Source organism: Herbiconiux ginsengi, assembly GCF_900107435.1.
In the GTDB taxonomy this organism is placed as follows: domain Bacteria; phylum Actinomycetota; class Actinomycetes; order Actinomycetales; family Microbacteriaceae; genus Herbiconiux; species Herbiconiux ginsengi.
In genome coordinates this window covers 115344-346029 of the sequence record NZ_FNPZ01000004.1, presented here as the reverse complement: position 1 = coordinate 346029, position 230686 = coordinate 115344, and the positions used below count along the sequence as shown (strand labels likewise).

At 69.4% G+C, this 230686-nt stretch carries 200 protein-coding genes and 1 tRNA gene (1 of these 201 running past the window's edge); 88 read left to right on the top strand and 113 right to left on the bottom strand.

Translation table 11 applies throughout. The features are described 5' to 3' along the window. Nucleotides 1–33 precede the first annotated feature (33 nt). From BLW00_RS17975 to BLW00_RS17955, 5 genes are all read left to right on the top strand, one after another. Nucleotides 34–1506: an MFS transporter gene (locus BLW00_RS17975; protein WP_092556755.1), complete on the top strand. Its 1473-nt coding sequence runs from the start codon at nucleotides 34–36 to the stop codon at nucleotides 1504–1506. Continuing rightward, nucleotides 1503–1790 (top strand): hypothetical protein, encoded by a 288-nt coding sequence (locus BLW00_RS17970; protein ID WP_092556753.1) that lies wholly within the window; start codon nucleotides 1503–1505, stop codon nucleotides 1788–1790. Before BLW00_RS17975 ends, BLW00_RS17970 begins: the two co-directional genes overlap by 4 nt. 173 nt (nucleotides 1791–1963) lie before the next feature. Further along, on the top strand, nucleotides 1964–2878 hold the full coding sequence (locus BLW00_RS17965) for a universal stress protein (protein WP_175494358.1): 915 nt from the start codon (nucleotides 1964–1966) through the stop codon (nucleotides 2876–2878). After that, nucleotides 2875–3546, top strand: a complete 672-nt coding sequence (locus BLW00_RS17960) for a phosphoribosyltransferase (RefSeq protein ID WP_092556749.1) — start codon at nucleotides 2875–2877, stop codon at nucleotides 3544–3546. Before BLW00_RS17965 ends, BLW00_RS17960 begins: the two co-directional genes overlap by 4 nt. Next, entirely contained in the window at nucleotides 3543–4844 is a 1302-nt protein-coding gene (locus BLW00_RS17955; protein ID WP_092556747.1) for an erythromycin esterase family protein, read from the top strand. Before BLW00_RS17960 ends, BLW00_RS17955 begins: the two co-directional genes overlap by 4 nt. 68 nt (nucleotides 4845–4912) lie before the next feature. On the opposite strand, the gene BLW00_RS17950 is transcribed toward BLW00_RS17955, so the two are convergent. Genes BLW00_RS17950 through BLW00_RS17935 form a run of 4 tightly spaced genes read right to left on the bottom strand, consistent with a single transcriptional unit; the run spans nucleotide 4913 to nucleotide 7024 of the window. Next, nucleotides 4913–5113 (bottom strand): hypothetical protein, encoded by a 201-nt coding sequence (locus BLW00_RS17950; protein WP_092556745.1) that lies wholly within the window; start codon nucleotides 5111–5113, stop codon nucleotides 4913–4915. After that, nucleotides 5113–5604: a pyridoxamine 5'-phosphate oxidase family protein gene (locus tag BLW00_RS17945; protein WP_092556743.1), complete on the bottom strand. Its 492-nt coding sequence runs from the start codon at nucleotides 5602–5604 to the stop codon at nucleotides 5113–5115. The genes BLW00_RS17950 and BLW00_RS17945 overlap by 1 nt, the downstream gene beginning before the upstream one ends. A gap of 24 nt (nucleotides 5605–5628) precedes the next feature. Beyond that, a complete protein-coding gene (locus BLW00_RS17940; RefSeq protein ID WP_092556741.1) occupies nucleotides 5629–6312 on the bottom strand; it encodes a BON domain-containing protein in 684 nt (227 codons plus the stop codon). 37 nt (nucleotides 6313–6349) lie between these two features. Further along, a complete protein-coding gene (locus BLW00_RS17935; RefSeq protein WP_175494357.1) occupies nucleotides 6350–7024 on the bottom strand; it encodes a BON domain-containing protein in 675 nt (224 codons plus the stop codon). A gap of 200 nt (nucleotides 7025–7224) precedes the next feature. On the opposite strand from BLW00_RS17935, the gene BLW00_RS17930 reads away from it, so the two are divergent. The 9 genes from BLW00_RS17930 (at nucleotide 7225) to BLW00_RS17890 (ending at nucleotide 13604) form a co-directional block, all read left to right on the top strand. Continuing rightward, nucleotides 7225–8136 (top strand): universal stress protein, encoded by a 912-nt coding sequence (locus tag BLW00_RS17930; protein WP_092556737.1) that lies wholly within the window; start codon nucleotides 7225–7227, stop codon nucleotides 8134–8136. A gap of 6 nt (nucleotides 8137–8142) precedes the next feature. After that, entirely contained in the window at nucleotides 8143–8526 is a 384-nt protein-coding gene (locus BLW00_RS17925; protein ID WP_092556735.1) for a DUF805 domain-containing protein, read from the top strand. Nucleotides 8527–8540: 14 nt separating this feature from the next. Beyond that, nucleotides 8541–9047 carry a GyrI-like domain-containing protein gene (locus BLW00_RS17920; protein ID WP_092556733.1) on the top strand — a complete coding sequence of 169 codons (507 nt, stop codon included), beginning with the start codon at nucleotides 8541–8543 and terminating at the stop codon, nucleotides 9045–9047. A gap of 17 nt (nucleotides 9048–9064) precedes the next feature. Then, nucleotides 9065–9679 carry a hypothetical protein gene (locus BLW00_RS17915; RefSeq protein WP_139256786.1) on the top strand — a complete coding sequence of 205 codons (615 nt, stop codon included), beginning with the start codon at nucleotides 9065–9067 and terminating at the stop codon, nucleotides 9677–9679. A 101-nt stretch (nucleotides 9680–9780) separates the two neighbouring features. Then, nucleotides 9781–10257, top strand: coding sequence for a universal stress protein (locus BLW00_RS17910; RefSeq protein ID WP_092556729.1), 477 nt, complete (start codon nucleotides 9781–9783; stop codon nucleotides 10255–10257). Then, nucleotides 10254–11288: an NAD(P)-dependent alcohol dehydrogenase gene (locus tag BLW00_RS17905; protein WP_092556727.1), complete on the top strand. Its 1035-nt coding sequence runs from the start codon at nucleotides 10254–10256 to the stop codon at nucleotides 11286–11288. Before BLW00_RS17910 ends, BLW00_RS17905 begins: the two co-directional genes overlap by 4 nt. Nucleotides 11289–11318: 30 nt before the next feature. Next, on the top strand, nucleotides 11319–11759 hold the full coding sequence (locus BLW00_RS17900; RefSeq protein WP_092556725.1) for a hypothetical protein: 441 nt from the start codon (nucleotides 11319–11321) through the stop codon (nucleotides 11757–11759). A gap of 4 nt (nucleotides 11760–11763) precedes the next feature. Then, a complete protein-coding gene (locus tag BLW00_RS17895) occupies nucleotides 11764–12606 on the top strand; it encodes a universal stress protein (protein ID WP_092556723.1) in 843 nt (280 codons plus the stop codon). Further along, nucleotides 12603–13604 (top strand): zinc-binding alcohol dehydrogenase family protein, encoded by a 1002-nt coding sequence (locus BLW00_RS17890; RefSeq protein WP_092556721.1) that lies wholly within the window; start codon nucleotides 12603–12605, stop codon nucleotides 13602–13604. Before BLW00_RS17895 ends, BLW00_RS17890 begins: the two co-directional genes overlap by 4 nt. On the opposite strand, the gene BLW00_RS17885 is transcribed toward BLW00_RS17890, so the two are convergent. Both BLW00_RS17885 and BLW00_RS17880 read right to left on the bottom strand, forming a co-directional pair. Continuing rightward, nucleotides 13572–14591 (bottom strand): universal stress protein, encoded by a 1020-nt coding sequence (locus BLW00_RS17885; protein ID WP_175494356.1) that lies wholly within the window; start codon nucleotides 14589–14591, stop codon nucleotides 13572–13574. The genes BLW00_RS17890 and BLW00_RS17885 overlap by 33 nt on opposite strands. Before the next feature lies 1 nt (nucleotide 14592). Further along, nucleotides 14593–15270 carry a BON domain-containing protein gene (locus BLW00_RS17880; protein WP_175494355.1) on the bottom strand — a complete coding sequence of 226 codons (678 nt, stop codon included), beginning with the start codon at nucleotides 15268–15270 and terminating at the stop codon, nucleotides 14593–14595. 166 nt (nucleotides 15271–15436) lie between these two features. On the opposite strand from BLW00_RS17880, the gene BLW00_RS17875 reads away from it, so the two are divergent. Both BLW00_RS17875 and BLW00_RS17870 read left to right on the top strand, forming a co-directional pair. After that, nucleotides 15437–16810: an MBL fold metallo-hydrolase RNA specificity domain-containing protein gene (locus BLW00_RS17875; protein ID WP_092556715.1), complete on the top strand. Its 1374-nt coding sequence runs from the start codon at nucleotides 15437–15439 to the stop codon at nucleotides 16808–16810. Then, entirely contained in the window at nucleotides 16807–18651 is a 1845-nt protein-coding gene (locus BLW00_RS17870) for a heavy metal translocating P-type ATPase (protein WP_245741665.1), read from the top strand. Before BLW00_RS17875 ends, BLW00_RS17870 begins: the two co-directional genes overlap by 4 nt. Here BLW00_RS17870 and BLW00_RS17865 read toward each other — a convergent pair. Then, complete coding sequence (locus tag BLW00_RS17865) at nucleotides 18626–19429, bottom strand: universal stress protein (RefSeq protein ID WP_092556711.1); 804 nt, start codon at nucleotides 19427–19429, stop codon at nucleotides 18626–18628. The genes BLW00_RS17870 and BLW00_RS17865 overlap by 26 nt on opposite strands. A 171-nt stretch (nucleotides 19430–19600) precedes the next feature. Here BLW00_RS17865 and BLW00_RS17860 point away from each other — a divergent pair, with 171 nt between their 5' ends. Then, on the top strand, nucleotides 19601–21322 hold the full coding sequence (locus BLW00_RS17860) for a sensor histidine kinase (protein ID WP_092556709.1): 1722 nt from the start codon (nucleotides 19601–19603) through the stop codon (nucleotides 21320–21322). Beyond that, a complete protein-coding gene (locus BLW00_RS17855; protein ID WP_092556707.1) occupies nucleotides 21319–21954 on the top strand; it encodes a response regulator in 636 nt (211 codons plus the stop codon). The genes BLW00_RS17860 and BLW00_RS17855 overlap by 4 nt, the downstream gene beginning before the upstream one ends. Nucleotides 21955–21966: 12 nt before the next feature. Here BLW00_RS17855 and BLW00_RS17850 read toward each other — a convergent pair whose 3' ends face one another. After that, complete coding sequence (locus tag BLW00_RS17850) at nucleotides 21967–22644, bottom strand: hypothetical protein (protein ID WP_092556705.1); 678 nt, start codon at nucleotides 22642–22644, stop codon at nucleotides 21967–21969. Nucleotides 22645–22834: 190 nt separating this feature from the next. Here BLW00_RS17850 and BLW00_RS17845 point away from each other — a divergent pair, with 190 nt between their 5' ends. Both BLW00_RS17845 and BLW00_RS17840 read left to right on the top strand, forming a co-directional pair. Continuing rightward, complete coding sequence (locus BLW00_RS17845) at nucleotides 22835–23398, top strand: flavodoxin family protein (RefSeq protein ID WP_092556703.1); 564 nt, start codon at nucleotides 22835–22837, stop codon at nucleotides 23396–23398. Nucleotides 23399–23417: 19 nt separating this feature from the next. Then, nucleotides 23418–23840, top strand: a complete 423-nt coding sequence (locus tag BLW00_RS17840; protein WP_092556701.1) for a pyridoxamine 5'-phosphate oxidase family protein — start codon at nucleotides 23418–23420, stop codon at nucleotides 23838–23840. Nucleotides 23841–23843: 3 nt separating this feature from the next. On the opposite strand, the gene BLW00_RS17835 is transcribed toward BLW00_RS17840, so the two are convergent. From BLW00_RS17835 to adhP, 3 genes are read right to left on the bottom strand one after another with little or no spacing between them, the layout of a single operon-like run. After that, nucleotides 23844–24980, bottom strand: a complete 1137-nt coding sequence (locus tag BLW00_RS17835) for a cation:proton antiporter (protein WP_092556699.1) — start codon at nucleotides 24978–24980, stop codon at nucleotides 23844–23846. A gap of 30 nt (nucleotides 24981–25010) precedes the next feature. Beyond that, entirely contained in the window at nucleotides 25011–27650 is a 2640-nt protein-coding gene (gene mgtA / locus BLW00_RS17830) for a magnesium-translocating P-type ATPase (protein WP_092556697.1), read from the bottom strand. 9 nt (nucleotides 27651–27659) lie between these two features. Beyond that, nucleotides 27660–28670, bottom strand: coding sequence for an alcohol dehydrogenase AdhP (gene adhP, locus BLW00_RS17825; RefSeq protein WP_092556695.1), 1011 nt, complete (start codon nucleotides 28668–28670; stop codon nucleotides 27660–27662). A gap of 194 nt (nucleotides 28671–28864) precedes the next feature. Between adhP and BLW00_RS17820 the strand changes: the two genes are divergently transcribed. Beyond that, nucleotides 28865–29806, top strand: a complete 942-nt coding sequence (locus BLW00_RS17820) for a universal stress protein (RefSeq protein WP_175494354.1) — start codon at nucleotides 28865–28867, stop codon at nucleotides 29804–29806. Nucleotides 29807–29992: 186 nt separating this feature from the next. On the opposite strand, the gene BLW00_RS17815 is transcribed toward BLW00_RS17820, so the two are convergent. Genes BLW00_RS17815 through BLW00_RS17790 form a run of 6 tightly spaced genes read right to left on the bottom strand, consistent with a single transcriptional unit; the run spans nucleotide 29993 to nucleotide 38054 of the window. After that, on the bottom strand, nucleotides 29993–30361 hold the full coding sequence (locus BLW00_RS17815) for a hypothetical protein (RefSeq protein WP_139256784.1): 369 nt from the start codon (nucleotides 30359–30361) through the stop codon (nucleotides 29993–29995). Next, nucleotides 30358–31209, bottom strand: a complete 852-nt coding sequence (locus BLW00_RS17810) for an N-acyl homoserine lactonase family protein (protein ID WP_175494353.1) — start codon at nucleotides 31207–31209, stop codon at nucleotides 30358–30360. Before BLW00_RS17810 ends, BLW00_RS17815 begins: the two co-directional genes overlap by 4 nt. A 26-nt stretch (nucleotides 31210–31235) precedes the next feature. After that, nucleotides 31236–32906 carry an allophanate hydrolase gene (locus tag BLW00_RS17805; RefSeq protein WP_092556687.1) on the bottom strand — a complete coding sequence of 557 codons (1671 nt, stop codon included), beginning with the start codon at nucleotides 32904–32906 and terminating at the stop codon, nucleotides 31236–31238. Then, entirely contained in the window at nucleotides 32903–36523 is a 3621-nt protein-coding gene (gene uca, locus BLW00_RS17800) for an urea carboxylase (RefSeq protein WP_092556685.1), read from the bottom strand. The genes BLW00_RS17805 and uca overlap by 4 nt, the downstream gene beginning before the upstream one ends. Beyond that, nucleotides 36520–37203: an urea amidolyase associated protein UAAP2 gene (locus tag BLW00_RS17795; protein ID WP_217634429.1), complete on the bottom strand. Its 684-nt coding sequence runs from the start codon at nucleotides 37201–37203 to the stop codon at nucleotides 36520–36522. Before BLW00_RS17795 ends, uca begins: the two co-directional genes overlap by 4 nt. A gap of 11 nt (nucleotides 37204–37214) precedes the next feature. Beyond that, complete coding sequence (locus BLW00_RS17790) at nucleotides 37215–38054, bottom strand: urea amidolyase associated protein UAAP1 (RefSeq protein ID WP_175494351.1); 840 nt, start codon at nucleotides 38052–38054, stop codon at nucleotides 37215–37217. 70 nt (nucleotides 38055–38124) lie between these two features. Here BLW00_RS17790 and BLW00_RS17785 point away from each other — a divergent pair, with 70 nt between their 5' ends. Genes BLW00_RS17785 through BLW00_RS17770 form a run of 4 tightly spaced genes read left to right on the top strand, consistent with a single transcriptional unit; the run spans nucleotide 38125 to nucleotide 40350 of the window. Beyond that, nucleotides 38125–38484, top strand: a complete 360-nt coding sequence (locus tag BLW00_RS17785) for a cupin domain-containing protein (RefSeq protein ID WP_092557177.1) — start codon at nucleotides 38125–38127, stop codon at nucleotides 38482–38484. Between the two features lie 44 nt (nucleotides 38485–38528). Further along, a complete protein-coding gene (locus BLW00_RS17780) occupies nucleotides 38529–39167 on the top strand; it encodes a cyclase family protein (protein ID WP_217634418.1) in 639 nt (212 codons plus the stop codon). Beyond that, nucleotides 39164–39658: a RidA family protein gene (locus BLW00_RS17775; RefSeq protein WP_092556677.1), complete on the top strand. Its 495-nt coding sequence runs from the start codon at nucleotides 39164–39166 to the stop codon at nucleotides 39656–39658. The genes BLW00_RS17780 and BLW00_RS17775 overlap by 4 nt, the downstream gene beginning before the upstream one ends. Nucleotides 39659–39660: 2 nt before the next feature. Beyond that, nucleotides 39661–40350: an alpha/beta fold hydrolase gene (locus BLW00_RS17770; RefSeq protein ID WP_092556675.1), complete on the top strand. Its 690-nt coding sequence runs from the start codon at nucleotides 39661–39663 to the stop codon at nucleotides 40348–40350. A 37-nt stretch (nucleotides 40351–40387) separates the two neighbouring features. Here the strand turns inward: BLW00_RS17770 and BLW00_RS17765 are convergent, their stop codons facing one another. From BLW00_RS17765 to BLW00_RS17735, 7 genes are all read right to left on the bottom strand, one after another. Beyond that, on the bottom strand, nucleotides 40388–41638 hold the full coding sequence (locus BLW00_RS17765) for a metal-dependent hydrolase family protein (RefSeq protein ID WP_092556674.1): 1251 nt from the start codon (nucleotides 41636–41638) through the stop codon (nucleotides 40388–40390). Beyond that, nucleotides 41638–42456, bottom strand: a complete 819-nt coding sequence (locus tag BLW00_RS17760) for an ABC transporter ATP-binding protein (RefSeq protein ID WP_092556672.1) — start codon at nucleotides 42454–42456, stop codon at nucleotides 41638–41640. The genes BLW00_RS17765 and BLW00_RS17760 overlap by 1 nt, the downstream gene beginning before the upstream one ends. Then, nucleotides 42453–44186, bottom strand: coding sequence for a dipeptide/oligopeptide/nickel ABC transporter permease/ATP-binding protein (locus tag BLW00_RS17755; RefSeq protein ID WP_245741664.1), 1734 nt, complete (start codon nucleotides 44184–44186; stop codon nucleotides 42453–42455). The genes BLW00_RS17760 and BLW00_RS17755 overlap by 4 nt, the downstream gene beginning before the upstream one ends. Beyond that, on the bottom strand, nucleotides 44179–45246 hold the full coding sequence (locus tag BLW00_RS17750; protein WP_245741663.1) for an ABC transporter permease: 1068 nt from the start codon (nucleotides 45244–45246) through the stop codon (nucleotides 44179–44181). The genes BLW00_RS17755 and BLW00_RS17750 overlap by 8 nt, the downstream gene beginning before the upstream one ends. Nucleotides 45247–45302: 56 nt before the next feature. Continuing rightward, on the bottom strand, nucleotides 45303–46895 hold the full coding sequence (locus BLW00_RS17745; protein ID WP_175494350.1) for an ABC transporter substrate-binding protein: 1593 nt from the start codon (nucleotides 46893–46895) through the stop codon (nucleotides 45303–45305). Nucleotides 46896–47000: 105 nt separating this feature from the next. Then, nucleotides 47001–47444: a cytidine/deoxycytidylate deaminase family protein gene (locus tag BLW00_RS17740; protein ID WP_092556666.1), complete on the bottom strand. Its 444-nt coding sequence runs from the start codon at nucleotides 47442–47444 to the stop codon at nucleotides 47001–47003. Then, nucleotides 47441–48211 (bottom strand): amidohydrolase family protein, encoded by a 771-nt coding sequence (locus BLW00_RS17735; RefSeq protein WP_092556664.1) that lies wholly within the window; start codon nucleotides 48209–48211, stop codon nucleotides 47441–47443. The genes BLW00_RS17740 and BLW00_RS17735 overlap by 4 nt, the downstream gene beginning before the upstream one ends. Before the next feature lie 103 nt (nucleotides 48212–48314). Between BLW00_RS17735 and BLW00_RS17730 the strand changes: the two genes are divergently transcribed. Next, nucleotides 48315–49322, top strand: a complete 1008-nt coding sequence (locus tag BLW00_RS17730; protein ID WP_175494349.1) for a phosphotriesterase family protein — start codon at nucleotides 48315–48317, stop codon at nucleotides 49320–49322. Nucleotides 49323–49362: 40 nt separating this feature from the next. On the opposite strand, the gene BLW00_RS17725 is transcribed toward BLW00_RS17730, so the two are convergent. Genes BLW00_RS17725 through BLW00_RS17715 form a run of 3 tightly spaced genes read right to left on the bottom strand, consistent with a single transcriptional unit; the run spans nucleotide 49363 to nucleotide 52688 of the window. After that, nucleotides 49363–49851: a hypothetical protein gene (locus tag BLW00_RS17725; protein ID WP_092556660.1), complete on the bottom strand. Its 489-nt coding sequence runs from the start codon at nucleotides 49849–49851 to the stop codon at nucleotides 49363–49365. 57 nt (nucleotides 49852–49908) lie between these two features. Beyond that, nucleotides 49909–51339: an amidase gene (locus BLW00_RS17720; protein ID WP_092556658.1), complete on the bottom strand. Its 1431-nt coding sequence runs from the start codon at nucleotides 51337–51339 to the stop codon at nucleotides 49909–49911. Next, nucleotides 51339–52688 (bottom strand): amidohydrolase, encoded by a 1350-nt coding sequence (locus BLW00_RS17715; RefSeq protein WP_092556656.1) that lies wholly within the window; start codon nucleotides 52686–52688, stop codon nucleotides 51339–51341. Before BLW00_RS17715 ends, BLW00_RS17720 begins: the two co-directional genes overlap by 1 nt. An 84-nt stretch (nucleotides 52689–52772) precedes the next feature. Between BLW00_RS17715 and BLW00_RS17710 the strand changes: the two genes are divergently transcribed. Beyond that, nucleotides 52773–54173 carry a GMC oxidoreductase gene (locus BLW00_RS17710; protein WP_175494348.1) on the top strand — a complete coding sequence of 467 codons (1401 nt, stop codon included), beginning with the start codon at nucleotides 52773–52775 and terminating at the stop codon, nucleotides 54171–54173. On the opposite strand, the gene BLW00_RS17705 is transcribed toward BLW00_RS17710, so the two are convergent. Genes BLW00_RS17705 through BLW00_RS17690 form a run of 4 tightly spaced genes read right to left on the bottom strand, consistent with a single transcriptional unit; the run spans nucleotide 54160 to nucleotide 59514 of the window. Beyond that, complete coding sequence (locus BLW00_RS17705; RefSeq protein WP_092556652.1) at nucleotides 54160–55617, bottom strand: aldehyde dehydrogenase family protein; 1458 nt, start codon at nucleotides 55615–55617, stop codon at nucleotides 54160–54162. The two genes, BLW00_RS17710 and BLW00_RS17705, sit on opposite strands and share 14 nt — an antisense overlap. A 43-nt stretch (nucleotides 55618–55660) precedes the next feature. Then, nucleotides 55661–57196 carry a glutamine synthetase family protein gene (locus BLW00_RS17700; RefSeq protein ID WP_092556650.1) on the bottom strand — a complete coding sequence of 512 codons (1536 nt, stop codon included), beginning with the start codon at nucleotides 57194–57196 and terminating at the stop codon, nucleotides 55661–55663. Further along, nucleotides 57189–58526 carry a Rieske 2Fe-2S domain-containing protein gene (locus BLW00_RS17695; protein WP_092556648.1) on the bottom strand — a complete coding sequence of 446 codons (1338 nt, stop codon included), beginning with the start codon at nucleotides 58524–58526 and terminating at the stop codon, nucleotides 57189–57191. Before BLW00_RS17695 ends, BLW00_RS17700 begins: the two co-directional genes overlap by 8 nt. 43 nt (nucleotides 58527–58569) lie before the next feature. Further along, nucleotides 58570–59514 (bottom strand): PDR/VanB family oxidoreductase, encoded by a 945-nt coding sequence (locus BLW00_RS17690; protein ID WP_217634417.1) that lies wholly within the window; start codon nucleotides 59512–59514, stop codon nucleotides 58570–58572. Between the two features lie 138 nt (nucleotides 59515–59652). Here BLW00_RS17690 and BLW00_RS17685 point away from each other — a divergent pair, with 138 nt between their 5' ends. Continuing rightward, nucleotides 59653–60369 (top strand): GntR family transcriptional regulator, encoded by a 717-nt coding sequence (locus BLW00_RS17685; protein ID WP_092556646.1) that lies wholly within the window; start codon nucleotides 59653–59655, stop codon nucleotides 60367–60369. Nucleotides 60370–60385: 16 nt separating this feature from the next. Here the strand turns inward: BLW00_RS17685 and BLW00_RS17680 are convergent, their stop codons facing one another. From BLW00_RS17680 to BLW00_RS17650, 7 genes are all read right to left on the bottom strand, one after another. Continuing rightward, the gene (locus tag BLW00_RS17680; RefSeq protein WP_092556644.1) at nucleotides 60386–60886 is read right to left on the bottom strand and encodes a hypothetical protein; all 501 of its coding nucleotides are present in this window, start codon (nucleotides 60884–60886) and stop codon (nucleotides 60386–60388) included. 3 nt (nucleotides 60887–60889) lie between these two features. Then, nucleotides 60890–62803: a primary-amine oxidase gene (locus tag BLW00_RS17675; protein ID WP_175494347.1), complete on the bottom strand. Its 1914-nt coding sequence runs from the start codon at nucleotides 62801–62803 to the stop codon at nucleotides 60890–60892. Continuing rightward, nucleotides 62790–64328, bottom strand: coding sequence for a gamma-glutamyltransferase (locus BLW00_RS17670; RefSeq protein ID WP_092557171.1), 1539 nt, complete (start codon nucleotides 64326–64328; stop codon nucleotides 62790–62792). The genes BLW00_RS17675 and BLW00_RS17670 overlap by 14 nt, the downstream gene beginning before the upstream one ends. Nucleotides 64329–64330: 2 nt before the next feature. Continuing rightward, nucleotides 64331–65443 (bottom strand): N-methyl-L-tryptophan oxidase, encoded by a 1113-nt coding sequence (solA, locus tag BLW00_RS17665; protein WP_092556640.1) that lies wholly within the window; start codon nucleotides 65441–65443, stop codon nucleotides 64331–64333. Continuing rightward, on the bottom strand, nucleotides 65440–66696 hold the full coding sequence (locus tag BLW00_RS17660; RefSeq protein ID WP_092556638.1) for an aminotransferase class V-fold PLP-dependent enzyme: 1257 nt from the start codon (nucleotides 66694–66696) through the stop codon (nucleotides 65440–65442). Before BLW00_RS17660 ends, solA begins: the two co-directional genes overlap by 4 nt. A gap of 85 nt (nucleotides 66697–66781) precedes the next feature. Beyond that, nucleotides 66782–68161 (bottom strand): FAD-dependent oxidoreductase, encoded by a 1380-nt coding sequence (locus tag BLW00_RS17655; protein WP_092556636.1) that lies wholly within the window; start codon nucleotides 68159–68161, stop codon nucleotides 66782–66784. Between the two features lie 13 nt (nucleotides 68162–68174). Continuing rightward, nucleotides 68175–68921 (bottom strand): aquaporin, encoded by a 747-nt coding sequence (locus tag BLW00_RS17650; RefSeq protein ID WP_092556635.1) that lies wholly within the window; start codon nucleotides 68919–68921, stop codon nucleotides 68175–68177. A gap of 49 nt (nucleotides 68922–68970) precedes the next feature. Between BLW00_RS17650 and BLW00_RS17645 the strand changes: the two genes are divergently transcribed. From BLW00_RS17645 to BLW00_RS17635, 3 genes are read left to right on the top strand one after another with little or no spacing between them, the layout of a single operon-like run. Further along, the gene (locus BLW00_RS17645; RefSeq protein WP_092556633.1) at nucleotides 68971–69645 is read left to right on the top strand and encodes an arsenate reductase/protein-tyrosine-phosphatase family protein; all 675 of its coding nucleotides are present in this window, start codon (nucleotides 68971–68973) and stop codon (nucleotides 69643–69645) included. Between the two features lie 13 nt (nucleotides 69646–69658). Beyond that, nucleotides 69659–70315, top strand: a complete 657-nt coding sequence (locus tag BLW00_RS17640; RefSeq protein ID WP_092556631.1) for an arsenate reductase ArsC — start codon at nucleotides 69659–69661, stop codon at nucleotides 70313–70315. 29 nt (nucleotides 70316–70344) lie between these two features. Beyond that, nucleotides 70345–70740: an arsenate-mycothiol transferase ArsC gene (locus tag BLW00_RS17635; protein ID WP_092556629.1), complete on the top strand. Its 396-nt coding sequence runs from the start codon at nucleotides 70345–70347 to the stop codon at nucleotides 70738–70740. A gap of 71 nt (nucleotides 70741–70811) precedes the next feature. Here BLW00_RS17635 and BLW00_RS17630 read toward each other — a convergent pair whose 3' ends face one another. From BLW00_RS17630 to BLW00_RS17605, 6 genes are all read right to left on the bottom strand, one after another. Further along, nucleotides 70812–72293 (bottom strand): hypothetical protein, encoded by a 1482-nt coding sequence (locus BLW00_RS17630; protein WP_139256780.1) that lies wholly within the window; start codon nucleotides 72291–72293, stop codon nucleotides 70812–70814. After that, the gene (locus BLW00_RS17625; RefSeq protein WP_245741662.1) at nucleotides 72283–73074 is read right to left on the bottom strand and encodes a TIGR03943 family putative permease subunit; all 792 of its coding nucleotides are present in this window, start codon (nucleotides 73072–73074) and stop codon (nucleotides 72283–72285) included. The genes BLW00_RS17630 and BLW00_RS17625 overlap by 11 nt, the downstream gene beginning before the upstream one ends. Beyond that, complete coding sequence (locus BLW00_RS17620; protein ID WP_245741661.1) at nucleotides 73067–74116, bottom strand: permease; 1050 nt, start codon at nucleotides 74114–74116, stop codon at nucleotides 73067–73069. The genes BLW00_RS17625 and BLW00_RS17620 overlap by 8 nt, the downstream gene beginning before the upstream one ends. 355 nt (nucleotides 74117–74471) lie before the next feature. Further along, entirely contained in the window at nucleotides 74472–75404 is a 933-nt protein-coding gene (locus tag BLW00_RS17615) for a nucleotidyl transferase AbiEii/AbiGii toxin family protein (protein ID WP_245741660.1), read from the bottom strand. Next, the gene (locus BLW00_RS17610; RefSeq protein ID WP_092556625.1) at nucleotides 75401–75934 is read right to left on the bottom strand and encodes a type IV toxin-antitoxin system AbiEi family antitoxin domain-containing protein; all 534 of its coding nucleotides are present in this window, start codon (nucleotides 75932–75934) and stop codon (nucleotides 75401–75403) included. The genes BLW00_RS17615 and BLW00_RS17610 overlap by 4 nt, the downstream gene beginning before the upstream one ends. Nucleotides 75935–76373: 439 nt before the next feature. After that, nucleotides 76374–76446, bottom strand: a tRNA-Lys gene (locus tag BLW00_RS17605). Between the two features lie 107 nt (nucleotides 76447–76553). On the opposite strand from BLW00_RS17605, the gene bcp reads away from it, so the two are divergent. Then, nucleotides 76554–77036: a thioredoxin-dependent thiol peroxidase gene (gene bcp, locus BLW00_RS17600; protein WP_092556623.1), complete on the top strand. Its 483-nt coding sequence runs from the start codon at nucleotides 76554–76556 to the stop codon at nucleotides 77034–77036. A 33-nt stretch (nucleotides 77037–77069) separates the two neighbouring features. Here the strand turns inward: bcp and BLW00_RS17595 are convergent, their stop codons facing one another. Then, nucleotides 77070–77519 (bottom strand): hypothetical protein, encoded by a 450-nt coding sequence (locus BLW00_RS17595; RefSeq protein ID WP_245741659.1) that lies wholly within the window; start codon nucleotides 77517–77519, stop codon nucleotides 77070–77072. Nucleotides 77520–77710: 191 nt separating this feature from the next. On the opposite strand from BLW00_RS17595, the gene BLW00_RS17590 reads away from it, so the two are divergent. Then, nucleotides 77711–77959 carry a WhiB family transcriptional regulator gene (locus BLW00_RS17590; RefSeq protein ID WP_092556621.1) on the top strand — a complete coding sequence of 83 codons (249 nt, stop codon included), beginning with the start codon at nucleotides 77711–77713 and terminating at the stop codon, nucleotides 77957–77959. A 74-nt stretch (nucleotides 77960–78033) separates the two neighbouring features. On the opposite strand, the gene BLW00_RS17585 is transcribed toward BLW00_RS17590, so the two are convergent. Beyond that, nucleotides 78034–79527, bottom strand: a complete 1494-nt coding sequence (locus BLW00_RS17585) for a sensor histidine kinase (RefSeq protein WP_092556619.1) — start codon at nucleotides 79525–79527, stop codon at nucleotides 78034–78036. A gap of 330 nt (nucleotides 79528–79857) precedes the next feature. Between BLW00_RS17585 and BLW00_RS17580 the strand changes: the two genes are divergently transcribed. Continuing rightward, entirely contained in the window at nucleotides 79858–80277 is a 420-nt protein-coding gene (locus BLW00_RS17580; protein ID WP_092556617.1) for an Rv3235 family protein, read from the top strand. A gap of 14 nt (nucleotides 80278–80291) precedes the next feature. On the opposite strand, the gene secA is transcribed toward BLW00_RS17580, so the two are convergent. From secA to mtrA, 6 genes are all read right to left on the bottom strand, one after another. Continuing rightward, nucleotides 80292–83204 (bottom strand): preprotein translocase subunit SecA, encoded by a 2913-nt coding sequence (gene secA, locus BLW00_RS17575; protein WP_407650977.1) that lies wholly within the window; start codon nucleotides 83202–83204, stop codon nucleotides 80292–80294. 125 nt (nucleotides 83205–83329) lie between these two features. Further along, nucleotides 83330–84046 (bottom strand): ribosome hibernation-promoting factor, HPF/YfiA family, encoded by a 717-nt coding sequence (gene hpf, locus BLW00_RS17570; RefSeq protein WP_092556615.1) that lies wholly within the window; start codon nucleotides 84044–84046, stop codon nucleotides 83330–83332. Between the two features lie 104 nt (nucleotides 84047–84150). Next, nucleotides 84151–84861, bottom strand: a complete 711-nt coding sequence (locus BLW00_RS17565) for a ComF family protein (protein WP_092556613.1) — start codon at nucleotides 84859–84861, stop codon at nucleotides 84151–84153. A gap of 91 nt (nucleotides 84862–84952) precedes the next feature. After that, complete coding sequence (locus tag BLW00_RS23060; RefSeq protein ID WP_175494345.1) at nucleotides 84953–86635, bottom strand: LpqB family beta-propeller domain-containing protein; 1683 nt, start codon at nucleotides 86633–86635, stop codon at nucleotides 84953–84955. Continuing rightward, nucleotides 86628–88340, bottom strand: a complete 1713-nt coding sequence (gene mtrB / locus BLW00_RS17545; RefSeq protein ID WP_092556607.1) for an MtrAB system histidine kinase MtrB — start codon at nucleotides 88338–88340, stop codon at nucleotides 86628–86630. The genes BLW00_RS23060 and mtrB overlap by 8 nt, the downstream gene beginning before the upstream one ends. 13 nt (nucleotides 88341–88353) lie before the next feature. Further along, nucleotides 88354–89031: an MtrAB system response regulator MtrA gene (gene mtrA, locus BLW00_RS17540; RefSeq protein ID WP_092556605.1), complete on the bottom strand. Its 678-nt coding sequence runs from the start codon at nucleotides 89029–89031 to the stop codon at nucleotides 88354–88356. A 203-nt stretch (nucleotides 89032–89234) separates the two neighbouring features. Between mtrA and BLW00_RS17535 the strand changes: the two genes are divergently transcribed. From BLW00_RS17535 to BLW00_RS17515, 5 genes are all read left to right on the top strand, one after another. Next, entirely contained in the window at nucleotides 89235–90590 is a 1356-nt protein-coding gene (locus tag BLW00_RS17535; RefSeq protein WP_139256778.1) for a glycerophosphoryl diester phosphodiesterase membrane domain-containing protein, read from the top strand. A 2-nt stretch (nucleotides 90591–90592) separates the two neighbouring features. Continuing rightward, nucleotides 90593–91267, top strand: coding sequence for a DUF4129 domain-containing protein (locus BLW00_RS17530; protein WP_245741658.1), 675 nt, complete (start codon nucleotides 90593–90595; stop codon nucleotides 91265–91267). Beyond that, nucleotides 91264–92508 carry a DUF4350 domain-containing protein gene (locus BLW00_RS17525; RefSeq protein WP_092556599.1) on the top strand — a complete coding sequence of 415 codons (1245 nt, stop codon included), beginning with the start codon at nucleotides 91264–91266 and terminating at the stop codon, nucleotides 92506–92508. Before BLW00_RS17530 ends, BLW00_RS17525 begins: the two co-directional genes overlap by 4 nt. 78 nt (nucleotides 92509–92586) lie before the next feature. After that, on the top strand, nucleotides 92587–93600 hold the full coding sequence (locus BLW00_RS17520; protein WP_092556597.1) for an AAA family ATPase: 1014 nt from the start codon (nucleotides 92587–92589) through the stop codon (nucleotides 93598–93600). A 292-nt stretch (nucleotides 93601–93892) separates the two neighbouring features. Beyond that, nucleotides 93893–95200, top strand: a complete 1308-nt coding sequence (locus tag BLW00_RS17515) for a DUF58 domain-containing protein (RefSeq protein WP_092556595.1) — start codon at nucleotides 93893–93895, stop codon at nucleotides 95198–95200. A 192-nt stretch (nucleotides 95201–95392) separates the two neighbouring features. Here BLW00_RS17515 and BLW00_RS17510 read toward each other — a convergent pair whose 3' ends face one another. Then, complete coding sequence (locus tag BLW00_RS17510) at nucleotides 95393–96388, bottom strand: stage II sporulation protein M (RefSeq protein ID WP_092556593.1); 996 nt, start codon at nucleotides 96386–96388, stop codon at nucleotides 95393–95395. 17 nt (nucleotides 96389–96405) lie between these two features. Here BLW00_RS17510 and BLW00_RS17505 point away from each other — a divergent pair, with 17 nt between their 5' ends. After that, nucleotides 96406–97281 carry an RDD family protein gene (locus tag BLW00_RS17505; RefSeq protein ID WP_092556591.1) on the top strand — a complete coding sequence of 292 codons (876 nt, stop codon included), beginning with the start codon at nucleotides 96406–96408 and terminating at the stop codon, nucleotides 97279–97281. An 85-nt stretch (nucleotides 97282–97366) separates the two neighbouring features. On the opposite strand, the gene ahcY is transcribed toward BLW00_RS17505, so the two are convergent. Together ahcY and BLW00_RS17495 are read right to left on the bottom strand one after the other, a co-directional pair. After that, nucleotides 97367–98851, bottom strand: a complete 1485-nt coding sequence (gene ahcY / locus BLW00_RS17500) for an adenosylhomocysteinase (RefSeq protein WP_092556589.1) — start codon at nucleotides 98849–98851, stop codon at nucleotides 97367–97369. 62 nt (nucleotides 98852–98913) lie between these two features. Beyond that, nucleotides 98914–99117, bottom strand: a complete 204-nt coding sequence (locus BLW00_RS17495) for a DUF3499 family protein (RefSeq protein ID WP_092556587.1) — start codon at nucleotides 99115–99117, stop codon at nucleotides 98914–98916. 79 nt (nucleotides 99118–99196) lie between these two features. Between BLW00_RS17495 and BLW00_RS17490 the strand changes: the two genes are divergently transcribed. Then, nucleotides 99197–99637: a metallopeptidase family protein gene (locus BLW00_RS17490; RefSeq protein ID WP_092556585.1), complete on the top strand. Its 441-nt coding sequence runs from the start codon at nucleotides 99197–99199 to the stop codon at nucleotides 99635–99637. A gap of 51 nt (nucleotides 99638–99688) precedes the next feature. Here the strand turns inward: BLW00_RS17490 and BLW00_RS17485 are convergent, their stop codons facing one another. The 3 genes from BLW00_RS17485 to BLW00_RS17475 form a co-directional block, all read right to left on the bottom strand. After that, nucleotides 99689–101122: a DUF5719 family protein gene (locus tag BLW00_RS17485; RefSeq protein WP_092556583.1), complete on the bottom strand. Its 1434-nt coding sequence runs from the start codon at nucleotides 101120–101122 to the stop codon at nucleotides 99689–99691. Beyond that, nucleotides 101112–104630 (bottom strand): glycosyltransferase, encoded by a 3519-nt coding sequence (locus BLW00_RS17480; RefSeq protein WP_175494344.1) that lies wholly within the window; start codon nucleotides 104628–104630, stop codon nucleotides 101112–101114. The genes BLW00_RS17485 and BLW00_RS17480 overlap by 11 nt, the downstream gene beginning before the upstream one ends. A gap of 241 nt (nucleotides 104631–104871) precedes the next feature. Next, complete coding sequence (locus BLW00_RS17475) at nucleotides 104872–105192, bottom strand: WhiB family transcriptional regulator (protein WP_092556579.1); 321 nt, start codon at nucleotides 105190–105192, stop codon at nucleotides 104872–104874. A gap of 187 nt (nucleotides 105193–105379) precedes the next feature. Between BLW00_RS17475 and BLW00_RS17470 the strand changes: the two genes are divergently transcribed. Further along, on the top strand, nucleotides 105380–106336 hold the full coding sequence (locus tag BLW00_RS17470) for a GlxA family transcriptional regulator (RefSeq protein WP_092556577.1): 957 nt from the start codon (nucleotides 105380–105382) through the stop codon (nucleotides 106334–106336). A gap of 70 nt (nucleotides 106337–106406) precedes the next feature. On the opposite strand, the gene manA is transcribed toward BLW00_RS17470, so the two are convergent. Further along, nucleotides 106407–107660, bottom strand: a complete 1254-nt coding sequence (gene manA / locus BLW00_RS17465) for a mannose-6-phosphate isomerase, class I (RefSeq protein ID WP_092556575.1) — start codon at nucleotides 107658–107660, stop codon at nucleotides 106407–106409. Between the two features lie 181 nt (nucleotides 107661–107841). Here manA and BLW00_RS17460 point away from each other — a divergent pair, with 181 nt between their 5' ends. From BLW00_RS17460 to BLW00_RS17445, 4 genes are read left to right on the top strand one after another with little or no spacing between them, the layout of a single operon-like run. Then, a complete protein-coding gene (locus BLW00_RS17460; protein WP_092556573.1) occupies nucleotides 107842–109020 on the top strand; it encodes an acyl-CoA dehydrogenase family protein in 1179 nt (392 codons plus the stop codon). A gap of 54 nt (nucleotides 109021–109074) precedes the next feature. Beyond that, nucleotides 109075–110457, top strand: coding sequence for an O-antigen ligase family protein (locus tag BLW00_RS17455; RefSeq protein ID WP_092556571.1), 1383 nt, complete (start codon nucleotides 109075–109077; stop codon nucleotides 110455–110457). After that, nucleotides 110454–111764 (top strand): O-antigen ligase family protein, encoded by a 1311-nt coding sequence (locus BLW00_RS17450; RefSeq protein ID WP_092556569.1) that lies wholly within the window; start codon nucleotides 110454–110456, stop codon nucleotides 111762–111764. Before BLW00_RS17455 ends, BLW00_RS17450 begins: the two co-directional genes overlap by 4 nt. Continuing rightward, on the top strand, nucleotides 111761–112645 hold the full coding sequence (locus tag BLW00_RS17445) for a glycosyltransferase family 2 protein (RefSeq protein WP_092556567.1): 885 nt from the start codon (nucleotides 111761–111763) through the stop codon (nucleotides 112643–112645). Before BLW00_RS17450 ends, BLW00_RS17445 begins: the two co-directional genes overlap by 4 nt. A gap of 85 nt (nucleotides 112646–112730) precedes the next feature. Here BLW00_RS17445 and BLW00_RS17440 read toward each other — a convergent pair whose 3' ends face one another. Both BLW00_RS17440 and BLW00_RS17435 read right to left on the bottom strand, forming a co-directional pair. After that, entirely contained in the window at nucleotides 112731–113510 is a 780-nt protein-coding gene (locus BLW00_RS17440; protein WP_092556565.1) for a glycosyltransferase, read from the bottom strand. Continuing rightward, nucleotides 113507–114844, bottom strand: coding sequence for a polysaccharide biosynthesis protein (locus BLW00_RS17435; protein ID WP_092556563.1), 1338 nt, complete (start codon nucleotides 114842–114844; stop codon nucleotides 113507–113509). Before BLW00_RS17435 ends, BLW00_RS17440 begins: the two co-directional genes overlap by 4 nt. 56 nt (nucleotides 114845–114900) lie before the next feature. Between BLW00_RS17435 and BLW00_RS23840 the strand changes: the two genes are divergently transcribed. The 5 genes from BLW00_RS23840 to BLW00_RS17410 are packed head-to-tail and all read left to right on the top strand — an operon-like array spanning nucleotide 114901 to nucleotide 119004. Beyond that, on the top strand, nucleotides 114901–115899 hold the full coding sequence (locus tag BLW00_RS23840) for a glycosyltransferase (protein ID WP_245741657.1): 999 nt from the start codon (nucleotides 114901–114903) through the stop codon (nucleotides 115897–115899). Between the two features lie 39 nt (nucleotides 115900–115938). After that, nucleotides 115939–116682, top strand: coding sequence for a glycosyltransferase family 2 protein (locus BLW00_RS17425; protein ID WP_092556558.1), 744 nt, complete (start codon nucleotides 115939–115941; stop codon nucleotides 116680–116682). Further along, entirely contained in the window at nucleotides 116679–117059 is a 381-nt protein-coding gene (locus BLW00_RS17420) for a DUF2304 domain-containing protein (protein WP_092556556.1), read from the top strand. Before BLW00_RS17425 ends, BLW00_RS17420 begins: the two co-directional genes overlap by 4 nt. Beyond that, the gene (locus BLW00_RS17415) at nucleotides 117056–118693 is read left to right on the top strand and encodes a DUF2142 domain-containing protein (protein WP_092556554.1); all 1638 of its coding nucleotides are present in this window, start codon (nucleotides 117056–117058) and stop codon (nucleotides 118691–118693) included. Before BLW00_RS17420 ends, BLW00_RS17415 begins: the two co-directional genes overlap by 4 nt. Further along, a complete protein-coding gene (locus BLW00_RS17410) occupies nucleotides 118687–119004 on the top strand; it encodes a hypothetical protein (protein WP_092556552.1) in 318 nt (105 codons plus the stop codon). The genes BLW00_RS17415 and BLW00_RS17410 overlap by 7 nt, the downstream gene beginning before the upstream one ends. Nucleotides 119005–119068: 64 nt before the next feature. Here BLW00_RS17410 and BLW00_RS17405 read toward each other — a convergent pair whose 3' ends face one another. Genes BLW00_RS17405 through BLW00_RS17395 form a run of 3 tightly spaced genes read right to left on the bottom strand, consistent with a single transcriptional unit; the run spans nucleotide 119069 to nucleotide 121900 of the window. Beyond that, the gene (locus BLW00_RS17405) at nucleotides 119069–120661 is read right to left on the bottom strand and encodes a cell wall-binding repeat-containing protein (protein WP_139256777.1); all 1593 of its coding nucleotides are present in this window, start codon (nucleotides 120659–120661) and stop codon (nucleotides 119069–119071) included. A 52-nt stretch (nucleotides 120662–120713) separates the two neighbouring features. After that, nucleotides 120714–121025, bottom strand: coding sequence for a hypothetical protein (locus BLW00_RS17400; RefSeq protein ID WP_139256776.1), 312 nt, complete (start codon nucleotides 121023–121025; stop codon nucleotides 120714–120716). Then, nucleotides 121022–121900 carry an RHS repeat-associated core domain-containing protein gene (locus BLW00_RS17395; RefSeq protein ID WP_217634416.1) on the bottom strand — a complete coding sequence of 293 codons (879 nt, stop codon included), beginning with the start codon at nucleotides 121898–121900 and terminating at the stop codon, nucleotides 121022–121024. Before BLW00_RS17395 ends, BLW00_RS17400 begins: the two co-directional genes overlap by 4 nt. Nucleotides 121901–123251: 1351 nt before the next feature. On the opposite strand from BLW00_RS17395, the gene BLW00_RS23055 reads away from it, so the two are divergent. Next, nucleotides 123252–123686 carry a hypothetical protein gene (locus BLW00_RS23055; RefSeq protein ID WP_139256775.1) on the top strand — a complete coding sequence of 145 codons (435 nt, stop codon included), beginning with the start codon at nucleotides 123252–123254 and terminating at the stop codon, nucleotides 123684–123686. A 26-nt stretch (nucleotides 123687–123712) separates the two neighbouring features. On the opposite strand, the gene BLW00_RS17390 is transcribed toward BLW00_RS23055, so the two are convergent. Continuing rightward, nucleotides 123713–130525, bottom strand: coding sequence for a PA14 domain-containing protein (locus BLW00_RS17390; protein WP_139256774.1), 6813 nt, complete (start codon nucleotides 130523–130525; stop codon nucleotides 123713–123715). Between the two features lie 215 nt (nucleotides 130526–130740). Between BLW00_RS17390 and BLW00_RS17385 the strand changes: the two genes are divergently transcribed. Next, nucleotides 130741–132180 (top strand): MBOAT family O-acyltransferase, encoded by a 1440-nt coding sequence (locus BLW00_RS17385; protein WP_092556542.1) that lies wholly within the window; start codon nucleotides 130741–130743, stop codon nucleotides 132178–132180. Between the two features lie 7 nt (nucleotides 132181–132187). Continuing rightward, on the top strand, nucleotides 132188–133477 hold the full coding sequence (locus BLW00_RS17380) for an alginate O-acetyltransferase AlgX-related protein (RefSeq protein WP_175494343.1): 1290 nt from the start codon (nucleotides 132188–132190) through the stop codon (nucleotides 133475–133477). On the opposite strand, the gene BLW00_RS17375 is transcribed toward BLW00_RS17380, so the two are convergent. Continuing rightward, nucleotides 133470–135014 (bottom strand): DUF2142 domain-containing protein, encoded by a 1545-nt coding sequence (locus BLW00_RS17375; RefSeq protein WP_092556538.1) that lies wholly within the window; start codon nucleotides 135012–135014, stop codon nucleotides 133470–133472. The genes BLW00_RS17380 and BLW00_RS17375 overlap by 8 nt on opposite strands. A 19-nt stretch (nucleotides 135015–135033) precedes the next feature. Next, nucleotides 135034–135489, bottom strand: coding sequence for a GtrA family protein (locus BLW00_RS17370; RefSeq protein WP_245741656.1), 456 nt, complete (start codon nucleotides 135487–135489; stop codon nucleotides 135034–135036). 144 nt (nucleotides 135490–135633) lie between these two features. On the opposite strand from BLW00_RS17370, the gene BLW00_RS17365 reads away from it, so the two are divergent. Further along, the gene (locus BLW00_RS17365; protein ID WP_092556534.1) at nucleotides 135634–136587 is read left to right on the top strand and encodes a glycosyltransferase; all 954 of its coding nucleotides are present in this window, start codon (nucleotides 135634–135636) and stop codon (nucleotides 136585–136587) included. Nucleotides 136588–136608: 21 nt separating this feature from the next. Here the strand turns inward: BLW00_RS17365 and BLW00_RS17360 are convergent, their stop codons facing one another. The 4 genes from BLW00_RS17360 to BLW00_RS17345 are packed head-to-tail and all read right to left on the bottom strand — an operon-like array spanning nucleotide 136609 to nucleotide 144729. Then, nucleotides 136609–139101, bottom strand: coding sequence for a glycosyltransferase (locus BLW00_RS17360; RefSeq protein WP_092556532.1), 2493 nt, complete (start codon nucleotides 139099–139101; stop codon nucleotides 136609–136611). A 54-nt stretch (nucleotides 139102–139155) separates the two neighbouring features. Continuing rightward, complete coding sequence (locus tag BLW00_RS17355) at nucleotides 139156–141243, bottom strand: hypothetical protein (protein WP_092556530.1); 2088 nt, start codon at nucleotides 141241–141243, stop codon at nucleotides 139156–139158. A gap of 5 nt (nucleotides 141244–141248) precedes the next feature. Beyond that, nucleotides 141249–141755, bottom strand: coding sequence for a hypothetical protein (locus tag BLW00_RS17350; RefSeq protein WP_139256773.1), 507 nt, complete (start codon nucleotides 141753–141755; stop codon nucleotides 141249–141251). Between the two features lie 58 nt (nucleotides 141756–141813). Next, entirely contained in the window at nucleotides 141814–144729 is a 2916-nt protein-coding gene (locus BLW00_RS17345) for a rhamnosyltransferase WsaF family glycosyltransferase (RefSeq protein WP_175494342.1), read from the bottom strand. Nucleotides 144730–144945: 216 nt separating this feature from the next. Here BLW00_RS17345 and BLW00_RS17340 point away from each other — a divergent pair, with 216 nt between their 5' ends. The 3 genes from BLW00_RS17340 to BLW00_RS17330 are packed head-to-tail and all read left to right on the top strand — an operon-like array spanning nucleotide 144946 to nucleotide 148044. Then, nucleotides 144946–145857 (top strand): ABC transporter permease, encoded by a 912-nt coding sequence (locus BLW00_RS17340; RefSeq protein ID WP_092556524.1) that lies wholly within the window; start codon nucleotides 144946–144948, stop codon nucleotides 145855–145857. 8 nt (nucleotides 145858–145865) lie between these two features. Then, nucleotides 145866–147056: an ABC transporter ATP-binding protein gene (locus BLW00_RS17335; RefSeq protein ID WP_092556522.1), complete on the top strand. Its 1191-nt coding sequence runs from the start codon at nucleotides 145866–145868 to the stop codon at nucleotides 147054–147056. Next, complete coding sequence (locus tag BLW00_RS17330) at nucleotides 147049–148044, top strand: glycosyltransferase family 2 protein (protein ID WP_092556520.1); 996 nt, start codon at nucleotides 147049–147051, stop codon at nucleotides 148042–148044. Before BLW00_RS17335 ends, BLW00_RS17330 begins: the two co-directional genes overlap by 8 nt. Before the next feature lie 57 nt (nucleotides 148045–148101). Here BLW00_RS17330 and BLW00_RS17325 read toward each other — a convergent pair whose 3' ends face one another. Then, nucleotides 148102–149226: a glycosyltransferase family protein gene (locus BLW00_RS17325; protein WP_092556518.1), complete on the bottom strand. Its 1125-nt coding sequence runs from the start codon at nucleotides 149224–149226 to the stop codon at nucleotides 148102–148104. 95 nt (nucleotides 149227–149321) lie between these two features. Here BLW00_RS17325 and BLW00_RS17320 point away from each other — a divergent pair, with 95 nt between their 5' ends. From BLW00_RS17320 to BLW00_RS17310, 3 genes are all read left to right on the top strand, one after another. Next, on the top strand, nucleotides 149322–150467 hold the full coding sequence (locus BLW00_RS17320; RefSeq protein WP_245741655.1) for a glycosyltransferase family 4 protein: 1146 nt from the start codon (nucleotides 149322–149324) through the stop codon (nucleotides 150465–150467). Further along, complete coding sequence (locus tag BLW00_RS17315; RefSeq protein ID WP_092556514.1) at nucleotides 150464–151357, top strand: glycosyltransferase; 894 nt, start codon at nucleotides 150464–150466, stop codon at nucleotides 151355–151357. The genes BLW00_RS17320 and BLW00_RS17315 overlap by 4 nt, the downstream gene beginning before the upstream one ends. Before the next feature lie 69 nt (nucleotides 151358–151426). Next, nucleotides 151427–152584, top strand: coding sequence for a glycosyltransferase family 2 protein (locus BLW00_RS17310; protein ID WP_092556512.1), 1158 nt, complete (start codon nucleotides 151427–151429; stop codon nucleotides 152582–152584). 40 nt (nucleotides 152585–152624) lie between these two features. Here BLW00_RS17310 and BLW00_RS17305 read toward each other — a convergent pair whose 3' ends face one another. Beyond that, nucleotides 152625–155135: a S1 family peptidase gene (locus tag BLW00_RS17305; protein WP_139256772.1), complete on the bottom strand. Its 2511-nt coding sequence runs from the start codon at nucleotides 155133–155135 to the stop codon at nucleotides 152625–152627. Nucleotides 155136–155163: 28 nt separating this feature from the next. Beyond that, entirely contained in the window at nucleotides 155164–156210 is a 1047-nt protein-coding gene (locus BLW00_RS17300) for a glycosyltransferase family protein (RefSeq protein ID WP_139256771.1), read from the bottom strand. 143 nt (nucleotides 156211–156353) lie between these two features. On the opposite strand from BLW00_RS17300, the gene BLW00_RS17295 reads away from it, so the two are divergent. From BLW00_RS17295 to BLW00_RS17285, 3 genes are read left to right on the top strand one after another with little or no spacing between them, the layout of a single operon-like run. Beyond that, nucleotides 156354–157268 (top strand): NAD-dependent epimerase/dehydratase family protein, encoded by a 915-nt coding sequence (locus BLW00_RS17295; RefSeq protein ID WP_092556506.1) that lies wholly within the window; start codon nucleotides 156354–156356, stop codon nucleotides 157266–157268. Beyond that, the gene (locus tag BLW00_RS17290; RefSeq protein ID WP_139256770.1) at nucleotides 157265–158062 is read left to right on the top strand and encodes a hypothetical protein; all 798 of its coding nucleotides are present in this window, start codon (nucleotides 157265–157267) and stop codon (nucleotides 158060–158062) included. Before BLW00_RS17295 ends, BLW00_RS17290 begins: the two co-directional genes overlap by 4 nt. A 21-nt stretch (nucleotides 158063–158083) precedes the next feature. Then, the gene (locus BLW00_RS17285) at nucleotides 158084–158890 is read left to right on the top strand and encodes a methyltransferase domain-containing protein (protein WP_092556502.1); all 807 of its coding nucleotides are present in this window, start codon (nucleotides 158084–158086) and stop codon (nucleotides 158888–158890) included. Nucleotides 158891–158930: 40 nt separating this feature from the next. On the opposite strand, the gene rfbA is transcribed toward BLW00_RS17285, so the two are convergent. From rfbA to BLW00_RS17250, 7 genes are read right to left on the bottom strand one after another with little or no spacing between them, the layout of a single operon-like run. Next, nucleotides 158931–159800, bottom strand: a complete 870-nt coding sequence (gene rfbA / locus BLW00_RS17280; RefSeq protein WP_092556500.1) for a glucose-1-phosphate thymidylyltransferase RfbA — start codon at nucleotides 159798–159800, stop codon at nucleotides 158931–158933. 2 nt (nucleotides 159801–159802) lie between these two features. Beyond that, entirely contained in the window at nucleotides 159803–160414 is a 612-nt protein-coding gene (locus BLW00_RS17275; protein ID WP_092556498.1) for a dTDP-4-dehydrorhamnose 3,5-epimerase family protein, read from the bottom strand. A gap of 19 nt (nucleotides 160415–160433) precedes the next feature. Next, entirely contained in the window at nucleotides 160434–161567 is a 1134-nt protein-coding gene (rffA, locus tag BLW00_RS17270; protein WP_092556496.1) for a dTDP-4-amino-4,6-dideoxygalactose transaminase, read from the bottom strand. After that, nucleotides 161557–162666, bottom strand: a complete 1110-nt coding sequence (locus BLW00_RS17265) for a glycosyltransferase (protein ID WP_092556494.1) — start codon at nucleotides 162664–162666, stop codon at nucleotides 161557–161559. Before BLW00_RS17265 ends, rffA begins: the two co-directional genes overlap by 11 nt. A 14-nt stretch (nucleotides 162667–162680) precedes the next feature. Beyond that, nucleotides 162681–164504: a hypothetical protein gene (locus BLW00_RS17260; protein WP_092556492.1), complete on the bottom strand. Its 1824-nt coding sequence runs from the start codon at nucleotides 164502–164504 to the stop codon at nucleotides 162681–162683. Then, nucleotides 164501–165340, bottom strand: coding sequence for a glycosyltransferase family 2 protein (locus tag BLW00_RS17255; RefSeq protein WP_092556490.1), 840 nt, complete (start codon nucleotides 165338–165340; stop codon nucleotides 164501–164503). Before BLW00_RS17255 ends, BLW00_RS17260 begins: the two co-directional genes overlap by 4 nt. Then, a complete protein-coding gene (locus BLW00_RS17250) occupies nucleotides 165340–165843 on the bottom strand; it encodes a GtrA family protein (protein WP_092556488.1) in 504 nt (167 codons plus the stop codon). Before BLW00_RS17250 ends, BLW00_RS17255 begins: the two co-directional genes overlap by 1 nt. 83 nt (nucleotides 165844–165926) lie before the next feature. On the opposite strand from BLW00_RS17250, the gene BLW00_RS17245 reads away from it, so the two are divergent. The 5 genes from BLW00_RS17245 to BLW00_RS17225 all read left to right on the top strand — a co-directional run bounded on the left by BLW00_RS17245 (nucleotide 165927) and on the right by BLW00_RS17225 (nucleotide 170931). After that, a complete protein-coding gene (locus tag BLW00_RS17245; RefSeq protein WP_092556486.1) occupies nucleotides 165927–166655 on the top strand; it encodes a helix-turn-helix domain-containing protein in 729 nt (242 codons plus the stop codon). A gap of 75 nt (nucleotides 166656–166730) precedes the next feature. Continuing rightward, complete coding sequence (rfbB, locus tag BLW00_RS17240) at nucleotides 166731–167717, top strand: dTDP-glucose 4,6-dehydratase (RefSeq protein ID WP_092556484.1); 987 nt, start codon at nucleotides 166731–166733, stop codon at nucleotides 167715–167717. A gap of 14 nt (nucleotides 167718–167731) precedes the next feature. Next, nucleotides 167732–168589, top strand: a complete 858-nt coding sequence (gene rfbD / locus BLW00_RS17235) for a dTDP-4-dehydrorhamnose reductase (RefSeq protein ID WP_092557161.1) — start codon at nucleotides 167732–167734, stop codon at nucleotides 168587–168589. After that, entirely contained in the window at nucleotides 168589–169728 is a 1140-nt protein-coding gene (locus BLW00_RS17230) for a glycosyltransferase family 4 protein (protein ID WP_092556482.1), read from the top strand. Before rfbD ends, BLW00_RS17230 begins: the two co-directional genes overlap by 1 nt. A 258-nt stretch (nucleotides 169729–169986) precedes the next feature. Then, entirely contained in the window at nucleotides 169987–170931 is a 945-nt protein-coding gene (locus BLW00_RS17225) for a cell wall-binding repeat-containing protein (RefSeq protein WP_175494341.1), read from the top strand. Nucleotides 170932–171030: 99 nt separating this feature from the next. Here BLW00_RS17225 and BLW00_RS17220 read toward each other — a convergent pair whose 3' ends face one another. From BLW00_RS17220 to BLW00_RS17200, 5 genes are all read right to left on the bottom strand, one after another. Continuing rightward, nucleotides 171031–172404 (bottom strand): LCP family protein, encoded by a 1374-nt coding sequence (locus BLW00_RS17220; protein ID WP_245741653.1) that lies wholly within the window; start codon nucleotides 172402–172404, stop codon nucleotides 171031–171033. After that, on the bottom strand, nucleotides 172401–172901 hold the full coding sequence (gene purE / locus BLW00_RS17215; protein WP_175494340.1) for a 5-(carboxyamino)imidazole ribonucleotide mutase: 501 nt from the start codon (nucleotides 172899–172901) through the stop codon (nucleotides 172401–172403). The genes BLW00_RS17220 and purE overlap by 4 nt, the downstream gene beginning before the upstream one ends. A gap of 17 nt (nucleotides 172902–172918) precedes the next feature. Further along, complete coding sequence (locus BLW00_RS17210) at nucleotides 172919–174061, bottom strand: 5-(carboxyamino)imidazole ribonucleotide synthase (RefSeq protein ID WP_092556476.1); 1143 nt, start codon at nucleotides 174059–174061, stop codon at nucleotides 172919–172921. A gap of 228 nt (nucleotides 174062–174289) precedes the next feature. Continuing rightward, the gene (locus BLW00_RS17205; protein WP_175494339.1) at nucleotides 174290–175027 is read right to left on the bottom strand and encodes a PH domain-containing protein; all 738 of its coding nucleotides are present in this window, start codon (nucleotides 175025–175027) and stop codon (nucleotides 174290–174292) included. Nucleotides 175028–175039: 12 nt separating this feature from the next. Continuing rightward, a complete protein-coding gene (locus BLW00_RS17200) occupies nucleotides 175040–175921 on the bottom strand; it encodes a biotin--[acetyl-CoA-carboxylase] ligase (RefSeq protein WP_092556472.1) in 882 nt (293 codons plus the stop codon). 169 nt (nucleotides 175922–176090) lie between these two features. On the opposite strand from BLW00_RS17200, the gene BLW00_RS17195 reads away from it, so the two are divergent. Both BLW00_RS17195 and BLW00_RS17190 read left to right on the top strand, forming a co-directional pair. Next, nucleotides 176091–177662, top strand: a complete 1572-nt coding sequence (locus BLW00_RS17195) for an acyl-CoA carboxylase subunit beta (protein ID WP_092557157.1) — start codon at nucleotides 176091–176093, stop codon at nucleotides 177660–177662. Between the two features lie 191 nt (nucleotides 177663–177853). Beyond that, on the top strand, nucleotides 177854–179578 hold the full coding sequence (locus BLW00_RS17190; RefSeq protein ID WP_217634414.1) for a M1 family metallopeptidase: 1725 nt from the start codon (nucleotides 177854–177856) through the stop codon (nucleotides 179576–179578). Nucleotides 179579–179688: 110 nt separating this feature from the next. Here BLW00_RS17190 and galE read toward each other — a convergent pair whose 3' ends face one another. Together galE and BLW00_RS17180 are read right to left on the bottom strand one after the other, a co-directional pair. Continuing rightward, nucleotides 179689–180654, bottom strand: a complete 966-nt coding sequence (galE, locus tag BLW00_RS17185; RefSeq protein WP_092556470.1) for a UDP-glucose 4-epimerase GalE — start codon at nucleotides 180652–180654, stop codon at nucleotides 179689–179691. A 44-nt stretch (nucleotides 180655–180698) separates the two neighbouring features. Beyond that, nucleotides 180699–183209, bottom strand: a complete 2511-nt coding sequence (locus tag BLW00_RS17180; protein WP_092556468.1) for a phosphatidylglycerol lysyltransferase domain-containing protein — start codon at nucleotides 183207–183209, stop codon at nucleotides 180699–180701. 48 nt (nucleotides 183210–183257) lie between these two features. Between BLW00_RS17180 and BLW00_RS17175 the strand changes: the two genes are divergently transcribed. After that, nucleotides 183258–183503, top strand: a complete 246-nt coding sequence (locus tag BLW00_RS17175; RefSeq protein ID WP_092556466.1) for an acyl-CoA carboxylase subunit epsilon — start codon at nucleotides 183258–183260, stop codon at nucleotides 183501–183503. 221 nt (nucleotides 183504–183724) lie between these two features. Here the strand turns inward: BLW00_RS17175 and BLW00_RS17170 are convergent, their stop codons facing one another. The 4 genes from BLW00_RS17170 to BLW00_RS17155 form a co-directional block, all read right to left on the bottom strand. After that, on the bottom strand, nucleotides 183725–184750 hold the full coding sequence (locus BLW00_RS17170; protein ID WP_092556464.1) for a hypothetical protein: 1026 nt from the start codon (nucleotides 184748–184750) through the stop codon (nucleotides 183725–183727). Continuing rightward, a complete protein-coding gene (locus BLW00_RS17165; RefSeq protein ID WP_092556462.1) occupies nucleotides 184747–186021 on the bottom strand; it encodes a sensor histidine kinase in 1275 nt (424 codons plus the stop codon). Before BLW00_RS17165 ends, BLW00_RS17170 begins: the two co-directional genes overlap by 4 nt. Beyond that, nucleotides 186011–186676: a response regulator transcription factor gene (locus BLW00_RS17160; protein WP_092557153.1), complete on the bottom strand. Its 666-nt coding sequence runs from the start codon at nucleotides 186674–186676 to the stop codon at nucleotides 186011–186013. The genes BLW00_RS17165 and BLW00_RS17160 overlap by 11 nt, the downstream gene beginning before the upstream one ends. 110 nt (nucleotides 186677–186786) lie before the next feature. After that, nucleotides 186787–188346, bottom strand: a complete 1560-nt coding sequence (locus BLW00_RS17155) for a class I SAM-dependent RNA methyltransferase (protein WP_245741652.1) — start codon at nucleotides 188344–188346, stop codon at nucleotides 186787–186789. A 31-nt stretch (nucleotides 188347–188377) separates the two neighbouring features. On the opposite strand from BLW00_RS17155, the gene BLW00_RS17150 reads away from it, so the two are divergent. Both BLW00_RS17150 and BLW00_RS17145 read left to right on the top strand, forming a co-directional pair. Continuing rightward, nucleotides 188378–189019, top strand: coding sequence for a Maf family protein (locus BLW00_RS17150; RefSeq protein WP_175494338.1), 642 nt, complete (start codon nucleotides 188378–188380; stop codon nucleotides 189017–189019). Nucleotides 189020–189377: 358 nt separating this feature from the next. Further along, entirely contained in the window at nucleotides 189378–191171 is a 1794-nt protein-coding gene (locus BLW00_RS17145; protein ID WP_092556455.1) for an ATP-binding protein, read from the top strand. A 71-nt stretch (nucleotides 191172–191242) separates the two neighbouring features. On the opposite strand, the gene BLW00_RS17140 is transcribed toward BLW00_RS17145, so the two are convergent. Then, the gene (locus BLW00_RS17140; protein WP_092556453.1) at nucleotides 191243–192682 is read right to left on the bottom strand and encodes an NAD(P)H-quinone dehydrogenase; all 1440 of its coding nucleotides are present in this window, start codon (nucleotides 192680–192682) and stop codon (nucleotides 191243–191245) included. Between the two features lie 100 nt (nucleotides 192683–192782). Here BLW00_RS17140 and BLW00_RS17135 point away from each other — a divergent pair, with 100 nt between their 5' ends. The 3 genes from BLW00_RS17135 (at nucleotide 192783) to poxB (ending at nucleotide 197260) form a co-directional block, all read left to right on the top strand. Further along, nucleotides 192783–193616 carry a purine-nucleoside phosphorylase gene (locus tag BLW00_RS17135; protein ID WP_092556451.1) on the top strand — a complete coding sequence of 278 codons (834 nt, stop codon included), beginning with the start codon at nucleotides 192783–192785 and terminating at the stop codon, nucleotides 193614–193616. A 109-nt stretch (nucleotides 193617–193725) separates the two neighbouring features. Next, the gene (locus BLW00_RS17130) at nucleotides 193726–195408 is read left to right on the top strand and encodes a phospho-sugar mutase (protein WP_092557151.1); all 1683 of its coding nucleotides are present in this window, start codon (nucleotides 193726–193728) and stop codon (nucleotides 195406–195408) included. 118 nt (nucleotides 195409–195526) lie between these two features. Further along, a complete protein-coding gene (gene poxB / locus BLW00_RS17125) occupies nucleotides 195527–197260 on the top strand; it encodes a ubiquinone-dependent pyruvate dehydrogenase (protein ID WP_092556449.1) in 1734 nt (577 codons plus the stop codon). Nucleotides 197261–197352: 92 nt separating this feature from the next. Here the strand turns inward: poxB and hutI are convergent, their stop codons facing one another. From hutI to hutH, 5 genes are read right to left on the bottom strand one after another with little or no spacing between them, the layout of a single operon-like run. After that, on the bottom strand, nucleotides 197353–198516 hold the full coding sequence (hutI, locus tag BLW00_RS17120; protein ID WP_092556447.1) for an imidazolonepropionase: 1164 nt from the start codon (nucleotides 198514–198516) through the stop codon (nucleotides 197353–197355). Next, on the bottom strand, nucleotides 198513–200018 hold the full coding sequence (locus tag BLW00_RS17115; RefSeq protein WP_245741651.1) for a formimidoylglutamate deiminase: 1506 nt from the start codon (nucleotides 200016–200018) through the stop codon (nucleotides 198513–198515). Before BLW00_RS17115 ends, hutI begins: the two co-directional genes overlap by 4 nt. Further along, entirely contained in the window at nucleotides 200015–201457 is a 1443-nt protein-coding gene (locus tag BLW00_RS17110) for an allantoate amidohydrolase (RefSeq protein WP_245741650.1), read from the bottom strand. The genes BLW00_RS17115 and BLW00_RS17110 overlap by 4 nt, the downstream gene beginning before the upstream one ends. Further along, on the bottom strand, nucleotides 201454–203118 hold the full coding sequence (hutU, locus tag BLW00_RS17105) for a urocanate hydratase (protein ID WP_092556445.1): 1665 nt from the start codon (nucleotides 203116–203118) through the stop codon (nucleotides 201454–201456). Before hutU ends, BLW00_RS17110 begins: the two co-directional genes overlap by 4 nt. A gap of 52 nt (nucleotides 203119–203170) precedes the next feature. Beyond that, on the bottom strand, nucleotides 203171–204727 hold the full coding sequence (gene hutH, locus BLW00_RS17100; protein ID WP_092556443.1) for a histidine ammonia-lyase: 1557 nt from the start codon (nucleotides 204725–204727) through the stop codon (nucleotides 203171–203173). Between the two features lie 159 nt (nucleotides 204728–204886). Here hutH and BLW00_RS17095 point away from each other — a divergent pair, with 159 nt between their 5' ends. Next, on the top strand, nucleotides 204887–205675 hold the full coding sequence (locus tag BLW00_RS17095; protein WP_092557145.1) for an IclR family transcriptional regulator: 789 nt from the start codon (nucleotides 204887–204889) through the stop codon (nucleotides 205673–205675). 100 nt (nucleotides 205676–205775) lie between these two features. On the opposite strand, the gene BLW00_RS17090 is transcribed toward BLW00_RS17095, so the two are convergent. Genes BLW00_RS17090 through BLW00_RS17080 form a run of 3 tightly spaced genes read right to left on the bottom strand, consistent with a single transcriptional unit; the run spans nucleotide 205776 to nucleotide 207545 of the window. Next, nucleotides 205776–206048, bottom strand: a complete 273-nt coding sequence (locus BLW00_RS17090; RefSeq protein ID WP_092556441.1) for a PTS sugar transporter subunit IIB — start codon at nucleotides 206046–206048, stop codon at nucleotides 205776–205778. 4 nt (nucleotides 206049–206052) lie between these two features. Next, on the bottom strand, nucleotides 206053–206529 hold the full coding sequence (locus BLW00_RS17085; protein ID WP_092556439.1) for a PTS sugar transporter subunit IIA: 477 nt from the start codon (nucleotides 206527–206529) through the stop codon (nucleotides 206053–206055). A gap of 14 nt (nucleotides 206530–206543) precedes the next feature. Continuing rightward, nucleotides 206544–207545 carry a helix-turn-helix transcriptional regulator gene (locus BLW00_RS17080; RefSeq protein WP_092556437.1) on the bottom strand — a complete coding sequence of 334 codons (1002 nt, stop codon included), beginning with the start codon at nucleotides 207543–207545 and terminating at the stop codon, nucleotides 206544–206546. A 62-nt stretch (nucleotides 207546–207607) separates the two neighbouring features. Here BLW00_RS17080 and BLW00_RS23835 point away from each other — a divergent pair, with 62 nt between their 5' ends. The 3 genes from BLW00_RS23835 (at nucleotide 207608) to BLW00_RS17065 (ending at nucleotide 210178) form a co-directional block, all read left to right on the top strand. Beyond that, nucleotides 207608–208849: an ABC transporter ATP-binding protein gene (locus tag BLW00_RS23835; RefSeq protein ID WP_217634413.1), complete on the top strand. Its 1242-nt coding sequence runs from the start codon at nucleotides 207608–207610 to the stop codon at nucleotides 208847–208849. A 115-nt stretch (nucleotides 208850–208964) separates the two neighbouring features. Next, the gene (locus BLW00_RS17070) at nucleotides 208965–209732 is read left to right on the top strand and encodes an ABC transporter permease (RefSeq protein ID WP_092556435.1); all 768 of its coding nucleotides are present in this window, start codon (nucleotides 208965–208967) and stop codon (nucleotides 209730–209732) included. A gap of 59 nt (nucleotides 209733–209791) precedes the next feature. Beyond that, entirely contained in the window at nucleotides 209792–210178 is a 387-nt protein-coding gene (locus tag BLW00_RS17065) for a glyoxalase superfamily protein (RefSeq protein ID WP_092556433.1), read from the top strand. A gap of 78 nt (nucleotides 210179–210256) precedes the next feature. Here the strand turns inward: BLW00_RS17065 and BLW00_RS17060 are convergent, their stop codons facing one another. Next, entirely contained in the window at nucleotides 210257–211378 is a 1122-nt protein-coding gene (locus BLW00_RS17060; protein WP_092556431.1) for an adenosine deaminase, read from the bottom strand. A 94-nt stretch (nucleotides 211379–211472) separates the two neighbouring features. On the opposite strand from BLW00_RS17060, the gene BLW00_RS17055 reads away from it, so the two are divergent. After that, nucleotides 211473–212714 (top strand): hypothetical protein, encoded by a 1242-nt coding sequence (locus BLW00_RS17055; RefSeq protein WP_092556429.1) that lies wholly within the window; start codon nucleotides 211473–211475, stop codon nucleotides 212712–212714. A 39-nt stretch (nucleotides 212715–212753) separates the two neighbouring features. Here the strand turns inward: BLW00_RS17055 and BLW00_RS17050 are convergent, their stop codons facing one another. Both BLW00_RS17050 and BLW00_RS17045 read right to left on the bottom strand, forming a co-directional pair. Next, on the bottom strand, nucleotides 212754–213536 hold the full coding sequence (locus BLW00_RS17050) for an IclR family transcriptional regulator (RefSeq protein WP_092556427.1): 783 nt from the start codon (nucleotides 213534–213536) through the stop codon (nucleotides 212754–212756). A gap of 5 nt (nucleotides 213537–213541) precedes the next feature. Continuing rightward, on the bottom strand, nucleotides 213542–214720 hold the full coding sequence (locus BLW00_RS17045) for an adenosylhomocysteinase (protein ID WP_092556425.1): 1179 nt from the start codon (nucleotides 214718–214720) through the stop codon (nucleotides 213542–213544). Nucleotides 214721–214793: 73 nt separating this feature from the next. Between BLW00_RS17045 and uriH the strand changes: the two genes are divergently transcribed. After that, nucleotides 214794–215726, top strand: coding sequence for a uridine-preferring nucleoside hydrolase UriH (gene uriH / locus BLW00_RS17040; RefSeq protein WP_092556423.1), 933 nt, complete (start codon nucleotides 214794–214796; stop codon nucleotides 215724–215726). Between the two features lie 83 nt (nucleotides 215727–215809). Here uriH and BLW00_RS17035 read toward each other — a convergent pair whose 3' ends face one another. After that, entirely contained in the window at nucleotides 215810–216328 is a 519-nt protein-coding gene (locus BLW00_RS17035) for a DinB family protein (RefSeq protein WP_092556421.1), read from the bottom strand. 191 nt (nucleotides 216329–216519) lie between these two features. On the opposite strand from BLW00_RS17035, the gene BLW00_RS17030 reads away from it, so the two are divergent. Next, on the top strand, nucleotides 216520–217290 hold the full coding sequence (locus tag BLW00_RS17030; protein WP_092556419.1) for a hypothetical protein: 771 nt from the start codon (nucleotides 216520–216522) through the stop codon (nucleotides 217288–217290). A gap of 46 nt (nucleotides 217291–217336) precedes the next feature. Here BLW00_RS17030 and BLW00_RS17025 read toward each other — a convergent pair whose 3' ends face one another. The 8 genes from BLW00_RS17025 to BLW00_RS16990 form a co-directional block, all read right to left on the bottom strand. After that, nucleotides 217337–218629: a thymidine phosphorylase gene (locus tag BLW00_RS17025; protein WP_092556417.1), complete on the bottom strand. Its 1293-nt coding sequence runs from the start codon at nucleotides 218627–218629 to the stop codon at nucleotides 217337–217339. Between the two features lie 85 nt (nucleotides 218630–218714). After that, nucleotides 218715–219146 carry a cytidine deaminase gene (locus BLW00_RS17020; RefSeq protein ID WP_092556415.1) on the bottom strand — a complete coding sequence of 144 codons (432 nt, stop codon included), beginning with the start codon at nucleotides 219144–219146 and terminating at the stop codon, nucleotides 218715–218717. A gap of 5 nt (nucleotides 219147–219151) precedes the next feature. Continuing rightward, the gene (locus BLW00_RS17015; RefSeq protein ID WP_092556413.1) at nucleotides 219152–220492 is read right to left on the bottom strand and encodes an ABC transporter permease; all 1341 of its coding nucleotides are present in this window, start codon (nucleotides 220490–220492) and stop codon (nucleotides 219152–219154) included. After that, a complete protein-coding gene (locus BLW00_RS17010; protein ID WP_245741649.1) occupies nucleotides 220489–221811 on the bottom strand; it encodes an ABC transporter permease in 1323 nt (440 codons plus the stop codon). The genes BLW00_RS17015 and BLW00_RS17010 overlap by 4 nt, the downstream gene beginning before the upstream one ends. Then, a complete protein-coding gene (locus BLW00_RS17005; RefSeq protein ID WP_092556411.1) occupies nucleotides 221808–223346 on the bottom strand; it encodes an ABC transporter ATP-binding protein in 1539 nt (512 codons plus the stop codon). Before BLW00_RS17005 ends, BLW00_RS17010 begins: the two co-directional genes overlap by 4 nt. Before the next feature lie 91 nt (nucleotides 223347–223437). Then, nucleotides 223438–224520, bottom strand: coding sequence for a BMP family lipoprotein (locus tag BLW00_RS17000; RefSeq protein ID WP_092557141.1), 1083 nt, complete (start codon nucleotides 224518–224520; stop codon nucleotides 223438–223440). A gap of 200 nt (nucleotides 224521–224720) precedes the next feature. Continuing rightward, nucleotides 224721–225797, bottom strand: a complete 1077-nt coding sequence (locus BLW00_RS16995) for a BMP family lipoprotein (protein WP_092556409.1) — start codon at nucleotides 225795–225797, stop codon at nucleotides 224721–224723. A 285-nt stretch (nucleotides 225798–226082) separates the two neighbouring features. Beyond that, nucleotides 226083–227204, bottom strand: a complete 1122-nt coding sequence (locus tag BLW00_RS16990; protein WP_092556407.1) for a mannose-1-phosphate guanylyltransferase — start codon at nucleotides 227202–227204, stop codon at nucleotides 226083–226085. 183 nt (nucleotides 227205–227387) lie between these two features. On the opposite strand from BLW00_RS16990, the gene BLW00_RS16985 reads away from it, so the two are divergent. From BLW00_RS16985 to sdhA, 4 genes are all read left to right on the top strand, one after another. Continuing rightward, nucleotides 227388–228569 (top strand): glycosyltransferase family 4 protein, encoded by a 1182-nt coding sequence (locus tag BLW00_RS16985; protein WP_092556405.1) that lies wholly within the window; start codon nucleotides 227388–227390, stop codon nucleotides 228567–228569. A gap of 222 nt (nucleotides 228570–228791) precedes the next feature. Continuing rightward, a complete protein-coding gene (gene sdhC, locus BLW00_RS16980; protein WP_092556404.1) occupies nucleotides 228792–229181 on the top strand; it encodes a succinate dehydrogenase, cytochrome b556 subunit in 390 nt (129 codons plus the stop codon). Next, the gene (locus tag BLW00_RS16975) at nucleotides 229181–229630 is read left to right on the top strand and encodes a succinate dehydrogenase hydrophobic membrane anchor subunit (RefSeq protein WP_092556403.1); all 450 of its coding nucleotides are present in this window, start codon (nucleotides 229181–229183) and stop codon (nucleotides 229628–229630) included. Before sdhC ends, BLW00_RS16975 begins: the two co-directional genes overlap by 1 nt. Before the next feature lie 19 nt (nucleotides 229631–229649). Continuing rightward, nucleotides 229650–230686 carry the 5' portion of a succinate dehydrogenase flavoprotein subunit gene (gene sdhA / locus BLW00_RS16970; RefSeq protein ID WP_092556401.1) on the top strand. 775 nt of this gene lie beyond the right edge of the window, so the window shows 1037 of its 1812 coding nt (coding positions 1–1037); the start codon lies at nucleotides 229650–229652; its stop codon lies off the right edge, out of view.

Genomic DNA, 230686 nt, shown 5'->3' with positions numbered 1-230686 from the left:
CTGATCAGTCACACACTCAACGAAAGGACCATCATGACCGACACCTCGATCTCCGCACCTCCCGTCGGATCCTCATCCGGCGCTCCCTCCCGGAGCCGCCGGCGCTGGCTCGCCCTCGGCGTGCTCGCACTGGCGCAATTCCTCGTCGTGCTCGACGCCTCCATCGTCAACATCGCCCTCCCCTCGCTCGGCGCGCAGCTCGCACTGGACACGGCCGCCCTCAGCTGGGTGATCACCGCCTACGTGCTGCCGTTCGGCGGGCTGCTGCTGCTCGGCGGCCGGCTCGCCGACCGTTACGGTCATCGCCGGTTGTTCCTGATCGGATCGGCCGGATTCGTGGGCGCATCGGCACTGGCCGGCTTCGCGCTCTCGGGCGAGATGCTGTTCGCGGCGCGCGCCCTGCAAGGCGCCTCCGCGGCCCTGCTCGCACCGGCGTCGCTCGCGCTCGTCACCCAGCTCTTCCCCCTCGCCCAGGACCGCGCCAAGGCGCTCGGCATCTGGGGCGCGGTCGCCGGCATCGGCAGTGCGGCGGGCGTGCTGCTCGGCGGGGTGCTCACCGCGGCGTTCGGCTGGCAGGCCGTGTTCTTCGTGAACGTGCCGATCGGCGTCGCCGTGCTCCTGTTCGTGCCGCGCCTGGTCACCCGCGACCCCGAATCGACGGGAACACGTCTCGACTACCCGGGGGCGGCCACCATCACCGGCGGGCTCGTGGCCCTGGTCGGGGCGCTCACCGCCTTCGAGCAGCTCGGAGTCGCGCATCCGGTCACCATCGCGCTCGCGGGCGCCGCGGTGGCTCTGATCGTCGCGTTCGTGCTGATCGAACGCCGCTCCCCCGCGCCGCTGGTGTCGTTCTCGATCTTCTCGAATCGCTCGGTGACGGCGGGGAACGTCGCGATCCTCCTGATGGGTGCCGCGATGACGGCCCTGTTCTTCGCGTTCTCCGTCTACACCCAGGCCGTGCTGCACTACGACGCGCTGACGGCAGGGCTCAGCCAGCTGCCGCTCGCCGGCGCGCTGGTGGCCGTCGCGGGCGTCGTGCCCACCGTGATCGGCCGGATCGGCACCCGGGTCACCCTCGTCGGTTCCCTCGCCGTGGTGGCGGGAGGCCTGGTCTGGCTGGCGGCGGCCCCGGCATCCGCGGTCTTCGTGGTCGATCTGCTCGGCCCCACCGTGTTGCTCGGCATCGGCCTCGGCGGCGCCTTCGTCTCGGGCACCCAGCTCGCCGTGCACGGCGTGCGGCCGGCGGATGCGGGACTCGCTGGAGGACTGGTCAACACGAGTCAGCAGATCGGCAGCGCCGTCGGCCTTGCCCTGCTCTCGACGCTCGCGGCCACCCGCACCGAGGGCCTCGTACGCTCCGGGATGGCAGCTCCGGAGGCGTTGACGGCCGGGTTCTCCTGGGTGTTCCTCGGCGCGGCCGTGCTCGCGGTCGCCGCCGGCCTCGCCGTGCTCCTCATCCGCGAGGCTGGCCCGGAACGGCTCGCACGCACTACCGTGGAGGGGTGACAGCCCGTCTGGCCCATCTCGTGCTCGCGCTCCGCATCGCCTACCTGGTGGGAGCGGGTCTGTTCCTCTTCGACGTGGTGCTCGCGTTCGGCGGCCCGGCGATCATCGCCTCGGTGTTCCACGGCTCGGATGAGGGCGGGCTCGAGACCCTCACCTCCTGGATCGCGGTCATCGCCTTCACCTTCGCGGCGATCGGTGCGGTGATCACGGTCGCAGCCACCTCCGACCGCTCGGCACCGGCTCCCCTCGCGGAAGACGCGGACACGGTCGATCCGGTTCTGTGATCGTGGGCGCCCGTCGCGCTGAGACGGAGCTGGTCGCGCTTCGGCCCTGATCGGAAGAACGCGGGATGAGGTCCCGTGGCGGAACCGCCACGGGACCTTCGCCCCTTGCCGCTGCCGACCACCAGCGAGAACCTGTGCGGGAGACGCAGCGATCCGGAGAGAAGGTGGGAGCGATGACTCGACGAACGGTGGTCGCCTGGAACGACTCCGTCGAGAGTCGCACCGCGCTGGCGTGGGCGGCCGACCGGGCGGGGCACGCTCCGGCCGGACAGGAAGTCGTGCTCGTGCGCGTGCTCGACGAGGTGAGTCTGATTCCCGGCACCACGATCGGCCCCGAGGACTTCGACGCCGCCCGGCGGAACGTCGACGACGCGGCGCGGCTGATGGCTCGCGAACGACCTGACGCCCGGGTCTCGAGCCAGATCGTGATCGGCGACGTGCTCAACGCGCTCCGCCGGTACACCGATCCGGAGACCCTCGTCGTCGTCGGAACCCAAGCGCGGACGTATCCGCATTTCCGTTTCGCCTGGTCGATCGGAGCCCGCCTCGCCGCCACGGCCCTCGGCCCGGTGGCCATCGTTCCGCGTCACGTCACCGGTGACCGCTCGACCGTCGTCGCCGGAATCGACGGCTCCGCCACCTCGACCAGGGCGGCCCTGTTCGCAGCAGCCGAAGCGCGACTCCGCGGTGTTCCGCTCCACCTCCTGCATGTCTGGCTGGAGCCGCCGGTCTGGCAGGCCGACTACGCCTATGACGACGACAGCCTCACGATCCTCTCCCGCGACCACGAGACCATCGTGCGCGACACCGCGCGCGTGGTGGAACGGAACTTCCCGGATCTCGCGGTCACCGCGGAAACGGTGCGCGGCCCCACCGCGCGAACCCTTCTCGACGCCTCTCCGCTGCCGGAGCTCGTGGTGGTCGGATGCCGCAGCCGCAGCGCGATGAACCGCCTCGTGCTGGGATCGGCCAGCCACGAACTCGTGCTCAACCTCGACGTGCCTGTCATCGTGGTCAGCGACCGGGTGCACGACTTCCCCGTCGAGAACGAACCCGCCACCGCGCAGACGGCCGGGGGCCCCTCATGAACCGGTTCCGTGATCGTCGGGACGCCGGGCGGAGGCTCGGTGCGCGTCTGGACCGTTTCCGTGGCCGCGACGTCATCGTGCTGGGGTTGCCGCGGGGTGGAGTCCCCGTCGCCGCGGAGGTCGCAGCGATGCTCGACGCCCCGCTGGACGTGATCCTCGTGCGCAAGCTCGGGCTTCCGTTCCAGCCCGAGGTGGCCATGGGCGCCATCGCCGAGGGCGGCATCCGCTACCTCGACCAGGACCTCATCCGCAACTGCGGCGTCACCGACCCGGAACTCGCCGAGGTCGAAGCCGCGGAGTGGCGCGTGCTCGAAGCCCGCGAGGCCGCGCTGCGACCTGGCCGTCGGCGACTGGCCCTCGCCGGGCGCACCGTCATCATCGTCGACGACGGCATCGCGACCGGAGCGACCGCGCGGGTCGCGTGCCGCGCCGCCCGCGACCTCGGCGCGGCGCACATCGTGCTCGCAGCTCCGGTCGCGTCCGGCGACACCCTCGCCACGATCGTCGAGGCCGACGAGATCGTGTGCGTCAGCACGCCCACCGTCTTCCGAGCGGTCGGCGAGCACTACGAGCACTTCGGGCAGACCACCGACGCCGAAGTCGTGGCAGCCCTCGACGAGGCGGTCTCGAGAATCTCCGGACGACACCCTGAAGGAAGACGACCATGACCGGCAACCCCGACACCCACACCCACGCCCTGCTCGCCGACATCCGCTCCCGCGCTCGGCCGCTCGAGGACCCCGGGCTCCTCCGGCAGGCCTCGCAGAGCACCCTCGTGTGCATCGGCGAAGCCTCGCACGGCACCCACGAGTTCTACCGGTGGCGAGCCGAGTTCACGAAGAGCCTGGTGCGCGATCACGGATTCCGCTGGATCGGCGTCGAAGGGGACTGGCCCGACTGCGCGCGCATCAACCGGTGGCTGCACGACCTCGATGGCACCGATCGCGACGCCCGCGCCGAACTCGCCTCCTTCGAACGGTGGCCCACCTGGCTGTGGGCCAACGCCGATGTGGCCGACTTCCTCGACTGGCTCCGTGACCTCAACCGCTCCCGGTCCGCTGCGGACAAGGTGTCGTTCTACGGCCTCGACGTGTACTCGCTCTGGGACTCGCTCGCCCGGATCATGGACTGGCTCTCCCGCAACGCCCCCGAAGCCCTCGAGGAGGCGGAACGGGCCTGGGCGTGCTTCCTCCCCTTCCATCAGGACCCGCAAGCGTACGGATGGGCGACGCGGCTGGTGCCGGAATCCTGCGAAGACGAGGTCACCTCCCTGCTCACCGCCGTACTCCTCAGCACCGCCGGCGACTCCGACGAGGATGCCTTCGATGCGGTGCAGAACGCGCACGTCGCCGCCGGCGCGGAGGAGTACTACCGGGCCATGATGCGCGGCGACCGCGATTCCTGGAACGTGCGCGACATCCACATGACCGACACCATCGACCGCATCCGGCAACACCACGGCACGGGTGCCCGCGGTGTCGTGTGGGAGCACAACACCCACGTCGGCGATGCCCGGGCCACCGACATGGCGGCCGGCGGTCTGGTCAATGTGGGACAACTCCTGCGGCAGCGTCATCCCGGGCCGGAGGTGTTCCTGATCGGCCAGGCGTGCAGCTACGGCACCGTTCTGGCGGCCGACGCGTGGGGGGTGCCCGAGACGGTGCGAGTCGTGCCCGTCGCCCGGCCGAACAGCCACGAGGACCTCCTCGGCCGCGCTCTGCAGAGCGATGCCGTGTTGTCGTTCGTCGATGATCCAGCAGGTCCCTGGCTCGGCGAACGACGCGGGCACCGAGCCATCGGGGTCGTCTATCGGCCGGAGGCCGAGCTCGGCAACTACGTGCCGACCGTGATGGGCGAGCGCTACGACGCTCTGGTGTGGTTCAAGAAGACCTCCGCGCTCCGGCCTCTGCACCACGAAGCCCCACCCGTGGAACCGGAGTTCGAGACCGCGCCGAGCGGCTTCTGAGCCGGCCTGGGTTCGGAACGAAGTCGTCTACCACTGGCTCGACGGCATCTTCGGCCGCGCCCCGGGCCTCAGGCGCCGATCGCCCCCAGCACGTGGAAGACGACATAGGCCGGCCAGACGATCGCTTGGAGGAGCCCCAGGATGACTCCCCAGAACGATCCGTCCGACGTGGAGATGAAATAGATCGCTGCTCCCACGTAGGCGATCAGGAAGACGAATCCCCAGGAGCCGTCGCGCACGATCACCCGGCCCCGGCCGTCGGTGGCCATCAGTCGTCTCCCTCGTCGACCGACGCAACCGATCGAACGGATGCCTCCGCGTGCGGAACAGCGCGGAATCGGATCCCGGTCACCGTGCGGGGCGTGATGCGGAAGTAGTTCCACTTCTCCGTGCCGGTCAGGGTCGGGAGGTCCTGGACTCCAGAAGCCTCGATCTCCGTGTCGACGTCGAGTCGACGCGCGTCTCCCCGCACGACGACGCTCCACCGCTTCCGCGCGGCGGTGCCGTCGGTCTCCAGGGCGACGCCCGGGTGCTCCGTGAGACTCACGATCTTCGTTCCTGGAGCGCTCCGGAAGAAGACGGCCCCGTCGTTCACGAGGTAGTTGATCGGGAAGATGTCCGCTCCGCGGTCGTCGACGACGGCGAGCCGGGCGATCTCGTTCGAACGGAGGAGCTCCCAGCATTCGGTCATGTCGAGGGATTCGACCGTGCTGGGCGCGGCCTCCGGCCGGGGCGTCAGGAAGTACGGGTTGTCGGTCATCGTGGAGGGTCCGTTCTGCTCGGTTCAGATGAGGTCGGGGATGACGCGGATGTTGTTCCGGACCGCGCGAACGGCCGGGTGCGCGGCGGCGACGCGCGACGCGGTGAGCCGCTGGGCGACCGTCGAGACGATGCCGCCGAGCCGCACCTCCCCGTCGTGCACGTTGACGCTGATCTTCCCCACGTCGAGCCCGCTCTGCCGCCGCAGCGCGGAGACGACCTGGTCCTGAAGATCGGGCGGGCACGGGCGCGGGGTCACGACGATCTCGTCGGTGACGCCGACCACATGCTCGAGAGATCCCACGAAGCGTTCGACGGAGCGCCGTTGCCAGTCCGCTTCGACCATTCCCGTCAGCAGGACCCGTCCGTGCACCACTTCCGCCCGGATGTTCTGGCCGATCGCAGCGGCGTGCCACCGCAGCGCGGCGTCGACCCGTTTCGCGAGCTCGGCGTCGCTGAGGGTGGTCGTGCCGGGTGGCTGCACCACGATCTCATCGATGACGGTGACGACACCGGACACCGACTGAGCGGCTCGGACGGCGGCTCGGCGTTCACCCAGAGTCGACACGGTTCCGGTGAGCAGGACGATGCCGTCGGAGACGGTCACGGACACGTGACGGGCATCGACATTCGGTCGCCAAGCCAGCTCGGCCCCGACCGCATCCTGCACGGCGATGTCGTGCCTGGTCGGCGTTACGGTGAGAGACACGGTCGTTCTCCTTCGGTTCGGCGGGCCGGCCGCACGGTCAGCGCGGCTGGACGGTGAGGTCGTTCCTCACCTCGGTGACATGCGGGGACGACCAGGCGGCGCGTTCCGCCTGGCGGAACTCGTCGTAGGACGCGACCGTTCCGGTCAGCGTGACGCGGGTGCCGTCGACGACGACGTCGATCCGAGCGGCGTCGGTGAGGGCGTTCCGTTTCAACGCATCCGTGATGTGCTTGTGGGCTTCGAACGAGGAGACCCGCGGGGCGAGCGTGACCCGGTCGTCGACCCAATGCACGCCTTTGATCTGGCGTACCTGCTTCTCGGCGGCGCGCCGCTGGCTGTCCCAGGCGACGCTGCCGGTCAGGATCACATTGCCGTTCGTGACCTCCGCATCGATCGATCCGTCGGGCAGACCGGCCGTCCAACGGAGCGTGTGCTGGATCGCTTCGGCGATGTCCGTGTCGTCGATCGGCGAGAACGCGTTCTTCGCGGTGACGTCGTTCGCGACCGAGCGCACGCCCCGCACCCGCAGAGCAGCCTTCGCGGCGAGGTGCCGCCAGAGGAACGAATCGACCTCGCCGGTGAGCGTCACCGCGCCATCCTTGACGCTGACCCCGATGGTGGCGGCGTCGATCTGGGGCGTCCAACGGAGTTCGTCCTCCACCATCTGTTTCACTTGAGCATCCGTGTAGGTGGACGTCTGCGTGGCCGTCATGATCATCTCCTCACCGGGGTGCACGTTCGGCACCGACACCACAACGGTGCGCCCCCGGCGGTGCGGCGGAGTAGGGCCGAAGGTCCCGGCGTCCGGGCGCCCGGGCCGCGGGACCTTCGGCCCTGGGAGCGGAATCGATCGGGCGCGACGCTGGGGGGAATACCGCGATCACATCCGTGGTCCGACAGAGCGGAGACATCATGAATCAGCGCACAGTGGTGGCCTGGGACGGCACGGCGGAGAGCCGTTCCGCTCTCGACTGGGCGGTGGCGCGCTCCCGGCATCTGGACAGCACGGCTGAGCTGGTGCTGGTGAGCGTGACCGACGAAGTCAGCCTGGTTCCCGGCAAGACGATAGGGCCCGAAGAATTCGATGCCGCAGGTGCAGCGGTCGCCGATGAGGCAGCTCGTGTCCGGCAGGAACTCCCGGAGCATCGTGTCACCGGCGAGATCGTCATCGGGGACACGCTCAACGCCCTTCGTCGCTACACCGACCCGACGACGCTCCTCGTCGTCGGCACGCACACGAGAGACTTTCCGCATCGTCGCTTCGCCTGGTCGCTCGGTTCTCGGCTGGCGGCTTCGGCGCTCGGACCGGTCGCCATCGTCCCGCACCAGATCACCGGCGCCCGCCGGGGGATCGTCGCCGGCGTGGACGGATCGGAGACGTCCCTCCGCGCAGCGCTCTTCGCCGCCGAGGAGGCCCAGCTCCGCGGCGTCCCCCTGCACCTGGTGCACGCCTGGATGGAGCCGGCGATCTGGCAGGAGGCGTACGTGTACGACGAAGAGATCCTCGACGAGATCGCGCTCCAGCACGAGGGGGTGGTGCGCGACATCGAAGTCGTCGTGAAGCGGCGCCATCCGGGCCTCGCGATGACGGCCAGCACCGTGCGCGGCCACGCCGTCCACGCACTGCTCGAGTTCTCGCCCCTGCCCGAGCTGGTGGTCGTGGGCTGTCGGAGCCGCAGCGCGATGAACCGCTTCGTGCTCGGCTCCGCCAGCCATGAACTCATCCTCAATCTCGACGTGCCCGTGGTGGTCGTCAGCGACCGGGTGCGCGACGTCGACATCGACGTCGACCGCACGGCACGTGTGTTCGAGCAGGTGGGGTGACGAGCCATGAACTTCCCCGACGCCATCCGCGCAGGATTCACGAACTACGCCACCTTCACCGGGCGCGCATCCCGGCCGGAGTTCTGGTGGTGGATCCTCTTCACCGCCCTCGTGAGCGCCGCTCTCAACTCCTTCAACGTCGCGACTCCCGAGGGCACGTTCCTCGTGGGCTCGAGCATCTCCGGGGTCTGGTCGGTCGCCGCACTCCTTCCGACACTCGCAGTCACGGTGCGCCGGCTGCGCGACGCGGGACGGTCGTGGGCCGAGCTGTTCTGGCTGCTGCTCCCGATCGCCGGACTCATCGTGTTGATCGTGCACCTCTGCGACGCACCGCGGCCGCCCGTGCTGGGCACCGCACCGCACGGCGCCCTCGCCGACCCCGTCATCTGAAAGCGAGCAGACACATGACCTCGATCACGGAACTGATCGTGCCGTCGGTGACGGTCGCGGGGAGCAGATCCTGGGTTCCCTTCACCGACCTGCAGGCCTTCTTCGCGCGAGCGTTGCCGGTCGCTCAGGATGCGCTCCGCTCGCGGGGCACCGTTCCTGCCGGCGCACCCATCGCGGTGTACTTCGCGGCCACTCCCGACGCTGTCGACGTGCTCGCCGGATTCCCCGTCGAGCCGGCGGCCGCCCACGACGAGACCGTGCAGTCGGTCACCCTGCCCGCGGGACGCGCGGTGACCGCGGTGCACCACGGTGCGTACGACGACCTCGGTGACACCTACGACGAACTCCACTCGTGGATGACCACCCACGGGCTCGGCGAACCCGGCACCATGACGGAGCAGTACCTCGTCGGTCCTGGAAGCAGCAGCCCTCCTTCGGAATGGCAGACCGTCGTCACCTACTACCTCCCCGAAGACCGAGTCGTCGCCGTTCCGCCCGCTGCGGCCGGTGCGGCCGGCTGACTCGATTCGCCGACCTCATGACGAGTGAAGCGGGAGCACGCTTCCCTCTTCGCTGGATCGCCTGGGTGAGTTGCGGGGAAGCCGTGGGATTCGCCGTCGCCGCGGGTGTCGCCGTGACGATGGCGGTTCTGCACCCGGACGCCCTCGTCGCATTCGCCGTGACGATCATCGGCGGCGCCGTCGAGGGAGCGGCTCTGGGGGCGGGTCAGCTCATCGGTCTGGGCCGCAATCGGCCGGCATCCTTGCCGTGGCTGGTGGCCACGTCGTCGGGAGCGGCAGCGGCATGGGCGATCGGGCTCCTGCCGAGCACACTCGAACTGGACTTCTCGGCGTGGCTCATCCCCATCGTCGTGCTGGGCGGCCTCGTCCTCCTGGCCGTGATCCCGGTGGCGCAGTGGCTGGTCATCCGTGATCGAGGCGGAAGCGCCGCCTGGATTCCCTGGAACATGCTCGCCTGGGCGGCAGCGGTGTGCTGGACGCTGGGGCCGTCACCGTTCATCGACGAGCGTTCGCCGATCGCCCTGGTCGTCGTGCTCTATCTGATCGCCGGAGCGCTGATGGCACTCACCGTTGCCGTTGCCACGGCCCCGGTGGCCGCCCGCCTGTTCCTCCCGCACCACTCCGACGGATGACGGGACCTTCGGCTCTAATCGGCCGGGCACGGGCTTCGTAGTGTCGGAGGAGGTAGCCCCCACGTCATCGGGCCACCCCTGATTCGAACGGAGACAAGCGCATGACCGATCACGACACCACCGCCCGCAGTTCCACCGGATACGAGCGCATCGTGGTCGGGGTCGACGGATCGGACGCCTCGATCGAGGCCCTCCGCCGGGCCGTCGGCATCGCGGAGAAGTTCGGGTCGCGGGTCGACGCCCTCTGCGTCTGGAGCTACCCGATCTCCTACACCCCGCTGCCGGCCGTCTACTATCCCGACAAGGATGCGGAACAGATCGCCGCCCAGGTCGCCACCGCGGTGTTCGGGTCGGCGCGACCCGACTGGTTCACGACCACCACTCGAGAGGGCTCAGCGGCCCTCGTGCTGATCGACGAGAGCACGACCGCCGACCTGCTCGTGGTGGGCAGTCGCGGACATGGCGGGTTCGCCGGCCTCCTCCTCGGTTCCGTCAGCGCCCAGTGCGCCGAACACGCCCACTGCCCGGTGTTGGTCGTGCACGATCAGGCCGCCGAAGAACGCGGACCGGAACGATGAGAGCGCTGCAGTACCGCTCCATCGGCGCGCCTCCCGAGGTGGTCGAGATCGACACGCCGGAACCCGGACCGGGCCAGGTGCGACTGCGGGTCACCGCGGCCGGCCTCTGCCACTCCGACTCCTTCTTGATGAGCTTGCCGGAGGAGCAGTACATCTACGGCCTTCCGCTGACCCTCGGCCACGAAGGGGCCGGAGTGGTCGACAAGCTCGGCGAGGGCGTCACCGGTGTCGCCGTGGGCGACTCCGTCGCGGTCTACGGCCCCTGGGGCTGCGGCCGGTGCCACGAGTGCGCCCAAGGCCGGGAGAACTACTGCCGCAACGCCGCCGCGCTCGGCATCGCCCCTCCGGGGCTGGGGGCGCCCGGCGCGATGGCCGACTACCTGATCGTCGACGACGCGCGTCATCTCGTTCCCCTCGGCGACCTCGACCCGGTCGAGAGCGTCTCCCTCACCGACGCCGGCCTCACGCCCTACCACGCCATCGCGTCCAGTCTCGGCAAACTGCGTCCGGGCTCGACCGCCGTGGTGATCGGCGTCGGCGGGCTCGGACATGTCGCCGTGCAGATCCTCCGCGCCGTCTCGGCGGCGACGGTCATCGCGCTCGACACCGACCCCGAGAAGCTCGCCCTCGCCTCCGAGGTCGGAGCGCACCACGCGCTGGTCTCCGATTCCTCGGCGATCGAACGCATCCGTTCGCTCACCGACGATCATGGTGCCGACGCGGTCTTCGACTTCGTCGGCGCCACACCGACCCTGGAGATCGCCCGGGCGGTCGTGGCGACGGATGGCGACATCCAGATCGTCGGAATCGGCGGCGGTGTGCTGCCGACCGGGTTCTTCTCCACCCCCTTCGGGGCCACCGTCCGGGCGCCCTATTGGGGAACCCGATCGGAGCTGATCGAGGTGCTCCAGCTCGCCTTGAGCGGGCACCTCCGGGTGCATGTCGAGACCTTCAGCCTCGACGACGCGCCCGAGGCCTACCGCCGCCTGCACGACGGCACCATCCGCGGCCGAGCCGTCGTGATCCCGTGACACGACCCTGACACGAACAGGAGCACTGCGATGATCAGTGACACCGTGACCCGCCCCGTGCTGGTGGGCATTCTCGCCCTCGGCGCCGTCTCGTCGTTCGGCGGCGCCGTTCTGGCGATCTTCTTCGACGGAGGCGGCGTTCCCCACGAGTACCTCGAGGGCAGCGCGTTCACCTCCTTCCTCGTGCCCGGGCTCGTGCTCGGCGTCGTCGTCGGTGGAACGCAGCTCGCCGGCGCCGTGACCCTCCTGCTCCGCCCTCGTGCCGGCATCGTGCTCTCCGCCGTCGCAGGATTCGGCATGATCATCTGGATCTTCGTCGAGATCGCGGTCATCCGCGAGTATTCGTGGTTGCAGACGGCGTACCTCGCCGTGGGCATCGCCGAACTCGTGCTCGTGCTCGCCCTCCTCGGCATCACCCCCTCGATCGCGCGTCCCGCGAGAGGGCTCCGCGCAACGACAGAAAGCAGGTGACGACATGGTCGACAGGATCGTCGTCGGATGGAACGAATCCGAATCCGCAGCGGCCGCACTCGACTGGGCCCTGAAACGTGCCGGCACGACACCGGTGCAGATCGTCACCGTCGTGCCGGGGCAGGAGACCGGCAGCGACTACCTCAGCCCCACCTCGCCCACCTCTCAAGCGCGGGTGAAGCTCATGGAGGCGGCCGACAGGATGCGCGAACGCCACCCGGATGCGCGCATCGACACCCAGGTCGTCCGTGGTGCCGTCGTCGAGGAGTTGACCCGCGCCTCCGTGCCCGGAACTCTGCTCGTGGTGGGCGCGACACCGCGTTCGGAACGGCGGGGACTCTTCGGCTGGTCGGTCGCCACCCGGATCGCCGGAGCACGCACTCCGGGAACGGTGGCCGTGGTGCCGAGCAACGTCTTCATCGGAGTGCGCTCGGGCGTCGTGGTCGGCGTCGACGGATCGGCCGAGACACCGGACGTGCTCGAGGTGGCCATCGCCGAAGCCCTCGAACTGCATGAGGAGCTGCGTCTCGTGCACGCCTGGGCCCCGCCACCCGAATGGCAGGACGTGTACGTGCCCGACCTCGGTTTCGAGGACTCTCTCGAAGACGTGCACCAGGGAGTGCTCGACGACGCGGTCGCGGCGGCGAGCCAGATCTCCGGTCTGGCCATCCGCGAGTCGCTCATCAGCGAGCCGCCGGCCGTCGCCGTGAGCGAGGCCGCGCGAGGCGCCGCCGAACTGGTCGTCGGGAATCACAGCAGCCGCGGTGTACGCCGCTTCCTGCTCGGATCGGTCAGTCACGCCGTGCTGCGCGACCTGTATGCGCCGACCATCGTCGTGCGCTCATGACCCGAGCCGATGACGCGTGGGTGACCTCCGGAGACGGACACATCGAGTTACGCCGTCGAGAGGTTCCGGAGCCGGCCGGCGACGAGGTGCTCGTCGCCGTGCTCGCCTGCGGCGTCTGCCGCACCGACCTCCATGTGGTGGACGGGGAACTCCCGCGCCATCGCCCCGATGTCGTGCCCGGCCACCAGGTCGTCGGCCGCGTCATCGCGCGAGGGCCGGGCGTGCGCAACCTCGCCTCAGGCGACCTCGTCGGAATAGCCTGGTTGCGCGAGACCTGCGGGGTCTGTCATTGGTGCCTCACCGGCCGGGAGAACCTGTGCGAGTCCGCGCGGTTCACCGGCTACGACGCCGACGGCGGCTTCGCCGGTCACGCCTTGGTGCGGGAACCCTTCGCCTATCGACTGCCGCCGGACACCGATCCCGCTGCCACGGCTCCCCTGTTGTGCGCCGGCATCATCGGCTACCGGGCACTCACGCGCGCCCAGCTGCCACCGGGCGGACACCTCGGCCTCTACGGCTTCGGGTCGAGCGCTCACATCACCGCGGCCCTCGCCCTGTCGGCCGGCGCGACCGTCTCGGCCATGACGCGGGGCGAGGCCAACCGGGCGCTCGCCCGCACGATGCCGCTCCGATTCGTCGGCGAAGAAATGGCGGCTCCACCCGAGCCCCTCGATTCGGCGATCGTGTTCGCTCCCGCCGGCACCCTCGTGCCCGCAGCCCTGCGCGCGACCCGGCCGGGCGGCACGGTCGTCATCGCCGGCATCCACCTCAGCGACATCCCCACCTTGAGCTACGAGGAGCACCTGTTCCACGAGCGCGACCTCCGCAGCGTCACCGCGAACACCCGCGCCGACGGGATCGAGTTCCTCCGGCTGGCCCGCTCGCTCGCGCTGCTCCCCACGGTCACCCGCTACGGGTTCGATCAGGTCGACGAAGCGCTCGACGACCTGCGTTCGGGACGGGCGTCAGGATCGCTCGTCATCGAGATCGCGTCCTGACGGACGCACCACGAGCACGGGGCACGCGGCGTGCCGCACGCACTGCTCGCTGACCGACCCGAGCATCAGCGCGGCGAAGCCGCCGCGGCCCCGGGAACCGACGACGAGCATCCGCGCCCGTCTCGACACCTCGATCAGCACCTCCGCGGGCTGCCCGAGTACACCTTGGAATTCCACGGCGACGCCGGGGTGCCGCTCACGGATCGCCCGCGTCTCCTCGATCAGCAACTCGCGCACCCGGGCGTCGACCTCGGAGAACGGCGACGCGTACCCGTCGTGGAACAGCGCACCCCGAGGTGCGGTGTCGATCGACCACGCGCGCACGATCATCACCGGCGCCGACAGAGCGGCCGCGAGGTCGAGCGCCGTCGTCAGCGCGTCATCCGCCTGGGCCGATCCGTCGTGCCCCACGACGAGACTTGCCGGGGTCGCCGGCGTCGGATCGAGAACCGCGTCGAACGGTTTCGGCTGCGGCAGGCCGAGCTCCGCCCCCCACGCGCTCGCCCGCTCGCGCTCCCCCGGTTCGAGACGATGGTTGTCCATCACGAAGAAGCTCGTGGGCGGCGCGACCAGGTCGATTCCGCGCGTGTGCAGAAGGCTCGCCACGTGGTGCGCTGCCGATCCGACCAGCAGGCGCGGGCCCCGGATGCGGGTGTCGAAGACCGCGAAGCCGGCGTCAGCGGGCAATTGCGCCCGTTCGAGCCATTCCGCCATGCCGATCGGGTTCTGGTCGTGCTCGAGTTGCAGACCCGAATAGCTGTCGAGACCGACCAGCGCGGCATTCTCCCTGCTGACCGGCGTGCTCAATCCGTGCACGTGGGTCGGCGCCCCGAGCACGATCAGATCGGCCTCGGGCACCTGTTCCGGGTCGAGGTCGTGCACCGAGACCACGGTCACGTCGTTCCGGCGGCGGATCCCGGACGCGATCTCCTCCGCCACGGCGTGCGTGGCGCCGAACATCGATTCGTACACGATCAGCGTGGACATGTCAGTCCTCGACATGGATGTCGTTGTGCAGCTCCATCACACCCGGGTGCTTCCAGGCGGTCTGCTCGGCGTCATGCTTCTGCACGAGCGTGCTGACGGTGCCGCGGAGGATCACTTTGCCGCTCTCGGCGTGCACCGTGATGGCCGTGCCGGCCAGGCTCGCCTGCCGGTGGAGCGCATCGAGGATGCGATCGGCGGTGTCGGCGGGGAACTGACGTGGCGTCAGCACGATCTGGTTGACGACGCCGCGCACCTTCGGAAGCATCTGCATCGAGCGCTGGGCGGCCTTGCGCTGGTAGGCCCACTCCGCGGTGCCGGTCAGGGTCACGACCGCGTCGTGCACCTCGGCCCGGATCGCGACGCCGGGCAGCGTCTCATACCATTTCAGCATCGTGCTGACCTGCTGACCGATCTTCTCGTCGGTGTCGGCGGCATCCGGTTCGCCTTGCACCGTGATCTCGTCGACCACGGTCGTCACGCCCGTGACCCGCTGCGTGACCTTCACCGCGATGTAGCGTTCGGACATCGTGGCGACGCTGCCGGAGAGTTCGACGACGCCGTCGCGGACCGAGACCCCGATCGCCGAATGGTCGAGATCCGGGGTCCACTGCAGTTCCGATCGCACCGCCTCTTGGATCTGGGCGTCCGTCTTGTGCTCGGACAGTTCTGACAACATCATCGTGGGCTCCATTCGCGTCAGTGGACTGGTACTTCCGACGGTAGAGGCCGCCGCACACCGCCGGCAGTGCCGAAGGTCCCGAGACGATGGGACCAAAGGCACTGCCGGGCACGAGCCGCGCACGCGATCCTGAACGCAGGACTGTTCGACTGGACGGAGGTGTCGCATGGCAACGCGAATGACCTTTCTCGGCGCGACCGACACGGTGACGGGTTCCCGCTACCTGATCGAGAGCGATGACCGGCGTGTCCTGGTGGACTGCGGTCTGTTCCAGGGCGTCAAGACCATCCGCGACCGCAACCGCGCGCCGCTCGGGGTGGCCCCGGGGTCGATCGACGCGGTGCTGCTGACCCATGCGCACCTCGACCACTCCGGGTACCTCCCGGCCCTGGTGCGCGACGGGTTCACCGGACCCGTCTATTGCACCTCCGGCACCGCCGAGCTGTGTCAGATCCTGCTGCCCGACAGCGGGTACCTCTTGGAGGAGGAAGCGGCCCACGCCGCAGCACACGGCTACTCCGTGCACCCCCACCCCACTCCCGTCTACACCGCCGCCGACGCGTTGGCCGCCCTCACCCATCTCCACACGGTCGAGTTCGACGCATCGATGTCGCTCGGAGACGGCATGGATGCGGAGTTCGTTCCGGCGGGGCACATCCTCGGCGCCTCGCAGATCCGCCTCCGTCATGACGGCACCACGGTGCATTTCACCGGAGACCTGGGCCGGCCCGACGATCCGCTGATGCGGCCACCCGCCGAACTCGAGGCGACGGACGTCCTGGTCACCGAATCGACCTATGGCGATCGGAAGCACGACGACGACGATTCCGAGAAGGCTCTCGGCGAGCTGATCACCCGGGTCACACGGAAGGGCGGCGTGGTGCTGATCCCGGCGTTCGCGGTCGGCCGCACCGAGACGGTCCTGATGCACCTCTCGCGGCTGCGTGACCGAGGCGAGATCCCCGAGGTGCCGATCTACCTCAACAGTCCGATGGCGATCAACGCGGCGCGCGTGTACGAGCGCCATCCGGAGGAGCACCGGCTCTCTCCCGCGGACATCGAACGGATGTACAGCATCGCTCGACCCGTGCGCACGGTCGACGAGTCGAAGCTGCTCAATCTGCGCGGCGGCCCGATGGTGATCATCTCGGCGAGCGGGATGCTCACCGGTGGTCGCATCCTGCACCACCTCGACGCCTACGGATCCGATCCCCGCAACGCCATCGTGCTCACCGGATTCCAGGCGACCGGAACGCGCGGCGCCGCCCTGGCGGCGGGCGCGACCACCCTGCGTGTCTTCGGCCGCGACATCCCCATCCGCGCCGAGGTGCTCGACCTCGTGACGATGTCGGCCCATGCGGATGGCGACGAGCTCATCGCCTGGATGAAGCGCGCCCCGTCGGCGCCCCGGGTGACCTATGTCACCCACGGCGAACCGAACGCCTCCGACACCCTCCGCGCGCGGATCAAGCGGGAACTCGGATGGACCGCCCGGGTTCCCGAGCGGGAACAGGTCGTCGACCTGAGCGATCCCCGGTGAAACGGTTCCACTATCCGCTGGTCGCGGCGACGGGCGCGATCGGCGTGCTCGCGGGTGTCTGTTGGCTGATCGGCTGGCAGCTCGCCGCGGGGGTGATCGTCGCCGTGTTCGCTCTGGGGATCGCGGGGCTGGAGACGGTCCGGATGATCCGACGCCTCCGCCACGGTGTGATCGGCGTCGACCTTCTGGCCGTGGTGGCGATCGTGTCGACCGTGCTGGTCGGCGAGCTCCTCGCCTCGTGGATCATCGTGCTCATGCTCACCGGAGGTGAGGCACTGGAGGACTTCGCTCAAGGGCGCGCCGAACGCGAGCTGAAGGGCCTCATCGATCGGGCGCCGCGATCGGCGCACCGGATCGCCTCCGAATCGGGCACGATCGAGGAGGTGGCCGTCGGCGACGTCATCGTGGGAGATCGCCTCCTGGTCAAGCCGTCGGAGATCGTTCCGGTCGACGGCACGCTCAGCCCGGACACGACGGCCGTCGAGTTCGACGAGTCGTCGCTGACCGGTGAGAGCCTGCCGGTGGAGCATCATGGCGGAGACCTGGTGCTCAGCGGTTCGATCAACGGTTCCGCCGCCGTGACGATGACCGCGACCGCCGACGCCCGCCACAGCCAATACCAGAGCATCGTCCTCCTCGTCACCGAAGCGGCATCGCGCCCGGCGCCGGTCGTCCGGCTGGCCGATCGATTCGCTTTGCCGTTCACCGCCTTCGCGCTCCTGCTCGGCGCCACCGCCTGGATCGTGTCGGGCGATCCCGTCCGCTTCGCCGAAGTTCTCGTGCTGGCGACACCGTGCCCGCTGATCATCGCCGCGCCGATCGCCTTCATGGCGGGCATGAGCCGCGCCGCCAAGAACGGCGTCATCGTGAAGGGCGGCGCCGTGCTGGAGACCCTCTCGCGAGCGCGCAGCATCGTGTTCGACAAGACCGGCACCCTCACCGAAGGGCGCCCGACGATCACCCGTTTCCGCACCGAGAACGGATTCACCGAGCGCGAACTCCTGCGCCTCGCCGCGTCGGCCGAGCAGTATTCGAGTCACGTGCTCGCCGAGTCGGTGATCCGGAGCGCCCGCGACGCCGGTCTCGAACTCGACGACACCGACGACGCGCACGAGGTCGCGACCGCGGGTGTGGAGGCGCGGTTCGCCGGGCACGACGTGCTGGTCGGAAAGCTGGGCTTCGTGGCCGAGCGCGCATCCGGCGCGACGGAGTACGACCTCGAGCCCGGCGAACTCGCCATCTCCGTCGCCGTGGACGGCGTCTTCGCCGGCGCGATCATCGCGCACGACGGGCTGCGTGCGAACGCCACCTCGACCATCGCCGACCTGCTGCGCCGGGGCGCGCGGCACATCATCATGCTCACGGGCGACGCCCCCGCCACCGCGCACGCGATAGCGGCCCAGGCGGGGATCACGGATGTGCGGGCGGGATGCCTCCCCGCCGACAAGGTCGAGGCCGTCGCGCGCCTCGACGACCGGCCCGTGGTCATGGTGGGAGACGGCGTCAACGATGCCCCGGTGCTGGCCGCAGCCGATGTGGGGATCGCCATGGGTGCGCGAGGAGCGACCGCGGCGAGCGACTCCGCCGACGTCGTCATCCTGCTCGACGACCTGTCGAAGACCGCGACCGCGGTGCGGATCGGTCAGGACAGCGTGCGGATCGCCCTGCAGAGCATCTGGATCGGGATCGGACTGAGCGTGGCGCTCATGACGACAGCCGCCTTCGGGGTCATCCCCGCCGCTCTCGGGGCCGGCCTGCAGGAGGCGGTCGACCTCGTCTGCATCCTCAACGCGCTGCGAGCACTGCGCGATCCGGTCACTCCGGTTCGGGCACCACGATGACCGGGCCGGCCATGTTGAGCAGCACGTCGTGCGCCACGTGACCGAGGCCGCGCTGCCCGCCCCAGACGCGTGTCGGCCGCCCGATCACGACGAGCGACATCATGCGCGTCGCCTCGACGAGCGCCTCCGCCGGCGGCCGCTGCACCATCCGGGCGCGCGGCCGGGCGCCGACGATGAGCTCGGCGGTGTCCATCGCCCGCTCGATGACGGCGTCGGAGACCGCCCCGTGGTCGCGCGCTCCGATGCACCGGAAGAGGGTGAGCTGCTCGCGCGTTCTCGCCGCTTCCCGGGCCGCGAATTCGAGGGCACGCAGGGAGGCGACCGAGTCGTCGACGCCCACGGCGATCCCCCCGCGGCGGCTGCGATACGGCACCTGCGGGATGACGGCGAGCGGGGCTCGCGACGTGGCCGCCAGCTGGAGGGATTGCGAGCCGAAGACCTGACCGCGCACGAACCCGGCCTTGTGGGTTCCGACCGCGACCAGCTCCGCGCTCTCCGAGCGCTCCGCGAGCACCATCATGGGCACTCCCTCCGCGATCTCGCCCCGGATCGACACGGCGGGCTGGGTCACCCGGGCGAACTCGAGGGCGTCGGCCAGGGTGATCTCCCCCATCGTGCGCAGTTCCCGGCGCGCACTCAGCCCCACCGTGCCCCACTCGTCGTCGACGACGTGCACCAGCACGATCTCGTGGTGCAGCTCGGCGGCGCGGTCGAGTGCCCAGCTCACCGCGGCGCGTCCGATGGTCGACCCGTCGACTCCGACAACGATCGCGCTCATAGCCTGCTCCCTCGGGTGAATCCAATGCCTCCCCCCACGATGCCGTGCCCACAGGGCCCTCAGCAGGGCCGAAGGTCCCCTGGAACGGTCGCGGCCCCGAGCGATAGAGTTGCCATGAGACCGGACTCGGCAGTTCCAGCACGACGACGGAGCACCACGACGGAGGAAACGATGGTGGGCGACGACCCCCTCACGTTCCCCGATGCGCCACGCGCCGAACTCGATCGCGCGATCGGCGACCTGGTCGCCCGTGCGGCCGACGTGATGAAGACACAGGGGCGACTCCGGGCCCTGCTGCATGCCAACCGCGCCGTCGTCGAACAGATCGAGCTGCCGGTCGTCTTGCAGCGCATCGTCGACGCGGCGGTCGAACTCGTCGACGCGGAATACGGAGCCATCGGGGTCATCGCCCCGCAGGGCGGCCTCGAGCAGTTCATCTACGTGGGGATGACGCCGCGCGACGAGGAGCGGATCGGCCACCTCCCGGAGGGTCATGGCCTGCTCGGCGCGCTCATCGACGAACCACATCCCATCCGTCTCGAACACATCACCGACGACGGCCGGTCGAGCGGGTTTCCCGCGCACCACCCCCCGATGGAGAGCTTTCTCGGCGTCCCGATCCGGGTGCGGGACTCGGTGTTCGGAAACCTCTACCTCACCAACCAACGCGGTGGCCGCTTCTCGGCGGAGGACGAACAGCTCGTCACCTCGCTCGCCGCCACCGCCGGGTTCGCCATCGAGAACGCGCGGCTCTTCGCCCAGGCGCAGGCGCGGGAACGCTGGATGGCCGCCGCGGCCGAGACCTCGGCCGCCATCCTGTCGACCAGTCGCCGGCTGGGCCTGGAGGATCTCGCCGGGAGACTGGCCCAGCTCGCGGAAGCGGATCGGGTGTACATCGTCGAACGCGACGACGACGGCGTGCACCTGAGTCTCGCCGTCGTGAACGGAACCCTGACCGACGACCGGATCGGGTCGCGGCTCGCCGCGGCGAACACGATCGCCGGCGCCGTGTTCGAATCCCTCAGCGCGCGTTCCGTGCCGGAATCCACCCTGTCGGAGGCCGACCCGCTGGCGCTCCAGAACGAGACCGCGTCGGGGCCGCTGATGGCGGTGCCGATGAACAGCGGTGAGACGACCTCGGTCGTGGCCGTCATCGCGCGGGCACCAGGGGCTCCACGATTCAGCGAATTCGAGTTGGAGATCGCCGACGATTTCGTCAGCCGGGCGAGCGTCGCCCTGGAACTGGCGGCGGCCCGCGAGGACCAGCAGCGGATGCTCCTCCTCGAAGACCGTGGACGGATCGCCCGCGACCTCCACGACCACGTCATCCAGCAACTGTTCGGCACCGGTCTCGAACTGCAAGGTCTCATCGGTCGCGCCGGCGCCGGCCCGACCGCCGACAAGCTCGCCGGCGCGGTCGAGCGGATCGACGACAGCATCGCCCAGATACGAACGGTGATCTTCGCCCTCTCCCGCTCAGCCCACTCCGACACATCCGTCCGTCACACGCTCCTCGATCTCGCGAAGGAGGCGTCGGCCGGAATCGCGCAGCCGACGGCCACGAGCTTCTCGGGCCCGGTGGATCTGGTCGTCACCGACGAACTGGCGGCCGACGTGGCCGCGGTCGCGCGGGAGTGCCTGGCCAACGTGGCGCGCCACGCGTCGGCGACCCGGGCCAGCCTGGAGCTGACCGCGGCCGACGGAACAGTCACCCTCACGGTTCGAGACGACGGCGTCGGCATTCCCGCCACGGGCCGTCGGAGCGGACTGAGAAACCTCGAGGAACGCGCCACGCGACGCGGCGGAACATTCGACATCGAATCAGAACCGGGTGACACGGTGGTGCGCTGGGCGGTCCCCTTCCCCCGCCTCGATGAGAAGGAGAACACATGATCCGCGTCTTCCTGGTCGACGACCACGAGATCGTGCGCCGCGGCATCGGCGACCTGCTCGGGGCCGAGAACGACATCGAGATCGTCGGCGAGGCCGGATCGGTCAGCCAGGCGATCGGACGGATCGCCGCGACCGTTCCCGACGTCGCGGTGCTCGACGTGCGGCTGCCCGACGGGAGCGGGATCGACCTGTGCCGCGACATCCGCTCCCACCACCCCGACGTGCACTGCCTGATCCTCACCGGCTACGACGACGACCAGGCCCTGTTCGCCGCCGTGGTCGCCGGCGCCGCCGGATACGTGCTCAAAGACGTGCGCGGGGCCGGTCTGATCGACGCGGTGCGCGCCGTGGCGGCCGGCCGCACCCTCATGGATCCGGCCCTCACCCGCCGGGCGTCGGAGCACATGAAATCAGCCGTCGACGACGACCCGCGATTCGAATCCCTCAGCCTCCGGGAGCGGCAGATCCTCGCCCTGATCGGTGAGGGGCTGACGAATCGGCAGATCGGCGACCATCTCTCCCTCGCGGAGAAGACGGTGAAGAACTACGTCTCGAGCATGCTCAGCAAGCTCGGTCTCGAGCGCCGCACGCAGGCGGCCGTCTTCCAATCCGAGCGCCGCCACACGCCCTGACCGGCGAGCCCGTCACAACGGCGCGGTGGCACCGGCGAGCCTGATCGGAACGACGATCGTGATCGGCCGCGTGTAGAGGTCCAGTAGGAGCCGACGGGATTCGGCGGAGCGCGCCTCCGACGGGTACCGGCGCGGCCGTGTCTCGCCGACGGTCACGTGCCCGGGCACCACGACCGCCAGATCGCGGTCGGAACCGATGTGCGACCAGGAGGCCGGAGCATCCAGAAGCCAGAGATCGTCGTCGCCGAATTCGCCGAGCAACGCCGACAACACCTCGGTGGTGGGGCGGTCCGGTTCGTCGAACAACCCGACCGCGACACGGTTGCCCACCGCCAGCGCCGCACCCAGGTTCGCCGCCGCCTCGCCCGACGTGCAGTCGGGAGAGATCATCATCACGACCGTCCCGAGAGGCGCGTCGACGTGCACCACCGCTTCGCCGGGCGAATAGGTGATCACGCCGTCGCGGTTCTCGAGCACGGCTTCAGAGAGGCCGTGAAGATGGGCTGCTGCGCCCGTACCCGGAACGGCCTCATCGATTCTCGCCGCCGCGCGGCCGAGCGCCTCCGATCGACGCTTCACCCACGGATCGGAGTGCATCGCGGTGCGATGTGCCCGGAATTCGAGTTCGATCGTCGCCAGATCGCGTGAGACCCGGCGGGAGACTGGTGTTGCGGTGGCTGTCGATGACATAGAGGTTCCCTCCCTTTCCGGCCAGCGTGCCGGACGCCGGTCCGCGGGATCAGGGTCGAAAGTCCCGAATCGCGAGTCGCTCGGCCGATGTCGGCCGGCCACGAGCTCCCGGGAATCGACGGGACCAAATGCCCTACTCATCGCCTCCGGGTTTCGGGAGTCTGGCGGTACAGGAGAGAACGGAGCAGCCATGAGGGCACTGGTGATCTACGAATCGATGTTCGGAAACACGCGAGCCGTCGCCGAGGCGATCCGTGACGGATTGGCCGCCCACGCGACCGCGGACCTGGCCAACGTCAATCAGCTCAGCATGGACGACGCCGGTCACGCCGACCTCATGGTGGTGGGTGGCCCCACCCATGTGCACGGAATGACCCGTGCTCGCACGCGAGAGGAAGCCGTCGCCTGGACCACGGACCCGAGCAAGCATCTCACCCTCGAACCGGATGCGCCGGGCCGCGGGATCCGCGACTGGTCCGACGACCCGATGACGGTCGTGGCCCCGATGTTCGCGGCCTTCGCGACCCGCGCCGACGTGCCGGTCCTTCTGAGCGGCAACGCCGCCGCCCAGATCGACCGCGCCCTCCGCCATCGCGGAAGCCGCCGGGTCACCGAGAGCGAGAACTTCCTCGTCACCAAGGACAACCACCTGGAGGACGACGAACTCGCCCGGGCCCGCGCCTGGGGTGAGTCGCTGGCCGTGCAGGCGTCGCAGCTCCTGACAACCGTCGACCGCGGTGCCGACGAGGGCTGAACGAGCAGAGGAGACGATCATGTGGCAAGGCGAAGGCGACGTGCGCGAACTGAGCGTCGAGGAATGCTGGGAGTATCTGCGTTCGCACCAGCTGGGCCGCCTCGCGATCAGCGCCGGCGGTGAGATCGACATCTTCCCGGTCAACTACCTGGCCGAGCCGGACTCGATCCTGATCCGCACGGCACCGGGCACGAAGCTGCTCGAACTCGTGATCGCGCAGGAGGTTGCCTTCGAGATCGACGGCTACACCGATGACGACGCGTGGAGCGTGGTGCTCAAGGGCCCCGCGCACCGGCTGGAGCGCCGAAGCGAGATCGACGAAGCCGACGCCGAACCGCTGACCCCGTGGATTCCCACGCTCAAGTACGAGTACGTGCGAATCACAGCCGATTCGTTGTCAGGACGCCATTTCCGCCGTGGGCCCGAACCGGAGCGGTATTGACGGCTACCCGGTCGGGCGCATCCGACGGCTGAGCGCGCCCGTCGCGCCGGCGGCCACCGCCACGGTGATGAGGGCACCCAGGAGGATCGCAGCGTCTTCTCCCGGCGCGAGAGCTCCGGTCTGGAGTCCCAGGGTGACGGCGGCGACGGGCACACCGAGCTGTCCGGCCGAGGCGAGTGCTTGAAGAACGGGAAGACGGACGACCCGGCTGAGCAGGTGGGCGACCGCCGCCGAGAGGCCGAGGGCGACACCCAGCAGGATCATCTCCGGATGCGCCACGAAGGCCTGAAGATTCAGTGATGCACCCAGCCAGACGAAGAACAGCGGTCCGAAGAACCCTTCCGTGATGCCGAACAACTGCCGGGCCAATCGTCGAGGCTCACCGATCGCGGCGAGCGCCAGACCGAGCGCGAAACCGGCGATCATGATCGACAGGCCGGCGAACTGGGCGATCGCCGCCAGTCCGAACAGCGTCAGCAGACTGAACCGCAGTTCCAGGGCGAATCGTCGCCGCTCCGAGTACTCGTGCAGTCGCCGCCGGACGCGGGTACCCACCACCTTGTCGAGCACGAACACGACAACGACGACGACGCCCACGATCGCCGTCGCGCCGAGCGCCGCGAGCGGCGCCCGCGCCGGAGCCAGGAGCAAGGGCAGGGCGATGATGCACACCACGTCGGCGATCGCGATCTGCGCCACCAGGTGCGTCACCGAGACCGTCCTGAGCCCGACCGATCGCAGCATGGGAAGCACCAGGGCCGCCGACGACGATGCGAGGACGACTCCGTAGACCGCTGCGTGCCCGGTGCCGAAACCGACCGCGATCAGCGTGCCGAGCACCGCGGCGGCGACGCCGACGAGAGCCGCGCCCGCGGCGCCCCGGCCGAGGGCGGCCCGTACGGCCGGGTCTCGAACGGGGATCTGCGACCCGACGACGACCATGGTCAGGCCGAATCCGATGTTCGCCAGAAAGCGCAGATCGTCGGCCGTCGGGTCGACCAGCTGGAATCCGGACACCCCGATGACGATTCCGCCGGCCAGCTCTCCGACCACGACCGGGATCCGCCATGCGGCGCGCGCGGCGAGCAGCGGGCCGAGGAGACCCACGAGCACCAGGAGAGCCAGCAAGGAGAAGGTCACGGCATGATTGTGACAGACGGACCCTGCCGGTCAGCCGGAGGAACGGACGGAGAATCGTGCGGCACGCCGGCTCACGCGGTGGCGGTATCCCCGCACCCGGGTGACGCGCCCAGGCACCGGCTGCTGCGCCAGCCGGGCGTAGAACCACTTCTTCGCGATCTCGACCATCACCAGATACGTCACGACCATCCCCACCAGCGCCAGGAAGAACGGTGCCGGAAGGGGCTGGAACCCCAGGAGCCCCGAGACGGGCGAGTACGGAAGCCAGACCCCGATCGCCACGACACCCGCGGCGGCGAGGAGGAGCCCGAGCGAGGGACGGCTGCGCAGGAACGGCACGCGCCGGGTGCGGATGGCGAAGATGATGAGGGTCTGAGTGGCGATCGACTCGATGAACCAGCCGGCCTGGAACTCGCTCTCGGCGGCGTGGAACACGACGATCATGAGCGCGAAGGTGGCGAAGTCGAACAGCGAGCTGATCGGTCCGAACACGAACATGAAACGACGGATGTACCGGATGTCCCAGTGCGAGGGTGCGAGCAACTGCTCCCGATCGACTCGGTCGCCGGGGATCGCGAGCTGGCCGGCGTCGTAGAGCAGATTGTTCAGCAGGATCTGGCCCGGCAGCATCGGGAGGAAGGGCAGCACGACCGAGGCGACCGAGGCGCTGAACATGTTGCCGAAGTTGCTCGACGTGCCCATCAGCACGTACTTGATGGTGTTGGCGAAGATCCGGCGCCCTTCGGTCACCCCGTCGGCCAGAACGCCGAGGTCCTTGTCGAGGAGCAGCACGTCGGCCGCGTCTTTGGCGACGTCGGCGGCGGACTCCACCGAGATGCCGATGTCGGCCTGATGCAGGGCGAGAGCATCGTTGACGCCGTCGCCCAGGAATCCGACGGAACGGCCGGAATGCCGCAGCAGCCGGATGACGCGCGCCTTCTGTTCGGGCGAGACCCGGGCGAAGACGGTGACGGTCGCCGCCGCGGTGCGTAGCGTGTCGTCGTCCTGCGCGTCGATCTCGCTCCCGGTCAAGGTTCCGCCGGATACGATCCCGACGTCGGCGAGCACCTTCTCGGCCACGACGGCGCTGTCGCCGGTGGCGATCTTCACGGTGACGCCGAGGGCGGCGAGCGTCTCCAACGATCGACGGGCGTCGGCCTTGGGCCGATCGAGGAACACCAGGAAGCCGTCGAGGTGGAGGCCTGCCTCGTCGTCGCCCGACAGCGTGGCCGCACCCGGCAGGGGCTTGTGGGCGACGGCCACCACCCGCGCGCCGGCCGCGTACTGCTCCTCGAGCAGCGCGTGCGCCGATGCGGGCACGTCGGCGCAGCAACGGAGGAGATCCTCCGGAGCACCTTTCGTCACCATCAGGCGCCCGGAACGCGGGTCGTCGACCAGAGCGCTCGTGCGACGACGCTCATGGTCGAACGGAAGCAGGTCGACCCGCCGCGCGAGTTCCGATAGCGGCTGTCCCGACGCTCCCGCCACAGCCTCCCAGAGCGCGGCATCGAGTGCGTTCAAGCCGACGGTCGACACCGGCATCCGGGAGTAGTCGGTCTCGGTGGCGAGCAGTCCGAGCCGGAAGACCTCGTCGGCGCTGCATCCGACGGTCGGCACAGCCGATTCGAAGCGGATCCGCCCTTCGGTGAGGGTGCCGGTCTTGTCGGTCACGAGCATGTCCAGGTCACCGAGGTCTTCGATGCAGACCAGCCGTTTGACGAGCACCTTCTTCTTCGCCAGAGCCCGCGAGCCGGTGGCGAGGCTCGCGCTGACGATCGCGGGGAGCAGTTGAGGGGTGATACCGACCGCGATCGCCAGCGAGAACAGGAGCGAATCGATCACCGGCCGCTGCAGCAAGACGTTCGCGATGAAGATCAGCGTGGTCAGCACGACGGCCACCTCGAGCAGCAGCAGGGAGAAGCGCCCGAGCCCGCGCTGGAACTCGGTCTGCGGCGGGACCGTCCCGAGGCCGACAGCGATCCGCCCGAACTCGGTCCTCGGGCCGGTGTCCACCACGACCACCGTGGCGTTGCCGGACTGGATCACCGTTCCCATCAGCACGCACGAGGTCAGGTCGCCGACGCCCGCATCCGGGGTGGTGGGCGCAGCGGACTTCGCCACGGGGAGCGACTCCCCGGTGAGGATGCCCTCCTCGCAGGAGAGGCCCCGGCTGTCGAGGATGCGGCAGTCCGCCGGAACGACCGCGCCGATCGAGAGTCGCACGACGTCCCCCGGCACGAGCTGCGTCACGTCGACCTCCACGGGCGCGCCGTCACGGAGGGTGACGACCAGATGCCTGACCTGGTCGTGCAGCGCGTCGGCCGCACGCTCGGCGCGGAACTCGTTGACGAATCCCAACCCGATGCTGGCCACGAGGATCACGCCGATGATGACCGCGTTGGTGCTCTCGCCGACGAACACCGAGATGCCGGCCGTCACGAACAAGAGCAGCAGGATCGGGCTCTTCAGTTGACGGCCCAGAACCCGCCAGGGCCGCACCCGGTGCGTCCGGAGCGCGTTCGGGCCGATCGAGGCCAGCCGCCGAGCGGCTTCGGCCGACGTCAGGCCCGTCGGATCGGAGCGCATCAATCCCAGTGCCTCACCCGGGGAAACCTGCGCCGCGGCACGGAGCATCGCGACCGGAGCCGGCGGCGTGTCGACGCGTGTCATGGAACCCGGTCAGAACTCGAAGACCAGTCGCGCGAGCACCTGCCCGGAGAGCACCTCGGCGATGGCCTCGTTGACTTGGTCGAGAGTGCGGGTCTCGGCGATGATCTTCGTGCGGCCTGCCGCGTGCAGCGCGAACACCTCGGACAGGTCCTGCCGGGTGCCCACGATCGATCCGATCACCGAGATGCCCTTCAGCACCGTCTCGAAGATCGAGATGCTCATCTCCTGGTCGGCCGGGAGGGCGACGCAGATCAATCGGCCGCCACGGTTCAGCGAGGCGAAGGCCTGCTCGAAGACGCGCGGCGAGGCGGCCAGCACCACCGCGACATCCGCTCCTCCGATCGCCTTGATCGCGTCGACCGGGTCGACCTCGGCCGCGTTGACCACGTGGTCCGCGCCCAGCTCGCGTGCCAGGTCGAGCTTGGGGTTCTCGATGTCGACGGCGATCACGGAGCCGCCGAGGATGCGTGCGTACTGCACCGCCAGGTGACCGAGCCCGCCGACGCCGAACACCGCGACCTTCTCGCTGGGGACGATGTGTGCGACCTTCAGCGCCTTGTAGGTCGTCACCCCGGCACAGGTCAAGGGCGCGGCATCCAGCGAGGTGATGCCCTCCGGCACCGGAACGACGTAGCGGGCACTGGCCACCGCGTACTCGGCGAAGGCGCCGTCGATGGAGTATCCGCTGTTCTGCTGACGCTCGCACAGGGTCTCGCGTCCGTCGATGCAGTAACGGCATTCGCCGCAGGCATACCCGAGCCACGGGATCGCCACGCGTTCCCCCACGGTGCGATCGGTCACGCCCGCTCCGAGCTTCTCGACGATCCCGACACCCTCGTGTCCGGGCACGAAGGGCACGGTCGGCTTGACCGGCCAGTCGCCGTGGGCGGCGTGGATGTCGGTGTGACACAGTCCGCAGGTCTCCAGCCGCACGAGCACCTCGCCTTCGGCCGGCTCCGGGATGCTCCGCTCGAGGATCTCCAGCGGTGCGGTGAATGAGGCGACGACAGCGGCTTTCATGGTCTTCCTTCGATCGGTGCGCGGAAAGATGTTTCACGACGGGTCGGACCTCGTCACCGTCGACATTTCCACGACGACCGGGGTCGTCTCGGGTCGAAAGTCCCGTCGGCGATCGGTGTGACCTTCGTCCCTGCACCGCACGACGTGCCGCGCCACCCTTGTCCCGTGGCCACGAGGAGGGCGAGGGAGGCGCGATGAGCGAACGGACCGTGGTCGCCTGGGACGGATCGGCGACGTGCCGTGCCGCCGTGGACTGGGCGATCGACCGCGCGCGACGGGAAGACGACGGACACGAGTTCGAGCTCGCGCACGTGATCGACGAGATCACCTACGTCTCGGGTGACCCCGGCGATCCCGGCGCCTACGACACCGCGACGGCACCGAGCCCTGACGACGTGGACCGGGTGCGGCGCCTGCTGCCACGAGCGACGGTGTCGAGCCGGTCCGTGATCGGGGATCCTGTCACGACCCTTCGCCGGTACACCGATCCCGACACTCTTCTGGTCATCGGGACCGAAGCCCGAACCGTGCCCCACCTCCGCTTTTCCTGGTCGGTCGGCAGCAGGGTCGCAGCACGCGCGCTGGGTCCTGTCGCGATCATTCCGCGACGGGTGACAGGCATCCGCTCCGGCGTCGTCGCCGGGGTCGACGGTTCTCCGGCATCTCTCAGAGCGGCTCTTCTCGCCGCATCCGAGGCACAGCTGCGTGACGTGGAACTCCGGCTCGTCAACGCCTGGCTGGAGCCGCCTCTGTGGCAGGAGGCGTACGTCTTCGACGACGAGACCATCGACGACGACTACCTGGATGAGGTCACCCGGCAGCACCAGCAGATCGCGTCCGACGCCGCAGCCGTGGTGCGCGACGCCTTCCCCCTGCTCACGGTGACCGCGCAGGCGGTGCACGGGTACACGGTCCGGTCGTTGCTTCTCGCGTCGCCCCTTCCCGAACTCGTCGTCGTGGGATGCCGGAGCCGGAGCACCTTGAGCCGTTTGCTGCTCGGCTCGGCCAGCCGCGAACTCATCCAGAACCTCGACGTGCCCGTGGTCGTCGTGAGCGACCGTGTGCACGATGCCGCGCCCGGTCGACCGCCCACGATCGAACACGGCGGCCGGCGATCCACGGACTCCCCGGCGTGACGACAGGTCCTGCCGGCTACGAGCGCCGTTCGCTGCTTCGCCCCGATGCTCCCGGCGGCGTCGTCGTCGAACGACCGCCGGTCCTGTTCGTGGAGGCCGGCATCGCCCGGACCTTGACGCGCCAGCGATTTCTTTCGTTCGTGACGCGGGCCACGAGGGCCGGAGCGTTCGACCGGGCGGCTCGGATCAGCGGCGGCGACGGATGCGGAGCGCCGGGTACCGGGTGGAGAGGAGCCGTTCGAGAGCGTCGAGGGCCGGGACGGCCCGCTTGACGAGAGCCTCGGGGCCGAGCACCCGGAGATAGGCGTAGCCGCTCTCATGGTCGCCGCTCACGGCGAGTGTCGCACCGGGGTGCCCGGCGACACGTTCGGTGCGCGCGAGGGTCAGCGCCGTGGACAGGTCGACGGCGGAACCCGGTTGCGCCACGATGCCGACGGCTTCGAGGAGTCGACGGCCCGGCTCCTCGGCGAGCAGCCCGTAGAGTTCGCCGACGGCGACCGACGGGGTGGGCAGCACGAGCAACGTCGTCCCGCTGCGACGGCGGCGCAGCCTCACGAGCGCGATTCGATGATCGTGCGCCACGGTTCCCAGTCGGGGTCGTGCGCCGGCCACACCTCGACCCCCGGGGTCTCGTCGAGGGCGTGGAGCCGGGCGGCGGCGCTCTCCGCGAGCCGGGGGCCGTCGGCGCCGACCGTGGAGCCGCAGCCCACACCGTGAGTGATGTTGCGCCGGAGATCGGCGGCATCGCCCGCGAGCACGATGGTGCGATCGGCCAGCTCGATCACGAAGGACTGGTGGCCCGGGGTGTGCCCCGCGGTGTCGATCGCCGTGAGCCCCGGCGCGAGCCGCGTGTCGTGGTCGAGCGTCACGATCGAGAGCCCCACCCGGCGCAGATCCGCGGCGAACAGGAACGCCTCGCGCTCGTCGACGGTGGCGCCCACGTGCTCCCACTCGGCGCGTTGCAGCAGCAGGGGCTGGTCGGGGGCGAGCAGCCGCGCCGCACCCGTGTGGTCGAAGTGGGCGTGCGTGATCGCGGCGGCCGCGAGATCGTTCCAGTCGAGCCCGGCCTCGGCGATCTGGTCGACGAGCGGGTCGCCGGGCGGTACGATCGGGAGATAGTTCTCGTAGTCGAAACTCGCCACCCGCAGGTCGCGATCGCGGATGCGCACCGGATCGAAGCCGCCGTCGACGAGGAACCAGCCCTCGTCGAAGACGATCGCGACCGCGGTCACCGGCTCCATGAGGTAGCGGAACCAGCTTCCCCCGCGGAGCGACACCCCCTCCGGTATCGGCTCGTACCCCACGACGAGCGGCACCAGGCGCTGCGGCCGCCCACCGAGCCGGAGCGGAGCGACCGCGGCCCACGTCGTCACTGCGACCGCATCGGAATCGAACCCGCTCACCGCATCCTCCGCCCGTGAGCCCGGCATCAGGCCACCGAGTCGCGGAAGGCGCGCCACCCGCCGAAGCGGGTGATGTCGGCGGCGCCCTCGAGGGCCACGCGCTCGCAGAGGAAGCCGGCGACGCTCGAACCGCTGGCGAGCCGCACCGATCCGATCCCCATCGGCTCGGGCAACGCCGCGACGAAGCGCCCGAAACCCCGCGCCGGCAGCCGCCACACCTCACCGGCGATCGAGGACCCGTCGCCGTCGACCCGCACGAGACCGGGCTTGGGCGGCGTCGTGGCGAGCGCGAAGAGGCGGTAGTCGGATGCCGTCGACGCCTCGGCGACGAAGCTGCCACCCGCGGCGACGAGCTGGTGATTCAGCGGCTGGCCCCGCAGGTGCGCACCCACGACGAAGAGCTCGACGGGCGGCGCCGCGACCCGCTCCGCCAGCTGGGCGAGCGTGCGGTCGGCGAACGGCGCGCCGGTCAGCATGACGCCGAAGGGCCTCCCGTCGACGACACCGGCCGGCACGGCGAGCGCGCTGCGATCGAGCAGGTTGGCGAAGTTCGTGAAGCGGCCCATCCGGGAGTTCGCGCCGAGCGGATCGGCCGCGACCTCGGCAAGGGTCGGGTGCCACGTGGTGGTCGGCGTCAGCAGGGCGACGGCGCCGCCGAGACGGGCGAGCCCCTCGAGGCCGAGGCGGTCGAGCTTCTCGCGGTCGCGGAAATAGTCCGCCGCGCGCGCCTCGGTTCCGGCGAGCACGATGCCGGCCACCGTGGGATCGATCTCGGTTCCGATCAGGTCGCGATGCTCCTGGATGAAGTCACCCACGGCCGCGGTGCGCTCGGCCACGAAGGCCCCGCCGTAGAGCAGGGTCGCCGCCTCGAGCAGCGGAGCGATGTCGACCTCGACGATGTCGACTCCGGATTCGGCGAGCCGGGAGACGACTCCCTGGAAGGCCTCCGCCCATCCGTCGGCGAGACCCTCCAGGTGCTCGGCCGTCGGAACGGCGACGAGGGGCCGGGCGTCCAGCGGCGCCGCGGGGGCATCCGCCCGCGCGAGGGGGTCGACGCCGTCAGGGCCGCTCATGAGCTCGACGGCCTCGCGGGCCAGGTTCAGCTCGCGGGCGAACACGGTCACGCAGTCGAGCGTACGGCAGGCCGGAACCACGCCCGTGGTCGGAACGAGCCCGATGGTGGGCTTCACACCGACGATGCCGTTGAGAGCCGCCGGCACGCGCCCCGATCCGGCGGTGTCGGTGCCCAGCGCGATGTCCACGACGCCGAGGGCGGTGAGAACCGCCGACCCCGAGCTCGAACCGCCCGAGATACGCGTGGGGTCCCAGGCGGAACGGACGGCGCCGTAGGGACTGCGCGTGCCGACCAGTCCGGTGGCGAACTGGTCGAGATTGGTCTTGCCGAGCACGATGCCGCCGGCAGCGCGGAGTCTGGCCACCGCGGGTGCATCCTCCGCCGGGGAATACGCGTAGGCCGGGCTGCCCGCAGTGGTCGGCAGCCCCGCCACGTCGATGTTGTCCTTCACCGCGACGACCGTTCCCGCGAGCGGGAGACGCTCCCCCGCTCGCACACGGCGATCCACGTCGGCCGCTTCGGCGAGCACCTCGGCTTCGGGACGGAGTGTGATCCAGGCTTCGGGCCGGCCGGCCTCGGCGTTGCGGGCGTAGGCGGCCCGAACGCGCTCGACCGCGCTCACGCGGCCACCTCGACCGCCGCGAGCAGCTGCCCCGCCTCGACGCTCTCGCCCGGCGTCGCGTAGACCGCCCGCACGACTCCGGTCTCCGGCGCTCGCACCGCGCTCTCCATCTTCATCGCCTCCAGAACCATCACGTGCTCTCCTTCCGAGACGGCGGCGCCCGGTGCCGCCTCCACCTTCCACACGGTCGCGGCGAACGGCGCCCGCACGGCGACGCACCCCGGCGGAAGCACCGGCGCGGTCGCGGCCGGCACGACGGCATCCGCGTCCACCCGCCGGTCGAACTCCCCCGACGCGCGCCAGCGCTCGCGCTCCTCGTCGAAGGCCCGGCGCTGGGTCGCCCGGAACGATTCGATGCCGGCCGCGTTCTCGGCCAGGAACCGCTCGTGGTCGGCGAGTGCGAACGTACCGTCGGTCGTCTCGAAGTCGCCGCGGCCGGCATCCGTCTCGGCGCGGAGCTCGAGGAGCTCCTCCGCCGACACGGGATACCAGCGGATGCGGTCGAAGAACCGGAGGGCCCAGGGGTTCTCCTGGAACAGCCCACCCCGGCGGAACCGGTTCCAGATCTGAACCGTGCGCCCGACGAACTGGTAGCCGCCCGGGCCCTCCATGCCGTAGATGCAGAGGTAGGCGCCGCCGATGCCGACGGAGTTCTCGGCGGTCCAGGTGCGTGCGGGGTTGTACTTCGTGGTCACCAGCCGGTGACGCGGATCGAGCGGGGTCGCCACCGGGGCGCCGAGGTAGACGTCGCCGAGGCCGAGCACGAGATACTCGGCGTCGAACACTGTGCGATACACGTCGTCGACGCTGCCGAGCCCGTTGATGCGCCGGATGAACTCGATGTTCCACGGCGTCCACGGCGCGTCGTCACGCACGCCGGCCATGTAGCGCTCGATCGCGAGGCGGGTGGCCGGGTCGTCCCACGACAACGGCAGACGCACCTCGCGCGAGGGCACCACGAGCTCGTGGGTCGGCGGGAGGTCATCGTCGAGTTCACGCAGGAGCCCGACGATCTGCGAGGCGCGCAGCACCGAGGCGTCGGTGTGCACCTGCAGCGAACGGATGCCCGGAGTGACGTCGACGATGCCCGTCGGGGCGTGCTCCGCCAGCCGTTCCTGCAGGGCGTGCACGCGCATCCGGAGTCCCAGGTCGAGAACCTGCTCGCCGAACTCCACGAGCACGTTGTCGTCGCCGTCACGGCGGTAGGTCACCCCGGGGCGGCGCACGACGTCGCCGTCGATCTCGGGCTCGACCCGGGCGATGATCCCGTCGTCCCCGTCGCCGCCGCCTCCGAGGAGCAACGGCGCCCCGAAGACCCGGGCGGGGTCCAGACCCGCCGCCTCCTCTTCGCGCACCGCCACGAAGCGCACGGTGTCACCGGGGCGCAGCTGCCCCAGCTTCCAGAGCTCACCGCTCGCGACGACCGCCGGGCAGACGAATCCGCCGAGGCTCGGCCCGTCAGGGCCCAGGATGATCGGGGTGTCCCCGGTGAAGTCGAGCGCGCCCACCGCGTAGGGCGTGTCGTGGATGTTGGAGGGGTGCAGTCCCGCTTCACCGCCGTCGCCGCGCGCCCACGCGGGTTGCGGGCCACTCAGCCGCACCCCGGTTCGGGCCGAGTTGACCTGCACCGTGTACTCGGCGGAATAGAGCTCGTCGATGTCGGCCCGCGTGAAGAACTCCGGAGCGGCATGGGGCCCTTCGGTGACGCCGAGCTGCCATTGCCCGGTCAGCACGGGCCGTCGCCGCGGTGGGGTGGGGCCGCCCAGCGGAGGCAGGGACACGACCGGGCCGGGGCGCAGCACGTCGCCGGCCACGAGAGCCCGGCCGCCGTGTCCGCCGAAGCCGCCGAGCGTGAACGTCGAGGTGCTGCCGAGATAGGAGGGAACGTCGATGCCACCGCGCACCGCGAGATAGGAGCGGATGCCGGGCCCCGCCGCGGTGCCGAGGCGGAGCATCCCGCCCGCCGGCACCTCGATCGGTTCCCACATCGGCACGGCGACGCCGTCGAGCACGACCTCGATCGGAGCGCCCGTGACACACACGGTGGCCGGCGCGGTGAGACGCAGCGTCGGTCCGGTCAGCGTGACCTCGAGGCCGGGAGCATCGGGCGGGTTGCCGACCGCGGCGTTCGCCTCCCGGAACGACACGGCGTCCATCGGCCCCGAGGGTGGAACACCGACCTGCCAGTGGCCGAGGCGGCCGGGCAGGTCTTGCACGGTGGTCAGCATGCCGGGTTCCACGACGTCGATCCGGGGGTCGGGGTCGGTGGCGCCGTCGAGGGTTCCGGTGTCGTGCACGGCGTCGCGCACCCGCTGGTCGCGGGTCAGCTCCCGCAGCATCCCCGTTCCCGTCACGATGCCGTCGATGCGTGTACCGGCGAGCGCCGAGTGCAGCAGGTCGAGAGCCCCGTCGCGGGTGGGCGCGTGGGCGATCACCTTGGCGAGCAGAGGATCGTAGAACGAGGTCACCTCCATGCCCGCCTCGATCCAGGAGTCGACGCGCACCCCGGGCGCCACGGGAAACCGCACCGCGGTGACGAGCCCGGTCGACGGCAGGTTGCTGCGGTGGGGGTCCTCGGCGTAGATGCGGGCCTCGACGGCGTGCCCATCGGGCTGCGCAGGGCCGGCGAACAGGGCGGCGGGAAGCGCGTCGGGGCCGCCCGAGGCGAGATCGAGCATGAGTCCGACGAGGTCGACGCCGAACACGGCTTCGGTGACCGGATGCTCGACCTGCAGCCGCGCGTTCACCTCCAGGAAGTAGGCGCGCTCCTCGATCGGATCGTAGACGAACTCCGCCGTACCGGCCGAGCGGTAGGAGATGCGGGCCGCGAGGGCGGCCGCGGTGGAGTGCAGCTCGGCGCGCACCGCGTCGGGGAGCCGGGGAGCCGGCGCCTCCTCGACCACCTTCTGGTTGCGCCGCTGCAGGGAGCAGTCGCGATCGCCGAGCACGGCCACGCGTCCGGCACCGTCGCCGAAGAGCTGCACTTCGACGTGACGGGCCGGGCGCACGAACTTCTCCAGGAACACCCCCGCCGACCCGAAGCTCGCCCGGGCCTGCCGCGTCACCGCGTCGAACGCGTCGGCGACGGCATCGGCGTCGGCGCACACGCGCATGCCGATTCCGCCGCCTCCCCCGGTCGCCTTGAGCATCACCGGGTAACCGATCTCGCCGGCCGCCTCGACCGCCTCCTCGCGGGAGCCGAGCACGCCGGTGCCCGGCAGGAGCGGCACCCCTGCCGCGGCGGCGAGCGCGCGGGCCGTGTGCTTGAGCCCGAAGGCGTCGAGCTGGTCGGGAGTCGGCCCGACCCAGATCAGTCCGGCTGCCTCGACGGCCCGGGCGGCGGTCGCGTTCTCGGCGAGGAAGCCGTAGCCGGGGTGGATCGCGCCGGCGCCGGTGCGCCGGGCGGCGTCGAGCACGGCGGACAGGTCGAGATACGACTCGGCCGCGGGGGCGGGGCCCAGCCGCACCGCCGCATCCGCCTCCCGCACGTGCGGTGCGGCGCGGTCGGCATCGGAGTACACCGCGACGGTCGGGATCCCCCGATCGCGGGCGGAGCGCTGGATGCGCCGGGCGATCTCGCCGCGGTTGGCCACGAGCAGCGGGCCGAAGCCGCTCACGGCCGCGTCACGATCATGCGCAGCGGAGTGCAGCTGAAGTCGTTGCAGGGGTTGTTCATCTGCGGGCAGTTCGACACGATCACGAGCACGTCGCGCTCGGCGCGGAGCGCCACGCGTTTGCCGGGCGCCGACACGCCGTCGACGATGCCGAGCGAGCCGTCGGCCTCGACCGGAACGTTCATGAACCAGTTCAGGTTCGACACGAGGTCGCGCTCTCCGAGCCCGTGCCGCGCGGCCTCCGCGAGGAAGTTCTCACGGCAGGCGTGCTGGTAGAGCGTGTGATGGCCGTAGCGGAGCGTGTTCGACTCCTTGCTGCAGGCCCCTCCGATCGTGTCCTGCCGCTCGATCTCGTTGCCGACCACCGTCAGGAGCGGGAGCCCGCGGTTGCTGCGCAAGACGGTCCCGGTGCCGACGTAGACATTGCCCTGCCAGGCGATGGTGTCGGCAGCGCTGTAGCGCTCCGCGGTGTCGTCGGCGAGATAGGCGAGGAAGTCGGCCGACTGGTTGCCTCCGACGTCGACGATCGTGAGCACGTCGCCGGCGCGCACGACGGCCGACCAGGCGGCCCGCGGCGCGATCCGCTCGTCGAGCACGAGCTCGCCGCCGGACAACGGCTGCGACCAGTCGAGGAGGGCGTCGTCGGCGTGCACGGGTCGTGGGGGAACGGTGGTGATCACTATCGGTGGTCCTCTCAGAGCCCGGCGAGTTCGGCGTAGGCGATCGTGTTGCGGTAGGCGCGTTCCCGTTCGGGCGAGGCCCGGAAGACCTCGTCGTCCTCCCCGGTGACCCGGTCGCGCCAGGCCATGACCCGGAGCGGGCCGACGACGTAGTCGTCCCGTGGATCGAGCGCGTGCGGAACGTTCGCGATCAGCACGATGAGAGGCAGCTCCGCGCGCAACTCGACGGAGCCACCGCCTCCGGCCGACCCCTGCCAGCGCAGAGCGCCGTCGTGCTCGACGCGCACCCCTTGGAAGAAGGTGACCGCGGGCGGCAGGTCGCGGAGCGCGAGCCCGTGCTTGCTTGCGGCGAGGCCCAGCAGTGCCTGCCCGGAGGGCGATGCTCCTTCAGGCCGGGCGTCGCCGTATTTGCGGGTGTTCCAGGCGTCGCTCGTGGTGCCGCAGAAGGCGTCGTGCCGCCCCGAGGTGTCGGCGACGATGGTCGCGAGCACGCGGCCGTCGCCGGAGAGCAGCGGGTGTCCTTCGCCGAGATAGGCCTGCCACGGGATCTTCTGCGTGTCGGCCACGTTCAGGTGCTCCCCCGGCGCCACGGCGTTGAAGACGAGCAGGTGAGCGCAGGCGTCACCGGTCGGGTCATCGAAACGGAGGCGCGTGCCACGCGCCACCCGCAGGTGGGTGTATCCGCCGGGCGCCACCGTCTCGGCCCAGCGGAGTCGGGCCGGGTCGACGCCGGCCGGCGCGAACGGCGCCTCCGAAGCGGGCAGATGCGGCATCCACTCGGAGTCCGTCGCCCGCGCTCGCGCGTCGGCCCGCGCTCGTTCGACACTGCCCAGCTCCTCGATGCGGCCGCTCATGCACCCCTCCCTCGATCCCTTTAGGATCCAATCTAATACATACGGGATCCACATGGATTACGATGGGGTCATGACCCACACAGTCCGCCCGCAGGAAGTCGACCGGTCCGCCCTCGAAGAGAAGCCGCTCGCTCCGCCGAGCGCGACTCCGCTCGACGGCGAGGTGCTGGTGCGTGGCCGCGTCGAGTTCGCCAACGACGACCGCACCATCATCTCCGGCGTCTGGGAGAGCGACATCGGCTCCTCGCGCTGGGAGTTCACGACGCGGGGGGAGATCGTGCACATCCTCTCCGGCACGATGGTGGTGCAGCGCGACGGCGAGGAGGCCGTCGAACTGACGGGCGGCACGGCCGCTTTCTTCCCGATCGGATGGGCGGGAGTATGGACGGTGGTGGAGCCGGTGCGCAAGTTCTACGTGGTCTACCGATGAGCAGCATCTCCCGGCTCCCTCTCCTCACAGAAAGCATCTCCCCCGTGACCGAACCGATCGATCTCAGCATCCCCGTGCATCCCCAGATGCTGCACTGGGGCCGCCGGCCCACCTACGAGATGGTGGAGGTGATCGACGAGACGAGCCCGAGCGAGGTGTCGCGCTGGCTCATCGGCGCGCACACCGGCACACACGTCGATGCGCCGAGCCATTTCGTGAAGGGCGGCACGACCGTCGACCGTCTGCCGCTGGACCACACCGTGGGCCCGGCCCGCGTGCTCGACCTGCGCCACGTCGAGAAGGAGATCACGGCCGACGACCTGATCGCCGCCGGCGCAGCGGGGGCGCGCCGCGTGCTCTTCAAGACGCGCAACTCGACGGATGCCCTCACCCGCACCGAGAAGAGCCCCACCTGGGTGGGCCTCGGGCCGAGCGGGGCGCAGTGGCTCGTCGACAACGGTGTGGTGTTCGCGGCCAACGACTACATGACGATGGAGGCGCCCGACCACACCGAGACCTGGCCGACGCACGTCATCCTCTGCACGGCCGGCGTCGTCATCCTGGAGAACGCGAACCTCGCGCACGCCGAGGCCGGCGACTACTACCTCGTCTGCCTGCCCATCCCCTTCGAAGGCCGCGAGGCCGCACCGGCGCCCTCGGTGCTCCTGCCGCTGCCCGCATGAGCACGGCGGAGCAGCGGGCCGCTCAGCTGGGCCTCGACATCCCCGACTACGCCGATCCGCCGTACGGGCGACGGTACGGGCGACGCCTCAAGGCGTTCCACCGAACGGGGAACCTCGTCGAGTTCAGCGGCATCACGCCGGAGAACCGTCAGGGCGACCGGCTCTTCCCCGGCACCGTCGGTGCCGACGTCACGCTCGAGCAGGCCAACCAGGCCGCTCGGCTCACCGCGATCCACGCGCTCGGCATGATCCGTTACGCCGTGGGCTCGCTCGACAACGTGGCGAGCCTCTCCCGAGCGCTCTGCTTCGTGATGTGCACCCCGGGCTACGAGCCTCTCTACGACGTCTCCAACGGCGCCACCGACCTCTTCCTCGATGTCTTCGGAGACGAGATCGGCAGCGTCGGCCGAGCCACCATCGGCGCGGCCAGCCTGTCGCGCAACAACTGCTTCGAACTCTGGTTGAGCCTCGAAGCCTCACCCGAGGAGTGACGATGCACATCATCCTGGTTCACGGCGCCGGCGGGAGCTCGGCGAGCTGGTCGCTCGTGACACCGCTGCTCGACGAACGGGGCCTGTCGTACTCCGTGGCCGACAACCCGTCGCAGTCGCTCACCGACGACGTCGCGAGCGTGAACGCCCTCATCGACGCCGCGGGCGAACCGGTGCTGCTCGTCGGCCACTCCTACGGCGGCGCGGTCATCACCAATGCGGGCCGCAACGAGAACGTGCACGGACTCGTCTACGTGGCGGCCTTCGCCCCGGCGGAGGGCGAGTCGGTGCAGAAGATCGTGAACAGCTACCCCGAGGCCCTGGTGTCGTCGTTCATGACGCGCGGCGACGACGGCGAATGGATTCCCGACGGCCGCCCCGAAGCGCGTCAGGCGCTCGCCTGGGACGTGCCCGACGAGATCTGGGAGGCCCGCGACGACGACAACCGCGTGTCGGCGAACGCCATCTTCACCGGCGAGACCGGCGCCCCCGCGTGGCAGACGCTGCCCGCCTGGTACCTCCTGGCCACGAACGACAAGCACATCAGGATCGAGGCCCAGCGCGACATGGCCGAACGGGCCGGGGCCGTCGTCTCCGAGGTCGACACGAGCCACGCGGTTCCGCACGCCGCGCCGGCCCGGGTCGTCGAGATCATCGAGCAGGCGCTCGGGTCGATCGACCCCATCGCCTGACGCGTCCGCGCCCGGTCGGCGACGGGCCACCGGGCGGTCAGCCCAGGGCGTCGAGGTCTTTCATCACCCGGCCGCCCTGCGCGACCAGGCGGATGGCGTCGGGCTCTGCCAGGGCGTCGGGTCGTGCGAGCGGGTCCACCGCCGTCACCGTGAAATCGGCCAGTTTCCCGGCCTGCAGCGAGCCGAGCTGGTCGTCGAGGCGGAGCAGCCGCGCACCCGCCAGGGTTCCGGCGTGCACGGCCGCGAGCGGCGAGAGCCCCGCCCGCACGAGGTGCCCGATCTCGGTCAGATTGCGCCCGTGGACGTGGATGCCGGCATCCGTTCCCAGCGCGACCGGCACTCCGGCGGCGATCGCGCGACGGATGGACTCCCGCGCGTTCGTGCGTCGAGCCGACGCGGGGTCGTCCTCTCCCGCTCCGCGACGCAGCAGCGTGCTGAGCGTGGGCACCAGCACCGTGCCGCGGTCGAGCATGAGGGCGATGGTCTGGTCGGAGAGCTCGTAGCCGTGCTCGATGCTCGCCACACCACCGAGCACCGCTGCGCGCGCCCCCTCGTCGTTCTGCGCGTGCGCCGCGACGGGCTGACCCTGCCGGCCCCCCATCTCCGCGACGATGGCGGCGACGTGCTCTTCGGGGAGACCTCGGTCGGACGGGTCGTCGTGCGGGGAGCTCATTCCGCCCGACGCGCACACCTTGACGACGTCGGCACCCGTGCGCACCAGGGCACGGACCGCCTTGACGACCTCGTCGACGGTGTCGACCACGGCCCACCCGGGAGTGGTCGCGCGCTCGGCCCAGAGCGGGAGGGAGCCGTTGGCCAGCACGGGGTCGGCGTGCCCGCCGGTGGGCGAGAGCATGGCGATCGCCAGATGCAGGCGGGGGCCGACGACATCCCCCGCGGCGATGCGGGAGCGGTAGCCCGGCGTGAGCCCGCTGAGGTCGCGTGCGGTGGTCACCCCGGCGTCGACGGTCGACCGCAGGTTGCCGAGCGCCGCGACGACGTGCTCCTCGGGAAACCAGGCACGCTGGGTCTCGACCGGGTCCCAGGTGCTCATGCTGAGGTGCACGTGCGCGTCGACGAAGCCGGGCATCAGGTGGCCGCCGGCGACGTCGATGACGCGCACGCCGGCGAGATCGCGGCGCCGGCGAGGCCCCGCATACACGATGCGGCCGTGATCGACCTCGATCTCGGCATCCGGCACCGGGTCGCCGAGCGTTCCGTCGAGCAGGGTGGCGCCGACGAGCCGATACGGCTCGGTCGCCACCGGCGTTCCGGGGAGCCTCGCCATCACAGGTCGAGCGTGAACCCGGGCGCTCCCGGATCCGCATCGAGGAGCGTGCGGGTGTACCAGTGCTTCGGATCGGCGTAGATCTCGGCCACGGGGCCGGATTCGACCACCTCTCCGCGGTACATCACGACGACCTCGTCGCTGACGTTCTGCACCACCGCGAGGTTGTGCGAGATGAACATCATCGTGACGCCGAGGGAGTCCTTGATCTCGGCGAGCAGCTCGAGGATCTGGGCCTGCACCGACACGTCGAGGGCGGAGGTGATCTCGTCGGCGATCACGAACGACGGCTCGACGATCAGGCTGCGGGCGATGGCGACCCGCTGGCGCTGGCCGCCCGAGAACTCGTGCGGGTAACGGGCCATCATGTCGGCCGAGAGGCCCACACGTTCGAGCCAGAAGGCGATCGTCTCGGAATACCGCCGCACGCGGGCGTGCAGGGGGTCGAGCGCCTCGGCGAGGGTCTGACCGATCGTGCGCCGGGGTGAGAGGGAGGAGAACGGATCCTGCGGGATCATCTGCACCCGCCGGCGATACGCGAACGCACCGCGCTGACTGTGACTGATCCGGGTCACGTCGATGGTGTCGACCGTCACCTGGCCGTTCTCCGGCCGCACGGTTCCCACCAGCACCTTGGCCAGGGTGGACTTGCCCGATCCCGACTCGCCCACCACGCCGACCGTCTTTCCGGCCGCGATGCTCATCGACACGCCGTGGAGCACCCGGGTGGCGCCGAACGACACGTCCAGATCGCGCACGGTCACCATCTCGTCGGTGTCGGTGTCGGCGACGGGCGGCGCTCCGGTCGTCGCGCTCATCGAAGAGCCTCCGAACCCGCCGTGACAGCACCCGGCACGTGCACCACAGGTGTCGCCGCCAGCAGCTGACGCGTGTAGGGATGCTTCACCGACTCGGGCGAGAGGTGCGCCATGTCGTCGATGCGCTCCACGATCTCTCCTTCTTTCATCACCAGCACCCGGTCGCAGAGTGCCCGCACGACACCGAGGTCGTGCGAGATGAAGAGCACCGAGGTGCCCATCTCCTTGTTCATACGTTTGATCAGCGAGAGCACCTCGCGTTGCACGGTCACGTCGAGGGCGGTGGTCGGCTCGTCGGCCACGAGGAGCTGGGCGTTGGTGCTCATCGCCGAGGCGATCATCGCGCGTTGCTTCATGCCGCCGGAGAGCTGGTGCGGATACTGCCGCAGGCGCCCCTCCGGATCGGTGAGCAGCACCTCCGAGAACCGCTCGACGAGGTTGCGCCGGGCTTCTGTGCGCTTCTGTCCGAGCACTTTCACCAGCACGTCCGAGAGCTGCGACCCCAGAGTGAGGGCCGGATTCAGGGCCGTGCCCGGATCTTGGTACACGAGCGCCACCCGGCGGGCGAGATCCTTCCTCGACAGGTTGTCGAAGAGGTCCGCCCCGGCGAGCGAGAGCCGGCCCGCCGAGGCGGTCAGCCCCTCCGCGAGCAGTTTCGCGACGACGGATGCGGTCACCGACTTCCCCGAACCCGATTCGCCGACGATCCCGAGCACCTCGCCGCGATCGATCGTGAACGAGACGTGCGAGACGAGCTCCTTGCCCGAGTCGTTGTGACGCACCGAGAGGTCGTCGACCACGAGGAGCGCGTCCGAGTGCACCGGGGTCGCCGCCGAGGCGGGCGCCGGCACCGGCGCCCGGAGCATCCGGGCCCGGCTCGTGTTCGAACGGGGGTTCGCCGCGGCCGCGAGCCCGTCGCCGATGAACAGCGCAGCCATCGAGGCGAAGATCAAGGCGGTGGCGGGGGCCACCACCAGGATCGGGTTGGTGTAGATCTTCTTCACGCCCTCGTTGAGCAGCGACCCCCAGTCGAACGCGGGGCTCTGCGCGCCGAGCCCGATGAACGACAACCCGGCCAGTTCGACGAGGGTTCCCGCGAACGCCTGCGCGATCAGGATGAGCAGCGGCTCCGCCATGTTCGGGACGACGTGGCGCGCCGCCACGCGCCCCACCGGAACGCCCATCAGGCGGGCGGTGACGACGTAGTCGCGCGAGGCGATCCCCGCGGCGAGGTTGGCGGTGAGGCGGGCGAAACCGGCGGTGTTCGCCACCGCGATGGCGAGCACGGCGGGCAGGATGCCGCGCCCGAGGATCGCCGCGACCACGATGGCCACGAGCATCGCCGGATAGGAGACCCAGAACTCGATGACGCGCAGCGATGCCTCGCGCACCCTCCGCGGAGCGAGCCAGACGCCGACGCCGATGCTGATGCCGGCGAGAGCGGCGAGGAGGGTCGCGGAGATCGCCGCCAGCACGGTGACCCTGGTGGCGACGAGAGTGCGTGCGAGCATGTCGCGACCGAGGCCGTCGGTGCCCATCGGGAACGCGCCGGTCGGGCCCGAATTGCGGGTGCTCGTCATCGCGGTCGCGCTGTCGCCGTAGTAGATCGGCGCGATGACCGCCACGAGCAGCACGACGGCGAACATGACGTAGCCGACGTAGAGCATCGGCGAACCACGGAAACGCCACCGGCGGGCGGGATCGAGGGGTGGGGTCACCGGACTAGCCACGGTCGTCTCCCAGGGTGCGGGGATCGACGAGGCCGAGCACGACGTCGATCAGAAGGTTGAAGACGAGTGAGATCGTCCCGATCATGAAGACCGACGCCCGGATGACGGGGTAGTCCTTGTACTCCGAGATCGCCTGAACCACCACGCTGCCGATGCCGGGCCACGCGAAGACCGCCTCGACGATCAGTGTCGACCCGAGGAGGGCGGTGAGGATGATGCCCGAGAGCGTCAGCGCGGTCGTGAGCAGATTCGGGAGCATGTGCTTCGCATACAGCGTTCCCGAACCCAGCCGCCAGCCGCGAGCCGTGCGCATGTAGTCCTGCTCGAGGATGACCGAGGTCTCCCGTCGCACGATACGGGCGATGCTGGCGATGCAACCGATGCTGAGGGCGGCGACGGGGAGGATCGCCGACTGCACCACGCTGTATGCGGGTGAGTACGCCGGAGGCAGCAGAGCCAGCCAGACCGCGAACACGGTGACGAGGATCGTGGCCTGCACGTACGCCGGGATGGAGGAGACGACCCCCGCACCGATGTTGAAGCTGTGGTCGAGCCAGCGATGGCGGTCACCGCGCGTGATGATGCCCACGGCCATGCCGAGGGCGAGGCCGATCACCAGGAAGATCACGAGCGAGGTGAAGGCGATGGAGATGGTGTACGGCGCCGCCGCTCCCACGATCTGCAGCGCGGGCACCTTGTAGTGGAAGGAGGTTCCGAAATCGCCCTGCACCACGTGGGCGACGTAGCTGCCGAGCTGAAGGAGAAGCGGCTGGTCGAGGCCGAGCTCGACCCTGATCTGATCGACCTGGGCCTGACTGGCATCCTCCCCCGCGATGGCGGACGCCGGATCGCCGGGGATGAGCTGGACGATGAAGAAGGTCACGAAGATCAACAGGATGATGTTGGTCACGAGACCGATGAGACGGCGCACGGCGAACCTGCGCCAGGCCCCGGCCAGGCTGCTGGCCGCGACGGCCTGCGAGCCGGCCTGGGCGGGCCGGCTCGCAGTCGTGGCTGAACCGGACGACGAGTCGTCGTCTCGATCAACGATGGTGTGCACCTCGGGTCTCCTTAATCGTCCGGTTCAGCGAGCGCGTGTTTCCGTGCGCTCTCGGGTCAGCTCGTGATGCGCATCGACGAGATGTCCCAGTAGCCCGAGAACACGCTCGAGGCGTAGCCCTGACGCGCGATGATGAAGTGCGTGTCGGTGATGAGCGGGGTCATCGACATGTCTTCGAGGATGGTGCGCTGCGCGTCTTCGAAGGCGGAGCACTGTTCGGCCGGGTCGGTCGCCGCGAGCGCCGCCTGCAGGTCGGCAAACCCTTCGGCGTTGTCCACCCCGGCGATGTTGCGGCCGCCGTTCGCCGCCGTCGGACCGACGTAGGTCGAGATGGCCTCGCTCAGCGGGTTCGCCGTCGTGGTGGCGTTGAGGGCGATGTCCCACTTCTCGGGCTGGGTGCGCATCTCGGCCTGCCAGTCGGCCGGATCCAGCGCCGACACCTCGACCGTGGCGCCCGCGGTGCGCAGCGACTCCGCGAGGAAGTCGATGGCCGGGTCCCAGTTCGACATGGCGAGGAGGCGGATGGTCTGGCCGGTGAGCACCTTGGTGGCGGCGGCCACGTCGAACGCGGGCAAGAGGTCGGAGCCGTCGAGCGTGCAGGCGACCGATGACGCGGTGACCGTCAGCAGCGGGGTGCCCAGGCTGTCGAGGCCGGCCGCGTTGAAGCCCTCCTTGTCGATCGCCTGGGAGACCGCCTTGCGGAGGTCGGGACGATCGAGGAAGACCGAGCCGGTGCCGGGGTTCTGGTTGAAGATCAGCGTGTAGGCCGAGCTCGGGATGGTGACGTAGGAGTACGCCGAGTCGTCGACGAACCGCTGAGCGTTCGAGTCGTAGAAGCGGGAGATGTCGATGCCGCCCGAGGCGACCAGGTTGGCGCTCGTGTTCGAGTCGGTGGAGACGGTGATGTTCACCGTCTTGGCGGGCGTGCCGGTGACGCCCTGCCAGTCGGGCCAGGCGTCGTAGTCGTCGCGCAGGGTGTAGGTGGCGCTGACCCCGGCGGCGAAGTCCGCGAGCGTGTACGGCCCCGACCACGCACCGGCGACCGTTCCGGCGGCGAGACCGGGGAGGTCGGCGAGGCCCGCCGGGCAGATGATGCCGGTGACCTCGGAGGTCAGTCCGTCCAGCACTTCGGAGTAAGGCTCGGTGAGGTCGATGGTGACGGTGCCCGCCGTGTCGTCGGCGGTGAAGCTCGGCGTGCCCGGACCGAACACCGTGGCCTTCGAGGCCTGTGCCGACGAGTCGGATGCCGTGGCGAGGTATTCGAGCGAGGCGGCGACGATCGACGGGGTGATGACCGTGCCGTCGGAGCAGGTGGCGTCGGTCCGGATCGTGAATTCGTACTCGGTGCCCGATTTCGCGGTCCAGTCGGTGGCGAGGCCGCCGATGTAGCCCTCGGTCTCGCCCTTGCGCAGCAGCGTGTCGAAACCGAGACGGGCGACGGTGACGTCGGACGAACCGGATGCGAGGGCCGGGTCGAAGGTGGTGGGCGCGTACCAGAGCTCGGTGTTGATGACGCCGTCACTGGCGGCGGCGGTCCCCGCGGCGGAGCCGGTGGCTCCACAGCCGGTGAGCGCGAGACCGGCTGCGCTGAGAAGCGCGGCGGCGACGATGACCTTCCTCCTGGTGACGCTGTGGTGCTTGATATTCACGGGATCTCCTCTTGCGGCGGATGGTGCAGGTGAATGGAGCGGGTATCGGATTCGTGGATCCAATTCCTACCATTATGCATCCACCAATGTTTCATTTGGATTACATCACCAGACCCGGGCCCGTTTCGACGGCAGGAGCGCCGCGACATCCGTCGAAAACACCTCGGCGCCGCGGGTGACCCAGACCCGCGCATCAGGCCAGTAGTCGCTGAGCAATTCGGCGCACACACCGCAGGGTTCGATCAGATGCAGCGTGCCGGCGGGGCGGCGCAGAACGCTCACGATGGCCTCGACCCGCGCCCGCCCTCCGGCGCCGTGGGCGATCGCCGCACCGGCCGCGACGCCCTCCGCACAAACCGCGCTCCGACGGGCGGACCCGTCGACGTGAACGCCCGTCACGATGGCGCCGTCCGACATCCGGAAGGCCGCAGCCACCTCGTGCCGGCCTTCGCGATAGACCGCGGAGAGCAGGTCGCGAGCCGTGTCGAGCAGCTCGGCATCGGCGTCCGGCATCGCGTCGGGGCGCGCGAGAAGAGGGCGGTCGGTCACGCCGCCACCGGCAACCGCAGCAGACGGGCGAAGTTCAGACCCTCCACGAGAGCGCGATCGGCCTCGTCGGGGATGGCCTTGGCGATCTTCATGCGCTCGAGGTCGAAGTCCGAACCCGGCCACTCCGAACCGAGCAGGATCTTCTCCGCGCCCAGACGCGCGTAGGCGCGCCTGACATCCGCCATGAGCGTGGCGGATGTCTCGAGAAAGACGTTCTCCCGGCGCTCGGCGACGATGATGGCCTCCGGCACGTTCCAGACGGCACCCATGTGGGCGATGATGGTCGGCACCTCGGGGTGGTCCTTCACGATCTCCTCGATCGCGAAGGGCGCGCAGAAGGCGTCGTCGAGCGCATTGATGATCACGGCCATGCCGTTCTCGGCGCAGGCGCGGAACACCGGGTCGAGGAGCCCGTGATCGGCGACGTGGTAGCCGTGCATACTCGGGTGCAGCTTGAGGCCGCGGATGCCCGCCGCTGCGAGCCGCCCGATCTCCTCGATGGCGTCGTCGGCCTGGGGCATGACCTGGCCGAAGCCGATGAAGCGGTCGGGGTGGGCATCCTGCAACCCGATGATGAAGTCGTTCTCGATGCGCTGCGCGAGCGAGCACACCATCGCCATGTCGACGCCCGCGGCATCCATGCGGGTGAGGATGCGGTTCGGGTCGAACGGGGTGTAGGCCGGGGGCTCTTCACCCGGCCGCGCCCCCGAGAGGTAGTCCGAACGACCGCGGACGTCTTGAGTGGTGTTGTATGCATCGATGATCATGAAGAACCGTGTTTCTCTAGCCGAAGCGCACTCTGCGCGGATCCATTCTTGGAGGTATAGTATCCAATCTTATGGACATCTCACCTGGACGCCGGAGTGCCCGGTGATCGAATCCGTCTTGGGACCGGTGTCCCCCGAGCGCCTCGGAACCGTCTCGACCAACGAGCACGTTCTCACCGACTCCCGCGGCCTGCTCCGGCCCACCCGGGAGGGGGGCACGCTTTCGGGGCCGATCCGCCCCGAGATCCTCGGCGATCTGCGGTGGAGCTGGCTGTCGCTGGCCGACAATCTCACCCTCGACGACGAGGAGAGCGCGGTCGACGAGCTGTCGGCCGCCGCCCGGCTCGGGCTCACGACCATCGTGGAGGCGACGTCGGTGGGCATGGGGCCGCGGCACCGCGACCTTCCGGAGATCTCGCGGCGCAGCGGCGTGGCGATCGTGGCGGCCTACGGGAGCTACATCGACAAGACGCTGCCGTCGTGGTGGCGCGATCTCGACGAGCAGTCCATCGAGCAGATGTTCACGGCCGCGCTGGTCGACGCCGTTCCCGGCACCGGTTTTCGTGCGGGCCTTCTCGGGCTGCTCGGCACGAGCGCCGAGATCACTCCGGCGGAGCGTCGCGCGCTCGACGCGGCCGCCCGCAGCGCCGCCGCGGCGGGGGCGAGCGTGAGCATCCGCCTCGATGCCGCCGCGCGCCGCGGGCCCGAGGTGGCGGAGCTGCTCCAGGCGCAGGGCCTGCCGGCGGAACGCATCCTGTTCTGCAACATCGACAAGGTCCTCGACCTGGGCTATGTCACCGATGTCGTCGACACCGGCGCCGTGGTCGAGTTCGCCTTCGGCAGCGAGCACCAGTTCGGCGACGGGGCACGCGACGCGACCGATGAGCAGCGCATCGACTTTCTCTTCGAGCTGCTCGGGGAGCGTCCGGATGCCGCCGTCACGCTGTCGTGCTCGGTCTGGACGAAAGGTCAGTTGAGCCGTCACGGCGGAATGGGGTACGGCCACGTGGTGGGCCGCGTCGGCCCCTCGTTGCTCCGCAGAGGTCTCCCGGAGTCGGCCCTGCACGAGATGCTGGTGACGACTCCGGCACGTCTGCTCGATCGGGGCTAGCCGGGAGGGGTTCACCTGCTCATGGTGCGCCTTCGACGTTTCAGGGGTGTTTCCCCGGCGTGACCATCAGCCCGGAGACCGTGCCGTGGAAAGGGAGGATGAGCTCTCCGCCGCGTTCCGAGCGGGCACCACGGCGGAACCGGCCGCGCGGCGGCAGCATCCGGGCTCCGACGACGACCGAGGCGGCGGCCTCCTCGATCCAGCCCGCGGCCCGAACCCGGATCTCCAGGCGCTCGCCGGGTGCCCCCGGCAGCAGCGCGGCGATCGCGGCGGCCTCGCCGGGCGCGAGCGGCGCTCCCGCGGCGAGGCTCACCGGCCCGGCCACGGTGCCGAGACCGACCACGGCACGGCCCTGCTCGTCGACGCCGATCCACCAGCCGGACGCGTCTTCGCCGTGGGAGAGGGCGATTCGTGGTCGCCCGGCAGGGCCGTCGGCGGCCGGCGTGATCGTCACGCGCACCGTGCATCCTCGCTCGTCGACGAGGGGAACCGGATCGAGGATGCCCGCCGAGCCGTCAGACCACTCCACCGCGGGCTCCTCCTCTTCTGTCGTGACCGGCGCGCGCCCGCGCCGGTCGGCGTGGGTTCAGGCGGGAATCCCCGTCGGCACGGCGCCGACATGCCCGAGCACGTCTTCGATCGCCGCTCCGATCTCGAGCAGGCGGGCGTCGCCGCGCGAGGGGCCGACGAGCTGCATTCCCACGGGCAGACCCGATGCGGTGAAGCCGGCCGGGGTCGCGAGCACCGGATGCCCGGTGACGGTGATGCGGCAGGCGGCGCGCTGCCAGAAGAAATAGCGGTCGAACTCCACGCCGTCGATCTCCGACACCCATTCGACCTCGGCCGGGGGTGCCGCGACCGGTGTCGCGGGATAGATGACGGCATCGACCTCGGTGAGCACCGCGGCCGTGCGGCGGAAGATCTCGGTGCGCACGGCGAGCGCCTCGGCGTAGGTGTCGGCGGTGAGCGCCCGGCCCTCGCGCACGTTGCGCAGGTAGTCCTCGCGGAATCCGGAGCGCCCGTCGTCGAAGCGGGCCTTGCCGTCGGTGCCGAAGCCGAACATCTCGATCGCCTGCCACGCCTCGTCGGCCCCGGAGAGGTCGGGCTCGAGGTCGACCACCACCACGCCCGCGGCCTCGAGGGTCGCACGGGCTTCGGCGAGCACCCGGCGCACCTCCGGGTCGATCGGCAGGCCGCCGACGTCGGGGCTCCAGCCGAGCCGCAGCGTCTCCGGTCGAGGTGCGCTCCCGACGAGGAGACCGGAGGGGTCCTCCACCCAGGAGAGCGGGGCCCGGCTGTCGCGCCCCGAGATGCCGGAGAGCAGGAGAGCGGCGTCACGGGAGTCCCGGGCCATCGGGCCGAGCACGCCGTGCGGGTCCCAGCCGTTTCCGAGGCGGCCGGTGGGCACGGTGCCGGGCGTCGGGCGCAGGCCGACGATGTTGCAGAGCGAGGCGGGATAGCGGATGCTGCCGCCGCTGTCGGAGCCGTCGGCGATCGGCAGCATTCCCGCGGCGAGCGCCGCGCCCGCGCCGCCACTGGAGCCGCCGGCGTGGCGGGAGAGATCCCACGGGTTGCGGCAGATCCCGCGGATGGGGTTGAAGGTGAGCGTGCCGAGCCCCACCTCGGGCGTGTTCGTCTTGCCGATGATGAGAGCACCCGAGCCGCGCAGCTTCTCGGCCAGCACGCTGTCGCGCGTGGCGGGGCGGGCATCCCGGTACGCCGCCGAGCCGTGCGAGGTCGGGAGGCCGGCCACGTCGATCAGGTCTTTCACGCCGGTCGGCAGCCCGTGCAGGGGTCCGACGACCTCGCCGGCGGCGACAGCGGCATCGGCGCGAGTGGCCATCTCGAGCGCCTCGGTCTCGGTGACGAGCGACACGAAGGCCGCGACATCGGGTTCGACCTCGGCGATGCGGTCGAGATGGGCGCGCATGACCTCGACGGCGGAGATCTCCCGGGCGGCGATCCCGGCCGCGAGATCGCGGGCGGTCCAGCGGTACAGCGGCGCTTCGGCCATCATCAGGTCTCCCTCGTGTAGACGGTTCTGCCTCCGACGTCCGTGCGCAGCACGGTGAGCTGCCGGAGATCGTCGACGGCGGTCTCGAGCGGGTCGTGCGACCACAGCGCCCAGTCCGCGCGGAATCCGGGCCGGAGTGCTCCGCGCTCGTGCTCGGCCATCGCGGCGTAGGCGGCTCCGGTGGTGTAGGCGGCGAGTGCCTCGTGGATCGTGATCGCCTCGCGGAGGCTCAGCGGCTCGGCTTCGCCCGCCACGCGACGGGTCACCGCCTGCCACAGGAGGTGCCGCGGATCGAACGCGAAGAAGGGGCCGTCGGAGCCGAAGGCGACGGTGGCGCCGGCGTCGAGCCAGCCGCGCACGGGGTTGGCCGACTCGGCGCGGTCGCCGATCGCCCGGCGGAGACCGGCGCCGTTGTGCCAGATGATCGAGGGCTGCAGAGAGGCGATCACACCGGCGGCGGCCGCGCGCCGCATGATCTCCGGGGTCGTCTCGAGATAGGCGTGGATCGCCTGGAACCGCAGGGGGACGACGGCGTCGCCGGCGCGCTCGGCCGCGCGCGCGACGAGGTCGACGGCCGCGGCTCCCACGGCGTGCGTGCCGACGCCCCAGCCGTGCTCCGCGCACCAGAGCACGAGTCGTTCGTAGTCCTCGTCGGAGAGACGTTGGAGGCCGCGGTAGCCCGAGGCGTTCCACGGCTCCTGCAGCAGCGCCTGGCCCTTGAGCGCCTCGCCGTCGGCGTAGACCTTGATGGGGCCGAGCCGCAGCATCGCATCGCCGAAACCCGTCGACACCCCGGTTCCGTCGAGATGGGCGATGACCGCGTCGACGTCGGGGAACGCCGCGGTGCCGAGGTCGAGGAAGGGCATCGCGAGCGTACGCATCGTGAGGAGCCCGCGGCGATGCGTCTCCTGGTAGCCGCGCATCTCGTCGATCGTGACGGCCGGGTCGACCACGCCGGTGATGCCGAGGGCGTGCAGGAGCGGCTGCACCCGCACGAGCGCACGCACCCGGTCGGCGAACGGCGGATGCTCGGGGCCGTCGTCGTCGAAGCTCTCGCGCATCGCGTCGATGTACCGGTCCACGCCGTCGTCGGCCCCGAGGTAGTCGAGAGCCTTGAGCCCCGCGCGCTGCAGATGCAGATGGGCATCGATGAGGCCGGGGAGCACGACGCCGTCGAGCTCCTCCACCGGAGTGCCCGGCGCCATGGCCGCCTGCACCTCGGCGAGATCGCCGATGGCCGCGATGCGCCCGTTCGACACGGCCAGAGCTTCGGCGCGCGGGAGCTCGGCGTACATGGTCACGATGTGACGGGCGACGACGATCCGCGCGCCGGAGGATGCCGGGGCGTTCACTGCGGAGAGGTGCGAGCCGATGATCCGCCTCCTGAAGCGAGAATGGTCCGACTAATTGGATACACAGTTCACTATACTGGATCCATGACTGAGGCAACTCCGGTCGTCGTCGTGGGCCTCGGGCCGGCTGGCGTGATCGTATCCCGGGTGCTGGCCGGCGCGGGAATCCCGGTGCTCGCCCTCCAGCCGCAACCGGAGCCCGCACACCGCTCGCCGACCGCCTCTCCCCCGCCGACGGTGCGCCGCTCGCCGGCCGAGACGGCCGCGCCCGCGCGAGCGCCGCACCAGGGCGCCGACCGCCTCGGCGGGTCGAAGCATCTCGCCGCCCCGCAGAGCTACCGGCTCGACCCCGGCGCATTCGACTCCTGGCCGCTCTCGATCGACGAGCTCGACGGCTACTACCGCCGGGTCGAACGCGCGTTCCGGGTCGCGCCCCGGCCGGAGACCGCGTGGACCGCCCGGATGCACGCCGCCGCGCTCTCGATCGGCCACGCGCCGTTCGCCGCTCCCGCCGCCGCCTCGGGAGACACGTCGGCGCTGCTCCGGCATCCGGGCATCACGGTCGTCGACGCGACGGTGACCCGCGTCATCCGCGACTCCTCCGGAGCGGTCACGGGAGTCGAGAGCATCGACGCGTCCGGTCAGAGGCACCGCACCGCCTGCCGCACGGTGGTCGTCGCGGGAGGCGTGATCGCCGGCATCCGGCTCCTGTTGCTCTCGGGCATCACCGGAGGCGGGCTCGTGGGCAGCGGCCTGATGTCGCACAACGCGTTCACGGTCAACGGGCTCTTCCCCGGTGTCGATCTCGGCCGGGACCGGGCGGGCGCCGCGTCCGCGGTGGCGATCTCGGAGTTCGAGGGTGATCGCTTCGACCACGCCGGCCTCGGTTTCACGGGCGGCTCGGTGCTGCAGGCGGCGATGACCGGCCCGCGCACGGCCGCGTGGCGCGAAGCCTGCGCCACCGGCCTCCCGTCGGCCACCGCGGGCGACGATCCGGTCGCCTGGATACGCCGGCACGAGTCGTCGATCGGCACGGTGTGGGCCCAGCCCGACCAGCTCGCCCGCCCGGAGAACCGGGTCGACCTCGACCCCACGCATCGCGACGTGGCGGGCGACCCCGTCGCACGGGTGACCTTCGACCTCGCCGACGACGACCGGTTGCGCTGGCGTTTCCTCGCCGACCGGATGCGGCGATGGCTCGAGGCCGCCGGTGCCGGCACCACGTGGGCCGCGCCGATCGAGCCGCAGCCGCTCGGCACGCACCTCTACGGCGGCGTGCCCATGGGCGCCGATCCGGCCACCTCGGTGGTGGACTCCTTCGGCCGGGCCCACGACACGCCGGGCCTCGTCGTGGTGGGGTCGTCGACGTTCCCGTCGACCGGCGGCCGGGGCCCGGTCGAGACCATCGAGGCGCTCGCCTGGCGCACGGCCGAGCGCCTCGCGAGAGACGCCCGCCGCGCTGCCCCCTCGGCTAGATCGCGATGACCACGCTCTTCGGCTCGCAGAATCCGCGCAGTCCCTCGTCGCCGAGATCGCGGCCGAGGCCCGATTCGCCGACCCCGCCGAAGCTGAGCGCGGGGTCGAAGACGTTGTAGGTGTTCACCCACACGGTGCCGGCCACGAGGGCCCCCGCCATCCGGTGGGCGCGCGAGAGGTCGCGCGTCCAGACCCCCGCGGCGAGCCCGTAGGCGTTGTCGTTGGCGATGCGCACCGCATCCGCCTCGTCGTCGAACGGGATGATGCCGACGACCGGTCCGAAGATCTCCTCGCGCGCGATCGTCATGTCGTTCGTGACCCCGGAGAACAGCGTCGGCTCGACATAGAAGCCGGGTTCCCGGATGCCGCCGCCCACCTCGAGGGTGGCGCCCTCCTCGATACCGGTGCGGATGTAGCCGAGCACGCGCTGACGCTGCTCCTCCGAGACGAGCGGCCCCACCGTGATGCCACCGTCGAGTCCGTCGCCGACGGGCACCGTGCGCACGGCTGCGGCGAGACGCTCGGTCATCTCGGCGAGGATCGAGCGCTGCACGAGCAGACGGCTGCCCGCGGTGCACATCTGGCCGGAGTGCCCGAAGGAGGCGCGCATGGCCGTCATGACGGCGGCGTCCAGATCCGCGTCGTCGAAGACGATGTTGGGGCTCTTGCCGCCGAGTTCGAGTGTGACGCGCTTGAAGTCGTCGGCGGCGACGTGTGCGACGCGCCGGCCGACCTCCGTCGAGCCCGTGAAGGTGATCTTCGCGATGCCGGGGTGCGCGATGAGCGCCGCACCGACCGCGCCGTCGCCCGTCAGCACGCTGACGACCCCGTCGGGCACGCCGGCCTCCTGCATGATCTTCGCCAGGCGCAGGAGGGTGACCGGCGTGTCTTCGGCGGGCTTCGCGATCACCGGGCAGCCCGCCGCGAGAGCCGGTGCGAGCTTGAAGGCGGCCGTCATGATCGGGAAGTTCCACGGCAGCACGATCGCCACCGGGCCCACCGGCTCCAGCACGGTGTAGACGTGGTGGGCGCCGCCGTCGATCGGGATCACCGATCCGCCGAGCCGTGAGGGCGCACCGGCGAAGTGCCGGAACGTGCGGGCGGCGCTCGCCGTGTCGGCCCGTGACCGCTCGATCGGCTTGCCGTTGTCGCGCGTCTCGAGAACCGCGAGTTCTTCGAGCTGCGCCTCGATGAGGTCGGCCACCCGGTTCAGGATGCGCGCCCGGTCGAGCGGGACCATGCCGCGCCAGCGCCGGTCGGCGTGAGCGGCGACGGCGGCGGCGACCGCCGCGTCGACGTCGGCCGGAGTGGCGTCGGCGACCGTCGTGAGCACCTCCTGGGTCGCCGGGTCGACGACGTCGCGAAGCGTGCGCCCTCCGGCCTCGACCCAGTCGCCCGCGAGGAAGAAGGGCTCATAGGCCGGCAGGGCCTCGACGGTGGATCTGATGCTCATCTGGTGTTCTCTCTTCGTTGTGCGGATGCTCGTGCGGGCGGGATCAGAAGATCCCGAAGTACTCGCGCTGCTCCCAATCGGAGACGTGGCGGAGGTAGCGGCCGAACTCGGCGCGCTTGATCGCTGCGTACCAGTCCACCACGGTCTGGCCGAGCGCTTGCCGGAAGGCGTCGTCGGCCGCCAGAGCATCGACGGCGGCGCCGAGCGATGTGGGCAGTGGCGGCGCATCCGTCTCGTAGGGATCGGTCGTGGGCGGCGGGGGCGTGAGGCCGCGCTCCATGCCGTCCATGCCGCTGATCAGCTGCGAGGCGATGTAGAGGTAGGGGTTCGCGGCCGGCTCGCCCGAACGGTTCTCGAGGCGCGTCGCCGGGTCGCCCGGGCCGCCCACCGCGCGGATCATCGCACCCTTGTTGTCGATGCCCCAGGCGACCCGGTCGGGGGCGAGGGAGAACGGCTGATAGCGCTTGTAGCCGTTCACCGTGGGGGTGGTGAACGCGGCGGCTGCGGGCGCGTGCGCCAGCAGGCCGGCCAGGTACGATCGTGCGAGCGCGCTCAGCGGCCCGGTCTCCGTCTCGGCGTCGGGGATGAACACTGGCTCGCCGGTGCCGAGCATCGAGAGCGACTGGTGCAGGTGCCATCCGGTCGACGCACCCTCCGCCCCCTGGGGCCGGGACATGAAGGTCGCGTGATACCCGAGCCCTCGCGCGATGCGCCGCACCGCCATCCGGCAGAGCACGACCGCATCGGCGATGACCGCGGCGTCGCCGGCCTCCATCGTGATCTCGAACTGGCTGGGGCCGAATTCGAGCTCGATCGAGCGCAACGGCAGGTCGAGCAGCGTCAGGCCCTGGTAGAGGGCGTCGACGAAGGGCTGCAGGGCGTCGAGCGATTCCTCGTGCAGCAACTGGGAGCCCCGCGTGGTCGGCGAGGCGCTGATCGCGTCGCCCGGCCGGCCGGGCGCACCGACGTGGCCGGGAGCCAGCGACTCGTCGTCGACTTTGTAGAGATGGAACTCGAGCTCGGCGCCGACCGTCATCGCGAGCCCCCGGGAGGCGAGGGCGGCGAGCTCGGTCCGCAGGATCGTGCGCGTGCAGAACGGCACCGGGGCGCCGTCGGGAAAGCGCAGATCGCAGAGGATCCACGCCGTGCGATCGGTCCACGGCAGCACCCGGAAGGTGGTCGGGTCGGGCACGAGCACGATGTCGCCGGCGCCGCTGAAGCCCTCCACGCCCACGCCGGTCTCGGCCGAGAAGACAGAGAACACCGACAGCCCGGAGGTGTCTTTCAGCAGCAGGGAGCTCGGCACCGTGAGGCCCGAACGCAGGGCGGCGGCGACGCCGGCCCGCGTGACGGTCTTGCCGCGGAGGATTCCGTGCTGGTCGACGAAGGAGAAGCGCACCATCTCGATGCCGAGCTCGTCCATGACGCGCCGCAGCTGGCCGGCGGCGGCGTACTGCGCCTCCGACCACAGGTCGTGACGGGCCACGAAGCCGGTGCGCTCGGCCGCGAGGATCGGGCGAGCCGACACCCCGCCGCCGTTCTCCGACACGCGCCGTTCGTCGGCGTTGCGCTCACGCATCGACCGAGACCTCCACGCTCGCCTGGGGTCCTGCCCACGGCGACGCCGCCCGGCGCTCCTGCTCGCGCTGCACCCAGCGCTCCTGCCAGGAATCGTTCGCCGCGATCGTGTCCATCGCGATGGGCCCGGTGAGCTGTGCGGCCTCCGCGGCGCTCACCGGATGCGACGGCGTCTGCGCCCCCGCGGCGAATGCCTCCATCGCGCGCAGCAGCAGCCGGCGGTTCGCACTCACCGCGCGGTCGGAGACGCCGAGGCGCTCCACCGTGCGGTCCTGGATGGGGCCCATGCTCTCCACCGCCCATTGGTCGTGCACGTTGATGTCGAGGCCCATGCCCGTGTAGGTGAGCTCCTTCTGCTCCTGGGGGTCGAAGCCCCAGTTGTTGCTGCGGTTGCGCAAGGGCCGGTACTCCGGAAGGCTCACGCCCTCGAGGCGCTGCTGAAGCAGGGTGTCCTTGTCGGTGGTCTCGGCGAAGTCGTACCAGATCATGAACCAGTAGTGGTTGTCGTCGTCGATCGGCACGTGCCACTGCGTGAAGACCTTCGTGTTGCCGAACGGCACCACGAAGGCGTTCGGGAACATGAGGTTGGTCACCCGCACGTGCTTGATGTCCTCGGTCAGTTGGCGCAGGGCGTAGACGCGCAGCCCGTGCTCGGCGTTCTCCACCTCGATGTCGGGGCGGAAGCTCTCACCCACGAGCATCGACAGCTTCTTGCCGGTGCCCTCGACCTCTTCGGCGAACTGCTGACCGTACATCTCCCGCGGATCCTCCTGGATGAAGCGGTGGAGGAACGACACATGGCTCGGATCGATACCGCCCTCGAGGCCCTGCAGCCAGTTGCACTCCCACAGGCCCTTGAAGGCGAAGGTGTACTCCTCCGGCGCCACGAAGCAGTCGTAATCGGGAAACGGCGGTGGGTCGCCGGCCCCCATGTAGGCGAAGACGATGCCGTTCTTCTCCACGCACGGGTAGTTCGCGATGCGCACCTTGCCGAGGAACTGGCTGTGGTCGGGTTCCGCCGGCTGCTCGACGCATCGACCCTCGCCGTCGTAGAGCCAGCCGTGGTAGAGGCAGCGGATGCCGTCTTCTTCGAGACGCCCGAACGACAGGTCGACGCCTCGGTGCGCGCAGTAGCGGCTGATCAGGCCCCAGCCCTGCCGCTTCTTGAACAGCACCAGGTCTTCGCTCATGATGCGCACCTGCTTCACGGGGCGCTCTCCCGGCATCTCCGACACCAGGGCCACCGGCTGCCAGTAGGAGCGCAGGAGGTTGCCGAGCGGCGTCCCCGGGCCCGAGCGGGTGATCTTCTCGTTGTCTTCCTGTTTGAGCATGCGAGTGGCTCCTTCAGTGGTTTCGGCGGGGAGGCGGTGTGGTCTAGGCGTCGAGCACGAGCACGGGGCAGGATGCGCGGGAGACGCACACCATGAGGCAGTGGTTCTCGGACTTCTCCTGCGCGGTGAGCACGAAATCCCGGTGCTCGGCCTCGCCGTCGACGATGCGGGTCTCGCAGCTTCCGCAGATGCCCTCCTCGCAGTCGGTGAGCACGTCGACGCCGGCGCCGCGCATGACCTCGAGAATGGTCTCGTCGGGCGACACGTCGAGTTCGAGGCCGCTGCGGTCGAGGCGGATGCGGAACGGCCCGCCCGGCTCGTAGTGCACCTCGGGGGCGGAGAAATACTCCATCCGCAGCCGCTCCGAGTCATCGGTCACCGCCTCGGCCAGGGCGGAGAGCATCCGTTCGGGGCCGCACGCGTAGACGAGGGCGTCGGGTGAGGCGGCGACCTCCGCGACGAGGTCGGCGCGGGTGCCCTCATCGGCGGCGATCACGCGGCAGTCGCCGCCTCGTCCGGCGATCTCGTCGAGGAAGGGCATGCGGGAGCGGGAGCTGCCGAGATAGAGCAGCCGCCAGGCCGCGCCGCGCTCGCTCGCCTCGCGCAGCATGGGCAGAAGAGGAGTGATGCCGATGCCGCCGGCGATGAAGAGGTATTCGGCCGCCGGCTCGAGCACGAAGTGGTTGCGGGGTTCGCGAAGCACGACTTCGTCGCCCGGTCGCAGGCGCTCGTGGATGGCGCGGGAGCCGCCTCGGCTCTCGGTCTCGCGCCGCACGGCGATGCGGTAACGCGGGGAGGCCGGGTCGCCGCAGAGGGAGTATTGGCGCACGGGCGCTCCGGGCACGACGAGGTCGATGTGGGAGCCCGGGGTCCAGCGCGGCAGCGCACCGGCGAGCGCCTCGAACTCGACCGACAGGACGTCGTCGGCTTCGCGGGCGAGCGTGCGAACCCGCACGCGCAGCTCGGTCATCACCGCGGAATCAACCATACGTGGATCCTAACATGGCAGACATGGATCCAATTAGCGGCAGTTGGGACGCCATGCCGTACGCTTGCAGAACCCCGGCCGAGCGGACTGCTACCGTTCCGGGAGATCGCAGCGAGTGCACCGCGGGAGGAGACACGAATGTCGGAGGAGACGATCGGCGAACTGTCGTCGGGGCACGCGCTCGTCGACGAGATCGCCGCGAGGATCCGAGCCCGGATCATGAGCGGCGACATCCCGATCGGCGCTCAGTTGCGGCAGGCCGAGCTCGCGAACGACTTCGGCGTGAGCCGCACCCCCGTGCGCGAGGCGCTCCGGCAGCTGCAGACCGGCGGCCTCATCGACGTCGTGCCGAACCGCGGGGCCGTGGTGCGGGTGCCTGCCCCCTGGGAGGTGCGCGAGGCCTACGAAGTGCGCGCCGAACTCGAAGCCCTGGCCGCCGCCCGTGCGGTGAGCCGTATCTCGCAGAGCGACATCCAGCGCCTCAGGGTCGCCAACCAGGACATGTACGACCGTTCGATCGCCGCCGGCCGACCCGGCGCGGAGCGGGCCACGAACAGCCGGCCCGAGAACGACGTGTTCCACGACACCATCACCACGGTCTCCGCGAACGCACGACTCGCCCGGGCGATCGAGGAGATCAACGAGACCTTCCCGCGCAACGTGTCGGCGCAGCTCCTCGTGAACGACGATCGGCACCGCGAGGAGAACTACCAGGAGCACCTGCGCATCATCGACGCGATCGAGCGGGGCGACGCTGAGGCGGCGAGCGCTCAGATGCGCGCCCACGTGATCGGCGCCGGCGAGCAGCTCGCGCACTGGTACGAGCGGCGCAGCTCGACGGTCTTCACCGCCTGAGGCGCTCGACCGGAGCTCACCCGAGCGCGGCGCCCCCGAGCATCAGCAGCGACGCCGACATCGCCGCGTACTGCACCCGTTCGAGGATGTGCCCGCGCCGCAGTTCCGGGAGGGCGGCGGCGGCCAGCACCACGGCGGCGATCACCAGGGTTCCGAGGAGGAGCGGCGCGGTCGAGCCGTGATGCCCGTGCGCGGCCGCTCGGCCCCCGCCCATCACGAGCATCAGCCCCGCCATCACGATCGCTCCGAGCGAGGAGTGCAGGCGCATCCGCCCGACCCCCGGGGCCTCGCTCGAGCGGCGTCGGCGCACGGCCAGGGCGAGCGCGAGCGCGACGGTGAGCGCGCTCCACACGAGCACGGGCACGAGCCGCAGTCCGCTGACGACGTCGAGCATCGCCGCCACCATGGTGAGCGCGAGCAGCACTTCGCGCACCCGCGGGCGCGCGCCGTCCAGTGCCACGCAGCACGCACCGAGACCGGCCGCGCCGAGGGCACCGAGGTGCAGGACCTCCGCCATCGATCAGTGGCAGGCGTGGCCGCCGTCGACCACGTGGGCCGCACGGGACGGCGGCACGTCGAGCGCCGGGTTGCGGTCGAAGAAGCCGTCGGGCTCGAGTCGAAGCCCGATGTGCTGGATCGGCATGATCGGCCAGTCCTCGGGGCGCACGTAGTGGTGCACTCCGACGATCGGCCACACCACGAGCTCGGCTCCGTCGAGCGGCCGGTCGGCCTGCTGCCAGGCCGTGATGCCCTCTTCCCCGAGCGGGGCCTGGTTCGGGTACTCGCCGGCGATGAAGCGCTCGGCCGGGTCGTAGGCGGTCGCCCACAGGTGTTTCGCGACGAACGGGGCCTTGCGTTCGACGACACTGCCGGGCCGCGCGAACAACCGGGTCGTGTTCGGCAGCACCAGCCGGTAGGAGGTGGAGTCGCCGTAGCGGTTGGTCCGCTCGGTGCTCTCGATGCGCCAGTGCACCGCACGGGAGGGGTCGTTCACGAGCGCAGCCTCCCGCTCGGAGGCGATCGTGGTCGAGACCATCTTCACGGCGTTGCCGTAGGGGTTGAGCGTCTCGTCGTCCTCGATCTCGGCGTGCACTTGCACGAGGCGGTTCCTCGGCCCGTCGACGGCCGTGTCCATGCGCACCGCGAAGTAGTGCTGGTGCGTGGGCGCCTGCACGTTCGGGGCCACCATCCGGCCGAAAGCGGGCTCGTCGCCGTCGTCGATGCCCGACACCGACAGGATGCCCGTCAGCTTCACCTCGAGTTCGATCGCACCGTCTTGGTAGAGGGTCCAGTAGAAGCCGTAGTCGTAGTTGGCCACGGTGGCGAAGGAGGAGATGACGAGGCGGCGCTGACGCCGCACCTCCGATTCGCCGGTGCGCGTGTTCACGTGCTTCCAGAGGATGGAGTCGTCTTCCTCGTGCAGGCAGATCCCGTTGACGATCGTCTTCGCGGCGCCGTAGCCGTCGATGAAGTGGGCATCGAAGTAGCGGATCTCGCCGAGGCAGTCGCAGCCGAGCTCTAGTGAGGCCGTCAGAGGCCCGGCGCCGTACTCGCCCCAGTCGAAGAAGTTCTTGCGATACGCGGTGGGGTCGGCGTCGAGGTAGGGCACGTACATCTCGTTGATCGCGGCCCGGCGCAGCACCGGGCGCACGGTGTCGCCGTCCTGGTAGCCGATGTCGTGCAGCACGAGACCCTCGCGGTGTGTGAATCCAATGCGGAACTGCCAGCCCTGCCAGGAGACCAGGTGGCCGTCGACCTCGAAGCCGGGGCCTTCGGGCTGCACGATCTCGAGCGGGGCGACCGTGCGGTCAGGACCCCAGGTGCCCGAGCGGTAGTTGCCCGTCTCGGCGGCCAGCGGGATCACGCCGTGGTCTTCGAGTCGCACGATCTCGAGCGTCTCGAGGTCGATGATCGGCACGAGGCCGGCGACGGGGCGCGCGTAGCCGTTGTCGTCGGCCGTGAGGCGGTGCCAGACCGTGCCCCAGGAGAGGCGGCGGTCGGCCAGGTCTTCGGGCTCGAATCCCGTGATCGACTCGGGGTCGACCCAGACGAGCGAGGTGTCGTGGATGCCCCGCTTGGCGAGGGCCTCCTTCAGGATCGGGCTGTTGCGGGCGGCGACGGCCACCATCCGGGCCTCGTCCGACGACACACCGGGGCGCTTGGCGTCGACCGGAGTCCAGCCGGAGAGAGATGCGTCCCGGTCAATGCCCGAGGTCCAGCCCGTGACCTCCCATGCCGCGTGGGCATCCGGATTCATCACGACGAGCCGCACCGGGCGGCCCTGGCCGGGAGCGAGTGCTCGGCCGAGGCTCTCCTCGACGGCGATGCCCCAGAACCGCGGGCGTTCGCCGATCCGCTCGTCGGCGCGCACGAGGGCGGAGATCTCGTCGATCTCGGCGGGGGTGACCGGATCGGTCCAGTTACGTGAGGTCATGGGTGGCTCCTTCGTGCTCTGACGGAAAGACAGTGCCGACGCCGTCGGCACGCGGGTCGCTGCCCGCATCGAGGATGGCGGTGGCCCGCGCCCGCCGCACGAGCTGCACGTGGCCGGCGACGTCGGCCGGGCCGGGCAGCTCGACCGACGGCACGCCGAGGGAGGCGGCGGCCTCGTGCACGAGCGCGGGCAAACCCGGTTCGGCGACCAGGGTGAGGCGCTCGTGGCCGAGGTCGACGTCGCCGACGATCCAGCGTGGGGTGGCGAGGATCTCCCCCAGCGGCGCGCCGAGGGCCGACGGGTCGGCGAAGAGCTGGGCGAGGATCCAGGGCTGAGCTCGGCCGCCCTGGCACCCCGCGACGATCACCGCCTCGGCGTCTTCGACGATCAGCGGACACAGCGTGTGGGGCGGGCGGGCTCCCGGGCGGAGCCGGGCGGGTGAGGCGGCATCCATCGTGAACGCGCTCCCCCGGTTGTGGAACAGCACGCCGGTGACGGGGTCGAGCAATCCGGCGCCGAAGGTCTGGTAGACACTCTGCACGATCGTGACCGCCCAGCCCTCGTCGTCGGTCGCGACGACCGCGGCCGTGTCGCCGCTGGCGCGGGCCTCGAGGCGCGGCGCGGCCGAGGCCTCCGACGACAGGTCGAGCAGCCGCTCGACGTCGATCGGCCCGACCCGCGGATCGCCGAGGTGGGCGCCGCGTGCGGCGACACCGCGCACGCTCGCGGCGACGAGGGCCGCGGAGTCGGCGTTGCCGTGCTCGTCGAGGCCGCTCGCCACGACACCCGGGATGAGGGCTCCGGCGGAGGGGGGCGGAGCGATCGACCAGGTGCGGCCGCCCACCTCGGCGACGAGGGCCGGTGTCGACTCGGGCGAGTACGCCGCGAAGTCGGACAGGGCATGAGTCCCGCCCGCCGCCGCCAGCGTGGCGACCAGCTGCCGCGCGATGTCGCCACGGTAGAAGTCGCCCGGGTCGGCGGCGAGCCGCTCCATCGTGTCGGCGAGCGCCGTCTGCACGCAGAGCTCGCCCTCCGTCAAGAACCGGGCGTTCGGGGCGAAGATCGCGGAGAGACCGGCGTCGGCCGTGATCGCCTCGGCCCGCGACTCGATCGCCCGGGCCAACCCGGCGCTCACCGGGCTGCCGGCGCGCGCGGTCGCCGCCGCCTGCCGGAAGGCGGGTTCCAGCCCGAGGGCCGCCCCCTGCTGCGCGACCGCCTGCCAGCCCGCGACGACGCCGGGAACCGTCACGGAGTGCACGCCTTGCTTCGGCACCGCCGCCCAGGACGCCGAAACGGTCTCGATGGCGGCCGGAGCGGTTCCCGCGGCGATGATGGCGGTGGTCTGCCCCGCGGGGTTCCGCACGAGGGCGATGAGGTCGCCGCCGAGGGCGCACTGGTGCGGATAGACCACGGTGAGCATGACCGCGGCGGCGAGGGCGGCATCGAGGGCGTTGCCGCCGGCGGCTGCGGCACGCTCACCGGCGGAGACAGCGGCCGCGTGCGGTGCGGCGAGAGCGATCGACATGGTCACAGCCCCCGTCGCGCGGTCGAGATGAAGTCGAGGTCGGGGCGCGGGATGCCCTCCACCAGATCGGCCACGGCGTCGCCGACGGCCGCACCGAATTTGAAGCCATGGCCGGAGCAGGCCGAGACCGCGATCACGGCCGGACTCTCGGCGAGCGGGCCGATCACGAAGCGCTTGTCCGCGGTCATCGTGTAGAGGCACGCGGCCGCATCCACGATGGAGGTGTCGATGCCTGGCACGTATTCCTCCATGAGGGACCGGATCTCGTCGACCTCGGCATCGGTGGGCGGGGCCACCGGCACCTCGGGGTTCCAGACCGGCCCGGCGTCGATGCCGAGTTTCAGCCCGTTGCCCTGTGCATCCGGGATGCCGAAGACGAGACCCTCGGGGCGGTCGACCGAGAAGGCCCCGAGCTGCGGCGGCCTGCCGGCGAACTGCCCGGGAGCGACCGTCACGGTGACGATCCGCCAGACCTCGAGCAGCGGAGCGAGCGAGGGCAGCAGATCCCCGGCCCAGGGTCCGGCGGCCACCACGAGCCGCCGCGCGCGGATCGGGCCGTCCGGGGTCTGCACGATCACGCCGTCGTCCGTCGGCGACCAGCTCTCCACCTGCTCGCCGAAACGCAGCTGTGCACCGTGGGCACCGGCACTCGTGCGCAGCGCCGCGAGCGCGGCCTCGGCTTCGAGAACCCCGGCGCTCGGGTCGAACACGGCACCGTGGCCGGCGGGGATCCGCAGCGCCGGCATCCGCTCGGCCACGGCCTCGGCGTTCTCGAGGGTCTCGCAACCGGGGCCCTGCAGCGGGGACGCGCCGGCGTGGGCGTAGACACCGCCCGTGCGGTGGATCAGCGTGGTCGCCGACTCGCGTTCGAGGGCCTCCCAGGCGTCGTAGGCCTTCTCGACGAAGCCGTTCCACACCGCGTTCGGGTAGGCGCGACGGATCATCCGGGTGCGCCCGTGCGACGAGCCGCGAGAGTGATCGGGGGTGAACCGTTCGAGGCCGATCACGCGGTGGCCGCGGCGGGCGAGACTGGCCGCCGCCGCACTGCCGTGCACGCCGAGGCCCAGCACCACGACATCCGCGTCCATGCCGCCGGCCGTCGTCACCGCGTTCACGCCTGTCCCTTCCGCTGCGCCCGAGCGATGTCCGAGACACGATCGATCAGTGCAGCGATGTCATTCTCGTCGTTGTAGACGTGGATGGAGGCGCGAACGACGGCGGGGATGCCCCGGTCACCGAGATCCCACTGCCCGTGTGTGGCCGGCACCGAGACGAGCCGCACCTTCTGGCTCGCGAGCTCCGCGACGACCTCGGCCGCCGAGACGCCGTCCACCTCGAAGGTCACGATCGCCGACGGGGTCTCGAGCGGCTCCGCCACCCGCACGCCCTCGACCTCGGCGAGCGCGGCCCGCACCGCGCGCCCGGCGGCCGTCAGCCATGCCTCGGTCGCGGGCAGGCCGCGATCGAGCGCCTCGTCGATCGCGGCGCCGAGACCCAGCCGGGCCGCGATGCCGGCTTCCCAGGTCTCGAATCGGCGCGCGGTGGTGTCGACCTTCCAGTCCGCCGGCGCCGTCCACTGCGCGGCACGCACGTCGGGCGCCGTCGGCGTGAGACGCTCGACGGCCGCGGCGGAGAGGTAGCCGAATCCGGTTCCTCTCGGCGCTCGGAGGAACTTGCGCCCGGTCGTGACGAGGGCGTCGCAGCCGATCTCGCGCACGTCGGTGCGCAGGTGCCCCACCGACTGGGTCGCGTCGACGATGTAGAAGCCGCCGTACGAGCGCACGAGCTCCCCGATCAGCGCGACCGGTTCGACGAGGCCCGATGAGGTCGGCACGTGCGCCACGGTCACGATGGCGGGTGGTCCTTCCGCCAGCAGTCTCTCGAGGGCGTCGAGGTCGATCTGCCGGCCCGGGCCCACCGGCGCGATGTCGAGCACCACCTGCTCTTCGCGTTCGAGTGTCATGAGGTGCAGGGCATGGCTCACGTAGGTGTTGCGAGAGGCGATGATGCGACTGCCGACCCGGGGCCGCAGCGCGTCGAGGATGACACGGAGCCCCGTCGAGGCGCTGTCGAAGAGGGCGATCTCGTCTCGGCCGGCGCCGATGAGCCGCGCCGCCGAGTCGTACACGGCCTCCGACCGCGCGCGCACCTCCGCCGAAGCCTCGTAGCCGCCGACCGATTCCTCGAGGCGCAGATGATCGACGACGGTGGAGACCACGCCGACCGAGGGAAGGGCGGCACCCGCCGCATTGAAGTGGTGCGAACGCCGGGAGCCGGCAGTGAGCTCTCGCTCGCGCTGCACGTCGATCGGTCGTGGTGATGTGCCGGCATCGGATGCCGGCGAGTTCACGGCAGGTATCGAGTTCATGTGCCTTCCGGTTCAAGTAGGATCCAAACATACCAGCTGTGGATCCAATTCTGATAACCGGCGGCAACGGCCGACATCCTGGGGGCTAGGTGCGGAGCTGGCGGCTCCAGGCTTGGGTGGCGACCTGCACGGCGTCCCACGGGGAGCCGAGCGGGGGCGTGTAGGAGAGGTCGAGGTCGCTCATCGCGTCGACCGTCATGCCGTGGTGCAGCGCGGTGGCGTAGGTGTCGACCCGCTTGGCGATCTCGGCTCCGCGGGCGCCGACGAGCTGCGCGCCGAGCAGGAGCCCGGTGTCGGTGTCGCCGGTGATGCGGATGCTGAGCGGTTTCGCGCCCGGGTAGTACGCCTTGTGGTCGTCGGCGATCGCGGTGCCGCTGAGGGGCGTGTAGCCGGCCGAGAGGGCTTCGTGGTCGCGGAGGCCTGTGCGGGCGGCCACGAGGTCGAAGACCTTCACGACCTGGGTGCCGAGGCTTCCGGCGAACCGGGCGTCGCCCCCGATCGCGTTCTCCCCGGCCACTCGACCCTGCTTGTGCGCGGTCGTGCCGAGGGGCAGATAGGTGACACCGAGGAGGCGATGGTGGGTGACCACGCCGTCGCCGGCGGCCCAGACATGGGGCAGGCCGGTGCGCATCCGCTCGTCGACGACGACCGCTCCCCCGGCACCCACGCTCGCGCCGGCATCGGCGAGCAGGCCGGTGTTGGGTCGCACGCCGACCACGACGAGCACCAGGTCGGCGGTGCGGGAGAAGCCGTCGCCATCCTGCACCCCGGTCACGGTGAGGCCGGCGCTCTCGCGGGTGATGCCCTCGACACGGGCGCCGGTCACGACGTCGACGCCGTGGCGGGTGAGCTCGTCGTGTACGAGGGAGCCGAGTTGGGGGTCGAGGGTGGAGAGCACTTCGGGGCCGCGCTGCAGCTGAGTCACCTGGAGACCGCGGACGGTGAGGGCCTCGGCCATTTCGAGGCCGACGTAGCCCGCGCCGACGATGATCGCTGTTTCGGGCTCGTGTTCGTCGAGGTAGCGCTCGAGCGCGAAGGTGTCGCCCATCGAGTGCAGCACGTGCACGCCGTCGTCCGGGCCGAGCCCGCCGGCGCCGCCGATTCCGGTGATGCCGGCCGTCGACGGGGATGCTCCGGTGCCGACCATCAGCTCGTCGTAGGCGATCGTCGACTCTTGCCCGCTCGCATCCCGGACGGCGAGTCGCTGGGCGGCGACATCGATGCCGGTGGCGAGGGTGTCGAGCCGGAGCTGCATCCCGGTCGCTTCGAGGTCGGCGCGGGTGCGGTGGGCGAGGGACTGCCACGGGTTCACCTCGCGAGAGAAGTAGTACGGGATGCCGCAGATCGAGAAGTTCGGGTAGGCGTCCGCGACGACGACGGTCACGTCGACGGTGGGGTCGAGTTCGCGGGCGCGGAGCGCGGTGGAGATTCCGGCGTCGCTTCCGCCGATCGCTACGAGATGCATGAGGGTGTGCCTTTCAGGGGGCTTCGACAGGGATGACGACGTTGCCGGCCGTACGGGCGGCGGTCGGGTAGAACACGAACAGCAGGCCGAGCCCGAGGGCTGCACCGACGAGCTGCGCGAGGATGAACGGGGCGACGGATGCGGGGGCGATGCCGGCGAAGGTGTCGGTGAACGTGCGGGCGATCGTCACGGCCGGGTTCGCGAACGACGTCGAGCTGGTGAACCAGTACGCGGCCCCGATGTAGGCGCCGACCGCGGCCGCGGTGACCTCGCTCCTACCGCTACGGGCGAGAGCGAAGATCAGCAGCACCAGGCCCGCCGTGGCGACGACTTCCCCGACCAGATGGCCGCCGGATGCCCGGTCGGTGGTCGAGAGGGCGGGGGCGGTGTCGAACATGACGCCGGCCAGGAGGGTGCCGGCGATCCCTCCCCCGATCTGAGCGAGCAGATACGGGCCGAGGTCACGGCCCGGGAGACCGTTGCCGCGGCGGCCGATGAGCCAGTCTGCGATCGATACGACCGGGTTGAAGTGCGCCCCTGACACCGGGCCGAGCATCAGGATCAGCACCACCAGGCCGAGCGCGGTGGCGATGCTGTTCTCCAGCAGTTGCAGGCCGGCATCGCCGGCCGAGAGCTGCTGCGCCGCGATCCCAGAGCCCACGACGACCGTGACGAGCAGGCCGGTGCCGACGAATTCGGCAGCCACCCGGCGGGCCAGGTGCGGCCGGGACAGCTCGGGGCGAAGGTGTGCGGTTTTCATGTCGGCCCCATCTTGACGCGAACCAACTAGTTCAGTCAAGATTGAAACAATGAACATTGAGCGAAGTGAAGAGTTAGAGCGGCGGGCAGCGAAGCACGCCGCGCTCAGCGAGCCGGCGCGGCTGCGCATCGTCGACCTGCTCACGCTGGGGGACCTCTCCCCCACCGAGATCCAGGTCGCGCTCGGCATCCGCGCCAATCTCGTCACCCATCACCTGAATGCCCTCGAAGCGGTCGGCATGGTCGCCCGGTCCCGGTCGGAAGCCGACAAGCGCCGCTCCTACGTGCACCTGATCGACACCGCCCTCGACGGCCTCACCCCCGGGGCTGCGGAGCGTGCCGACCGGGTGGTGTTCGTCTGCACCGCGAACTCGGCCCGGTCGCAGCTCGCGGCCGCGCTCTGGGAGCGGCAGTCGAGCATCCCGGCCGCGTCCGGCGGCACGCATCCGGCCGACCGGATCGACCCGGGCGCGATCGCCACCGCGCAGCGTCACGACCTCACCCTCGCGGATGCGCAACCGCGCACCCTCGCCGAGGTGCTCACCGACACCGATTTCGTCGTCACCGTCTGCGACAACGCCCATGAAGAACTGGGGGCAACCGGGAACATCCACTGGTCGATCCCGGACCCCGTTCGGATCGGCACCGCCGCCGCGTTCGACACCACCTACGCCGAGCTGCAACGACGCATCTCGGACCTCGCTCCGCGGCTCGCCGCATCCTGAAAGAGAGCACCCCATGAACCCCGCCATCACCCTCGATCAGCAGTACGCGTTGACGACTGCGGCCACCCGCCTCGAACGCGACTTCGCGGGCACCTTCAACGTCGAGACCATCGAACGGTTCCTGCATTCCTCCTACGATCAGTTCGCGGGACGTGCGAAAGTCACGACGTTCTTGCCGCTGCTGGCCGAGAAGTTCGCCCGCCAACGGTTGAATGCCCTCGCCCGGGTCGAAGGCAAGCACCTCGACGGCAAACCCACCGTGCTGTTTCTCTGCGTCCACAACGCCGGCCGCTCGCAGATGGCGCTCGGCTTCTTCGAGCACTACGCCGGCGAGAACGCGGTCGCCTGGTCGGGCGGTTCGGAGCCGGGCGACCAGGTGAACGGTGAGGCGATCGCCGCGATGACCGAGCGCGGCATCGACATCTCGAACGAGTACCCGAAGCCGTGGACGGATGAGGTCGTGCGCGCCGCCGACGTCGTCATCACGATGGGGTGCGGCGACGCCTGCCCGATCTTCCCCGGAAAACGCTACGAGGAGTGGGTGCTCGACGACCCGGCCGGGTTGACCGCGACCGATATCCGGCCGATCCGCGACGAGATCGAGCGCCGCGTCCTCGCCCTCCTCGACGAGCTCCACGTCACCCCTGGATTCACCAGCTCGCGCGTCTGACCCATCCCCGCACCGACCGAAAGCGATCCATGACCACCACGCCCACCGTCTTGTTCATCTGCCAGCACAACGCCGGCCGCTCCCAGCTCGGGGCCGCGCTGCTCGGCCACCTGGCCGGCGACCGGTTCACCGCGACCTCGGCCGGGCTCTCGCCCGCCGACGAGGTGAACCCGGCCGTGGCCGCGACGGTGGCCGAGCTGGGCATGGACATTTCGGGGAACGTGCCGCGCGCGGTCAGCACCGCAGATCTCGACGAAGCCGACGTCGTGGTGCTGATGAAGCCGGGACTGGTGCTGCCATCGACGCCGCGCGGCGAGCTGCTGGAATGGTCGTTCCCGAACCCGGAGGCGTGGGCCGCCGACGCGGTGCGGCCGCTGCGCGAGGCCGTCTCGGACAAGATCCAGTCGACGCTCCTGACCCGCTAGACGGGAAGCGGGCGCTCCACCGACCTCTCGTCGCCGACGGATCCGTTTGCGATCCTCTCGACACCGATCAGTCAGGCGCACCAGTCGGACTGGAATCCAGGAACGCCGCGAGTGCTCTGTCCGGTGCGGATGTCGATCAGTGATGTCGTCATCCCCGAATAGCCAGGCAGGGCGTAGCCGTCGCTGACGCCGTCGGAGGGGATGGTCTCGACGGCCAGATACTGTCCGTTCGGCGAGATGCAGAAGTCGCGCACTCGGGCGCCGACGACCGGGGGGCGGTAGAGCTCCCTCGTTCCCGTGGGGTCGGACGCCATGATCACCGATCCGACGATGGGACTGGCCTGGCTGTAGTCGACGTCGTCGTACTGCCCGATCGTGAGCCCGCCGGCAAGGGTCACGATCTTCTTCGGATAGAAGGCGGGATCGACGTCGGGGACGGTGCGGTCCAATGGCTGCTGGGCGCCGGTGGCGAGATCGATGGTGGAGACTTGCTCGCCGTCCCCGACGATGAGCTGTACGCCACCCGGCAGAAACCCGAGCATCGCCGCATGCCGGCCGAGGGGCGTCGGTTCGGTGCCGTCGAGCGGATCGATCAGGTAGAGCTGCTGGTCGGTGCCCTGCGCCACGAGCGAGGAGGTGCCCGGCACGAATGCCCAGTCCACGACCCGCAACGGCTCGCCCGAGAATCCCGTGACCTCCTCGGCTCGTCCCGACGACGCGAAGGGGTCGAACACGAACAGGGCGTTCTGGTAGACCCGGCCGGAGGAGTCTGCTTCGGCGGCTCCACCGTTCACGGTGAATCCGAACAGGTGGGCGCTGGGCGAGGCGTGCAGGTTCTGAATGCGTCCGCCGCTCGGGGTGTGCACGTCGGTCGCCGATCCGCCGTCGACGGAGAGCCTGAGCGCGGTTCCGCCGTCGTCGCCGATCACCACGGCCGCCAACGCCGATCCGGCGACCGCGAACTGCTGGATGCGGGGCGCCTGGAACACGACGTCGCTCCGCGCATCCGCACCGCCGGCCACCCCTGACCGCAGGATCTGGTCGTCGGGCCGCTCGGCCGGAGCCGCCCCGCCCTGCCGCAGCAGAGTGTAGACCTCGGAATCCGGAGTCAGAAAAGAGTAGTCGAGGGTGCCCGAGAGCCCCGTCGACGCGCCCTCGACACCCTGCACACGCACGCGGTACTCGGTGGCGTAGTCGAGCATCCCCTGCACGGTGAGAGTGACATCGGCGCCGTCGGTCGCCACCTCGAACGGTGCCGATGGCGTGATGGACACCTGCTCCGCAGTGACGTCTGCCAACGGCTGATCGGCGTGCAGCACGAGTTTCTGCCCGTCGCGCGAGATCACCGCGGCGAGATTGACCGACGCCGTGTCGAGCTTCGGGCCGCGCAGCACGGCGGCGAATCCGAGACCCGCGGCAGCGACCGCCAGCACCGCGATCGTGGCGACGGTCGCTCTGCGGTAGCCGCGCCATCGTCGCGCGCTCTGCCGCGAGGACGGGGGCGCCGGATGCTCGCGCGCACCCGCCGGAGGAACCGTCGGGTCAGTAGACATAGGGCTCCGCAGGCTGGTCGATCGGAACGATCCGCGTCGGCTCGAACACGATCGCCTGGGCGCTCGAGACGCTGGGATTCGCGCCAAAGCCGCCCGTCGCCGTCACCCAGCTGTCCACGGCGTACTGATTCGCCCAACCAGGCAGGTAGACGGGAACCCCGACCGGCTGGGCGTCGACCGCGCAGCAGGTCACCACGAAACGGGCAACGTAGAACACGTTGTCGGGGTCTGCCGGGTCCGGAGTCACGAACCCCGTGAGCGTGGCGGTCTTTCCGGCGAAATAGTCCTCACCCGCTCCTTGACGCAGCAAAGACGCCCAGTCCTTGACCGTGAACGAGTCGGTGTCGCTGCCCACGAGATCGGCAGGTGGAGCCTCCACCGTGCCCTGGTCGGTGAGAGCGGCAGAAGCGTTGAGGTCGCGCTGATCGACGGTCGCGGTGGTGAGCGTGGCCGGCGGCAGCACGAGCAGTGCAGCCACGGCTCCCACCACGATGAGAGCGGTCACCGCGGTCCAGAACCACTCGCGCCGGCCACTCCCGGGGCCATGGTCGTGATCATGGTCGTGCCCGTGATCATGGTCGTCACCCGGAGCACTCGGCAACAGCGCGAACGCGGCGATCACGATCACCCCCGCGAGCACCGCCATGACCACCGTGAACACGACGTAGCGCGGATGGATGTAGAGCCCGAGCTGCCCGGTGACGGCCAGCCACACGATGGCGACGACGCCGACGAGGCTGAGCACGATCCCGCGCCAGCGGGAGAGCAGACGATCACGCAAGGAGATTCACCCCGAATCCCAGAGCGAGGCTCGCCAGGGCGACGACGGCGACCAGGCGCACGAGCGCCCCGGTCGTGAAGGTGGTGCGCATCAACGTGACCATCTTCACGTCGACCATCGCCCCGAACGTGAGGAACGCGACGATCCCACCGGGCAGGAACGTCGAGCCGAAGGCGAGGATGAAGAACGCGTCGACGTTGGAGCAGATCGCAATCACGAACGCCAGCACCATCAACGCCAGCACCGACCAGATCGGATTGCTGCCGAGAGTCACCAGCAGGTCGCGGGAGAGGCCGACCTGGATGGCCCCGGCGATCGCCGACCCCACGATCAAGGCGGGCAGCATGGTCGAGGTCTCCTCTGCGAAGGCCCCGACCGCGCGTCGCAGTTTCACCCCAGGCGCGAGCGCGGCATCCGGTTCGGCGGCTTCGAGGCGGCAAGCCACCTCGAACCGCGGCGTCAGCAGGAGCTCAGGCTGAGGGTGACGACTGAACAACCAGCCCACCAGGTTCGCGATCACGAAGCCGCCGGCGATGCGACCGATCAGGATGCCGTCGTTCCAGCCGAACGCCTGATAGGTCGTGATGATGGTGACGGGGTTGAGGATCGGCGCTGCGAGCAGGAACGTCATCGCCTCGGGCACGCTGAAGCCCTTCATGATGAACCCCCGGGCGAGCGGCACGTTGCCGCACTCGCACACCGGCAGCAGCACCCCGACGAGGGAGATCGTGACGCGGCGCAGCCAGGGCGTTCGCGGCATCACCCGCACCAGCCACCGATCCGGCACCCAGAACCGCACCACGATGGAGATCACGATGCCGAGGAAGACGAACGGCAGCGACTCGATGACCACACTGATGGAGAGCGTCGCGAAATCGCGCACCCGATCGGGCAGTCCCGCAGCATCCCAGCCTGACGTGGCGACTCGCACCGCAAGCAGGGCCGCCCCGATCACCGCTCCGACGATGAGACCCCGGATCGCGAATCGAGGTGAGCGCCCCGAGACCGCCCCGCTCACGCGGGTCGTCAGCTCACGGGTCACGACTGCCAGGGTAGGCGATGCGGCTGCGTCTGTGCGGAGAGCGCGCGGAGCATCGATGCTGTTTCGCTCTCGCGAATTCTTGTCAGGCAGCGCGCGAAGGAGGTCCTCGACGGGGCAGTGTGTCGGCGGATGAACCTAGCGAAGAACGGCCCCCGATTCAGCAGTTACGCCGGACAAGGGCCTTCCAGTGAAAGTGCGCCCCAAGGGACTTGAACCCATTTTCCCGGTCAGGAACGCCGGCACAAAGCCGCAAGTCCCGCGTATTTCCGGGGTTCTTCGAACCTACAGACATCGTTGAATCATGCCCTCTATCGCCCAAATGTGGGCACGGATTACCGGATTTCTGAGCGCCAGATCACACTGTCTCGGAGACGCCATCAGTCGAGGACGTGATTATGTGGATGATCTGGCTCAGCCACTCCCGTGCACTAGCGATGTCCGGCAGAACCGGGGTCCAGCCGGCGACCGCGGTCTCCGCGCGCGCGTCGGAGTAGGCAAGCTCCCACCCGCCCATGGGCCGCATCGGAAACGGGGGCCAAGCCTGCTGTCGTCGCCAATCGAACGTGCGAACGCAGAGGCTGTTCAGGCTGGGCAGATCGGGACCGGCGCTCCAAAGCAGTTGAAGGTCGACCAGGTCATGCGCCCGCACGTAGGCAGGATCGGTGACGGCATGGATCTTCTGCGCGATCTGGTACTCCAGCTCTACCAGTTCGACGGGCCGCAGCTCACCAAAGTTGAAGTAGGCGCCGAAGTGCACTAGTCCCCCGTCGATCTCCCTCCGCGTGTGCGCGTATGGATCAATCTCAGGATCGGAGACTTCGACATCGAGCGCACCCCACGCGCTGCCAAGGAAGGATATCGACACGCGGTACGGATGCATGACGTACTCCAGTCGGGCGAGCCCCGGATCATGGAGCTTCACGGCACGCACGGTCGCGGTGAACGCGACTCGATCCGGTGCATCCGGGTCGCGCCGCAGCTTGCCCTTCGAGGCCGGAACTCTTCCCCACCCCTCGGCCAGACGAGCGCGAAATGCCTCCTCGAACTCTTCACCGCGAACGCGCGTGGAGACATCGAGATCGGAGGTGGCGCGTGTGCCACGCTCCCCGAAGCGCAGCTTCACACCCATCCCGCCTTTGACTGCGACGGCATCAGGAAGCATCTGCGACACGACCAGCGTGCACAGCATCACTCGCGCACGCGCAACGGGGATTCCTAATTCCGCCGCGACCTTCGCGAGCCGGTCATTGAGCTGCGTCTCATTCAGTGGCGGTGTCGCTTCGCTCATGCCGGCGCCGTCTTCCACAGAGTCGCGTCATGCTCGCTGATCAATTCCCGCCTGAGCGCTGTGTCGACCAACACCTCCCATCGGTCATGGGGCATCCGATCCTGCATGTCCTCCAGCGCACGCCGAGCGGTTGTCGTCAGGATGCCCTCGTAGCGAGTGAGATCCTCATCGGGCACGTCGCGCCGGCTTTCCAGTTCCATCCAGCCCGGCAGAGTGCGCCTCACACGGCGGCGCGTGCCCACGCGCACCTTCGGGGGGTTGAACTGACCGAGCCCGAGCAGATCCAGCACGGATTCACGGTGCAGAAATGCGCCCTCCCCAGCGAGGGCGACAGCGACAGTGGGTTCGGTGAACGGCGTTATCGGCACATCTCGATGCGTGTAGACACCCTGTCCGCACGAGCGAAGCGCGCCCCGAGCTGCAAGCTTCCGCACTTCTACTGACGGCACCCCTGCGTCGTCTGCCTCGGAAACCGTCACGACGCCGTTGCGGGATGCCGCGATCTCCCACAAGCCCTGGCGATAGCCCATCAGATCACCTCGATGCCAATACCGTACCATAAGCGGTACCCTATTGACACCCATTGCGTTGTTGAGCGGGACAAAACTGGGAGTCCCGTTGACGTCAAGCCGCGAAGCCGCGCATGACAGCAGTTGACGTTCGATCCGCTTGCGCTAGATGCGCACACTGTCATGACCCACGGCAATTGGCCAACAGCCTGTTGGCCAATTGCCTCTTCGCCCGAAAGACCTGTGAACGCCCCCATGTATTTCAGGTTGAGAGCTCGCGGCCACTAAGAGTGGTTGCTGGAGACTTCCGCCGGGCTTGGTCCCGTGGGCTTTGGTGTAGTTCTCCTTCGCGCCGCCTAGACCATTTGTGGGCAAAGTGTGGGCAGACGCACTTTTCCGAGAAGAGAGAAAGGCCCCCGATCCCAGCAGTCATGCGGGATCGAGAGCCTTCTCGTGTCGGTGCACCCCCAGGGACTTGAACCCTGAACCCACTGATTAAGAGTCAGTTGCTCTGCCGATTGAGCTAGAGGTGCGCGGCTCTTGGCGAGCCAGTCGTCAACATTAGCATGCTCCCCAGGGCTTGCGCGAACCGCGCTCCCGAGCTGCATCCTCCGGCCCGCGGATGCGAAATACTGGAGTCATGACAGACGCGAACGGCCGCATCGAAGCCGGCCAGACGGCCCCGGATTTCACCCTTCTCGACCAGGACGGCGCATCCCGCTCCCTCTCCGATTACCGCGGCCAACGCGTCATCCTCTACTTCTACCCCGAGGCCGGAACCCCGGGCTGCACCACCGAGGCGTGTGACTTCCGCGACAACCTGAATTCGCTGAAGAGCGCCGGCTACACGGTGCTCGGCGTCTCACGCGACCTTCCGGCCAAGCTCCGCGGATGGGTCGACGAACAGGCCATCAACTTCACCCTGCTCTCCGACCCGGATGTCGCCGTGCACCACCTCTACGGCGCCTGGGGCGAGAAGAACCTCTACGGCAAGCACGTCACCGGTGTGCTCCGTTCCACCTTCGTGATCGACGAAGAGGGCGTCGTGACCCTGGCGCTCTACAACGTCAAGGCCACCGGACACGTCGCGTCGCTCCGCAAGAAGCTCGCGATCGACGCCTGACCGGCCGCGGCATCCGGATGCGCGACGCCGTTCTCAGACGTCGCGACGGGTCGCCGCCACCACCGATGGGGTGAACAGCAGCACAACAGCGAGCACCGCCGGCAGGAGCAGGTACCAGCCGATGGTGGGGGTCGCCACCATGCCCTGGAAGCAGCCGATCGCGATGACCACCTGCAGCAGCTGCCAGGTGAGGGTGGCAGCACGGGTCCAGGGCCGGGCCCGGAGGGTGTGCACCGCCACGAAACCCAGGAACACCGCCGCGATGGCGGCCAGGACGAGGATGGCCACGGCCGTCTCGTAGGAGGTCGGCCGGGCGGTCAGCAATTCAACCAGGAGCCACAGCACGACTCCGGCCATCACGAGGGCCTCGGCCCCGACGATCACCGCCAGCAGCACGAGCAGGGCCGGTCGCTTCGGTAGCTCCGGCCGAGCCGAGGAAGCGGGTTCACCGCGAGTTGGTCTGTCGTTCGTATCGTCACCCACGGCCGTACTCCATCAGAAAACCCTTGATTTGCAAATACCAGTATGCGACCATATTTGAGGTCAATGTTGCTCACAGTGACGTGAGCGGGTGCATCCTCCTCTTGGGTGCAGCGTCCACCGTGCCATTGACCTTCACCCGAAAGTCTTCGGTCTCTCGATCGAAGCACCCTGCATCCAAAGGAGCACCCGCTATGGATTGGCGCGACAAATCTGCCTGCCTGACCGCTGACCCGGAACTTTTCTTCCCCGTAGGAAACACCGGACCCGCAGTGGATCAGATCGACAAGGCGAAAGCTGTCTGCGCTCGATGCTCCGTGACCGAGGTCTGCCTCCAGTACGCACTGGAGACCGGTCAGGATTCCGGAGTCTGGGGCGGTCTCAGCGAAGACGAGCGTCGTGCGCTGAAGCGGCGTGCCGCTCGTGCTCGCCGGGCCTCCTGAGCACTCCCCCGCTACTGTTCTCTCGTTCGTAGCGCTACCGGATCCCTAGACCGGCGGCGCTCCGGAACCTCCCGTTACGGCTTCTTCAGCCAGCGGAACGGGATCTCGATCGTCACGACGGTTCCCGAACCGACCATCGTGTGCCAGTCGATCGTTCCGCCGAGTTCGCCTTGGATGAGGGTTCGCACGATCTGTGTGCCGAGCCCCGAACCGACCTTGCCCTCCGGCAGGCCGGTGCCGCTGTCGCGCACCTCCACCGTGAGGGTCTCCTCCGAGCGCGTCGCCACGATCTCCACCTCACCCTCCTGACCGGCGAGGCCGTGCTCCACGGCGTTCGTCACCAACTCGGTGAGCGCGAGAGCGAGCGGAGTCGCGTACTCGCTCGGCAGCACACCGAAGCTGCCCGACGATTTCGGATGCACGGTCGTGTTGTGCGCGGACGCCACTTCCGCCACCAGCAGCAGCACGCGGTCGAAGACCGTGTCGAAGTCGACGCGCTGGTTGAGACCCTCGGAGAGCGTGTCGTGCACCACCGCGATCGCGGCGACCCGGCGCATGGCCTGGGTGAGCGCATCCCGCGCCTCATCGGAGTGCGTGCGGCGCGCCTGGATGCGCAGCAGCGAAGCCACCGTCTGCAAGTTGTTCTTGACGCGGTGGTGGATCTCGCGGATGGTGGCGTCTTTCGTGATCAGCTCGCGCTCCTGATGGCGCAGTTCGGTCACGTCACGGCTCAGCACGATGGCGCCGAAGCGGTGCCCCCGGGTGCGCAAGGGGATCGCGCGCAGCGAGACCGTCACTCCCTTGGACTCGATGTCGGTGCGCCAGGGAGCGCGACCGGTGACGACGAGCGGCAGCGACTCGTCGACGATCAGGCGGCCGCTGAGGAGCCCCGTGGTGACTTCGGCGAGCGACTGGCCCTCGAGCTCGCCCGCGAAGCCCATGCGATTGAAGGCGGAAAGACCATTGGGGCTCGCGAAGGTGACGATGCCGTCGACATCCAGCCGGATCAGGCCGTCGGATGCGCGCGGGGCGCCACGACGAGGACCGGTGGGGGCGCCGAGATCGGGGAAGTCGCCCGCCGCGATCATCGAGAAGAGGTCGTTGGCGCACTCGTTGAACGTGAGCTCCTGGCGGCTCGGCGTACGGGCCTCGCTGAGGTTCGTGTGCCGGGTGATCACCGCGATCGGGCGGTCGGTGGTGGTCTGCTCGGAGACGGAGAGCCGGCGGAGCACCGGCACCGCGCGCACGCGGGTCGGAGTCTCCTCATACCAGTCCGGAGCCGCGGTGTCGACGATCTGCGCGCTCTCGAACGCATCCGTGACCTGCTTGCGCCACTCGGGCTTGATGGTCTGGCCCACGAAGTCGCGGTAGAACAGCGTCGCCGAACTGGAGGGGCGCGAATGCGCCACCGCCACGAAGGTGTCGTCGACGGTCGGCACCCAGAGCACGATGTCGGCGAAGGCGAGATCGGCCAGCAGCTGACAATCGCTGACCAGCAGATGCAGCCACTCGACGTCGGCTTCGGTGGAACGGCCGTGGGCGGTGACGAGATCGCTGAGTGTTGACACGGGTTCTAGCCTACGGTGCCGAATCCGAGCTCCCGTGATCGCGTTTCCCTACGAAGCGATCACGGGAGCCGTTCGATTCCGGCCGGGAGGCGGCAGGTCGGGGGAACGGGCATCCCGGCCGGAAGTTGTTGTGCTCGGTGTGTGATGACAGTCCACCAGGTCGGCACCGATGGGTGTTATGAGCAATCTCCACTCAGCCACGCGTGGTCTCCGGCGTATTCCACAGGGCACAAACGCATCTGGACAAGCAAAGTCGACACTGGTTGAGTAACAGCCGCTGATGCTTTACTGAGCATTCCTTACTCGATGGCACCCCATGAAGGAGCTTCTGTGACCACGCGCACCACGACCACACGTACGCTCGACGCCACGACCGCACCGGATGCGATCGCCTCGGAGAACGTGCGCCGGCTCTCCGACCCGCGACCGCTCGCCGAGAGCCTGGCCCGCTGCGTCGTCGAGATCCTGTCCGGCACGCGCGACCTCGATCAGATCTCCCGCTGGCTCTCGGCCGACGTGTACGCCCACCTGCTGAAGCGCGTCGTGCTGTCAGCCCGCGCCCGCCAGGTCCGGGGAGAGGCGCCGTCGCGGCTCACGTTCACGATGGGCACCACGGTGCTCTGCGAGCCCCAAGACGGCATCGTCGACGCCGTGGTGATCGTGCACGGGCGAGCCCGCTCGCGGGCCGTCGCCATCCGGTTGGAGGCGCTCGACGCGCGGTGGCGTGCGAGCGCCGTGCACGTTCTCTGACGCGCCTCGGGCTGCTACTTCTTCTTGCCCTGGGCCCGGCGCTGTGCGCGGTTACCGGCACCTCCGGAGGCGCCCTGCGGACGGGGGCCACCGCTCGCGCTGCCGCCCGATCCGGAACCCTGGCCGCCCGACTTCGCCGGGTTGCCCGATTTCGCGGGGTTGCCCGACTTCTGGGCGGCCGGACGCGCCGTGCTGGCTCCGGCCGACGGCGCTGCTCCGCCGCGGGTGAATGCACTGGCCACCGGAGCGGACTGCTCCTGGGCCTCCTGCGCACGCGCGCTGGCCGCCTGCTCGATCTGGCCGCGCTGGTTGCGCACCTCGACGCCGCCGGAGTCGCTCGGCGCGGAGAAGCTCAGCTTCTCGGCCGGAGCGCTCGACTGCGCAAGACCCTTCGCCTCCACCGTGGGGGCACCCACAGCGCTCGCCGAAGCGTTCACCTCGACCTCGAGGTTGAACAGGAAGCCGACCGTCTCCTCGCGGATCTGGCCCATCATCGACTGGAACAGGGCGAAGCCTTCGCGCTGGTACTCCACCAGCGGGTCGCGCTGAGCCATGGCCCGCAGGCCGATGCCGTCTTTCAGGTAGTCCATCTCGTAGAGGTGGTCGCGCCAACGGCGGTCGATCACCGAGAGCACGACCCGGCGCTCGAGCTCACGCATGGCAGCCTCACCCAGCGTCTCCTCGCGGCGCTTGTAGGCGAGCTTCGCGTCGGAGAGGATCTCGCGGGCGACGAACTCCCGGTTGATGCGGCCCTTGCTGCCGGCCTCGGCGATCACCTCGTCGATGGTGATGGAGATGGGGTAGAGCGTCTTCAGTTCTGCCCAGAGCGCGTCGAAGTCCCAGTCGTCTCCGGAGCCCGCCGCGTGATCGGAGATGATCTCGTCGATCACCTCGTCGAGGAACTTCTGCGCGCGATCCTGCAGGTTGTCGCCCTCGAGGATGTGCCGGCGGTCGCTGTAGATCGCCTCGCGCTGACGGTTCAGCACGTCGTCGTATTTCAGCACGTTCTTGCGGATCTCGGCGTTCCGGCCCTCGACCTGCGACTGAGCGCTGCGGATGGCGCGGGAGACGACCTTCGACTCGATCGCCAGGTCGTCGGGCACGCCCGACCGGCCCATCAGGCTCTCGGCCGCGCCGGCGTTGAACAGACGCATGAGGTCGTCGGTGAGCGAGAGGTAGAAGCGGCTCTCCCCCGGGTCGCCCTGGCGCCCGCTTCGACCGCGCAGCTGGTTGTCGATGCGTCGGGACTCGTGGCGCTCGGTGCCGAGCACGTAGAGACCGCCGGCCTCGACGACCTTGTCGGCCTCCTTCTGCACGTCGGCTTTCACCGAGGTGAACACCTCGTCCCACGCCGCCTCGTACTCGTCGGGGGTCTCGACCGGGCTGAGTCCACGGGCGTTCATCTCGGCGACGGCGAGGAACTCGGCGTTTCCGCCGAGCATGATGTCGGTTCCACGACCGGCCATGTTGGTGGCCACCGTGACCGAGCCGAGCCGGCCGGCCTGGGCCACGATCGCGGCCTCACGGGCATGGTTCTTGGCGTTCAGCACCTCGTGCCGGATGCCGCGCTTGGCGAGCAGTCGGGAGAGGTATTCGCTCTTCTCGACGCTCGTGGTGCCCACCAGCACCGGCTGGCCCTTCTCGTGCCGCTCCACGATGTCTTCGACCACCTGGTCGAACTTCGACTGCTCGTTCTTGTAGACGAGGTCGGACTGGTCGATGCGCTGCATCGGCTTGTTCGTGGGGATCGAGACGACACCGAGCTTGTAGGTGCTCATGAATTCGGCGGCCTCGGTCTCGGCCGTACCCGTCATGCCCGAGAGCTTCTCGTAGAGGCGGAAGTAGTTCTGCAGCGTCACGGTGGCGAGCGTCTGGTTCTCGGCCTTGACCGCAACGCCCTCCTTGGCCTCGATCGCCTGGTGGATGCCCTCGTTGTAGCGGCGACCGGCCAGGATGCGGCCGGTGTGCTCGTCGACGATCAGCACCTCGCCGTTCAGCACGACGTAGTCCTTGTCCTTCTTGAACAGCGCCTTCGCTTTGATGGCGTTGTTCAAGAAGGAGATGAGAGGCGTGTTCGCCGACTCGTAGAGGTTGTCGATGCCGAGGTAGTCCTCGACCTTCTCGATGCCGGGCTCGAGCACGCCGACGGTGCGCTTCTTCTCGTCGACCTCGTAGTCCTCTTCGGCCACGAGCTTCGTGGCCAGCTGCGCGAACTCGTTGAACCAGCGGTTCGCCTCACCCGATGCCGGGCCGGAGATGATGAGCGGGGTGCGCGCCTCGTCGATCAGGATCGAGTCGACCTCGTCGACGATCGCGAAGTGGTGGCCGCGCTGCACCATGTCGGAGGCCTGCCAGGCCATGTTGTCGCGGAGGTAGTCGAAACCGAACTCGTTGTTCGTGCCGTAGGTGATGTCGGCCTCGTACTGCACCCGGCGCTCCGCCGGGGTCTGGCCGGCCAGGATGACGCCGGTGGTCATGCCGAGGGCACGGAAGACGCGACCCATCAGCTCACTCTGGTATCCGGCGAGGTAGTCGTTCACCGTGATGACGTGCACGCCCTTGCCGGCGATGGCGTTGAGGTAGGCCGCGGTGGTGGCCACCAGGGTCTTGCCCTCACCGGTCTTCATCTCGGCGATGTTGCCGAGGTGCAGGGCCGCACCGCCCATCAGCTGCACGTCGAAGTGACGCAGTCCGAGGGTGCGGCTGGATGCCTCGCGCACGGCCGCGAAGGCCTCGGGAAGCAGGTGGTCGAGGCTCTCGCCGGCTTCGAAGCGCTCACGGAGCCGCGGAGTCTCGTCTTTGAGCTCCTCGTCGGAGAGCGCCTGGAAGTCTTCTTCGAGCGCGTTGATCGCTTTCGCGTAGTTCTGGAGCTTGCGAAGGGTTCGGCCCTCGCCGACACGAAGGACCTTTTCGAGAACTGAGGCCACGGACTTTCTCCCACTGCAGTCGTCGCTGCGCTGTGCGCGCAAACACAAGCCATACTAGTTGCTCGCGCCTGAGCGTCGGCGGCGCATTCCCTGCGGCTGCAGTGGGAGTCGTCCGACGGAGAGCGCTACCGGGCGACGGCCTCCACCGCTGCCGGTTCCTGCTCGGAGAACGCGTCGGCGTTCTCATCGAGACCGATGACCCCGTAGTCCCACCCCTTGCGCCGGTACACGACGCTCGCGCGGCCGGTTTCGGAGTCGATGAACAGGTAGAAATCGTGCCCGACGAGCTCCATGTGGTAGAGCGCGTCGTCGACGGTCATCGGCGTGGCGCCGAAGACCTTCTTGCGGATGACGACGGGGCAGTAGACCTCGTCGTCAGCATCATCACTGGGCGCGCTCTCGACGGCCACCGGTGCGGGAGCGGGGGCAGCCGCTTCGCGCCGGGTGATCACCTCGGAGTCGGCGGGACGCAGGTCGATGATGCTGAACCCGCCCGTGCTCGCCTCGTGCAGCGACACGGGGCGATGCTGACCGCGGTGCACCTTCTTGCGGTCTTTCGCGCGCCGGATGCGTTGCATCAGTTTCGCGAGTGCGAGGTCGAACGCCGCGTACTTGTCGGACGCCGCGCTCTCGGCCCGCACCAGAGGGCCGGGCCCGATGAGCGTCAGCTCGACTCGATCGTCGCCCGACTGCGTTCCGTTGGCCGAATTGTGGCGACACACCTTGATCTCGAGGGCGAGCGCCTTGTCGGCGAGGTGGGCGACCTTCTCCGCTTTCTCGCTCGCGTAATCGCGAAATCGATCTGTGATCCCTAGGTTTCTTCCAGTGATGTTGACTTCCATGGAGACCTCCTAGCCATATTGAATGGCGCAACCCCGGCACAAGGTCGGGATCGTTCGCGCCTTGTGCAGTTCAACCTACTGCCCCTGCCTCTGAGTGTCACCGATTATTTCCCTTCGATCTCCTTCCGTTTCGCTGTGCGCGCGAGACAGGTCGCCCCGACGACGATTCCGCCTCGTTCGGAGACGGCCCGGCACCCCTCGGCGAGGGTGGATCCGGTCGTGAGCACGTCGTCGACCAGCAGCACACGCCGCCCGCGCAGGGTCTCGGATGCCCGCATCGCACCCCGCAGGTTGGTGTGCCGTTCAGCTGCCGAGAGCCCCGCCTGGTCGGCGATCGCCCGGATGAGCACGAGCCCCGCCGGGCGGCGCACCCGGTGGCCGGCGCTCTGCACCAGGAGGTCGACCGGGCGGTAGCCTCGCCGCCGCACGGCCGCCCGGGCGGAGGGCATCGTGACGATCGCCACATCCGTCGGCCCCCTTCCGGCCGGCGTACGGGACAGCGCCGCTCGCATGGCCGGGGCCAGCAGGCGGAGCGCATCCGTTCGCCCGTGCTCCTTCACGGCGGAGAGCACGCGGGCGACGGCACCGCCGTACTCGAGCGCCACGACCACGGGCACGGGCACGGGGGCGGCGCGCACGGTGGCGAGTCGCGGTGCGAGTTCGACCCGGCAGGCCGGACAGACCACGTGATCGGGCGCACCACAGCCCGCGCAGCTCACCGGCAGCAGGAGTGACGCCGCATCGGCGAGCCACCCCGCGAGAACGGGCGGCACGGCGGGAAGGGAACGGGCGACGGGAGGGCTGAACGGGGGCATGCGGCCATCCTCGCCACCACGATCGCCTGACGGCAGGCCTCGACGCGATCTGTGGAGCACGAGACGGTGTCGCGGAATTGTGACGTAGGGGTCAGTTCTGCACGGCCAAGCGGGAGATGCCCGTCGTGGTCGACTGCCAAGCGCTCCCGCGCTGCTGCTGCAGTCCGCCCTCGTTCGAGAGCACGCGCAAGCCGTCGAGGTCGTTCCCGCCGGCGATCGAGACGGCTCCCACCGGTGCTCCGAGGCTCGAGCTGCGCCCGCCGAGCACCTGCGCCACCGCGCGGTCCTCACCCGAGGGCAGGGCCGTGACCGAGGCCACCGTGAGCTGATCGACCCAGGTCGCGTCGACCGGCGCACCCTGCCCGGTGGACAGCTCCACCGGCTGCCCGAGCCGCTGCGGAACACCCGCCTGGTTGCGGATGACGGCGGCCACGACGAGTTTCGGCGGGCCGTCGACCGAGAGGAAGGCCAGGGCGCGCGTGCCGTCTCGCGAGATCTCGAGCGAGGTGATGCCGGATGCGCCGTCCCAGCTGGTGGGGATCGTCACCCCCGTCTCGCCGGGCCCGTACACGGCGATCGAGGTGGGCGCGTCGCCCGGCACGGCCCACACGTAGCCGAAGGGATCGATCGCCGGGTCGATCAATCCGCCGCGCTGATCGAGCACAGCGGGCGCGTCACCGTTCCGCACCGCGTAGACCTGACCGTTGCCGGCCTTCACGGCCGCCGTCGCCGCGGTCGCCGAATACGCCACCGACTGCGGTTGGAGTGCTTCCACACCGTCGCTGATCCCCGAGATCGGAGCGACGGATGCACCGGCGACGTAGCCGAAGGCGCCGTCGCGGAGCACCAGCGCCCGCGAATCGACGCGCGGGGCGGAATCGGGGGGCGTCACGTTCGACCCGGGGATCGGCACGATGTTCTGGTCGACCGAGATGGTGACGTTCGAGGCCGACGCCAGGTCGCTGAGGCTCGTGCGCAGCTGGTACTGCATCCGTGCCAGGTCGTTCGCGTCGGCCTGCAGCACGTTGCTCGAGAGCTCGACCTGGGTCTGGCCCCCGGTGGTCACCACCGAGGTCGTCGTGGTTCCGTCGGGGAACGCGGTCACCACCGCCCCGTCGCCGAGCCAGGCCGAAGGCCCCGCCAGCAGGGCCTTCACCACCCGAGTGCCCACCGAGGTCGACGACGCGAACCAGCGGAGGTCAGGTACCAAGTAGGTGAAGGTCGGATCGTAGAAGTAGAGGGCGTGCGAGCTGAACACCTGGTCGAAGAAGAGGTCTTCGATCACGATGCCGTCGGCGAGCTCGTCGATGCGCCACTCGCCGTCGACCTGGGTGAAGGTGAACGAGAGCGGGAGGGGCGCACTCGACGTGCTTTCGCTGTAGGCGCCGTTCGGGTCGACGGTCGCCACCGGGGTCACGCTCATCTGCAACGTGTCGTCGCTGAGTGCGGTCGTGGGCCGCGGGCCGGTGTCGACGATCGCCCCCTCGTTCGGCTTCCACGAGTCGGCCGCCGCCTTCGTGAGGTAGCGCCGTGCGATCTGGTAGTCGTCTTGCGGGCTCTTGGCGGCCAGGATGAAGCCGTTCAGGATGTCCTGCTGCGAGGCGCCCTTCACGGGGTCGGCGGCGAGGAAGATGACGTCGATGTCGTCGTCGGTGCCGATGGCGTCGCCCGCCTGAACGGGCCCCGAGCGCGGGATGCCGCTGCACGCGGCCAGCCCGGCGAACAGGAGCACGCCGAGCAGGGCGACCAACGACGTGAGGAATCGTCTACGCATGGGATGCCCCCGGTGTGGTGAGCGAGGTCGAGCCCGTCGGCGGCCGTAGCTCCGCGACCGCCGGTGCCTCACCATAGGCGTCGTGCGGCTCGAGCGGCAACGGCGAATCGCCGGCCGGCCGCGACTGCACCCGCGGCAGGGTCAGGCGGAAGCAGCTGCCCGCACCCGGGCGCGACCACACCTCGAGAGCACCGCCGTGCAGGGTGGCGTCTTCGAGCGAGATCGCGAGCCCGAGACCGGTTCCGCCGATGGTGCGCTTGCGTGAGGGGTCGGCTCGCCAGAAGCGGTCGAAGACCCGCTCGGCGTCGGCCTCGCTCATCCCGCTGCCGTAGTCGCGCACCGACAGGGCCACGGCGTGCTCGTCGCTGTCGACGCTGACCACGATCGGCTTGCCCTCGCCGTGCTCGATCGCGTTGCCGAGCAGGTTGCGCACGATGCGGCGGATACGCCGCCCGTCGACCTCCGCCTCGAAGTAACCGCCCGGCGCCACCAGCCGAAGCGGCGATCCGGCCTGCTCGGCGAGCGACTCCATCTGGTCGATCGCGTCTTCGGCGAGGCGCACCAAGTTGGTGGGCTCGGTGTCGAGGTGCGCCGATCCGGCGTCGAAGCGGCTGATCTCGAGCAGGTCGCTGAGCAGCACTTCGAAGCGTTCGGTCTGGGTGTGCAGGAGCTCCGCGGTGCGGCCGGTCGCGGGCGGGAAGGACTCGCGCTGGTCGTAGAGCACGTCGCCGGCGAGCCGGATGGTGGTGAGCGGGGTGCGCAACTCGTGCGAGACATCCGAGACGAAGCGCTGCTGCACCTGCGACAACTCGGCCAGCTGGGTGATCTGCGACTGCATGCTGTCGGCCATGCCGTTGAACGAGCGGGCGAGTGTGGAGATGACGTCTTCGCCGCGCTCCGGGATGCGCACCTCGAGCTGACCGGCGGCCAGCTTCTCGCTGGTGTCGGCCGCCACCCGGATCGGGCGCACCACGATGCGCACGATGAGGCCCGCCACGAGTCCGATCAGGATGACCAGGGCGAGTCCGCCGAGCCAGAGCGTCTGCTGCACGAACACGAGCGTCTGTTCGGCCTCGGCCAGGTTGTAGCCGATGTACAGCTCGAAATTGCCGGCGCCCGGGATGGTGAGCGGCGAACCGACGATGATGCCCGGATCGGTGCCCCCGCCGGGGTTCGGAAGCGGCACCGATTGCCAGTACTGCTGCACGTCGTCGGGATCGTCGGTGACCTCGGTGCGCAGCTCGTCGCTGATCACGCCGTCGGGCGCGAGCTCGGGGCTCGCGAAGGAGAGCACGGTGGTGGAGTTCGTGGTCTCGCCCGGCGTCGCGTAGAGCGCGATCAGGCGGCTCGACGACGACGCGATGATCGCCGACTTCGCCGAGCTCAGCAGGGAGATGGTGGATGCCTCACCCGATGCGTCCGAGGAGTCGAAGATGGTCTGCGCCGCGGTCGCCGCGTTCTTCGACTCGACCAGCACCTGGTTCAGGCGCGACTGGAAGAGATCGTTGCCGATCGAGATCGACATGTAGGTTCCGGTGGCGACGACGGCGATCGCCGAGAGGGCCACCGTGATCACGATCGTGCGGAACTGCAGCGACCGCCGCCAGGCGCGGGCGACCTCGCGCGGCCAGGCGCGCCAGTTCTGCCAGCTGCGGAGCACCGTCGGGCCCAGGCGGCTCTTGCGGATTCCGGGCGAGTCGGTCATCGGAGGATCGATGTCAGGTGGTGCCGGCGCGGTAGCCGACGCCGCGCACGGTCATCACGATCTTCGGGTTGTCGGGATCTTCTTCGACCTTTGCACGGAGGCGCTGCACGTGCACGTTCACGAGGCGCGTGTCGGCCTTGTAGTGGTAGCCCCAGACCTGCTCGAGCAGCATCTCGCGGGTGAACACCTGCTGCGGCTTCGTGGCGAGAGCCAGCAACAGGTCGAATTCGAGCGGAGTGAGGTTGATGCGCTCGTCTGCGCGCTTCACCTCGTGCCCGGCGACGTCGAGGCTCAGGTCGCCGATCTGCAGCACCTCGGGCGTGTTCTCGGGTGTCGGACGCAGGCGGGTGCGGATGCGCGCCACCAGCTCCTTCGGGTTGAAGGGCTTCACCACGTAGTCGTCGGCGCCGGATTCGAGCCCCTTGACCACGTCGGAGGTGTCGGTGCGTGCCGTGAGCATGATGATCGGCGTGCCGGATTCGGCGCGGATCAGGCCGCAGACCTCGATGCCGTCGAGACCGGGGAGCATCAGGTCGAGCAGCACGAGGTCGGGCTTGGTGTCGCGGAAGGCCGCGAGCGCCTCGGAGCCGTCGGCGCAGAACACCGGATCGAAGCCGTCGGATCGCAGGACGATCCCGATCATCTCGGCAAGAGCGGTGTCATCGTCGACAACGAGAATGCGAGGGTCCATTGTGCTGTTTCTTCCGCTTCCGTCGGCTGGGATCACGTGCGCCGTTGCCGCGCATCCGCCGATTCAGGCTGTCATTGCGACAAGAGTAGTCGAGCCCGCAGCAGACCTTCTCGACAGATGCCGGGAAAACTCTGAGCGAGTATGGAAGCATGGACCGGGAAACGGGTGGGTCGGACACCAGCGTTGGGGGTTGAAGGACACCGATGAGCGAGAACGACAGCTGGGCGCCCCCGAGCGCCGACGAGTCGAGCACGCCGCCGGCGGCCGCGCCGCCGCAGGGGCCACCGCCACCTCCGCCGGGGCCGTCGGGACAATACCCGCCTCCGATGCCCCCGCAGCCGCAATACGGGCAGTATGCGCCGCCGCCTCAACCGCAATACGGGCAGTACGCTCCGCCCCCGCCCCCGCAGTACGGGCAATATGCGCCGCCGCCCCAGTACGGGCAATACGCACCGCCACCACCCGGTTACGCCCAGCCCGGCGCATCCGTGCCCTACTGGGCGCAGCAGGGACAGGGCCTGCCGCAGCCCGGTCCGGCGCCGTGGGCGCCGCCCCCCAAGCCCGGACTGATCCCGTTGCGGCCGCTCGGTTTCGGGACCCTGATGGGCGCGCCCTTCCAAGTGCTGCGCCGCAACCCCAAGGCCACTTTCGGCAGCGGCCTCATCGTTCAGGTCGCGATCATCCTGGTCACCATCCTCTTCGTCGGAGGCGCGACCTTCTGGGCCATCTCGCGCAGTGTCTCGGCGAGCTCGGCCGATCAAGACGCCGTCGCCGCGGGGAGTGTGGCGATCGTGCTGCTCTCCGCGCTCATCCCGGTCGCGCTGTCGCTCTTCGCCAGCGCCCTGCTGCAGGCCGTGCTGGTGGTGGAGGTCGCCCGGGGCACCCTCGGCGAGAAGCGGCGGCTCGGCGAGCTCTGGAAGGCCGCGTTCCGGCGCATCCTGCCGCTCACCGGCTGGTATGCGCTGATCGCGGCGGCGCTCGTGGTGGTGCTGGGCCTGATCGTGCTGGCGATCTTCGCCGCCTCGGCTCTCGGCGACGCAGGCATCGTGCTGGCCGTTCTGGCCGGGGTCTTCCTCAGCCTCGGCAGCGTGGTGCTCGCCGTGTGGCTCGGCGTCAAGTTCTCGATGGTGCCGTGCATCATCGTGCTCGAGCGCGTCGGCGTCTTCGCCGCCATGCGCCGGTCGTGGAAGCTCACCACAGGGAACTTCTGGCGCACCTTCGGCGTGATGGCGCTCGTGTACCTCATCCTCTCCACCGCCTCGCAGCTGCTCTCGGTGCCGTTCCAGTTCTTGCTGCCGATCGCGGTCGGTCTGATCGATCCCAACAACACCGGCTCGGGCCTCATCGGCGCGGGCGCGCTCTACCTGCTCTTCCTCGCCTTCACGGTGGTGCTCTCGGCCGTGACCAGCGTCGTGCAGGCGGCGACGGTGGCCGTGATCTACATCGATCTGCGGATGCGCACCGAGGGACTCGACATCGAGCTCGCCCGCTTCGTGGAGTCGCGCCAGGTGGGCGACGACTCCTGGCCCGACCCCTACCTGCTCCCGCCCCGCGGATGATCGTGATCTCCGCCCCGGCCGCGCTCGTGACCGACATCCCGGTCGATCCCGACGCCGATCAGGCGCGCCAGTGGGTGCTCGACGAGCTCGCCAAGCCACCGTACGAGGCCGCGCGGCCGACCTGGTTCGATCAGCTCTCGCAGAGCTTCGGCGAATGGCTGAGCTCCCTGCGGGTGCCCGACGGCTCCGGCTTCGGCGGTCTCGTGCCGCTCGCCATCGTGATCGCCGTGGTGGCTCTGCTCGTGGTGGCGTTCCTGGTGTTCGGCCGGCCACGGCTGAACCGACGCAGTCAGGTGAAGACGGGAGCCCTGTTCGGCACCGACGACACCCGTTCAGCCGCCGAGCTGCGCGCCTCCGCTGCCCGTGCCGCCGATCAGGGCGACTTCGGCACGGCCATCCAGGAGGCCTTCCGGGCCCTGGCCCGCCAACTCGCCGAGCGCACCATCGTCACGACCTCGCCCGGCACCACCGCCCATGACTTCGCCGCGCGCGCCGGCGCCTCCTTCCCCGCCCACCGCGACGAGCTCGCCGCCTGCGCACGCCTCTTCGACGGCGTCCGTTACCTCGACGAACCGGGCACGCGCGCGGGCTTCGACCGCGTGACCGGCCTCGACCGGCGGATGCAGTCCGAACGACCCGAGGTGCTCGAACGCATCGAGAGCGTGGTCGTGCGATGACCGCCGCTCCCCCGGTCGAACCGGCCGCCGCGACCGGGGCCACCGACGCACGGGTCGAGACGCCCCGCTTGCGCACGACGTTCCGCCGTCGGCTGTTCTGGATCGTGGTGCCGATCGTCGCAATGCTGGTCGCGATCGCCACGGTGCTGCTCACTGCATCCGGCACACCGGATGTCGACCGCTACTCCATCGGCAACGCCGGGCCCTCGGGCAGCCGAGCGGTGGCCGAGGTGCTCCGCGGCCAGGGCGTCGACGTGGTGGCCGCCGGGAGTTTCGCCGAGGCGCGAGCGGCTGCGGGCGACGACTCGACCGTGCTGTTCACCGACCCCTACGGCTTCCTCGACGCCGAGAGGCTCGACGCCGTGGCCGGCCTCGGCACCGACCTGGTGCTGGTGGAACCCGGCACCGATGAGCTCGACGCGCTGGCACCCGGCGTCGCGAACGCCGGCGCGGCCGAGCAGGCGGATTCGGTGGCGGCGGGCACCGGATGCGCCATCCCGGCCGCTCAGCGCGCCGGCACCATCTCGCAGCCCTCGTGGACCTACCGGGTGCTTGAGGGGGAGGACGACGCGACCACGGCGTGTTTCCGCTCCTACGACGACGCGTACGCGGTGGTGCAGGAACCGAGGGTGAACCGCGGCGACTCCTCGACCGTCACCGTGCTGGGTGCCGGCGACGCGCTCACCAACGAGCACGTCGCCGAGGAGGGCAACGCGGCGCTGGTGCTCGGCCTCCTCGGGGCGCACCACACCCTCGTCTGGTACATGCCCGGCCCCGACGACCTCGCGGGCGACGACGCAGCGCCCACCGTCGGTGAGCTCACTCCCGGCTGGGTGACCCCGGTCATCCTGTTGCTCGTGCTCGTCACCGTGGCGGCCGGCGTCTGGCGCGGACGGCGCTTCGGCGCGGTCGTGGTGGAGAACCTGCCCGTCACCGTGCGCGCGAGCGAGACCATGGAAGGGCGCGCCCGGCTCTACGCCAAGCAGGGAGCATATGCCCGGGCGCTCGACGCGCTGCGGATCGGCACCCTCGCCCGACTCACCGTGCTGCTCGCGCTGCCGCGTCATGCGACCGTCGTCGAAGTGAGCCGCGCGGTGGCCGCGGTCACCGGCCGCACCGTCGACGAGGTGCACGACACCCTGGTGGGCGCCCTGCCCCGGAGCGAGGGCGAGCTGCTCGCGCTCTCCGACCGCCTCCTCGTGCTCGAGCAAGACGTGCATCGCGCGACGAACCTGCGCTGACCGCGAGCCGACACCGATACCGACCATCACCGCCGTGACCGATCCGACCAGAAGCTCCGAACAGAAGAGGAACACCGGATGACCGACCAGCCGCAGCCTGCAGGCTCCCCCGACTCCCCCGATCCCGCCCCGACGCCCACCGCCGACGAGCTGCGCCAGGCCCTCGCGCGCGTGCGCGCCGAAGTGGGCAAGGCGGTGGTGGGTCAGGACGGCGCGGTCACCGGCCTCATCATCGCGCTGCTCGCCCGGGGCCATGTGCTGCTCGAGGGCGTGCCCGGTGTGGCGAAGACGCTGCTCGTGCGCAGCCTCAGTCAAGCGCTGAGCCTCGACACCAAGCGGGTGCAGTTCACGCCCGACCTGATGCCCGGCGACGTCACCGGCTCGCTGATCTACGACGCGAAGGCGGGCGAGTTCTCGTTCCGCCAGGGGCCGGTGTTCACGAACATCCTGCTCGCCGACGAGATCAACCGCACGCCCCCGAAGACGCAGTCCGCGCTGCTGGAGGCGATGGAGGAGCGCCAGGTGAGCGCCGACGGCGTGACCCGCAAGCTGCCCGATCCGTTCCTCGTGGCGGCGACGCAGAACCCGATCGAATACGAGGGCACCTATACGCTGCCCGAGGCGCAGCTCGACCGCTTCCTGGTGAAGCTCGTGCTCGACCTGCCGGAGCGCGAGACCGAGGTGGCGGTGCTCACCCGCCACGCGAACGGCTTCAACCCGCGCGACCTCGTGGCCGCCGGCGTCACCCCCGTGCTCGACGCGCGCATGCTCACTTTCGCGCAGAACGCGGTCACCGGCGTGCAGGCGTCACCCGACGTGCTCGCCTACATCGTCGACCTCGCCCGGGCCACCCGGCAGAGCCCGTCGGTGAAGCTCGGCGTGAGCCCGCGCGGAAGCACCGCGCTGCTGGCCGCGTCGAAGGCCTGGGCGTGGCTCAACGGCTACTCCGGGGTGACGCCCGACCACGTGCAGGCGATGGTTCTTCCGGTGCTGCGGCACCGCATCCAGCTCCGGCCGGAGGCGGAGCTCGAGGGCGTGTCGGTCGACGCGATCCTGCGGAGCATCCTGACCCAAGTTCGAGTACCGATCTGATTGGTGGGGTGAGGATGCTGCTTCTAGCTGCGCCGGAGACCTCTCGCCTTCGGCGAGGGGCCTCCGGCGGTCGCGCCGGTCCCTGCCCGGCGCGAGGCGACCTGTTCGCGTGCGGTCGCTCACGCGGCCGTTCGCTCACCCTGGGTCGTCGAGCACGGCCCGGAACTTCGGTGCCTCACCGGGCGGTACTGGGCGGAGAATTCCAAACGAGTCATGCACCCCGGGCCTCCAGGGCGGCGCGGGCCGGCTCGTTCGGAGAAGTCCGGCGTGATATCCGTTGCGGGGTGCGGGCGTGAGCGTGTCGGGGCGGTTGGTGGCGCTGCTCGCACTCGGGGTCGCGCCGGTGGTGCTGATCAGCGTGATCTACGATGCTGCCTATCAGGCGCTGCTCGGGTGGATCGGGTTCGTGGTGCTGCTGGTAGCGATCGACCTCGTCGCGGCGGCCTCGCCCCGGCGGGTGGCACTCGAGCGGGCGCTGCCGGCGCGCGTGCGGCTCGGCGAGACCGTGACGAGCACGCTCTACCTCACCAACACCGGGTCACGGATGCTGCGGGGCGTCGTGCGCGACGCGTGGCAGCCCTCCGCGGGGCCGGCCACCGCGCGCGCCCGGGTGACCATCCCGCGTGGCGAACGACGGGCCGTCGCCATCGCCCTCACCCCGTTCCGACGCGGTGAGCGGCGCACCGAACGGGTCACCATCCGTTCCTTCGGGCCGCTCGGCCTCGCCGCCCGGCAGGCGACCCTGCGAGCGGAGGGGCGCATCCGTGTGCTCCCCCCGTTCAACGCCCGCAAGCACCTGCCCTCGCGGCTCGCACGGCTGCGCGAGCTCGACGGGCGCGCCAGCGTGATGATCCGGGGCCAGGGGACCGAGTTCGACAGCCTGCGCGAGTACGTGCGCGGCGACGACGTGCGCTCGATCGACTGGCGGGCGACTGCGCGACACAGCGACGTCATGGTGCGCACCTGGCGACCCGAGCGCGACCGGAGGGTCGTGATCGTGATCGACACCGGGCGCACCCAGGCCGCGCGCATCGACGACGAACCGCGCATCGACACCGCGTTCGAGAGCGCTCTGCTGCTCGCCGCCCTCGCGACGCGGGCGGGCGACCGGGTCGATCTGATCCTCTACGACCGGCGGCTGCGCGGGCGGGTGCACGGCGCATCCGGACCGGAACTGCTCTCACGCATGGTCGACGTGATGGCGCCGATCGAGCCCGACCTGATCGAGATGGACTGGACAGCCGTGCCCGGTCTGGTGCGCCAGGTCACCACGCAACGCTCGCTGGTGGTGCTCGCGACGGCCATCGACGCGCCCGGCATCTCGCGGGAGCTGATGGCGATCGTGCCGCAGCTCACGCGCAACCACATGGTGGTGGTGACCTCGGTCACCGATCCGGATGTCGCGGCCGGTGTTCGCGAGCGCGGCGACCGCCAGGAGGTCTACCGCGCCGCCGCCGCCGAGCGGGCACTGCTCGACGTGGCCCGGGTCACGACGGTGCTGAAGCGCTTCGGGGCGGATGTGGTGACCGGGGCGCCTGCGGATCTGCCGCCGGCGTTGGCCGACCGGTACATCGCGTTGAAAGCTGCCGGGCGACTCTGACTCCCAAGAACGTCCACCGCGACTGAAACGCAACAGGCCGTACTCGACGACCCAGGGTGAGCGGGTGGCCGGAGGGTCCGACCGCAGGCCGGGCCCTCCGACCGCCCGCGAACGTGTCGCGCGGCGCCGGGCAAGGACCGGCGCCGCCCGAGGACGCCGAGCGCAGCCCGGCGCCCGAGGCAACTAGCACAACTAGCCGGCGACCAGTTGGGTGGCGCCGGCCTCGAACTCCTCCAGGTCGCCCGTGTGGCCTGCCTGCGCTACGCGACGGCCGAGGTAGAGCATGTAGAAGAGGAAGGCTCCGAGCGCCAGGGCGCCGATGCCGATCTTCACGGGCCAGGGCCAGGGGGCCGGGGTCACGAAGCCCTCGATGACGCCGGAGACGAGCAGCACGAACACGAGACCGATCGCGACCGTGAACAGGGAGCGCCCGTTCTCGGCCAGCGACTGACCGCGGGTCTTCGCGCCCGGGGCCACCCAGGCCCAGAAGATGCGCAGGCCCGCCGCGGCGGCCACGAAGATGGCGGTGAGCTCGAGCAGGCCGTGCGGGAGGATGTAGAGGAAGAACACGTCACCGTGCCCGAACTCGAACATCACGGCCGCGTTGATGCCGAGGTTCTGCGCGTTCTGGAAGATCACCGAGGGCACGAACACGCCGAGGATTCCGAACGCGATGCACTGGGCGGCGATCCAGGCGTTGTTCGTCCAGACCTGGCCGGTGAACGACGCGGCGGGGTTCTCGGAGTAGTAGTCGACGAAATCCTCTTCGGCCAGCTTCTTCAAGTCCTCGTTCGAACCGAGGGCGGCGAGCACTGCGGGGTTCTGCGAGATCCAGATCGCATAGAGACCGGCGATGACGAACGTGGCCACGGCCACGGCCAGCGTGAGCCAGCGGATGCGGTACAGCGCCGCCGGGAGATGGATGGCGAAGAACACGGGCAGCTGGCGCAGGATGTTCGTGCCCGCCCCCGTGAAACGCAGGCGCGCCCGCGACAACGAGACCGAGAGTCGGTCACCCTGAGCCGTGGAACCGGCGACCGTCTTGATGGCGGAGAGCTGGGTCGATCCGGACTGATAGCGCTCGATCAGCTCGTCGGCTTCGCGCCCGGTGTAGTCGCGCCGTCGACCGAGTTCATCGAGACGATCCCATTCGTCTCGATGGGCGGCGGAGTAGGCGTCGAGATCCATCTGATTAGATGATATTCATGACGCAGCCGTTCGGGGTGGAATCGAGCACTCGAACGAGCGCTGCGGTCGCCGGCCCGTCGGCCGACGAGCTGCTCACCGGCGAGGCCGTCGCCCTCGACGTGCGGCCCGCGAGCTTCCTGCTGCGCAGCGCCAGCGGCGCCATCGACTTCGTGCTCTACATCGGAGCGCTGCTGGTGGCGCTCTATGTCTTCGTCACGATCCTGCTCTCCGACTCGGGCATCGACCCGGCTCTCGGTCAGGCGCTCTCGCTGGCTCTCGTGGTCACCTTCCTGGTGGTGGCACCCATCGTCGTCGAGGTCGCGTCGCGCGGTCGCTCGCTCGGCAAGCTCGCCGTCGGGGCCCGGATCGTGCGCGACGACGGCGGCGCGATCTCGCTGCGGCACTCCGTCATCCGCGGCCTGCTCGGATTCGTCGAGATCTACATGACGCTCGGCATCCTCGCGTTCGTCGTGTCGATGCTGAACGCGCGGTCGAAACGCCTCGGCGACCTCCTCGCCGGCACCTACAGCCAGCACGAGCGGGTGCCACGACCGATCCCGTTCGTGGCCCAGGTGCCGCCCGAGCTCTCCGTGTGGGCGCAGACCGCCGACGTGGCGAAGCTCCCCGACCGGCTCTCCCGCCGGGTGGTGCAGTTCCTCACCCAGGCCGACCGGACGACGCCGCAGACTCGTGAGCGCCTGGCTCACGAGCTGGCGCGCGAGGCCGCCCCCTTCGTCTCACCCCTGCCGAACGTGCATCCGCATGCGTTCCTGCTGGGCGTCTCGGCGATCCGCCGCGACCGCGAGTACCGGGCGCTCATGCTCGAGCGCGAGCGCCTCGCCCGCGTCGACCCCATCCTCCGAGGCCTCCCGAACGCTTTCCCCGATCGCTGACCCTTCACACTCGTCGACCCGTCACTTGGTGCCGCTATTCGAGCGTGAGAGCGGCACCAAGTGACGGATCGATGAGGGTAGGCGATCAGTAGCGGTAGTGGTCGACCTTGTAGGGGCCCTCGACGGGCACACCGATGTAGGCGGCCTGCTCGGGGCGGAGGGTGGTGAGCTCGACCCCGAGGGCGTCGAGGTGCAGGCGGGCCACCTTCTCGTCGAGGTGCTTCGGCAGCACGTAGACGCCGATCGGGTACTTCTCGGGCGTGGCGTACAACTCGATCTGCGCGAGCACCTGGTTGGTGAAGGAGTTGCTCATGACGAACGAGGGATGGCCCGTGGCGTTGCCGAGATTCATCAGGCGGCCTTCGGAGAGCACGAGCACGCTGCGGCCGTTCGGCAGGCGCCACTCGTGCACCTGCGGCTTGATCTCGACCTTCACGACCCCCTCGAGCTGGGCGAGGCCCGCCATGTCGATCTCGTTGTCGAAGTGCCCGACGTTCGCCACGATCGCCAGATGCTTCATGCGCAGGATGTCGTCGACCCCGATCACGTTCACGTTGCCCGTGCCGGTGACCCAGATGTCGACCTCCTCGACCACGGAGTCGATGCGGGCCACCTGGAAGCCGTCCATCGCCGCCTGCAGTGCGCAGATCGGGTCGACCTCGGCCACGATCACCCGCGCGCCCTGGCCGCGCAGCGCCTCGGCCGCGCCCTTGCCCACGTCGCCGTAGCCCACCACGAAGGCCACCTTGCCGCCCATGAGCACATCGGTCGCGCGGTTCAGGCCGTCGGGCAGCGAGTGCCGGATGCCGTACTTGTTGTCGAACTTCGATTTGGTGACCGAGTCGTTCACATTGATGGCGGGGAAGAGCAGCTCTCCCGCGGCGGCCAGCTCGTAGAGACGGTGCACACCGGTCGTGGTCTCCTCGGAGACACCCTTGATCTCGGCCGCGATCCGCGTCCACCGCGTCGGGTCGTTCACCAGCGAGTCGCGCAGCACGCCGAGCACGATCGCGAATTCCTCGCTGTCGGCCGCCGTGGCATCCGGAACCCGCCCGGCCGCTTCGAACTCCACGCCCTTGTGCACCAGCAGCGTGGCGTCTCCGCCGTCGTCGAGGATCATGTTCGGACCGGTGAACGGCTCAGCGGATGCCGCGGCCTCGGTCGACCAGTCGAAGGCGCGCTCGGTGCACCACCAGTACTCCTCGAGCGTCTCTCCCTTCCAGGCGAAGACCGGCACACCGGCCGGCGCCTCGACGGTGCCGAACGGGCCCACCACCACGGCGGCGGCCGCCTCGTCTTGCGTGGAGAAGATGTTGCAGCTCACCCAGCGCACCTGCGCGCCGAGGGCGACGAGGGTCTCGATCAGCACGGCGGTCTGCACCGTCATGTGCAGCGAACCCATGATGCGGGCGCCGGCCAGAGGCTTCGACTCCCCGAACTCCTCGCGCAAGGACATGAGGCCCGGCATCTCGTTCTCGGCGAGGCGGATCTGGTGCCGGCCGGCCTCGGCGAGCCGGAGATTCGCGACTCGGTAGGGCAATGACACGGCGGTGGCGGAAGCGATGCTCATGGCACCATTCTCGCAGACCCCGCCCGCCCCGTGACGAGCGCACGCTCAGCTGCGGGAGAACCTCAGTCGACGTAGGCGTGACGCATGACCTGCCAGCCCTGCGGGGCCGAGAGCCGATCGGTGTGCCGCTCACAGAGGTCGTAGCTGTGCGGCTCGGGCAGCGGGCTCAGCGGACCGACGACGATCAGTGAATCGGCGTAGTCGTAAGTGAGGGTCGTGGTGGCCTCACCGCGGCACGAGGGCCGCGAGCATTCCCTGTTCGTCATCCGTTCCAGCCTAACCGCGCACCTGGTCGGCACCCGCTCACGCTCATCCCGTGTCGCGGTGCAGCCGTAGACTTGACGCATGGCTCGTTCACGCAGGACTCCGCGTTCGGCGACGATCCGGGCCCGCACCCGCAACCGGCACGGGCGCGACCTGCGCTCCTCGGTGGCGGGCCCGCATCTGCCGTTCTTGCGCTCACGCATCGACCTGTTCGATCAGACCGTCGCCTCCACCGCCGAATACCTGAGAAGCGTGTGGCCGAACGAACTGGCCAACGTCAGCTTCGAGGTGGCGACGATGCCGTTCGGCAGCTTCGGCTCGCCCGATCACGTCGACCGCTGGTCGGTGACGAAGAACCGCGTGATCATGTTCCGTCTTCCGATCGAACGGATGTCGCGCCTGCACCGCGACGACGAGGTGCACCGCCGGCTCGCGATCGAGTCGTGCGTCTTCCGGGCGGTGGCCGAACTGCTCGGAAAAGATCCGTGGGACTTGGCGCCCGACCGGTTCCGTCACTTCTGATCGACGCCATCGGCGTTCCGCTCCCGGCTCGCCGCGTCCACCCAGCCGCGGCTACGGGTAGACGACGATCGATGACGCCGCCGGACTCGGCGACACGATCGGGAACGACGACGAGGACCCGGGCTGGAAGTAGGTGACCGCCGCCGAGACGGGCGCCGAGCTGGTGACGGTGTACGACTCTCCGGCCGTCAACGGCACGTAGCGGACGCCGGGCACGATGGTGACGTCATTCACGACACCGGTGGTCGTGGTGAGGGTGAGCGTGACGTCGGCGCCTGTGGTGTTCACGATGTGCAGCCGTGGGTTCGAACCGTCGGCGGTCGCCACGAAGAACGACGGATCCAGCGGCTGCACCGCCTGGTACCAGGCGAAATCGAGAACGCCGTTCCCGATGGTCGAGGTGCGGGCGCCGGCCACCAGGGGCTGATCGCTCTCGATCTCGACGGTGTAGATGCCGTCGGGGATGTCCTGGAGCGGGAACTCGGTCACCACCTGCGGCGTGAGCCCCACCTGGTATTCCGACTGCGCTCCGCCCGTCTTCTCCTCAGCGATGCGCACGGTGACGGATGCGGGGGTGTCGCCGGGCACGAACATCCGCAGCACGCTCTGCAGGTCGGAGGCATCGGGGTCGCCGAGCCGTTCGGCGATGGTCGACGTGCCGGCGACCTGCACGCCGGCGATGGTCTGCGTGGTCGCCGGACCGCTGGTGGGCCCGGCCATCTCGACTCCGCCGGGTTCGAGACCGCGCACGACGCTCTGTTGCACGGCCGCGGTGACCGCGCCGACACTCGTCTGCACGTGGATCACCGGATCGGAGAGATCGGGAGCGAGACCGGCCAGCGACAGGATGCGTGTCGAGCGGGCGGGCACGTCGAGGTTCTTGGCGCCCGGTGACTCGACGACGCCTGCGTCGCCGTAGATCGTGAGATCGACGACGGCAGCGACGTCGCCGGGGTTCGAGAGCACCACGAAACTGGTGCGCCCGACGGTCGTCGCGCCGGCCACGAGCCAGCTGTCGGAGTCGGCTTCCCCACACGCTGTCGCGGCGAAACCGACGAGGTCTCCGTTCGCGATGGTCTGCGACTGCACGGCCGCGAACAGCGCATCCGCTCCGGCATCGGCGGGCAGCGCGATGCGGGCAGGCGCGGTGCCGTCGGCCGACACGATGTCGTCGGGTGAGGCCAGAGCGCTGCGCTCGAGCACCTCGGCGCCTTGCGTCGACGACGCGATGACGGTCGCGGATCCCACGCTCGAGATGGCGGTCGCATCCTGGCCCGTGTCGTCGGAGAGTCGCACCAGGGGGCCGGTGCAGGCGCGCACCGACTCGGCGGGCGCCGGATCGACCGTGAAGGAGGCGGGCGTCGCCGTGACCGAGGGAAGCGGCACCGCCAAGGCCGTGCCGGCCACGACGACCGCGACCGCGGCCACCACGACGCCGGTGACGACACGGGCGCCGGTGGCGAGGATTCTGCGCTTAGCGGCCATCGGTGCCGCCCTTCTCGTTCTCGTCGCGGTCGATCGCGTCGCGGACGCTGATCACCGTCTCGTCGTTGGGGTCGTAGTCGTCGATCTCCGGGCTGATGCCGGCGGGTGCGGGGTGCGCGGCCGTCTCTTCGGACGCCGCGGGTTCGGCCTGCTCGTCGGCCTCGACGGCCGGCGTGGGCGGGACGGAGCTCGGAGCGGCGGCCGGATCGCCGGGACCGGCGGTCTCGATCTGCGGATCGACCCCGGCCGGCTCGGGCTCGTCGTTCACCGCGTCACCGTCGGCGTCACCCTCGGCGCCGCGACCATCGGCGTCGGCGTCGGCGGACGGCCCCGAAGCGACCGCGGCGGCGTGGCCGGCCTCGGCCACCGCATCGGTGTCTCCGTCGGCGGGAAGCGTTTCGGACTCGACCTCGGGCTGCACCTCGACCTCGACGTTCCCATCAGCGACGACGGCCTCCTCGGCGGCGGGCACCTCGTCAGCAGGCAGGACCGCGTCATCCTCGCCGTCTCTCGTCGCGGCAGCAGCGGCTGCAGCTGCGGCGCCCGCCTCCGCGGCCAGCACGTCCTGCTCCTCCACGACCTCGAGCAGCTCGGGCTCCTCGCCCACCGCCTCGTCGTCGTCGAACTCGTCGACCTTCTCCTCGGCCAGCTCCTCCATGACCGAGTCGGCCGCCGCGACGTGCGCCGTGGTGCTGACGGCCCGGTTGCCCTGCACCTGGAGCCGGCCTGCCGGCAGCGCGAGCAGCAGGGCCACGGCGAACACGAAGCCCTGGATGACGAGCACGAGCACTCCGAGGGGCGTGCCGGTGTTGGTGGGAACCGGGGCCGGAAGACTCGCGGGCGTCTCCTGCCCGGCCACCTGCCAGAGCTCGCCGACAGTCGTCTTGCCGATGAAGGTCAGTTGCGCGTTGCTGTTCAGCGACTTCGACGTGCGGGCCGCGATGGCGTCCGCATCCGGTCCGGTCTGGGTGGGGGTGGCGGGTTGGAGCAGCACGAACGCCACACCGAGGTCGGTGAGCGTGTCCGCGATGTCGGCTGTGCCCACGCTCGCCGCGTTGCCGCTGAGCGTGGCGAGAGCGGCGCGATCGTCATCGGTCACCCCGGCGAAGGCCGAGGTCGACGCCAGCGTCGACTGCTGGTCGAGGGTGGCGCCCGCACCGTGCACGATGCCGGCGCCGAGGCCGCCGTCGGCCTGCGGCTGCAGGAGGAGCGTTCCGACGCGCGGTGTGCTCGACGCCTCGGCGGTGACGTAGGCGGGCAGCGACCGCCCGTTGCCCGGGACGACCTCGGCGGTGCCGAGCAGAACCCCGAGCGCCATGGGGAGGGCGAGCACGGCGATGGCCACAGACGCGACGACGGCCGGCAGACCGGCGAACCGCGGAAGGGCGGCGAGGCCGAACAGCGCGGCGCCGACCAGACCCATCCAGTAGAGGCTGAGCCCGGAGCCGGGCCAGATGGTGATCGCCTGCGATCCGCTCGTCGCCAGGGCGAGCTGACCCGCCGCGACCGCGGTGATGAATCCCAGGATGGCCGTTCCCACCGCGAACACGGCGCGGTAGGAGCCGGGGAGGAAGAGCGAGGCGAGGGCGAGCAGGCCGAGCGGCACGGCGAGCAGGCCCACCACGAGCAGCACCACACTCGCGTCGATGCCGACCGTGCCGGCCACCGACTCCCAGCCGGCGAGGCCGGTCTGCGGCAGTCCGATGAGCAGATCGAGCACCGGAACCTGCGGACGCCAGTTCGGCAGCCCGGGGTCGGCGAGGATGGCGAGCGGCGTGCCGCGCTGGAACTGGTTCCACATCAACGGGCCGAACAGCACCAGGGCGGGGATCGGGATGCCGATCAGCCGAGCCACGTTGCGCCGGCTCGCGATGGTGCCCACCAGCCAGATGATGAGGAGCGCCGGCCACAGCGACGGCGCCACCGCCAGCACGGCGGCGAACAGGATCGACGCCATGGCCGACGCCGACCACGACTTCGGCGCCGCAAGGCCCGCGAGCACGAGCCACGGTAGGAGCAAGTGCGCGAGCACCGGCCCGATCATGCCGGAGTCGAGGGCGCCGAGGAACGGCGGCGCGAGCACCCAGAGCACGGCGGCGATGGCGCGCAGGAGCGGCCGCTCGGTGAGGTGGGCGGCACAGAACCAGGCAGCCAGGGCGGCCAACGGCAGAGCGAAGAGGTAGAGGCACACGATGGCGAAGCTCGGCGACCAGAAGGTGATCGAGCCGAGCACGGCCAGCACCGCGGCGAACGGATCGGCCGCCCCCACGAAACCGAGGCCGATGTCGCGGAACCCGGTGCCGATCTGTGCCCACAGCCCGGCGACCGTGGTCTCGAGCGGCAGGGCGCCACCGCCCGTCATCGCGACGGCGCCGAACACGGGAAGGAAGAGCACGAAGCCGATCAAGGCGACGACCACGACCGTCGCCACGCCGCCGCTGGAGATGAACTGGATGCGGTCACGCGAGCCGCGCAGGTAGGTGAGGGCGATCTCCCGCTGCAGCGAGCGGCGGCGGCGGATCTCGTCTCCGGGCATCCGGAGCGGAGCGATCGCCTTCCAGCCCACCCGCTTCGACGCTTTAAGCCGGCGCCGGGATTCCCGGATCTTCGAGCCGAACGCGGTCTTGAACGCCGCGGCGAACTCGCCGCCGATGGCGCCCGGCTGCTTGCGCACGAGTTGGAAGATCGACCGCACGATCGCGAGCGGCACCAAGGAGAGCCAGTGGAACACCACGGCGAACGGGGGTGCGTAGACCAGGCGGCGGTGCAGCTGAGCGGCGCGACGAGCGGTCTGTCGCTTGCGACGCGCACCGCCCCGGATGGAGCGGCCCGGGCCGGAGAACCCGTCGCCGTCGGTGGCGAGCCGGGCAGCAGGAACCGCGAGCACCCGGTGGCCGGCCAGACGCACGCGGATGGAGAAGTCGAGCGCGTTGTCGGCGGTGGGGAGGGCCGGATCAAAACCGCCCACCTCGTTCCACACGGTGTGGCGCACCAGCAGACCGGCGGCGCCCATCGCGAGCACGTCGCTCATCCGATCGTGCTGGGCCTGGTCGAGTTCGGTCTCGACCAGCGGCACGCTGGCGCCGAACTGGGTGATCGTCTCACCGAACTCGGCGATGTAGTCGGTGTCGTCCCACTCCGTCTGCTTCGGGCCGGCGGCGGCGACCGAGGGATTGACCTCGACCGCGGCGAGCAGGGCGGCCAGCGCGTCGGGGCCAGGAGCGGAATCGTGGGCGAGCAGCCAGAGCCACTCGTTCTCGGAGGTCGGTGGCGGTGCCACACCGAGGGCGTGTGAGATGGCGGTGCCGAAGCTCAGGCGGGTGGATGCCGAGATGAAGCGCGTGGGCAGGGCGGCGGCGAGCAGGGCGGCCGTGTTGTCGCTCGACGCGCAGTCGACGACGACCAGCGCATCCGGGGCTCTGGTCTGCGCCGCGATCGCCTCGAGGGTTCGCGGAAGATGGTCGGCTCCGTTCGAGGCGACGAGGACGGCAGTGACTCGGGCGTGCATCGCAACGACTCTAAAGGCCACCCCGCCCATTCACGGGCGACCACCCCGGCGTGCCGAGGTTCCTATGAATCGCGTGTGAAGGCCCACGCGCACGTCGATCTCGGGGTCAGAACCTCGCGTGATCAGAACGCCGCGACGTGCGCGTCGCGCTCTGCGGTGAGAGCGCCCGAGGCCATCGGCACCCTCGAACCAACCGCAAGGCACGCTGCAGAAGCGGCGGCGTGCACGACCAGCAAGGGGCCTATACGGCTTTCTTGCGGAGCTTGCGACGCTCGCGCTCTGAAAGGCCGCCCCAGATGCCGAAACGCTCGTCGTTGGCCAGTGCGTATTCGAGGCACTGGGCCTTCACCTCGCAGGTGGTGCAGATGCGCTTGGCATCGCGAGTCGATCCACCCTTTTCCGGGAAGAAGGCCTCGGGATCGGTCTGCGCACAGAGCGAATCCGCCTGCCAGGCGAGCGGATTCTCGTCAGCTACGGGCTGCCGTACTCCCGGAACGCCCAGATTGACCGGATCGACGAACCAGTCATCCGGAACGCCCGAGCGATAGTCTGACATTGCCATATCACGCTCCACCCTCTGAACCAGTCTGCGACCTGCCGAAATCCCCGTTCCCTAATTACACCGTTGTAGTTCGCTCACGTCAAGTCGCAGATCGTAAACCCTCAACCGAGCCTGGAGGGTTACGACACGGCGAGGGAGCCACCAGTTCACCTGGACTTTTCTGCCCGATCGTCGATATCCTGCCATCATGCTCAAGAAGGTCGTTCTGCTCGCCATCCCCGGTGTCGCCCCGTTCGAGTTCGGTGTGGTCTGTGAAGCATTCGGCATCGACCGGCGCGAGCACGGGGGCCCGGTCTTCGATTTCACGATCGCGGCCGTGGAGCCCGGCCCGGTGCGCACGAGCATGGGCTACGACATGGTCATCCCGAACGGCCTCGAGGCGGCGGCCGACGCCGATCTCGTCTGCGTGCCGGCCCACGACGTCGAGAGCGAGGTGCACCCGGCGATCGCCGCGGTCATCCAGGATGCCGCGGCTCGCGGCGCCTGGATCCTCAGCGTCTGCAGCGGCGCGTTCACCCTCGCGAAATCCGGAGTGCTCTCGGGTCGCTCGGCCACGACGCACTGGATGCACGCCGAGCGACTGGCCCGCGACTTCCCCGACATCGAGGTCGACCCCGACGTGCTCTTCGTCGAAGACGGCCGCATCATCACGAGCGCCGGCACCGCCGCCGGCATCGACGCCTGCCTGCACCTCATCCGCACAGAGCTCGGCGCCTCGGCCGCGAACGTGGTGGCGCGCCGCATGGTGGTGCCCCCGCAGCGCGCCGGCGGGCAGTCGCAGTACATCGCCACCGCCATCCCGGCAAGTCAGAGCGACTCCTTCGCCGAGGTGACGGAGTGGATGCTCGAGAACCTCGACCAGGAGCTCACCATCGACGAGCTGGCGCACCGCGCCCTGATGTCGCCGCGCACCTTCGCCCGGCGCTTCAAGGCCGACCTCGGGGCCACTCCGGGCGCCTGGCTCAACCGTCAGCGGCTGCTGCGGGCGCAGATGCTGCTCGAGGAGAGCGGCCTGAGCCTCGACGGCGTGGCGGCCGAGAGTGGCTTCGGCACGGCCGCCGTGATGCGCCACCACTTCGCCAAGACCCTCAACACCACCCCCGCGGCCTACCGCCGCGCCTTCTCGGTGCGCGCCCTGGCCTGACGGCTCGCCGGGTAGCCCGAAATGCCGCCTGAGCAGTGCCCGAGCGGCACTTCGCGCTACCCCGCGGCGGTCACTCGCCGGGAGCCGCCAGGAACACCACGCCGGTGCCGGTGGCGGTGAGTTCGCCCTCCTGGGGGGTGATGAAGACGGAGTCGCCGCGCTCCAGGGTGATCGAGCCGGTGGCACCGGAGAGGGTCACCGAGCCCTCGATGCAGATCGCGATGGCGGCTCCCCGCGGCGGATAGGCCACGGAGGCGACATCCTCCCCCACCTCGATGCGGGCGAGCACGAAGTCGTCGATGTCGGGCTGGAAGAGCTGCAGGCCGGGCACGGGCGACGTCGGCTCGAGGTACGGCACGGCGATCGAATCGAAGTCGAGCACCTGGAGCAGCTCCGGCACGTCGATGTGCTTGGGCGTCAGCCCACCCCGCAGCACGTTGTCGGATGCCGCCATCAGCTCCACACCGAGCCCCCGCAGGTAGGCGTGGATGTTGCCCGCCGGCAGGTAGAGCGCCTGCCCGGCCGTGAGCGTGACCCGGTTGAGCAGGATCGAGATGATGATGCCGGGATCGCCCGGGTACTCCTCGTGCAGCCGCACCACGGTCTCGAGCGACGGCGTGTACGGATCGGTGAGGTGGGCGTGTGCCGGGTGCAGCGCCTTCTCGGTCGTGCGCACCAGGTGCCCGACCAGCGCCTCGACCTCGGGACCTCCTCCGAGCACCCACGCCACCACCGACTCGAGCACCTCGGCGTCGGTCTCGTGCTCGGTCACGGAGTCTTCGAGCAGGTGCACCATCGGGCCGTAGAGCTCCCAGCGCGGCGCCACCTGCGATCCGTCGATCATCACCAGCAGGTCGACGATCTCGCGCACCTCGACGAGCGGACGGAAGCCGCAGAGCGCCTCGAACGTGGGGCTCAATGCCACGATGATCTCGGGCTTGTGGTGCGCGTCTTTGTAGTTGCGGTGCGGCGCGTCGAGCGGCACACCGGCCGCGTTCTCACGGTCGAAGCCCTCCTGCGCGATCTCCCGCGAGGGGTGGGCCTGCAGCGAGAGCGGATGCGCAGCCGCCAGGATCTTCAGCAGGTAGGGCAGCGAGGTGCCCTTGCCGAGCGCCCGCGCCGGGTCGGCCGCGATCCAGGCAGCCAGGTCGGTGGCGCCCCCGGTGAGCGCGGTGTCGACCACGCGACTCGGGCTCCCCGGATGCGCGCCCAGCCAGAGCTCGGCCTGCGGCTCGTCGGTGTCGGGTGTTCCGAGCAGCTCGGGGATGGCGGTGGAGGAACCCCAGGCGTAGTCGCGGGGGGTGTTGACGATCGAAACGAACATTGACCTGTCTCATTCTCGCGGCCGGGCAACCGGGGGCTCCGGCGCCGATTATCACCGACCTACAAGCGTCGACTCCCGCCGCTTCCGGTCGATTAGACAAAACTACCAACCGGCGGCGCCCCTCCCGAGCCGCCCGGCTAGGCTCTGCTCGCCGAATCCGTCTACCCGCACTGGAGCACCCATGACCTTCGAGCCCCTCGCCAGCGACTTCTACGGCTACGAGAACCTCCTCACCGACACGGAGCGCGAGGCCCTCGCCCGCTTGCGCGACTACCTCGCCACCGACGTGAAGCCGATCGTCAACGAGCACTGGGAGAAGGCGACCTTCCCGCACGAGATCGTGAAGGGCCTGGCCGACTGCGGCGTCTACAGCTTCGCCTGGGAGGAGACGAAGCCGTTCGAGAACTCAGCCGTGTTCCGCGGTTTCGTGGCGCTCGAGCTCGCGCGTGTCGATGCATCCGTCGCCACCCTGGTCGGAGTGCAGAACGGGCTCGCGATGGGCGCGATCAGCGTCACCGGATCGCCCGAGCAACGCGCGGAGTGGCTGCCCAGGATGGCCCGCGGCGAGGTGGTGGGCGCTTTCGGCCTGACCGAGCCGCAGTCGGGCTCCGACTCGGCGCAGGGCCTGCGCACCACGGCCACCCGTGACGGCGACGAGTGGGTGCTGAACGGCTCGAAGCGCTGGATCGGCAATGCGACGTTCAGCGACATCACGGTGATCTGGGCGAAAGATGCGGCCGACGGGCAGGTCAAGGGCTTCATCGTGCCCACCGACACCCCCGGCTACACCGCGACGAAGATCGAGGGCAAGCAGAGCCTGCGGATCGTGCAGAACGCCGACATCACCCTCGAAGACGTGCGGGTGCCCGAGAGCCTGCGCCTGCAGAACGCGAACTCGTTCCGCGACACGGCGAAGGTGCTGCGGCTCACCCGGGCCGAGGTGGCCTGGGCCTCCGTGGGCAACTCGGTGGGCGCCTACGAGGCCGCCCTCCATTACACGAAGGAGCGCGTGCAGTTCGGCAAGCCGATCGCGAGCCACCAGCTCATCCAAGACCTGCTCGTGAAGTCGATCGGCAACATCACCGCGAGCCTCGGCATGGTGGTGCGCGTCTCGCAGATGCTCGACGAGGGCACACAGCGCGATGAGCACTCGGCACTGGCGAAGGCCTACACGACGGCCCGGATGCGCGAGACCGTGGCCTGGTGCCGCGAAGCCCTCGGCGGCAACGGCATCGTGCTGGAATACGACGTGGCCCGGCACTTCGCCGACGCCGAGGCGCTCTACTCCTACGAGGGCACGCGCGAGATGAACACCCTCATCGTGGGCCGCAGCATCACGGGCCTGGCCGCGTTCGTGTGATTCCACGGGGTTCCGCCCCCGTCGCGTCCGGACTGACTCAGTAGGATCGACCCCATGCGCTATCCGACCGACGCCGCCGCCCGGTCGCTGTCCGTGCTCATCCTGTTCACACTGTTCGCGGGCGATTTCTGGCGCAACCTGATCGGCTGGTGGGGCTACCTCGGATTGGTCGCGGCGATCAGCGCCGTGGTGGCCGTGGTGATGACCCGGCGGCGGCTGTGGTCGAAGCTCGCTCTGTGGCGGCTCCCCCGCACCCTGGTGCTGTTCGGGCTGCTCGCGGCGCTGTCGCTGGCCTGGTCGTTCTACCCCGGCGCGACGGTGCTCGGCCTCCTGGCCCAGGCGGCCACGACCCTGGCTGCGCTCTTCCTCGTGACGGCCCTGAGCTGGCCGCAGCTGATCGCGGCGCTCTCCAGCGCGCTCACCTGGATCCTCGGCCTCTCGGTGCTGTTCGAGCTGATCGTGGCGCTCTTCGTGCGTCAGCCCGTGCTGCCGTTCTGGACCGACTACGGCGACGCCACCGTGCCGAAGGCCTTCTACTGGTCGCAAGATGCGCTGTTCACCGGCGGCCCCATCCAGGGCATCGTGGGCAACCGCAACATCCTCGCCTTCGTGGCGGTGCTCGCCCTCGTCACGGTGGGCGTGCAGCTGGCGCAGAAGCTCCGCCGGCGCAATACCGCCATCGCCTGGTTGATCGTGGCCGTCGCCGTGCTCGCCCTCACCCGATCGGCCACCGCCATCGGCGCACTCCTCATCACGGCCGCCATGTTCGGCGTGCTGCTGCTCGCTCGGCGGGCGGGGCCGGGGCGGCGGATGTGGGTGCTCGCCGGCGTCGCGGTCGTCACCGCCCTCACGATCGTCGCCGTCAGTGCGTTCGGGCAGCAGATCCTCGCCGTGTTCGGCAAGTCCGACGACCTCACCGGCCGGGTCGACATCTGGAGCGCCGTCGCCGGTCTCGCGGCCCAGCGCCCCGCCTTCGGCTGGGGCTGGGTGAGCTACTGGGCGCCCTGGGTGGAACCCTTCAACGATCTCGCCGTGCGCAAGGGCGTCACCTACCTGCAGGCGCATGACGCCTGGCTCGACGTCTGGTTCCAGCTCGGCATCGTGGGCCTCGTGCTCTTCATCGGCCTGGTGCTGGCCACCTGGTATCGCACCTGGTGGTTCGCCGTCGATCGGCCGTTGGACTCGCTGGGCTTCCCGATCGCCCGGGTTCCGCTGACCCTCGCGCCGGCCCTGTTGCTCACGGCGCTGATCGCCCAGAGCTTCGTGGAGAGCCGGATGCTCGTCGAGGGCGGGTGGGCACTGCTCGTCGTGTTCGCGGTGAAGTCCAAGCTCGACCACAGCGCGGTGTCGATCGATCTCGGCAACGGCCCGGCGCGCGTCAACGCGCTCCTCTCACGCTCGGCCCGCACGGCCCGGACGGCGGCCTCCCGCCGATGACGGCTCTGCCGAACCATCGTCACACGGTCGCGGCACGGGTCGTGGCGTTCTTCGGCGACACCCGGTTCGTCAAGGCCCTCACCCTCGCCGTCCTCGCCACCGGGTTCCTGTCGTTCCTCATCCGCTCGACCCTCGGCTGGCCGGGGCTGATCGGCATCGTCGCGATGCTGGTCGTGTTCGCCGCGCTCTCGTTCGCCGGCCGCTGGCGCGAGCTCGACTGGCACGGCCTGCTGCCCATCTCGCTCCTCATCTTCTTGGCCTGGTGCCTCATCACCCTGGTCTGGAGCCGCTACCTGCCGTCGACCCTGAACGGGTTGGCCTATCTCGTCGGTTACGCCTTCCTCGGCGTCTACATCGCGGTCGTGCGCGACCTCATCCAGATCGTGCGCGCCGTCGGCGACGTGTTGCGTGTGGTGCTGAGCGCGTCGCTCGTGCTCGAGATCGTGTCGGGGGTGCTGCTCGACGTGCCGATCCGCTTCCTCGGCATCACCGGAGGCCTGCCCTTCGGGGGTCCGATCCAGGGCGTGCTCGGCACCCGCAACGCGCTCGGCTTCGTCGCGCTGATCGCGGTCGTCACTTTCGCCATCGAGTTCGCGACCCGGTCGATCCGCCGGGGCACGGGCATCTACAGCCTCGTCGTCGCCGGTGTCGCGGTCGTGCTCTCCGGGTCGCCGGTGACCTTCGGGGTGACGATCGTGACCGGAGTGGCCACGCTCATCCTGCTCGCCCTGCGGCGCGCGGCGCCCGAGACCCGGCGCGGGTGGCACTTCATCCTGCTCGCTGTCTCGCTGTTCGCTCTGCTGCTCGCCTTCCTCCTGCGCGGCCGCATCCTCGAAGTGCTCTCCACGCGGCGCGAGTTCACCTACCGGCTGGAGATCTGGCGCGAACTCTGGCGCCTGATCGAGCTTAACCCGCTCGAGGGCTGGGGCTGGGCCGGCTTCTGGCGGCCGAACGTGTCGCCGTTCTTCGCCCTCGACGTGATCGGCAACCGGTCGCACACCTCGGCGCTCAACGCCTTCGTCGACGTCTACTTCCAGACGGGCCTGATCGGTTTCGTGATCTTCGTGGGCTTCGTCGGACTGGCCTTCGGCCGCGCCTGGGTGCTCGCGGCTTCGAAGAAGAGCATCGTCTTCCTCTGGACCGCACTGGTGCTCGTGGTGCTGATCGCCACCTCGATGGCCGAGAGCTTCATCCTGGTGGAATACGGCTGGCTGCTGCTCGTGATCTGCTCCGTCAAGGCGGCTCGCGATCTCAGCTGGCGCGGCCGGCTGAGGCGCGCCGACGAACCGCGGGCGGTGGGCCCGTGACGCTCGACATCATGATGCCGTTCTATGGCCGCTTCGACCATTTCCGCGAGGCCGTGCAGAGCGTGCTCGCGCAGACGGACGGCGACTGGCGGCTGGTCATCGTCGACGACGTGTACCCCGATCCGGCGCCTGGCGAGTGGGCCGCCGCGATCGACGATCCGCGCGTGCACTACCGGCGCAATGCGACGAACCTCGGCGTCGGGGGCAACTTCCGCGAGTGCGTGCGGCTGGTCGAGAACGAGCGGGCAGTGCTGATGGGCTCTGACGACCGGATGCATGCGGGGTACGTAGCCCGGGTTCTCGCTCTGGCGAGCACGCGACCGGACGCCTCGATCATCCAACCCGGTGTCGACGTGATCGATTCCGAGGGCGCCATGCACCGGCCGCTCGCCGACCGCGTGAAAGACCTGCTGCGCTTCGGCGGGCACGGACCGCGGAGCTTCCACGGCGAGAAGCTCGCCGCGAGCCTCCTGCGCGGCAACTGGGCCTACTTCCCGTCGATCGCGTGGCGCACCGACCAGTTACGCCGCTTCGGCTTCCGGCCCGGCTTCGAAGTGGTGCAGGACCTCGACCTGATGCTCGAGATCATCATGGACGGCGGATCGATGCTCCTCGACGACGAGGTCGTGTTCTCCTACCGTCGACATGCCGGCAGCGTCTCGGCCCTGACCGGGCCCGACGGCGCGAAGTTCGCCGAAGAACGCCGCCTCTTCGACGAGACGGCGGAACGGATGAGCGTCCTCGGCTGGCCGAAGGCCGCCCGCGCCGCCCGCCACCACCTCACCTCGCGGCTGAACGCCCTGAGCGAGCTGCCGGCAGCCCTGCGCGCGCACGACCCGGCGGGCCGCAGCGCCCTCCTCCACCACACCTTCCGCCGCTGACGCTCACGTTCGAATTCGCAAACGTCGCGACCACCGGGCCCCATAGGGCGTTGGATCGCTCCACGTTTGCGAGTTCGAACGTGCGTCAGGAGCGGCGGGCGGCCAGGATCGCGGCCCGGGCCGCGACCGTGCGGCGGTACGCCTCCCCGATCAAGCGCACGAACATCCAGCGCGCCCGCAAGATCGTGCCGAGACCTCGGATGCCGAGCGGCGTCTGGTTCGCGTCGTGCAACCGCCGCTCCACCACCACCTGATCGAGATGACGGATGCTGCGCCGCACGTTGCCCGTGATCGCGATCCACACGTCGTGCGACTCGGTGACGTAATCCGGGATGGGCAGGATGCCGCCGTCGATCGCCTCGCGCCGGAAGCCCATCGCGCAGCCGAAGTAGGGGCGGTAGCCGATCAGGATGGCGAAGAGGTTCGCGAGGTGGTGCCGCGACCCGCGCGAGCGGAGGGGCGGATACCAGAGCCGCGCGCCGGCGCGCCCGAGGATGGAGTGGTTGCCGGCCACCACCAGCGAGCGGCCGAGCCCCGCGATCATGGCCTCGTGCCGGCCGGGTGTCCACACGTCGTCTTGATCGGAGAGGAAGACGTACTGTCCGCGCGAGCGGCGGATGGCGGCCTCGAAGGCCCGCACGTAGCCGACGTTCTCGTCGGTGCGGGTGAGGAACACGCGCGACTCCCCGAGCCGGTCGATCGTGGCCACGATCACGGCGACCGTGTCGTCGGGCGAGCAGTCGTCGACGATCACGAGCTCGTCGTCGGGGCCGAGTTGGGCCACGATCGACTCGATCTGCTCGGCCACGTAGGCCGAGCCGCGATAGGTGGCCATGCAGACGCTCGCCCGGATGCCGGTGCTCATGCCGCTCCTTCCGCCACCGCCGGCGGCGTGCCGCCGCCCTCTCCCGACGATATTCCCCGACCGGGCCGCAGTGCCAGGTAGTGCACCACGAGACCCGCGATCGGCCCGATCACGAGGCTGAGGACCGCTCGCACCTCGATGTCGAGGCCGAGCGGCAGCAGCAGGATCACGATGGCGAGCACGGTGGCCGCGATCCAGCCGAGCGAGAACGAGCGGTGCTTGTCGACGGCCAGGCAGAGCGCGCCGGTGAGGGTGATGAGGGCGAGCATCCCGGCGCCCACCACCAGTCCCGCGATCGTGAACGCGCCCACGACGTAGTCCGGTCCGTAGAAGACGGTGAGCAGCCAGGGACCGAGCAGCCCGCCGAGCACCGCGCCGAGCACCGTGATCAGGGCGAGCAGCCGCACGATCGGCACCAGGGTGCGGAAGCCGGCGGAACGGTTGTTCACGAAATGGGCGATCGCCACGCCCTGATAGGCGTTGAGCGGGATGAGCAGCGGCGCGCGGGTGAGGGTGATGGCCGCGAGGAGCGGCGTGGCGAGCAGGTAGGCCTCGGCGCTCGAGGTGAGGCTCAGGACGACCGGGAACCCGACCACCAGCACGGCGCTCGACCCCGACGCGAGCGAGGCGTGCCCGACCCGCTTGAGGAAGCCGCCGAGCGGGGCGTCCGCACGCGCCCCGGCCGCCGAACGGAGCGTGGGCGAGAACAGCAGGCCGATCAGCCAGGCGACCGTCGAGACGCTCGCGGCCACCGCGAACCCGGCGACGCTCGCCGCGACGATCGCGACCACCACGACGAGCACGATCCGCAGCAACGAGTCGCCGATGACGAGCCGCACATAGGTGGGCCATTGCAGCCGCCCGCCGAGGATACCGACGATCGTGGCATGCCCGGAATAGAGGGCCACCGCGCAGCTGAGCGGCACGGCGAGGGAGGCGTATTCGTGCAGCAGCACGGGCGCCCACCAGAAGCTCGTGGCCCAGAGTAGAACGCCGATCGTGACGCCGACCGCGAGGCCGACGGGCAGCATCCGAGGCTCCCGGCGTTCGCCGGCCGGCACGGTGCTGCGGTCGCTCACGTGCACGGCTCGGGTGGTCTCCGACGAGAGGCCGCCGAGGATGCCGAACCACGCGAACAGGAACGACCAGAAGGTGAGGAAAAGGGTGGCCTGCGGCTTGTCGAGCACATTCGGCACGATCAGGATGACCGCGAAACCGACGCCCGCCGACACCAGCGAAGCCGCCCCGACGCCGACGAAGGAGCGCCGGCCGATCGTGGGCACGCGCGCCCCGGTCTCGTCGCCCGGCTGTGTCTCCGAGCTCGAATCGGTCATGGAGTGCAAGCATAGTAGTCGCTCCCGTGGAAGCTCCCGGGGGCGGAGAGGTGCCTGTGACCGACGATGTCGCCGCCGTCGTGACCGCCTTCCGGCCCGGGCCGGGGCTGGTGGAACTGGTGCGGAGTCTCGCTGCGCAGACCGGCCGGGTGATCGTGGTCGACGACGGCAGCGGACCGGATGCGGATGCCGTGCTCGACGGCGCAGTGGCCGCCGGCGCCGACGTGGTGCGGCACGACACGAACCGGGGCATCGCCGCAGCCCTGAACACGGGCGTCGCGGCCGCCCGCGCAGCGTTCGCCCGCGCAGCCGGATCCGCAGGCCACGCCGAGCCGGCCGGCACCGATCCCGCAGCCGGCGCCACCGGCCCGGCCGCCGGCCACCTTGCCGCCGTGGTCACCTTCGACCAGGACTCGACGGTCGACGCGGGCTTTATCGCCACGCTCCTCGCCACCTACCGCGACGCGGCGGGCGCCGGCCTCCGCGTCGGCCTCGTGGCGCCCGCCCGGGTGGAGGGGCTGCCCTCGCCCGTCAGCGGCTACGAGCGCGGCTTCGTGCTCGGCGGCACGCCCATCCAGTCGGGACTCCTCATTCCGGTCGCCACGCTCGACCGGATCGGCCGCTTCGCCGAACCGCTGTTCATCGACGGCGTCGACACCGACTACGCCCTCCGCACGGCCGCGGCAGGCCTGGTCGTGCTGCTGGCCGGTGGGGCCACCTTGGGCCACAGCCTCGGCGAGCGCCATCCGCTCACCCTCTTCGGCCGGCCGCTGCGGCTCGGCGGACAGCCGCTCTCCTTCGTGGTGAGCAAGCCCTTCCGCTACTACTACCTGCTGCGCAACCGGGTGCTGCTGAACCGGATGCACGGCCGCCGCAACCGGGCCTGGTCGATCCGCGAGACCCTCGGCGACCTGCGGCACTGCGCGATCGTGCTCGCGGTCGCGCCCGGCCGGATGCGTCGGGTGACGGCCATGTGTGCGGGCCTCCGCGACGGCTGGGCGGGCCGCACGGGCCGGATTCCCGCGGCGCTGGAAGCCCGGATCGCCGGGCGCTGACACCCAGGCCCGCGGAGGGCCCGTGGCTATGATGGGGGCATGCCGACCGCCCTCGAACGCACGCTGATCGTCATGCCTGCGTTCAACGAGGAGGAGGCCGTGGGCGCCGTGGTGCGCGAAGTGCTCCGCGTCGCGCCCGGGGTCTCGTGTCTCGTGGTCGACGACGGTTCCCTCGACTCGACGGCCCGCGAAGCCGCGGCCGCCGGCGCGACCGTGCTGCAGCTCCCGATCAACCTCGGGGTGGGCGGCGCTATGCGGGCGGGTTTCAAGTACGCCCTGTCGAAGGGCTTCGCGAACGTGGTGCAGGTCGACTCCGACGGGCAGCACGATCCGGCCGGCATCGCCGAACTGGTGGCCCAGCTCGACCACTACGACCTCGTGCTCGGCGCCCGCTTCGCGGGTGTGGGCGACTACGCGGTGCGCGGACCCCGGCGCTGGGCGATGCAGGTGCTCTCGGGCATCCTGAGCCGGCTCACGAAGACCAAGCTCACTGACACCACATCGGGTTTCCGGGCGAGCGGGCCGCGCGCGGTGGCGCTGTTCGCCCAGCACTACCCCTCCGAATACCTGGGCGACACCGTGGAGTCGCTCGTGATCGCCTCGCGCTCGAAGCTCCGGGTGACCCAGGTGCCCGTCGCCATGCGCCCGCGCGCCGGCGGCGTGCCCTCGCACAACCCCTACAAGGCGGCCGTCTACCTCGGCCGGGCCGGGATGGCGCTGTTCGTCGCCCTCATCCGCCCGCCCGTCGTGGTGGCCTTCACCGAACCGGTCTCTCCCGCATGAGCGCCAGTTACATCTTCGGCATCGTCGCCGCGCTGATCGTGCTGGCGGTGGTGATCGAGTCGCTGCGCCGGCACCACCTGCGCGAGCGGCACGCCATCTGGTGGCTCGCCGCCGGCATCGTCGCCCTCGTGATCGGCGTCTTCCCCGATGTGCTCGGCTGGGCGGCGAGCCTCGTGGGCGTCACGGTGCCCACCAACCTCGTCTTCTTCCTCAGCATCGCGGTGCTGTTCCTGGTGTCCATCCAGCACTCCGGCGAACTGACCGAGCTGGAGAGCGAGACCCGCACGCTCGCCGAATCGGTGGCCCTGCAGGATCTGCGCATCAAAGAGCTCGAGAAGGCATTGGCCGACGCGCTCGAGTCCCGAAGGAACCCATGACCCTCGCCCCACCCGCAGTGGCCCCCGCCGAAGCGCCGGTCGCCCCCCGCCGCACCGTCTGGACCTCGCTGCTGCTCCCCTGGCTGCTGCTCGCGATCCTCGGTTCGCTCTGGGCCCTCGCCACCCCGATCGGCGGGTCACCGGATGAGCCCGCTCACGTGGTGAAAGCGGCCTCGGTCGTGCGCGGCGAACTGCTGCCGGAGACCATGGTGGAGCGCGGCGGGGTACTGCACGTGCCTGCGGCGATCGCGTTCGAGAACCAGGTGCCGTCATGCTTCGCGTTCTACGCCGACATCCCGGCATCCTGTTCGCCCGCGTTCGAGGGCGACCCCGGCGCCTTGGTCGAGACGTTCTCTTCGGCGAGTCTCTACAACCCGGTCTATTACGCACTCGTGGGCTGGCCGTCGCTCATCCTGCCCGATTTCACCGGCATCTACGCGATGCGCATCATGAGCGCCGTGCTCACCTCGTTCTTTCTCGCCACCTGCTTCTGGATGATCGGCTCCTGGGGTGCGCGACGACTCCCCACTCTCGGGGTGATGATCGGAATCACGCCGATCGTCACCTACCTGATGGGCACGGTGAATCCCAACGCCCTGGAGTTCACCGCCGGCCTGGCCCTCTTCGCCGGGATGCTCTCGATCGTGTTGCATCCGAACGAGCAGCTCCTCGGCGGCCGTCTGGCCCTCGTGGTGATCTCCGCCGCGCTGGTCTCGAACAGTCGCGGAATCTCGCCGCTCTGGGTCGCCGTGCTGCTCGTGCTGCCGTTGGTGCTGCTCACCGGGCGGCAGCTCGGAGCGCTGCTAAAAAGGCCCGGGGTGTGGGTGAGCATCCTGCTGATCGCCATTACCGCTCTGATCAGCGGGTGGTGGACCCTCTCGAGCAACTCCCTCGGCACCGCGCCGAGCGCCGGCCCCGACGTCGCTCCGCCCAACAGCGGGGTCGGCCTGAGCCCGATCGAGGGATTCTTCGGGCTGATCGGCGACTTCTACGGACAGCTGCGGCAGATGGTGGGCATCCTGGGCTGGCTCGACACCACGCTGCATCCGGTGGTCTACTACGTCGCCTATGCGATGTTCGCCCTGCTGGTGGTCGGAGTGGTGATCTTCGTGCGCGGGCGCAAGCTCGTGTTCGTCATCCTCCTGGCGGCGGCATTCTTCTTCCTCCCTCCGCTCGTGCAGGCGTTCTACGTGACCAAGGGCGGCTTCATCTGGCAGGGCCGTTACACCCTCATCCTGCTGATGGCGCTGCTGCTCGGAATGGCGGCGTGCATCGCGGCTTCCGACCGGTTCCTCCGCTGGCGGCGCAGCACCGTTCCCCTCCTGATCGTGGCGATCCTCGCGGCCGCGGGCTGGGTCTACGTCGTCGCCTACGCCTTCGCCACGACGATGCGACGGATGGCGTCGGGTTACAAGACCGACTGGCCGGCCATGCTCGAGCCCGGTGCCTGGGTGCCGCCGCTCGGCTCGGTTGCGTTGATCGCGCTGTTCACGGCCGCATCCGTCGGCTTCGGCGTCTACGTCATCGTCGGCGGCCGCGACCGCCGACCCGCTCGCCCGACGCCGGAGCCGCTTCCGGCAGGCGCCGCGTATCCACCCCTCCGCTCCCCCGAACAGAAGGCGTACCCATGGTGAACGAACTCGCGAACGAAGCCTACGAACTCCTCACGATCACGCTGCGCGACGAAGACGGTGTGGCCGTCACGCCCGACGGGCTGCTGGTGCACGGAAAGCTCTTCGCCTTCCGCGACGGCGACGACCTCGTGGTGGAGCTGCCCGAGGCGCGTTCGACCGACCTCAAGACCCGCGGCGTGGCCGAGGTGTTCGAGGGCGGCGGGCGACCGCTCCGTGACTGGGTGCGGGTGAGCGACGTGCAGCTCTGGCCCGAGCTCGCCGGCGAGGCACACGAGTTCATCGGCGAACCGCCGGTCGGCGGTCAGTCCTGACGGTCGGCGGCGACCCGCGGCGGCGGCCTGCGGCGTCTCGCGTGAGGCCGCCGGCCGCTACTGCTCAGGAGCAGTAGTACTCGAGGTTCGAGACGCCCATTCCGATCGTGTTCGGCCCGCCCAGCAGCAGGAAGTCGATCGGGTGCAGCGAGAAGGCGCTCGCGAGCACGCTCTGCGGCCAGCATTCCTTCTGCACCAGGTAGAGCGGCGCGTCGTACACCGCCGCTGCGGGGCCGCCCGAGAGAGCGTCGGCGAACACGAATCCCGATGCGATGAAGATCACCGAGTGCTGCTCCTGGAAGATCGCACTGTTGATGTTCGCCGAGACGTCGAAGCGATCGGCGCCGGTGAAACGCTCCGAGTTGCCGCCCATCAGCGTGTATAGAGTGCTGCTGATGCCGGTGCTGACCGAAGCCGGTCCGCCCGCGACATATGTCTGCTCGGTGCCGAGCCGGGTGATGAGGGTGCGGGTAGCCGAGTCGACGTCGTCGGCGAATCCCGGAACCAGCAGAACGGCGCCGTCGACGTGCGCCGCGGCGGGGCCGGCGGAGAGCGCGTCGGGGTAGTTCGCCCCGGTGGCGACGAAGAGCTTCTTGACGCCGGTGCCGGCGCAGTCGCCCTCCGTGCCGCCGCAGAAGGCGTAGGAGAGAACGTTGCGCGAGACCTCGTAGCGATCGGCGCCGGCGAGGCGCACGATGTTCGGCTGCACCGCCGCGAGCTGGGTGTAGACGGCGTCGCTGATCGTGGCCGTGCCACCGACCACGACGATCTTCTGCGGCGCGAGCTCGGTGATCGCGTCGCGCGTGACGGTCGGGATGCCGTCGCGCGTCACAAGCAGCAGGGCGCCGCTCTGGTGCGCGGCGGCCGGGCCGGCGCTCAGGGCGTCGGGGTACTTCTCGCCACTGGCGATGTAGAGGGTGGGCACGTTGCTGTCGAAGGCGATGTGGCTGATCTTCGCGGCGACCTCGTAGCGGTCGGCGCCGCCGGGCTGGGTGAGCCAGACATACTCTTTGCCGAGCTCGGCGTCGATGCCGGCCGTGGTCTCGCCAGCGGTGACGGGAACGAGATCCGCATCCTCGCTGTAGAGCCAGTCGTCGTAGAACTCGGTGCGTACGTCGCGCCCGAGGGTGTCGGAAAACCGCACGAGGTAGTCTCCCGCGGCCAGTCCGTCGAGTTCGTAGTGCGGGCCCTGGCCGGTGGCCTTGAGGTCCCAGGTCGACGTCGACGGGTTCCAGAGGAATGCTTGAGCCTGCAAGCCTCCGTCGAGCGCGGGAGGCGAGACCTCGTCGTTGTAGCTGAGACTTCCGGTGATGCTGCCGGCGCTGTCGGGATCGGGGTCGCGGGCGTCGGCCTGGAAAGGCTGGTCGAACGAGAGCGGCGCCTCGGGGCCCCCGTGGGGTGCGGGATGCGTCTCATCGGCAGTCGAGCCGCCGAACAGCTGCGGTACGCCGCCGCTGAGATCGGGGGCGGGAACTTTGTGCGAGGTCGGCGCCGGCGCCGGGATCTCGTCGGCCTGCGCCACCGCGGGAGCGCCAAGGGCGGCCGCTCCCACCATGATGATCGCACCCCATGCCGCCGTCCGCTGCACGCGCCGCGTGCGCTTGCGGTCGCGACGCGCCAGGCGTGCCGAATCGTTCGAGTTCGTCGATGCGCGCATGTTCTCCCCCACGCTATGAGCCGGAGAACGGGTCGCTCTCGACAAGTGTTGCTCAGCGAGAGCCTAGGGCATTCGGGGCGTCTCGCGCGCGCCCTTGTGGGCAGGGCGCGTCGGAGTATCGTCCGTCGCCGGTCACCCACTGGCCCTCGCGGAGATCGCTGAACTCGAAGCTCGCAGCCAGGTGCTTTCCGTCGTAGTTTGAGAACACGACGTAGAGGTCGTCGGGTTCTGATGCAGCGATGTCCACCGGGCCGTTCTGACTCACCCAACTCGCCGGCGCGATGCCGTATTCGATCTGAACGGGTGACTCGATCACGGGACCCGCGGCCTGCCAATACAGCTCCGCTCCATCAAAGCTCGTCACCGTGCATTGTAAATGTCGTCGACCATGGCTCCGCCCTTTCCCAATCGTCCAATTGCCGCGACTCCGAGTGCTGAAGTACCTGCACCCCAGGCGCAATCGAAGCCGCCGATATCGGCGGTGCAATCCATCACGGTACCGGCGGCCCCAGTTACTTCCGAGAGTATTGCAGCTGCAGGTGCAAACGGCAGCCCTCCCCCGCTCGCGGCCAGGCCGAGCGCGGCAAACCCGGCAACGACACTTATCCCCGAGAGGATTTTGGAAGTGACCTTTCCGCCATCAGATCTGGTCCATCCTTGGAATCCGGCAAGAACGTCTCCGGTCCCTCGAGCGGCCCGCTCATTACTCTTTGCCTGCGGACTGTCGGTCCACGGGTTGTATTTTTTGGACTGGACGGTCCCCGTGGGCGCCCTGTTGGACCCTTCGTTGTATCCCCAATGGTTATCGTATGGCCCGAGCGCCCGCTTACCGTCTAGATCGCGCGTGTTGATGGGGTCGTTGGGGTAGTTGTACCAAGACGTGTTCCCACCCGCGACGGGGTCGTTCGCGAGGAAACGACCCAGCATCGGGGAATACATGCGCACACCCATCTCGATGATCGCGATCGACCCGAGATGCTCATACCCCTTCCCGTTCGAACCCACCCAACCCGTGTCATAACTGCCCGGCATCGTGTCCGGCACCGCGTCATCCGCCGCGACACTGCCGATGACCTTGTTGGCGAGGTCGAGAGGCTGACCGAACGGGTCGTACAGGAACACCCCGGTGCGGGCACCCGTGTTATCCGCCGTCCAGGTGTTGTCACCATGAATGTTCGGATACGCCCACTTCCGCGCTGCCGCATCCGCGACCGGGTCACCCGTGATCGGAATCGACACCGTCACCCCACCCGGCAACGACAGAGTCCGCTGCGACGGCGTGCTCCCCGTCAGCACGAACGGGCCCGTGCAACGGAACACCGTCGGCGGCCCCACCAACGGCGACTCCGTGCGGGACACGACACTCCCGGCCGGATCGGGGCGTAGTCGACCTTCGTGCCCGGCGCCCCCGACGGGCCATCGAGCACGGTCGTGGACTTGTGCCGGCCCGCCGCGTCATAAGTGAAAGTCTGATCACCCAAGCGCGTCACGTTCCCATGAGCGTCGTAGGTGATCGTCGCGGCCGGCACCGACTTCGCCGCACGCACCATCCCCGCCGGAGCCGACCCCGCACCTGTCACGGTCTCCGCAGCCGACAGCAACCTGTCCGTCGAGTCATAGCAATAATTCGTCGTGTACGCGAGACCGCCACCACCCGACGGGGTATCCGTGGTGGTGGTGGTGGTGGTGCGGTTACCGTTCTTCCCCGCGACCGGGCTGTTCCTCTAACGAGGGTCCGGCGATAGGTAAGCTCGATACGCGTCCACGATTGAGTATGGGACGCCACTGATGTCCGACCCTGGAGAAAGAGACTTCGCGAGTGCAAACCGTCCTTGTGCTCCCGTGACGATTATCTCCGCAGTAGATTTGTCGAGCGAGATGCTCACGTATCTGATTTGTTGCCCGCCTTGATCTAACTCGTGCTCATATTCGGCTAGGTCGTAGTGGAGCTCCGACCAATTGTTGAAGATTGTCGCAGGCTCCAGGACGGGAAGCATCGTCTCGGTCGGGGGCGGTTCGAGGTTTTGAACAGATTCCCCTAAGGCCGCAAAGAGCTCAATTTCAGTCACGGTGTTCGCAACAACAAGCGACCAGTCGGGCCCGTGGATTCGTATCCGTCCGTCAATGACGTGCAACTGAGTAACCAGTAGCTGAGTCGGGAGTTGAGCGTACTCGATGCGATATAAGGATCGAAGAATTGACGAGGCCGCGTAAGAGGGGGTCATCACGTGCACACCTCGATCAAATAGCTCCGGACCATCCCAGTCGAACTAGCCCTGAAAATGTTCCTGTGATGAATGAGGGACACATGGTTTCCTTTCTGCCGGTCGGATCCACGCAGGCGGTCAACGTCAGTCCTCGCGGAGTGGTGCGCCCGTTTCCGCGCGTGCTCGCTCGTCTCAATTCGTTGATCATGGTCTGTGAATTCATTACCGGTGCAGCCACTGCCCAGGCCCCCTCGGTCCGCAGCTGATCGGCTCGTCGAACCTGAAACTGCGGGGCGCAAAACAATGGTCGGGAGCTCTGAGAGAGTGAAGCGAGCAAGCCAATCCGTTGACCGCAGTGAATTTCCGCAGAGTACTATCGTCAAATGCTTTCGGTGTTTATATACAAGGCCGTGGATCTTCAAGATATCGAAGCCCTCTACGAACTCGAATTGCCGGGCTTGACGCACCATGATGTGGTTCCCGGGGACGATATTTCAAGCTCACTTTGGAGCAACGCGTCTGTGGTCAGCTTCAGGTTTGAATTCCCAGACGAATCTGAGCCCACTCCGAAACTGACGCGCGCATGCGAGCGAAGAGTCAACGCAGCGTTGAACTCCCTCGGCGTTAGATTTCTCACACCTCGCATCCAAAATCCGCGTCTCGCAGATTCGCTCCAGAAGCTCATCAATTCAACTCAAACCACGCTGGATAGGCATGATAAGGGGATGCCTGTCGAGCATCGGGCACTCGAAGAGCTCCTTGCCGCGGTGCAAACGATTTCGGGCATGATTCAACAGGGAGCTAGGGAGCTCCGATAGACACCTCCAACGACCAGTTGTACGGGTTACAGGAGCCCCAGCGTGTCGTTACTAGGGAACGCAGTGACAATCTCTCCGAAATCATTCACAGATATGGTCACGTCATACTCGACGATTTCGAAGCCGTATTTGTTCTGGATGTTCAAGCGGGAGGTGTATTGCCACGTATCGTTCGATTCGCGCCGCCTAACGTCGAACGGTATCGCAAGGGTCTTTGCGATCGCCGTCTGTTCGAATGTTTGCCATGAAATGGTCTTGTTCGGAATCATTGCAGCAAGCTTTGCCCACTCGACAGCATGACCTTCGGCAATATGAGCCTGGCCTTTGCCCCCCGGATCGGTATATCCAACTGTTAGGCGCACGTTCCAGCGGTCTCCCCCTGGAGAGAGCCCTAGCCTGGGACTTACAGCGGTAAATCGTCGAATGACACGCGATGAGGGCAGCGCTGGGTCCCATTCGCGTTTGCCGTCGAGGTCGAACATGTTGATGGGGTCGTTGGGGTAGTTGTACCAAGCCGTGTTGCCACCCGCGACGGGGTCGTTCGCGAGGAAACGACCCAGCATCGGGGAATACATGCGCACACCCATCTCGATGATCGCGACCGATCCGAGATGCTCGTAACCCTTCCCGTTCGAACCCACCCAGCCCGTGTCATAGCTGCCCGGCATCGTGTCCGGCACCGCCTCATCCGCGGTTGCGCTGCCGATGACCTTATTGCCAATGTCGAGAGGCTGACCGAACGGGTCGTAGAGGAACACCCCGGTGCGGGCACCCGTGTTGTCCGCGGTCCACGTGTTGTCGCCATGAATGTTCGGATACGCCCACCGCCGCGCTGCCGCATCCGCGACCGGGTCACCCGTGATCGGGATCGCCACCGTCACACCCCCAGGCAACGACAGAGTGCGCTGCGACGGAGAACTACCCGTCAGCACGAACGGGCCCGTGTACCGGAACACCGTCGGCGGCCCCACCAACGGCGTCTCCGTGCGCGACACGACGCCCCCGGCCGGATCGCGGGCGTACTCGACCTTCGTGCCCGCCACACCAGCCGGACCATCCATGATGATGATGGACTTGTGCCGCCCCGCCGCGTCATACGTGAACATCTGATCACCCAGCCGCGTCACGTCGCCATGCGCGTCGTAGCTGATAGTCGCGGCCGGCACCGACTTCGCCGCACGCACCATCCCAGCCGGCGCCGACGCAGCGCCCGTGACGGTCTCCGCAGTCGACAGCAACCTGTCCGTGGAGTCGTAGCAATAATTCGTCGTGTACGCCAAACCACCGCCGCCCGTCGGGGTGTCCGTGGTGGTGGTGCGGTTACCGTTCTTTCCCGCCACCGCGCTGTTCCCCGCCGCACACGCCCCCGAAGGCGTGTCCCCGAACCCGTAGGTGAGAGTGTGCCCGGGAATGGCCGCCATCGTGAGACGCCCCGCCGCATCGAACGTGTATCCCGACGCATACGACGACGCACCGTCGACCGTGACGTCACGGATGATCCGCCCCGACTGCGACCTGGTGACCGTGTCACTGTAGGTCGCCGCGCCCGCAAGATCCCACGACAGCGACGACTGCTGCCCCGTCGCGCTGTCGTATCCGATCACCGCGGCCGTCCCATTTCCGTCCGTGGAAGCGGACGCCGCCGGATAGGTCACCGCCGTCAGCTCGCCCGTCGCCGCGTAGGTCAGCTGCGCCACCGTCTTACCCGGCGAGCCATCCGTCACGGTGAGAGGCTTTCCGTCGCGGTTGTAGGTATAGCCCGTAGTCGCCGTCTGAACGGTGCCGGTCGTGGCCGCCGTCGTACTCACCACGACCGACGCTACCCGGCCGACGGAGTCGTAGGACGTGCTCGTCGTCGTGCCGAAAACATCCGTGCTGCTCGTCGCCCGGCCGAGAAGATCCTTGGCCGTCGTGAGGGTGCCCGATGCATCCGTCACGCTCGAGGTCAAAGCCGTATACGCCGTCGTCGTGACCACCGGATTGGTGGTACTGAGTGCCGCGTTACTGACCGAGATCGGGCGCGAACGACTGTCATACGCGGTGCAACTCCACCCCGCGTCACCCGTCGACCTCGCGCCCACGACACGACCGAGGATGTCGTAGACGTATTCGGTGCTGATCGCGGCCAACCCGAGGCCCGTGTTCGCCACCGCCGTGCGCGACGACTTCAGAAGCCCGTACTGATTGGTGCCGGCGGGCACCCCACACACCGCCGCTGCCGTGACGGCCGTGTAGTAGGTGTTCTGGGTTCCCGCCGTGGCGACGTCGCCCCCGGCACTGCCCGGCGAAAGCGACCCGAGCACCCGGTACCCGTTGGCTGCCGTGTCGTACCTCGTCTCCGACACCAGGTTGAGCTTGCCAGTCCCCGGGTCGACCGTGGTCGTATTCGCCAAGCCCAACCACGGCGACGCATACGAACTGGATGTCGTCATCGACTGCACCTGCGAAGCACTGACGTTCAGATCTCCCGCACGCACGCTGTCATCCGTGGTCGACGACGTCACCAGCCCGTAATCCGGGCTCAGCCGGCTACCCGGAACGATCTGATGCACGGTCGCGCCGGGCAGCAGCCAGCAGAACTCGACCTTCGACGCGCCCACCGACTCCTGATACTCGATCCGAACCCGCGCGGTCTGTCCCGCGGTCGCCGTGAAGCTCTTCCAGTCGCCGACGAACTGTTCGACATGGTTCGTCCAGTTGTCGATCATGAGCACGTCGTCGATGTAGAGCCGCACCGCGTCGTCGGCCCACATGTTGAACTTGAATTCCCCGGCACTCGGGAAGGTCACCAATCCGGTCGCCCGGATCGAGAAGTTGTCGACCGGCCCACCTGTGTACGCCGCACCCGTGCCGAAGTCCCGCGCGAACGCCCCGCCCGTGATCTGTTGCAGGCCGAGGCTGAACTCCTTCGCGCCCCCGGTGAACCCAGGCTGCCCGTAGTACACCGTGTTCAGGCCGAGCATGCCCTCGTCGTATCGGGTGCTGGAATGGCCGGTGACAATCGGACAGGTGCCCGTGACCGTGCCATCCGTGTTGAAACACGATTGCGGGGCCGGACCGTAGGTGTCGGTCGGCCTGTCCTGCTTGTTGTAGAGGGTGGTGCTCTTCAGACCCCTCGGGTCGAGCGACCACAGCTTCTCGTCGAGCGAGTTCCATCCGGACTGCGAGATCAGGCCCTCGGCGGATGTCTCTTTGATCGATCGCAGATCGGAGTCGAAGTAAGCAATCCGCGCATTCCCGGTGATGCCGGATGCCTGCACCCGCGTCTCGTTCGTGAGGTACTGATACGTCTTGCTCAGTCGCGCCGCGGTCGCGCCATCGGCGGCCGGGAGGGTCACGGAGGCGACCTTACCCGCCGTGTCGTAGCCGATCGAGGTTCGCAGCGCCGCAGCCGTCGAGACGCCGCTGGTCTCGATGACGCGGTCCCACGCCATGGGGTTCATGATCGAGGTGAGCCGCGTGTACTGCTTCGCCCCGACCGTGACAGCCGAATACCCGAACGATGTGACGATGTCGCCCGGGTCGATGATCCGCTCCAGGTTGTCGTTCGTGTCGTATTTCAGCACCGTCACCGAGTTGTCGGGGTAGGTGATCTTGCAGAGCATGCCCTCCGGGGTGCCCTCCCCCGTTCCGGGAGAGCACGTGGTGCCGGTGCCCCAGTAGTCCAGTTTCACGGAACGCGAGTAGGTGCTGCCGCTCAGCGACAGCGGATCGACGATCGCCGACGGCCGGCCATCGGTGCGGTACTGGATCAGCGGCGTGGTGGTCTTCTTCACATCCGTCGCCGACACCGTCGACACGATCTTGCCGGCCTTGTCGAAGGTGTGGACCCATCCGGAGTCGTCGGTGAGGATCACCTCGCCGTTCGCGTTCAGCGTGAGCACCCCGTACTCGCCCTTCGGGGCCTCGTAGCCGCCGCTGGACTTGGTGGTGTAGGTGTGCTTGCCGCCGACTGTGTCGATGAGGGAGATGGAGCCCGCCTGCTGCTCGGCGCGGATGTACGTGGTCGCCGAGCCCGCGAGGGGCGCTGAGCCGCCCCAACCCGCGGGGAGGATGTCGAGCGAACGCGTGAACCAGTCGGCCGGCACCGGTTTCCAGGTCGTGGCGTCTCCGGTGGCACTGGTCTTGTACCAGAGCTTCACCGACGCCTCCCCGCCGTTCTCGTAGTACTCGAACTGGAACCGCTTCGGCGCCGTCGACGCGGTGTAGGTGAACGCCTGCGCGGTGTTCCACACATCGGTGTACTGGTCATGCCAGCCATCCAGAACCGGGGCGCCATCGATCCACAGCTTCACCCCGTCGTCGACGCGGGCACCGAAGTAGTACGTGCCCGCCGGGGGTTTGATGTAGCCGGTCCACCGGGCGGCGAAGTGGTCGACCGGAACGCTCGTCTTCACACTGCTCAACTGTCCCGGAGACTGGGTCGGCGATCCCGTGTCCCAGTTGAAGTCGATGGCCGGATCGGTGCGCTGCAACACCTGGTCGGCGGCGTTCAGCGACGGCGTGTTCGCCCAGGTGAAGTAGGTGCCCGTCAGACCGCGATTGGTGGCCTTCAGCGAGTTGTAGGTGAACGACATTCCCATCGGTCCGCCGGCGGTCGCCACCGTCGGCGACGCGAAGCTCACGTTCGCATTGCCGTTCGCGAGGTTCACGGCCACGGGGCCGGTCGTGTCGGTCGGAGCCGGGCCGGGAGACGTGATCCGCTGGTTGATCGTGAAGCGGCGCGACCAGGTGACACCCGACTCGGTCTTGTCGTCTTTCGTGATCACGGTCCAGCTGTAGCTGTTGCCGTCGATCAGGTAGTCGGCGGGAACGGGCCACGACGGCGAGTCAAGCCAACCGGATGACACGATGCCGCCGGTCTTGGCGTCCGTTCCCGTCGTGACTTTGAACTGGTAGGTCAGCGGGCGCCCGTCTGGATTCGCCGGCACTGATGCCACGAGGGTCGGCTGGGTCGTCGAGATCACCGCCTTGTCCGCCAGGGAGGCCGCAGTGGGCTGGGACAACGGCACGGCGTTCGTGGTGAACTTGTAGATTGGTGAACCGGCGAGAGTCGTGTCTCCGTACGCGCCGTAGTACTGGTCGATGACGTAGAAGCGCCAATAGTATGTTTTGCCGGGCTGCAACTTGTTGTCGGGCACAGTCGTGAGCTGCCCGCTGGTGGTCGACCTCGGTAAGTACTGCGACTGCCACGCGGGCGCCGTATCGACGTCGGGATTCGGGTTCTCGCTGACCTTGTACAGGAAGAAGACGTCGTTCCCCTGGGTGCCGACAGGATATTGCCACGTCGCTCCAGTCGCCTCCAGCGTGGGAGTCTGACTCACGCGTGTGGCATTGTTCGCCGGGCTCGCTGCGCCGGATGCTCCCGGAGTCGGGTAGGTCTTCCAGTCCACCTGAATGGCGGTGTCGGCGTTCTTCCAACTGAAGATCCCAGGCGCCTCGTCGCCGGTCACCATGAACCAGGCCGCGGTGTCGTGCTTGCGCACGATCTCAGCCACTCGGTTCGAGAGTCGATCGTCGATCGCGTAGTCCACGGAACTGCCGTCGCCGATGGTCAGGCTCGCAAGCTCGGCACCCATGCCGGAGTAGGCGAATGCGCTGGCATTGTAGACATGACCGGTGTAGGCGGAGCTCGAACCCTGCAGGCGGGCGGCCGCGAGACCCACACCGACAACTTGCTTCCCGAAAACAGACGAGAAATCGTAGTGGATGACCGTGCGCCAGTTTCCGGCATAGTTCGTGTTGCCCACCTGGAGTCCCTGGTTGGTGCTGGTCGCGCCATCCTGCCGATACTCGAACGTCTGATTCCAGTCGGCCAGCGTCGACGGGTCGACCGTCACGGGAAACACCCGCGCCGGGTCGTTCAACCAGGCCCGATCGGCCGAGAACACGACCACCCACGAGTCGCCGTGCCGCAAGACCGATGTGGTGATCGCGTGCGCTGCCGGCCCTGCGCCGTCCTCCGCATCCGCCGAATCCCACATCAGGGGAACCGGGATCGCCATGACGGACTCGCCGGCGTCGTCGAGAAACGCGACCCCGCCCGCGGCGTCCTTCTTCAGCACCAGCCCGCCGGCCTCGACGTCGAACGACCACTGCACGCGCCCCGTCTCGCCGGGTGCGTCGGAAAGGCGGAAGGCCTCCTTCACCCCGCCCTTCTCCACGTCGTAGACCAGGTCTGTGCCCGGAAACACATCGCGGTACTCGACGTGCGATGCGTCGCCGCCCTCGCCTCGAACAAGCGGCGCATCCGCGGCATCCTGCAGCGAGAACGACACCTCGTGGCCGTTGCGAGAGAGCGTCAGGAGGTCGACATCCGCCGCACTGTCGGCGAACGCCGGTTCGAGCGGATGATCTTCCACCGCGGCATCGCCGATACCGAGCCACGACCACGGCCCCACCGTCTGAACGTCGGTCTGGATGGGCACCCAGTCACCGTCGTGCTGCACACTCACCGGAGCGGTGTAGACCTTCGTGGTGCTCGTCCCGTCGGGATTCTCGTAGGTCTCGTCGAACTCCGAGCGGTCGACGATCTCTGACTCCTCTGCGTCGAAATGCGGCGAGTCGTCGTCTTGCGCCTGCACGCCCACCTCGGCGCCCTCGGGCTCCAGGTGAACTGCCGTTTCCGGCTCGTGCGAGAAGTCACCCTGCGCCTGCACCGGATCGGGGCCGCCGTAGACCTGTTCGGGAGACCCCTCGAGCGGGTAGTCGTCGATGCCCTTCTGCTGAGCCGTGTCGCGCACCGGCGAGAACGTTGAGGCGACTGACGCTCCGGTGGGTACTGCTACGACGAACGAGATGACACAGGCGACCACGACGGTCGCGACAGACTTGCGCAAGAACTGAACTCCCCCTGGCTCATCCCCCGACGGCCACGGAGAGCCTGGCAGATCGGCAGCCCTCCACGCCTACCCCACTTCGGGGGCCACGATTCTGCCGTTGGCGTCGGATCGAATACCATTGCCCGATGCGGGCGAAGCCGGTGCGACTTCGTCACCCGCCGGCTGCCCGCTGAGGCCGCACGTCGTCCTCATTCCAACGATCTAGGCCCACCATGTCATTCGCTTCGCCGGTATTCCTCTGGTATTTTCTGCCGGCGTTCCTGGTGCTCCTGCTCGTGCTCCCGAAGCGCTGGCGCAACGGCCTGGTCGCGGTCTCCAGCCTCCTCTTCTACACCTGGGGCGCGGGCGAGTTCGTCTTCCTCCTGCTGGCCTGCATGGCGGTCAACTACGCCGCGGGAATTGCGATCGACGCTGAATGGTCCAAGCGACAGCTTCGCGCGCGCAAGTGGATTCTGATCGGCGCGATCGTCTTCGACATCGGCATCCTGGCCACCTGGAAGTACGCCGGCTTCTTCACCGCGCAAGCAGCTCGGATCTCCGAGGTGTTCGGCTTCGAGTGGGGCGCCGTCGCCACTCTGGCTCTGCCCATCGGCATCTCGTTCTACACCTTCCACCACATGTCGTACGTGATCGACGTGTACCGGGAGCACCGGGTCGCGCAGAAGAGCCCGGTGCAGTTCATCACGTACATCGCGATGTTCCCGCAGTTGATCGCCGGGCCGATCGTGCGCTACAACGAGATCTCCGAACAGCTGTCCGACACCGATCGCCCTCGACTCGCCGACATCTCGCACGGTCTCCCCCGTTTCGCGCTTGGTCTCTCGAAGAAGGTGATCATCGCCGACTCGATCGCGCCGCTCGTCAATGCGGCGTTCGCGACCCCGGATTCGCAGGTGACCACCGCCGTCGCGTGGTTCGGTGCCATCGCCTACACGCTGCAGATCTACTTCGACTTCTCCGGATACACCGACATGGCGATCGGCCTCGGCCAGATGATGGGCTTCCGGCTGCCGGAGAACTTCAACCGGCCCTACTCGGCCAGCAGCATCACCGACTTCTGGCGGCGGTGGCACATGTCGCTCTCGCGCTGGTTCCGCGACTACGTCTACATTCCGCTCGGGGGCAACCGGCACGGCACCTTCAACACCTACCGCAACCTGGCATTGGTGTTCCTGCTCACCGGGTTCTGGCACGGCGCATCCTGGACCTTCGTGATCTGGGGCGCCTATCACGGCGCCCTCATGGTGGTCGAGCGATTGACCGGATACGGCACGCGCGAATCGACCTCCGTGCCGATCATCGTGCTGCGCCGCATCCTCACGTTGCTCTTCGTGATCGTGGGCTGGGTCATCTTCCGCGCCCAGAGCATTTCGCAGGCCAGCGTGTTCCTCAAAGCGATGTTCTGGCCCACCTTCGGCCCCACCCCCGACACGATCCTGGCCGCCTGGAGCAACGAGGCACTGCTGCTGATGATCGTGGCGAGCCTGACGGTGTTCTTCCCGCGCGAATTCGTGACCGGCAAGGCCATCGAACAGTTCGGAAACACGCGTGGTAAGGTCATCCGCGTTGTCGTGATCGCCGTGCTGTTCCCGTATGCGCTCATCTCGGTCGCATCGGGCACGTTCAGTCCGTTCCTCTATTTCCAGTTCTAGGTCGACGATGAGTGACTCCCCGAAACGCCCACGGCGCGATCAGGCCCGCCGGATCGTGGTGTTCCCGCTGGTCGCCGCCCTGGTGGTGTTCTTCTTGCCCGCCGTCGCCTATGCCGTCGGTGTGCGGGCCCAGACCATCGACAACCGCCCCCTTGCCGCGTTCCCGACACTCGACGACGGCTGGAACGCCCTGCCGAAGCTCCAGGCGTGGGCGATCGACCATCTGCCCCTGCGCGGCGAAGCGGTTACGGCCGACACCCAGCTCTCGCAGGCCCTCTTCAACGAGGCCCCCAAGTTCGGCGCCGCGGGAGGCGGGATCGGGGTGGCCGGCGTCGGGTCGCAGAGCGCCGACGGGGCGACCGCGGGCATCCAGTACCCGCAGGTCATCCAGGGCAGCGACGGCTGGCTCTACTTCGGGTCGGATGCGGCTTCGCCGTGCCAGCCCGAAGAGTCGGTGAGCACGATCGTCGACGGCTTCCAGACCCTCAGCGACGCCGCGACGGCATCGGGTCGCAAGCTCGTCATCGTGGTGGCTCCTGACAAGTCCACGATCCACCCCGAGCACCTGCCCGACCAGTTCGCGGGCAAGACGTGCATGCTCGAGCGCAAGGCCGAGTTCTCGCAGGCCATGACCGGGCTGAAAGACACCACGGTGATCGACATGGTCACCCCGCTGAAGAGCTACGAGCAGGCCAACCCCGGTTCGGTCTGGCGCAAGGACGACACGCACTGGACGCCGCAGGGCTCGATGGTCTTCACCCAGCAGCTGCTGCAGACGCTCGACCCCTCGCTGCTACAATCCGCGCCCTTCACGATCGGCGCTCCGGAGCAGGAACCCGGAGACCTCTCGCACCTGGTGGGCGAACAGGGCTACGAGGCGATTCCGCCCGTCACGGTCGACCGGCCCGGGGTGGCCCTGTCGCTGAACGGCAAACCGATCGCTCCGGCCGACGTGCTGCCCGTCGGGTACTCCCCGATCAACGTTCGTGCGACCTCGACCGACGCCCCGCTCTACCAGCCCCGCACGGTGCTGCTCGGCGACTCGTTCTTCGACGCGTCACGATCGCTCGTGGCGCCGTTCTTCGCCGACTTCTGGTACGTGCACAACATGTCGGGCGACATCCCGGGCGCCACGGCGACCCTGGGCGGTGTGCTGAAGGATACACAGACCGTGGTCTACGAGGTCGTAGAGCGCTCGGCCGCGAGCGGCGACATTTCGTACGAGCACCCCGACAACATGAACGCGCTGGCCAAGGCGATGCTGGATCAGCCCTACGCGGGCCCCGCGGTCAACTGACCGCAGCCGACCGCGAGGCCGTTGCGGCGACCCGCGCCGACACCGTTCGGGCGAGGATCCAGCCGAGCAGAATCACGACCACCACGAACACGCCGATCAGCAGCCGGAAGTTGAACGGCGGCTGCCACAGCGGCGCCGCAAGCAGCGGAGCGCTCCCTCCCACCACGTATCGATGAGCGGTGATGAGCAGCATCGCGATCTGCGAGCCGCCGAAGACCACGGTGGCCGCGACGAGCAACTGCGCCCGGGTGCGGGCTACGCGAGGCGTGCGGTGGAACGCATCCGCATCCGCTGCGTCCTCTGATGCGGCTAGCCCCGCGATCACCACCGTCGCGAGGATGAACGGGATCGTGTACCGCCCCTGCCAACCCACTCCGCCCCACTGGATGCCCGCGAGGATGCCGGGCAGCAGCAGCACCGTGAGCGCGCCGAGGCCGATCACGATCTGCTGCCGCACGGCGCTGAACGAGTAGGAGATCGCGACCACGCCGATGAGCAGCGCGACCCATGCGAGAACGAGAGCGTTCGGCGGCATCAGCTCGAGCCAGCCGATCAGGCCGAACACCTGCTGCACCTGACTCCACACGCCTTCGTAGTAGACCGGAATGTCGTGGATCCCCTCACCGAGTGAGGCGGGCGGGTCGACACCGATGTAGTTGGTGCCGTGCAGAAGGATCCAGGCGATCGCGGCGATCCCGACCACGGCGAGCACGCAGACCCAGATCCAGGTCGCGCGTTGCACGAGCAGGCCACGGATGCGGGAGAGCCCGGCGAGGATCGCGAGCGCCACCACGATGAGCACTGCAATGAACGGCGAGAGACCGCGGCTGATGAGCAGCACCGAGCCGGCGACGACGAGTAGCGAGTGCGCTTCGTTCCACCGGGTGGCGACCGGTTGGCGCACGATCACCGCGTAGGCGGCGACGGTGAACCCGAGAGTGCTCGCGATCTCCCAGCTGCTCGGGTTCAGCACCGCCGAGACATAGGTGACCATCGGGGTGAACACGAGCAGCGTGCCGACGAGCGGCCAGGAGTTGCGCGAGGTGCGCAGGAGGTAGCTGAGACCCCATCCGGTGAGCACCGCGGTCACGACTGCAGCCAGCAGGCGGGCGAAGTAGAGGCCGGCCTCGTTCGGGCTGATGAGCGACCCGAGACCGGTCCAGATGTAGAACACCGGGTTGTAGAGGCCGACATGGCTCTGCTCGCCGACCACGGCGGCCGCGCCGGAATACAGATGCTGGCACGCGGCGGTGAGGTCGGGCTGGTAGGCCAGGCAGGTCAGTTGCCGGATGTTCGCGATCGCCGCGGGAACCTCGACATCGAGCGTGCCCGATTGGCCGCGCGCCACCGCGGCGCTGTAGAGATAGTGCGCCGACTCGTCGGGCCCGGAGCCGAGGGGCACGAGCAGCGCCACCATCGCGAACAGCGCGAACAGCAGCGCGGAGATGATCGCAACGTGCGCGAGCGGAACAGAGGAGATCGCGACAAGGATGCGATCGGTGAGGCGCTGTGCGCGGGTTGCGGCGGTCTTCGACACACTGATCCTTCGGGCCCGGCTATGCTGCCGTCGGCGAATTCGAGGTGGAGCGGTCGGGGAAGACCCACCGGCCGTAAGTCACGTAGCGGAAGACGGTCGCGACCGCCTGACCGATGAGGGTGCCCGAGATGTTGTCGGAGACGGGATCGGAGAGCCCGAGCACGTAGCGGGAGAAGCCGAGGCAGCCGAGCTGCAACAGGATCGCGGCGACGTTCAGCGCCGAGAAGATGAGGAACTGCCGCACCGTCGCCTTGGTTCGGCGATCGCGGTACGTCCAGATGCGGTTGCCGACGTAGGTGACCACCGAGGCCACCGCGATCGCGATGATCTTGGCGACGATCGGATACTCGAACAATGGTCCCGGGGCGAAGACGAGGACGTTGTAGACCACGGCGTCGACCAGGAACGCGACGCCGCCGACGACGAGAAAGGCCCCGCCGCGCTTCAGCTGGCGCAGGAAGCTGTCCTTCGCCACTAGCACCCGCAATTCTCTTCTGGACCGATTCGCCGACGGAAGAAACCGCAGCGTCCAGTACTCTATACGAGGTAACCGTGCCCGCACATTTCCGGCGCGGTGCTGTTTCAGACATCCCTCGCTCCTGGAAAGCCTCTTCACTCCGTGCCTACCGACGCTCCCGTCATCGCTGCCATCGTCCCCTGCCACAACGAAGAGGCCGCGATCTCGCAAGTCGTGCACGACTTGTTCGACACCGTGCCAGGCATCCAGGTGTACGTTTACGACAACCTCAGCACGGATGCGACGGTCGAGGTGGCTCGCGCCGCCGGCGCCGAGGTGCGGTTCGAGAACAACAAAGGCAAGGGCAACGTCGTGCGTCGCGCTTTCGCCGACATCGACGCCGATGTCTACCTCTTGATCGACGGCGACGACACCTACGACGTGAGTGCAGCGCCGGCAATGATCGAAGCTCTGCTCGACGGACCGTACGACCACGTGCTCGGTGTTCGCAAGCAGGTCACCAGCACCGCCTACCGGCCCGGTCACTCCGCCGGCAACCGCGCCTTCAACCGGCTGGTCAGTGGGATCTTCAAGTCGGAGGTCAACGACATGCTGAGCGGTTACCGCGTCTTTTCGCGCCGGTTCGTGAAGTCGTTCCCGGCCATCTCACGCGAGTTCGAAGTGGAGACCGAGCTCACCGTGCACTCGATGAGTCTTCGCGTGCCGCAGACCGAGATCGAGGTGGGGTTCAAAGACCGCCCCGAGGGCAGCGAGAGCAAACTCAACACCTACCGCGACGGGTTCAAGATCCTCTCGCTGATCTTCGAGCTGACCCGGCACGAGCGGCCCCTGATGTTCCACGGAATCGTCGGGGCACTCTTCGCCATCGCCGCACTCGTGCTCGGCATCCCGGTGATCGTGGAATTCGTGCAGACCGGACTGGTGCCGCGCTTCCCGACGGCACTGCTCGCGGCATCCCTGGCCATCGTGTCGGCATTGATCCTGCTGATCGGATTCGTGCTCGACGGCACCACCCGCGCCCGCCGCGAGGTCGCCCGGCTGGTGTACCTCGGGTTCGCGGCTCCCTCACGCAGCACCTCCCGCCTCAGCGAGTAATCGAGGTCTGCTCGCGCCGCTTCAGCCCCCGGCCCGGCGAGCGCGGAACTTGCCGACGACCGCCTTCACGCCGCCGTTCCTGAGGTAGTACGCGGCCCGGCCGAGGTCGTACCGCACGCCGCCCGGGCGGATCGCCGCATAGCGACGCTCGATCGAGCCGAGGTCGCCGCTGGTCTGGGTCGCAGCCTCCGGGGTGCGGTCGGCGGCCTTGGCCGGATGCCGGCAGAACTCGATCAGCGGTGCCAGCGACGCCCGCCAGGTGAACTCCTGAGCCGTCTCCCGAACCGCGGCGCGGCTCGACTCCGCCAGCTCCTCATCGAACAGCACGCTGTCGAGGGCTTCGACCAGAGCACTGACGTCGCGCTCGGGCACGACCGCCCCCAGACCCCGCTCGGCCACCAGGTCGGCGAAGCTGTCGCCCGCCGTCGAGATGATCGGCAGGCCGGCCCAAAGGTAGTCGAGGATGCGCGTGCGGAACGAGAACGTGGTCTCGACGTGCTGGAAGTGCGTCGAGACACCGGCATCCGCTTCGAGCAGGTAATTGCCCCGATCGGCGAAGTCGACCCAGGAGTCGTTGAAGAAGACGTTCTTGCTGGAGACGCCGAGCTCGCCGGCGAGTTCACGGCAGCGCCGCACGATGTCCATCTCGGGCACGTTCGGGTTCGGATGGGCCGTGCCCATGAAGAACAGGCGCACCGTCGGCCGGCGTTCGGCCAGCACGGCCACCGCGCGGATCAAGGTCTCCGGGTCGAACCAGTTGTAGAGACCCCCTCCCCAGATCACGATCTTGTCGTCGGCCCCGATGCCGGGCACGACGCCGCGGAGGGCGGGCCGGGTGTGGACGGGCGGCTGGTCGGAGAGTCCGAAGGGCACGATGTCGATCAGCGAACGGAGGTCTTCGTCGCGCCCGTAGGTGTAGGCGTTGATGCGCCCCATGGCCGCCAGCTGACCCAGCCAGAAGTAGCGTTGCCGCTCGGAGGCGCAGATGAAGAAGTCACCGATCTGCAACTGGTGGTTCAGCACCTCTGAGGCGTCGACGATCTGGCGGTCCCATTGCTCGAACGGCTTCTCACGGCCCTGCTCGAGCTGCTCGAGATGCAGTGGGTCGTAGATGTCGACCACCACGATCTTGGCCGTCTTCGCGAGCACCGGGAACAGCAGCAGAACGTGCCCCTGCACGATGATGACGTCGGCCCATTCCTCGTGCTGCCGCATCTCGTCGGGCCGGCGGCGCGCCACCGCAGCGAGCTCGAACGGCGCCGGAAGCGGCTCGACCGACGCGGTGCTCACCAGTCGCACGTCGTGCTCCTCGGCCAGAGCCGCGCAGATGTTCCAGGCCCGGATGCCGGGCCCCGCGAGCTTCACTCCGATGGAATCGCCGGTCACCACGAGCACCCGCCGTCGCCGCTCGCCACTCAGCACCGGGAAGGCGTTGACCACCTTCTCGTAGCCGGCGAGGAGGTAGGCGTCGTGTACGGGAGGGTCGTCTTGCTGACCGAAGAGCGCGGCCATGTCGGCATCGTCGCGCAGGCGTGTGGCCTGGATGACCCGGCGCTGCTCTACCAGTCGCGGAAGGCTCTCGACGAACTGGTCGACAGCGAACAACCCCGCCAGACTCTCCCGCGGCACCGACTCCGACTCCGGCTCCGACTCGGTGGCCCGGCGGATGTCGAGCTCCGTAGAATCGAGGCCGCCCTTGGCCACGCCGCGACGGGCGATCAGCGCGAGCGCCGCCGGGAGCGCGGCCCGAAGCTGCTCCTCCCCCGCGTTCTTGTAGAGGGTGAAAAGGGCGTTCCGTTCGAGCAGGTACGACTCCCGATAGCCGCCGAACCGCGTCATGGAAGCGTGATGACGGTGGTAGACGAGCGACTCCGGCACGTAGCGCACCCGGCCGCCGGCTAGGTTCAGTCGCCACCCGAGGTCGACGTCTTCGTAGAACATGAAGAAGTCTTCGTCGAAGCCCCCGAGCTCGCGCCACGCGTCGGCGCGCACCAGCATGGCCGATCCGGTGGCGAAGAGCACGTCCTTCTGCCTGGAATGCGATGCATCGTCACGGGGATGCCCGGTCAGAGGCTTGTAAGCCATCCCCGACCAGGTCATCGCGGCATCGACGAAATCGATCGTCTCGCCTTCCCAGTCGAGCACTCGGCTGGCCACCGCCGACACCGCCGGATCGGCCTCGAAGGCCGTGACCGCAGCCGAGAGCCACAGCGGGTCGGGACGCGCGTCGTTGTTCAGCAGGGCGATGTACTGGCCCTTCGCGACGGCGACGGCACGGTTGCAGCCTGCCGCGAATCCGAGATTCTCACCGGATTCGATCAGAGTGATCTCGGGCGCCGCACTCCGGATGCGCTCGACGCTGTCGTCGCCGGAGTCGTTGTCGAGCACGATGATCTCCAGGCGGTGCGCCGGCCAGTCGAGCTCTCGAACGGCCTGAAGCGCCTGAATGGTGTCATCGGCCCCCCGGTAGTTGACGAGCACGAGCGACACGACGCCGTCAGTCTGGGATTGCACGACAAGACCTCCGTAGAACGACCGTCAAAGTCTACAAGCGGCGGCTGAGCACGCTCAGCCGGCGACGTCGATGCAGGGGAATCGCGTGTTGTCGGAACCTGTGCCGGTGTTGATGGCGTAGACGCAGACGCGGTTGTTACCGGCACGAGCCGGAACGGTGATCTGGAAACCGTGCTTGTCGCCGTAGTCAGGGAAGGCGCGGGCCACGTCGGGGCGGCTCAGGTTGGCGGTGGTGAGACCGCCCCAGCCGTCGTTGACGTAGACGTGGGCGTCGATCGAACCGATGGAATCGGGATCGATCGTCCACCCCGACACCGTGATCTTGCCGTTCGCCACCGAGACCGACTCGACGTTGCCGAAGGGCACGCCACCCGGCACCTGCACCGTGCGGCAGCCGAGCAGCGTGTTGGCGCCGCCCATCACGTTGTAGCCGTAGGCGCAGACCGAATTCGCTCCGCCGCGCGCCGGCAGGTCGATCGAGAAGCCGTGCGCGTCGCCGTATCCGGGGAACACCCGGCCGACGTCGGGACGAGCCCCGTTCGCGGTGGTGAGGCCGCCCCAGGCTCCGTTGACGTAGACGTGCACGTCGATCGGCGACGGCGTGTCGGGATCGAGGGTCCATCCGCTGAGCGAGATCGTGCCGGGCTTGGCCGAGAGACCCTCGATGTTGCCCTTGGGCGGACCGCTGGCGGTGGAGACGGTCTTGCAGCCCAGCTGGCTGTTCTCGATCACCCCGGCCTTGTCGATTCCGTAGACGCAGACCTGGCTGGTGCCCACGGGCACGGTGACACCGGATATCGAGAACCCGTGCGCCGCTCCGTATCCGGGCATCACGCGCGCGACGTCGGGCCGGTTCACGGTCGCGTCGTACGCGCCGCCCCAGGCGCCGTTGACGTAGACATGCACCTGGATGCTCGCGGTGCTGTCGGGATCGATCGCCCACCCCTGCAGACTGACCGTGTTGTTGGTGAGCGTCGCCGACTCGATGTTGCCGATCGGCGGACCGGTCGGCTTCGACACCGTCCGGCAGCCGAGCGTCGTGTTCGAGCCCTGACCGAGATTGATCGCATAGAGACAGAATTGCGTCGTGGCGGTCGGCATCGGCAGCGTGATGACGTAGCCGTGGTTCGCGCCGTAGGTCGGATAGGCGGCCTGCACATCCGGTCGCGGCGACTGGGCGCGGAAGATGCCGCCGAACGATCCGGTGAGGTAGGTGCCATTCACGTAGACGTGCACGTCGACGGGCAGCGGGGTCTCCGGATCGAAGGTCCATCCCGAGATCGTCGCGGTGGTGAGCGTCGCCGTGGCCGAATCGATGGTGCCCACTGGGCTCAGGTCGACGTCGGTGGGGCTGCCGAACCAGTCCCAGTACAGTCGCCAGAAGTTGCGGTTTCCGTAGGAGGAGCAGCCGTCGGACTGACCGCCGTAGAGGTTCGAGAGCGCCACCGCGTTCGGCTGGTAGGGCGTGTAGTAGTAGAGCCCGGCCGTCGCCTTGTTCTGGATGACGACGGGCGACGAGCCGCAGGCCGCGTTCGGGTGGTAGCGCACGTTCGAGGTCTGGCCGACCGGGTACCAGGTGAAGAAGGCCGAGGTGCCGGGCGGGTTGGTGTAGCGCTTGTACTGCCACGCCGCCTTGTAGACCTGGTTGTAGAAGCCGTAGTACTCGGCGTCGCAGGGCGCGGTGTCAGGGCAGGCGAAACCGGTGGCGCTGCGGAACTGCCCCGCTGACGGGAAGGTGTCGGTCACCAGCGACTGCTCTTTCTGCAGCAGGACGAGCAAGACCTTCTGGCTGACCCCGCAGACGAGTCCGACCTTGTAGATGATGGTGGCTGCCGACTCATTCGCCGCGCCGTTGTAGGCGCCGCACATCGCATCCGCCGGGCGTGACCCCGTCGTCTCGGTCCAGCTCTTGAGGCAGGTGTAGCCCGCCCGGCAGTTCGGCACCTGGCCGTTCAGGAAGTTCTGGATGCCGGCCGGATCCATCGCCTGGCCGTTGAAGAACTTGGCGTCGCTGATGATGTTGCCCGGGTTGAAGTCCGAGCCGCTCAGTGCCTCTGCCGGAGCTGCCGCCCCGCCGACGGCCGTGAATCCCGCGGCGAGCAGCGCGAAGGCCGCGGCGACGGCGATCAGGCGGGTGCGCATCCGTCTCACTGGGCCATCACCTCCATCGAGGCGCTGCCGGCCGCAGTGCCGTCGTCGTAGTCGACCGTCGCCGTCCAGGAACCGGACGCGCCCTCGGGCAGCACCACTGTGAGGTCGCCGCAGTAGGTGACCGAGGCGTCGGGCACGGCGGGCGCCTGCGCCGTCGCGGAGAGGTCGCCCTGGGTGGCGGTGAGGGTGCAGGTGCCGGTGGCCGAGATCACGTTCGTGATCATCGCCGCCGCACTCAGCGTGCGACCGGCTGGGTCGTAGCGCGTGTTCACGATCTGCACGTTCGCCGTGGTGACCGGCGGCGGGGACGGCGTGGGAGTCGAAGGCGGATCGGTCGGTGTCTCCGTCGGCGTGCTCGTGTGCGTCGGAGTGGGCGTGGGCGTCGCGCTCTTCGTCACGGAGACCGTGGGGCTCGGCGTGGGGCCGCTGCCCGGGTCGACGCATCCGGTCAGCAGGATGCTCGCCGCAGCGAGCCCCAGCATCGCCGCGGCCACAGTGCTCACCCGTTGGATCCCCACGGTGCAAGACCCTAGCCCGAGCAGGCACCTCGCGCCCGCAGACTCACCGGGGTGTAGCGGCCTCCGGATCGCAGAAGTAGTCGTAGATGCCCTCGAACGCCTCGTCCCAGCTGCTGTGGTTCCGCGCGATCGTGTCGAGCGCGTTGGCCCGCAACCGCGAGCGCAGCTGGGCGTCGCGAACCAGGGTGTCGAGCTTCTCCACCACGTCGTCGAGGGTGCGCATCACCGTCAGCGAGTTCTCGCCGTCGTCGAAGATCCACTGGAACCACTCGCTGTCGGGCGCCACCATCGGCACGCCGCTCGACATCAGTTCGAGCGGCAGGTACGACGGATGCCGCGAGATCTGCATCGTGAGACCGATGTCGGTCTCCCGGTACACGGCGCCCGTCGCCCGGTAGTCGAGCAGCCCCATGTCGATGAAGTCGGCGCTCTCGGGCAGGTAGCGCGCGCCGGCCGCGACGATCCGCACGCCGTCGCCGTGGATGCGCTTGATCTCGCTGAGCGCCGCGTACACCATCTCCCAGCAGTTGCGGAAGTGGTCGCGAGCGTAGGCGAAGATCGTCACCGGCTCGTCGTCGCCCTTGGTGCGGCGGTCCACGGCGTTGTAGATGCCCTGGTCCACCGCCGGCGTGAAGTACGTGGCCTTGCCCTTGTATTCCTCGGTGTAGATGCGGTGCATGCTGTCGGTGTTGCAGATGCCGTAGAGACCGAGGCGGTACGACTCCTCCGCCATCGCGAACATCGTGCTGGCCGGGTAGAAGGCCGGCTCGTAGTCCTGCATCAGGTAGAACTTGCGCGGCGTTCCCTGCACCTTCGCGACGTGCGACGCGGTGAGCCAGAGGGTCGCCACGGCGGCGTCGGCGGCGGGCAACTCGGCCAGCGAGGCGTCGGAGCCGTCGTAGAAGTGGATGTCGGCTTCGGCGAGGCCGGGGAACGCGGCGGTGAGCGCCGTGTGGATGAAGAGCTCGTGCACCTCGCCGAGCACGATGAAGCGGTTGTGCACCCCGTGGTCGCGCCGCAGCTTGTCGGCCAGGCGGAACGCGGTGTTGAGGCCGCCAAAGAAGGGCATGTCGATGTCGGGGATGAACCAGTTGATGGTCTTCACCTCGCGTCGGCCCTCGATCGAGGCGTGCTGCTCCTTCACGGCCCGCACCTGCGCGCTGGACACGGTGGCCGCCGCCAGCAGGGCCACGGCCTCGGCCGAGATGTTCGAGTTCTGAGCCACCTTCGTGTAGGCCCGGCCCATGCCGGTGAGCGCGATCTTCACCGGGGAGGGATCGCGACGGTTCGAGAAGCGGGGGACGGCCGTGAGCCGCGAGACGTTCGGCGAGGAGTAGGGGTCGCCGCCGGAGAGCCACGGCGAGTAGCGCCAGTAGCTGGCATAGTAGTCCTCGACGGGGTTGTTCGAGCCGCGGGTGACGGATTCGAGGTGCCGAACAGTGTCGAAGGGCACGACCACGTTGCGGCGGCCCGCGATGATCTGATCGAGACCCAGCACGACGTCGCTGCCGCAGAGGATGAAGTTCTCGGCCAGCCCGCCCGACGCCTCGAAGTCGGTGCGCCGGATCGCCACGCAGGCGCCGGTCACGGCGAGGCTGTCGCGATACCAGGAGGTCGGGCCGAGCAGGGAGTCGGAACCCGGCTCCATGCCCGCGAACAGGTTGTCGGCCGAGCCGCCCGGGCCGACGGTGACGCCGCCGTGCTGGATGCGGCCGTCGCCACGGCGGTGCTGCACGCCCACGGTGCCGATATTCGGCCGCATCAGCTGGCCCACCATCTCCTGGAGCCACAGCGGGTCGACGATCTCAGTGTCGTCGTTCAGCATCAGCACGACCTCGCCCGAGGTGGAGCGCACGGCGTAGTTGTTCACCCGGGAGTAGTTGAAGGGCTGTTCGGTCCACCAGATGACCGAGAGGTCGAGCCCGTTCTCGTTGGCGGAGTACCACTCGTTGTTCGCATCCGATTCGCCGCCGTTGTCGATCACGGTGACGTCGAAGGAGGGGTAGTCGGTGCGAGCCAGGCTCGGCAGCACCACACCGAGGTTGGCGCGGGAATGCCGGGTGGGGATGACGATGGAGACCGAGGGCCATTCGGCGGGCTGGAAGAGCACCCGCACCACGCCGTCCTTCACACTGGTCTCGGCGTTCTCGCCGCGCCGCTCGAGCGCCTCGCGCACCATCTCGGCCTCCTCGGCGGTGGCCGGGGTGCGCCAGTCGGCGGGCTCGTGCAGCAGCACGCGGTTGACGTTGCCGGCCTGGGTGGCGATCAGGTCGAGATCGAGCAGCAGGCGCCAGACGCCCAGGTCGTTCAGGCTGAGGTGCGGGGTCTCGCGCAGGGCTTTGCTCGAGACGGCGAAGGCGCGGTCGAGGTAGTTGGCGCCGAGCAGCATCTCGGGCGACCAGGTGGGGCGGAACTGCGGGCGGCTGAGCGAGCCTGTCGCCGAGCGGAGGTCTGAGTCGAAGGCGACCAAGGCGAGGCCCGGGTCGACGCGGTGCTTCTTGGCGAGGTCGGCGAGTGCGTGGGCCTCCAACGTGGAGCCGGCGCGCAAGAAGAGCACGAAGTCCTCCTTGACGCCCGACACCAACGACCCGATGTCGCTGCCCGACTCCTTCTCCATGATCTCCACCCGCAGGCCGGCCTGGCTGCCGACGCTCGCGCGGGTCTTCTGCACCTGCGCCAGAGAGGTGCCTGGGGCGACCTCGATGATCACGGTGAACGAGACCAGGCTCGCGCCCAGCGGGATCTGGTCGGAGGGCGCGGGCTGCTGGCGACGCCAGGCCGAGTAGCTCTCGAGGCCGGGTTCGCTGGACTGCACCTGGGCGAAGTTGTGGCGGGTGGTGCGCACGAGATCGATGGCGCCGCGCATCGAGTGGAAGCCCGCCGCCGCGAAGCTGCGAGACCGGGAGCCCGGAGGGAGGGTCTTGCGGAGCCCATCGACGACAGCTCTTTTGATCGACACCATATTCTCTACGTGATCCTTTTCCATGATCTCTGGGGCGCACCTGCCCGCGGAACAACAGACAACACTAACCCGTCATTCCGACGAGGAGCCGAGAACCCGCCTGTCGCGGCCGTGCGGGCCCCGGGACGTCGCTCAGGATCTCTGATGTATCCTCGTACGCGGCGGAGCGATGCCCCGCCCATTCGCCAGTTGGCTTGGAGGCCGTTTCACCGTATGGCTGACTTAGCACAGTCCAAAGTCGATCGAATCGCCCGACTCGACGCCACCCCATGGCAGGACGCCGGGGCCCGAGGAGGCTTCTGGAGCGGCATCTTCTCGTCGATCTCCGACATCTGGGGCCGGCGCGAGCTGCTCGGCCTGCTCACGCGACGCGAACTGAAGTCGCGCTACAAAGACAGCGCGCTCGGGTTCCTCTGGAGTCTCGCCCGCCCGCTGACCCAGCTGTTCATCTACTACCTCGTGGTGGGCCAGTTCCTCGGCGCCGCCCGTTCGATTGACAACTTCGCCATCTACATCTTCGCGGGCCTGGCGATCTACACGCTGTTCCAGGAGATCGTGGCCGGGTCGACCTCGTCGATCGTGGTGAACTCGGGGCTGGTGAAGAAGGTCTACTTCCCCCGGGAGATCCTGCCGTTGGCGACGATCGGCTCGGCGCTGTTCAACTTCCTCATCCAGTTCGTCATCCTCATCGTCGCCGCCGCCTTCGTCGGCACCCTCGCGTTCGGGCCCAACCTCCTCTACGGGGTCGGCTCGCTCGTGCTCATCCTCATCTACGCGACCGCGATCGGCCTGATCCTCGGCGCGCTGAACGTGTACCTCCGCGACGTGCAATACCTCGTGGAGGTAGTGCTGCTGCTGCTGCTCTGGGCGTCGCCGATCCTCTACTCCTGGCCGCAGGCGCTCCAGCACCTGCCCGCATGGCTCGGCCAGATCTACCTGAACAACCCGATCACCCTCGCCGTCATCTCCTTCCAGGAGGCCTTCTGGTCGCCCGGCAGCGACGGGCCCGTACTCGACCATCTCTGGACCCGGATGGGCATCGCCGGTCTCATCGGAATCGTGCTGCTCTTCTTCGCACAGCGCTGGTTCACCCGACTTCAGGGCGATTTCGCCCAGGAACTGTAGGAGGAGCGATGACTGCAGCCGTCCCCATCGTTCGGATCGACAACGTCTCCAAGCGCTTCATCATCCAGAAGAGCAAGAGCCTCAAGGAACGCGTCGTCAACGCCGGCCGCTCGGCGAAGTTCAAGGAGGACTTCTGGGCGCTCCGCGACATCAACCTCGAGATCGACGCCGGCACCTCGATCGGTCTGATCGGGCCGAACGGCTCCGGCAAGTCGACGATGCTGAAGACCATCGGCGGCATCATCCAGCCCACCACCGGCTCGATCACGCGCCGCGGGCGGATGGCGGCCCTGCTCGAACTCGGCGCCGGGTTCCACCCCGACCTCACCGGCCGCGACAACGTCTACCTCAACGCGTCGATCCTGGGGCTCACCCAGAAGCAGACCGACAGGTTCTTCGACGCGATCGTCGACTTCTCGGGCATCGAGCAGTTCATCGACACGCAGGTGAAGTTCTACTCCAGCGGCATGTACGTGCGGCTCGCCTTCGCGGTCGCCATCCACGTCGACCCCGACCTGCTGCTGGTCGACGAGGTGCTCGCCGTGGGTGACGAGGCGTTCCAGCGCAAGTGCCTCGACAAGATCCGCGAGTTCCAGGCCGAGGGCCGCACGATCGTGCTCGTGACCCACTCCCTGAACCAGGTCACCGACATCTGTTCGCGCGCCGTGCTCCTGAACCAGGGGCAGATCCTCTTCGACGGCCTCCCTCACATCGCGGTGAAGGACTTCCGCGACGTGCTCGAGGAGCGCCGGGTCGAAGAGGTCGTCGCGCACGGGGAGGACCCGGGCGCGAACGGCAGCATCCTCTCCACGACGGTGCACGCCCGCGGCCGGGCCGAGGGCCAGCAGATCGAGGCGGGCGACGACCTCGTCGTGCGGGTCACCTACGAGCACCCGACCGGGATCGACGACTGGATCGCCACCATCCAGATCGACAACTTCCGCGGGATGCCGGTCTATGGAACCGCGACCAGCCGCACCGACACGCACCTCGCCCGGCTCAAGGAGCCGCGCACGATCGAGTTCGTGCTGAGCGACGTGCAATTCGGCGCAGGGAAGTACTTCATCAACTCGAGCCTGCTCGACTCCGAGAAGCGCCACCTCGCCGATGCGCCGCAGGCCGCGTCGTTCGACGTGCCCTACTTCCAGCTCGCTGACGGAGTGGTGCGCTTGACGCCGACGATCTCGGACCTTGGCTGAGCCAGGCTCCACCCGGGTCTCGGCCGTCGTCGTCAACTGGCGGCAGCCGAAACTCACCTCGGCCGCAGTGGCGTCGCTCGACGCGCAGACCGGGCTCGCCGAAGCCGGCATCGCCTTGTCGGTCGTCATCGTCGACAACGGGTCAGGCGATGGATCGCCGGAGCTCCTCCGATCCCGCCATCCGGAGCACACCGTCATCGAGCTACCCGACAACCGCGGATTCGGCGGCGGGGTGAATGCGGCGATCCGCGGCATTCACGCCGACCTGGTGGTGCTTCTCAACAACGACGCCGTGGCCGACGAGCGCTTCATCGCGTCGATCGTCGCCCCGCTCGCCGCCCATCCGCGGGCCGCGGCGGTGACCGCACGCATCCTGCTGCGCGATCCCGTCGACGGTGTGCGACGGGTGAACAGCACCGGCAACGAACTCACCCGCTCGGGCAACGGCCGTGACCGCGACTGGCTGGTGCCGGTCGCGGACGACCACCGGTCGGCCGGAGAGGTGGCCGGATTCTCCGGCGGCGCCTGCGCACTGCGGATGTCGGCCCTCACCGAGGTCGGCTTGTTCGACGAATCGCTGTTCATGTACTACGAAGACACGGATCTCTCGTGGCGGCTGCGGCGCCGCGGCTGGCTGATCCGCTACGAACCCGGCGCGGTGGTGACCCACGCCCACGCGTCGTCGAGCGGCACCGGCTCGGACCTCTTCCGGTTCTGGAACGACCGCAACCGCATCGTGATCTCCGCTCAGCACGCTCCGTTGCCCGTGCTCGTGCGCGCACTCGCCCGCACGAGCTTCCGCGCCGCGCGTTCAGTCGTGGCGGCCGCCGGGCGTGGAGATGACGCACGGCACGATGCACGGCGAACCGTTCGCGCGTTGGCGGCGGCCCTCGGCGCGTTGCCCTCGGCCTGGGCGGAGCGCCGGCGCATCGATCGCAGCGCCACCGTCCCTCGCCGCTCCGTGGCGGCGTTCATCGTCGCCGACTGACCCCCGCGTCGGGCCGGTCTGCGCCAGTCGGCCCGGCGACAGGCGTGCCTGCGGTCGCTAGCGACCCCGCCGCGCGGTGACCGCCTTGAGCCATCTCTCGCCCACCGGTTCGAACCGCTCGCTCTCGACGTAGCGCCGCGCCGTCGCCGCGCGTTCCGCGTTCGCGGACGACTCGGCGAGAACGGAGCGGATGGCGTCACCCCACGCCTCGGCCGTGTTCGCCACGCCGATACCGCCGTGCGCCGGGATGCCGCGATACGGTTCGACCGCGGAAGCGACCACCGGCAGGCCGAGCATCGAGTACTCGAGGAACTTGAGGTCGCTCTTGCTGCGGTTGAAGTCCTCGTCGGCCAACGGCGCCAGGCCGAGCGACCAGCGGCCCGACATCGAGCGCAGCCAACGCACGAAGTCGGGGAGGTTCACCGCGTGGTCGGGGACGGGCAGCCGGCGGTACCAGTCCCCGTCCTCGCCGGTCACGCCGATGGTCTCCAGCACCACCCGGCCGCCGGTCTCGTCGCGGAGCGTCTGCACCGTCTCCCGGAGCAGGGCGAGGTCGCCGGCGTGCGTCGCGGTGCCGGCGTAGAGCATCCGGAACTCGCCGTCGTCGGACACGAACTCCCGTGCCGAGTCGATCGCGGAGCCGACGGAGCCGCCGTCGGCGTCGGCGCCCCAGAGGGCCGGGTCGAGCGCGTTGGGCGCCACCGTCACCGGAGCCCCGAACGGCGCCATGGTGGCCGCCAGCTCGTCGGTGCTGACGATCACCGCGTCGGCGGCGCCGACGACCTGCCGCAACGCGTCGAGCTTCGTGCTGAAGTAGCCGTGCTGCAGCAGCCGCTCGCGGGCCGGTCCGGTCACGAAGTCGTCGTCGGCCTCGAAGACCAGCCGCACGCGGCGACGGGCGCACTCGGCGAGAAAGGCATCGACGTGGTCGGGCTCGACCACGTCGCGCTGCACCAGCACGACGTCGTACTCCGCGGGGTCGCCACCGTGGGCGAAACGCACCTGATCGATCTGCGTTGCCGAGATGCGGCCGGCCGCGGCCGCCCGCGTCAGCGGTCCGACGACGCGGATGTGCGCGGTGGCCGGGTGCCTGCCGCCACCGCCGTAGACCAGGTAGCCGACCCGGGGCGGGCCGGCCCTGCGGCCGCCCAGCAGCCGTGACACGAAACGATTGGGAGACATCGCCTCCGACCCTAGCGGTGCGCGGCCCCTGTGCCGGGCTCACGGAACGCGCCGTTATGCTTGAGTGGTCCTTTTCGGCGTCAGAAAGAAGCTCCGTGGGCAATCCCCCCGCTGTACTCCTCGATGCGACATCGCTTCCGCCGAGCTGGGGCGGCGTGGCTCGCTACATCGAGGGACTGCTCGGCGGACTCGACGAGCTCGGAGTGGCGATCGACGTCGTGGCGAAGCCCGCCGACGTCGCGCGACTGCGGGAGAACGCACCCGGCCACCGCTATCACGCGTCGCCGGGGGGGGTCGCGAAGCGACCGATCCGCTTCGCCTGGGAGCAGCTCGGGCTCCCCCGCCTGGCCCGACGGCTCGGCGTCGACCTCATCCACTCGCCGCACTACACCTTCCCGCTCTCGACGCGGATGCCCTCGGTCGTCACCGTGCACGATGCCACCTTCTTCACCGACCCCGGCGCGCACTCCCGGCTGAAGCGAACGTTCTTCACCTGGTGGACCAGGCGCGCCGGGCGGTCCGCCGGCGCCCTTGTCGCTCCCAGCCAGGCCACCGCCGACGCCGTGCGCTCCCGCGTGCAGGTCGCCCACGCGGGGATCACGGTGGCCTACCTCGGCGTCGACGCCGCCCGCTTCCATCGGCCGACCCGCGAGGAGATCACGGGCTTCGCCCGGGAGCACGGTTTCGGGCAGGGCTGGATCGCCTTCCTGGGCACGATCGAGCCGCGCAAGAACGTGGCCAATCTGCTGCGCGCCCATGCAGAGCTCCGTGTCCGCCGCGCCGCCCGCGACCTGCCGACCCCGCAGCTCGCGATATCGGGCTCCCGGGGCTGGGACTCGGAGGCCGGAGCACTCCTCGACGCGAGCACGCCGGCCGCCGGGGTCACCGAACTCGGCTACCTCCCCGTCGACGAGTTGCGCTCACTGCTCGGCGGCGCGACCGTCGTGGTCTATCCGAGCCTCGGCGAGGGCTTCGGCCTGCCGGTGCTGGAGGCCATGGCCACCGGGGGCACGGTGCTCACCACCCGCCGCCTCTCGATCCCCGAGGTCGGCGGCGACGCGGTCGCCTATGCCGAACCTGATGCCGCGGCGATCCGCGACGCCCTCGACGCCCTCCTCGACGACCCGGCCGAACGCGAGCGCCTCGCCGCGGCCGCCGTCGAGCGAGCCGCGACCTTCACCTGGCGCCGCTGCGCGGAACAGCACCTGGAGGCCTACCAGTCCGCGAGGGCGGCACGATGACGGCCCGGATCGCGGTCATCACCGTCAGCTACGACTCGGCGAGCGTGCTCGGGTCGTTCCTCGACTCGGTGCCCGCCGCACTACCGGGCGAGCCGGTCGAGATCTCGGTGGCCGACAACAAGCCCGATTCGCCGCATCGCCCCGAGATCGAGGCGATCGCGGCGGAGGCCGGTGCCCACTACGCGCCGATGGCGGGCAATCTCGGCTACGGCCACGCGATGAACGCGGTCGCCGCCGGGCTACCGGCGCCCATCCGCTACCTCCTGATCAGCAACCCCGACGTCGTACTGCACCCGGATGCGCTGACCACGATGGTCGCGACCCTCGAAAGCGCACGCGACATCGGCGCCGTCGGCCCCCGCATCCTCGAGCTCGACGGCAGCTCCTACCCCTCGGCCCGCTCGGTGCCCTCGATCCGCAACGGCATCGGTCACGCCCTGTTCGCGAACGTGTGGCCGTCGAACCCGTGGTCGCGCTCCTACCGCCACGAGATCGGCGAGCATCCGGAGCGCCGTGACGCCGGCTGGCTCTCAGGGGCGTGCCTGCTGGTGCGGAGAGAGGCGTTCGAGCAGCTGGGCGGCTTCGACACCGGCTACTTCATGTACTTCGAAGACGTCGATCTGGGCTACCGGCTCGGGCTGGCCGGCTGGCGGAACGTCTACGAACCGGCCGCGGTGGTGCTGCACACCGGCGCCCACTCGACCTCCGGCGAGTCGGCCGCCATGCTCGACGCCCACCACCGGAGCGCCCGACGGTTCCTCGGCAAGAAGTACTCCGGCTGGTGGTTGTGGCCCGTTCGCACCGTGCTCTCGGCGGGCCTCTCGGTGCGGTCGGCGTTCGTGCGATCCCGCGCTGCGGATGATCCGGGCCGGGAACATCCGAACGGATAGGGTGGTGCGAAGCATCCCGCACACCCGTGCGCCTACCCGACGGGAGGCCTTCACCCCGTGAAGCTCGCCATGACACTGATGGTCCGCGACGAGGCGGACATCATCTCGGCGATGATCGACCACCATCTGGCCCAAGGGGTCGACACGATCATCGTCACCGACAACGGTTCCGTCGATGGAACCACCGCCATCCTCGAGGAGTATTCCGCTCGGGGACTGATCGATCTGCGGCACGATCCCGTGCAGCGCAAGCAGCAATGGAGCGTGGTGACCGCGATGGCGCGGGACGCCTACACGCTCCACCAGGCCGACTGGGTGCTCAATGCCGACGCCGACGAGTTCTGGCTTCCCCGAGACCGGTCGAGAACCCTCAAAGAGGTCTTCTCCGAGATCCCGAAGAGCTATCAGTCGTTCCCGGTGCCCGTCGTCAATCTGACCGGGCGGCCCGCCGCGACCGGCTCGGGTCTGCAACGCCTCGTCTACCGTGACGAACGCCCGACGGACGCCCTGCACGAAGTGGGCATCCGGGCCCACCCCACCTCAGATGCGCCGCACATCGGGAGCGCCGACGTGCACGTGTCGCAGGGCAACCACGAGGTCAGCCTCGAGTCGCGAGGGCGACCCGGAGAGGGCCTCGAGATCGAGGTGCTGCACCTGCCATGGCGCTCGTGGAGTCAGTACCGCAACAAGGTCGAGGCGACGGGCCTGGCCTACGAGAGCAACCCCGGCCTCGCGCCGAGCCCGAACCACCACGGGATGCGGGACTACGCCCGGCTGAAGGCCGGCATCCTGTTGCCCTACTACCTCCTGCGGCATCCCGACGCCGAGGAGTTGCGGGCCGGTGAGGCCGCCGGCTCCTTCACACGGGAGACCGTGCTGGCCGAGCGATTGACCTCGCCGGTCGCCGACACGGGGATCGACGCCGCCGACCTCGCCCTGCAGGAGCATCTCGCCCCGGCACTGCGGGATGCGGAGTCGCGGGTCTACTCGATCAACGACCGCCTCGACGCGGCATCGGGCACGATCCAGGAGCTCCGCGACGAGCTCGACCGGGTGCGCGCCGATCGGGAGCGCATCGACTACGACCGCGCTCAGTACCTTCACGGGCGCGACGAGGCGCAGCGCACGATCGACCAGCTGAACGAACGGATCGCCGAGTTCGAGGCGCGCCGGGCCGTCAAGTTGTCGAACGGCCTGCGCACCATCCTCCGCCGACCCGGTCAGTGACCCGCGGGCGCCCGGCCGCGGCCAGGGCGCCCGCTTCCCGTCACTTGATCGGGATGCAGCCCAGCTTCGGGTTCGAGGTTCCCGATCCGACGTTGATGGCGTAGGCGCACACCTGCTTCGCGCCCGCGGGCGCGTTGACCGTTCCCGCGAACCCGTGCTGGGCACCGTACGCAGGGTACACCCGGCCGACATCGGCGCGATTCGCATTCGCGGTGACGATGCCGCCCCACCCGGTGTCGACGTAGAAGTGCACCTCGAGCGGGCCGGTTGTGTCGGGGTCGATGGTCCAGCCCTGTACCGTCACCTTGGTGCCCGAGCGTGTCACCTGTTCGAAGTTGCCGAACGGATCGCCACCGGGAACCGAGACGGCACGGCAGCCCAGTTGCGGATTGCCGACACCAGGCCCCAGGTTGATGGCGTACGCGCAGACCGTGTGGTTGCCCGCCACCGCTTTGAACGTCAGCGAGTAGCCGTGTTTGTCTCCGTAACCGGGGAACACGCGGCCGACGTCGGGGCGGCTGACCGAGGCCGACGTGAGCCCACCCCAGCCGTTGTCGACGTAGACGTGCACGTCGACGGGCGCGTCGGTGTCGGGATCAAGTGCCCAGCCGGCGACCGCGATCGAGCCGGGCGCCGACGTCACCGAATCGATGGTTCCCTTCGGCGGGCCGGAGCCGGTCGAGACGGTGCGGCAGCCCAATTGGCTGTTGATGACGGGGCCGCCCACGTCGAGGCCGTAGACGCACACCGTGCTCGTTCCCACGGGCACCTTCACCGCGGGGATGACGAAGCCGTGGGCGCTCCCGTAGTCGGGGTATGCCGCTGCCACGTCGGGCCGCGGGGCCGAAGCGGTGAACGCTCCTCCCCAGCCGCCGTTGACGTAGACGTGCACGGGGATGGAGGCGGCGGCGTCGGGATCGATCGCCCAGCCGCTCAACGAGACGGTCGTGCCGTTCAGTTGCGCCGACTCGAAGTTTCCGAACGGCGCTCCGGTCGGTGAGGCGACGGTGCGGCAGCCGAGATCGGTGTTCCCGCCGGCTCCGATGTTGATCGCGTACAAGCAGTACTGCACCGCGCCGGGCTTGGTGGGCAGCGCGATGCTGAAGCCGCGATTGCCGCCGGCGCCCGGAAGAGCTGCCGCGACATCCGGCCGCGGCAGCTTGGCCTCGAAGATGCCGCCCCAGGCGCCGGTGAGGTAGCTGCCGCCGACGTAGACGTGGATCGTCACGGGGTTCGCCGAATCAGGGTCGAAGGTCCAGCCACTGAAAGTCGTGGTCTTCAGCGACGAGGAGGCCTTCTCCAGATTTCCGAGCGGCGACCAATCGTTGCCATAGGGCGAGCCGGTCTGGAGCTGCCAATCGGGCAGGGCGCTCGCGACGCTCGCACTGCCGTCGGTGGTGACGAGCGGGAAGAACGCGCTGATCGCATTCGGCTGGGAAGCGGTGTTGCAGCTGCCCGCGAAACTTCCGGCCGTGCCCACTCCGAAGCCGGCGTTGCCGATGACTGCTGCGCTGCCGCTGTCGCCTTCAAGCATGCACGCCGAAGTGAGGGTCAGGTTGACGATCACCGGGGTGCCCGTGCCCCCGTTGTAGACCGGGGTCGGGAAGTTCAGCTCGAGGATCTCGCCACAGGTCCATCCCGTGGTGCGGCCCGACTTGCAGACGGGAGCGCCCACGATGCCGGGTGAGGTCTGGGTGATGGCGACGGGATTGCCCTGGCCGACCGCCCCGGTGGAACCGCCCCAGGTCGAGACGAGCGAACGCGGCGTCCAGCCGGGGGCGGTGGCGACGAGTCCGGCGTCGACTCCCCCGCCGAAGCGGAAGCTCGACTCGATCGGCATTCCGATCGCGGCACCGCGGGTGACGGCGCCGCCGGCGGCGGACTGGCGCGCCTCGAAGAGGGTGCCGCCGTCCTGCCGCCCGGAGGTGAGGCAGTGCCCGGCCGTCAGGAACTGCTTCTGACCGGTCGATCGGCTCACGCCGTTGAAAGCGACGGAGCAGACGTGATTCACCCGCTGCGAACCGTTCAATGTGGCGTAGGTGTAGCCCTGCCCGCCGACCAGGTCGGCCAGGGGCTTCAGCACGATTCCCGAGTAGTCGGGTTTCGGCGCCGGTTCACCGACCTCGGCGACCGCTCCGGCCGACTCCACCACGGGCACGTCGTCTTGGGCTGCGACATTCACGACCAACTCGGAGCCGTCCATCCGCGAGTCCAGGACGTCGACGCCCTGATCGCCGAGCGACTCGACCACCTCGGCAGCCGCGACGGCGGCTTCGCTCCGCGCGACGTACTCCTCGGGCGTCAGGTCGAGGTCACGGGCCAGGGCGTCGGCCAGGTCTGCCGGAAACCCCGCGGCCTGCGCGACGACATCGGCCGGATCGATCGCGGGCATCCTGGCCGGCACGGATGCCGCCGCGGCGGCCGAGGGCGCGGTGGCGGCCTGCGCTCCCGGTGCGGTGACCGACGAGGCCGCAGCGAGGATGACGATGCCAAGGGCGACAGCGGGCAGACGGCGGCGATGACGATCGGTGCGAACACGAAGAGCTTTCACGCTCTCACGGTAACCGCCGCGACGGTCGCTACCGCCGCGACCCACCGGGCGCGCGCACTCGCGCACTCCTCCGGCGCTGCACGGCGGCGGCCAGGAGCACCTCGGCACGGCGGGCGAACGAGTGTTTCTCGGCCACCGCTGCCGCGGCCCGTCGGCGTTCGGACGGCGTCGGCCAGCCGGCGTCGCCGTCGCCTTCGCCTTCGGCGTCGAGCAGGGCGCGGAGCTCCTCGACCGAACCGTACGCGCGCACCATGCCGCCGAACTCGACCGGAACGCCGTCGACCGAGTCGGAGACGACGATCGCGCCCGCGGCCACGGCGTCGAACAGGCGGTTAGAGGCGAAGCCCTCGTCGGCCATGTCCTGCCAGTGGTCGTTGAGCACGACTCGGGCGCCGCGGTAGGCGTCCGGCACCCGCTCGTTGTCGAGGAAGTCGGCGCGCACGAATCGCGGATCGATGAAGTCGGGCCAGCCGTCTCCATAGATCGCCAGGTCGGCGCCGGCGGCGATCGCGTCGCGCACGATCGGGCGGAAGATCGCGCGCGTCTTGCCGACGAAGAGCACGTCGGAAGCGATCTCCGAGCCACTGCGGGTGGGCGTGAACCGGCCGGGATCGGTCGCCTGCAGCAGCGGGAGCACCGGACGGCCGGGCGCCGAGTGCTTCTTCGCCCAGCTCTCGCTCGCGGCGAACCTCAGGTCGAACGGTTGCGCCAGCTCGTCCTCGGTCACCATCTCGGGGTGGCTGATCAGCCAGAGGATGTTGACGGCGCCCGGCACGATCTCGGGGCGGCGGAGTCCGACTAGGTGCACGACGACGTCGTCACGCATCCGCTGCACCGGGCGATCGCGGGTCGCGTAGCGATCGACGTGCACCGTCTGGCCGAGCGAGCGCAGCGCGGTCGCCAGGTCGTGGGCAAAGAAGACGTCACCCCAGAGGTCACCCGAGGCGTCGGCCGGCGCGGAGATCTTGAGCGCCCACTGGAGCCGCGGTCTCCGCCTCGCGAACGACCCCACCCGGAGCGCCCGCTCACGGAGCACGATCAGTGCCTTGCCCACTCGCCCCACGGTCGCGTTCACGCTCCGCGCCCCACGACGAGCGGGCGCGCCATCAGTTCGACGACCGTAGGGATTCGCATCAGCACAGCCTACGCGGGTGAGGGTCACCTATACTGGCCGCGGAAGAGAGTGACCATGAGGGTCGGGGAAAGCAAAGGATTCTCATGCACGTGCTGATCACAGGGGGAGCCGGGTTCATCGGCTCCAACCTGGCCCGCTTCCTCACCGCCACGGGCGGCGACCGCGTCACCGTCTTCGACGACTTCTCCGTGGGCGACATCCGCAATTTCGACGGTCTCGACGTCGACGTGGTTTCGGGCAGCGTTCTCGATCAGGGCGCCGTGACCGCTGCGATCGCCGACGTCGATGCCGTGGTGCATCTCGCCGCTTTGAACTCGGTGGCGCAGTCGATGGACGCCCCGCACAGGTTCCACGACACGAACGTCACCGGCACGCTCAACGTGCTCGAAGCAGCCCGGCAGAACGGCGGGCTACACACGGTGGTCGCGTCGTCGTCGTCGGTCTACGGCCGCGACCCCTCGGCGCTGACCCTCGCGCCGATCAGCCCTTACGCCGTCGGCAAACTGGCTGTCGAGAACTATGCCACCACCTGGTCGGAGGCGTTCGGCCTGCCCGTTCTCACTCTGCGCTTCTTCAACGTGTTCGGGCCGCGGCAGCGCCAGCACGGCATGTATCCGGCCGTGGTGCCGTCGTTCGTCGACGCCGCGCTCGATGGCCGCACGATCGAGGTCTTCGGTTCCGGCCGGCAGACCCGCGACTTCGTCTACGTCGACACGGTCTGCTCGGTCATCGCCGGCGCACTGGCCGGCCGGGTCGCGACGCCGAGGCCGATCGACGTCGGCAACGGCCGCAGCACGAGCCTGCTCGAACTCGTCGCCGTGCTGCAGGATGTGGTCGGCCGGCCCCTCGAAGTGCGTCACCTCGCCGAACGCCCCGGCGACGTCGCCGAATCTCTCGCCCAGGTCGCGGCACTCGACGCGCTCTTCCCCGACCGTCTGACCTTCTCGCTCGAAGACGCGGTGCGCACGACCATCGAGTGGAAGCTCGCCGACCGGTGAGTTCGGTGCGGGAGCGCGTGCGGGCCCTGGCGGCTGCGCCCGTCAAGGCGGGCATCCGCCGGTCGCTCCTGGCCGGCCGGTACCACACCGCCGTCACCCGCTACGGCCGCGCGACCGGCGACGAGGTGCCGGTCGTGCTCTGCCTGTGGAACCGGCCCTCCCGGCTGATCGAGGTGCTGAAGCAGTTCGACGGCCAGACCGGCACGCCGGGCATCGACCTGCACGTCTGGAACAACAACAAGCTCGACCAGTGCCACTACGAAGGCGTGATCGCGGCGTTCCGGGCGACCGGCGCCCTTCGCTCCGTGCATCTCACGAAGACCCCCTACAACCTGGGTTCGATCGCCCGCTTCTACCCGGCTCGCGCGGTGGCCAAAACCCGGGGGCCCGGGCCGATGATCGTGATCGACGACGACGAAGACATCACGCCCACCTTCGTCGCGACCGCTCTCGAGAACTACACTCCTGACGCTCTGCGCGCCTTCTGGGCGTTCCGGGTGCACAGTCGCAAATACTGGGACCGAAGCCTCGTCGAAGGTCCAGGGCGAGTCGATCACATCGGCCCCGGCGGCATGGTCTGCGACCGCTCGATCTTCCTCGACGACGCCTTCTTCACCGAGCTGCCCCAGCGCTACTGGTTGATGGACGACCTGTGGCTGACCTACTACGCGAAGCGACGCGGTCTGACCCTGGCGACCCTTCCCGTCGACATCGAATTCGTGATGGACGACACCAACCAGTACCGCTCGCTGATCGACCTGAAGCAGGAGTTCTTCGAGTACCTCTACCCCTGAACCGGGCGCTATTCTTGAGGCATGCAGCGTCACGAAAGCTACACGCACGGTCACCACGAAAGCGTGTTGCGTTCGCACACCTGGCGCACGGTGGAGAACTCCGCCGCCTACCTCATCCCCTCCCTCGCGCCGGGGCAGAGACTGCTCGACGTCGGCAGCGGGCCGGGCACGATCACGATCGATCTCGCCCGCCGGCTCGCCCCCGGGCGGGTCACCGGTGTCGACGCCTCCGCCGAGATCGTGGAGCAGGCCACGGCGCGTGCTGTCGACGTCGGGGTGCTGAACGTCGATTTCCGCACGGGCGACGCCTACCGGCTCGACTTCGACGACGACACCTTCGACATCGTGCACGCCCACCAGGTGCTGCAGCATCTCGCCGACCCGGTGGCGGCACTCCGCGAGTTCCGCCGGGTGACGAAGCCCGGCGGCGTCGTGGCGGCGCGTGACGTCGACTACGGCGGCGTCATCATCGAACCGCTGTCTCCGGGCCTCGCCAACTGGCAGAGCGTCTACGACACCGTCCACAGGGCCAACGGCGGCGATCCGCACGCCGGCCGCGCCCTCCCCCGCTGGGCGCGCGACGCCGGGTTCGACGACGTCACGACCTCTGCTGCCAGCTGGTGCTTCGCCACCGGCGAAGACCGCGCCTGGTGGGGCGGACTCTGGGCCGATCGATCACTCGAGTCGGATTTCGCACCGCGCTCCATCGAGATCGGAGCCGCCACCCAGGCCGACCTGGTCGAGATGGCCGAGGCCTGGCAGCACTGGGCCGGCGAGCCGGCGGGCGTCTTCGTCTTCCCGCACCTGGAGATCCTCGCCCGGGTCTGACCGCACGGCGCTCCCCGCTCGGTCACACCCCCCGGCCGACTCAGTCGGCCGAAGCGATGAGCGTCTCGATGTAGGCGCCATACCCGCTCTTCACCAGCGGCTTCGCGAGTTTCGCGAGCTGCTCGGTGTCGATCCAGCCGGCGCGCCAGGCGATCTCTTCGATGCAGCCGATCTTGTAACCCTGGCGGTCTTCGATCACCCGCACGTACTCGGAGGCCTGCATCATCGACTCGAAGGTTCCGGTGTCGAGCCAGGCCGTGCCCCGGTCGAGCACCTGTACGTGCAGGTCGCCGCGCTCGAGGTAACGCTCGTTGACCGTCGAGATCTCCAGCTCGCCACGGGCGCTGGGCTCGATCGACTTCGCGATCTCGACCACCGAGTTGTCGTAGAAGTACAGCCCGGGAACCGCGTAGTTCGACTTCGGCTCGGCCGGCTTCTCCTCGATCGAGACCGCCACGTTGTTCTCGTCGAACTCCACCACGCCGTAGGCACGGGGTTCGGCCACGTGGTAGGCGAAGATGCGCGCCCCCTCGATCTCGCCGTTCGTGCGGAGCGACGAGCCGAGCCCCACGCCGTGGAAGATGTTGTCGCCGAGCACCAGCGCGACGCTCTCGTCGCCGATGAACTCCTCGCCGATGATGAAAGCCTGCGCCAGGCCGTCGGGCGAGGGCTGCACCGCGTACTCGATGCGCATGCCGAGCTCGCTGCCGTCGCCGAGCAGGGCCCGGAACTGCTCGTTGTACTCGGGCGTGGTGATGATGAGCACCTCGTTGATGTCGGCCATCATCAGCGTCGACAAGGGGTAGTAGACCATGGGCTTGTCGTAGATGGGCATCAACTGCTTCGAGATGCCCTTGGTGATCGGCCAGAGACGTGTGCCGGATCCGCCGGCCAGGATGATTCCGCGCATGCTCAGCGACCCTTCTCGTTCAGCGACGCGTAGAACGCACGCGCTTCGTCCCAGGTGGGCAGCAGACCGGATGCCGCGGCCTCGGCGAGGCTCGGCGCATCCGTGTCCTTCGGCGAGAGCAGCAGGTTGCCCGCCGCCTCGGGGAAGACCAGTTCGATCTCGGGATCGAGCGGGTTGATGCCGTGCTCGCGGTCCGCGTCGAAGGTGGAGGTGACGAGGTAGCTCACGGTCGCGTCGTCAGTGAGGGCCACGAAAGCGTGCCCGAGCCCCTCGGCGAGGTAGATGCCCCTGCGGTCGACGTCGTCGAGCAAGACCGAGTCCCACGTGCCGAACGTCGGCGAGCCCACGCGGATGTCGATCACGAAGTCGAGCACCGCGCCGTGCGTGGCGGTGACGTACTTCGCCTGGCTCGGCGGGATGTCGGCGAAGTGGATGCCGCGCACGACGCCCTTCTTCGACACCGAGGTGTTCGCCTGCGCGAGATCGATCGAGTGCCCGATCTCCTCGGCGAGCTTGTCGAAGCGGTACCACTCGAGGAACACGCCCCGGTCGTCGCCGAACTGCTTCGGGGTGATCTCGTAGCTGTCTGGGATGCTCAGTTCGCGGATTTGCACGCACCGAGTCTAGCCAGGGTCAGCTGAACGAGCGCACTCCGGCGATCACGCGCTCCACCTGCGCATCCGTCAACCCCGCCCAGAGCGGCAGGCGCACGAGCCGCGACGAGAACGCGGCGCTGCGGTCGAGCGGCCGGAGCGTGCGGCCGAAGCGGAGCCCGGCCGGGCTCGAGTCCAGCGGCACGTAGTGGAAGGCGGCGCGGATGCCGAGGCCGCGCAGGTGGTCGATCAGAGCGGTCTGACCCGCGTGGTCCTGCATCACCACGTAGAAGAGGTGCGCGGTGTGCTGCAGCGTCGGGTCGTCGGACATCAGGCGCAGGTCGAGGTCGTCGGCCCAGTCGGCAAGCCCGTCGGCGTAGGCGTCCCACACCCGGTGCCGCGCGGCCTGGATGGTCTCGAATTCGGCCAGCTGCGAGTCGAGCACCGCTGCGTTGAGCTCGCTCAGCAGGTAGCTCGATCCGACGTCCTGCCAGGTGTACTTGTCGACCGCTCCGCGCAGGAAGCGGGCGCGGTTGGTGCCCTTCTCGCGCACGATCTCGGCACGCTCGAGCAAGGAGTCGTCGTTGATGAGCAGCGCACCACCCTCCCCGCAGTGCACGTTCTTGGTGTCGTGGAAGCTCTGCGTGGCGAGCACGCCCGCGGTGCCGAGCATCCGGAAACCGTCGCGGCCGCCGAGCCCGTGCGCGTTGTCCTCGACCAGCGCGATGCCCGCATCCGTCGTGATCTTGAGCATCGAGTCGAGATCGACGGGCACTCCCCCGTAGTGCATCACCGTCACCGCTCGGGTGCGCGGCGTGATCGCCTCGGCGACCTGTTCCGGGTCGATGTTGCCGGTCGACTCGTCGATGTCGACGAAGACCGGGGTGGCGCCGCGCAGCACGACCGCCGTCGCAGCCGAGGAGAAGGTGAAGCTCGGCAGGATGACCTCGTCGCCCGGGCCGATGTCGAGCAGGATCGACGCCATGTCGAGCGCGTGGGTGCAGGACGTGGTGAGCAGGGCGTGCGGGGCGCCCGTCAGCTCGCTCAGGCGCGCGGTCGCGGATGCCGTGAAGGCGCCGTCGCCGTGCGAGTGGTCGGAGCGCAGCACCGCGTCGAGGTTGGCCAGCTCGTCGGCCGAGCGGTAAGGGCGGCTGAACACGATCTCATCGAGCACCGGGGGTGGGTTCCGTTCCGTGAGGTGCGACGGTCGGTTCGGGCCGACTGGCTGGGAGGGTGGGGATCTCGGAGGTGAGCACGTGCTCGGGGTCGGCCGACTCCTCCTCGGGCATGATCGTCTCGGGGTTGTCGACGACCAGGTAGAGCGGGCGGCCCATCGAGACGTTGAGCGAGACGCCGATGTACTCGGCGATCACACCGAGCGCCACCAGGATGGCGCCCGAGCACAGCAGCACCACGACGATGAGCGAGGCCCAGCCCTCGGTGCCCGCGCTCGTGCCGATGCTGAGCGAGACGACGACGTACACGGCGATCGCGAGGCCGATCAGCGCGATGATGCCGCCCAGCACGCTCACCGCACGCAGACCCGTGGTGCCGCTCGTGAGCACCATGCGCCAGAAGTACGCGAACAGGGCGGGCACGGAATAGCCCGAAACCCGGCCGTCGGCGGTGCGCAGCACGGTGGGACTGGTGGCCACGCGGTTCGTGACCCACGACAGCGCGACATCGAGGTACACGCCGGTGGCCGCGAACTCGGCCACCTTGCGGCCCATGTCGCCGCGCACCAGGCGGTAGCTCTGGAACTGGCTCGCATCGGGCAGGTTGAAAGCGGTGCGCATCATCCGCTTCGACGACTTCGAGGCGGCGGCGCGGAACAGGCCGTGCGGCCGCTCGTTGGTGAACCGGGCGTAGACCACGCCGGCGCGCTCGCGGATGGCCGTGTCGAGGAAGGCGCCGATCGAGGCCGGGTCGTGCTGGCCGTCTTCGTCCATCGTGAGGATCCAGCGGCCCTTCGAGGTGGCCATCCCGGCGATGGTGGCGGCGTGCTGACCGAAGTTGCGGCTGAGCCAGAGGATGCGCACGAAGGGGTACTGGATCTCCAGCGACCGCATCACGGTGTCGGAGTGATCGGGCCCGTTGTCGTGCACGAGGATGACCTCGGTGATGCGGTACGAGACGCCGTCGGGCGTGCGGGCACCCCGCGTGTAGGGCTCGAGCTCCGCCACCACTGCGGCGAGAGTGCGTTCCCCTTGATACACGGGAACGACGACGGAGATGGTGTACTCCGTGGTCGCCTCCGGGTCGGCACTGTCCACGAGACCAGAAGCTATCACGGTGCGGTGCCGATGAAGCTGAACCGGCCGTCTGCCGAGTCGAATGCGGAGGCGCCGGTGCCGGTCGCGCGCTCGAGCTGCGCCACGATGTCGTCGCCGTGGTCGGTGTACGCCGCGCGGTCGACGACGATGCCGCAGGCGTCGATCCCCTGCAGCGCCATGAGCATCGCGGGCACGGCCAGAGAGGCGTACGCGCCGACGTCGTCGATCGGCGCCCGGCCCTTGATCCCGCCGGCCGACCAGCGCAGATCGTCGGAGTGCAGGAACGGGCGCAGTTCGTCGGAATCGGTGACCCCGTTGACCGGCGGCGACTCGGGGAACGGGATGTAGGGCAATTGGTAGATGAGGCAATCGGGGGCCACGGTGCTCTCCACCTGCTTCACGAAGGCGTCGTCGGAGCCGTAGCTCGCCACGGTCGCCGCGCGGGCGGCGGGGTCGATCGGGGGGATCTGGTCCCAGACCGCGAGCAGCATCAGCAGCACGGCGAGCGGCAGGGCCACGACCCAGCGACGGGCGGAGGGCGGCCCGGCGACCGTCGGCGTCGCATCCGCTCGCCGCGATCTCACCCTCCGGAGGGTCCACCGAACGAAGCGGTCGAGGATGAGCCCCACCGCCGCGAGCGCGAGCATCGCGATGAGGATGGCGATGCGGTTCCAGGAGCGGATCGGGAAGTCGACGAAGGAGAGCAGGGTCGAGAGTCCGCCGACCGTGCCGAACAGGAAGGCGACGAGCGTCATACCGGCCAGGATGGCGAGGGTGCGCACGTACTGCTTCGGTGCGCGCCAGCGGGTCTTGCCGGCCGAGAGCAGGAAGTAGACGGCGAACACGATGAGGGCGACGAATCCGGCGGCCCCGATCAGGCCGAGGGCAGGTGCCTCGGAGGGCAACGGGTAGTAGGTGTCGTAGAGCTGACGCAGCGTGGCGAACGGCCCGAAACGGTGACCGGGCACGGGAAGCAGCAGCGAGGCGATCTTGAAGGAGTAGAGCTCGGCCTCGGGCGGGCTCCGCACCAGCACGGCCTCGTTGGCGCCGTTCGCGAGCCGGTAGAGCAGATCGGGCAGCAGGTTGATCACCATCGTGAGGGCGATCACGCCGCCCGCCGCGGCGGCGCCCCAGAAGCGGCGCCAGGCGCGCGTCTGCCAGAGTTTCGCGAGGCCCACCACGGCGAGGATCAGCGCCACGAACACGGAGTAGTAGCTCGACGCCGTGCCGAGGAGCACGAGGATGCCCACGGTCGCGAGATTGCGCCGGCTCAGGATGCGGCGCGACCAGAGCGGTTGCCCCGTGGCCACGAGGTAGAGGATGCCGAGTGCCAACGGGACCACGAAGTACGCCGCGAGGAAGAGGTGCCCCTCGCCCTTGATGAAGTGGTACGGCGCGATCGAGAACACCACCCCGAGCGCGACCGAGAGGGTGCGGCTCACACCGACCAGTCGCAGGAACCACACCGCCGTGACGGCCGCGAGCGGGAAGCCGATCACGAAGTAGATGTTCATCAGGGCACCGAAGTCATGGGTGAACACCCGCAGCACGCTGGCGACGATGAAGTGCAGGTTGTCGGCCTGCGGGTAGTCGTTGTAGAACTGCCCGTACGGCGCGCCGAGGTCGGGCTGGTGAGTGAACCAGCCGTATTCGATGATCGTCTTGAAGTGCGAGCCCACGGCGAGCGCGTCGCCCGTGTAGTAGAGCGGCACCTTCCAGTCGAGGTTCCACAGGTCGAGCCCGAACCACACCGCCACCAGCGAGAGCAGGGCGGCGACGGCGTACGGAAGCCAGCGCCAGGTGGCGAGCCGGAGGGCGAGGTGGTCGAGGCGGTTCATGCGGCGGCGGACATCCTGGGTCGGTTGAGCGTGTAGTACGCGCGGCGGGCGAGCGCCATGAACTCGGCGCGGCGGTTGCCGAGCCAGACGTCGGAGGCGCTGATGGTCTCCGGCGCTTGCTCACGGCACCACGCGTGGTAGGCCTTGGCCTGGGCGGCCTGTTCGTTCACCAGGGCCACGCTCCACTGGCCCTGGTTCACGCGGAACCCGGCGAACGCCTGGTCGATGGGCAGGTAGTCGCCGCGCAGCAGCACCTTCGAGTAGCTGGTCTGGTCGATGAGATAGGGGAAGCGCGCATCCCAGCCGCCTGCCTGCTCGAGGGTCTCGCGGCGCATCGTGACGCATCCGGGCTCTCCGAACACGTTGGTGCCGCGGCGCACGGTCTGGCGGATGACCTCGACTCCGGGCTGCTGTCTGCGCGCGACGCCCTGGAGGCCGCGCTTCTTGATGGTCACCCGGCCGCGGGCGTCGAGGATGTCGCGAGGGCTCGACACGAGCACCACGCCCGGATGCACGTCGAGGGCATCGGAGTGCGCCCGCAGCGCTCCCGGGTAGAGCAGGTCGTCGCCGGGGAGGAGCTTGAGGTACTCACCCGTCGCCGCCTCGGAGACGCGGCGCCAGTTGGCCTCCGCGCCGCCGCCGGCGGGGGTGTTCAGCAGCGTGACCCGCGGGTCGTCGGCGAAGGTCTCGAGCACGGCGCGGGTGTCGTCGGTCGACGAGTGGTCGGCGACCACGAGCTCGAAGTCGGGGTGATCCTGGTCGAGCACGGAGCGCACGGCGTCGGCGATGAAGTCGGCGTTGTTGAAGGCGGGGATGACGACGGAGAGGCGGGGCATCAGGGTTTCCGCTCCGTCTCATCCGGTTCGATCTCGGTGGCGGCCTCCGCTTCGCGGCGGAAGGAGAACCCCTTGTGGCCGAACCAGCTGATCAGGGTGGTGATGACGAGGATCGAGAACTGCGCGAGGATGCGGTTCCACCCGAACCCCACGAGGATCGGCAGGATGACGGCGTTGATGGCGATGGCCACGAGGTAGACGCTCTCGAACCGAGCTAGGTCGCGCCAGACGTGCCCCTTCACCCGGAACACGAAGCGGCGGTACATCACGAAGGCGAAGAGCACCCCGAGCACGTGGGCGCAGAACAGGGTGCCGAGCGAGCCGACGGTCTCGTTGACGGCGCTGTCGAGCCAGTTGCCGACGGTGAGGTCGAAGAAGATGAAGAAGAGGAACCCGACGCCGGTGTTCGTGGCACCCACCAGGAGGAAGGCGACGCGCTGATCCTTGATGAGGCGGAGGATGAGGCCGGGGCGTTCGGCCGCGTCCTCGTCCGGCTGGTTCACGCTGTCACTCTAGGCCCCGCTCCCTGCGAGAAACCCTCACGACACCCGCCACCGCCAGTCGCATTTACTGAGATAATATCAGCATGAGGGGTATCGGCAATGATCTCGTCCGTGAAGCCCGCCGTCGCGCCGGCCTGACGCGAGAAGACCTCGCTGCATTCGCGGGCACGACGGTCGGAGCGATCGCCGAGCTGGAAGCGGGCCGCGATTCTCCGAGCTTCGACGGCGTCATCCGATACCTCCGGCTGATGCACCTCGACCTCGACCTCATGCTCGTCGACCGCGATGAACAAGACTGGGCCCAGACGCTCCCCTTGTTGTCACTCACCCCGGGCCAACGATTCGAGCGCCACGAGCGATGGGTCGCCTCGGTGCTACGGATACAGAACGCGGCCAGCCTCGCCGAACCTCTGCAGCCGCTACCGACTCAGGACCTTCTGACCGCGCTCGCCGCGAGCGGCGCCCCGTTCATCCTCATCGACGGATATGCGTCGGTTCTGCACGGGTCTCCGTTCATGAGCCTCGGCCTCGACCTGGCCGTTCCCAGCGACTCCCGCATCGCAGGATCACTGACCGAAACCCTCGCGGAGCGGTCTTGGTGCGACCGCGTGCACCTGCGTCCGGATGCTTTCCCCGAATGTCGACAGGACGCCCAGATGATGGAAATCGCCGGCCTGACGGTGAGCGTCGCTGCCCTCGCCGACGTCATACGAATGAAACAGATCGCCAATGGGCCCCTCGATCAGCGGGTGCTGCCGACACTGCGGGAGATCCTCGCGTCTCGCAACCCGCGCAACCGCACCGAGGGCTGAAGCCGCCGAATCGGGCGGGCCAGGCCCTCCGGTTAGAATCGGGGGCGACACTGATGCGAGGAGACCCCCCACACCATGAAGATTCTTGTGACCGGCGGCGCCGGGTTCATCGGCTCGAACTTCGTTCGACGCACTCTCGAAGACGCCTACCCCGGTCTCGAAGGCGCTGAGGTCGTCGTGCTCGACGCATTGACCTACTCGGGCAACCTCGACAACCTGCTTCCGGTGAAAGACAACCCGCGCCTCACCTTCGTGCACGGCGACATCCGCAACGGCCAGCTGCTCGACGATCTGTTCCCGGGTCTGGATGCGGTGGTGCACTTCGCCGCCGAATCCCATGTCGACCGCTCCGTGCGCGACGCCTCGATCTTCGTCGAGACCAACGTGCTCGGCACTCAGCAGCTGCTCGACGCCGCGCTCCGCAACGACCTCCCCCGTTTCGTGCACGTCTCGACCGACGAGGTCTACGGCTCCATCGCCGAGGGATCGTGGGCCGAAGACCGGCCGCTCGAGCCGAACTCGCCCTACTCGGCCTCGAAGGCCGGCAGCGACCTGCTCGCCCGCAGCTACCACCGCACGCACGGGATGAACATCTCCATCACGCGCTGCTCGAACAACTACGGGCCCTACCACTTCCCCGAGAAGGTCATTCCCCTCTTCGTCACCAACCTCATCGACGACAAGCACGTGCCGCTCTACGGCGAGGGCAACAACATCCGCGACTGGCTGCACGTCGACGACCACACCCGCGGCATCGCCATGGTGCTCACTCGCGGGCGTGCGGGCGAGATCTACAACATCGGCGGCGGCACCGAGCTCACCAACAAGGAGCTCACCCAGCTGCTGCTGGATGCCACGGGCAAGGACTGGTCGTACGTCGACCGCGTCGCCGATCGCCTCGGTCACGACCTGCGCTACTCGGTCGACATCTCGAAGATCCAGAACGAGCTCGGCTACGAGCCGCTCGTGCCGTTCGAGCAGGGCCTGGCCGACGTGGTGCAGTGGTACCGCGACAACCGGCAGTGGTGGGAGCCCCTCAAGGCTCGCGCCGCGCTGGTCTGAGCGGGTTCCGCCTCATGACGCGTTATCTCATCACCGGCGCAGCCGGGATGCTCGGCCACGACCTCGTCTCGGCTTTGGAAGGTCGCGACGTCGTCGCTCTCTCCCGCGCCGAACTCGACATCACGGATGCGGCGGCCGTCGCATCCGCCGTCGCTGGCATCGACGTGGTGTTCAACTGCGCCGCTTACACCGCCGTGGATGCCGCGGAGACCGACGAATCCGCCGCCTACGCGGTGAACGCGCTCGGCCCTGCGACCCTCGCCGAGGCGACGGCCGCGACCGGGGCGAAGCTCGTCCAGATCTCCACCGACTACGTCTTCCAGGGTTCGGCCACCAGCCCTTACCCCGAAGACGAGCCGCGCGATCCGCTGAACGCCTACGGGCGCACCAAGGCCGCCGGGGAGGAGGCCGTGCTCGGGCTCAACCCCGCGGGCGGCTACGTCGTGCGCACAGCATGGCTCTACGGGCAGCATGGCGCGAACTTCCCGGCCACGATGCTCCGGCTCGGGCGCGACCCCGAGCGCGAGAGCGTATCGGTGGTCGAGGACCAGGTCGGCCAACCCACCTGGACCGCCGATCTCGCCCGTCAGCTGGTGCTGCTCGCCGACTCCGACGCGCCCGCCGGCGTCTACCACGGCACGAATTCCGGCCAGGGCTCGTGGTTCGATTTCGCCCAGGCAACCTTTCAGGAAGCCGGACTCGACCCTGCTAAAGTCAAGCCGACAGACAGTTCGCAGTTTGTTCGTCCTGCCCCGCGTCCCGCGTACTCCGTGCTCGGACACGACGCGTGGTCCCGAGCGGGATTAGAGCCCATGCGAGACTGGCGCGCCGCGCTTCATGCTGCGGCGACCTCGGGAGTATTTGGAGAGTAATGGCCACGCTGCGGGTGATCATCGACCAACTGGTCGCCCCCGTACCGGGCGGTATCGGTCGTTACACGCTCGAACTGACCAGGCAGTTGATCGCCACCGCGCCGCGTAACTGCGACGTCGAGGGCATCATCTCGGCCGTCCCGTCGGAGACCGCCGACGAGGTGCGCGACAAGCTGCCGGGGCTCGCGTCGCTGCATCGCGCCACCCTGCCGCGGCGCGAGCTGTCGGCGGCCTGGCAGCACGGCATCATCGGTTCCTCTGGCGGCGGAATGGTGCACGCCACGAGCATGCTCGCCCCGCTGCGCAAACACGACCGGCGCGAAGAACTCGGCACGCAGACCGCGGTGACCATCCACGACGTCGTGCCGTGGACGCATCCGGAGACGCTCACCCCGCGCGGCGTCACCTGGCACAAGGCGATGGCGAAGCGGGCCGCTCGCTACGCGGATGCCATCGTGGTGCCGACGCACGCGGTGGCGGAGGAGCTCTCGCAGTACTTCAACTTCGGCGACCGCATCCGCGTGATCGGCGGCGCCGTGAGCGACGAGCTGCGGCTGCCCCTGGTGCCGCGGGAACGGGCGGCCACCCTGGGCCTGCCCGAGCGCTACGTGCTCGCCGTCGGTACGCTCGAGCCGCGCAAGGGACTGGCGGCGCTGATCCAGGCCATGGCCGAGCCGTCGGTCGCCGACCTGCCGCTGGTCATCGCAGGGCCCGAGGGCTGGGGTGAGGTGGATGTCGCCTCCGTCGCCGCCGCCGCCGGGGTCGACGCGTCACGTATCCACGTGCTCGGGTTCCTCAGCGACAGCGATCTCGCGCTGACCATCGAGCGCGCCACCGTCTTCGTCTACCCGAGCCAGGCCGAGGGGTTCGGCCTGCCGCTCGTCGAAGCATTCAAGTTCGGCACTCCCGTCATCCACGCCGACGTGCCGGCCCTCCTCGAGGTGGCGGCAGGGTCGAGCTTCGTCGTCGAACGCACCACCCCCGCCGAGTTCCCGGGCCAGCTGGCGGATGCGATCCACACCGTCACCACGGATGCCGCCCTCCGCAACCGCCTCTCCATCTCGGGCCTCGACCGCGCCCGCGCCTTCTCCTGGCGCGACTCGGCCGACAAGGTCTGGCAGCTGCACGCCGACCTCTAGCTGGCTACCACCGCATCGAATCGCCAAGACACGCCGTAACGGCCGAACGGGTTGCGGCGTGTCTTGGCGATCCGACGCACGAGTCGAAGGCAGCACAGGGTCGCGTCGCCGGACGAGATTAGAGTTATCTGAGGATTATTCGTATACGATGCGTATATGAGACTTGCTCGAACTGCAATGACAGGTGCCGCCTTCATGGTGATGGCCCTGTTGATCGCGCCAACCGCGGCCGCAGCGGCACCGACTGAAGAAGTGCGCGTGAAGATTTGCCGCGATACCGAAACCACCCCGCCGACCGTGGAGCGCATCGGGGGTGCCGACCGCTACGAGGTCGCGGTTCACGCGTCCCAGAAGAGTCATCCCGCCGGGTCGAACTTGGTCTTCCTCGCTTCGGGCACGGGCTTTGCGGACGCCCTCTCAGCGTCTGCAGCTGCCGGCGTCAAAGACGCCCCCGTCCTGCTCGTTCCGAAGGACACCGTGCCGAAGGTCGTTCTCGATGAGATCGTGCGGCTCGCTCCGAGCGAGATCATCATCCTGGGCGGCACCGCCTCGATTTCGGCAGCGCTCGAGCGGTCCCTGCAGTTCTTGCCCGGCACGGTCTCCCGATTCGGTGGCGCCGACCGTTACGAGGTGGCTGCACAGGTGGCTCGGTGGGCGTTCACCGCGAGCGACGTCATCTACGTCGCCTCCGGAGAGAAGTTCCCCGATGCTCTCTCGGCTGGGGCAGCTGCCGGCGACTGGGGGGTTCCGGTGCTGCTGACCACCAAGGACGGGGTTCCCGACGCGACGCTCGACGTGATCCGCGAAGACACCGCCCTGGAGGACATCGTCGTGGTCGGTGGCCCCGCCACAGTCAGCGACTCCGTGGTGAACGAGCTCAGCGCCTTCGCAGCCGTGACGAGATTTGATGGCGCGGATCGCTACGGGGTTTCCGCCGCGACATCGGAGCACGCGTTCTGTGCGTCCCTCCCCACCGTGTACGTCGCATCCGGAGAGGTCTTCCCTGACGCATTGTCCGGATCGGCGGCTGCGATCGCCGCGGGAAGTCCGGTGCTCCTCGTGACTCGCGACAGCATCCCCGCCACCGTCGCGACGGAGCTGAAGCGCCTCGATCCGATGCGCATCGAAGTGTTGGGCGGCCCCAACACCATCTCCCAGGGTGTGATGGATGCCCTCCACGCCTACCTGCGAGGTCTGGGCTAAGAACACGCGGTCTCGGCCCGCCTCGCCAGATCCGTCACTTTTGGCCCTTCCCAGCGCGCCATGGGCCGAAAGTGACGGATCTAGGAGAGCTGGCGAAGGTCAGCCGGCGGTGTCGGTCGCCGTCGAGAGAACCAGGGCGTTCGCGACCGTGGAGCGCACGGTGTCCCAGTCCGGGTCTTCCGGGTCGATCAGCGGCGGCGTCAGGTCGATGCGGTCGATCGGGAGGTCTTTGGTCTTGAGGGCCAGGTCGATGAAGTAGGAGAGAGTCGACTGCGGGATGTCGGTCTGCACGACCTGCGTGCCCGCCTGCACGATGCCCTGGAACTTCGTCAGCACGTTCACCGGCTGGAACTGCTGCAGGATGGCTTTCTGCAGTTCGCCCTGACGCTCCATCCGGTCGTAGTCACTGGTGGTGTGGCGGGAGCGGGCATACCAGAGGGCCGTGTAGCCGTTCATGTGCTGCTCGCCGGGCCAGATCCAGCCCTCGATCTCGTTGCCGTCTTCGTCGCCGCCCATGGGCAGCGCTTCGGTGACGTTGATGTCCACTCCGCCGAGCGCGTCGATGAGGTCGGAGAAGCCCTGCATGTCGATCATCACGTAGTACTGGATGGTGATGCCGAGCGCGCCCTCGATCGCATCCTTCGTGGCCTCGACACCGGAGTTCGAGCCCTCGGCCTCGGCGTTCGGATACATGTCGGGGTCGAAGGCCATCACGCGCGGGTAGAGGAAGCTGATCTGGCAGTCGCTGCCGCAGTCGTAGCTGCCGTCGGGCGCGTAATCGCTGCCGATCAGAGGCGAATCGGCCACCAGCGGCACGTTCTGCAGGTCGCGCGGCACGCCGATCATCGTGGCGCGCCCGGTGTCGGCCTCGATCGACACCACCGTCATGCTGTCGGGGCGCATGCCGTCGCGGTCGGGACCGGCGTCGCCACCGAGCAGCAGGATGTTGTAGCGCCCGTCGATCGGTGGCTCGGCTGCGGCCTGGGCCGAGAACACGGCGTTCAGGCCGCCCTGTGCGACATTCGCGTAATAGGCACCCGCGGCCGCACCTCCCGAGGCCACGACGAGCAGAAGCACCGAGAACAGCGCGAGCGCCGGTCGCGCCCGGGTTCCGACGCGCACCAGTCGCACGAGCCGCAGGGTGTCGAGCGTCAGGATGATCCAGAGGACCGCATACGCCAGCAGCACCACCTGCACCGCGCCGAGCGGCAGCGGATTCGTGGCGATGGAGAAGATGACCTGCGGCCAGATGAAGTAGATGACGATGCCGATGATCGCCATGATCCACATCGCGAACGTGAAGTACAGCCCGAACCGGCCGAGCTTGCGGCTGCCGGCGAGCACCTGGGCGGAGCCCGGGATGAGGAAATTGAGCACCACGAGCCACCAGCCCCGCACGGTCATCGCCTTCTGTGAGGAGACGTCCGGGTAGCGGATGGGGCTGGCGGTGGAATTCGCGGTGGAGGCGGTCATAGGCGGGCTTGGAGGTCCGTGTTCTTGCGTTCGACGAGCTCGCTGAGCTCGGTGCGGTAGGTGGAGAGCTTGACGGCAAGCCCATCATCCGAAGTCGACAAGATGCTGACAGCGATGAGCGCGGCGTTCTTCGCGCCGCCGATCGAGACGGTGGCGACCGGGATGCCGGCGGGCATCTGCACGATCGAGAGAAGCGAGTCGAGGCCGTCGAGCCTCGACAGCGGAACGGGGACACCGACGACGGGGAGCGTGGTGACGGATGCCAGCATGCCCGGCAGGTGCGCCGCCCCGCCCGCTCCGGCGATGATCACCTTCAGACCGCGCTCGCGAGCGGACTTCCCGTAGGCGATCATCTTCTCGGGAGTGCGATGTGCCGAGACGACCTGCACCTCGTAGGGCACGCCGAAGTCGGCGAGCACCTGCACGGCATCGCTCATGACGGTGAAGTCGGAATCCGACCCCATGACGACGCCCACGACGGGGTTCAGTTCGGGCATAGGCCCAATGGTAAATGTCAGTCCTGGAAGAAGGCCGCAGCGGCGCGCGCCTGGAACACAACCTCGTCGAGCTCCTCGCCGCCGGTCGTGACGTGACCGATCTTGCGGCCCGGGCGGGGCTCCTTGCCGTAGAGGTGGATCTTCGCGGCCGGGTGATCGGCCATCGCCAGGGTGGTCGCTTCGTCGAGCGACTTCTCGACGGGTCCGCCCAGGATGTTCACCATCACCGACCAGGGGTCGCGGTGGCCGGTCGCACCGAACGGCAGATCGAGCACCGCCCGCAGGTGCTGCTCGAACTGGCTCGTGGTGGAGCCGTCGATGGTCCAGTGACCGGTGTTGTGCGGGCGCATGGCCAGCTCGTTCACCAGGATGCGCTCATCCGTCGTCTCGAAGAGCTCGACCGCGAGCACGCCGGTGACGCCGAGCTCGGCGGCGATGGTGGTGCCGATCTGCGCGGCCATCTCGGCCACTTTGCCGGCGGATCCAAGGGCCGGTGCGATCACCTCGGCGCAGACACCGTCTTTCTGGATCGACTCGACGACCGGCCAGAGCGTGACGTCGCCGCTCGGGCGGCGGGCGACGAGCTGCGAGAGTTCGCGCCGGAAGTCGACGAGTTCCTCGGCGAGCAGTGCTCCGGCATCCGGACCGCCGTCTTGATCGAGGGCGAGGAACCACTCCTCCACCTGGGCAGCAGCCGTGACGACGCGCACGCCCTTGCCGTCGTAGCCGCCGCGGGCCGTCTTCACGACCGCCCGGCCGCCGTGCTCGGCGATGAAGTCGTCGAGCTGCTCGGCATTCTCGACGCGCGCCCAGTCGGGCATCGGGATGCCGAGCTTGCCGAGCCGTTCGCGCATCCGCAGCTTGTCTTGGGCGTACTGCAGCGCATCCGGGCCGGGGTGCACCTGCACGCCGTCGGCCACCAGGGCACGCAGCACCGCCTGGGGCACGTGCTCATGATCGAACGTGAGCACGTCGACATCGCGCGCGAACGCCCGCACCGTCTCGAGGTCGGTGTAGTCGCCCACGGCTGTCGCCGCGAGAGCGGCCGACATCCCCTCGGCTTCGGCCAGCACCCGGATCTCGACCCCGAGCTCCACCGCGGGCGGAATCATCATCCGCGCCAGTTGTCCGCCGCCCACCACGCCCACTACGAAAGTCACGATTTCAGCTTACCCATGGCTCCTTATCGAGATCGCAGGCTGCAGGCCGCGCTCAGCCAACCCAGGGTGAGGGCGAGGCCGCGTCAGCGACCTCACCCGAACATGTCGCCTCGCGCCGCAGAAGCGGCGGCGCGAGCAATAAGGGCCCGCCCAGCCGAAGGCCGGGCGAGCCCGGAAGGGGCGGATCGGTACCCCCGTTTCGCAGCCCAACGCAGACGGAACCCGGAGTCAGGGGAGGTGCGACGCCGGGGTGGGGTGCTCCGTGAGATCGCCGAGGAGGTCGGCCACGAGACGGGCCGAGGGCACGTCGTGGAGCACGAGGGTGAGGTCGGGGCCGGCGATGACCCGCACGTCGCCCGACGCGAATGCGGCCTGGAGGGGGGTGCGGCGGAGGCGCACATCCGTCACCCGGGCGAGGTAGACATCCTGTCGCTGGCGCACGAGGATGCCGCGACGCGCGATGATGCGACGCGAGGTGACCGTGTAGCGGTGGCCGAGCCAGGCCAGGAAGGGCAGCAGGGTCACGAAGAAGACGAGGGCGGAGGCCAAGCCGAGAGCACCCCAGTTCTGCCACTCCTCAGCGAAACGGCCGCCGAAGTAGCCGAAGGCGGTGACGGTGGCGAAGAGCACGAGAACCGGGATGGTGAGCCGGCGCGCGTGCGGACGGGTGCGCAGCAGTATGGTCTCGGGGGCCGTGGGGCGCAGTGGTTCGACCGAGGTGGTGTATCCGGCGGCATCCAGGCCGGCGTTCGCCGCGCCCCAGCCGAAACGCTCGGTCGCGGAGGGATCGCTGCGCGAAGAGCCCGCCCCGGGCGGGTAGGTGCCGTCACCTTGTCCCGGCTTGGCGCCGCGCCTCCCGGCCCGTGGCGGCTGCGACGCGCCCGGCGCCGAGCCCGGCGCCGAAACCGGGCTCGGCCCGCGCACGACGGAGGTGAAGGAGTCCGTCTCGTCGGTGCGCCTGGCCATACGCCCCATTCTTTACCGGGTTTCCCCGTTTCCTTGGTCGTCGTGCCGGAGATGCGTCACATCGCCCGCCGAGACCACCAACGGCGCGCCCCCGTCGGAGTCGTCGACGATCAGTCGCCCGGTCTCGTCGACGCCCCGGGCGACCCCTGTGCGGAACTCCCCGCCCGGCAGTTCCACCCGCACGGCCCGGCCGAGCGTGCCGGTGACCCGCGCCACCTCGTCGAGCAACCCGCTCGCCACGCCGTCGCCGTCGGCGGCGCACCACCGTTCGTAGAGCGTACCGAGGTCGCGGAGGTAGCCGGCGAGCACGGCGTCGGGCGACGGATGCTCCACCCCCGCCACCAGCAGAGACGTCGAGGTGGGCGTCGGCAGCTCCTCCGCGCTGAGGGTGAGGTTCACGCCCGCTCCGATCACGAGCCCCTGCCCTCCCGGCAGCATCTCGCCGAGGATGCCGCAGACTTTCCGCTCGCCGATCAGCACGTCGTTGGGCCACTTCAGGCTCACTCCCACCTTGGCCAACCGATGGGCCGAGTGGATGCGCGCCGTCTCGACCAGTCCTCCGACCACCCTGGCCATCGCCACCCCGGCCAGCAGCGGCAGCATCCCGTAGCGCTCGAGCGGCACCGGATCGCCGGATGCGCCCCGCGGCCGCAACAGCACCGAGACCGCGAGAGTGCGGCCGGGGGGCGCTGTCCAGACCCGGCCGAGGCGCCCACGCCCGTGCACCTGGTTGTCGGTCGCGATCACCGCGAGATCCGGCCAGTCCGCCGCCGAGGGCCCGGTGGCCGCCATCACCAGCACGTCGTTCGTGGACCCGGCCTGCGACATCCATTCCAGCCGCGGGGCGACGGCGCGGGAGAGCGGCAGAGCAGGCGGCGGCGCGGGCTTTTCCATGCGGCCAAGCTACCGGACGACGGGCGGCCGTGGCCTGGACGGCGCACCTGCGGCGGGTCAGGCACGCACAAGAGCCCTGCCCGCATTTGTCGCATTCGTCAACGGGAAGCGCCGAGGGCTGGCCGGTAGAGTGAACGGCGTGACCGACGATCTGACGACCGAGCCCGACATGTACACCACGGCGGGCAAGCTGGCCGACCTCAAGAACCGCTATCACGAGGCCGTGACGGCATCGGGCGAAGCTGCCATCGAGAAGCAGCACAAGCGCGGCAAGAAGACCGCCCGCGAGCGCATCGAGCAGTTGCTCGACCACGGCTCCTTCGTGGAGATCGACGAGTTCGTGCGGCACCGCACCCACGCCTTCGGCATGGAGAAGTCGCGGCCCTACGGCGACGCGGTGGTCACCGGAACCGGCACCATCCACGGCCGCCAGGTCGCCGTCTATGCGCAGGACTTCACCATCTTCGGCGGCTCGCTCGGCGAGGTGGCCGGCGAGAAGATCATCAAGGTGATGGATCTCGCGCTCAAGACCGGCGTGCCAATCATCGGCATGCTCGACTCGGGCGGTGCGCGCATCCAGGAGGGTGTCGTGGCGCTCGGCAAGTACGGCGAGATCTTCCGTCGCAACACGGCCGCCTCGGGCGTCATCCCGCAGATCTCGATCATCATGGGGCCGGCAGCCGGTGGTGCGGTCTACTCCCCCGCCCTCACCGACTTCGTCATCATGGTCGACAAGACCAGCCAGATGTTCGTCACCGGACCGGATGTCATCAAGACCGTCACCGGCGAAGACGTCGGTATGGAGGAGCTCGGCGGCGCGCTCACGCACAACAAGGTCTCGGGCGTCTCGCACTTCCTCGCCAGCGATGAGGACGACGCGCTCGACTACGCCCGCGCCCTGCTCAGCTACCTGCCCGACAACAACCTGGCCGAGCTGCCGGTCTACGACTCGAACGTCGAGCTCGAGATCACGGATGCCGACCGCAAGTTGAACACGATCGTGCCCGACAGCCCGAACCAGCCCTACGACGTGCACACCGTGATCGAGCACCTGGTCGACGACGGCGAGTTCCTCGAGACCCAGCCGCTCTACGCCCCCAACATCGTGGTGGGCTTCGCGCGCATCGAAGGCCGCTCGATCGGCATCGTGGCCAACCAGCCGAGCGCCATGGCCGGCACCCTCAACATCGAGGCCGGTGAGAAGGCCGCCCGGTTCGTGCGGTTCTGCGACGCGTTCTCCATCCCGATCCTCACCCTCGTCGACGTGCCCGGATACCTGCCGGGCACCGACCAGGAGTGGACCGGTGTCATCCGCCGCGGCGCGAAGTTGCTCTACGCCTACGCCGAGGCCACCGTGCCGCTCGTCACCGTCATCCTGCGCAAGGCCTACGGCGGGGCGTACATCGTGATGGGCTCGAAGCAGCTGGGCGCCGACATGAACCTGGCCTGGCCGACCGCGGAGATCGCCGTGATGGGCGGGCAAGGCGCGGTGAACATCCTGTACCGGGGCGAGATCAAGCGGGCCGAGGAAGCGGGCGAGGACGTCGCGGCCGTGCGCACGAAACTCGCGAACGAGTACACCTACAACGTCGCGTCGCCCTTCCTCGCGGCGGAGCGCGGCGAGCTCGACGGGGTGATCGAGCCGGCGGCCACCCGGGTCGCGGTCACGAAGGCGCTGCGGGCCCTGAAGACCAAGCGGGCCTCGCTGCCGCCCAAGAAGCATGGGAACATTCCGCTCTGATCTGGGGGTGAATGAGGGGGTGGATATTCGCACTCCCGCCTAAGGGTTGAGCGGAGCTCAAAGGCGGCGGGAGCACGAATATCCACCCCCTCATTCGTCGTTTCGGGCATGTCGGCGCTCGCCTGGCGTAGCGGTGCTGTCGGATGCGCCGATAGAGTCTCCCCACCGCCCCAAAGCCCAAGGAGACCACTGTGCCGACCTGCGAGCTCGCCGCCACCGGAATGGAGGTCGGGATTCTGCTGCCGGCCGCTGCCATCGCCCTCATCGGAATCGGAGCGGGTACCGCCGCCGTGCTCACGCGCAAGGGCAAGCGGCGCGCCGCGTTGCTCGGGGTGGTGCCGGTGCTCGTGGCGGGTCTCGTGGTGACGGGTGCGCCCGCTCCGTCGTTCGCGAACGCGGGCTCCGGATGCGTGGCCTCAGCTCCCGAGAATGGCGGCGGAGGTGGTGGGACCGATTCCGTCGTGCCGCCCGCGACGCTCTACACGGCCGGCGCCGTGGGCATCGGCGACCCCTACTTCCCGCTCGACGGCAACGGCGGCTACGACGTGGCCGACTACGACCTCGATCTCGCCTACGATCCCTTGACGGGCTCGATCACCGGCACCGCCACCATCACGGCGACCGCCACCCAGAACCTCTCGGCCTTCAACCTCGACCTCGACGGCCTCGCCGTCTCGTCGGTCGCGGTCGACGGCGCGCCCGCCACCTGGACGTCGGCGAGCACCCCGATCAGCATCGTCACCGGCCAGCCCTTGGAGCCCGGCAGCGGCGACGGCGAGGCGACTCCGCCGCGCACCGAGGTCACGGTGACCCCGCCCTCCGGCATCCCGAGCGGTCTGCCGTTCACCACGGTGGTGGAATACGGCGGTGTGCCGACCACCATCGACGACGCGTACGGCATCTCAGGCGTCTTCCATCAGGCAGACGGGGGTGCCCTCATCGTCGGCCAGCCCCGAGTCGCAGCCACGTGGTTCCCGGCCAGCGATCATCCGGCCGACAAGGCCACCCTCACCGTCACGATGTCGGCGCCGTCCGGCCTCACCGTCGTCGGCAACGGCCGCCTGGTGTCACAGACCCCGGTCGGCGCGAACACCGAATGGACCTGGCGCTCCGACCAGCCGATGGCGCCCTACCTCGCCACCGCCTCGATCGGCGACTACGAACTCACCTCCTTCAGCCAGGACGGCATCGACTACTGGAACGCGATCGACGAGGACCTCTACGACATCCCCGCCGATGACACCGACCCCACCGGCCCCAGCGCCGGAGAAGCGGCTGCAGCGATCTTCGGGTCGGAGCCGGAGGTCATCGCCTTCCTCAGCAACGTCTTCGGCCCCTACCCCTTCACCGAGGCCGGCGGCATCGCCGCCGACCAGCCCGACTTGCAGTTCGCCCTGGAGAACCAGACCCGCCCGATCTACGGCGCCTGGGCCTTCACGAGCGTCGACGACCCCAGTGTCGTCGTGCACGAGCTGGCCCACCAGTGGTACGGCGACAGCCTGGCCATGCATCGCTGGAGCGACATCTGGCTGAACGAGGGCTTCGCCACCTACGCCGAGTGGTTGTGGGCTGAGCACGACGGTGGGGACACCCCGGCGGTGCAGGCCCAGACCATTTACGACGGCATCCCGGCCGGCAACGAGTTCTGGACCGTCGAGGTCGCCGATCCGGGTTCGGCGAACATCTTCGCCGACGCCACCTACTACCGAGGTGCCATGACCCTTCAGGCCCTCCGCAACACGGTCGGAGACGACGCGTTTTTCGCGATCATCCAGGGCTGGGCCGCCGAGAACGCGGGCGGCAACGTCAGCACCGACCAGTTCGTCGCCTACGCGCAGCAGGTCTCCGGCCAAGACCTGACGGCCCTCTTCGACACCTGGATCTACTCGACGGGCAAGCCCACCGAAGCCCCCTAGGGCGAGGGCGAACGAGGGGTGGGTATTCGTGCTCCCGCCGCCTTTGAGCTTCGCTCAACCCCTAGGCGGGAGTGCGAATACCCACCCCTCGTTCAACCGTCAGCGCACGATCAGGCCGCGGCAGCCTCGCGAGCTTGCCATGCCGACGTCACCATCTGGTCGAGGGTGTGGCGCATCGCCCAGCCGAGATCGCGGGCGGCGAGTTCGCCCGAGGCGACGATACGGGCGGGGTCACCGGGGCGGCGCGGGGCCGACTCCGGCTCGAAGGGGATGCCCGTTGCAGCCGCTACCGCCGTCATGATCTGACGCACCGAGACGCCGTCGCCTGAGCCGAGGTTGTAAGCAGGAAGAAGGAGGGCACCCTCGTCGAGCTTTCGGGCGGCCTCGACGTGCGCCAGGGCGAGGTCGGCGACGTGGATGTAGTCGCGCACGCAGGTGCCGTCGGGCGTGGGGTAGTCAGTGCCGTTGATCTTCGGGGTGCGACCCGCGAGCAGCGCCTCGAAGACCAGGGGGAAGAGGTTGTGCGGGCTGGTGTCGTACAGGGTGATGCTGCCGGAGCCGACGACGTTGAAGTAGCGGAGAGAGGTGTGGCGGAGGCCCGCGGCGACGCCCTGGTCGCGTAGCAGCCATTCGCCGATCAGCTTCGACTCGCCGTAGGGGCTCTCCGGATTCTTCGGGGTGTCCTCGGTGACGATGTCGGTGGGCGGCGTGCCGTAGACCGCGGCGCTGGAGGAGAAGACCACGCGGTCGATGCCCGCATCCTGCATCTCCTTCAGCAGCACGGCCATGCCCGTCACGTTCTGCTCGTAGGTGTGCAGGGGCTGCTGCACCGAGACGCCCGCGTACTTGAACCCGGCGATGTGGATGACCCCCGTCACCTGGTGCTCGGCCAGCGCGCTGCGCACCAGCTCGGCGTCGAGGATGCTGCCGCGCACGAAGGGCACGTCGGCCGGCACGAACTCGGCGTGGCCGCTCGAGAGATCGTCGAGCACGACGCAGCTCATGTCCGCCTCGCGCAGCGCCGCGACGACGTGCGATCCGATGTAGCCTGCTCCGCCGGTGACTAGCCAGGTCATGGGTTCCTCTCGATCGATGCCCAAGAGAAAACCCTACCGGGGGCTCAGCGCACCAGGGTGCGCACCAACGACACGGCCTCCTTCGGCGACATCGACGGCAAGTAGGCCCGCCCGATCGCCCCGCCGATCGTCGGCAACGCGAGCGGGTCGGGATAGGCCATGTAGATCGTGGAGTAGCTGGGGTTGAACTTCGCCTTGAACTTGAACAGCGACGAGAAGCCGTAGGCCGGCTCGAGGGTGCGCGCGAGGAAGTCGGAGAGCTCGGTCATCACCGTCGGCGCGGGCGGCTCCTCGCCCTTCGGCACAGGCGGCTGGGCCAGCGGGGCGCCGGAGAGGCTCAGCACTTCCACGCCCAACTCCTTCATGTGCAGCGCCGACGAGGCGATCAGGTACTCCATCACGCCCGGCATCGAACCGTCGGCCCTGCGCATGAAGTCGAGCGTGTAGCCCACGGCGACGCCGTCGCGGCACATCGGCAGCCAGCTCGTGACCGCGGCGATGCGCCCCTCGGCGTCGACCGCCAGCATGAGCGCGACATCCGGGTCTTTGATCTCCTCGAGGGCTCCGAGGGTGAAGCCCATCTCGGGCAGCTCCTTCTCCGAGACCCATGCCTCGGAGATCGCGTTGATCTGCGCCACCTTGGTGCGCGAGAGTTCGTCGTAGGTGGTCCAGACCGTCGTCATGCCTTCGCGAACGCCCTTGTTGAGCGAGGAGCGCACGTTCTGCCACGCCTTGCCCGTCATCTCGAGCGACTGCGGATGCATCAGCGTCTCCTCCCCGACCGACATGTACTGCCAGCCCATCCCCTCGAAGACCGGCAGGTACTGGTCGTGCACGCTGTAGAACACCGGCATCCAGCTGTTCGCGTCGCAGAACGCGGCGAATCCTTCGATGGTCTCCTTCTCGGCTCCCTCACGGCAGACCGGATCGGACATGGTGATGGCGACGCCGTTGATCACGCGGTAGGCGACGAAGGCATCCATGTCGTCGGTGAACCAGTAGAGGTTGCCGGGCCACGTCGTCATCCAGCCGAGCGTGCCGCCTCCACCTCGGCGGAGCAGGGCCCGGATGCGCTGGTGGTCGCCCACCGTCACCGAGTGCTCCGTGGCGGTGAGCAGCTGGAATGACGCGATCGTGAAGATCAGCCAGAAGACCGGCCCGATCCATTGGAAGAGGAACAGCGTGACCCCGGCCGCGGGAATCAGCACGTCGCCCGTGATGCCGACCAGCGTCACCGGCAGGAAGCGCCGCGGCAGGTCGAGCACGAGTTCGACGATGCTCGTGCCCGGCGGCGTGAAGTCGTCGAGCGTGAACGCACCCACAACCACGTTGATCAGCGCGAGGGCGAGGAAGGCGCCGACCACGATCACGAGGAAGCGGATGAAAGCCTCCCGCGGCGCCCGCAGCGCGAACCGTTTGCGCGTGACGAAGAGCAGGATGACGACCGCGAGGGGCACGGCGACCGTCGACCCGCCCCAGACGACGTACTCGCCGACGTCGATCGGCTCGAGCGGCGTGGTGTCGTCGACGATCGAGGTCAGCGAGGAGACGAGCCCGAGGAAAACCAGGGCCAGCGCGATCATCGCGAGGTTCGTGACGATGCCGAGCCACAGCGCGAACCGGCGCCCGCGACGCAGGCCCCAGGCCGAGACCAGCAACAGGGCCAGCGGCACGAAGGTCTGCACCACGGGGCCGACGCCGCCGAGCGCTCCGAGCCGGCGGAAGTCGTCGCAGACCCCCGTGGTCGCGGTCGCGCAGAAGGTCTTGATGTCGGCCGCGCTCGGGAAGATGTCGCCGTAGAGGCTGCCGGCGAGCCCGAACGCGCCGGTTCCATTCGGGTTCAGCAGACTCACCAGCGGGCCCACCGCCGTGATCAGCACCACGGCCGCGATGAGCACCCGCACCTCGCCGAAGGAGCTGCGGAGGAACACCATGCCGCGCCGCCGCCGCACGCTCAGGAAGTGCCCGATCACAAGGCCCGCGATGGCGGCGATCAACCGGTAGACGGTGGAGGTGTCGCCGTCGTAGAGGGCGAACATGATGAGGAAGCCGAAGGCGACGAGCCTCACCCGACGGCGCCAGAGCGGCCCCATGAACGCGCTCGCCGCCAGCAGCGAGCCCACGATCGGGGTGAGCGGGTCGACCGTGAGGTCGAAGCTCGTGCCGTCGGCCCACCATTCGCCGGCGAGTGATCCGACCCACTGCACCAGCACGCCGAGGCCGACGCCGATGAGGCCGGTGGCGAGGAACACCGGCACCAGGCGCCGGCGGCCGAGGAGGCGTTCGGCGACCCCGAGCAGGATGAGGGCGGCCAGGATGTCGCCCACCAGCTGGAACGGGTCCCACGGGATGAACAGGGCCGTGAAGATCGTCCACCAGCTGCCCATGTCGACCACGGTGGTGACGCCGGCGGCCCAGGCGGCTTGGGTGTCGGCCGATGCCGGCCCGAAGAAGGTGCCGGTGACGAGTGCGGTCACCAGGATCAGCGCGGCGAAGCTGATACTGAGAGGGATGGTGGCGAGGTATCTCCCCGCGAACGTGATGGTCTTCCTCATGCCGACGATTCCCCTCTGATGCCAGGGTTCTAATGTAGCCTCGTCCGTGTGAACGACGAGGCTACGACATCCACCGGCGAACCGGCGCTCCAGGTTCTCACGACGCGTCTCGCCCCCGAGGAGCTGGCGGCCGTGACAGCTGTCGTGGATTCGGCCGTGGCGGAGGAGCTGGCCCAGTTGCACGACGACGTGCAGATCGGGCCGTCGGCCTGGGAGCGCAGCCAGCGGTCGATGCGCGGTCCCCTGCAGCCCGGGCCCTCGGCGTGGCGCGGGTTCAGCGGCAACCCCCGCTGACCGATTCCTGGATGCTCGCTGAACGCATCCGGAAAAATGTCCACCGAACGGCCTACTGCGCGATGGCGCTCACGCGACCACGATAGACAGTGCTAGGTGTCTCTCTTTGAGTTACATCGCCGGATGCAGGTCGACTAGGGTAAGCGGGCTTGCATTCCGGGGGCGAGTCAGGGCGATATTCGGGTTGTCGTCCTGACTCGAAAGCCTTCCGGGGGTCGAATTCATTCGGCCCCCGGTTCTTCTTCTGCCGGGATGCCGCTCCGTGGCACCTCGAGCCACAGGTCGAGCTCGGCCTCCTCGGCGGGTGCCGCCGCGCGGAGCCCCACGATGGTCACCGCCACCTCCTCGTCGTGATGCGCGGTGCGCACCACGACGCGGTCGGCCGTGGTCTCCCCGATCTCCTTCGCGATCACGGCGGTCACCCGGGCGTGCTCCGCCCGGTCGAGGTCGTCGATCCCGCCGTCGTCGAGCAGGGTCACCTCGACGCCGCGCCGCCGTGCCGCCAGCGCCTCCCGGCGCACGGCGTCGTCGAGCAGGCGGCGGCCCCGGATCTCGTCGCGCATCGCCGCCTCGAGGTGCAGGCACTCCTGCCGATCCTCCTCGCTCAGCAGCCCGTCGCTCGTCACGATGCGGCGCAGCATCGGCGCCACCATCCGGTTCATCTGCCCGAGCCGCACCCGGCGCTCGAAGAACTCGGCCTCTTCCTGGGCGTGCCACTCGGCTGCGCGCTGCTCGGCCTGCTCGAACAGCCGGGCGTCGCGCGACGCCCGCACGATCGCGACCGTCGTGGCGTGCGCAACACCCACCCAGATCGGGCCGCCGATCACCCCGAGGGAGGGCAGCTCGAAGATGTCACTCGACCAGAGCAGCACGGTGAGGATCATGATCGCGATGCCGGCCCACGCGAACCACGGCCGTTGGCGCACGACGGTGATGGTCATCAGGGTGCCGACGGCGCCGATGATCCAGGTGGCGTAGCCGTTGTCGACGCGCGGATCGAGCTGCGTGAGCACGAGGATGAGGCCGACCGTGCAGACGGCGAGGTTGACCGCCGCCAATGGGAGGGGCATCCGGGTCGAGCGCGAGGGCGCGAGGCTCAAAGCCGTCGCCGCCCCGTAGAGTGCCATCGCCACGACCGACGGCCACGGCGTGGGCGGCACGTCGAGCGAGTACACCCCGAGCACGAGGTGATACCCGGAGAAGATGGCGGCGAGTCCGACCAACAGGAAGCGGGGCATCGAGATCATTCGGTCTCCTCGCCCTGGTGAGCGGCGGGCCAGCTGATCACGATCGAGGTGCCCGCGCCGACGACGGAGCGGATGTCGGCGGCGCCGCCCACCGCATCCACGCGCTCGCGGATGGAGATGCGCACGCCGAGGCGATCGGGCGGCACCGCGTCGACGTCGAAGCCGGCGCCCGTGTCGGCGACCACCACCGTGACCGCGGGTCCGCCCGCCGCACCGCGCCCGTGCACCGAGATGGTGCGTGCGGCGCCGTCGCCCGCGTGCTGGATGCTGTTCACGATCGCCTGCACCGTCGCCGAGTAGAGGCCCTCGATCACCCGGGCCGGCACGACCCCGTCGAGGTCGCCGTCGACCGAGAAGCCGATCTCACCGGTGAGCGTCTCGGCGAGCGAGCGCGACCGCTCGACCAGCACCGAGAGCGGCAGATCGGCTGAGCCCTCGGATTCCGCGTCGGCGCTCTGCAGTGCCACGAGCGCCCGCCGGGCCATCTGCACCGCCAGCCTCCGGTCGTCGGACGTGCGGCTGCGCGAGGCGGCGAGGAGGGTGGAGAGCACGCGGTCGTGGATCACGGTGTCGACCCGGGTGCGCTCCTGTTCGGCGGCGTGCCGCTTGGCCGCATCCGCGTATCGGCGCACGGCGGTGCCCTGCGCCTCGTCGACCTGGCTGGCGGTGCTGCGCAGGGTCGTGATGACCATCACGACGAAGGAGCCGAGCAGCAGGGCGTAGAACGCGTCGAGCAGCGCGAGCTGCCATGACGCCCCTCCGCCCGCGGGCAGCACGCGCAGCACCGCGAAGATCGCCGGAACCGCGATGGTGTACGCGGCGGCCCAGAAGGTGGAGAAGGAGATGCCGGCGGCCCCGATGGCCACGATCACGATGTACCAGAGCCACGGCTGGGTGCCGATGGCCGCGGTGGGGCTGCGCACCGCCAGCGGCCAGAGCACGAGCGTCACCACGAAGACGCAGGCGACCACGCCCATGCTGATCCGCACCCCGCGGCCGGCGAGCGAACAGATGAAGGCGACCCCGATCGATCCGAACAGAGCGATGGTGACGGCCCACGCCCACTCGGGTCGGAGAGTCGCGGCGGACTCGTCGAGCACCGGGATGGAGAGCAGAGCGAAGATGAACCCGAACAGTCCCTCGAGGCGCGCCAGGGTCGAATCGATCTGCGCCCGGCTGAGCGGGGGGCGGGGGCCCGGCACCGCACCGCGCCACTGCCCGCCGCGCGAGCCCTGCGCCTCGCGCGTCGTGGGGCTCGGGCTATTCGACATGCCCGTGTTCGTCGAGGGCGAGGATGCCGTCCTCCACCGCCCGGCGCAGCAGCTCCACCTTCGAGCGGGCGGGCCGGCCCACCTCCACGTACTTCGCGCGGATGCGGTCGAGGTACTCCTTCGCGGTCGACACCTTGATGTTGAGCTTCAGCGCCACCTGCGAGAGCGGGAGCCCGCTGGCGTAGAGGTGCAGCACGTCGCGTTCGCGCTGGGCCAGCTGCGCCTTGCCGAACTCGCGGTCGGCGTCGATGGCGCTCGCCCACTCGAGATTGTTGAGCACGTCGCCGCGCGCGACCGCGGCGATGGCGGCCATCACGGTGCTGGTGGCCGCTGATTTCGGGATGACGCCGGCCGCGCCCGCGGCGAGGGCCTCGCGCACCAGCCCGACCCGGTCGGCGATGCTGTGCACGAGCACCGCCGCCCCCATGGAGCGGGCGTGCTGCACGTTCTCGGTCACGGTGAAGTCGTCGCCGAGGCTGAGGTCGAGCACGATGACGTCGCAGCTGCGACCCGCGAGCGCCACCCAGAGCTCGCTCACCGAGGGGCAGGCGGCCACCACCTCGTAGCCGGCCTCCCGGCAGGCGGCACGGATGCCGAGGCGCACCGATTCGTGGTCGTCGACGATCGCGACCTGCACGGCACGCTCGCGCTGCACCGTCGCATCCGCTTCCGCTGCCGCCCCGTCGCTCTCGTCGTGCACCGTTCACCCCTCGCGAAGACTGGCCATCAGTCTACGGCGGCGGCTTTCCGCACCGCACGGATGCGTCAGGGCTTGACCAGCACCCCGATCGTCTCGAGGTGGTGCGTGTGCGGGAAGAGGTCGTAGGCGCGCACCGCGTCGAGCTCGTAGCCGCCCTCGCGGAAGAGGGCGACGTCGCGCGCGAACGCCACCGGGTCGCAGGCCACGTAGACCACCTGAGCGACGTCGAGCCGGATGAGGGAGGCGACCACCTCTTTGCCCGCGCCGGAGCGCGGCGGGTCGATCACCATGGTCGCGGCCTGGAGCCTTCGGCGGTCGTCGGAACTCGCCACCTTCTCGAGTTCGGCGAGATAGCGGTCGACCCGGCCGGTCACGGCGCGGGCGCCGATCCACTCGGCGAGGTTCTCGGAGGCGTGGTCGGTGGCGGTCGCGTCGCTCTCGACGCTCGTGATGCGGGTGGCGGGGCCGAAGCGGTCGCCGATGGCGGCGGCGAGCAGGCCCACGCCGCCGTAGAGGTCGTGGTTGGCTGCCCGCGGGTCGAAGAGGTCTTCGCGGGTGAGTTCGCCCACCGCTCGGGAGAGGGTGCGCGCGGCGTCGCGGTGAACCTGCCAGAACCCGTTCTCCGCCAGACGGAACTCGCGCTCGCCGACGCGTTCGACGATCGTGGCGGGGGCATCGGCACGTGGGGCGCCGGATGCGCGCGGTGCGGTGGCGCCCCCGGTCGCGCGGGAGTCCGCCCGGTCATTGCGCGCCCGCGTCGCGGACGGCACGTCGTCGGCCAGGCCGTCGTCAGCCCATCCGGATCGGCCACGGCCGTCGCCCGGACGCGCCTGGCCTCCCGAGGCCGCCGAACTCCCCCCTCCACCGCCGCGGCGATCTCGGCCGGCAGCACCGCGCCCGGAGTTGCGGCCGGCTCCTCGTGCACCGTCTCGGCCGCGGCCGCCCGTCTTCGAGCGCTCGGCCGGCACGAGCGAGACGCGCAGCTCGCCGTCGGCGGTCTCGACGAATTCCACCGCCGCAGCGCCCTGGGCGTCGCCGCGCAGCGTCTTCGCGACCTCCCGCGCCTCGGCCTCGATGGCCTCGGTCGCAAGCGGCAGGTCGTCGACCGCGATCACCGTGTGCGAGCGCGCGGCGTAGGGGCCGACACGTCCGCCCGGGCCGACGTGCAGCCGCACCCGCGTGCGCCAGCGCGTGCCGCCTGCCGCACCGGAATCGACTCGTCCCGAATCGTGAGCCGCATCGGCTCCGATCGGCTCGACCTCGACGGCGCGGGTGATGCCGCCGAAGCGGCGGAGCGCATCCGTCAGCACCTCGCTTTTCAGGGAGCGCTGCCGCTCGAGCGCGATGTGGCCGAACTCCGCCCCACCGGCCCGCAGTTCGGGCGCACGCTCCAGCGCGGCCGCGGCCCAGACATGGGGGCGGCGGTCGGGCGAGGCGGTCAGCACCTCGACGGTGTCGGCCCGCCAGAACGACGACTTGCTGTCGTCGGCGATGCGGGCGAGCACCCGCTCGCCCGGGATCGCGTCGGCGACGAAGACCACGCGGCCGTCGAGTCGCGCCACCATGACCCCGCCGTGGGCTACATTGTCGATGTCCAGCTCGACGAGCTCGTTCTGGTCTTCCATCCCCCGAGCATTTCACAGCAAAGGCGGACCCGTGCGTCTCTACCTCGCCTCCACCTCCCCGGCCCGGCTGGCGCTGCTGCGTCAGATCGGCATCGAACCGGTCGTCGTGCCCTCCGAGGTCGACGAAGACGCCGTGGTCGACGACGCGGTCGCCGCGAACGGGCCGCTGACCACGGATGCGATGGTGCAGCTCCTCGCGCGGGCGAAGGCGGAGGCGGTGGCCGCGGCGGGCACTCTGTCCGACGGGTCGCCGATCGACGGGTTCGTGCTCGGCGGCGACTCGGCATTCGAACTCGGGGGTGTGGCCTACGGCAAGCCGCACCAGCCCGCGGTGGCCCGGGAGCGGTGGCTCGCCCAGCGCGGCCGCACGGGCGTGCTGCACTCGGGCCACTGGCTGATCGACCACCGCGGCGGCGCGCCGCGCGGTGCGGCCGGGCGAACGGATCATGCCGAACTCACCTTCGCCGACGACATCACCGAGAGCGAGATCGACGCCTACGTCGCCTCGGGCGAGCCCCTCCTGGTGGCCGGCGCCTTCACCATCGACGGCCTGGCCGCGCCCTTCATCCGCACCATCACGGGTGCTCCCTCGGCGGTCATCGGCATGTCCCTTCCCGTCGTGCGAGACCTGCTCCGCGACTTCGGGGTGGAGTGGACCGACCTCTGGCACTGAGGTCGCGCTGGGGGAGAACACTGACCCGTCCCCGGAGGTCCCACCGCGATTGCGAGCCGCGGGCCGCGCTCAACGACCCAGAGTGAGCGCGCGCCGCGATTGAAAGCCGCGGGCCGCGCTCGACGACCCAGGGTGAGCGCGCGGCCGCTTTGCGACCGCACGCGAACATGTCGCCCGGCGCCGCAGAAGCGGCGGCGCCGGCAACGAGCGACGCGTCAGCCGCAGGCCGACGCATCGCGGGAAGTCGCGGTGGGTACCCAAAGTTCACCCACGTTGTAGACACTGCGACTGCTTCGCGCGCCATTTTTGTGCGCATATGCCAAATCAGCGATGGGATGCGGCAATAGGCTGGGTCATTATGCCGCGTATCACCAAGGTCCTCATCGCCAACCGTGGCGAAATCGCCGTTCGAGTCATCCGGGCAGCCCGCGACAGCGGCATCGCGTCGGTGGCGGTCTACGCCGACCAGGATCGGGACGCGCTGCACGCTCAGCTGGCCGACGAGTCGTACGCCCTCGACGGCACCACGAGCGCCGAGACCTATCTGGTGATCGACAAGATCCTCTCCGTCGCCCGCCGCTCCGGCGCCGACGCGGTGCACCCGGGCTACGGCTTCCTGGCCGAGAACGCCGACTTCGCGCGCGCCGTGATCGAGGCCGGACTCACCTGGATCGGCCCCTCACCCGAGGCCATCGAGAAGCTCGGCGACAAGGTCTCTGCCCGCCACGTGGCCGAGAAGGTCGGCGCACCGCTCGCGCCCGGCACGATCGACCCGGTCTCCGGGGCCGACGAGGTGCTCGAGTTCGTGGCCGAGCACGGACTGCCGGTGGCCATCAAAGCGGCCTTCGGTGGAGGCGGACGCGGCCTCAAGGTCGCGCGCACCATCGACGAGGTGCCCGAGATGTTCGAGTCGGCCACCCGCGAGGCGATCGCGGCGTTCGGCCGCGGCGAGTGCTTCGTCGAGAAGTACCTCGACCGTCCGCGCCACGTCGAGACGCAGTGCCTCGCGGATGCCTACGGAAACGTGGTCGTCGTCTCCACCCGCGATTGCTCGCTGCAGCGCCGGCATCAGAAGCTCGTCGAGGAGGCTCCCGCGCCCTACCTCTCGAAGGAGCAGAACGACCTCCTCTACTCGGCCTCGAAGGCGATCCTGCGCGAGGTCGGCTACCTCGGCGCCGGCACCTGCGAGTTCCTCGTGGGCAAAGACGGCACCATCTCGTTCCTCGAGGTGAACACCCGGCTGCAGGTCGAGCATCCGGTCTCCGAGGAGATCACCGGCATCGACCTGGTGCGGGAGCAGTTCCGGCTCGCCGAGGGCGGCACGCTCGACTACGCCGACCCGGTGCCGCACGGTCACTCCTTCGAGTTCCGCATCAACGGCGAGGACCCGGGCCGGTCGTTCCTGCCCTCCCCCGGCCCCATCCACGTGTTCAAGCCCGCCGGCGGTCCCGGCGTGCGCGTCGACTCGGGCGTGCAGGCGGGCGACGTGATCTCGGGCGCCTTCGACTCCCTGCTCGCCAAGCTCATCGTCACCGGCGCGACCCGCGAGGAGGCGCTCGATCGCGCCCGCCGGGCCCTCGACGAGTTCGAGGTGGCGGGTCTGCCGACCGTGCTGCCGTTCCACCGCGACGTCGTGCGCAACGCGGCGTTCGCCCCCGCCGACGGCGAGCCCTTCGGCATCTACACGCGCTGGATCGAGACCGACTACGAGAACCCGGCCGAGCCGTGGAGCGGATCGCTCGAAGACCCCGCACCGTCGGCCGAACGCCGCACCGTGATCGTGGAGGTCGACGGCAAGCGCGTGGAGGTGGCGCTGCCCTCACGGCTCGTCGCCGCCGGAGCGCGCGTTGCCGGGCACGGAGCCGGTGGCTCGCGCACGATCGGGGCTCCGCCGAAGCGGCGCGGCGCATCCGTCGCCGGTCTCGCGACCGCCACGGGCGACTCGGTGAAGGCGCCGATGCAGGCGACCGTGGTGAAGATCGCGGTCGAGGCCGGCGACAAGGTCGTCAAGGGCGACCTCGTGCTGGTGCTGGAGGCCATGAAGATGGAGCAGCCCATCACGGCGCACAAAGACGGCACCATCGGCAACATCTCGGCGACGGTCGGTTCGACGGTCTCGTCGGGCCACATCCTCCTGGACATCTCCGCCTGACCCTCCTCGCGACCCGTCAAAAAACGCCCTAAACCTGAGGATTTGGGGCCTTTTTTGACGGGTCGCGATGATTACAGCACGATGTGCATGGCGCGGGCGGCGTCGGAGATGCTGCCGGAAAGGCTCGGGTAGACCGTGAAGGCGCGGGAGACCTGGTCGACCGTGAGGCGGTGTTCGACGGCGAGAGCGATCGGGAAGATGAGCTCCGAGGCGTTGGGAGCCACGACGACGCCGCCGATGACCGTGCCCGATCCGGTGCGCGCGAACAGCTTCACGAAGCCGTCCTTGATGCCCATCATCTTCGCCCGCGGGTTCGACGAGAGCGGCAGCTTGTAGATGTCGCCCTGGGCGATACCCTCTTCGATCTGCCGCTGGGTCCAGCCCACGGTGGCGATCTGCGGCTGAGTGAAGATGTTCGAGGCCACGTTGCGGAGCTCCGTGGGGTTCACGGCGTCGCCCATCGCGTGGAACATCGCCGTGCGACCCTGCATCGAGGCGACGGATGCCAGCGGCAGGAAGGTCGTGCAGTCACCGGCCGCGTAGATGTTCGGCGCGCTCGTGCGGGCCACGCGGTTCACCCGGATGTGCCCCGACTCACTCAGCTGGACGCCCGCGGACTCGAGCCCGATGCCCTTCGTGTTCGGGATCGAGCCGACCGCCATCAAGCAGTGCGAGCCCTCCACCGTGGTGCCGTCGGACAACGTGGCGACGACGCCGTCGGCCGTGCGCTCGACCGAGTCGGCCCGCGACTTCGAGAGCACCGTCATGCCGTTGCGCTTGAACACGTTCTCGATGACGGCCGCTGCATCCGCGTCCTCGCCCGGCAGCACCTGGTCGCGCGAGGAGATCAGGGTCACCTTCGACCCGAGCGCCGTGTAGGCCGAGGCGAACTCGGCGCCGGTGACACCCGACCCCACCACGATGAGGTGCTCGGGGATGGCGGTGAGGCTGTACAGCTGCGTCCAGGTGAAGATGCGCTCGCCGTCGGGAACGGCGGAGGAGAGGATGCGCGGGCTGGCCCCCACGGAGACGACGATGGTGTCGGCGTCGATCTGGTCGAAGTCGGTGCCGTCGGGGCCCGCGGCGGTGGAGACGATCACCGAGTCCGGCCCGTCGAGCCGGCCGTGGCCCTGCACGATCTTGACCCCGGCGCGGATGAGACTGGCCCGCATGTCTTCGGACTGCTGGCGCGCCAGCCCCAGCAGTCGCTTGTTCACGGCGGTGAGGTTCACCGCGACCTCGGGCCGCACCGGGCGCCCGGTGGTCTCGGAGCGGCTGAAGAACTGCACACCGAGGTCGGCGGCCTCGCCGATGGCGTTCGTGGCCTCCGCGACCGCGATCAGGGTCTTCGAGGGCACCACGTCGGTGAGCACGGCCGAGCCGCCCACCCCGACCTGCTCCACGAGCGTCACGTCACCCCCGAGCTGCGCTCCGGCGATCGCGGCGTCGTATCCGCCGGGCCCACCGCCGACGACGGCGATCCTCTGCTTGCGCTCGAACTCATTGCCCATGACGTCATTCTCCCGTAGCCACGCACCCCCGCCAAACCAATGGCACGTGAACGCCCGGCCGACTCGGCGCGAAGGCTCCGGCATTGAATAGAGTGGGTGGATGGCGACACCGGCACAGAACCCCCTCGACCTTCCCGCAACCGATCCCTTCGAGGTGGCCCGCGAGGCCGCCGCGCAGATCGCCGAGCTCACCGGCGTCGCGCGTCACGACGTCGCCCTCACCCTCGGCAGCGGCTGGGGCAAGGCCGCCGACCTGCTCGGCGAGACCATCGCCACCGTCCCCGCCACCGAGGTGGTGGGGTTCGGTGAACCCGCCGTTCCCGGCCACGTCGGATCGCTGCGATCCATCCGCCTTCCCACCGGCAAGCACGCGCTCGTCATCGGCGCCCGCACGCACTACTACGAGGGCCATGGCGTGCGCCGGGTCGTGCACAGCGTGCGCACCGCGGCTGCCACGGGCGCCTCGGTCATGGTTCTCACCAACGGCGCGGGCGGCATCAAGGAGACCTGGACCCCGGGCACCCCGGTGCTGATCAGCGACCACATCAACCTCACCGCCGACTCACCGCTCGAGGGCGCCACCTTCATCGACCTCACCGACCTCTACTCGAGCCGCCTGCGCGACGTGGCCCGCGGCGTCGATCCCTCGCTCGACGAGGGCGTGTACGTGCAGTTCCGCGGCCCGCACTACGAGACTCCCGCCGAGGTGCAGATGGCCAAGACCATCGGTGGCCACATCGTGGGCATGTCGACGGCACTCGAGGCCATCGCCGCCCGCGAGGCCGGCATGGAGATCATCGGCTTCTCTCTGATCACGAACCTCGCCGCCGGCATCCAGAAGACCCCGCTCTCCCACGCGGAGGTGATCGAGGCCGGCCGGAACGCCGAGGGCGTGATCGGCGACCTGCTCGCCCGCGTCGTGACGGCCCTGTGACGACGGCGACGGGAGTGCGCCCGTGAGCGGATACCCCGAGGCACCGGTCGGCGGCAACGACGACCTGCCCAACGACGTCGAGCGCCTGGCTGAAGCCGCGGTGGCCTGGATGTCCCAGGATCCGGATGCGGAGACCCGCGCCGAGCTCGGTTCCCTCCTCGAGTCGGTCGGGTCGAGCGATCCGGATGCGGTCGCCGAGCTGCGCTCCCGATTCGGCGAGCGCCTCGCCTTCGGCACGGCCGGCCTCCGGGGCGAGCTGGCCGCCGGGCCCAACCGCATGAACCGGGTGCTCGTGGGGCAGGCGGCCGCCGGTCTCGCGGCCTTCCTCGTGGAGCGTGCGCATCCGGGAACCCGCCCCTCGATCGTCATCGGCTACGACGGCCGCAAGAACTCCCGGGTGTTCGCCACCGACACGGCGGAGATCCTGGCCGGCGCGGGCGTGCGCGCCGTGCTGCTGCCGCGCCTCTTGCCCACGCCGCTCGTGGCCTTCGCCGTGCGCGACCTCGGTGTGAGCGCCGGCGTGATGGTGACCGCCTCGCACAACCCGCCGCGCGACAACGGCTACAAGGTCTACCTCGGCGATGCCGACGAGGGCTCGCAGATCGTGCCGCCGGCCGATGCGGAGATCGCCGCGCACATCCTCCGCGTGGCCGAGACGGTGGCTCTGCCCGACGTGCCGCGGTCGCCGGACTACGAGATCGCCGACGAGAGCGTGGTGGAGCGCTACGTGACCGCCACCGCAGGCCTCGCGTCCGCGCCGAGCGGCACCGGCACGGACGGCGGCGACGGCATCGGCGCTCCCCTCTCCGTCGTCTACACCGCCATGCACGGCGTCGGCTGGGAGACCTTCGCGCGGGTGCTCGACGCGGCCGGCTTCCCGCGCCCCGCACTCGTGGCGCAGCAGATCGCGCCCGACGCCGCCTTTCCGACCGTCTCGTTCCCGAACCCCGAGGAGCCGGGCGCCCTCGACCTCTCCTATGAGGCCGCCCGCGCCGCGCACGCCGACCTCATCGTGGCGAACGACCCCGACGCCGACCGGCTGGCCGTCGCCATCCCCGACGAGCGCGAGGCCGAGGGCTATCGCCGGCTCACCGGCAACGAGGTGGGGCAGCTGCTCGGCTGGCAGGCCGCCGTGGCCGCGGCCGCGCGACCGGGTGGCGCGGCCGGCGCGACGCTGGCGTGCTCGATCGTCTCCTCGCCCGCGCTCGGCGTGGTGGCGGCGGCCTACGGACTCGGCTGGGTGGAGACCCTCACCGGCTTCAAGTGGGTCTCCCGCGCCCCCGGCCTCGTGTTCGGCTACGAGGAAGCACTCGGCTACCTTGTGAACCCCGAGACCGTGCGCGACAAAGACGGCATCTCGGCCGCGATCGCCTTTCTCTCCCTCGCGCGGGAGCTCGCGGCATCCGGTCGCACGATCGCCGACCGCCTCGACGAGTTCAGCGAGCGGTTCGGTCACTACGGTTCGGCGCAGATCTCGCTGCGGGTCACCGATCTCTCCGAGATCGACCGGGTGATGACGCGACTGCGAAGCTCCCCGCCGAGTGACATCGGCGGCCTGCCCGTGGAGCGGATCGACGACCTGAACCGCGCCGACGGAGCGGTTCCCGCGAGCGACGTGCTGCGGATCGTGTTGCCCGGCGCCCGCGTGATGGTGCGCCCGAGCGGCACGGAGCCGAAACTCAAGATCTACCTCGACGCCTGGAGCACCCGGGGCGGACTCGGCGAGCGGCACGACGCCGTGGTCGAGGTGCTGCAGAAGCTCGAGGGCGGGATGCGCGACCGCATCTCCTGAGGCGGCCCCTGGGCCGCAGCGCCCGACCGGGGACTGTCCCCGCGAGGGCCACCCGCCAGGGGCTCCGCCCGGGTAGCGTGGAGGCGTCCGACGCCAGAGTCACGGAACGGGGTCCACCATGCCGACAGTCGCCGACACCATCGTCGAGATCATCGCGGATGCGGGGGTGCGGCGGGTCTACGGGTTGCCGGGCGACTCGCTGAACGGGTTCACCGATGCCATCCGCCGCAACGGCGCCGTGGCCTGGGAGCACGTGCGGCACGAGGAGGCGGCAGCGTTCGCGGCGGCCGCCGACGCGGCGCTCACGGGCGACCTCGCCGTCTGCGCGGGCAGCTGCGGCCCGGGCAACCTGCACCTCGTCAACGGACTCTTCGACGCGAACCGCAGCCGGGTTCCCGTGCTCGCGATCGCGGCGCACATCCCGGCCGCCGAGATCGGCAGCGGGTACTTCCAGGAGACGCATCCGCAGGAGCTGTTCCGCGAGTGCAGCGTCTACGTCGAGCTGGTGAGCGTGCCCGAGCAGCTGCCCCGGGTGCTGGAGATCGCGATGCGCACGGCGGTCGAGAAGCGCGGGGTCGCCGTGGTGGTGGTGCCGGGCGAGATCTTCCTCACCGCGAGTGCGGGCCGCGCGAAGTCGGCGCCGATCGTGGCGACACGGAGTGTGGTGCGACCGGACGACGCGTCGCTCGCTGCGGCAGCCGACATCCTGAACTCGGCGAAGAAGGTCACGATCCTCGGCGGCGCGGGCACCGAGGGCGCGCACGCGAAGGTGCTCGAGATCGCCGGGCGGTTGGAGGCTCCGATCGTGCACGCGCTCCGGGGCAAGGAGTTCCTGGAGTATGACAACCCCTACGACGTGGGCATGACGGGGCTGCTGGGGTTCGCATCCGGATACCGCGCGATGGAGAGCTGCGACGCCCTGCTGATGCTCGGCACCGACTTCCCGTACCAGCAGTTCTATCCGTCGAAGGCGAAGATCGTGCAGGTCGACATCCGCGGCGAACAGCTGGGGCGGCGTGCGCCGCTCGACTTGGGACTCGTGGGCGACGTGGGCGACACCATCGACGCGCTGCTGCCCTTGCTGACGCAGAAGAAGAGCTCGCGGCATCTCGACTCGGCGCGCGCGCACTACGCCAAGACGCGCAAGGAGCTCGACGGACTGGCCGACAACGACCGCAATCGCGAGCCGATCCATCCGCAGTACCTGGCGCGGTTGGTGAGCGAGCTGGCCACCGAGGATGCGGTGTTCATCCCGGATGTCGGGTCTCCCGTCGTGTGGGCCGCCCGCTATCTCGAGATGAACGGATCGCGACGGCTGCTCGGATCGTTCAGTCACGGCACCATGGCCAACGCGCTGCCTCACGCGATCGGGGCGCAGACGGCGTTCCCGGGCCGGCAGGTGATCGCGCTCTCGGGCGACGGCGGGCTCGGGATGCTCTTCGGCGAGTTGCTCACCGTGCGGCAGAACAAGCTGCCGGTGAAGATCGTGGTATTCAACAACTCCTCGCTCAACTTCGTGGAGGTGGAGATGAAGGCGGCCGGCTTCGTGAACTACGGAACCGGGCTCGACAATCCGAACTTCGCCGATGTCGCGAACGCGATGGGCATCCACGGTCAGCGGGTGGAGAAACCCGACGACCTGCGGGGTGCTCTGCAGGCGGCGTTCGCGCACGACGGGCCGGCGCTCGTCGACGTGGTGACCGCGCGGCAGGAGCTCTCCATCCCACCCGCGATCACGGCCGGGCAGGTGAAGGGGTTCACGCTCTACGCGATGCGCACCATCCTGTCGGGGCGCGGCGACGAGCTGGTCGACCTGGCCGACACGAACGTCTTCCGCCGCCTCTTCGACTGAGCGCCGGCTAGGCGCTTCGTGCCCTCGGAGAATTTGCCCCTACCCGCCCGAAGACGGGCGTTTTCGGGCGGGTAGGGGCACGAAGTCGGCGCTCAGGGGAAGCGGCCTCCGGCGACGAGGGCTCCCGCGCGCCAGACGGCTGCCGTGAGGGGCACGCCGGGGCGGTAGGCCAGGTGCACCACGGATGGCGCCTCCAGCGCCTGCAGGTCGGCGGGGGCGCCCACCCGCACGACCCCGAGATCGTCGCGGCCCACGGAGCGTGCCGCACCGCGCGTGGCGGCGAAGACGGCCTCCTCGACCGTGAGATGCATCTGCAGCACCGCGGTGGCCACGCAGAACGCCATCGAGGTGGTGTACGACGTGCCGGGATTGCAGTTCGTGGCGATGGCGATCCGGCCGCCGGCATCGAGGAGCTCGCGCGCGGGCCCGAACGGCTCGCGCGTGGAGAGGTCGCAGGCCGGCAGGAAGGTCGCGACGGTCGACGAATCGGCGAGGGCTGCGATGTCGGCGGCGTCGAGGTGGTTGCAGTGGTCGACGCTGGCGGCGGCGAGGTCGACCGCGAGCCGCACACCGCCGGAATGCCCGAGCTGGTTGCCGTGCACACGCAGGCCGAGCCCGGCGCGGCGGCCGGCGAGCAGCACCTCGCGCGACTCCTCGACGTCGAACGCCCCCTCCTCGCAGAACACGTCGACGTACTGGGCGAACGGCGCCACCGCGGCGAGCATGGGCCCCGTGACGAGGTCGAGGTAGTCGCGACGATCGATCCCGGGCGGCACGAGGTGAGCGCCGAGGAAGGTGACGACATCGGCGACCTCGGCCGCGGCCAGCGCCGAGGCGCGCTCCGACGCGACGTCGAGGCCGTACCCCGTCTTCGCTTCGACGAAGGTGGTGCCCTGCCGCTCGGCCTCCCGCCGCAGCCGTGCGGCGTTCGCGCCGAGCTGCGCGGGCGTGGCGGCCCGGGTCGCCGCCACGGTCGAGGCGATGCCACCGGCCGCATAGCGGGCGCCCGCCATCCGCGCCTCGAACTCCGCGCTGCGCTCCCCCGCGAACACCGGATGCGTGTGGGTGTCGACCCAGCCCGGCAGCACCGCGCGGCCGCCGAGATCCGTGCGCGTATCGGCGACCGGTGCCGCTGCGGCCGGCCCGACCCAGGCGATGACGCCGTCGTCGAGCACGAGCGCGGCGTCGTGCAGGCGGCCCAGCTCGTCGTCGTTGGTGGTGAGCTCGCCGATGCCGGTGAGCAGCTGTGCGGTCATGCGGTGCCTCCTGGTTCGGTGCGGATGCCCGGCCGGTCGCGTTCGCGGGCGTCGAGGCGGGTGGCCGGCGGATGCGCGCTATCGATCACGGCGAGCGCCTCGCGCAGGAGGTCGGCCGGATGCGCCCCGCCGACCAGCACGCCGGTGTCGGCCACGACGCGCCCGCCCACCAGCACGCGCCGCACATCGGCCGAGGTCGCGACCAAGAGAAGCTGGGCCGGCCGCGCCCCGACGGTGCGGACCGTGTCGGTCGCGAGTTCGACGAGGTCGAGCGGGTCGCCCACCTGCAGCGATGACCTCCCTGCGCTGGCCGACGCCGGATCCAGCCCCGGTGGGGACACAGCCGGGCCGGGCGACGATTCGTCGGCGCCGAACGGCCGCTCAGCAGACGGGTGCGACGGCCGGTTCAGGCCGAGGGCGCGATAGGAGCCCGACGCCGACGCGGCCACGAGCTCGGCGGGCGAGAAGACCCCGCGGCGCCCGGAGGCCAGCCGCTCGTGCATCTCGAGGCCGCGCACCTCGAGGAAGGGATCGATCACGGCATGCTGATCGGAGCCCAGCGCGAGCACCGCACCGGCGTCGTGCAGTGCCCGGGCGGGCCCGATGCCGTCGCCGAGGTCGGCCTCGGTGGTCGGGCACATCACCACGGTCGCGCCGGCCGCGCCGATCAGGGCGATGTCGGCCTCGTCGAGATGGGTCGCGTGCACCACCGAGGTGCGCGCCGAGAGCGCGCCCGCATCGGCCAGCAGCCGCGTCGGGCTCACCCCGTAGGCTGCGAGCACCTCCGTGTTCTCGCGCGGCTGCTCCGAGAGGTGGATGTGCAGGGGCACGTCGGACGGGAGCCCCGCCACGATCTCCGCGACGGCCGCCGGCGGCACCGCCCGCACCGAGTGCAGGGCGGCCCCGAGTGCGGGCACGAGCTCCCGCAACGCGTGCCACCGAGAGAGGTAGGCCGCGGCATCCCGGTCGCCGAAGCGACGCTGCGCGGGCTCGAGGGCGCGACCGGGCCCCGCCTGCAGGTAGGCGGTGTCGAGGAGGGTGAGACGGATGCCCACTTCGGTTGCCGCCGCCACGAGCGCCTGTTCGAACGCGTGCGGGTAGGCGCTGCCGTCGGGGCGGTGGTGCAGGTAGTGGAACTCCCCGACGGCCGTGTAGCCGGCCACCAGCATCTCGGCGAAGACGGCCCGCGCCAGCGTGAAGGAGCTCTCGGGTTCGAGGGCGGCGGCCACGGCGTACATCGAGTCGCGCCACTGCCAGAAGTCGCCGCCGCCATCGTGGGTGCGTCCGCGCAGTGCTCGGTGAAAGGCGTGGGAATGCGCGTTGCCGGCCCCCGCCAGAACGGTTCCGAGCCGCAGATCGCCGCGCTGTGCCTGCTGCTGCGCTGCCCGGTGGCGGATGCGCCCCGCGCCGTCGGCCTCGAAGCGCACGTCGTGCTCGACGCCGTCCTCGCCCACCACGGTCGCACACCACACGCCGGCGAACGCGTTCTCCGGCCCGCTCACAGCAGCCCCCGCAGCACCGACTCGAGCGCATCCGTTCCGGCGAGGCAGTCGGCGAGCTCGGCGAATTCCTCGGGCGCGTGCGAGACCCCCGTCGGGTTGCGCACGAAGAGCATCGCGGTGGGCACCACGCCCGCCAGCACCCCTGCGTCGTGCCCCGCGCCGGTGGCCAGAACGGGGATCGAGACGGGACCGGCGACAGATGCGTCACCCGCCCCTCCTGTCGCGTCACCCGCAGCCGGCCTCGTGAGCACGGCACGCAGCCGCTCCCGGAGGTCGGTGTCGAACTCGACCCGCCCCGACCACGACTCCTCCACGAACGATGCCGCCTCCGCTCGCCGCTCGATCTCGGTCACGAGCATCCGGGTGTCGTCGTCGCTGTCGGCCCGAGCGTCCAGCCACAGGCGCACGGCGGAGGCGATCACGTTCGTGCCGCCCGGCACCGCCTCGATGCGTCCGACCGTGGCCCGCGCGCCCGGCACGGCCAGCGCCGCCGCCCGCACGGCCTCGACGGCCCGCGCGGCCGCGATCATCGGATCGTGCCGGTCGCCCATCAACGTCGTCCCCGCGTGATTGCCCTGCCCGCGGAACTCCAGTCGCCACCGCCCGTGGGCCAGCACCGACGAGGCCAGCGCGACCGGTGCCTGCAGGTCGATCAGTCCACGGCCCTGCTCGACATGCAGCTCGACGAACAGGCCGATCCGATCGAGCGCGACCGGATCGGCGCCGAGCCCTTTGACGTCGAACCCGACCGCCGCGCCCGCCTCGGCCAGCGTCACGCCGTCTGCGTCGCGCAGGCTCCGCGCCCGGGCGGGGTCGAGCACCCCGGTCATCAACCGCGACCCGAGGCACGCCACGCCGAATCGCGAGCCCTCCTCCTCGGCGAACACCACCACGGCGAAGGGCTTCGACGGCTGGAATCCGGATGCGCGCAGCCGGCCCACCGCATCCAGAGCGCTCACGACACCCAGCGGGCCGTCGTAGGCGCCCCCGCCGGGCACCGAATCGAGATGACTGCCGGTGACCACGGCTCCCGGCCCGGGCGCGCCCCACCAGGCCCAGAGGTTACCGTTGCGGTCGGCCTCGACGTCGAGTCCGACGGCCCCGGCTCGCTCGGTGAACCACGCGCGGAGCTCGAGGTCGGCGCCGTTCCAGAGGTGGCGGCTGAAACCGCCGCGCGCGACATCCGCCCCGACGCCGGCGATCGCGTCGAGCCCGGCGAGCCGCCCGTGCGCGGTCTCGCCCGCGTGCGCGCGACCGTCGGCCAGCCCGCCCCTGTCCGTCCCGCCCGGGGCACCTGCGCCACCGGCCGGCCGGCCGCCGACACCGCGCGCGCCAAGTCGACCCATGTCACCCCGCGTATCCGGTCCGCCCGGCACGCCGCCCGCACCTCCGGCCGGCTGACCGGCGCCGGAGCCGGAGCCCGCATCCGTGTCGCTCACGGCGACTCCCACATCGGCACCCGCAGCCCGCGTTCGCGCGCGACCTCGGCTGCGCGCGGGTACCCCGCGTCGACGTGCCGCATCACTCCACTGCCCGGGTCGTTCGTGAGCACCCGCTCGATCTTCTCGGCGGCCAGCGCCGTGCCGTCGGCCACCACCACCTGACCGGCGTGGATCGACCGCCCGATGCCCACCCCACCGCCGTGGTGGATCGACACCCAGGTGGCCCCCGAGGCCGTGTTGAGCAGGGCGTTCAGCAGCGGCCAGTCGGCGATCGCGTCGGACCCGTCGGCCATGCCCTCGGTCTCGCGGTAGGGCGAGGCCACCGACCCCGAGTCGAGATGGTCGCGGCCGATCACCACGGGGGCCGACAGCTCGCCCGACGCCACCATCTCGTTGAACCTCAGCCCGGCGAGGTGCCGCTCGCGGAGCCCCAGCCAGCAGATGCGGGCCGGAAGGCCCTCGAAGTGCACCTTCTCGCCGGCCGCGGTGATCCAGCGGCGCAGCTTCTCGTCGTGCGGAAAGAGCTCGAGCACGGCGCGGTCGGTCGCGGCGATGTCGGCCGGATCGCCCGAGAGCGCGGCCCAGCGGAACGGCCCCTTGCCCTCCGCGAAGAGCGGCCGGATGTAGGCGGGCACGAACCCGGGAAAGTCGAACGCCCGCTCGAACCCGCCGAGCTGGGCCTCGGCCCGGATGGAGTTGCCGTAATCGAACACCTCGGCTCCGGCATCCTGGAACGCCACCATCGCCGCCACCTGCTTGGCCATCGACGCCCGGGCACGCGTCGTGAATTCCTCGGGGTCACGCGCGGCGTACGACGCCCATTCGGCGACGGAGACCCCCTCGGGCAGGTAGCTGAGCGGGTCGTGCGCGGAGGTCTGGTCGGTCACGATGTCGATCGCGACCCCCTCGCGCTGCAGCTGCGCGAACACCGTCGCGGCGTTGCCGGTGAGCCCGACGGAAAGCGGGATGCGCGCCGCCTTCGCCTCGAGCACCCGAGCCACCGCAGACGGCAGGTCGGACGCGATCTCGTCGAGGTAGCCGTGCTGCACCCGGCGCTCGAGTCGCGCCGGGTCGACGTCGACGATGAGCACCACCCCGCCGTTCATGGTGACCGCGAGCGGCTGCGCACCGCCCATGCCGCCCGCGCCGCCGGTGAGCGTGAGCGTGCCGGCGAGCGATCCGCCGAAGCGCTTGTCCGCAACGGCGGCGAAGGTCTCGTAGGTGCCCTGCAGGATGCCCTGGGTGCCGATGTAGATCCACGACCCGGCCGTCATCTGTCCGTACATCGTGAGCCCGAGGCTCTCCAGCCGCCGGAACTCCGGCCAGGTCGCCCAGTCGCCCACGAGGTTCGAGTTCGCGATGAGCACCCGCGGCGCCCATTCGTGGGTGCGGAAGATGCCGACCGGCTTACCGGACTGCACCAGCAGCGTCTCGTCGCTCTCGAGGCCGGTGAGCGCGTGCACGATCGCGTCGTAGGCCTCCCAGCTGCGGGCCGCGCGCCCGGTGCCGCCGTAGACCACGAGGTCGTCGGGACGCTCGGCCACCTCGGCGTCGAGGTTGTTCATGAGCATCCGCAGGGGGCCTTCGGTCTGCCAGCTCTTGGCGGTGAGGGTGCTTCCGCGCGGGGCTCGCACGGGTCGGGCTTCGTGAGTGGACATCGCTTCGCTCCCAGGTCGTCGGTTCAGGTCGGTCGGTTCGGTTCGCCGTCGGTCAGGCCAGCCGGTTCACGGGTTCGAGCCCGGATGCGGCCGCGTCGAGCACCGCACGGCTCCGCACGAGCTCCACCACGGCTTCGATCTCGGGCGAGAGGTAGCGGTCGGGGCCCGGCCCCTCGACGCTGCGCCGCACGGTGGCGACGACGCTCCGCAACGGGGGCGCCGTCTCGAGCGGTGCACGAAGATCGATGGCGCGGGCCGCGGTGAGCACCTCGATCGCCAGCACCCGGCTCAGCCCGTCGACGGCGCTGCGCAGCTTGCGGGCGGCGTGCCAGCCCATCGACACGTGGTCTTCCTGCATGGCCGACGACGGAATGGAGTCGACGGATGCCGGCACCGCCAGCCTCTTCAGATCGGAGACGATCCCCGCGGCCGTGTACTGCGCGATCATGAGCCCCGAGTCGACCCCGGCGTCGTGCGCGAGGAAGGCGGGGAGCCCGTGGTTGCGGTGGGGGTCGAGCATCCGGTCGACCCGCCGCTCGCTCATGCTCGCGACATCCGCCACCACGATGGCGAGGAAGTCGAGCACGTAGGCGACGGGCGCTCCGTGGAAGTTGCCGTTCGACTCCACCCGGCCGTCGAGCGTCACCACGGGGTTGTCGACCGCCGAGGCCAGCTCGCGCTCGGCCACGAGGCGCGCGTGCGCCATGGTGTCCCGGGCGCCGCCGTGCACCTGCGGGGCGCAGCGCAGCGAATAGGCGTCCTGCACCCGGGTGTCCTCGGGGCCGCGGTGGCTGGCCATGATCTCGGAGCCGTGCAACAGGGCGCGCAGGTTCGCCGCGGAGTCGGCCTGCCCGAGCTGCGGACGGAGCGCCTGCAGATCGGCGGCGTAGGCGGTGTCGGTGCCCATCAGGGCGTCGACCGAGAGCGCGGCGCTGACGTCGGCGGTGCGCAGGAGACCCTCGAGGTCGTCGAGCGCGAGGCAGAGCTGGCCGAGCATCCCGTCGGTGCCGTTGATGAGGGCGAGACCCTCCTTCTCGGCCAGCACCACCGGCGCCAGGCCGGCCGCGGCGAGCGCCTCGCCTGCGGGCATCGCCTCACCGCTCGCATCGCGCACGTCGCCCTCGCCCATCAGGGCGAGCGCGCAGTGGGCCAACGGCGCGAGGTCGCCCGAACAGCCGAGCGAACCGTACTCCCGCACGATCGGCGTGATGCCCGCGTTCAGCAGTCCGGCGTACGCCTCCGCCGTGGCGGGCCGGATACCCGTACGCCCGGTGAGGAGCGTCGACAGGCGCAGGAGCATCAGCGCCCGCACCACCTCGCGCTCGACCTCGGCACCCGATCCGGCCGCGTGCGAACGCACCAGGCTCTGCTGCAGCGTCGTGCGGCGGGAGGCGGCGATGTAGGTGGTGGCGAGTGCGCCGAAGCCTGTCGATATGCCGTAGTGGGGGCGTTCGTCGCCGGCCAGCCGGTCGATGCGGTCGCGGCTCTCGGCCACCGCGGCGAGGGCTTCGGGCTCGATCTCGAGGGGTGCGCCGCGGCGCGCCACGGCGACCACGTCGGCGACGCTCAGGGGGCCGATACCAACGCGGACGGGTGCTGCACTGTTCATGTCCCTATCGTCCGCGCCAGGGGCATCCCGGGGCATCCGGTTTATGCTGACTGGTGTCTCGTATACGAGACTGGCCGAATGCTCACCGGCAGCCGTGCAGGTGCCCTGCGAGGCGGAGCACGGATCACCGCCGACCGATCACCGGAGGAGTCGTCTGACATGGCCACCAGCGACGTGCCCGCCGCGCGCAGCACTCTCCGCATCCTGCAGCATCTGGCCCGTCAGCGCGGCCCGGTGCCCGCGAGTGCCATCGCCGCCGCCCTCGAGCTCCCGCGCTCCACGGTCTACCGCCTCCTCGGCGTGCTGCAGCAGGAGGGCTTCGTGCTGCACTTCCCGGAGTCGCGGCGCTACGGCATCGGCGTCGCCGCGTTCGAGCTCAGCTCCGGCTTCGTGCGGCAGGAACCTCTCACCCGACTGGCCCGGCCGATCCTCGCCGCTCTCGTCGACGAGCTCGGCCAGAGCGGGCACCTCGCCGTGCTGCAGGGGCGCGACGTGCTGTATCTGGTGGAGGAGCGGGCGCCCGGCCGTCCCGCTCTGGTGACGGATGTCGGAGTCCGCCTGCCGAGCCACCTCACGGCGAGCGGACGGGCGCTGCTCGCGACCCTTCCGCCCAATCAGCTGCGCGCGCTCTTCCCCGATCGCGCCGCATTCGCCGCCCGCAGCACCGGTGACGCTGAGCACGACCTGGGCGCCGTGAAGTCGTACGGCGAGCTGAAGCGTCTGCTCGACCAGGTGCGCCGTCAGGGCTACGCCGCCGAAGACGGCGACGTCACCGCCGAGCTCGCCTCGGTCGCGGTGGCGGTGCGCGACCACTCCGGCTGGCCCGCCGCGGGCATCGCCGTCACCTTCGCCCGCGCCGAGCTCGCTCCGGCGTCCTGGCCCGCGCTCGCCGACGACATCCGTCGCGCTGCCGCGGAACTCTCCCGCCGCATCCGCGGCACCCTCTGACCCCGCCCCCTGGCCCCGGACAATTTGCCGCCAAAGGTCCGAAAATCCGCGAAACAGGGCCCTCAGGGGCAAATCTCCGAGGTGAGAAGAGCGTGAAGGGTCAGCCGACGGCGACCTCGAGTTTGGCCGTGATCTCGTCGAGGTCGAAGTAGTTCTGGATCACCACGATGTCGGCGTTGGTGCGCCCGATCGCGCCCACCAGCTCCGGCGAGGTGAGGATGACCTGCGCGTCGGCGGCCGCCGAACCTACGCTCGCCACGTCGGTGGCGGTGACCTCGGCCTCGATGTCGAGCCGCTCGAGGGCCCGCACGGCATTGACACGCAGGATCTCGGAGGTGCCGATGCCCGCACCGCAGATGGCGACGATCTTCATGGCTTCAGGATAGGTCAGCTCGGGAGGCCGCGCCGAGGAGCCGCCGGATCTCGTCGCGCGACGCCGCCGCGGCGAGCGCCGGCACGATCGACTCGTCGTTGAACACGTTCGCCAGAGCGGCGATGGATGCGACGTGCTGGTCGGCCTCGGTGGCCGCCAGTCCGATCACCACCGACACCGGGTCGTTGTGCGCGTGCCCGAAGCTCACCGGCGACGCCAGGGTCACGAGGGCGAGGCCCGGGGCGTGTACATCCGCACCGGGTCGCGCGTGAGCCATGGCGAGACCCGGCGCGATCACGATGTAGGGTCCGTACTCCTCGACGAGGGCGATCATCCGGTCGCCGTACGATTCCTCCGCATACCCCGCGGCCGAGAGGGCCGAGGCGGCGGCGCGCACAGCCGATCGCCAGTCCGTCGCCGTCGCCTTCAGTGCGATGGCCGGATCGGGCAGGTGGTCGAGCGAGGGCAGCGGGAGCGACATCTCTGTGGATTATGTCAGTCGCTCACCGGAGCAACCGGGGAGTTCGCTGGAACCGCGCTGCGCATCCGCTCCGCAGCCTCGGCGGCGAAGGCGAGGAACTCCGGCGGGCCGTGCAGCGTGTATTCGACACCGGCCGGAATCCAGACCAGCGACGCCAGCATCGTCTCGAGACCGTCACCGCTGATCGGCCAACTGGTCCACTCCGCGTCGATCGCAGTGGCTCCGGCAGCCCACGGGCCGAACTGCTCGCGCATCGCGGCGAGCGGCATCCGCAGGTGCGCCTCGGCGGTGAGCCGACGGCGCAGGGAGGCGAGTGCCGCCGCCACGAACGCCGCGGCGTCCTCCGCGGGCAGGTTACGTGGCTCGCCGTGCACCCGGGTGCGGAAGAAGCGGCTCATCCGGTCGACGCGGAAGGTGCGCCAGTCGCCGCGCTGGAGGTCCCAGCACACGAAGAACCAGCGGCGCGCGGCGGCCACCAGCGTGTGCGGCTCCACCACCCGGTCGCTCTCGACGCCGCCGGCGGCCTCGTAGTGGAATCGGATGCGCTCCCGATCGCGACAGGCCAGCGCCAGCTGCCCGAGCAGCTCCTGCGACACGGGTGCGTCGCCCGCGCGCGGCGACGCCGGCTGCGGCTGCACGAATCCGGCGACGGCGTTCACCCGCTGCCGCAGCGCGGCCGGCAGCACCTGCTCGAACTTGGCGAGAGCACTGAGCGTGGTCTGCTCGCCGTCGCTGAGCCCCTGGGTGGCGGCGACGCGCAATCCGATGGCCATCATGACGGCCTCGTCGTCGGTGAGCAAGAGGGGCGGCAGCTGCGAGCCGGCCTCGAGACGGTAGCCGCCCGCGGCCCCACGGGTCGCCTCGACGCGGTAGCCGAGTTCACGCAGGCGCTCGATGTCGCGCCGCAGCGTGCGCTCGGTGACGCCGAGTCGCAGTGCGAGGTCGCCGCCGCCCCACTGCCGGTGGGTCTGCAGCAGATTCAGCAGCGCGAGGATGCGCGAGGTCGTTTCAGCCATGTCGAGAATATTCTCTCGCAATCAGGACAGAAACTGACCTGATTGCTTTCTACCGTGGACCCATGACCTCACAATCGACCTCCGACACGATCATCACCGCTCGCGGCCTGACGAAGCAGTTCACCGTCAAACGCACCCGGGTCGACGCCGTCACCGACCTCGACCTCGATGTCGCCCGGGGCGAGCTCGTCGCCTTCCTCGGCCCGAACGGCGCCGGCAAGTCGACGAGTCTCCGGATGCTCACCACCCTGCTTCCGCCGACCCGCGGCACCGCCGTCGTGGCCGGCCACGACATCGCCGGCGATCCGGCCGCCGTGCGCCGGCGGATCGGCTACATCGGCCAGGGCACGAGTGGCGGCAACAACCAGCGCGTGCGCGACGAACTGCTGAGCCAGGGCGCGTTCTACGGAATGTCTCGCCGTGACACGGCACGGCGGGCCGACGAGCTGCTCGAGTCGCTCGACCTGGCGCCGCTCGCCAAGCGCACCGTGATGGGCCTGTCGGGCGGACAGAAGCGGCGGCTCGACATCGCGCTCGGCCTCATCCACTCCCCCTCCCTGCTCTTTCTCGACGAGCCGTCGACCGGACTCGACCCGCAGAGCCGCGCGAACCTCTGGCAGCACATCCTCGACCTCCGCGAACAGCACGGCACCACGATCTTCGTCACCACCCACTACCTCGAAGAGGCCGACCAGTTCGCCGAGCGCGTGCTCGTGATGGACCACGGCCGCGTCATCGTCGACGACACCGCCGTGTCGCTCAAGACCACGCTCGCGGGCGACGTCATCACCCTCGGCTTCGATGGCGGCCCGGATGCGCGGGGCGCGGCGGATGCGATCGCCCGCGCCCGTGAGGTGGCCGCACGACAGCTCGAGGGCAACGCCGGCGAGGTCACCTCCGCTGCCGCAGGGGCAGTGGGCGGTCGGCCGGGCGGCGCGTCCTATCGGGCCCCGCGTTCCGGAGAGGCAATGGGCGGGCAACCGGGCGGCGCCACGAACCCGGCGTCGCGCACCGGCGATGCGGGCGCCACCGCCACGCAGCGCCTCGAACTGGTCGTCGACCACGGCGACCGCGTGCTCCCCGTCTTGCTGCGCGAACTCGACGCATCCGGGATCACGGTCACCAGCGCCGCCCTGCGCCGGCCCACCCTCGACGACGTCTTCCTCGCCCTCACGGGGCGCAGCCTCCGTGACGAGGGCGAGACCACCGCGTCCGCCGCCTCCACGGGCGCGCCCGCCGATCCCACCACCGCGACCGCCCCCACCACCGCCACCGCTTCCGCCCCCGAGCGGGTCTCCGCATGAACGCGCGCTTGCTCGCACCTCCGCATCATCGAGTGGGCACGAATCGCCGCCCCGCCACCACCCGAACGACGAAATGCGACCACGCGATGACCATCCACGAACGAAAGGCCTGCTCATGACCATCACCCCCACCTCCCCCGTGCGCGACACCGCGAACGTGCTCGTGCGGGAGCTCCGGCCCGTGGTGCGCGACCCGTTCTCGCTGATCTTCAGCCTGCTGCAACCGCTCGTCTTCCTCGGGCTCTTCGGCCCGCTGCTGGTGGCCAGCTCGGGGCAGCCGGCGAGCGAGACGCTGCAATGGTTCGTGCCGGGCATCCTCGTGATGATCGCCTTGTTCGGCACCGGCACGACCGGTTCGAACCTGCTCTTCGAGATGCAGACCGGCTCGCACGAGCGCACCCTGGTCGCGCCGATCGCCCGCTCCTCGCTGCTGATCGGACGGGCCCTGAAGGAGATGGCCCCGATCATCGTGCAGGCGGGCGTGATCGCGCTCGTCACCATCCCGTTCGGCTTCAGCGTGAACCCGGCCGGGATGCTGATCGGCCTCGTGCTGCTCGCCGTGTTCGGGCTCGGCTTCGGCTCGCTGAGCTACGCACTCGCCCTCGCCAGCCGCAATCGCGACTGGATGTTCTGGGCCGTGCAGCAGGCCACCGTCTTCCCGCTGATGATCCTCTCCGGCATGCTGCTGCCGCTCGAAGGCGGGCCGGCCTGGATGCAGGTCGCGGCGGCCTTCAATCCGCTCAGCTACGTCGTGACCGCCGAGCGCGCGCTGTTCGCGGGAGACCTCTCCTCACCCGCGGTGCTCTGGGGCTTCGTGGCCGCGATCGTTCTGGCCGCGATCGGCCTGGCCGTGGGCATCCGCTCGATGAAGAAGTCCCGCTGAACCTGGCCTCGGCCACCCCACCCGCAGTATCCTCACCACCATCGGAAAGGAACACCGTCATGGACTGGAAGATCGAACTCGTCGCCATCCCCGTGAGCGACGTCGACCGCGCGAAGGCGTTCTACGTCGATCAGGTCGGCTTCGTCGCCGACCACGACCACGAAGTCTCCGACGAACTGCGCTTCGTGCAGCTCACGCCGCCGGGCTCCGCCTGCTCGATCGTGCTCGGCAAGGGCGTCACCGAGATGCCGCCCGGCTCGCAGAAGGGCGTGCAGATCGTGGTCGCCGACGCCGACGCCGCGCGAGCGCAGCTCGTCGCGAACAACGTGCCCGCCAGCGAGGTCGACGAGCAGGACTGGGGACGCTTCGTCTACTTCAGCGACCCCGACGGCAACACCTGGGCGCTGCAGGAGCTGCCCGCCTGGGCCCCCGCCAACCAGCAGTAGCCTTCGCGACTCGTCCCGAAACGGCCCAAAACGCGAGTTTTGCCCCGTTTTGGGACGAGTCGGCGAGACGATGCCCGATCAGGCCTCGTCGAAGCCCTCCGCAATGGCGTCGGCGAGGTCTTCGCGGTCTTCGAGGGGCAGGAAGGTCGCCGCGGCGGCGTTGAGCTGGAAGACCTCGATGTCGGAGAGGTCGTAGCCGAACGCATCCGTCAGCAGGGCGAGTTCGCGACTGATGGTCGTGTTGCTCATCAAGCGGTTGTCGGTGTTCACCGTCACCTGGAACCCGAGCTGGTAGAGCAGGTCGAACGGATGATCGGCCAGCTCGTCGCCCCAGGCGGCGATGGCGCCGGTCTGCAGGTTCGACGAGGGCGAGAGCTCGAGGGCGATCTCGCGATCCTTCACCCACTGTGAGAGGAGGCCGAGGGTGACGTAGGTGTTCTCGTCGTCCTGCCGCTCGATCTCGATGTCCTCGGCGATGCGAACGCCGTGCCCGAGCCGCAGAGCGCGGCCGTGGAACAGGGCGCCACGGATGCTCTCGAGACCGTCGGCCTCGCCCGCGTGCACCGTGACCGGGAAATAGTGCTGCGCGAGGTAGTCGAACGCCTCGAGCTGGCGCGACGCCGGGAAGCCGAGTTCGGCGCCCGCGATGTCGAAGCCCACCACGCCGCGGTCGCGGTGCCGCACGGCCAGTTCGGCGATCTCGAGACCCCGATCCGCGTGCCGCATCGCCGTGACCAGCTGGCCGACCCGGATGCTGTGCCCGTCGTTGCGGGCGTCGTCGGTGCCGAGCTCGATGCCCTCCTGCACGGCCTCGACCACTTCGTCGAGCGTGAGGCCCTTCGTGAGGTGCTGCTCGGGCGCCCAGCGCACCTCGCCGTAGATGACGCCGTCGGCGGTGAGGTCGTTCACGAATTCGCGGGCGACGCGGATGAGGCCCTCGCGGGTCTGCATGACCGCGATGGTGACGTCGAAGGTGGCGAGGTAGCTGGTGAGCGACCCGGAGTCGGCGCTGTCTTCGAACCATTCGCCGAGCTCGAACTCGTCGCCGGCGGGCAGTTCGAGCGAGAGCGCGTCGGCCAGCTCGATGATGGTGGCCGGGCGCAGCCCGCCGTCGAGGTGGTCGTGGAGGGACACTTTGGGGAGGGAGTTGAAGCTGATCCCGGTTCCGGGGACGAGGTATTCCTCAGGCGCTGCAGTCATGTCCCCAGCCTAGGGTCTGCGACCGGCGCGCGGGTGTCGGCGACGGATACGATGGCGGGGCCGCAGGGGGTTCTGCGGCTAGGAAGGATCACCGATGCCCCCCGAGAGTCCGTTCTCACCGCCGGCCCTGCCCGCAGAGCCCCTCCCGTGGGTGGAATCGACTCTCCTCGCCGCGCAGCCCCGCCGGCATCGTCGACGGCGAGCGATCGTCGTCACCGGCGTGGTGCTCGCCTCGCTGGGGCTGGTGGCCGGTGCGTTCTGGGGCATCAGCGTGCTCGCGGTGCAGCAGAAGGATCTCGCGGTGGCCGTTCTCCGCACGGCGGTCGACGAGCAGGCCGCGGCGCAGAAGACCTACGACGCCCGGGCGCGCTACGGCGCGAGTCTCGCTGAGCGAGCGGGCTCCGTCGTCGCCAGGGCGGAGTTCAACGCCGACACGACACCCGATGCGGCCCATTTCCGTCTGGCCTACGAGACGATCGCCGCCCTGGACGACGAGACCCCGGAAGACAACGGCGCGGGCGCCGCCATCGCGCGCGCCGACGACGATGACTCGGCGGGCTACCGGCCTCCGTGGGAGGTCTTCACCGAGGCGGCCGCCGACCGTGACCTCACCCACGACGTCGTGCACGATCGCGACGCCCTGATCGCCGCCGCGAAAGAGGCCACGGACGCCCAGGACTGGGTCGACGACACCGAGGCCGCCTACTTCTCGGCCGTGGCGGCCCGCGGCACGAGCGACATCGCCGCCAACACCCTCGCCACCAAGCAGTCGCAGGTCGCGCTCACCCGGTTGATCGAACAGGCCGACGATCCCGCTATGAGCACCTCGCGCGACGGCGCCTTCCTCAGCTCCTTCGTGGCCGCCGAGAACGCACTGGTCGCCTCGCAGGCGGCCGAAGCCGCCGAACTCGCCGATCCGGCCCTCGCCGTGCGGCGCGAGATCGAGGACTACGCCCGGTCGCTGAGCAACGAGATGACCCTCGACTTCGTCTGGGCGCCGGAGGTCAACGGCAAGGGCGAGGGCTGGCTCTCGGGCACCGCCGAGACCTACCAGAGCGACGGCGGCTGGGCCGTCATCACGCTCAACTACGGCGTGGAGGAGGACTGGGGCCTCGACGAGAATCCGCGCGCCCTCGTGGCGCACGAGGTGGGGCACGCGCAGGCCCACCGCCCTGCCTGCTCGGCCCTGTTCACGGGGCCGGTCTTCGGCAGCGACGACGAGATGTGGGCCACGGCCTGGTCGATCAGTCTCGGCTTCGACCTTCCGGGTTCCGGCATCGAGGCCTATGGCCGGCCGAGCGACGAGCAGATCGCCGTCGCCGGGCAATGCCGCTGAGGCGCGGCCTCACCGCCCGGCTCGGCCTCACCGTCCGGTTCAGAGACCGAGGTTCGCGCTGATCTCCGCCGCCGTCTCGGCCGCCGCCTCACGCACGAGGTCGCTCGGCAGCTCGCTGAGACTCGTGGCGACGTAGGGCACGGTGAGCGCCGCGAGCGCGCGCCCGTCGCGCCCGAGGATCGGGAACACGACATCCGTGATCGAGGGCTGCAGCGGATCGGCGCGCACCAGGTGGCCGTCACGGCGGATGCGCTCGGCGGCGTCCCCGTCGGATCCCGGCACCGCCGCGTCCGCCGGCATGTAGGCGGCGATGACGGCGCCCGTGGCCGTGGTCTCGAGCGGGAACACGGCGCCGACGCGCACCCGGAACCCGAAGTCCTCCGGGCTCTCCACCTGCGCCACGACGCGCACCCGGCCCGCGTCGATGACGCTGAGGTTGCAGGACTGCCGCGTCGACTCGGCGAGCCGGCGCATGGGCGCGAGGGCCGCGGCATCCAGCGAGCGAAGCGGTTCTTGGCGGTGGGCGAGGTCGAACAGGCGGAGCGACAGCGTGTAGAGCCCCGATTGGCGGTCGCGGTGCAGGTAACCGCGACGCTCCAGCGTGGTGAGCACCCGGAAGATCTGGCTGGCCGAGCGATCGGTCGCGCGGGCGATCTCGAGCTGCCCCAGACCTCCGCGCTGCTCGGCGAGGAGTTCGAGGATGTCGAGCGCCTTGTCGAGGGCGGGCACCGCGTAGTCGGGTGCGGCCTTGGCGGCGGCACCAGGGGCGCCGTCGAGCGCGGCGTCGTCAGGAGCGTCGGGATCGGGGGCTGCGGCCGGCATCCGCGTCACTCCGCCGCGTGCATCGCCGCCAGCATGCGCCGCGCGATGGTGCGGTCGATGTCGTCGGGCACCGGCTGGGCACCCGCCCTGAGCGAGGCGGCGCTCGTCGCCACCCGCTCGAGCGAGAGCGTCTGCAGCAGGAAGCCGAGGTCCATCGACTCGAGGGAGTTGCCCTTCGGCTCGCGGCCGGCGAGGTTGAACATCCGCCCGCCGGCCAGCAGGATGACGTGCCGCCCGTCGGCCAGGTCGAGGCGCTCGATCGCGTCGTCGATCTCGCGCGACGCGACCGCGGCGTCTCGCAGGCCCGCCACGTCGATCTCCCACGGGAAATGCCCGCAGTTCGCGAGCACGGCGCCGTCGTGCATCCGCTCGATCGCGTCCAGGGTGAGCACGTCGGCGTGCCCGGTGGCGGTGATGAACACGTCGCCCCAGGGCGCCAGGTCGACGGCGGTCGAGACCCGGAAGCCGTCGAGCGCGGCCTCGAACGCCTTCAGCTCGTCGACCTCCACCACGGCGACCTTGCCGCCGAGCGCCCGCAGGTAGTGGGCGACGCCCCGCCCGCACCAGCCGTAGCCGACCACCACGAACCGCCGCCCCGGAACCATCAGGTTGGTGATACGCATGAAGCTCTCCACCACCGACTGCCCCACGGCGTGCTTGTTCTCGCCGATGGCCTTGAGCAGGCTGTCGTTGATCACGATGACGGGGAACGGGATGGCGCCGGCCAACTCGCCGCGCAACCGGTCGCCACCCGAGGTGGTCTCCTCGGTGCCGCCCAGGATGCTCGCCGTGACGCCGCGTTCGACGACGCCGGCCGCGAGGTCGCCGCCGTTGTCGAGCAGCATGTCGGCGGCGGCATCGAGCACGCCCGCGATGTTCACGTGGTGCTGCTCGAGGGTGTCGTCGCGCGCGCCGAAGACGGTCATGCCCTGCTCGCGCAGGAAGGCGACCACGTCGTCTTGCGTCGAGCCGTGGTTGCCGGTGCTCACGATCTCGGCGCCGCCGGCCTGCAGGGTCTCCAGCAGCACCGCCGTCTTCGGCTCGATGTGCAGCGACATCCCGATGCGGTGGCCGGCGAAGGGCTGCCGGGTGGCGAACTCCTCGCGCATGGCGGCGAGCAGCGGCATCCGGGAGCGGATCCACTCCACCCGGCGGGCACCTTGTGCGGCGAGATCTGACGTCATGCGACGAGTATTACATAGGTGAAACTGGTTTTCATATACGCTGGACGGATTCCTGCCGACGATCGGAGACCCCGTGCAGAAGATCATCCTGGACTGCGACCCCGGCCACGACGACGCCATCGCGCTGCTGCTCGCGCACGGCAATCCGTCGATCGAGCTGCTCGCAGTCACCACCGTGGTGGGCAACCAGACGCTCGAGAAGGTCACCCGCAACGCCCTCGCGGTGGCACGGGTGGCGGGCATCACCGGCGTGCCGTTCGCCGCCGGATGCGCGCGCCCACTGGTGCGCGACATCGAGGTCGCGCCCGACATCCACGGCGAATCGGGGCTCGACGGTCCGGTGCTGCCGGAGCCCACGCTCGCGCTCGACCCACGGCACGCGGTCGACCTCATCATCGACACGGTCATGGCCCACGAGCCCGGCACGGTCACCCTGGTGCCCACCGGCGGGCTCACGAACATCGCTCTCGCCGCGCGCAAGGAGCCGCGGATCGTGCCGCGGGTCAAGGAGGTCGTGCTGATGGGCGGTGGTTACCACGGCGGAAACTGGAGCGCCACGAGCGAGTTCAACATCATCATCGACCCCGAGGCCGCCCACATCGTGTTCTCGGAGCCGTGGCCGCTCACCATGGTGGGTCTCGACCTCACGCATCAGGCTCTGGCGACGCCGTCGGTCGTGGAGCGCATCCGCTCCATTGGCACGGAGCCGGCGCAGTTCGTGGTGGAACTGCTCGAGTTCTTCGGCGGCACCTACCTCGAGGCCCAGGGCTTCGCGCATCCGCCGGTGCACGACCCGTGCGCGGTGGCCCGGGTGATCGATCCCTCGGTGATGACGGTGCGACGCGCGCCCTTGACCGTGGAGCTCACGGGAACGCACACCCTCGGCATGACCGTGGCCGACTTCCGCGCCCCCGCGCCCGCCGACTGCACCACCCAGGTGGCGGTCGACCTCGACCACGAGAAGTTCTGGAACCTCGTCGTCGACGCGCTCGAGCGGATCGGCTGACCGGCACCCGATCCATCCGCCGCGGCCCGAATGACTGCACACATTCGGACCGCGGCGCACGGATCGGATGCGCCGCCGGGTCTCTAGCCTCTCACGTCGTGGAGGTGGTGCACGGGATCGTGCACCATGTACCGGGCGAGGGTGTCGACGGTGAACGCCGATCCGTCGCCGCGGAAGCCCTTGCGCTCCCACGCGTCATCCGGAACCGACTCGAAGGCGAGCGCGAGCGCCTCGGCCGCCTCGGCGAGCTCGACGGCCACCACCGCGGGGTCCTGCTCGTTGTAGCGCTCCTCGACGGCGGTGACGTCTTGGTCCCAGTCGGGGAACTCGGGGTCGTCTTCGTCGAGCATCAGCTCGAGGCGCGTGAGGAAGATGCGGAACACATCGCGCACGTGCGCGGCGTACTCGAGATCAGACCAGGTCGACTCGTCGGGCCGCACGGCGACGTCGTCGCGCTCGAGCACGGCGGGCCACGCCGCGGCGTTCGCGCGCAGCAGCCCCGGAACATCGCGCGCCTGCGTGGCGCTCGAGTCGAAGCCGCACTCGGGGCATTCGCGTTCGAGCACCCAGGTCCAGTTCTTGGTGTCGGGAACAATCGCCATGCTCCGACTCTAGGGCCGCCGCGCCCCCTTCCTCCACCCCGTTCCCGCCACCCGCCCCCGCTTTCCTGCCACCCCCGCCCCTCCCTCGTCGAATCTCCAAAACACGCCGCAACGTCACCCGCCATTCCGTCAGATTTTGGCGAGTCGACGAGCATCTGTGGACAACGCGATGCATCGAACGCGCATTCAGCGTGGCCGAAGCCCTGGCGAACGGGGTCGGGCGCGGTCGGCTCCGCGCGCGCGACGTGACGGCGCCGTTCAGGGGAGTGCGCATTCCGGCCGGCCACGCTCTCGCCCTCGCTGACCGGTGTCGCAGCTTCGCACCTCGGATGCCGCCGGGTGGCGCCTTCAGCCACATCACGGCGGCCCTGCTGCACGGCATCCCCGTGCCGGAGCGGTTCGAGCACGATGCGGCGCTCCACGTCGTCGTGCCGGGCACGCGACGTGCGGTCGGGGCACGCGGCGTCCGCGGGCACGAGATGCAACTCCCGCCGAAGGATGTGGTGCACCGGCAGGGCCTGCCGATCACCTCCGTCGAGCGCACCCGGTGCGACCTCGGCGCGATGCTCGATCGGACCGGACTGCTCGCGGCGGGCGATCGCATCCTCTTCCACGACGATCCGCTCGCGGCGCGGGAGTCACTGACAGACGCGGTCGACCGATACCGGGGGCGCCGCGGAATCCGAGCACTGCGCACACGCCGGAGAGCAGATCGCCCGGCCGACCTGGCGTATCCCGCGTGGAAAGTGGCCATCGAGTACGAGGGCGACCACCACCGAACCGACCAGAGGCAGTGGCGCCGTGACATCGCACGCGCACGAGCACTCCAAGCGCTCGGCTGGACGGTCATCCGCGTCACCCTTGCCGACCTCGTCGCGCCCGCGGAGGCCCTCGCCGCGATCCGTCACCATCTCACGACGCCGCTCACCCGCACGTTTTCGCAGAATGACCGCCGGCCGTAGCGCGAAGACGCGCGGATGAGCGAGTGGGCGACCCGACGGACGCGGGCTACTCGAGGCGCTCGGCGACGAGGGGGGCGGGCGGCGTGTAGGCCGCCGCGGAGCCGATCTCGTAGGCACCCTCGAGGGCTTCGAGGGCGCGCGCGAAGCGCTCGGGCTCGTCGGCCGAGAGGGTGAACAGGGGCTGCCCGGCCACCACCGTGTCGCCCGGCTTCGCGTGCAGGTCGACGCCTGCCGCGTGCTGCACGGAATCGGATGCGCGTGCCCGCCCGGCTCCGAGCCGCCAGGCCGCGATGCCGAACGGCAACGCCTCCTGCCGCAGCAGCACCCCCGACGACGGCGCGACCACGGTGTGCGTCTCCCGCGCCACCGGCAACGGAGCCGTCGGGTCCCCGCCCTGGGCCCGGATGACCCGGTTCCAGGTGTCCATCGCGCGCCCGTCGCGGAGCGCGGCCTCGACGTCGGCATCCGGTTGCCCGGCCAGCCGCAGCATCTCGGATGCGAGCGCGAGCGTCAGTTCGACCACATCCGCCGGCCCGCCCCCGGCCAGCACCTCGACCGACTCGCGCACCTCGTTGGCGTTGCCGATCGCGAGCCCGAGCGGCACGTTCATGTTCGTGAGCAGCGCCGTGGTGGCGACCCCGGCGTCGTTGCCGAGGTCGACCATGGTTCGGGCCAGCTCCCGCGACTTCGCGATGTCCTGCATGAACGCACCCGAGCCGAACTTCACGTCGAGCACGAGCGAGTCGGTGCCCTCGGCGATCTTCTTCGACATGATCGAGGAGGCGATCAGCGGGATGGCTTCGACGGTTCCCGTGATGTCGCGTAGCGCGTAGAGCTTCTTGTCGGCGGGAGCGAGCCCCGATCCGGCCGCGCAGATCACTCCGCCCTCGTCGCGCAACTGCGCGAACATCTCCTCGTTCGTGAGCGAGGCGCGCCATCCGGGAATCGACTCCAGCTTGTCGAGCGTGCCGCCGGTGTGCCCCAGTCCACGACCGGAGAGCTGCGGCACGGCCACGCCGAAGGATGCGACGAGCGGCATCAGGGGCAGCGTGATCTTGTCACCCACACCTCCGGTCGAGTGCTTGTCGACCGTGGGCTTGCCGAGGCCGGCGAAGCTCATCCGCTCGCCCGACGCGATCATCGCCAACGTGAGGTCGCGGATCTCGTCGCGCGACATCCCGTTCAGCAGGATCGCCATCGCGAGCGCCGCCATCTGCTCGTCGCCCACGAACCCGCGGGTGTAGGCGTCGATCAGCCAATCGATCTCTGCGGTCGAGAGGGTGCCGTGATCCCGCTTCGTGCGGATGAGGTCGACGACATCGAACGCTTCGGTGGCCATGGGTGCTCCTAACTACATCGCGACCCGCCAAAAAACGCCCCAAAATCCGTTCACAATGGGCGTTTTTTGGCGGGTCGCGAGGATTTCACTCCGCGAGGGACTCCTCGCGGTACTCGACGAGGGTGCGGGGCCCGAACGCATCGGGGATGACCTCGTCGATCGTCTTGATGCCCGAGACCGTCTCGAGCAGCATCCCCTCGGCCGAGTGCTCGAACAGCAGCTGCCGGCACCGACCGCAGGGCATCAGGGTGTTGCCGTGCCCGTCGACGCAGGTGAACGCCACGAGCCGCCCGCCGCCGGTCATGTGCAAGGCCGATACGAGCGAGCATTCGGCGCAGAGCGTCAGCCCGTACGAGGCGTTCTCCACGTTGCAGCCGGCGATCACCCGCCCGTCGTCGACGAGCGCGGCGACACCCACGGGGAACTTGGAGTAGGGCACGTAGGCCCTCTCCATCGCCTCGAGCGCGGTCGCCCGCAGCGAGTCCCAATCGATCTCGGCCGACGAAGAAACAGTCATCCCGCTCACCTGCTCACGTAGGGTCGACCGGCCGCCGCCGGTCCGCGCACGCGGCCCACCAATCCGGCGACCGCGAAGATCGTGATGAGATACGGCAGCATCAGCAGGAACTCGGATGGCACGGGCGACCCGATCACGCCGAGCACGTATTGCAGGTTGGTGGCGAACCCGAACAGCAACGCCGCCAGGGTGGCCCGGATGGGGTCCCAGCGCCCGAAGATCACCGCGGCGAGAGCAATATAACCGGCACCCGCCGTCATCTCCTTGTTGAAGGCGCCGACCGAGCCGAGGGTGAAGTACGCGCCTCCCAGCCCGGTGATGGCGCCGGCCAGCATCACGTTCCAGAAGCGCGTCGGGTTCACCTTGATGCCCACGGTGTCGGCGGCCTGCGGGTGCTCGCCGACGGCGCGCACCCGGAGTCCCCAGCGGGTCTTGAAGAGTCCGAAGAACACCACGGCCACGGCGATGTACATGAGGTACACGATGATCGTCTGGCGGAAGAGCGTGGGCCCGATGATCGGGATCTCGCTGAGCAGCGGGATCGGGAAGCGGTCGAACCGTGGAGGCGAGTTCAGCAGATCGGGGTCGGCGGTCAGCACCTGGGAGTACAGGAACGAGGTCAGCCCCGTCACGAGCACGTTGAGCACGACGCCGACGATCACCTGGTCGACGAGGTACTTGATCGAGAACGCGGCGAGCACGAACGACACCAGGGCGCCGGCGATGATCGCTCCGACCACGCCCGCGAACAGGTTGTTGGTGACGGAGGCGATGACCGCGGAGACGAACGCACCGGCGAGCAGCTGACCTTCGATGGCGACGTTGACGACGCCGACGCGCTCGGAGATCACGCCGCCGAGCGCACCGAAGATCAGGGGCACGCTGAGCGAGACCGCCCCGACCAGGAGTCCGGGCACCGGGATGGTCTGACCGGCCGACGCCCAGGTGAGGAACGCGACGAGGAACAGGACCGCGAACACGGCCATCAGCCAGATCCGCACCTTGCGGCCGGTCGCGACCAGCCACACGCTGAGGCCTGCGAGCAGCACCAGCACGATCGAGATGACGATGCCCGTGGTGCGGGTGGGCAGCACGACGACCGGCAGCTGGATCAGGTCGACGTCGGTGGAGAGCTTGAACGTCGACTCGCCGTCGCGGCCGAACACCACGAACAGGATGATGGCGCCGAGCGCGAAGATGCCGAACGCGATCGGCGCCTTCCAGCTCTTGACCAGCACCGTCGCGAGCGCGGGCGTGGAGTCGGGATTGTTGTGCTCGGTGGGCGGCAGGCCGCCGGTCGGGGCGAGGTTGCTGGTGGTCACGTTCTCGGGAAGCCGGTCGCTCATTTCGCCGCCACCGCCTCACGGGTCACGGGCGCCGGTTTGGGCGCTTTCGGCTTCTTCGGTTTTGACGGATCGGGCAGGCGGAAGACCGTGCGGATCAGCGGCGGAGCCGCGATGAACAGCACGATCAGCGACTGCACGACGGTGACGATGTCGATCGGGATGCCCTGCGAGGCCTGCATCGCGAATCCGCCGGCCTTGAACGCGCCGAACAGGATGCCGGCGATGAAGATGCCCCACGGCTTCGAGCGGCCGAGCAGGGCGACGGTGATGGCGTCGAACCCGATGCCGGCGTCGATACCCGACGAGAACCCGGTGGTGACCGTGCCGAGCACCTGGAACACCCCGGCGAGGCCCACCAGGCCGCCGGAGATGAGCATCGCGTAGACGTACATGTTCTTCACGTCGATGCCCGCGACCCGGGCAGCGTTCGGGTTGATGCCGACCGCGCGGAACTTGAAGCCCAGCGCCGACCGGTTCAGCAACCACCAGACGAACACCGTGGCCGCGATCACCAGGATGAAACCGAGGTGCAGGTTGAACTTCGGCCCGAGGAGGTCGGGCAGCACGGCGGTCGGATCGATCGGCGGCGACTTCGGGTTGTTCGACCCCGGCGCCTGAAGAACGGGGGTGCGCAGCAGGTAGGAGACGAGGTAGAACGCCACGTAGTTGAGCATGATCGTCACGATCACCTCGTGCGCGCCTGTGCGGGCCTTCAGGAGACCCGCGATGCCGCCCCAGATGCCACCGCCGATGACGCCGGCGAGGATGGCGACGACGAGATGCAGCCCCCACGGAAGGTGCAGCGTGAAGCCCACCCAGCCGGCACACGCAGCGGCGATCAGCATCTGGCCGCGGCCACCGATGTTGAACATGCCCACCCGGAACGCCAGGCCCACACCGAGACCGGCCGCGATCAACGGGGTGGCGAACGTGAGCGTCTCGGTCAGCGGCTTGATCTGGTCGAGGAAGTCGGGGCGCTTGAAGTTGTAGACCGACCCCTGGAACAGCGCGACGTACGCGCCCGACACCGACTTCCAGATCTCGGCGAAGGTGTCGCCCGGGCGGGCGAAGAAGTACACGGAGGCCTTCTGCACGTTCTCGTCGGTCAGGGCGATCAGGATGCCGCCGGCCACGATCGCGAGCACCACGGCCAGGATCGAGATCATCACGCTTCCGCCGATGATCTCGTTGAAGGTCGTGCGCCAGCGTGAGGGCGGCTCCACCGCGCTCGTCGCCGCGGTGCCGGGGCCCGGGGCGGATGCCGGCGCAGAAGCCGGCGACGACGGTGTCACGGGCTTGTTCTCAGGCGAGTCGCTCACGCGGCCGCTCCTTCCGGGTCGAGGGGTTCGACCCCGGCGGGGATCTCCCCCGCCATCATGAGGCCGAGGATGTCGCGCGGGGTGGTGCCGGGAACGATCCCGACGATCCCGCCGCGATACATCACCGCGATCCGATCGGCCAACGCCACCACCTCGTCGAGCTCGGTCGAGACCACGACCACGGGGATGCCCTCGTCGCGGGTGGCGACGATCCGCTTGTGCACGAACTCGATCGACCCGACGTCGATGCCGCGGGTCGGCTGCGCCGCCACGAACAGTCGCAGCCCGCGCGAGAGCTCCCGCGCCAGCACGACCTTCTGCTGGTTGCCGCCGGAGAGTCGGCCCACCTCGGTGCCGATGCCCTGCGAACGCACGTCGAACTCCTTCGACTTCTCTTCGGCGAAGGTCGAGAGGTAGGCCAGTTGCAGGCCACCGCCCTTGACGAACGGCGCCCCGTTGGAGCGGTCGAGCATGAGGTTCTCGGCGATGGTGAATTCGCCCACGAGACCGTCTTCCTTGCGGTCCTCCGGAACGAAGCCGACACCCGAGTCGAGCACCTTCCGCACCGACAGTCCGCTCAGCGACTTGCCGTCGAGGGTGACCTCGCCGGTCACGCGCTCCTGCAGACCCATCAGCGCCTCGGTGAGCTCGGTCTGTCCGTTTCCCTGCACGCCGGCGATGGCGAGGATCTCGCCCGCCTTCACGTCGAAGGACACGTCGTTCACCACCACCTGCCCGCGGGCGTCGATGACGGAGAGGTTCGAGACCACGAGAGCCGGGGCGCCTGGCTTCGCCGGGTCTTTGTGCACCGTGAGCTCGACCGCGCGACCCACCATCAGCGACGCCAGTTCGGCGTTCGTCGCCGTGGGCGAGGCCTCGCCCACCACCTTGCCGAGGCGGATGACGGTGATCCGGTCGGCCACCTCGCGCACCTCGCGCAGCTTGTGGGTGATGAACACGATCGACGTGCCGGCCTCCTTGAGCTGCCGCATGATCGCCATCAGCTCGTCGGTCTCCTGCGGTGTCAGCACCGCGGTCGGCTCGTCGAACACCAGCACCTTCGCATCCCGCGACAGGGCCTTGATGATCTCGACCCGCTGCTGCACGCCGACGGGCAGGTCGTCGACCAGCGCATCCGGATCGACGTCGAAACCGAACTGGTCGCTGATCTCGCGCACCCGCCGCCGCGCTGCGGAGAGGTCGAGGAATCCGGCGAAACCGGTCTGCTCGTGGCCGAGCATGACGTTCTCGGCGACCGTGAAGACGGGGATGAGCATGAAGTGCTGGTGCACCATGCCGATGCCGGCGTTCATGGCGTCGCCGGGGCCGGCGAAGTGCTGGACGACGTCGTCGAGCACGATCTCGCCCTCGTCGGCTTGGTAGAGCCCGTAGAGCACGTTCATCAATGTTGATTTGCCGGCGCCGTTCTCGCCGAGGAGACAGTGGATCTCGCCGGGCTCGACGGTGAGGTCGATGTGATCGTTGGCGGTGAGGGCACCGAATCGCTTCGTGATGCCCCGGAGTTCGAGCTTCATAGAGTCAATCTACCTACCTGCGGAAGTGTGTCCATTAAAGAAGTCGGGGGGACCAGCAAGGCTGGTCCCCCCGACCGTCGATGTTCCGGTGTTACGGGGTGGAGGGCGACTCCACCTGGATGGCGCCGTCGATGATGCCGGCCTTGATGGCGTCGAGCTCACCCTGCAGGTCGGGGTTCACCTTGCTCTCGAAGTCGTGGAACGGGGCGATGCCCACTCCGTCGTTCTCGAGGGTTCCGATGAAGGGCTCGGCGTCGAAGTTGCCGGCCGCGGAGGTGTCGACCACGTCGACCACACCGGCCTTCACGCCCTTCAGCACCGAGGTGAGGAAGAGGTCCTTGAGGTCAGGGGCGGTCTCGTAGTTGTCGGAGTCGACGCCGATCAGCGCGATGTCTTTACCGGAGTCGCGGATCGCCTCACCGGCAGAGAGGAAGATCGGTCCACCGACGGGGAGGATGACGTCGGCACCCTGGTCGATGAGACCCTGGGCCGCGGTCTTGGCCTCGACACCGGCGGCGAAGCCACCCGTGAACGAACCGGTCTGCGCCGCGACGTCCCAGCCGATGGCCTTGACGCTCGTGCCCTTCTGCTCGTTGTAGTAGTTCACGCCGTCGACGAAGCCGTCCATGAAGATGGTGACCGACGGGATCTGCATGCCACCGAAGGTTCCGACGGTGCCCGACTTGCTGTAGCTCGCGGCGGTGTACCCGGCGAGGAACGCGGCCTGGGCGGTGTCGAAGACGATCGGCTTCACGTTCGGCAGGTCGATCGACGAGTCGTCGATGATCGAGAAGTTCACGTCGGTGTTGGCCTCGGCGGCCGCCTTCGTGGCGTCGGCCAGGAGGAAGCCGACCGAGATGATCAGGTTGCAGCCACCGCTGACGAGCTGGTCGATGTTCGGGGCGAAGTCGGTGTCGGCCGAGGACTCGACGGTGACGGGCTTGACACCCAGCTTGTCGGCCGCTTCGTTGAGGCCTTCGTAGCCGGCCTGGTTGAACGACTTGTCGTCGAATCCACCCGAGTCCGAGACCATGCAGGGAACGAAGTCGCTCGCGGTGTCGCTGCCACTGGTCGAGGCGGTGTCGGACGGCGCGGACGCACACCCGGCGAGAAGAGCGGCCACCCCGAGGGTGGCGAAGCCGACCAGGCTGGCACGGCGCAGATTGATGCTCAAGATGTCCTCCAAGTTGCTGCCCTGCAAGGTGCGCAGGTGCTGTGTGAGAGACACGTTACCGAAAGTTACGCCCCGCGACAGGGGGGATCCGACTTCGCGTCGCAAGCGTTACAAAGCCGCGATCACGTCGTAATCTGCGCGAAATGTCCACTGCATCCGCATGAAACAGGGTCGGGCGCCTTCGGATGCGGTGGCGGCGACTACGGCGTCGAGGGCGAATCGACCACGATGGTGCCTGCCACGATCTCGGCCTTCAGCGCATCGATCTCGGCCGAGAGCTCGCTCGGCACCGCGGAGGCCAGATCGTGGAAGGGCGCGAGGGCCACTCCTCCGTTCTCCAGCGTGCCGACGAAGGGCTCGGGGGAGAATGATCCGTCGATGTCGTCGCCGATGATCTCGACCACCGCGTCGCCGGTGTTCTTCATCACGCTGGTGAGCACGATCGGCTGGTATTCGTCGGGCAGGGTCTCGAATCCGTCGTTGTCGACCCAGATGATCGACACGCCGCCGGCCTCCGAGGCGGCGTTGGCCGCGCCCTCGCCGACCTGGCCGGCGACCGGCAGGATGACGTCGGCGCCCTGGTCGATGAAGCCCTGTGTCACCGTCTTGCCCTTGTTGATGTCTTCGAAGTCACCGGTGAACACGCCGTCCTGCGCCGCCTTGTCCCAGCCGAGCACCTGTACCTGCCTGCCGTGCGCCTCGTTGTACTTGGCGACGCCGTCGACGAACCCGTCCATGAACAAGGTCACGGGCGGCTGGTTGCCGCCGCCGAAGGTGGCCACCTTGCCCGTCTTCGAGACCCCCGCCGCGAGATAGCCGGCGAGGTAGGAGGCCTGGGCGGTGTCGAACAGGATGGGCTTCACGTTGGGCGCGTCGACCGTCTCGTCGACGATCGCGAAGTGCACGTCGGGGTTCTCACCGGCCGCGGCGAGGGTGGCGTCGGCGAGCTCGAAGCCGACGGTGAGCACGAAGCCGCATCCGCTGTCCACCGCCTGGGTGACGTTCGGAGCGAGATCGGTCTCGGCCGTCGACACGAGCACCTGGGCGTCGATGCCGAACTCCTTCTGCGCCGCCTGCATGCCCTCCCAGCTCGACTGGTTGAACGACCGGTCGTCGAGCCCCCCGGAGTTGGTCACCATCCGGGCGCAGTACTCCCCCGCATCCCCCGTGGCCCCGTCCGTCCCCGCCGTCGGCGCAGGCGCACACCCCGCCAGTGCGACGAGAACGACCCCGGCCACAATCCCGGAGGCGAGTGAAACGATCCGCATTCTGCTCATGAAGGAAGTCTAGGCACCACCCGCCACGGCAGCCCGAGATCGAAAGCCGCGGACCGCGCTCGACGACCCAGGGTGAGGAGCACGAGATCGAAAGCCGCGGGCCGCGCTCAGATGACCCAGGGTGAGGCCGAGGCCGCGTCAGCGACCTCAGCCGAACATGTCGCCTCGCGCCGCAGAAGCGGCGGCGCGAGCAACGAGCGCCGAGCTACCCGGCAGGGCAGCTCAGCGCGGGCAGTGGCGAGGCGGTACCAAGTTCAATCGCCCCAGGCGGAGGGTTACAAGTTCCTACAGCACGTCCCCCGACCCACCAGCCCGCAACGCATCCACAACCGACTTCACCCTCTGCGCATGCTCGCTGGTCGTCACGAGCAGCGCATCCGGCGTGTCGACCACGACGATGTCGTGCACCCCGATGAGGCTGATCACGCGCTTGGACTGCGAGACCACGATGCCGCTCGACGAGTCGGCCAGCACCCGCGCGTTCTTGCCCAGGATGGCGAGTTCGCTGCCCCGGCCGGCGCTGTGCAGCTTGGCGATCGAGGCGAAGTCGCCCACGTCGTCCCAGTCGAAGTCGCCCGGGATGACCGCGAGCGTTCCCGCGGCGGCGGCCGGCTCGGCGATCGAGTAGTCGATGGCGATCTTCTTCAACGTCGGCCAGACGCGGTCGACCACCATGCCGCGGCGCGGCGTGTCCCAGGCCTCGGCGAGCTCCAGGATGCCGGCGAGGAGCTCGGGCTCGGTGAGGCCGAGCTGTTCGAGCAGCTTGTCGGCGCGGGCGATGAACATGCCCGCGTTCCAGAGGTACTTGCCCGAGCTGAGGTAGCGCCGGGCGGTGGCGAGGTCGGGCTTCTCGACGAAGTTCCCCACCCGCAGCGCCCGGGGCGCTCCGTCGATCGCGAGCTCCTCGTCGGTGCGGATGTAGCCGAAGCCCACCGCGGCATCTGTCGGGGTGATGCCGATGGTCGCGATGTAGCCCGCGTCGGCCACCGCGACCGCCTGCACGACGGCGGCGCGGAAGCGATCGGGGTTCGAGATGACGTGGTCGGCGGCGAACGAGCCGACGATGACGCCCGGCTCCCGCTGCTCGAGGATGGCGGCGGCGAGCACGATCGCGGCGGTGGAGTCGCGCGGCTCGCTCTCGAGCACCACGTTGAGGTCTTCGAGGTTGGGCAGCTGCTCCTCCACGGCGGCGCGGTGCGCGCGACCGGTGACCACCATGATCCGCTGTTCACCCGAGAGCGGCGCCAGCCTGTCCCAGGTGTCGCGCAGCAGACTCTGCCCGGAGCCGCTCAGGTCGTGCAGGAACTTCGGCGCGTCGGCACGGGAGAGCGGCCAGAGCCGCGATCCGATCCCGCCTGCCGGGATGACGCTGTAGAGCCGGTCGAGCGCGGAGGGGGTGGAATTCATGAGGCACAGCCTAATCGGCGCCGATGACGGCCGGATGTCAGGCCCGTGACCACCGATGTCCGCCTGCGATGGAAGCCAGACGCTCACCGGCGCGCCACCTCGATGTCACCGTCGGTCCACCTCGTCTTCTTAGCGTCAGAACGTGGCCGGATGAGGCCGCACGGCGACAAGCGGAGGCCTGTCATGCGAGTTGCGATCATCAGCGAGAGTTTCCTTCCCACCGTCAACGGAGTCACGAACAGCGTCTGCAAGGTGCTGGACTATCTGGCCGATCACGGCCACGAGGCGATCGTGATCGCCCCGGCCGCGGGGTCGCCCGCGCACTACCGCGGATTCCCGGTGCACCAGGTGCCGTCGGTCGCCTACCGGCAGTTCCCCATGGGCATCCCCAACGCCCAGGTCGCCCGCCTGATCTCGAGGTTCGCGCCCGACGTGCTGCACGCCGCGTCGCCGTTCCTGCTCGGGGCGCAGGGCATCGCCGCCGCCAACCGGCTCGGCATCCCGACGGTCGCCATCTTCCAGACGGATGTCGCGGGCTACGCCAAGCGCAACCGCCTCGGTTCGGCATCCAAGCTCGCCTGGCGCTTCGTGCGCTGGATCCACGACGGCGCCGACCTCACCCTCGCACCCTCTCAGGCGTCGCGGAGCGATCTCGAGAACGCGGGCGTCGAGCGCATCAAGCTCTGGGGTCGCGGCGTCGACCTCACCCGCTATCACCCGAACAACCGGATGCGCCCCACGGCCCGCGCGCTGAACACGCTGCTGGCGGGCGGCGCGGGTGGCACCGGCGGGGCCGGCCACTCCGGCCGCGACACCGTCGTGGGCTACGTCGGCCGGATCGCGCCCGAGAAGGGCCTGGAACGCCTGGCGTCCCTCCGCGGCCTGCCGAACCTCCATCTCGCGATCGTGGGCGACGGGCCGAGCGACGACCACATCCGGGGCCTGCTCCGCGGCATGCCGGTGACGTTCCTCGGGCGGCTCTCCGGGGAGCAGCTCGCCGACGCCTACGCGAGCTTCGACGTGTTCGTGCACACCGGCACCGAGGAGACCTTCGGGCAGACCCTGCAAGAAGCGCACGCGACGGGTCTCCCGGTCGTCGCGCCGGCGGCCGGTGGGCCGATCGACCTGGTTCGGCACGGGGAGAACGGCTACCTCTTCGACCCCGACGACCCGGGCGACCTGCGCACAGGCATCCGTTCCCTGGTCGAAGACCCGGCGCTCCGGATGCGGATGGGCGAGGCCGGTCGACGAGCGGTGATCGGCAAGTCGTGGGAGGCTCTGTGCGACGAGCTGATGGCGCACTACGCCTCGGTCGCCAGCCCGGCGAAGACGCGCAAGCGCACTCCAGCCGGCTCACATGCATGAATACAAATTGGTATTCAGCACCCGTCTCGGCGTGTGTTTACGCGGGATCCTCGTCAGTCCGGTCATGTATACAAATAAGGCTTGCCTAACAAGCATCCGGTGATTTCTGAGCGTAGACTGCTAGCGGTCGTGGATCGAGTGCGCACCGTTCGACGTGCGGGCGATCGCGAATCCTACTGAAGCCAAGGAGGGTTGTTCGTGCCCAATAATCCGGCGGGAACGATGACACCGCGGCGGCCAGCAGGCACCCTGTACCGCGGCCGTGAGGGCATGTGGTCGTGGGTTCTGCACCGCATCACCGGCGTCGCCATTTTCTTCTTCCTACTCGTGCACGTGCTCGACACCGCGATGGTGCGGGTCGCTCCTGGTGCCTACAACGCGGTCATCGACACCTACAAGAACCCGATCATGGGTCTCGGCGAGACCGCCCTGGTGGCCGCGATCGTGTTCCACGCCTTCAACGGCATCCGCATCATCCTGATCGACCTCTGGTCGAAGGGCGCGAAGTACCAGCGGGTCATGTTCTGGATCGTCATCGGCCTCTGGGTCGTGACGATGCTCGGCTTCGCGCCGCGGCACCTCATCAACGTGTTCAGCGAGGTCGGTCACTGATGGCGACGACGATCGACTCCCCCCGCGCCCCGCACACCGTCCGCCGCTCACGCGGTGTGAACTGGGAGAAGTGGGGCTGGATCTACATGCGCGCCTCGGGCGTGGTGCTGCTCATCCTCATCTTCGGCCACCTCTTCGTGAACCTCTGGCTCGGCGACGGCATCAAGGCCATCGACTTCGCCTTCGTGGGCGGCAAGTGGTCCGATCCGTTCTGGCAGGTGTGGGATTGCGTGATGCTCTGGCTCGCGATGATCCACGGTGGCAACGGGATGCGCACCATCGTGAACGACTACGCCACGCGAGCGCTCACCCGCAAGATCCTGCTCGCCGGCATCCTGGTCGCCGTGGTGGCCGAGATCGTGCTCGGAACGCTCGTGATCTTCACCTTCGACCCGTGCCCTGCGGGCTCCCCGGCAGATCTGCTGCCGTCGTTCTGCCCCGTCAACTAGTTAGAGCCAGCCAATCAGTATGAGTGAGCCTGTGACCCAGTACGAAGACGGCGCCGTGATCGACGGCGTGCATTACCACCAATTCGACATCGTGATCGTAGGCGCCGGCGGCGCCGGCATGCGCGCCGCCATCGAGGCGGGGCCGAAGGCCAAGACCGCCGTCATCTCGAAGCTCTACCCCACCCGCTCCCACACGGGCGCGGCGCAGGGCGGCATGGCCGCCGCCCTCGCGAACGTCGAGGAAGACAATTGGGAGTGGCACACCTTCGACACGGTGAAGGGCGGCGACTACCTGGTCGACCAGGATGCCGCCGAGATCCTCGCGAAGGAGGCCATCGACGCGGTCATCGACCTCGAGAACATGGGCCTGCCCTTCAACCGCACCCCCGAGGGCAAGATCGACCAGCGGCGCTTCGGCGGCCACACCCGCGACCACGGCAAGGCACCCGTTCGCCGGGCCTGCTACGCGGCCGACCGCACGGGTCACATGATCCTGCAGACCCTCTTCCAGAACTGCGTGCGCCTCGGCATCAACTTCTTCAACGAGTACTACGTGCTCGACCTGGTGATGACGAACGTGGATGGCGTCGACAAGCCCTCCGGCGTCGTCGCGTACGAGCTGTCGACGGGCGAGATCCACGTCTTCCAGGCGAAGGCCGTCATCTTCGCCACCGGCGGCTTCGGCAAGATCTACAAGACCACCTCGAACGCCCACACGCTCACAGGCGACGGTGTCGGCATCATCTGGCGCAAGGGCCTGCCGCTCGAGGACATGGAGTTCTTCCAGTTCCACCCGACCGGATTGGCGGGGCTCGGCATCCTGCTCACCGAGGGAGCGCGAGGCGAGGGAGCGATCCTCCGCAACGCCTCCGGTGAGCGCTTCATGGAGCGCTACGCCCCCACCATCAAAGACCTGGCGCCGCGCGACATCGTCGCCCGCTGCATGGTGCAAGAGGTCGCGGAGGGTCGCGGCGCCGGTCCGCACAAGGATTACGTGCTGCTCGACTGCACCCACCTCGGCGCCGAGGTGCTCGAGACGAAGCTCCCCGACATCAC

Bases quoted from the DNA above. Each gene is read 5' to 3' on its own strand.
- BLW00_RS17975 (WP_092556755.1), top strand. From the start codon at position 34: ATGACCGACACCTCGATCTCCGCACCTCCCGTCGGATCCTCATCCGGC.
- BLW00_RS17965 (WP_175494358.1), top strand. From the start codon at position 1,964: ATGACTCGACGAACGGTGGTCGCCTGGAACGACTCCGTCGAGAGTCGC.
- BLW00_RS17960 (WP_092556749.1), top strand. From the start codon at position 2,875: ATGAACCGGTTCCGTGATCGTCGGGACGCCGGGCGGAGGCTCGGTGCG.
- BLW00_RS17955 (WP_092556747.1), top strand. From the start codon at position 3,543: ATGACCGGCAACCCCGACACCCACACCCACGCCCTGCTCGCCGACATC.
- BLW00_RS17950 (WP_092556745.1), bottom strand. From the start codon at position 5,113: ATGGCCACCGACGGCCGGGGCCGGGTGATCGTGCGCGACGGCTCCTGG.
- BLW00_RS17945 (WP_092556743.1), bottom strand. From the start codon at position 5,604: ATGACCGACAACCCGTACTTCCTGACGCCCCGGCCGGAGGCCGCGCCC.
- BLW00_RS17935 (WP_175494357.1), bottom strand. From the start codon at position 7,024: ATGACGGCCACGCAGACGTCCACCTACACGGATGCTCAAGTGAAACAG.
- BLW00_RS17930 (WP_092556737.1), top strand. From the start codon at position 7,225: ATGAATCAGCGCACAGTGGTGGCCTGGGACGGCACGGCGGAGAGCCGT.
- BLW00_RS17925 (WP_092556735.1), top strand. From the start codon at position 8,143: ATGAACTTCCCCGACGCCATCCGCGCAGGATTCACGAACTACGCCACC.
- BLW00_RS17920 (WP_092556733.1), top strand. From the start codon at position 8,541: ATGACCTCGATCACGGAACTGATCGTGCCGTCGGTGACGGTCGCGGGG.
- BLW00_RS17915 (WP_139256786.1), top strand. From the start codon at position 9,065: ATGACGAGTGAAGCGGGAGCACGCTTCCCTCTTCGCTGGATCGCCTGG.
- BLW00_RS17910 (WP_092556729.1), top strand. From the start codon at position 9,781: ATGACCGATCACGACACCACCGCCCGCAGTTCCACCGGATACGAGCGC.
- BLW00_RS17905 (WP_092556727.1), top strand. From the start codon at position 10,254: ATGAGAGCGCTGCAGTACCGCTCCATCGGCGCGCCTCCCGAGGTGGTC.
- BLW00_RS17900 (WP_092556725.1), top strand. From the start codon at position 11,319: ATGATCAGTGACACCGTGACCCGCCCCGTGCTGGTGGGCATTCTCGCC.
- BLW00_RS17895 (WP_092556723.1), top strand. From the start codon at position 11,764: ATGGTCGACAGGATCGTCGTCGGATGGAACGAATCCGAATCCGCAGCG.
- BLW00_RS17890 (WP_092556721.1), top strand. From the start codon at position 12,603: ATGACCCGAGCCGATGACGCGTGGGTGACCTCCGGAGACGGACACATC.
- BLW00_RS17885 (WP_175494356.1), bottom strand. From the start codon at position 14,591: ATGTCCACGCTGATCGTGTACGAATCGATGTTCGGCGCCACGCACGCC.
- BLW00_RS17880 (WP_175494355.1), bottom strand. From the start codon at position 15,270: ATGATGTTGTCAGAACTGTCCGAGCACAAGACGGACGCCCAGATCCAA.
- BLW00_RS17875 (WP_092556715.1), top strand. From the start codon at position 15,437: ATGGCAACGCGAATGACCTTTCTCGGCGCGACCGACACGGTGACGGGT.
- BLW00_RS17865 (WP_092556711.1), bottom strand. From the start codon at position 19,429: ATGAGCGCGATCGTTGTCGGAGTCGACGGGTCGACCATCGGACGCGCC.
- BLW00_RS17860 (WP_092556709.1), top strand. From the start codon at position 19,601: ATGGTGGGCGACGACCCCCTCACGTTCCCCGATGCGCCACGCGCCGAA.
- BLW00_RS17855 (WP_092556707.1), top strand. From the start codon at position 21,319: ATGATCCGCGTCTTCCTGGTCGACGACCACGAGATCGTGCGCCGCGGC.
- BLW00_RS17850 (WP_092556705.1), bottom strand. From the start codon at position 22,644: ATGTCATCGACAGCCACCGCAACACCAGTCTCCCGCCGGGTCTCACGC.
- BLW00_RS17845 (WP_092556703.1), top strand. From the start codon at position 22,835: ATGAGGGCACTGGTGATCTACGAATCGATGTTCGGAAACACGCGAGCC.
- BLW00_RS17840 (WP_092556701.1), top strand. From the start codon at position 23,418: ATGTGGCAAGGCGAAGGCGACGTGCGCGAACTGAGCGTCGAGGAATGC.
- mgtA (WP_092556697.1), bottom strand. From the start codon at position 27,650: ATGACACGCGTCGACACGCCGCCGGCTCCGGTCGCGATGCTCCGTGCC.
- adhP (WP_092556695.1), bottom strand. From the start codon at position 28,670: ATGAAAGCCGCTGTCGTCGCCTCATTCACCGCACCGCTGGAGATCCTC.
- BLW00_RS17820 (WP_175494354.1), top strand. From the start codon at position 28,865: ATGAGCGAACGGACCGTGGTCGCCTGGGACGGATCGGCGACGTGCCGT.
- BLW00_RS17790 (WP_175494351.1), bottom strand. From the start codon at position 38,054: ATGAGCGGCCGCATCGAGGAGCTGGGCAGTGTCGAACGAGCGCGGGCC.
- BLW00_RS17785 (WP_092557177.1), top strand. From the start codon at position 38,125: ATGACCCACACAGTCCGCCCGCAGGAAGTCGACCGGTCCGCCCTCGAA.
- BLW00_RS17775 (WP_092556677.1), top strand. From the start codon at position 39,164: ATGAGCACGGCGGAGCAGCGGGCCGCTCAGCTGGGCCTCGACATCCCC.
- BLW00_RS17770 (WP_092556675.1), top strand. From the start codon at position 39,661: ATGCACATCATCCTGGTTCACGGCGCCGGCGGGAGCTCGGCGAGCTGG.
- BLW00_RS17765 (WP_092556674.1), bottom strand. From the start codon at position 41,638: ATGGCGAGGCTCCCCGGAACGCCGGTGGCGACCGAGCCGTATCGGCTC.
- BLW00_RS17760 (WP_092556672.1), bottom strand. From the start codon at position 42,456: ATGAGCGCGACGACCGGAGCGCCGCCCGTCGCCGACACCGACACCGAC.
- BLW00_RS17735 (WP_092556664.1), bottom strand. From the start codon at position 48,211: ATGATCATCGATGCATACAACACCACTCAAGACGTCCGCGGTCGTTCG.
- BLW00_RS17720 (WP_092556658.1), bottom strand. From the start codon at position 51,339: ATGATGGCCGAAGCGCCGCTGTACCGCTGGACCGCCCGCGATCTCGCG.
- BLW00_RS17710 (WP_175494348.1), top strand. From the start codon at position 52,773: ATGACTGAGGCAACTCCGGTCGTCGTCGTGGGCCTCGGGCCGGCTGGC.
- BLW00_RS17705 (WP_092556652.1), bottom strand. From the start codon at position 55,617: ATGAGCATCAGATCCACCGTCGAGGCCCTGCCGGCCTATGAGCCCTTC.
- BLW00_RS17700 (WP_092556650.1), bottom strand. From the start codon at position 57,196: ATGCGTGAGCGCAACGCCGACGAACGGCGCGTGTCGGAGAACGGCGGC.
- BLW00_RS17695 (WP_092556648.1), bottom strand. From the start codon at position 58,526: ATGCTCAAACAGGAAGACAACGAGAAGATCACCCGCTCGGGCCCGGGG.
- BLW00_RS17690 (WP_217634417.1), bottom strand. From the start codon at position 59,514: ATGGTTGATTCCGCGGTGATGACCGAGCTGCGCGTGCGGGTTCGCACG.
- BLW00_RS17685 (WP_092556646.1), top strand. From the start codon at position 59,653: ATGTCGGAGGAGACGATCGGCGAACTGTCGTCGGGGCACGCGCTCGTC.
- BLW00_RS17680 (WP_092556644.1), bottom strand. From the start codon at position 60,886: ATGGCGGAGGTCCTGCACCTCGGTGCCCTCGGCGCGGCCGGTCTCGGT.
- BLW00_RS17675 (WP_175494347.1), bottom strand. From the start codon at position 62,803: ATGACCTCACGTAACTGGACCGATCCGGTCACCCCCGCCGAGATCGAC.
- BLW00_RS17670 (WP_092557171.1), bottom strand. From the start codon at position 64,328: ATGTCGATCGCTCTCGCCGCACCGCACGCGGCCGCTGTCTCCGCCGGT.
- BLW00_RS17660 (WP_092556638.1), bottom strand. From the start codon at position 66,696: ATGAACTCGATACCTGCCGTGAACTCGCCGGCATCCGATGCCGGCACA.
- BLW00_RS17655 (WP_092556636.1), bottom strand. From the start codon at position 68,161: ATGCATCTCGTAGCGATCGGCGGAAGCGACGCCGGAATCTCCACCGCG.
- BLW00_RS17650 (WP_092556635.1), bottom strand. From the start codon at position 68,921: ATGAAAACCGCACACCTTCGCCCCGAGCTGTCCCGGCCGCACCTGGCC.
- BLW00_RS17645 (WP_092556633.1), top strand. From the start codon at position 68,971: ATGAACATTGAGCGAAGTGAAGAGTTAGAGCGGCGGGCAGCGAAGCAC.
- BLW00_RS17640 (WP_092556631.1), top strand. From the start codon at position 69,659: ATGAACCCCGCCATCACCCTCGATCAGCAGTACGCGTTGACGACTGCG.
- BLW00_RS17635 (WP_092556629.1), top strand. From the start codon at position 70,345: ATGACCACCACGCCCACCGTCTTGTTCATCTGCCAGCACAACGCCGGC.
- BLW00_RS17630 (WP_139256780.1), bottom strand. From the start codon at position 72,293: ATGTCTACTGACCCGACGGTTCCTCCGGCGGGTGCGCGCGAGCATCCG.
- BLW00_RS17615 (WP_245741660.1), bottom strand. From the start codon at position 75,404: ATGAGCGAAGCGACACCGCCACTGAATGAGACGCAGCTCAATGACCGG.
- BLW00_RS17610 (WP_092556625.1), bottom strand. From the start codon at position 75,934: ATGGGCTATCGCCAGGGCTTGTGGGAGATCGCGGCATCCCGCAACGGC.
- bcp (WP_092556623.1), top strand. From the start codon at position 76,554: ATGACAGACGCGAACGGCCGCATCGAAGCCGGCCAGACGGCCCCGGAT.
- BLW00_RS17590 (WP_092556621.1), top strand. From the start codon at position 77,711: ATGGATTGGCGCGACAAATCTGCCTGCCTGACCGCTGACCCGGAACTT.
- hpf (WP_092556615.1), bottom strand. From the start codon at position 84,046: ATGGAAGTCAACATCACTGGAAGAAACCTAGGGATCACAGATCGATTT.
- BLW00_RS17565 (WP_092556613.1), bottom strand. From the start codon at position 84,861: ATGCCCCCGTTCAGCCCTCCCGTCGCCCGTTCCCTTCCCGCCGTGCCG.
- BLW00_RS23060 (WP_175494345.1), bottom strand. From the start codon at position 86,635: ATGCGTAGACGATTCCTCACGTCGTTGGTCGCCCTGCTCGGCGTGCTC.
- mtrB (WP_092556607.1), bottom strand. From the start codon at position 88,340: ATGACCGACTCGCCCGGAATCCGCAAGAGCCGCCTGGGCCCGACGGTG.
- mtrA (WP_092556605.1), bottom strand. From the start codon at position 89,031: ATGGACCCTCGCATTCTCGTTGTCGACGATGACACCGCTCTTGCCGAG.
- BLW00_RS17535 (WP_139256778.1), top strand. From the start codon at position 89,235: ATGAGCGAGAACGACAGCTGGGCGCCCCCGAGCGCCGACGAGTCGAGC.
- BLW00_RS17525 (WP_092556599.1), top strand. From the start codon at position 91,264: ATGACCGCCGCTCCCCCGGTCGAACCGGCCGCCGCGACCGGGGCCACC.
- BLW00_RS17520 (WP_092556597.1), top strand. From the start codon at position 92,587: ATGACCGACCAGCCGCAGCCTGCAGGCTCCCCCGACTCCCCCGATCCC.
- BLW00_RS17510 (WP_092556593.1), bottom strand. From the start codon at position 96,388: ATGGATCTCGACGCCTACTCCGCCGCCCATCGAGACGAATGGGATCGT.
- BLW00_RS17505 (WP_092556591.1), top strand. From the start codon at position 96,406: ATGACGCAGCCGTTCGGGGTGGAATCGAGCACTCGAACGAGCGCTGCG.
- ahcY (WP_092556589.1), bottom strand. From the start codon at position 98,851: ATGAGCATCGCTTCCGCCACCGCCGTGTCATTGCCCTACCGAGTCGCG.
- BLW00_RS17495 (WP_092556587.1), bottom strand. From the start codon at position 99,117: ATGACGAACAGGGAATGCTCGCGGCCCTCGTGCCGCGGTGAGGCCACC.
- BLW00_RS17490 (WP_092556585.1), top strand. From the start codon at position 99,197: ATGGCTCGTTCACGCAGGACTCCGCGTTCGGCGACGATCCGGGCCCGC.
- BLW00_RS17485 (WP_092556583.1), bottom strand. From the start codon at position 101,122: ATGGCCGCTAAGCGCAGAATCCTCGCCACCGGCGCCCGTGTCGTCACC.
- BLW00_RS17480 (WP_175494344.1), bottom strand. From the start codon at position 104,630: ATGCACGCCCGAGTCACTGCCGTCCTCGTCGCCTCGAACGGAGCCGAC.
- BLW00_RS17475 (WP_092556579.1), bottom strand. From the start codon at position 105,192: ATGGCAATGTCAGACTATCGCTCGGGCGTTCCGGATGACTGGTTCGTC.
- BLW00_RS17470 (WP_092556577.1), top strand. From the start codon at position 105,380: ATGCTCAAGAAGGTCGTTCTGCTCGCCATCCCCGGTGTCGCCCCGTTC.
- manA (WP_092556575.1), bottom strand. From the start codon at position 107,660: ATGTTCGTTTCGATCGTCAACACCCCCCGCGACTACGCCTGGGGTTCC.
- BLW00_RS17460 (WP_092556573.1), top strand. From the start codon at position 107,842: ATGACCTTCGAGCCCCTCGCCAGCGACTTCTACGGCTACGAGAACCTC.
- BLW00_RS17455 (WP_092556571.1), top strand. From the start codon at position 109,075: ATGCGCTATCCGACCGACGCCGCCGCCCGGTCGCTGTCCGTGCTCATC.
- BLW00_RS17450 (WP_092556569.1), top strand. From the start codon at position 110,454: ATGACGGCTCTGCCGAACCATCGTCACACGGTCGCGGCACGGGTCGTG.
- BLW00_RS17440 (WP_092556565.1), bottom strand. From the start codon at position 113,510: ATGAGCACCGGCATCCGGGCGAGCGTCTGCATGGCCACCTATCGCGGC.
- BLW00_RS17435 (WP_092556563.1), bottom strand. From the start codon at position 114,844: ATGACCGATTCGAGCTCGGAGACACAGCCGGGCGACGAGACCGGGGCG.
- BLW00_RS17425 (WP_092556558.1), top strand. From the start codon at position 115,939: ATGCCGACCGCCCTCGAACGCACGCTGATCGTCATGCCTGCGTTCAAC.
- BLW00_RS17420 (WP_092556556.1), top strand. From the start codon at position 116,679: ATGAGCGCCAGTTACATCTTCGGCATCGTCGCCGCGCTGATCGTGCTG.
- BLW00_RS17415 (WP_092556554.1), top strand. From the start codon at position 117,056: ATGACCCTCGCCCCACCCGCAGTGGCCCCCGCCGAAGCGCCGGTCGCC.
- BLW00_RS17410 (WP_092556552.1), top strand. From the start codon at position 118,687: ATGGTGAACGAACTCGCGAACGAAGCCTACGAACTCCTCACGATCACG.
- BLW00_RS17405 (WP_139256777.1), bottom strand. From the start codon at position 120,661: ATGCGCGCATCGACGAACTCGAACGATTCGGCACGCCTGGCGCGTCGC.
- BLW00_RS23055 (WP_139256775.1), top strand. From the start codon at position 123,252: ATGCTTTCGGTGTTTATATACAAGGCCGTGGATCTTCAAGATATCGAA.
- BLW00_RS17385 (WP_092556542.1), top strand. From the start codon at position 130,741: ATGTCATTCGCTTCGCCGGTATTCCTCTGGTATTTTCTGCCGGCGTTC.
- BLW00_RS17380 (WP_175494343.1), top strand. From the start codon at position 132,188: ATGAGTGACTCCCCGAAACGCCCACGGCGCGATCAGGCCCGCCGGATC.
- BLW00_RS17355 (WP_092556530.1), bottom strand. From the start codon at position 141,243: ATGCGCACCCGCCTGATCGCCGTCGCCGCGGCCTTCGCGCTGCTCGCC.
- BLW00_RS17340 (WP_092556524.1), top strand. From the start codon at position 144,946: ATGGCTGACTTAGCACAGTCCAAAGTCGATCGAATCGCCCGACTCGAC.
- BLW00_RS17335 (WP_092556522.1), top strand. From the start codon at position 145,866: ATGACTGCAGCCGTCCCCATCGTTCGGATCGACAACGTCTCCAAGCGC.
- BLW00_RS17325 (WP_092556518.1), bottom strand. From the start codon at position 149,226: ATGTCTCCCAATCGTTTCGTGTCACGGCTGCTGGGCGGCCGCAGGGCC.
- BLW00_RS17315 (WP_092556514.1), top strand. From the start codon at position 150,464: ATGACGGCCCGGATCGCGGTCATCACCGTCAGCTACGACTCGGCGAGC.
- BLW00_RS17310 (WP_092556512.1), top strand. From the start codon at position 151,427: ATGACACTGATGGTCCGCGACGAGGCGGACATCATCTCGGCGATGATC.
- BLW00_RS17295 (WP_092556506.1), top strand. From the start codon at position 156,354: ATGCACGTGCTGATCACAGGGGGAGCCGGGTTCATCGGCTCCAACCTG.
- BLW00_RS17285 (WP_092556502.1), top strand. From the start codon at position 158,084: ATGCAGCGTCACGAAAGCTACACGCACGGTCACCACGAAAGCGTGTTG.
- rfbA (WP_092556500.1), bottom strand. From the start codon at position 159,800: ATGCGCGGAATCATCCTGGCCGGCGGATCCGGCACACGTCTCTGGCCG.
- BLW00_RS17260 (WP_092556492.1), bottom strand. From the start codon at position 164,504: ATGAACCGCCTCGACCACCTCGCCCTCCGGCTCGCCACCTGGCGCTGG.
- BLW00_RS17255 (WP_092556490.1), bottom strand. From the start codon at position 165,340: ATGCCCCGCCTCTCCGTCGTCATCCCCGCCTTCAACAACGCCGACTTC.
- BLW00_RS17245 (WP_092556486.1), top strand. From the start codon at position 165,927: ATGAGGGGTATCGGCAATGATCTCGTCCGTGAAGCCCGCCGTCGCGCC.
- rfbB (WP_092556484.1), top strand. From the start codon at position 166,731: ATGAAGATTCTTGTGACCGGCGGCGCCGGGTTCATCGGCTCGAACTTC.
- rfbD (WP_092557161.1), top strand. From the start codon at position 167,732: ATGACGCGTTATCTCATCACCGGCGCAGCCGGGATGCTCGGCCACGAC.
- BLW00_RS17230 (WP_092556482.1), top strand. From the start codon at position 168,589: ATGGCCACGCTGCGGGTGATCATCGACCAACTGGTCGCCCCCGTACCG.
- BLW00_RS17220 (WP_245741653.1), bottom strand. From the start codon at position 172,404: ATGACCGCCTCCACCGCGAATTCCACCGCCAGCCCCATCCGCTACCCG.
- purE (WP_175494340.1), bottom strand. From the start codon at position 172,901: ATGCCCGAACTGAACCCCGTCGTGGGCGTCGTCATGGGGTCGGATTCC.
- BLW00_RS17205 (WP_175494339.1), bottom strand. From the start codon at position 175,027: ATGGCCAGGCGCACCGACGAGACGGACTCCTTCACCTCCGTCGTGCGC.
- BLW00_RS17200 (WP_092556472.1), bottom strand. From the start codon at position 175,921: ATGGAAAAGCCCGCGCCGCCGCCTGCTCTGCCGCTCTCCCGCGCCGTC.
- BLW00_RS17195 (WP_092557157.1), top strand. From the start codon at position 176,091: ATGTACACCACGGCGGGCAAGCTGGCCGACCTCAAGAACCGCTATCAC.
- galE (WP_092556470.1), bottom strand. From the start codon at position 180,654: ATGACCTGGCTAGTCACCGGCGGAGCAGGCTACATCGGATCGCACGTC.
- BLW00_RS17180 (WP_092556468.1), bottom strand. From the start codon at position 183,209: ATGAGGAAGACCATCACGTTCGCGGGGAGATACCTCGCCACCATCCCT.
- BLW00_RS17170 (WP_092556464.1), bottom strand. From the start codon at position 184,750: ATGATCTCGATGCCCCGCTTCCTGTTGGTCGGACTCGCCGCCATCTTC.
- BLW00_RS17165 (WP_092556462.1), bottom strand. From the start codon at position 186,021: ATGTCGAATAGCCCGAGCCCCACGACGCGCGAGGCGCAGGGCTCGCGC.
- BLW00_RS17155 (WP_245741652.1), bottom strand. From the start codon at position 188,346: ATGGAAGACCAGAACGAGCTCGTCGAGCTGGACATCGACAATGTAGCC.
- BLW00_RS17145 (WP_092556455.1), top strand. From the start codon at position 189,378: ATGCCGCGTATCACCAAGGTCCTCATCGCCAACCGTGGCGAAATCGCC.
- BLW00_RS17140 (WP_092556453.1), bottom strand. From the start codon at position 192,682: ATGGGCAATGAGTTCGAGCGCAAGCAGAGGATCGCCGTCGTCGGCGGT.
- BLW00_RS17135 (WP_092556451.1), top strand. From the start codon at position 192,783: ATGGCGACACCGGCACAGAACCCCCTCGACCTTCCCGCAACCGATCCC.
- BLW00_RS17130 (WP_092557151.1), top strand. From the start codon at position 193,726: ATGTCCCAGGATCCGGATGCGGAGACCCGCGCCGAGCTCGGTTCCCTC.
- poxB (WP_092556449.1), top strand. From the start codon at position 195,527: ATGCCGACAGTCGCCGACACCATCGTCGAGATCATCGCGGATGCGGGG.
- hutI (WP_092556447.1), bottom strand. From the start codon at position 198,516: ATGACCGCACAGCTGCTCACCGGCATCGGCGAGCTCACCACCAACGAC.
- hutU (WP_092556445.1), bottom strand. From the start codon at position 203,118: ATGTCCACTCACGAAGCCCGACCCGTGCGAGCCCCGCGCGGAAGCACC.
- hutH (WP_092556443.1), bottom strand. From the start codon at position 204,727: ATGAACAGTGCAGCACCCGTCCGCGTTGGTATCGGCCCCCTGAGCGTC.
- BLW00_RS17095 (WP_092557145.1), top strand. From the start codon at position 204,887: ATGGCCACCAGCGACGTGCCCGCCGCGCGCAGCACTCTCCGCATCCTG.
- BLW00_RS17090 (WP_092556441.1), bottom strand. From the start codon at position 206,048: ATGAAGATCGTCGCCATCTGCGGTGCGGGCATCGGCACCTCCGAGATC.
- BLW00_RS17085 (WP_092556439.1), bottom strand. From the start codon at position 206,529: ATGTCGCTCCCGCTGCCCTCGCTCGACCACCTGCCCGATCCGGCCATC.
- BLW00_RS17080 (WP_092556437.1), bottom strand. From the start codon at position 207,545: ATGGCTGAAACGACCTCGCGCATCCTCGCGCTGCTGAATCTGCTGCAG.
- BLW00_RS23835 (WP_217634413.1), top strand. From the start codon at position 207,608: ATGACCTCACAATCGACCTCCGACACGATCATCACCGCTCGCGGCCTG.
- BLW00_RS17070 (WP_092556435.1), top strand. From the start codon at position 208,965: ATGACCATCACCCCCACCTCCCCCGTGCGCGACACCGCGAACGTGCTC.
- BLW00_RS17065 (WP_092556433.1), top strand. From the start codon at position 209,792: ATGGACTGGAAGATCGAACTCGTCGCCATCCCCGTGAGCGACGTCGAC.
- BLW00_RS17060 (WP_092556431.1), bottom strand. From the start codon at position 211,378: ATGACTGCAGCGCCTGAGGAATACCTCGTCCCCGGAACCGGGATCAGC.
- BLW00_RS17055 (WP_092556429.1), top strand. From the start codon at position 211,473: ATGCCCCCCGAGAGTCCGTTCTCACCGCCGGCCCTGCCCGCAGAGCCC.
- BLW00_RS17050 (WP_092556427.1), bottom strand. From the start codon at position 213,536: ATGCCGGCCGCAGCCCCCGATCCCGACGCTCCTGACGACGCCGCGCTC.
- BLW00_RS17045 (WP_092556425.1), bottom strand. From the start codon at position 214,720: ATGACGTCAGATCTCGCCGCACAAGGTGCCCGCCGGGTGGAGTGGATC.
- BLW00_RS17035 (WP_092556421.1), bottom strand. From the start codon at position 216,328: ATGGCGATTGTTCCCGACACCAAGAACTGGACCTGGGTGCTCGAACGC.
- BLW00_RS17025 (WP_092556417.1), bottom strand. From the start codon at position 218,629: ATGGCCACCGAAGCGTTCGATGTCGTCGACCTCATCCGCACGAAGCGG.
- BLW00_RS17020 (WP_092556415.1), bottom strand. From the start codon at position 219,146: ATGACTGTTTCTTCGTCGGCCGAGATCGATTGGGACTCGCTGCGGGCG.
- BLW00_RS17015 (WP_092556413.1), bottom strand. From the start codon at position 220,492: ATGAGCGACCGGCTTCCCGAGAACGTGACCACCAGCAACCTCGCCCCG.
- BLW00_RS17005 (WP_092556411.1), bottom strand. From the start codon at position 223,346: ATGAAGCTCGAACTCCGGGGCATCACGAAGCGATTCGGTGCCCTCACC.
- BLW00_RS16995 (WP_092556409.1), bottom strand. From the start codon at position 225,797: ATGAGCAGAATGCGGATCGTTTCACTCGCCTCCGGGATTGTGGCCGGG.
- BLW00_RS16990 (WP_092556407.1), bottom strand. From the start codon at position 227,204: ATGAATTCCACCCCCTCCGCGCTCGACCGGCTCTACAGCGTCATCCCG.
- BLW00_RS16985 (WP_092556405.1), top strand. From the start codon at position 227,388: ATGCGAGTTGCGATCATCAGCGAGAGTTTCCTTCCCACCGTCAACGGA.
- sdhC (WP_092556404.1), top strand. From the start codon at position 228,792: ATGACACCGCGGCGGCCAGCAGGCACCCTGTACCGCGGCCGTGAGGGC.
- BLW00_RS16975 (WP_092556403.1), top strand. From the start codon at position 229,181: ATGGCGACGACGATCGACTCCCCCCGCGCCCCGCACACCGTCCGCCGC.